This is a genomic window from Streptomyces sp. NPDC007991 (assembly GCF_042958445.1).
In the GTDB taxonomy this organism is placed as follows: domain Bacteria; phylum Actinomycetota; class Actinomycetes; order Streptomycetales; family Streptomycetaceae; genus Streptomyces.
The window spans coordinates 442319-613571 of record NZ_JBIBJD010000005.1 but is presented as its reverse complement, the minus strand read 5'-3'; the positions used below and the strand labels follow the sequence as shown (position 1 = coordinate 613571).

Here is a 171253-nt window from a genome sequence, read left to right as displayed (position 1 = left end):
CCCAACCCGGCAACCCCCCCCCCGGCCCGCCCCCCCCGCCCCCGGGGGGGGGTCGGGGCCCCCCGGGGGCGGCCGGGGCCCGCGCGCCCCCGCCCGCCCGACGTGCCGTAGCGGTCGGGCCTCACGGCTCTCGCTTCACCCAGAAGGGAACAGACGCCATGGACAACACCAAAACCGACCTCTGGAAAAATCGCGTGCGCTGGGAGACTTGTCTGCAGCTGGCGCGCGAGCTGCTTCTGGTCGGCCCCGAGCCGAAGAACGAGGACCTGAAGCTGCGCTTCCTCGACGTCCTCATCGACCGGGGGCTGGCTCCCGGACAGCCGCCCGGGCGGCCGAAGGAGGTGCTGATCGTCGGGGCCGGGATTTCCGGCCTGGTGGCCGCGACGATACTCAAGCAGGCCGGCCACAAGGTCACGATCCTGGAGGCCAACGCCAGCCGGGTGGGCGGACGCATCAAGACCTTCCGCCGCCGGGAGGGCGAGAAAGAGGGGCCGTTCACCGATCCGGCCCAGTACGCGGAGGCGGGAGCCATGCGGCTGCCCGACTTCCACCCCCTCACCCTCGCCCTGATCGACAAGCTCGGACTGAAGCGCCGGCTGTTCTACAACGTCGACGTCGATCCCCGTACGGGCTTCCAGAAGGCGCCCGTGCCCCCGGTGGTCTACAAGTCCTTCACCGGTCAGGAGTGGAGGTACGGACAGGACAGCCCCGACTTCCGGGAGCCCCACAAGCGGAACAACACCTGGATCCAGATGAACTCCGTCCAGGCCCGCCGCTCCGAGTACGCGGACGACCCCACGCTGATCAACGAGGGCTTCCACCTGACGGGGGACGAAGCACGGCTGACCACCAGCCAGATGATCAACGATGCTCTGGAAGAGGTCAGGGACTACTATTCCGACTCCGTGACCGGCCAGGACGGCACGCAGCAACGGGTGAACAAGCCGTTCAAGGAGTGGCTCGAAGGCTGGGCGAGGGTGGTCCACGACTTCGACGGCTGCTCGATGGGCGACTTCCTGCGTGACCACGCCGGTCTGAGCGACGAGGCCATCGAGGCCGCCGGCTCGATCGAGAACCTCACCTCGCGGCTCCACCTGTCGTTCTTCCATAGCTTCCTGGGCCGCAGCGACATCAACCCGAACGTCACCTACTGGGAGATCGAGGGCGGCACCGAGATGCTGCCCGACAAGCTCGCCGAAGGGCTTCAGGACGAGCTGGTGATGGGACACCGGATGGTCCGCCTGGAGTACTGGGACCCGCGCCGGGACGGTGAGCGGCGCGAAGACGTGGGCCCGGAGCCGGGGCGCACGGTCGCGATCCACACCGAGCCCGAGGACTCCCTGAGCGGACAGCCCCGGGTGTGGAGGGGTGACATGGCGATCGTCACGATCCCCTTCTCGAGCTTCCGCTTCGTCGAGGTGTCGCCGCCGTTCTCGTACAAGAAGCGGCGGGCGGTCATCGAGACGCACTACGACCAGGCGACGAAGGTGCTGCTGGAGTTCTCCAAGCGGTGGTGGGAGTTCACCGAGGAGGACTGGCGCCGGGAGCTGGAGTCCGTCGATCCGGGCCTGTACGACTTCTACCAGCAGTCCGCCAAGGCCCCCGTAGAGCCCGCGGACGACCTGCCGTCCCAGCTGAGTTCACTGCCGACGGGGCTGCTCGGTGCCCACGGCAGCGTCCAGGAGCAGCTCATCGACCACAGGCAGCTCGAGTACTACCGCCAGGAGCCGCTGCGCGGGGCACCGCTTCGGCCGGCGACCAATGTGTTCGGGGGCGGTTCGACCACCGACAACCCCAACCGGTACATGTACTACCCCTCCCACCCGGTGCCGGGCAGCAGGGGCGGCGGGGTGGTCCTGGCCACCTACTCCTGGTCCGACGACGCGGCACGCTGGGACTCGATGGAGGACGCGCAGCGCTACGTCCACGCCCTGCGGAACCTGCAAATGGTCCACGGCCGCCGCATCGAAGTGTTCTACACGGGCGCCGGGCAGACCCAGAGCTGGCTGCGCAACCCGTACGCCTTCGGTGAGGCCGCGATCTACACGCCGCACCAGATGACCAGCTTCCACCTGGATGCCGTCAAGCCCGAAGGGCCGGTGTACTTCGCGGGCGAACACACCTCGCTGAAGCACGCCTGGATCGAGGGCGCCGTGGAGACGGCGGTCCGCGCAGCCATCGAGGTGCACGAGAAGGCGTCGCCTCCGTCCTACACGGTGCCCGTGGAACGCGAGGCGGGACGCGAAGCGGTGGACGAGCGACAACTCACGGAGGTGCAGGCAAAGTGACGGAGCAGCAGCAGCCCTCGACATGGAACGTGGCGCGGTACCTGGCCACGCGACTCGAACAGCTCGGCATCGAGCACCTGTTCGGCGTGCCCGGCAATCACCTGGGTCCGTTCCTGTCCATCATGAAGCAGCACACTCCGCAGTTGACGTGGGTGGGCACCCCGACCGAGGTCGGGGCCGGGTATGCGGCCGACGCCTATGCGCGGGCCCGCCACGCCGACGCCCCTGACGGCGGCTTCGGCGTCGGGGCCGTCGCCGTCACCTACAGCGTCGGTGCGTTCAACCTGCTCAACCCCATCGGGGGCGCCTACGTCGAATATGTGCCGCTCATCGCGATCAACGCCTGCCCGACCTACGAGCAGTGGCTGAACTACCAGGCCATCGGCCTGCTCACCTCCCACATGAGCCAGCGCCGGGAGAGCAACCTCGACGTGTACCGCCAGGTCACGGTCGACGCGCAGGTGATCTCCAACCCGGGACTGGCCCCCGTGCAGATCGACAGCGCCATCGTCGCCTGCCTGTCCGAGCGCCGGCCGGTGTATCTGGAGGTCATGGAGGACGTCTGGGCCGCGGAATGCGAAGCACCTCAGGGACATCTGGCGCCCAGGCAGCGCCCGTTCACCCCCAAGAACCGGACCATGCTGGCCAAGGCGGTCGCCGCCGCCGTCGACCTCGTCAAACAGAAGGGGGGAGTACAGGGCTCGCCCATCCTGTGGGCGGGCGAGGAGATCGACCGGTTCCGTCTCTCCTCACCCCTCACGGAGTTCGCGCGGGACACGGGGATGCCGTTCTGCACGACCGTCGGGGGCAAGTCCGTGGTCTCGGAGAACACCCCGGGATTCGTCGGTGTCTACAACGGCAAGGCCAGTGATCCATACGTACGGGAGGTGTTCCAGCGGGCCAAGTGCCGCATCGGGCTGGGTACCTGGTCGACATCGAAGAACCTCGGCGGCGAACAGGACATCGGCGACGACTGGTGCGTGGCCGCCCGCGAAGGAGTGAGCGTCGGCGCCTCCTACTACCCCGACGTCCAGCTGGAACGGTTCATCCCGGCACTGCGCGAGGCGCTGGTGACCGAGTTCGGCCCGGGCGCCTTCGCCGCCGACTACTTCGCCCAGGCGCACGCCGAAGGGGCGGCGGTGCCCGAGAGCACGGCCGCCTACCAGGCCCAGCTCAGCGCCACCGACATCCAGGCGGAGCTGACGTACGACAGCTTCTTCCAGCGCATCAGCCGCTTCCTCGACAGCCAGGCGACGGGCACGGGCGCCCAGGCCACCTCACCGTTCACCCTCCTGTCCGACGCGGCGTTCGCCCTCCTGGGCTCGATGAACCTGCACAGCGTCGAGCGCGCCGGATACCTGGCGCAGAACTCGTGGCTGTCCATTGGCTACTCGGTCGGAGCGGCCACCGGCGTCGCGATGGCCCGGAAGGCCGCGGGCAAACGGCCGATGGTGTTCGTCGGCGACGGCGCGTTCCAGGAGACGTGCCAGGAACTGTCCACACACACCCGGCACCGGCTGAACTCGGTGATCTTCGTGCTGGACAACGAGGGCTTCTACGGCATCGAGCAGATGCTGGTCGACCCGTGCTACTACGAGCAGAAGCCGTCCGACGGCGCCGACTTCTACAACAATCTGCACCAGTGGCACTACGACCAGCTGGCCAAGGTCTTCGGCTCGGACAAGAGCCCGATGACCGGCATGACGGTCGCCACCCACAAGGAACTGGAATCCGTACTGAAGCGCATCAGCGAGCCGAACGACTCGATCAACCAGGGACCGCTGCTGGTCCAGGTCCGCCTCAGCCGTCACGACTACCCCCGCGCCCTCCAGTACAAGATCAACGAGAACTGTCCCTGACGAGGAGCTGGACAGCTGACGGGCGCCTGTGCCAGAAGGCGAAGGCCTTCTGGCACAGGCGCCCGTAGCGTGTGGTTGCCGATGGCTACGCGGGGCGGATCACCACGCGTCGCAGGGCACCGCGATCTCAGAGGGCATCTGCTTGATCAACATCGATGACTTCCGGCGTCACTCCGCTGCCCCGGCGTTGTCTGACGCCTCGTCGTATCTGCTTGCCGGTGAGCAGGCCGAACCACCGCTCCACCTGGTCGAGCCAGGAACTGCTGACCCGCACCCGCCAGGCCTACGGGGGCGAGAGCGCCGCCGCGCTGGTACTCGTGGTCGATGCGCATCGCTCGTGCGTGCCCTGGCGTCAGGGCCGGGCGGCAGCGGCAGCGGGCCTGGATGGACATCTTCTCGTCGCTGGAGATGACGTGCTCGTCCCCGCTCAGCGGTTCGCCGTCGAAGGTGCGGGCGTACAAGTCCAGCAGGCGGGCGGCCTTGGCCTAACAGCGGGGTGCCGGTCTCGGCGGGTAACTGAAAGGCTGGTCGGTCACGGGCCTGGGGCCACGGGAGACACTTCGTCGTCCGGGTGGTACCGCAGTACCACCCAGGTGCGCAGCGCAGGCCCCGGTCACTACCGTCGTCTCGGTAACTCGCGGCCCGGATCCCCCGGACCACCCGCGCGTAGCCTCGCACCCGAAGTCACCCTCCCCGACGGCGCCCAGCTTCTACTCCGGCAGGGGACGCCGAGGACAAGGCCGAGGAAGAAGCCCCCAGCGTCGCGGCCAGGTCTCCCTTTTTATGTAGTGTGCGGACATGACAAGAAGCGAGCGGCTCGCGGAGCAGCTGGACTGGTACTGGCACAAGAACCTGCGGCCGCAGCTGGACGGTCTTACCGATGAGGAGTACTTCTGGGAGCCGGTGCGCGGCTGCTGGAGCATCCGCCCACGTGGCACGTCGGCCGCACCGATGTCGGCAGGTTCGGGGGAATGGACGATGGACTCCGCCTCCCCTGGCCCGGTGCCGGCGCCGGTGACCACGATTGCCTGGCGGCTGGCGCACATCATCGTCTCGTGCCTGGGCTATCGGGTCGGATGGTACTTCGGCGGCCAGGACGTCGACTCCGAGACATTCGCCTACGCGGGGACCGCTGACGAGGCGCTGAAACAGCTCGATGAGATGTATGGGAGATGGAACGCGGGGGTCCGCGAGCTCTCGGACGCCGACCTGGAGAATCCGCCCACGGTGGGCCCCGAGCGGTTTCCCATGGAGAACAGGGTCCTGCACGTCAACAAACAGGGAGCTGATCCATCACGGCGCCGAGATTTCCCTGCTGCGCGACCTCTACCGCTGGCAGGACGCAGCCGTACCGCGCCGCATATGACTTTGCGGCAACCGGTGATCGAGCTTCGGAAACCTACATGGACTCCTGACGCTCCGTGGCTGCGAGCTTCAGTGAAGCTGCGGCCGCTTGGGCTCCTTCTTCGTCAGGGACGAACAGGGCGCGCAGCCGGCCGGTCGCGCGGCGACTGCCGACGCTGCATGGGGCGCGCCGACCATGCCTCCTCCAGGTGCATGTACCTCCTGCACCCGATCGCGCCACCAGGAGACGACGAACTCTGATGCGCCGACCGGGCCCGGGATGGGCGGACGTCGGCTCCCGGCTGAATCGTCCAGCTCGGAATCGAGTCGCTCGATGCCGTCGGACGGGCACTGGCAGAACACCCTGAGGTCCGCTCCGCCGCCACCACCGGCACGGCCGCCAGACCGGTGTCGACAGCGGCACCTCGGGCCTGGACGGCTCGGGCCGCGGCGCGGGCCCGCTGCTCGAGTTCGTTCGCACCGACCGAGGGGCCTGCCGAACGATTCCGGGAGGAGCTGCACTCGGTTCCATCGAGGGCTACCGACGCGGCTGAAGAGCAACGAGCTCCCCGTGCCGGTCGCCACGTTTCCTCCGAAGAAGCGCAGATCCGACCGAGTCCCGTGGTGAGGGCAGCGGCACGGTAGCGGGCGAGCAGCGTCGGGTCGTCCCGTAGTTCGGCGAGCCGCTTGCGCATCCCGTCCAGGGCGTCGGGGGGCGTCCGGCGGGGCGAGGAGTGGCAGGTCGGGGCACCAGACCTCGTGTGTGGGCAGTTGCTCGGGCACCCACGGCCATCAGGTCGCTGGCGATGTGGGTCTGCAGGCCGCAAGTGACGTGCGGGGAGCGGGCGCCCTGGTCCGCGCAGATCTCGTGCCACACGCCCGCGCGGCACGTACAGCATATCGCCCATCCCGGTGCCCTCCTGGGGCTCACTGCGCAGCTCTGGGAGGACACCGCCGATCTCAGCACGGCGCCCCCCACGGAGATGACCCGATGAAGCGCCGCAACCTGCTGCGCGGCGCGCTGGCCGCCGGCCTCACCGCTCCGGCCCCCGCCGCGCTCACCGCCGCCCGGACCGACGTCGAGGGCGCGGCGGCGGAGCAGGCCGGTGCGGTAGCCGTCCAAGGAGACCGCACCGCGGGCCCGATGGCCCGCCGCGAGCGGGGTCCGCGCCGGTGTCACGCCGGACCGATGACCTTCTTGCGCATGTGCCCGTAAACCACCGACGTCCGTACGTCGGCGAGTTCCGGGCGCTTCGCCAGCTTCTCCAGGACCACTGCGTGCAGATGGTCGGTGTCCCGGACGGCGACGTGTACGAGGAAGTCGTCGTTCCCGGTGAGGACGAAGATCGAGATGACCTCGGGCATGCCCTCCAAGAAGGTCTGGAAGGCCTCGATCACAGCACGTGTCGGCGGGCGGACCCGTACGGCGATCACCGCCTGCAACCCGCGGCCGATCGCCGCGAGGTCTGCCTCAGCGTGAAATCCCGTCAGGATGCCGCTCCTGCGCAGCGACCGGATTCGCTCCAGACAGGTGGACGGGGCGATACCGAGTTCCTGGGCCATGTCCCGGTTGGTGCGCCGACCGTCCTCCTGGAGCATCCGCACCAACGCCGAATCTAGTTCGTCCACGCTTGCCTCACCCCGCCGGATTCCGAAGGTAATTCGGACTCATCCCATCACCCTCGATGATGTTGTTAACCTCCAGCCTAATTCGTCGATGTTTGTTCGGTCACAGCGCGGTGGGCGGCAACGGGCAGCAGAGAGGGGCGACTTGCGATGCGCAAACGAGGACCCACGGTGTGGGCGGTGTGTGCGGTCATGGCGGCCGCGCTGTTCTGGAGCAGTTCGTACGCGGTGACCAAGCAGGTGCTGGAGGATGTCGGCCCGCTCAGCATCGGCGCCGTCAGGTTCACCCTCGCGGCGTTACTCCTGGGCGTGATGATACGGCTGAGCAGGCACCGCCCAGCCCGTCCCGACCCCCGGCAGCGGCGGCAGCTCTACCTGAGCGGGTTCCTCGGCATCACCGTGTACTTCATCCTCGAGAACGTCGGCGTCGACCTGTCGACGGCATCCGACGCGTCGCTGATCGTGGCCACGTACCCGCTGATGACGATGCTGGTGGAACTGGTCGTCTTCCGCGCCCGGATGCCGCTGCCGCGTGTGACGGGCGTGCTGCTGGCCACCGTCGGCGCCTTCCTCGTCGTACGCAACGGGGCCGAGGTCGGCGGCAGTTCGCGCTGGCTGGGGGACGTCCTGCTGTTGCTCGGCGGGCTGGCCTGGGCCGGCTACAACGTGCTCGGCAAGCGCGCGAGCGCCGGCCAGGACGCCGTGAGCGTCACCTACTACCAGACCCTGGCGGGCGCGGCCGGCTTCCTGCTCGCGTCCCTGCTGGAGGCCGACGATTGGCGGATGCCGGGCGCGACCGCCTCATCACTGCTGGTCTACCTGGCCGTGGCGTGCTCGGTCGGCGGCTTCCTGCTCTACAACTACGGCCTGCGCCAGATGGCGTCGAGCGTCGCGGTCAACATCCTCAACCTGGTGCCGGTCTTCGGCGTCATCGGCGCGGTCGTGATCAACGGGGAGTCGATCCGGCTCGCCCAGGTGACGGGAGGCGTGATCATCATCGCCGGGGTGGCGCTGGGCATGATCGAGCGGGGACAGGAGGCCACGGCGAATCCGGGCGCGAGGGGCAGCGAGCCCTATGGGAGTGCGACCGCTCGGACCACGGCGGGGGCGGGGGCCGCGCCGGACGAGCCCGAAGCGGCTGTACCGACCGCGCGTGGAGTGATCGACGGGGCTCGGTAGCCGCTAGGGGTGTCGCTGCGACAGTTTCCGGTCGTGGAGGCGGCGCCGTAGGTGATGGGCGGACGTGACGGGCTCCAGGTCACGTCTGTCTGACCCCCGTCGGCGACGGCAGCTCCTTTTCTTCTCAAACGCGCAATGTTCCTCTCCGCCTTCGCAGCCCTCCACGATCCCGCCTCCCGCACCTCATACGACCGCTGCCGAGCCAGAGGCAAAACCCACACCCAGGCCTCCTCCGCCTGGCCAGACAACGGAAACATGCTGTTCGCGATGCTCCGCCCTCCGAACGGCACCCGTACCGTGAAGCCACCAGTGATTTCCGGCCGCCTGGAGGGCGTACGCGACGTGGCACTCGCCGGGTACTACTCCAGCGCCAACAGCGACTTCGCCTCCGGGTGGTCACTGCGCTGGACGCAGACCTACCACCCCGCGTACGAACTGAGCATCGCCACCCTGGACATGACCACGGTCAACGACTACGGCCGGGTCAACGACTTCCGCACCGGCGAGGTCCGCTGGGCCGACAGTCAGGCACCTGGACCCGCAGGGCCTTCGTCCCTCGCGCCGACGACGTGATCGTCCACGAGCTGATCCCCGCGTCCGGCCGCACGGTCGACACCACCCTGAGCGTCAGCACCGCGCTCGACGGGGTGCCGGGCAGCGTCGGTTTCACCACGCGCGTCACCACGAGCAACGGATCCGGCTACCTGAACCTGCGTGGCACCTTTCCCCGTCCGGGCAGGGCGTCTTCGGCTACGAGGGAGTCACCCGGGGTCGTCCCCCGTGGGATCGGGGGCCTTCGTCAGCGTCAGGTCAGCGGCTCCACCATCGTGGTAGGGAGGGCGAGCAGGCGATCCTGCTGACCAGGCTGGACCGACCTGAGACGTCTCCGACGCCGACCGCACGCTCTCCGCCAGCGAGCTGGAGGCCGGTGAACACCCGCTGCGCGCCCTCCTCGAACCGGCCCGCCGCGCCGACCCGCTCCCGGAGGCGACGCACCATGCGACGGTCTCCTGAGGACGTGATTGTGATCCCCCCAGGCGCGGGGCAACCTCAACGCCGGGGAAGCCCCCGGTGGTCCCAGCAACACCCCCGAACGCACCGTCTGGCCGCACTGCCCTATCGCCCCGCGTCCGCCAGAGTCGTGGGGGTCGGCGGACACGGCCGGCGGATTCACGAACGGGAGGGGAAACAGCATGTCCGAAGCGACAGTTGGGGCACATCGCGGCATGGCACGACGAGGGTTCCTGGCCGGGGCCGCCGCCATCACGGGTACGGCACTGACGAGCACGGCACGCGCGGCCGGGACAAGGGCCGAAAACGACGCCGGAAACGGCCCGTTGGCGCTCACCCACGTCACCGTGATCGACGGATCGGGAGCACCCCCGGCCCCCGGCATGACGGTCGTCGTCGAGGGTGGCCGCATCACCCAACTCGCCCCGAGCGCACACACCCGGCTCCGCCCGGGCACCCGCACGGTCGACCTGAGCGGCAAGTACCTGATCCCGGGACTGGTCGAGGCGCACACCCACAGCGACGGCCCGGAGACAGTGATCCCGGCGCTGTACGCCCTCGCCGGCGTCACCACGGTCCGGGAGATGTGGGGCCGGCCGGTCCACCACGAGTGGCGCGAGAAGATCCGCAGCGGTGCACTGCTCGGCCCCCGCTGGGTGGTCGGCAGCCCCATCGTCGACGGCACGCCCTCACTGTGGGCGGCCGACGTGGGCCCGACCATCGAGGTACGCGACGCGGCCGAGGCCCGGCGCGCCGTACGGCGGGTCAAGCGCGAGGGGGCGGACTTCGTCAAGGTGTACTCCCGCCTCTCCCGCGAGGCCTACTTCGCCATCGCGGACGAGGCACAGCGCCAGGGCATCCCCCACCTCGGGCACTGCCCCGACACCGTACGGATCGCGGAGGCGAGCGCCACCGGCCACCGCACCATCGAGCACCTGCACGCGCTGCTCCTGGCGACCTCACGGCACGAGAAAGAGATACGGCGCCGCCTGGCCGCCGTACGCATCGACCCGCAGGACCCCAGCAGCCTGTCCCGCTACCACAGCTGGTTCCAGCAGGTACATCCCCTGGAATGGCGGGCGGTGCAGGGCTACGACCGGGACCGGGCGGACGCACTCTTCCGGAGCCTGGCGGCCGACGGGACCGCCGTCGTCCCCACGCTCAGCGTGCACCACACGCTGGAGCTGCCCGACGACGTTCCGTCCCGGGCCGAGGAGTGGAAGTACCTGCCCGCCTGGCAGACGGAGAGCTGGCCGGACCAGCTGGCGGCCCTGACCGGAGGGCGCACCCCCGAGCAGGCCCGGCAGATCCGGCGGATCTTCGAGCACCGGCTCCGGCTGGTGAGCGAACTGCACGGCGCGGGTGTGCGGCTGGCGGCGGGCACCGACACCGGCACGGGATACCTCGTCCCGGGCTTCGCCCTCCACGACGAGCTGGCGCTGCTCGTGGCGGCCGGCCTCACCCCCGCTGATGCCCTGCGCGCGGCCACCCGGGACGCCGCCCGCACCCTCGGCCTGCCTGCCGTCGGCACCGTGGCCCGCGGACAGGCTGCCGATCTGCTCGTACTCGACGCCGACCCGCTGCGTGACATCCGCAACACCCGACGCATCCACGGGGTGGTCGTCGACGGCAGTTGGATCCCGCCGGAGGAACGGCGCCGGCTGCTCGCGGCGGTGGAAAAGGCCGCCGCGCAGACCCCGCCGCCCCAGGAGGGGGCGACCATGACGGGCTGCGGCTGCGGCGGACACCCCTGACAGCCCTTACGGCGACGGCCTCGCCGAAGGCAGCAGCGGGGACGGCAGCCCGGACCGGTGGAAGGTGACCGACAGCGGTGAACTCGTCGTCTGCGAGGCGAAGTCGTTCACCGGCCGCCTGGCCGTCGGGACGCGGGAGGCAGGTGGTGCGCTCGTCGATACCGGCAGCCCGCCGCCGGCCCGACCGCTGGGGCTGCCGTGCCGATCCATGGCCTGGCCGCACGGGTAGCTGGCACGTCGTCTTGCCGGACCCGGCGGCGCCCGGAACGACCAGCCGTCGTCGGGGTCGGCTCGGCTGGGCGTCCAGCGCACGGGCAGCGGTTCGGGATCGGTCATGTCCCAGGCGTCGGCCTCGGCCCGCCACTGGTGCAGGAGGCTGAGCGCAAGCCGCCGCTCGGCCGCTGCCTGCGGAGCACCGTCATCGTTGGATCAGATAATCGGCTGCGCGGTCGACCGCGCTGTGGGAGATGTGCGGCCCGCCGCCGGAGTCCCTCGTCATGTGTCCTACGTGATGGGGAAATCGAATACGTGTCCGGATAAGGTTCGTTGTCGAGCGTGTAATGCCGGCCGATCCGGATCGCGAACGCGCCGTGTGCCTTGAGATACGCCGCCAGCGGATCGAGCCACGCACCGATCTCACCGCTCCAGTCGATGACCGGGCCCTCGGGCAGATACGCCGGCGTGAAGCGGTCGAGCCGCGGCACCGGGCGGTGCAGGACGAGCCCCGCACCGACCAGGCGCCCGCCGTCGAACCAGCCGAGGGACTCGCTGCGCCACTCGGTCTTGACGCGGCCCCACGCCGGGGTCTGCAGAAAGCTGACCGACCGCTGGGCCCGCACGAACGCCCCATGCTCGGCGGCGCTGATCGGTCTGACGACCGGATTCCCGGCTGCTGCTCGTGCTGGTGCGCTGTAGGACATGCCACCAGTCAACGCGGTGGGGGTGTTGCCTGGGCGTACGCGGTTCTCGACACGCCGACGATATGTCACCACCCGGCGGCTCCCACGGCGTTCACCAGCTGATCCGGGCCGCCACCGGCCGGTGGTCACTGCCCGTGGCCGGCAGCAGCCACGCACTCTTCGGCTCCACACCGCGGACCAGGATCTGGTCGATCCGCGCCACCGGGAACGTCGCCGGCCAGCTGAAGCCGAACCCGTCCCCGGCCACGTCCTGGACGGAGCGCAGCTGCGAGGTGAGGCCGTCGAACGCACGGTCGTCCATGGTGCCGTTGAAGTCGCCGAGCACCAGCACGCGCTTGCTGCGCTCGGCGGCAACGGCCTTGGCGAGTTTTGTCGCGCCGGCGTCGCGCGAGTCCGTCCAGAAGCCGCCCCTGGGCATCACCCGTACGGAACCCAGATGCACCACGTACACCGCGAGCGGCCCCTTCTCGGTGGCCACCGTGGCGCGCAGCGCACGGGGCGGGTCCACCGGGAGGTCCTCCGGCGGCAGCTTCTCGGCCAGCGGCCCGGCCATGCCCCGCAGGACGTCGACCGGCCGTGTGTCCGACAGCGGCAGCTTGCTCCACAGCCCGACCGTGCCCTGCAGCGCGTGGTACGGGTACGTCTTCGCCAGCTCCTTCCCGTACGTGCCCTTGGCCTGGTCGGTCAGCTCCTCGAGCGCCAGCAGGTCCGCCCCGGAGGCGGCCAGCGCGCGGGCGGTGCCGTCCGTATCGCGGTTCTCGGCGGCGACGTTGTGACTGACCACCGTGAGATCGCCGCCCTGGTGGGACTTGTCTCCGAGCAGCCCGCCGAAAAGGTTCAGCCACACCGTGACCGGCAACAGCAGCGCGACGACCGGGGAGGCGGAGCGGCGCCAGAGCGCCGCGGCGAGCAGTACCGGGACGAACAGACCGGACCACGGCAGGAAGGTCTCCACCAGACTGCCCAGACCGGCCCGGTCCGTGATCTCTCTGTGCAGCAGCAGAAGCAGGCCGAGCAGTAGCGCACACGCCGTGAGGACCGGGCCGCGCTTCCACGGGCCCGGCCGGGAGCGGGCCGCGGGCCGGGTTCCGTCGCCGTCGGCCGCCGGGCTGCCCTGCACCGTCGCCGCGGTGTCCGCCTGCGTCATCGCCTGCCCCCGCCTCGCGGCGTGTCCGTGGGCGGCGCGGCCGAGGGGCCCGAGGGTGACGCGGTAGGCGAGAGGGGCCGTGAGGGCGAGAGGGTCGAGGACTTCGACGTCAGATGGCCTAGAACTGCGGCGACCCCCTCCATGACACCTACGACGGCCATGGCGGCCGGCAGGCCGCCGACACGCAGCGGGCGAACCAGACGGATCGTTGTTCGTGGTGAGGGCTGGGTTCGATACATACCGCGAGTGAAATCGACCGGGTGTTGCCGGCATGTATGCGATTTTCGATACGCGGACGATACGTGCCGGCTCATAGCCTGGACGCATGCGTGTCTTGATTGTCGAGGACGAGCCCTACCTTGCCGAAGCGATCCGCGACGGCCTGCGCCTGGAAGCGATCGCGGCCGACATCGCAGGTGACGGCGACACCGCTCTGGAGATGCTCGGAATCAACACCTACGACATCGCCGTCCTCGACCGCGACATCCCCGGCCCTTCCGGCGACGAGATCGCCACACGCATCGTCGCCTCCGGCAGCGGCATGCCCGTCCTCATGCTCACCGCCGCCGACCGTCTCGACGACAAGGCATCCGGGTTCGAGCTCGGCGCCGACGACTACCTCACGAAACCCTTCGAACTCCTGGAGCTCGTGCTCAGGCTCAGGGCCCTCGACCGCCGGCGCGCCCACAACCGGCCTCCCGTACGCGAGATCGCGGGCCTGCGCCTGGATCCGTTCCGCCGCGAGGTCTACCGCGACGACCGCTACATTGCGCTCACCCGCAAGCAGTTCGCGGTCCTCGAAGTCCTCGTCACCGCCGAAGGCGGTGTCGTCAGCGCCGAGGAGCTCCTGGACCGCGCGTGGGACGCGAACGCCGACCCGTTCACCAACGCCGTACGCATCACGGTCTCCGCCCTGCGCAAACGCCTCGGCGAGCCCTGGATCATCGCCACGGTGCCGGGCGTCGGCTACCGCATCGACACATCACCCGGCACCGGGCATGGCGGTGGTGACCGTGAATAGGCAGCCCGGCCTCAGCGTCCGCCTCAAGCTCACCCTCAGCTACGCCGGATTCCTCATGGTCGCGGGTGCCTTGCTGCTCGTCGCCGTGGGAGTGTTCCTCCTGCGACAGGGGTGGTTGCAAACCAATGAATCGGGGGCGGTGCGGGTAACGCCGGGCACCCTCTTCGTGCGCGGTTTCGCCCCGACGGCAGCCGCGGTATTGGTGTTCCTCCTGGTGTTCGGCCTCCTGGGAGGATGGATCCTCGCCGGACGCATGCTGGCCCCCCTGGACCGCATCACCCACGCCACCCGCACGGCCGCGGCCGGATCGCTGTCCCACCGGATCCGGTTGCCGGGCCGCAAGGACGAGTTCCGCGAACTCGCCGACGCCTTCGACGCGATGCTCGCGCAGCTCGAAGCCCACGTCGCGGAACAGCAGCGATTCGCCGCCAACGCCTCGCACGAGCTGCGTACCCCGCTGGCGATCTCGAAGACACTCATCGACGTCGCCCGCGCCGATCCGGACCACGACCCCGGCGAACTCGTCGACCGCCTCCACACCGTCAACACCCGGGCCATCGACCTCACCGAGGCACTGCTCGTGCTCAGCCGCGCCAACCAGCGGTCCTTCACCCGAGAACAGGTCGACCTGTCCCTCGTGGCGGAGGAAGCAGCCGAAACGCTCCACCCGCTCGCGGAAAAGCACGGTGTCGCCCTCGAGACCAGCGGCGACATCGCCCCCACGAGCGGTTCGCCCGCGCTCCTGCTACAGCTCACCACGAACCTCGTACACAACGCGATCGTCCACAACGTCCCGGAACAGGGCACCGTCCGGGTCCACACCGGCGTCCGCCCCAACGGCGTGGTCCTCACCGTCGAGAACACCGGGGAGCGGCTCACCCCGGAGCTGGTCGCGACCCTCACCGAACCCTTCCAGCGCGGCACCGAGCGCATCCACACCGACCAGGCGGGCGTCGGCCTGGGCCTGGCCATCGTCAAGACCATCACCGAGGCACACGACGGAACCCTCACGCTTACCCCACGCCCTGCGGGCGGGCTCCGCATCACCGTGGAACTGCCCTCGGCACCAGGAGGGTGAGCTCCGGGATACCAGCTGAGATCCTGCCGCTGCCCCGTCCTCTCGACAAGCTCGGATTCACGTCGACGCGCTGCTCTGGCGGCCGAGACGGGTGCGTCTGGATCAGGTCGTGGCGAGCGTGCTCCAGCCGCTGGTGGCGGATCCAGCCGGCGACCGTGGTTCCGTGGTCGTGGAACAGGCGGTGGAGATGGCTGAGGGAGATGTGGTGGGAGCAGATCGACAAGGATCGCTTCCAACCGTGTCGTCGTTGCCGAGGCACTCGGCAGGGGCCGGCCGGACCCCGCGGCGGGTCGCGCGCAGCAGGACCTGCCCAGCGTCAGTGCCGTCGATACGCGGTGGTGTGGCCCGCCGGTTGCCCCTGGGCGGGCCTCGGCTGATGAGCATCCTGGATGCCAGGGGGTTGAGAGCTCCCGTCAATACGTCCCGCACGATTCGAGCCGATCGTCGAAATATTTCGCTGACACAAGGCCTTTGGCGAGGACGCTGACGAACATCCCGAACGGTCGCAGGAGTTGACAAGCCCCGCTGCCTCCCTAGTATCCGTGTCGTCGACGATCCGAAAGCAGACCGAAATTTCGAATGACCGAGATGTCATGCACCTGCCATCAATCGCCGGCAGTACAACATTCATCCCCTGTCTCGCCCCCGCCTGCCGACGAAAGGAACCCCCGGTGCCCAGACGACCAGGCAGACGACTCTTCCGCCTCCTCGCCGCCGCCGCACTGACCATCACCGCCTCGGTGACCGCCTCAGCTTCCTCCACCACCTCAGCCGCCCCCGGCAGCCCGGCCCTCACCCCGCCCCTTGGCTGGAACAGCTGGAACAGCTTCGGCTGCGGCATCACCGAAACACAGGTCCGCCAAGCCGCCGACGCGATGGTCTCCTCCGGCATGCGGGAGGCCGGCTACCGCTACGTCGTGGTCGACGACTGCTGGTTCGACCCCCAACGCGACGGGGCCGGGAACCTGCGCGCCAACCCCACCAAGTTCCCCAGCGGGATGAAAGCCCTCGGGGACTACATCCACAGCAAAGGCCTGAAGTTCGGCATCTACCAGGTGCCCGGCGAACGCACCTGCGCACAGACCAGCGGCGCCTACCCCGGATCGACCGGCAGCAAAGGCCACGAGATCCAGGACGCCAACACCTTCGCCTCATGGGGCGTGGACTACCTCAAATACGACTGGTGCTCCTCCAGCGGCACCCGCGACGAACAAGTCGCACGCTTCACCCTGATGCGCGACGCCCTGCGCGCCACCGGACGGCCCATCGTCTACAGCATCAACCCCAACAGCTTCCACGCCATCACCGGCGCCACCTACAACTGGGGCGAAGTCGCCGACCTGTGGCGCACCACCGAGGACCTCCTCGACATCTGGCAGAACAACAACACCAACAGCTACCCCATGGGCGTCGGCAACGTCCTGGACATCACCGCGCCCCTGGCCGCACAGTCCGGCCCAGGACACTGGAACGACCCCGACATGCTCGTCGTCGGCCGGCCCGGCCTGTCCCTGACCGAGTCCCGCTCCCACTTCACCCTCTGGGCACTCATGAGCGCACCGCTCATGGCCGGCAACGACATCCGCACCATGTCCGCGGACGTCAGCGCCATCCTGCGCAACCCCCGCCTCCTCGCCGTCAACCAGGACCCGCTGGGCGCGGGCGGGCGCCGGGTCCGCGATGACGGCTCCACCGAGGTGTTCGCCAAGCCGCTGTCCGACGGTTCGGTCGCGGTGGGGCTGTTCAACCGGGGAAGCAACCCCACCACCGTCACCACCACGGCCGCGCAAGTGGGCCTGTCCGGAGGGTCGTTCACCCTCACCGACCTGTGGACCGGCTCCACCTCGAACACCTCCGGGCAGATCTCGGCGAACGTCCCCGCCCACGGTGTGGCCGCCTTCCGGCTCAGCGGCGGCAGCCCGATCCCCGCCACCACCTCCCGGCTGCGCGGCACCGCCTCCGGCCGCTGCCTGGACGTCGACAACGCCTCCACCGCGGCCGGGGCCACCGTACTGCTCTGGGACTGCCACACCGCCGCGAACCAACTGTGGACCACCTGGTCCGGCGGCGAGATCCGCGTCTTCGGCGACAAGTGCCTGGATGCCTACAACCAGGGCACCACCAACGGCACCCGCGTCATCACCTGGCCCTGCAACGGCCAGGACAACCAGAAATGGACCATCGGCTCCGACGGCACGATCCGCAACGTCCACGCCGGGCTGTGCCTCGATGCCGACCGGTCCGGCACCGCCAACGGAACTCCGCTGATCCTGTGGACCTGCAACGGCCAGAAATGGACCCGCGCGTGAGGGACCGCCGCACGGCCAGCAGCTCATCCGCCCGCCGACGCACCCGGAGGCCATGATGATCCCGGCTCGTCTGTTACCCGGCACCGGCACGAGGCTCACCCGGGCAGTCGCCTGGGTGGTGGGTCTCCTGCTGGCGTTCGCCGTAGTTCCCGCCGCGACGCAGCCCACCGTCGCCAGGGCCGACAACCCCATCGTGCAGCACGTCTACACCGCCGACCCGGCCCCGCTGGTCCATAACGGACGGGTCTACCTCTACACCGGGCACGACGAGGACGGCTCCACCTACTTCACCATGAAGGACTGGAGGGTGTGGTCCTCCGCCGACATGGTCAACTGGACCGACCACGGCTCCCCGCTCAGCCTGGCCACCTTCAGCTGGGCGTCCGCCGACGCGTGGGCCGGACAGACCGTGCAGCGCAACGGCCGTTTCTACTGGTACGTGCCGGTGAAGAACCGCGCGACCGGCCGGATGGCCATCGGCGTCGCGGTGTCGGACAGCCCCACCGGGCCGTTCCGGGACGCCCTCGGCCACCCGCTGGTGGAGAACGGCGAGATCGACCCGACCGTCTTCATCGATGACGACGGCCAGGCCTACCTGTACTGGGGCAACCCGAACCTGTCGTATGTCAGGCTGAACGCCGACATGACCTCCTACTCGGGCGGCGTCAACAGGATCCCGCTCACCCCAGCGGGGTTCGGCACCCGCACCGGTGACCCCAACCGTCCCACGCTGTACGAGGAGGGACCCTGGGTCTACAAGCGGAACGGTCTGTACTACCTGGTGTTCGCGGCCAAGTGCTGCTCGGAGTTCATCGCCTACTCCACGGCGCCCGGCCCGACCGGGCCCTGGACCTACCGCGGGACGGTCATGCCCACACAGGGCAGCAGCTTCACCAACCACCCCGGGATCGTGGACTTCAAGGGCAATTCGTACTTCTTCTACCACAACGGCGCGCTCCCGGGCGGCGGCGGCTTCACCCGCTCGGTCGCGGTGGAGAAGTTCTCCTACAACGCCGACGGCACGATCCCGACCATCACCATGACGAACACCGGCGCACCCCAGGTCGGCACGCTCAATCCGTACGTACGCCAGGAGGCCGAGACGATGGCCTGGAGTTCCGGGATCGAGACCGAACCGGCCGGCGAAGGCGGAATGAACGTCGGCTGGATCGACAACGGCGACTACGTCAAGGCCAAGGGCGTGGCCTTCGGGGCGGGTGCGTCCTCGTTCACCGCGCGCGTCGCCTCGGGCAGCGGCGGCGGCACCGTCGAACTGCGTCTTGGCTCCCCGAGCGGAACGGTCGTCGGCCGTTGCGGTGTGCCGAGCACCGGGGGCTGGCAGACCTGGACGACAGTGACCTGCCCGGTCAGCGGTGCGACGGGAACCCAGGACCTCTTTCTGCGGTTCACCGGCGGCAGCGGCTACCTGCTCAACATGAACTGGTGGCAGTTCACCCCCGGCGCCACCGTCACCGCACCGCGATAGCCCGGCGGCGGGGCGCGTTCCCTGATGTCCGTCACTCCCGCGCCCGGCATGGCGGCCGTCGCCGGACGCGGGTTCCGGCATGCCGCCATGGCGGGCGAACCAGAGTGAAACATGGGATGGATCCAGTCTGATTCGATGAGAAGTGTCTATTGACAGTCATCGGCAGTGCATTGAACCTGTGAAATCACCATCCGAACATGGGATGTCTGAGTGTTCTGTGTGAGCCGACGAGCCCCTACTAGTCAAGGAACAGAATGCAGACTCCATCCGTTTCGCCCCGGAGACCCACTCGTGGACCGCGCTTATCGGCTGCTGCCGCCGCATGCGTGATGGCGCTGCTGACCATGGTGCTGGCGACCGGGGCGACATGGTCCGCCTCGGCACCCGTGGCACCCCTGGTGAGCTCGGCGTCGGGGAGGTGTCTGGACGTCAAGGGAAACGTCGGCACGCCGGGAACGGTGTTGGACATCTGGGACTGCAACGGCCAGGCCAATCAGGCATTCGAGTTCACGTCGTCGGGCGAGCTGAGGACGATGAGCGGCTCCCGGTGCGTGGACGCCTATGACAACCGGACGGCTCCGGGAACCCCGGTGGTCGTCTGGTCGTGCGACGGGCGGCCGAGCCAGACGTGGCGGCAGAACTCCGACGGGTCGATCACCGGTGTCCGGTCCGGCTTGTGCCTGGACGTCAACGGGGCGGGCACGGCCAATGGCACCGCGGTCATCCTGTGGACCTGCAACGGCCAGAGCAACCAGAAGTGGAGCACCTCGGCATCTCCGCCCTCGCCCGGCGGGTCGGGCCCGTGCGACATCTACTCCGTGGGCGGTACGCCGTGCGTGGCCGCGCACAGCACGGTGCGGGCGCTCTACGGTTCGTACGGCGGCGCCCTGTACCAGGTCAGGCGCGCCTCGGACAACGCGACCAGGGACATCGGTGTGCTGAAGCCCGGCGGCTTCGCCGACGCGGCGGCCCAGGACTCGTTCTGCGCCGGTACCTCCTGCGTGATCACGGTCGTCCGCGACCAGTCCGGACACGGCAACGACCTGTGGTACCAGGGGTCGGCCCAGGTCCCGGGCTCGAGTCAGAGCAGCCCCGCGAAGGCGACCTCCGAGTCGCTGACCGCCGGGGGCACCAAGGCGTACTCGCTGTACATCAATCCCGGGAACAGCTACTGGCGGGACGGTCACCTGACGGGCGTGCCGACCGGTGCCGCACCCGAAGGGGCGTACATGGTGACCAGCGGCACCCACGTCAACGGCGGCTGCTGCTTCGACTACGGCAACAGCGAGACGACCAGGAAGGCTGACGCCGCCGGGGCCATGGACGCGATCAACTTCAGTACCCAGTGCTGGTTCGGTGGCTGCTCGGGAAGGGGCCCCTGGGTGCAGGCCGATCTCGAGTGGGGCCTGTACTCCGGCGGCAGCCAGTCCTGGAACCCCAACCAGCGGGCGTTCACCAGCAAGTTCGTCACCGCGATGCTGAAGAACAACGGGACGTCGAGGTTCGCCCTCAAGGGGGGCGACGCGCAGTCCGGCGGCCTGACCACCCTGTATGACGGCGGGCTTCCCGGCGGATACAGCCCCATGAAGAAACAGGGAGCCATCGTCCTGGGCAGCGGCGGAGACTGCTGCAAGCCCGGCGGCGGCGCCAACCTGAGCGCCGGCACCTTCTACGAAGGAGCGATCGTCGCCGGTTACCCCTCCGACGCGACGGACAACGCGGTGCAGGCCAACATCACCGCCGCCGGCTACCGCTGAGTTCCTTCAGCACGTGCGGTAGGGCGGTCCTCCCCCACCCGACCTGCGAAAGGAACACACCGTGTCAGCAGTCAGACGGCTGGTCCGGCGCCTGCGTGCCTCGACGGCCGTGCTCACGGGCCTCGTCCTGGCCGCCGGCGGCCTCGTCGGCATGGCCGCCGAGCCGGCCCATGCCGCCACCTCCATCACGGTCAACGGCGCCTCCGGCGGCCGGACCTTCGACGGCGTCGGCGCGATCAGTGGCGGGGGCGGCAACAGCAGACTCCTGATCGACTATCCCGAGCCCCAGCGCGCCCAGATCCTCGACTACCTCTTCCGGCCCGGATACGGCGCCTCCTTGCAGATCCTCAAGGCCGAGGTCGGCGGGGACACCAACTCCACTTCGGGAGCCGAGCCCAGTCACCAGCACACCCGCTCCGACCTGAACTGCGACCGGGGCTACGAATGGTGGCTGATGGAGCAGGCCAAAGCCCGCAACCCGAACATCAAGCTGTACGGGCTCGCCTGGGGCGCGCCCGGCTGGATCGGCGGCGGGAACTTCTGGTCCACCGACATGGTCGACTACCTGGTCTCGTGGCTGGGCTGCGCCAAGCGGCACGGGCTGAGCATCGACTACCTCGGCGGGTGGAACGAGCGAGGTTACAACGTCACCTGGTACCAGCAGCTGCGCGGCGCGCTCAACAGCAACGGCTACGGCAACGTCAAGATCGTCGCGGCCGACTCGGACTGGGCCGTGGCGGGCGACATCAACTCCAACCCGGCGTTCGCCTCCGCCGTGAGCGCCATCGGCACGCACTATCCCTGCGGCTACCGGTCGTCGCAGTCCAACTGCTCGGTGCCGGCGGCCGCCCTGTCGTCCGGCAAGCCGCTGTGGGCGAGCGAGAACGGCTCGGACGACTACAACGCAGGAGCGCAGGCCGTGGCCCGCGGCATCAACCGCGGATACATCGACGGACGCATGACCGCGTATCTCAACTGGCCGGTGGTCGCCGCGCTCACACCCAACCTGCCGTACCCCACCATGGGTCTCACCCTGGCCTCGCAGCCGTGGTCCGGCTCCTACTCGGTCGGAAAGAACACCTGGGTGATGGCACACACCAGCCAGTTCACCGCCCCGGGATGGCGCTACCTCGACGCCTCCAGCGGCTACATCGGCGGCAACCGGACCAACGGCAGCTACGTCTCGCTCAAGTCCGCCGACAGCTCCGCCTGGTCCACGGTCATCGAGACGATGGACGCCGGCAGCGCGCAGACGCTGAACCTCGACGTCACCGGGGGGCTGTCCACCGGGACCGTGCACGTCTGGTCCACCGACGTCAGGTCCGGCAACACGGCCGACCACTTCGTGCACGCCACCGACATCACCCCGTCGGGCGGCGCCTTCAGTCTGACCGTGCAGCCCGGCCACCTGTACACCCTGACCACCACGACCGGCCAGGGCAAGGGCACCGCCACCGGTCCCGGCCGGAGCGCACTGAAGCTGCCGTACAGCGACTCCTTCGACGGCTACGCCACCGGCACCGAGGCGAAGTACCTCATGGACTGGCAGGGTGCCTTCGAGGTGGTGGGCTGCGGCGGCGGCCGCGGCGGCAGGTGCGTGCGCCAGATGAGCCCGCAGAAGCCGATCACCTGGGACGCGCTGACCGATCCGCACGCCCTGCTCGGTGACGTGAGCTGGGGCAACTACACCGTGTCGTCAGACGTGCTGCTGGAACAGCCCGGATACGCCGAGCTGATCGGCCGTGCGGGCGGGCACGACTACGACCGCACAGGAGGGCAGAACGCCTACCGCCTGCGGGTGAGCGACACCGGGGCGTGGTCGATCCTGAACTCGAACACCAACGGCAGCGTCGTCACCCTGGCCCGCGGCACGATGGGCGCGCTGGGCACCGACCGGTGGCACACCCTGGCCCTCACCTTCTCCGGCACCGCGATCACCGCCGTCATCGACGGCGCCACGGTGGGCACCGTGAACGACCGCACCTGGGCGGCCGGGCAGATCGGCTACGGGACCAGCCAGGGCGAGACGGCGCAGTTCGACAACCTGTCCCTGACGCCCGGCAGCGGCGGCAATGACGGCGGCACGACCGGCCCGATCGCCGGGGTCGCCTCCGGCCGGTGCGTCGACGTGCCGAACCAGTCGCAGACGGCCGGTACCCAGGTCGCTCTGTGGGACTGCAACGGCGGCGCCAACCAGCAGTGGACGGGCACCTCGGCCGGTGAGCTGCGGGTCTACGGCAGCTACTGCCTGGACGCCGCGGGCCAGGGCACCAGCCCCGGTACCAAGGTGGACATCTGGAACTGCACCGGCGGCGCCCACCAGAAGTGGACGCTGCACGCCGACGGAACGATCACCGGTGTCCAGTCCGGCCTGTGCCTGGACGCCACCGGCGCGGGAACGGCCAACGGCACCCCGCTGCAGCTGTGGACCTGCACCGGCGGCGGCAACCAGAAGTGGACGCGCGACTGATCCAGGTGACCGGCTGACGATCACCGACTCCCGCACCACCTACGTCAACTCCCCGAGAGGCTCCGTATGTCCTCATCCTCCCTGCCGCTCAGCCGCCGCAGACTGCTGGCGGCGGCCGGCGCGACCACGGCCTTCGGCCTGCTGCGGTTCGCCCCCGAGGCCGCCGCGACCGACGGCCCCGCGAGCTACACCCCGACCTGGCCCTCGGTGGACCAGCACCCGCCGGCCCCGGCCTGGTTCCAGGACGCCAAGTTCGGCATCTACTACCACTGGGGCGTCTTCAGCGTTCCCGCGTTCGGGAACGAGTGGTATCCGCGCAACATGTACATCGGCGGCTCGGCCGAGAACCGCCACCACATCGCCACCTACGGCGACCCCTCGGCATGGCCGTACAACAACTTCATCGACGGTGCCCGCGACAAGGCCGGCCGTTACGTGCAGTTCGCCCCCAAACTCGTCTCCCAGGGCGGCGCGTGGGATCCCGGGGCATGGGCGCAGCTGTTCAAGGCCGCGGGCGCCAGGTTCGCCGGCCCGGTCGCCGAACACCACGACGGCTTCTCCATGTGGAACAGCCGCTCCAACCCGTGGAACTCGGTCCAGCACGGCCCCGGACTCGACCTCGTGGGGCTGCAGGCGCAGGCCATCCGCGGGCAGGGACTGAAGTTCATGGCCTCGCTGCACCACGCCTACCACTTCACCGGCTTCTACGACCACGTGCCGTCCCAGTCGGACGCGAGGCTGCGCATCCTCTACGGCCAGCAGGGCGCGGCCGCGGAGAACAAGCTCTGGTACGACAAGCTGGTCGAGGTCGTCGACGGCTACCAGCCGGACCTGGTCTGGCAGGACTTCAACCTGCACATGGTGCAGGAGTCCTACCGGCTCCAGTTCCTCGCGCACTACTACAACCAGGCGCTCGCGTGGAACAAGGACGTGGTCGCGACCTACAAGGACGGCTTCAACAACAAGGGTGAGGTCTTCGACTTCGAGCGCGGCGGCCCGGCAGGGCTGCTCACCCCCTACTGGCTGACCGACGACAGCATCTCCTCCTCCAGCTGGTGCTACACGGAGGGCATCGGCTACTACTCGACGCAGGCCATGCTCCACTCGCTGATCGACCGGGTCAGCAAGGGCGGCAACATGCTGCTGAACATCGCCCCGATGGCCGACGGCACCATCCCCTCCGGGCAGCGGTCCATCCTGCTCGCCATGGGTGACTGGCTCGGCCGCTTCGGCGAGGCGGTCTACGACACCCGCTCGTGGGCCAGTTACGGCGAGGGCCCCACCAAGATGGGCGGAGGCTCGTTCAGCGGACCGGTGGCCGGCAGGCCACAGGACATCCGGTTCACCCGCAGTAAGGACAACAAGGTCCTCTACGCCACCGCGCTGGGCTGGCAGGGCGGCACCCTGACCATCACGACGCTGAACTCGAACCAGATCAATCTCAGCAGTCTGACGGGCGCCAAACTCCTGAACAACACCGCGGGCACCTACATCGACCTGCCCGCACCGACCCAGAACGCCTCCGGGCTGCACCTCACCATGCCCTCGTCCAACGCCCCGTTCAACGCACTGGCGTACACGGTCAAGCTCACCTTCTCCGGTGAGATCCCCGTCCTGGGCGCGCCGGGCGGCTCCACGACCTGGGTGAAGATCGCCAATGTGACCAGCGGCCTGGCGCTCGACAGCGGGGGCAACGTCACCTCCGGATCCAACCTCAAGCAGTGGAACTACGACGGGAGCACCAACCTGCAGTGGCAGCTGGTCGCCCTCGGCAACGGCTACTACCGCCTGGTGAACCGCACCAACGGCATGGTGGCCGACAGTTACGGCAACTCCGTCAACGGCGCTCCCGCCCGCCAGCAGGCGTGGAACGGCGGCAACAACCAGCAGTGGTCGCTGAACAGCCTCGGCGACAACCGCTACCAGATCGTCAATCGGGGCACCGGCACCGCCCTTGACGGCAGCGGCAGCACCACTGTCGGCTCCACCGCGGTGATGTGGACTCCGAACTCCAGCACCAACAACGCGTGGACCATCACCGCGCTCTGAACACGAGCGCCCCCTGACCATCTTTCGACCATGTCGACCACGGAAGAAGGAGAGTATGAAACGCACACCGCTCTTAACCTCCATCGCGGCCGCGCTACTTCTGGTCCTGGCGACCGCGGGCACCTCGTCCGGCAGTGGCCTTGGCCCGCCCGCGGCGGCCAGGAAGAGCGTCGCCGCCGCCGCGGCGAGCGCCGGCTGCGGCAAGGCCCCCACGCTGACGAGTGGTACACGCACGATTCAGAGCGGCGGCCAGACGCGCAGCTACATCCTGCGGGTTCCTGCCGGCTACGACAGTAACCGCCCCTACCGGCTGGTCTTCGGTTTCCACTGGCGGGGCGGCACCGCGGGCGACGTCGACTCGGGCGGAACGGACGGGTACAACTGGTCCTACTACGGTCTCAGGCGCCTGGCGGACAACGCGAACAACAGCACGATCTTCGTCGCCCCCCAGGGCAACGGCAACGGCTGGGCCAACCCGGGCGGCCAGGACGTGGCCTTCGTCGACGCCATGGTCAACCAGATCGAAGCGGGTCTGTGCGTCGACACCACCCAGCTGTTCGCCGGCGGCTTCAGCTACGGCGGCGGGATGTCGTACGCCCTGGCCTGCTCCCGGGCGACGGTCTTCCGCGCCGTCGCGGTCTACTCCGGTGCGAACCTCAGCGGGTGCAACGGAGGCACCCAGCCCATCGCCTACATGGGTCTGCACGGCATCGGGGACAACGTGCTGCCCATCTCGCTGGGACGGGAACTGCGCGACACCTTCGTGCGGAACAACGGCTGCACCCGGCAGAACCCGCCCGAGCCGGGCAACGGAAGCCGGACGCACATCATCACCACGTACTCCGGATGCAGGTCCGGGTACCCCGTCGTCTGGGCCGCGTTCGACGGAGGCCACGACCCCGGTCCCGTGGAGGGGTCCACCGGTAGCGGCTGGCGCACCTGGACGTCTGCAGCGGTGTGGCAGTTCTTCACACAGTTCGGCTCGGACACGCCGCCGCAGCCCTCCGGCAACCAGAAGATCATCGGTCAGCAGTCGGGGCGCTGCCTCGACATCAACAACTCCACCACGGCCAACGGTACGCAGGCACAGCTGTGGGACTGCAACGGCGGCTCCAACCAACGGTGGACCCACACCGCCGGAAAGCAGCTGGTCGTCTACGGGAACAAGTGCCTGGGCGTCGGCCAGGCAGCGGGCAACGGCACCCCGGCGGCGATCTGGGACTGCAGCGGGCAGGCGGACCAGCAATGGAACATCAATCCTGACGGCACGATCAGGGCGGCGCAGTCGGGGCTCTGCCTGGACGCCAGCGGCCAGGCGACTGCCAACGGGACGAAAATCCAGGTGTGGAGTTGCTCGGGCGGCGCGAACCAGCGCTGGCGGCTGGAGAACTGACACACCGGTCCGGACACGGCAACGCGGGGCACCGATCGGCCAGGGCCCGGGAGGCCCGGCCGGTCGGGGAACCACAGGGAGAACGGTCGCCTGAGCCATCAACTGGCGGCTGAACCCGAGGTGTTCGCCCGAACGGGAACCATCCCGTACGCGCGAACGCCTCGGATTCCCTTTCCGGGCTGGAAGGCCGCTGCGGTCGGTCACCTGGTGCTCGGGGTGGATGCCCGCGCCGCGCACTATTGACCCAGACTTCCGACAGGGAAATGCACTATGCCTTGGGTCACTTCCCTTCCTGGCTTTGAGGCATGACAACGTTTCAGGTTCCTCAGCGCATGAGCTTCTCCGCCGTCGCCCCGAAGGTCTTCAGGGCCGTCCTGGCGCTCGACTCCGCCGCCCGTGAGGGGCTCGACCCGGTCCTGCTGGAGCTGGTGCAGATCCGCGCCTCCCAGATCAACCACTGCGCGTACTGCATCGACTACCACACCTCAGACGCCCGCAAGGCCGGCGAGACGGAAGAGCGGCTCTACCAGCTCTCCGCCTGGGAGGAGTCGAGCCTGTACACCGAGAAGGAGCGGGCCGCTCTGGCGCTGACCGAGGCCGTCACCCTTCTGCCCCAGGGCGTGCCGGACGAGGTCTGCAGCGAGGCCGCGAAGCACTTCGACGACAAGGAGCTCGCCCAGCTCATCGCGCTCATCTTCACCGTCAACGCGTGGAACCGGATGAACGTCACCACGCGCAAGACCCCCGGCACCGAGTAAACCGACAGATCCCCGTCACGGGCGGTGGCCGACCCACCGGGGCCACCGCCCGTTCGCCCTCACAAGCCGGCTCGCCGTCCTGGCGGTGGCCCTGGGCGTCTTCTCTCTGATGACCTCCGAACTCCTGCTGGCCAACCTGGCCTCGGCCTTCGCGACCGGATTCCCGGTCGCCCTGGCCTGCATGGTCTTCCTGATGCCGAAGGTGCCGGCCGAGCGGACCATCACGTTCAAGGACCTGCCGAGCTGTACGTCTCCAGGCTGTGGATCGGCGCCGTACTCGCCACCACTCCGCAGGAACGTGACGCCTCGCTCACGGACCGAAGAGTCAGAAGCGATCAAAAGTCGATCACAAGAAGCTTCTATTCCGATCATCGGAAGATGAAGAGGGGGAAGAGTCGGCCCACTTGAGCGGGCCGACTCTTCCCGTGCCGTTTCGCGCGCCAACGCGTCAGGCTCATTTCCCCTGTTCAATCATGGTTGGAGCCAAGGAAACAGGGCACCGCGCACTGTGTTGCGGTGGTTCGGAAATTGTTGCCGCTGAGCAGAGGGCGTGCAATCAGCGGCGAGAAGAAGTGAATCAACGAGCCTTGAACGGCCGTCGACCGCTGTCCGCCGGGGCCGAACCTGCTGGCCAGAGGTTGATTCACTATGTCCCGCTCCAGTTGCGAGTGACTTTGGCGGTGGGACGGTCATGCACCAACTCTCACTCCCCTGCGAAGTCCCATATCCAGGTGGCAGGATGTGTGCGCCTTCGCGGGAGCGCCAACTGCCGTGAAGGGACGTTTGGTTGGAGCCGATGGAGAACGGCACGCTGTCGCGAGCCACGTGAGAGACGGACAGGGACCATGCACAGCAGCCATTCATGCCGCAGGAATGGAGTATGACGCGGTGGGACGACCCGAGAAGCCGATTCCGGACCCGCTGAGTCCCCTGGGCAGACTTGCCACTGCCCTGCGTAACGGGCGCCGGGGCATCGGTCTTTCCTACGCCGAACTCTCAGAGCGGACCGGGTTCCACAGCCCCGCGACACTGCAGCGGGCAGCGTCGGGCACCGTCGTTCCCAAGCGGGACGTGGCATGCTCCTTCGCACGTGCCTGCGAATTGGATGTCGACGCGATCACTCAGCTGTGGATCGCCGCCTATCGCGGGAGTATGGCCGGCCGCAGGACCGGCGATCGAGTGCGGGAAGGGAACGCGCCACGGCCTCATCTCATCAGGGACTTCGACAGCCTCTGTCGGGCCCTGAAGCAGTTGCGGCTGCTGAACGGAGCGCCCTCGTTCCAAGTGATGGCCAACAGGGCACGCGCCGCTCGCAAGGAGTTGTCGCGCAGTACCGCCAACCGGATCTGCGCCGGCCAGCCACCAGCATCCATCGAGTGCCTGGAAGCCTTCCTCATCGCCTGCGAGGTACCGCCGCGCGGCCATGAGGCGTGGTTCGAAGCCTGGCTACGGGCGGGGCAGCATGCCACTGCCGCACGCCAGGGCTACGGCATGCGTGAGGAGATGAAGCAGCTAGAGGCCGTGGTCGCCGAAAACCTCAGCGGCAAGGTGGCTCAGGAGACCGCGGCGCGGCTGCTGCGGAAGGCCGGCTTCGAGTCCCTGGAACGCTACCGCCGCTTCGAGGCGCCGTGGACCGTGGAGTGCATGCAGTGCGCTACCACGTTCCGGGTCAGGCTGTCCGATGTCGTCATGGGGCGGGCCTCGTGCCTGACCTGCGCAGAGGTTACCGACCACGTACGTGAAGCGTGGGTCGAAATGCTGTCGAATCGGGCCGGTCTGCTCAGCAGTCAGCAAGTGCGTGCTTTGCGCGCCGTCACGGTGCTGCAATCCCGCCTGCATCGCGACCACTTGGACGTTCCTGTGTTCGTGACGGACCGCAAGACAGAGTTCATTCTGCAGTCCACCGCATGGCACCCGGCTCTGAAGGCCGCCCTGCGGCGCCATATCCGGCCCCAGGTCCGCCTGGACGTCCTGCTCGTCTGCAAGTACGAGGCCAACGGACGGCAGCGCCGGCTCGCCATGGCCGCCGGCCTGGTGGGCGGCCCCGTGGAGACGGCGGCCGGCCCGCAGAAGCCACACAGCACGACCGGCACCGCGGTCGAAGAGCCAACCGAGCCCGGAGCTGAGCGGAACACCTTCCAGGGCTCGCGCAGCTCCACCCCGCCGGCGGGTCATACCCCGCAGTCCTGGGAGGCGACCAGCAACAGCGGCCCCTGAGGCCGCCCGCCCCCAGACCTGCGTACCCCCAGCTGCGACCTGCTGAAGGAGCACCGCCTGGGGGCGGTGGAGCACGCACAGCGCCTGACTACGGTCCGCGATGTCCAACCGGAAGACGGCGGGATGCCCGTCCCAGACAGCCGCAACCGGCAGATGCCAGCCGAGTGCTGTCGACACCGCGTAGTCGAGCCCCCAGTGCGCTCAGGGGCCCCGTCGGCGGGCCTCGCCCCCTCCCTTCCCCCCTCACAGGCCCTCAAGCCCAAGGACAGATCCGATCATGCACTGCTCAGTTTCCCAGCTGACGGAGAACGCGTACCGCCCATGCATCCGCCTGGTGCTGAGCAGCGACGCCTCCCAGGAGACCTTCAGCGGCTCCTGGACATGGCCGGCCGTCATCGGTCTGGCCAGCCTCGCTGTCACCACGTACTTCTCCGTCGTCCAGGTGCGCAAGAACCACCGCGCCAAGGAGGCGAAGCGCTACCGGGCCGACTACGACCTGCTGGACGAAACCGTCGTCGTGCTCGACAAACTGGCCGGCGTCGCTGTGCAAAAGGCGGACATGGTCAAGCTCGGCGAGCTCCTCAGCCGCATCAAGCAGGCCGAACGCCGCTTTCCCGACCTGCCGTTCGGCGGGGTGGTGGCTCACATCGACGCCTACAGGAAGACCCCGCTGCCGGACGACTTCCACCGAAGACTCGGCAGCAGAAGGGTCGCCCTGGACGACCTGCTCGAGCTGTCACGTCAGCAGGGCGCCGCGATCGCAGGTGCCCTGGCAGCCATCCAGACTGTGCAGAGCGAGATCGACCGCCGTACCGACTGATCGGGCGCCGGCATTCGTCGTGTCCCAGACGCCGGGTTCCAGTGCTGTGCGCGGGCCGGCTGCCTGAGGACCGCCGAACCCACACTCCGCGCTGCCGGAGTCGGCCAGGCGCGGGGATCTAAACGCTTTGAGACAGTCGCACGATCTCTCGTAGGTTGGCCCGCGTGACCATCGAGGTGCCATACCAGCCGCTTGCGGTCGACCAGTCGGACGTTCGCTACGCCCACGGCCCCGACTCGGCTGTACAGCCGGGGGTGCCCGCCGGCGAGACCATCGAGTTCGCCTGGGACGACAGCGCGATCTACCCGGGCACGTCACGGAAGTTCTGGGTTCATGTGCCCGCGGGGTGCGACCCTTCGGAGCCGGCATCGCTGATGGTGTTCCAGGACGGATGGTGGTACCTGAATCCCGAAGGGGAGGTCCGCGGCGCCATCGTCCTGGACAACCTCGTCCACCGCGGTGACATCCCGGCCACCATCGGCGTATTCGTCGACCCCGGCGTCTTCCCCGACACCGAGGATCCGAAAAACCGCAACGCCGAGTACGACGCATTCGACGACCGGTACGTCAGCTTCCTCCTGACCGAGATCATCCCTCAGGTCACGAAGCGGTACTCGATCACCGAGGACCCCGACCGGTGGGGCATCTGCGGCGGCAGCAGCGGCGGCAACTGCGCCTTCACCGCAGCCTGGCTGCGCCCGGACAGATTCCGCCGGGTCATCGCATGCCTGTCCAGCTTCACGCAGATGCCAGACGGCAACCCCTACCCCGATCTCATTCCCAGCCTCCCCCGCAAACCCCTGCGCATTTTCATGCAGGCCGGCCACCGCGACCTGCGCTGGAACGAGCCCGAGTGGAACTGGCTCGCCAGCAACTTGCGCGTCGCGGCCGCTCTCGCCGAGGCCGGCTACGACTTCCGCCTCGTCCTGGGCGACGGCGGCCACAGCCCCAATCACGGGGGTGTGCTCCTTCCCGACGCCCTGCGCTGGTTGTGGCGACCGGACGATCGCCCGGACTAGGTGGTGATCAGCCGGGGGTTCGCTCATTGCGCCGGGCTGCCTCCTTTCTGCTTGGGGCGGTGCGAGGAGGCCTTCGCCCGGGTCGGCAGGCGGCTGTCCGAGCCTGCGATCAGTGCGCGGATGGACGTCACCGCGTGAGACCCGCTGCGCGCGCGTGGCGGCGGTGTGCGGGCTCGATGGCGACCGGCTCCACGCCTGGAGCCGGGTGATCGCGCCTTTTGCGGCCATCGCCCACCTCAGTCTCGTGGCCTCGGCTTTTTCGGTGAGACGCAAAGGTCTGTCCGGACACCGGCTGCCCAAGCAGAGTGGTGACGAAGCAGATGCGGGAGCCCGACTGTGCCGGTGCTCTGCCTGCTCACCTGACCTTGAGACGAACGGGGAATGACTCATGCAATTCCGAGCGAGAATCGCGGTGGCCGTGGGCATGGCCACGCTCTGTCTGTCAGGACTGTCGGCCGTTCCGGCAACAGCAGCCGAGCTGGGCACGCAAGCGACGTATGCATGCAACGTCACGAGTACCGGTACCGCGCCGGGTGACAAGTACTACGCCGGCTACTACAGCGGCAACACGGTGCAGCCGTCGTCGACGTCGGTGTCGGCGGCAGGTAAGGAGGCCCAGTGCCTCTTGAAGTACCTGGGATACAGCCCGGGGACCGTCGACGGGATCTTCGGCAGTGACTCGCAGGCGGCCGCGAAGAAGTTTCAGGCCAGGATCAATGAGCTCTGCGGCAAGAAGGTCCTGGACGTCGACGGCAAAGTCGGCCCCAAGACCTGGCCGCATCTGCGTGACGTCTACAAGTGCTGGGTCGGGTGACACAACCGCGCGTACTGCATCGCATGGTTCGGTTTCTCCTTCTCAGCGTCGCTGCTGGGCCAGCCCGACGATGATGCCCTCCGGGCCGCGGACGTAGCAGAGCAGATAGCTGTCCTCGAACCGCGCGATCTCGCCGACGAGTTCGGCGCCGTGAGGGCGCAGGCGGGCAACGGTGTCCTCGATGTCGTCGACGGCGAACATGACGCGGTGCGTGCCCAGAACGTTGTGCGGCCGGTTGCGCGGCCCGGCGCTGATCACCGCGGGGCTGTGGTACTTCGACAGCTCGAGCCGGCTGTGACCGTCCGGGGTCCGGAGCATCGCGATGTCACAGCGGACGCCGTCGAGTCCGGTGCACTGGTCGGCGAAGGAACCCTCGACCTCCGTCCTGCCCTCCAGCTCCATACCGAGTTCCACGAAGAACGCGATGGCGGCGTCCATGTCCTCGACGACGATGCCGACGTTGTCCATCCGCTGAATCGCCATGCTGGTTTCTCCTTCTTCGTCGTGCGGCCGGTGGTGGCCGCTGATACCCCAGGGACGTAGCCGGTGGCACGTTCTCGACATCCCCAACCGCCGAACTTCGAAAATTAGGCCGCGTGGATCAACGGTGCAGGTCACCAGCCGACAGCGGGCGTAGACGGTGGCGCCGCGGCCGAGCGGCTCCGCCGCCAGGGCGCGGTTGGCTCCGGTGACGAGAACGGTGCCGGCGGGGACCCGGACGGGTCGGCCACACTCGTCATCGACACGCTCCTGCACGGCGCGGGGCCGCGCGGCTGATGACACCTTGAGTCGTCAGGCCACGAGGCGGAGCACGTCCGTCAGGCCGCGTTCACCCGTGCGGTGTTCGGCGGGCAGGATGTAGGTGCGCAGGCCACAGGCGGTCGCGCCGCCGTCGCGGACGGGGTTGTCGCCGACCATGAGCGTGGCGCGGGGGTCGGTGCCGAGGTCGGCGCAGGCCTTGAGGAACAGGTGCGGGTCGGGCTTTTCGCGGGCGTGTTCGTAGGAGATGACGCAGGTGTCGACCAGGCTGTCCAGGCCGTGGTGCGTCAGGTGGGTGCGCAGGTCCCAGGCGAAGTCGCTGACGATGCCGACGCGCAGTCCGCGGTCGCGCAGGGCGCGCAGCACCGCTTCGGTGTCGGGGTAGGGGATCCAGGCATCCGCCGCGATGAGTTCCCGGTAGGCCGTGTCCTCCACGCCACGCAGGAAGTCCACTCGTTCCCACCATCCCCGCATGGCCCGGCGGTGCCGCTCGGCGGAGAGGTCCCGGCCCTCTTGCAGGGCGACGACAGCGGGCAGCCGAAAGGCTGTGCGCAGTTGCTGGGAGGTCTCGGCCAGCACACCCGGCTCGTCGAGCCGGGGCAGGCGGCCGGAAGCCGCGCCGACCCGGCGCAGCCACGTCTCCAGGTCGATCATCTGGAAGATGGTGTTGCTGAAGTCGAACAGTACGGCTTCGACCGGTGGCACGGGTGCGGCCATCTCGGCGTCCGTGGGACGGTAGGCGCTGGGGGTTTCGAACAGGGTCTGTATCACGGGGCGGTCTGCTCTTCGGGTATGACGGTCTCGACGGGGACGTCGAGGTCTCGGATGGCCGCGAGTTCTGGTTCGGGGGTGCCGGTGTCGGTGATGACGGCCTGGTAGTCGGCCGCGGTGCCGTAGGCGTAGGTGGCGGTCTTGCCGAATTTCGAGTGGTCCACCAGGAGCAGTGCCTGCTCGGCGGCGGCGAGCATGGCCAGCTTGACCTCGACGTAGTCGTTCAGGGGGTGGAAGAGACGGCCTTCCAGGACGGCGGTGGCGGACATCAGGGCGAGGTCGGCGTGGAGTTGGGACAGGGCGCGGGTCACCGCGGGACCGGTGCACGAGTTGAAGTCGCCGCGGTAGTGGCCGCCCAGCAGGGTGACATGCACGGTCGGCGCGGACCCGAGGCGCTGGGCAAGGCCGACCGAGTTGGTGACGACGTGCAGCTGATCCAGCCCGGCCAGCCTGGGCACGAGGGGGAACAGGGTCGTCGAGTCGTCCATGAGCAGGGTGCTGCCCGGCCTGATCCGGTCGGCGACGGCCGCGCACAGCGCGTTCTTGGCCTCCAGGGCGCTGTTCTCCCGGAAGCGGGTGGCGGTCTCCATGGTGAGGGCGGGGAAGGCGACGGCCCGTCCTCGTTCCTTGCTCAGCAGGTGGCGGCCGGCGAGGTCGTCCAGGTCCCGGTGCATCGTCATCAGGCTGACGTCGAAGTGCCGGGCGAGGTCGTCGATGCGGGTCTCGCCGTGGTCGGCGACGTAGCGCAGGACGGCCTGCCGGCGCTCCTCGACGGCGGCTTGCGACAGTCGCGTACGGGCGGTCACTGCGCCCCTCCTTCCGGGTGGTTCCGGTTTCGCAGTTTCGCACACGGGGCCCGAGGGCCGGGGGCTGTCCGGCCCCGGCCCTCGGGCTGCCCGCGCGGGGGGGGCGAGTACCAGGTACGACACGGGTGGCTACGGGCCTTCCACCGTGACCAGCACCTTGACCTGCTCCGGGTCGACGGAGGCGGTGAACGCCTTGGCGGCGTCATCCAGGGGGTAGGTGGCGGTGACGATCTCGGCGGTCCGGACGGCGCCCGACGCGATGAGGGACATGGCGGTGCGGTAGTCGTCGGCGGTGTACATCAAGGTGCCCTCGACGCGGATCTCCCGGTCCTGGATCAGGTCCAGGCGGATCGGGGTGGCGCCGGCGGCGCCCACCCCCACCACGACGATGTGACCGCCTTTGGCGACCAGGTCGGTGGCCTGCGCCATGGACTGTTCGCGGGTCACACAGTCGAAGACGACGTCGGCCGGGCCGTCTAGCGCCGCGTGGGCCCGCTCGACCAGGCCGGGGGCGTCGGCGGGCAGGGCGGCGTCGGCGCCGAGGCGCAGCGCCCGTTTCCGTTTGCCTTCCAGCAGGTCGGTGACGACGATCCGGGCGGCGCCCGCGTGCCGGGCGGCGATGAGGGTGAACAGTCCGATGGGGCCGGCGCCGAGGACGGCGACGGTGCGGCCGGTGAGGTCGCCGGCCTTGGCCACGGCGTGAACGGGCGTGGCCAACGGTTCGACGAGGGCGGCCTGGAGGTCGGTCATGCCGTCGGGGACGCGGTGGACGCGGTCGGCGGGGATGGTGAACACGTCGGCCATGGCGCCGGGGGTCTGGCAGCCGAAGACCTTGAGGTCCTCGCAGATGTTGTAGCGGCCGGAGCGGCACTGGGCGCACCGGCCGCAGTACAGGTTGGGTTCGACGATCACCCGGTCGCCCGGGGTGAAGTCCTCGGCTGCGCGCCCGGCGGCGGCCACGACGCCGACCGCCTCGTGGCCGGGGCGGTAGGGCAGGTCGATGAAGGGGTGGTGGCCGGCAGCGGCGTGGGTGTCGGAGCCGCACACGCCGACGACCGTGGTGCGCACCAGCAGTTCGTCGTCCCCCGGGGCGGGGGCGGGCACGTGCTCGATGGTGATGTCGTCGAGGGAGCGGACGAGGACGCGGCGGATCTGCTCGGTCATGGTGGAGGGTTCCGTTCGGCTCGGGGCGTTCAGGCGGCGGCGAAGAGGTCCGCGGCGCCGAGGGCGTCCTGGACGGCGGTGGCGGGTACGTCGTGGGGAAGGACCACGCGGGTGCCTGCGGCCCTCATTTCACCGCTCCCAGCGACAGGCCGCGCACCAGCTTGTCCTGGGCGGCGAAACCGGCGATGAGCACGGGGAGGGAGACCAGTGTGGCCGCCGCGCACAGCCGGGCCAGGAACAGTCCTTCGTTGGTGATGAAGCCGACGAGGAACACCGGTGCGGTGGACGCCTGGGTGGCGGTGAGGTTGACCGCGAACATGAACTCGTTCCAGCTGAAGATGAAGCAGATCAGCGAGGTGGCGGCGAGTCCCGGCATGGCGACCGGCGCCACGACGCGCAGCAGCACGGTGGGCAGTCCGGCGCCGTCGACCTCGGCGGCCTCCAGGATCTCCTTGGGCACCTCGGCGAGGAACGAGCGCATCATCCACACAGCGATCGGCAGGTTCATCGCGGTGTAGAGGAGGACCAGCGTCCAGATGTTGTCGAGCATGCCGATGTCCTTGACGATCATGTAGATCGGCAGCAGTGCCGCGATGAGCGGCAGGAACTTCGTGGACAGGAAGAAGAACATCACGTCGGTCCACTTCTCGACCGGCTTGATGGACAGCGCGTAGGCCGCCGGCACCGCCAGGGCGAGGACCAGCAGGGTGGAGAAGACGCCGGCCATGGCCGAGTTGAGCAGGTACGGGGTGATGTCCCGCTCCAGCAGGAGCGAGAACTGGTCCAGGGTGAGGGGCGCCAGCAGGCTGGGTGGGTTGGTCGCCGCGTCGGCCTCCTGGTGGAAGGCGGTGAGCACCATCCAGGCCACCGGCGCGAAGAGGGCCAGGGTGGCCAGCCAGGCGACGAAGGTCCACAGCGGCGACAGGCGCGGGGTCTGCCCGGGGTCGAGGTCCTGCCTGCGGCGACGGAGCCGCTGTACGAAGGTCGCGGGGGTCGCTGCGTGGGCGCTCATCGGGACGCCTCCTCACGGAACAGGGAGGCGACGACCCGCAGGGCGAACGTTGCGATGACGATCGAGCCGATCACCACGACGACGCCGGCGGCCGCGGCCTGGCCGTACTCGAACTTGCGGAACATGGTCAGGTAGATCTCGTAGGGCAGGTTGGTGGTCTGGGAGCCGGGGCCGCCCTGGGTGATGGTGAAGACCGCGTCGAAGGTCTGCACCACGAAGATGGCGCCGAGCACGATGCCCAGCTCGATGTACTGCCGCAGGTGGGGAAGCGTGATGTGGCGGAAGGTCTGCAGCGCGGAGGCCCCGTCGACCCGGGCGGCCTCCAGGACGTCACCGGGCTGGGCCTGCAGGCCGGCCAGCAGGATGAGCATCATGAACGGCGTCCACTGCCACACCAGCGCGATCACCAGGGCCGGCATGGGGAAGGTGGAGATCCAGTCGACGGTGGGGCCGTTGTCCGCGCCGAACAGGCGGTACACGGCGTTGAGGGTGCCGTTGAGGAGCCCGTAGTCGGGGTTGTAGAGGGCGTGCTTCCACAGCAGCGCGCCCGCGACGGGCATCACCAGGAACGGGGCGATGAGCAGGGTGCGGGCCAGGCCGCGGCCGGGGAAGCGGCGGTCGAGCAGCAGGGCCAGGCCGAGTCCGAGCAGCACGCTGAGGAGGACGACGGACGCGGTGAGCACCACGGTGTTGACCACCGCGGAACGCAGCCGCTCGTCGGTGAAGACGAAGGTGTAGTTGGACAGGCCGGTGAAGTGACGGTCGTCCGGCCGCAGGATGTTCCACTGGAACGTCGAGATGACGAGAGTGGCCACGAACGGCAGCTGCGTGACGACCATCGTGAAGATCAGCGCCGGCAACAGCGGGAAGCGTCGGCGCCACCTGCGGCCGGCCGGGGACTGGCGGCCGTGGTGGGCGGGTGGACGCATGGTCTTCTTCGGGGGATGGGCGAGCGTGGTCATGGGCGTGGCTTTCCTCCGCCGGTGGCGGTGCGTGTGCGGGGACGGCGCCCCGGCCGACGGTGCGGCCGGCCGAGGCGGTGTGGATCAGCGGTGGTTCTCGGCGACGTCCTCCGCGAGCTTCTGACCGTCGTCGAGGGCCTTGTCCACGCTGGTCTTGCCGGCGATGGCGGCGGAGATCTCCTGCGTCACCTTGGTGCCGAGGTCCTGGAACTCGGGGATGGCGACGAACTGGATGCCCACGGTGGGCCGTGGCTGGGTGCCGGGGTCGGACGGGTCGGCCTGCTGGATGGACTTCAGTGTGATGTCACCGAAGGAGGCGGCGGCCTTCTTGTACTGGGGGATGTCGTAGGTGCTGGCCCGCTTGCCGGCGGGCACCCGGGCCCAGCCCAGCTTCTCGCCGACGAGCTTCTCGTACTTCTTGCTGGACGCCCAGAGCATGAACTTCGAGGCGGCGTCGGCCTTCTTGGTGGTCTTCGGCATCGCCCACGCCCAGGCCCACAGCCAGCCGCTGCTCTTGGTCCTGACCGTGGGCGCGTACGCGTAGCCGATCTTGCCCGCGGCCTTGCTGGTGCTCGGGTCCTCCAGGGAACCGGCCGCGCTGGTGGCGTCGTACCACATGGCGACCTTGCCTTGGCTCATCCCGTTGAGGCACTCGGTGAACCCGGCCTGCGGTGCGCCCGCCTCACCGTGCTTGCGCACCAGGTCGACGTAGAACTTCGTGGCCGCCTTGAAGCCGCCGGTGTTGACCTGGGGCTTCCAGTCCTTGGTGAACCAGGTGCCGCCGAAGGTGTTGACCACGCTGGTCAGCGGCGCTCCGAGCTCGCCCCAGCCGGGCAGACCGCGCAGGCAGATGCCCTTCATCCCCGGCTTGGCGCCGTCGGCCTTGGCCGCGAGGTCGGCCACCTGCTGCCAGGTCGGGTGCTCGGGCATCGTCAGGCCCTTCTCGGCGAAGACGTCCTTTCGGTACATGAGGAAGGACGACTCGCCGTAGAACGGCAGGGCGTAGAGCTTGCCGTCCGAACCGGACAGCGACTGCACCATCGGCTTGAGCAGGTCGGCCTCGTCGAAGCTCTTGTCCTTGTCGGTGTAGGAGCCGAGCTCGTGCAGCCAGCCGTTCTTCTCCCAGATGGGCACCTCGTAGGCGCCGATGGTGGCGACGTCGTACTGACCGGCCTGGGTGGCGATGTCCTGGGTGACCTTGTCGCGCAGCTCGTTCTCGGGCAGCACCGTGAAGTTGACCTTGATGCCGGTCTCCTTGGTGAAGCTGTCCTTGGTCAGCTTCGCGATGTCCTCCATCTGCGGGTTGCCGACCATCAGCACGTTGATGCTCTGGTCGCCGCCCGAGGATCCGCCGGCTCCGGCTCCGGAACAGGCGGTGGCGAGGAGGGCGGTCGCGGCGGCGCCGGCGATGAGGGCATATCTGGTCGATCGCATGTGTCGGGGGACCTCTCGTGCGGGTGGGGCGTGAAACGGCGTAGGGGGCCCCAAGGCGGCGGCGCGCGCCAGGCCGGGTGGGGAGGGCGATGGAGGCGTCCCTGGGGTGTGGGGCGCGGTATCGATGCCGGAATTATTATCAGGAGACGGCACCGTTGTTAACACATATTGCGAGAAAACTTATGTGAATCTATCGCCCAGTCGTCTCGCTGGGGTGCCGGGCCGCCGGTACGTTCCTCATCGTGCGCAGTCGGCGCGACCGACCGGCCGGTGTCGGCCTGGGCGAGGATGCCGGGCTTGACCAGGGGTTTCAGCAGGGCGATACCTGCGGCGGTGCCGTGCCTATCCGCGGCCGGTCGTGGCGGCGGGGGCAGAGCTCGGGTAGGGCTGGCGTTCACTCCCCCGCCACCATCAGACCACCGGCTGCGGACCGTGAGGGCTGCGGCGCTCCCTCCGCCGACGAGCGGGCTGACGTTGTCGATGAAGGCCATGCCGACGGAGAACCGAGGATCGGCCAGTGCGAGCGGCGGGACGCCGAGAGCGGGGCCGAGGCCGAGCGGTTGCCGGATGTGCGCGTGTATGTACTCGGCGACGCCGGCGCCGAGGGCCCGCTGGTGAAGGCGGCGACTCTGCCCGTCGCCGGAGTGGCGGCACTGCGCTCATTGCGGGCCGCCGGGCTCGGACCGGACAAGAGGGTTCTGGTCACCGGGGCTTCCGGCGCCGGCCGGTTCGCCGTCCAACTGGCGGCGCGGGCCGGTGCCCACGTGATCGCGTCCGTGGGCTCGGCCGCCCGCGAGGAAGGGCTGGCCGAGGGTGCTGATCGGGCTGGAGGGACTCCAGCGACCGGTCGACGCGGTGATCGACAGCGTCGGCGGCCGCCAACTGGTCGGGGCATGGAACCTGTCGCCGACCTCGTTCGTCATCGAGGGCGATGTCGGCGCGGACCTGGCCGTTCCCACCGAGCCGACCGCTGAGGGGTCCCTCACCGTCCAGGTCGGCCGGCAAGGACACTGGGACCGCTTCGAGGAGGCGGCCGAGGCGCTTCGGGGAGGTCGGATCTCCGGAAAAGCGGTCCTGGAGGTGGCATCCGGTCAGCTGCAGCCGTCGGTGCCCTCTCCGCAGGACCAGGGCCTGCCGTCACCCGCGCCCCCCAAGGAGGTCAACACCCCCCGCTCGTGGCCCCCGTCCTACCGGGCCTTCTCGTTGGCCGCATGCCGTCCCTGCGAGACCGCAGTACCAGGTCTCCGGTCCTCAGCACTGTCCGGTCCGAGATCATCCGACAGCCCGATGCCGCCTTCCAGGAGCGCGAGCCACCATGCTGGTGGAGACCTGCCAAAGGAGCGCATCATGTCGTACCCCGAGTACCCGGAGCCCCGCTACCACAGCGACAAGGGCGAAGTGAGTGCGGCCTTCCGGCCGGCCAGCACCCCGCCGGACATCTCCTCGCCCGGCGGCTCTACTCACTACCTCGCCACCAACGAGTCGACCGGTGGCGAATTCGGGCTGTACAAGGTGGAGCTGGGTGCGCGGTCCGCTGGAGCCAAGACCCACTTCCACAAGGCGATGTCGGAGTCCTTCTTCATCCTCTCCGGCGAACTGGAGCTGTACAACGGCGAGAAGTGGGTCACGGGCCGCGAAGGCGACTTCCTGTACGTACCGGTCGGCGGCCTGCACGCCTTCAAGAACGTGACCGATGAACCCATGTCCATGCTCATGCTCTTCTCCCCCGGCGCCCCACGCGAGGAGTACTTCGAGCGGGTCGCGGAGATGACACAGCGCGGTGGCGAGGAACTCAAGCAGTTCCGCATCCGGCACGACAGCTACTTCGTGGAGGATTTCGAGGCCGGTGTGGAGTAGTTCGGGTCCGCTGCGGGGCCTGCCCGAGGGGCTTTACAGGGCTGCCCTGCACAGCCCCTCGGGGATGTCAGGCCGGGCGGACCGCGCCCTTGATCGCCGACTGGCCCGCGAAGAACACCGACTCCTCACGGATGAGCGCCCCCGGGCCCGGGGCGTGAATCACCATGCCGTCGCCGCTCCAGATGCCGACGTGGCCGAGGTCGTCGTGGAAGAAGACCAGGTCGCCGACCTGGGCGTCAGCGAGCGAGACCTGCACTCCCGCTCCCCACTGGGCCTGGGCGGTCCGGGGAAGCGTGACACCGGCAGCCTTCCACGCGGCCTGGGTGAGCCCCGGGGCGTCGTACGATCCCGGCCCGACCGCGCCCCATACGCAGGGCCGACCGATCTGCGCTCGGGCGAACGCGACCACCCGCTCGGCCCGGGTGCTGGGGCCGGCGTCCGGCGACAGCCAGGACCCACCGGAGGCAGGGCTGGCCGGCTCGGCGGGCATTGCCGCAGCAGGGGCCGCCAGGGCAGATGCGGGGACGCTCGGCAGACCGGCGCCATGGGTCTCGGTCACGTCGGCCGGTGGACCGGAGGTGTCGTAAGCGGTGGGACCTGCTGACAGAGCCGTCGCATACGGTGCGGTCGCGCCGGTCGCCGGACCGGCACCGTACGTCTCCATCGCGCCTGTTGCAGGGTCCGCATAGTGAGGGTCCGCGGTGGGATGCGGGCCGGTGGGCAGCGCCGCGGTGGACTGCGGACCGGGCAGCGGGCTGAACTCCGGAACAGGCGGTGGGCTGGACTCCAGGGCGGGCGCTGGTGCGGGCTCGTACAGCGGCCACACCGGCCCATCGCCGATGACCGGCTCGGCGCCGGAACGCCAGGCGCTCTCGTCCCGCCGGGACTCGCCTGCCGCAGCCGGTGCGAGACGCTGGTCGGAGAGCTCCGGGAGGAGTCTTGTGGTCGGCGCCTGAGCTGTTCCGGTGGTCAGCTCCCGCGCAACACCGGTGGGTGCCTTGGGCGCTTCGAGAGCGCGGGGTTCCGCGGGACGTTCCACCGGGCGCGCGGGGCGTGCCGCCTGGGGCGCGCGGTCGGGACGGACCGGCAGCCTCCTGTCCGGCAGCGACGCCGGCACGGTCGGGCCCAGCTTGGCACGGGCGGCGTTGAACCACTGCCGGGCAAAGGTTCCGACCGCGGGCTCCGTGTCCCCCTGGGGCCGGCGGCGGGCGGCCGCGTCCCGCTGACGCGGGATCGCGGCGGCGCGGGTCGCGTTGAAGGTACCCGTGTCGCTCTCGGCCCGGTCGTAGAGGCTGTCGATCCGCCGCCGGACCTCGTCGGGGCTCGGCAGCTCGCTCTCATCAGCCAACGCGGGAACCAGCCGACCGAGAGAGCCGGGCCTCGGCGGTGAAGGCCTCCGGGGCAAGGGAGTTGGCCTGGCCCGCGAAGTCGGTCACTTCGGGGAGCGGGGTTCGTTCCGACGCCATGGAAAAGGGCGCTCCTTCCGTTCCGGGGTCCACGAAACCACCTGTCCATCGGTGGAAATCGTGTACGCAGTGACTAACTTAGCCAACTTGTGTAACTTACGTGAAGATCGAAGTCCGGAAACACCCTATATGCTGCTGTGACCTTCGCCCCTTCTTCGTAGCCCGAGGGTTCACAGCAGGACCACACAGCCGCGCTGCTCCAGTTCGGTGAGCAGGTGGGCGGAGGGCGTGCAGGGGTTCCAGCGTAGATCCAGCTTCTCCAGGGCGGGCATCTGGGCGACCCAGTCGGGCAGTTGGACGATGGCGTTGGAGCGCAGGTCGAGCTGGCGTAGCCGGGGAAGGCGGTTCAGGGCCTCGGGCACTTCGTTGAGCGCGTTCTCCCGTAGGTCCAGTTGCCGTAGCTCGTGCAGTTCGGCGGTCGAGTCGGGCAGGCTGGTGAGCTTGTTGCCCCGGAGCCAGAGTTCGCGCAACTTGTGGAGGCGGCCGATGCCGGCAGGCAGCGCGGTCAGCCGGCTGTGCTGGGCCCGAAGTTCGATCAGGCCGGTCATCAGGCCGAGTGTTTCGGGCAGGGCGGTGAGAGGGTTTTCACCGACGTTGAGGTACCGCAGTCGCGTCAGGTTTCCCAGCGTGTCCGGGAGCCGGGACAGGTTGTTGTCGTGCAGGTAGAGACAGCCGCTGAGTTCGGGCAGATCGCCCAGAGCGTCAGGAAGCGACGTGAGCTTGTTGTGACCGAGGTCCAAGGTCGTGAGTCTGTGCAGCCGCCCGATCTTCGGGGGGAGGTGTCTGAGCCCGTTGTCCGCCAGGATCAGTACCTGGAGCTCGGTTCGTTGCCAGACCGTCTCGGGCACTTCCCCGAGTTGGTGGCGCCAGAGGCTGAGTGTGGTGAGTGTGGGCTGCACGCCTGTGTCCCTTCTGTCGACGGTCCGGCTTGTAGTGCGTAGGCACCGGAACAGGTGAGTGGCTCGTCCGGGCGCACCAGGACAGGACGACTTCGGAGGACGATGCCCGCCAGGGGCGCCGGAGGGAAGTCTGGGAGACGCGCGGGATCTCGCGCATCCCTCTTCTCTAGTGGTGTCTGGAGTGATCAGCACATGGTGACTTCTCTCAAGGTGTTCGAGCTGCTGGGCGAGCGCCGGTGAAAACGACGTCTGTTTCCGAAACCGTGGTCTCCCCGGTCCGCATCGGGTGGCTGTCGATCGGTGCGCTCGGCATCCTGGCACTCGCCCTCGGCACCCTGCAGTCAGTGGTGGAGCCTGCGCTCCCGCTGCTTCAACGTGAGCTGGGAGTCAGTCCTGCCGAAGGGGCTTTGATCGGCAACGCGCTGCTCATCACCGGCGCGGTCATCACACCCGTCGCAGGCAAACTCGGCGACCGCTACGGCGGAAAGCGGGTGCTGATCCGGCTGATGGCCGTGGTGTCGGTGGGTGGTGTGATGGCCGGCCTGGCGCCGAACCTGCCGGTGTTGTTGCTCGGACAGGTGTTGCAGGGCGTCATGGTGGGTGCGCTGCCCCTGTCATTCATCCTGGTGCGCAAACACCTCACGGCAGAACAGTCACAAGCGGCGATCGGGCTGGTCGTCGCGCTGTTCACGGGCGGCGGCATGGTGGGCATGCTGTTCGCCGGGCCGATCGCGGAAGGCCTGTCCTGGCGGTGGATGTTCGCGCTGCCCACGATCGCGATCATCGCGACGACGCCGGTCGTGAGTCGGCTGATGCCTCATGATCCGCCGACTTCCTCGGACAAGGGGATCGACTGGCCTGGCACGGTTTTGCTGAGCGGCACGTTGCTCGCATTCATGCTCGGGCTCGTGACGGTCACGGGGGACGGCGGCCTGCCGCCGCTCGCGGTCGGTGCCGTCGCGGTGGTCGTGGCCGCACTCGCGACCGGGTGGGTCGTCGTCGAGCGCCGGGCAGCCTCGCCGATGGTCGATCTGCACATGCTGGCCAAGCCCGCGATGTGGCATGCGTGCGTGCTCACCCTCGTCATCACCGCCAGTTCCGGGATGGTGGTCTTTCTCCTCCCCCAGTTGCTCGCGGTATCGGCCGACGGGTACGGCTTCGGAGCCGGCACCACCGACATCGGACTGTTCCTGCTGCCCGGCGCCATCGCCGGGGCAGTCAGCGATTCGGTCGGCGGGATCGCGGCGCGGCGTTTCGGTCCGCGTGCCGTGGTCATCGTGGGCACCGTCGTCACGGCGGCCACGATGATCGCCCTGGCGGCGCTGCACACCGCGGAATGGCAGCTCGTCCTCGCGAAGGTGCTGACCGCGTTCGCCGCGGGCGTCGGTACCACGGCGTTGCTCGCCGGCACCGCCACCGCCATCGACACCAAGGACATCGGCATCGCCACCAGCCTGCTCGTGGTCACTCGCGTGGTCGGCGTCGCCCTGGGCGCCCAGATCGCCGGCGCCATCCTCGACGCCGGGGCCGAGCCGATGACGGGCCGTCCGGCTGAATCGGCCTTCGTCACAGGGTTCGCCGTTGCCGGCCTCGTCGCCGCGTTGTCCCTGTTCGTTGTCCGTATCACCGAAAAGGGAGCCCAGGCATGACACCGGCCGGTCTGTCGCGGGACGTGAGTACCACCGCGAAGCGCACTGCTCTGATCTCCGGGGCGAGTATCTCCGGACCCGCGCTGGCGTACTGGCTGCACCGGTCCGGATACGCGGTCACCGTGGTGGAGAAGGCAGGCGCACTGCGCGACGGTGGCTACCCGATCGACATCCGCGGTACCGCGACAGAGGTGGTCCGGCGGATGGGCATACTGCCGCAAGTGCGGGACGCGCACCTCGACGCCCGGCGCTGCACCTTCCTCAACGCCGACGGCGGCGAAGTGGCCTCGCTCACCCCGCGTGCCGTCGCAGGCGGGGTCGAGGGACAGGACCTCGAGGTGCGGCGTGGTGATCTGGCCGCGATCCTCTACGCGTTGGTCCGTCACGACGTGGAATTCCTATTCGGCGACTCCATCGACATCCTCGGCCCCGCCCCGTCCGGACAAGGGGTCGACGTCACGTTCCGCAGTGGGAAACAGCGCACGTTCGACCTGGTGGTCGGCGCCGACGGTATGCACTCACGTACCCGGGAGTCCCTGTTCGGCCCCGAAGAGCAGTTCCACCGCTACCTCGGCTACTGCTTCGCCATCTTCACCATGCCCAACACCTTCGGGCTCTCCCGCGAGGTCATGGTGTGGAACACCCCGGGGAGAGCCGCGGCCCTCTACGCCGTCGGGGACGACGAGCTGCACGCCTTCCTGAACTTCCACCGACCACAACCGCCGCTCGACGCCCTCCGGGACCCCGACGCCCAGCGGGACCTGGTCGCCACGGTCTTCGCAGGCGCGGGCTGGGAGGTCCCCGGCATGGTCAGTGCCATGCGAGACGCGGATGACCTGTTCTTCGACACGGCCGGTCAGATCCGCATGCCCCACTGGTCCAGCGGCCGTGTCGCGCTCGTCGGCGACGCCGCGTACGCGCCCTCGTTCCTCACCGGACAAGGCACAAGCCTTGCCCTGGTCGGTGCCTACATGCTCGCCAACGCCCTGGCCACGCATCGGGACCACGCTGTGGCCTTCGCCGCCTACGAACGCGACACGCGCGAGTTCGTGGCCATGAATCAGGCCCTGGTCGACAACGGTGCGGCCACGCTCTTCCCCATCACAGCGCGGGCACTGGAGCAACGCAACGCCCTGCTGCGCGACCTCGTCACCATGCCCTCCGCGACAGCCCGACCGGCCCACTCAGCCCTTGCGCTGCCCGAGTTCGGCTCGATGCGGTGACCTGGTACTCCAGCCGACCTTCTCCGTTAGTTACTAGGACTACCGTCGGCGGCGGTGCGGGCCAGGCCCGTCCGGTAGGCGATGACGACGAGTTGCGCCCGGTCACGGGCCTCCAGCTTCGTCATGGCGCGCTGGACGTGGGCGCGGACGGTGAACGGGCTGAGGAACATCCGCTCGGCGATCTCCTGGTTGGACAGGCCGGTCGCGACCAGGGCCACCATCTCGCGTTCGCGCGGGGTGAGGACGGCGAGCTGTTCGGGGCGGTGGGGCGTGGAGTCGTCCGGTGTGGCCAGGAACCGGGCGACCAACGAGCGGGTCGCCGCGGGGGACAGCAGAGTGTCGCCGTGGGCGATCGTCCGCACGGCGTCCGCCAGGTCCTCGGCCCCGATGCCCTTGCCGATGAAGCCGCCGGCCCCCGCGCGCAGCGCCTGAGCGACGTACTCGTCGGTCTCGTACGTGGTGAGGATCAGGATGCGGCTGGCGCGCAGGTCCGGGTCCGCGCAGATCTCCGACGTGGCGGTGAGACCGTCCGTCCCGGGCATACGGATGTCCATGACCACCACGTCCGGGCGCAGTTCCCGGGTGAGTCTCACCGCCTCTCTGCCGTCGCCGGCCTCACCGACCACGGTGATGTCGTCGGCGCTGTCGAGAAGCATGCGGAAGGCACCGCGGAGCAGGGCCTGATCGTCGGCGAGGAGCACCCTGAGCGTCACGGCGTGTCCCCGGCCTCTCCGTCGCCCGTCCGTCGGTCGTCTGTCGCTCCGTCGGCCGTTCGTCCGTCGGCCGTAGCTCCGTCGGCCATCCGTTTCTCATCGGTGGTTGTCGCTCCGTCAGTGCTCGGTGTCCTCGCGGGCGTGTCCTTGGCGGGCGGGAGGGGCAGTTGGGTGGAGACGAGGAAACCGCCATCCGGGCGCCTGCCTGCGGAGAGGTGTCCCCCGACCGCGGTGGCACGCTCACGCATCCCGATCAGACCGTAACCGGGCGGACGATCCGGCAGCGTGGACGCACTCGCTCCCGTGGACGCACTCCTCCCCGTGGACGCGGTCGGCGCCGTACGGCCGCCCCCGCCCCCGCCTTCGTCGGCGACGGTGATGGTCACGCGGTCGCGGGTCCAGGCGAGGCGGACCCGGGCGCTGCCGGTACCGGCGTGCTTGGTCACGTTGGTCAGGGCCTCCTGGACGATGCGGTAGGCGGTGAGGTCCACTCCCGGCGGCAGCGGCCTGGCCGTGCCCTCCTGGTGCACGGACACCTCCAGGCCCGCGCGGCGGAAGGACTCGAGGAGCGTGGGAAGCCGGGACAGCCCGGGTGCCGGTTCCCGGGGCGTGGGAGCGTCCCCGGACTGACGCAGCAGACCGACCGTGGCCCGCAGGTCGTCGAGCGCGTCCGCGGTGGTCTCGACGAGTTCCTTGAGGCTCTTGCGGGTCTGCTCCGGGCGGGCGTCGAAGAGGTGGGCGGCGACCGTGGCCTGCGCGTTGGCCAGGGTGATCTGATGGGCCACCAGGTCATGCAGTTCCCGGGCGATGCGCACCCGTTCCTCGGCCACTCTCCGGCGCGCCTCGCTGTCCCGGCTCTCCTCGGCCCGCCGGGCCCGCTCCTCCACGGCCGCCAGGTAGGCCCGTCGGTTGCGCACCGAGTGACCGAGTACGCCGGCCACCAGTGGGAACACCGCCACCACTCCCATCCTGCTCGCGTCCTTCCACGAGACGTCCCCGAACAGAGGGATGGAGGCGACCAGCGCCGTGGAAGTGAGCAACACCGCGCTCGCCGCGCGCCGTTCGGTGTGCGCGGCGAGTGAGTAGGAGTAGGCGGTGATCACGGCGGGGGCCACGATGAGCGGAGTGAGAAGGAGGCCCAGGGGCGGCACCAGCACGCCGACCGCGGTCGTGGCCGCCAGGGCGGGCAGGGGTGCCCGGTGCCGCACCGGCAGCACGGCACAGGACACCACGGCGATGACGTAGGCGGCAGCGGGCGGCGCCGACAGCGTGTCGTCGACCTGTATCACCCCGCCGAGCAGGCAGAACGCGAACGCCGTCGCCGTGATCGCCACCTCCCGCGACCACGCGCCGCCTGGTCGCGGACCACCGCCCTCCGGTTTCGGCATGGCCGGCTCAGTCCCGGCCGACGGGGAGCCGCCGCACCGCTGCGTCCGGCTCGGTCGCGGAGGCGGGGACATGCCTGCTCAGTGCCTCACCCTCGATATCGACATTCGGCAGCACACGGTTCAGGATACGAGGGGAAGTCTTCGCCATCGCTGGCAACTATCTCGTCAAGACCCGCGGGTCGACCGCACGGGGCAAGGACCTGTTCCTGGAGTACCGAGGCGGATCGAACATCTTCAAGGTCAAGCGGAACTCGGACGGCAAGTACACCTTCGAGGACCGGTACGAGAATCACGTACAGGCCGGATACGGCTACCGGACCTGCAAGTAGCCGAGGTCGACGCCGGTCAGGTCACAGCTTGCCTCCCACAGCCGCGCCGCTACGGAAGTGTCGGTGAGGTGGGTCCACACCGGTTCACGTCGGGGCTTGCCGCGCAGGCCGAAGGCGCGTGGTCCCCACAGCTGGCCTCCGCTCACGGTCGGGTCGAGCACCGCTCGGACCGCGGGCCAGGCACCGGCGTGCTTGCCCTGGAGGAGGAGGGCGGCCGGTGCCCCGCAGAGCCGCGCACCAGCGGTCCGCACATGGACGGGCGGCCGTGACGGGGTCAGCGAGTCCAGCGCACCGCCGGGCTGGACCACCACGCTCGCCACCGTGCTGTCGACGGCGCGCAAGCGGCGGTCGAGTTCGAGGCCGAAGAACATCTGCGCCAGCTTGGAGCGTGCGTAGGTGCGCTTGGGCCGGTAGTCATACCGGGACTGCAGGTCGTCGAGGTCGAGCCGCTCGGACTTGGCGGCGAAGCTGCCCATGGTCACGACGCGGGCCGCCGGCGCGGCCGACAACAGCGGCATCAGCCAGTGGGTCAGCGCGAAGTGCCCGAGGTGGTTCGTGCCGAGCATGAGCTCGTGACCGTCCCCCGTCTCCCGGCGCGGCGGGTCGTCGAGCGCGACACCGGCGTTGTGGACCACCGCGTGGAGGCGTTCCACATCCAGTGATTCCACCGCTGTTCCGAGCGACGAGAGGTCGGCCAGATCCAGCCGCACGGCCCGCACCCGCGCGCCGGGGACACGCGAGCGGATCGAAGCCGTGGCGACTTCGGCCTTCGCGGGATCCCGGCTGCCCAGTACGACAGTGGCTCCGGTCGCGGACAACTGTTCCGCGACGAAGTACCCGATTCCGGTGTTGCCGCCGGTGACCAGAAAGACGCCGCCATCGGCACGCGGCAGCCGTTGGACATCCCAGGGCGGGGTGGAGGACGTGGAGGACATGGCGGCGGGGCTCCCTTGCGGTCGAGGGCGGCTGCGGCTGCCCTGCGAGGCACTCCGAGGCCGGGCGCCCAATGGTTCCCGTCGCCCCCGACAGATCGCCTACGGATCACCGACGGCACCGCCGGCCGGCCTGCAACCTGCCGGCAGGCAGGTCCTGCCCCTGCCCGGAACTGTGGCTTCCACCACGGCGGATGTGGTCGTGTCCTGGTGAGATCACCAGATGCTCGGTTTCCTCCTCCGCCTGTTGCCGTTCTGGGTCCGCGAGCCCCTGCTCATCGCGGTCGGGTCGGTTCTCGGCGTGCGCATCATGTATCTCGCCGTCAGCGATCACGATCGGGTCGCGGCCGGGATCGGCATGGTGTTCCTCGTGTTCACCGCACTGCGCGTCTACGCGGTGGTCAGGGCGCTGCGCGCACGGCGGAACCCGAGTCCGGCAGTCCCCGCAGAGGGGGCGGCGGCCGATGCCGCCGCCCAACCCCCAGTCCAGGCCCAACCCCCAGTCCAGGCCCAAGTCCAAGTCCAGGCACAAGGCCAAGGCACTCCGGAGAAGGAACCCAACGCATGGGGCCAGGCCCTCGCGGCCGTGGCCGTGTTCGGGGCACTCGCGGCCGCGGTGTGGCTGGGCCCGCGCATGATGCCGTCCGACGACAACACCCCCCAGCCCGCCTCGTGTTCGGACGGGGAACACGAGGAGCTGCCGAAGGCCTACAAGCAGACCCCCCGGCCTGTGACCGGTGAAGAGCTGTGCAAGGCGCTCAACCGGCCGGACCTGGCCAAGCTCCTCAAAACGCCCGGAGAGACCGCGACCACTGCCTCCGGCACCAGCAACACCGCTCCCCTGACCGACGGGAAGGTCGCCCAGCCGGAGGCCGAGGTCGCGTTCGACACGTACACCGTGAATGTCTCGGCCACTTACAACGAGCTGTCGACCGAGCAGTACGTGAAGCTGATGAGGTTCGGGGATGAGGAGGACGTGAAGACGCTCAAGGTTCTCGGACGGCCCGCGGTCTTCTCCTCGGATCACACCATGAAGATCGAGATCAACCTCGGGAGCGGCGGATCCGGCGGACCGGTCGAACAGGGCCCTCTGGCCAGGACGCTGTCCGTGGCCCTCGACCGTAGTGACCAGGGCGGCTACTGCGAAATCACCGTGTGGAGCCAGTCCGGAACCCTCCCGGACGACAGTGTTCTCCTCGACATCGCTGAGAAGGTCCTTCCGACTGTCCCCGAACGGCGTGTCCACTGAGCGGAGAGGGCTGCTCGTTGTGCGGCACCCTGGCGATGGTGAGCCGCGCTGCCGACCTCGCCGGGATCTCCGGGTCCGCCATACGGCGATGACGCCATCGCCGAAGGTGATCACCACAGCGGATCTACTCATGGTCACGATGCCGATCAACGAGAAGCCGAGGTCATGACGCATCACTGCTGCGAGGCGATGACCAGCCGCGTGACCGTGAACTGCGGCCGGCACGACGAGCCCTTCGCCTGCCCCGACGTGCTGGTTGCCTTCAGCGCCGCGTTCCAGGAGTACGGGCTGATCATCCATGACGGCGGGACGTCGAGCGTCACGATCACCTTCTGCCCCTGGTGCGGACGGCGCCTCCCCGAGTCGCAGCGCGACCGATGGTTTGACGAACTGGAGCGCCTCGGGATCGACCCTTGGGAGGACGAGGTGCCTGCCGAGTTCCAGGACGACCGCTGGCTCGCCACTTCGCACACACGAGTGACGAACCAGCGGCCTCGGGCCGCTTCTGAACCGACTGTCTACCGCGGCTTGGTGGCGATCTGGATCAGGTTGCCGCAGTTGTCGTCGAAGACGGCGGTGGTGACGGGGCCCATCTCCACGGGTTCCTGGGTGAAACGGACTCCGAGGCCGTGCAGGCGCTGGTACTCCGCCTTCACATCGTCGACGGCGAACTGGGCGAGCGGGATGCCCTCCTGGACGAGTGCGTCACGGAAGGTCTTGACGGCCGGGTGGCCCGCCGGCTCCAGGAGGAGTTCGGTGCCGTCGGGCTCGTCGGGCGAGACGACCGTCAGCCACCGGTCCTTCTCGCCCACCGGGACGTCGTGCTTCTTCACGAAGCCGAGGACCTCGGTGTAGAAGCGCTCGGCCTTGGCCTGGTCGTCGACGAAGACGCTGGTCAGATGGATCTTCATGGAGTGCTCTCCTTCGGTCCGGACGTATCGGCCACCAGCCATCGCTCGACGATCTGCCGCAGCGGGGCGGTGTTCAGCTCGTGGAACTTGTAGCGGCCCTCTCGCCGGGTCTCGACGAGCCCGGCGGCCTCCAGCACGGCCAGGTGCTGGGAGACCGCTTGGCGCGAGATGCCGAGCTGGTGCTTCATGCTCAGTCGCGAGCAGATCTCGAACAGCGTCTGTCCGGACTTCTCCGTGAGTTCGTCGAGGATCGTGCGGCGGGTGGGGTCGGCCAAAGCTTTGAAAAGGTCATCGGCCACGACCACACAATAGGCAAGCATTCACTTGCATATCAACTCGGCGTGCACCCCGAGAGCGGTGGCCTTCACGTATTGACGCTGTCCGCGGTGGTTCCCATGCTGGTAAGAGGGGCTGGTGGAAGGAACCGCGTCGTGCGTGGTGGGCAGAGTGGTTTCCCCCGGTTGTTGACGGCCGCGGAGACGGCGGCGCCGGTGGATGCCGTCGACGTGGTCGCCGAGAACCTGCGACGGCGTTTCGAGGCCACGAAGGCCTCCTTCCTCATCGTGGACTTGACGGGGAAAGCGGTGGCGCGGCTGTCCAGCTCACCCGCGGAGGGTGGCCGGGAGGCGGAGCGGATCCCCCTGTTCGGCAGCGTCTACGAGGAAGTGATCCGCACCCAGCGTCTGTACCGGGAGGAGACCGGGCTCGGACATCGGGTGATCATGCCGGTCACCAACCGGGGGGACGCGATCGGGCTGCTGGAACTGCTCCTGCCGGCCGACCCCGGCGACGACGTCCTCGACGCGGTCGGGGAAGCCGCCCACCTCCTGGCCTACATCGTGATCGCCAATGGGCGCTTCACCGACTTCTACACCTGGGGCAAACGCTCCAGGCCGCCCACCTTGGCAGCAGAGATCCAATACCAGTTGCTGCCCCCGTCCCTGTCCTGCGAGGCCGCCCAGTTCACCCTGAGCGGGCACCTGGAGCCCTCCGAAGACCTCAGCGGCGACACCTTCGACTACACCCTGGACCATGACACCCTCCACGTGTCGGTGACCGACCCCATGGGCCACGACATCGACGCCGCCCTGTCCGCCACCGTCCTGGTCAGTGCCCTGCGCGGCGCCCGCCGCGCGGGAGCTGGGCTGGCCGAGCAGGCCCGCCGGGCCGACCGGGCACTGATCGACCACGGCCACGGTCACGCCACCGGGCAGCTGCTGCGCATCGATCTCCAGGCCGGACAGGCCCAGCTCGTCAACGCCGGACACCCCTGGCCCCTGCGCATGCGCGACGGGAACGTGGAAGTGATCACCTGCGAGGTGGACCATCCCTTCGGTCTGTCCGAGTTCACACCCCACCCCTACCGCGTCCAGGACCTCGATCTGCGCCCCGGTGACCGGCTGCTGATGTTCACCGACGGCATGCTCGAACGCGATGGGGAGAAGGTCGACCTGCCGGCCCTGCTCGCACACACCCGGGACCTGCACCCGCGGGAAACCGTACTGGCACTGACTTCCGCGGTCCGCGACGCCGGCGAGGGCCGTCTCGACGACGACGCCACCGCCATGTGCCTGGACTGGCACGGCCCGCAGGAGACCCAGCGGCACGTCAGCTCCGGCGCGGACACCCGCCAAGCCTCGGCCGCCCGCCCGAAACAGCCATGACCAGGGTGGTTGCTTGCCCAGGGCGGCTCAGAAGCACGCGGGCGACGCCGACCGGCGTCGGGCTGGACTGAGCCCGTGCCGGTCCTGCCGGCACCTCGTACGAGGGGTGCGGTGCCCGTGCCTGCTCCAGCCGCGTGCAGTACTCGGTCGAGATGAACGCCAGTTGCGCCACCGCCTCGCGGCGCACACCCCGTTGCGCCGCGCGGTGACCCGCGGGAGATCGCGCAGGCCGCCGCCTGGCTCCTCGGCGACCGCTCCTCCCACGGATCGCAACCGAGATCCCGGCCCGACCCGAGACCGAGTGTCACTCCTGGTACTGCGTGAGGTCGATGCCGTAGACCGCGAGGTCGTGGCCGTGGACCGGGTCTTGCACGGTGCCTTCCGCCTGCATGCCGAGTTTGTCGAGGACGTTCGCGGAGGCCCTGTCGCCCGCCCGGCACACGGCGGCCACCCGGTCGAGGCCGCGGTCCTGCAGCGCGAACTCCAGGGTGGCGTGGGCCGCTTCGGATGCGTACCCCTGCCCCCAGAACACCCGCCCGAGCCGCCAGCCGATCGTCACCTGGCCGGCGACCTCGGCCGGAGTGTCTGCCACGGACAGTCCGACGGCGCCCGCCAACTCACCGGAGCCCAGGAGCTCGACCGCGAACATCCCGAAGCCTTCGTCGTCCCACTCCTCCTCCCACGCCTCGATGTCCTGGGCCGTCTGTTCCACAGAGCGCGGCCTGCCGTCGCCGACCCCCCGCATCACCGCCGGATCGGCGTGGATCTCGGACAGGGGGACGAGGTCGTCGTCAAGCCATCGGCGCAGGAGGAGGCGGGGTGTGCGGATCTCGGTCATCGTCCCATCCTGCCGACGCGGCGGTGGGAGCGCGAACCGGGAGCGTCATCCCGGCTGTCGGTGAGGTGACGACTCTCGGACTCACAGGCCGGCGGCGTCCACCACGTCGCCCAGGTCGACGAACTTGAAGCCGGTCGCGGTGCGGGTGCCGCCCTCGCCGTCGGGCACGTCGGGGGTCTCATGACCGTCCTGGACGACCAGCAGGCCGTTCGGGTAGCGGCCGCCGAGCGGGGCGTTCAGGACGGCCGCACCGTCGCACTCCTGCGCCCCGTCCAGGGTCGCCGAGGCCGCGCCGACACGGAAGCCGCCTTCGTACGCGTTGTCCTCGCTCACCTCGCGGTCGTACAGGGCGAAGGTGCCGTCGCCCTGGCTGGAGGCGAGGAGGTAGCCGTCCCCGTCGGACTCCTGGAGCAGGGTCAGGCCCTCGACATCGGCCGCCAGCCGGTCACCGCCGTAGCCGGGGTCGGCGCCCGCCGCGCACTCCTCGGTCTCCTCGTCGTAGACGCCGGGAACGCCGAACTCACGGACCTTGTCCACCAGAACCGGCTTGCCGGTGAGGTCGGCGCGGATCCGCCAGATGCCGATGTCCTCCTGGCCGGCGTAGAGCGTGCCGGTGGCGGGGTCCACCACCATGCCCTCGACCTGCGGGAGCTCGCCGGGCTCCGCGCAGGGGGACCAGGTGGTGCCGTCCGGGAGGCGGAAGGACGCGGGCAGGTCGAGGGTGCGGACCTTCTCGTAGGTGACGGTCCCGCTCGCCGTCGGCTTCAGCTCGACCAGCGCGAGGCGGGTCCGCTCCCGCCTGCTGACCAGGGCGTAGGAGCGCCCGGTGGACTTGTCCCGCCAGGTGGCGAGGCCGTAGGCGGTGCGCTGTTCGTTGATCTCGGCCTGGTCGATGGCGAAGACCGGGGCGGCGGCCGGGTCGGTGATGTCGGTCAGCGGGCGGCCGGGCCTGGACGGGTCGATGCGGTAGATCCGCAGCCGGTCGTTGCCGCGGTCGCTGACCACGGCGACGTCGGCCCGGCCGGTGGAGGTGCGCAGACCGATGACGAGGTCGACGTTGTTGTAGCGGCCCGGGGCGTCGCCCTCGGCGGGCGGACGGGGCGCGGGCAGCGACTGAACCAGGCGGGCGCCCAGGTCGTACACCCGCAGGCCGCCCTCCTTGGCGGTCGCGATGACGAGGCTGCGGCCCGGGTCGGCCGCGTTGCGCCAGATCGCCGGATCGTCCGCGTCGGAGTTGCCGCCCGCCTCGTCGTCGTAGAGGGCGGAGGTCTCGGTGACGGGCGTGACCGTCGGCAGGCCCGCGTCGTCGGCCCCGGCCCGGGCGGGGGCCAGGAGGGCGAGCAGGGCGGTGCCGAGGACGAGGGCGGCGGTTCTGCACGGAGTGCGGTGCGTTCTCACAACCACTTCCTTGGTCGAGGACGTCGATGACGAGGACATGCCGATCGTGCGGGGAGAACTTTGCGCGCAGGAGACTGTGATCTGTCCACGTGCTCGCGGAAAAGGCGTTTGCCCGCCAACTGCCGTTCACTCGCGCCGTACCCTGACGGCATGCGCATGCGCCCGACTCTGAGCTGGACGCCCACCGAGGACCTGCCGCCGGCCACCACGGATCCGGAGCCGGTCGCCGACGCGCTGGGCACCGGCGGTGTGCTGGTGCTCAGCGGAGCGGGCATCTCCACGGAGTCGGGCATTCCCGACTACCGGGGCGAGGGCGGGAGCCTCGGCCGGCACACACCGATGACCTTCCAGGACTTCACCGCCAGTGCCCGGGCCCGGCGCCGGTACTGGGCACGCAGTCATCTCGGCTGGCGCACCTTCGGCCGCGCCCGCCCCAACGCCGGGCACCGGGCCGTGGCCGCCTTCGGGCGGCACGGCCTGCTCTCGGGGGTCATCACCCAGAACGTCGACGGCCTGCACCAGGCCGCCGGCAGCGAGGACGTGGTGGAACTCCACGGCAGCCTGGCCCGGGTCGTCTGCCTGGCCTGTGGCGCCTTCAGTCCGCGCCGTGAACTCGCCGAGCGGCTTCAGGAGGCCAATCCGGGCTTCGAGCCCGTGGCCGCCGGCATCAACCCGGACGGTGACGCCGACCTCACCGACGCGCAGGACGGACATTTCCGTGTGGTGCCCTGCACGATCTGCGGAGGCATCCTCAAACCGGACGTGGTGTTCTTCGGTGAAAACGTTCCTCCGGGACGGGTCGAGCACTGCCGCGAGCTGGTCCGTGAGTCGGCCTCGCTGCTGGTCCTCGGCTCCTCCCTGACGGTGATGTCCGGGCTCCGCTTCGTCCGCCAGGCGGCCCAGGCCGGAAAGCCGGTGCTGATCGTCAACCGGGAGCCGACCAGGGGGGACCGGCACGCCTTCACCCGGGTCTCGCTCCCGCTCGGGGCGGCGCTCACCACCGTGGCGGAGCGACTGGGCATCGCACATCACGTGCGGGAGTCGTAGTTTTCCAGGTCCGGCGGCTACCCGGGCGGCCGGACGGGCGTGGCCCGCTCGCCCACCGGTCGCGCCAGCATGGCGACGGTCGTGGAGAACAGCCACGGCAGCCGTTGGGCGACGGGCACCAGCGCCGCACGGGCCGGTGGCTTCCGCGTCGCGCCGAGAAGCGTGTGGGTCAGCCAGCGGTAGCGCCGGGTGAGCCGTCGCCACTCCCCCTCGTAGGACGCGAGGTCACCGCTGGTGATGGCCGACACCGCGGCGGGCGCCTGCGCGAGGGCCAGCGCGATGCCCTCGCCGGTGAGCGCGTCGACGTACCCGGCGGCGTCGCCCACGAGCAGCACCCGGCCGGCGGTGCGCGCACTCGCGACCTGGCGGAGCGGGCCTGCTCCCCGTACCGGTCCGGCGAGGCCGGCGCCGGCCAGCCGCTCCCGCAGCTCGGGGAAGGCGGTGAGGTGGTCGTCGAAGGGCCGGCGGGCGGAGGTGAGCACCGCGACGCCCACGAGGTCGTCGGCCACCGGGGTCACGTAGGCCTCCGCCTCGCGGGCCCAGTGCACCTCGACGTGGTCGCTCCAGGGGGCGAGCGCGTAGTGGCGCCGCAGCCCGTGGCGCGCGGGCGACCGGCGCGGCCGGTTCAGCCCGAGGGCGCGGCGGATCGGCGAGTGCAGGCCGTCGGCCGCTACGAGGTGCCCGGCGCGGGTGCCGTCGACCACCACTCCGCCCTGGTCCTGCTCGACGTGCCGCGCGGTGCGCTGGTCGACGCGTACGCCCGCCGCCAGCACCGCCTCGCGCAGCAACGCGTGCAGCGTCGTACGACGCACTCCGCGCCCCGTGCCCGCCGTGAAGCCGGCGTCGACGCGGCGAGGTCCGGCCACGTACCGGATGCCCCGCAGGTCGTGCCCGCGCGGGTGCACCCCCAGGGCCGCCAACGCGGCGACGGCGCCCGGCATCAGGCCCTCGCCGCACGCCTTGTCGACGACGCCGGCTCGCTGCTCCCAGACGGTGACGTCGAGGCCTGCCCGGGCCGCGTGCAGGGCCGTGGCCAGGCCCGCGGGGCCCCCGCCGACGACGAGCAGATCCATATGTGCCTCCTCAGGCCAGCCGTGTCAGGGCGGCGTCCTCGGCGCGGACGCGGGTGGCGAGCAGGAGCCCGTTGAGCGCGGTGAAGACGACCGCCGTGATCCAGGCCGAGTGCACGAGCGGAAGGGCGAGGCCTTCGGCGGCGACGGCGACGTAGTTGGGGTGCGGGATCCAGCGGTAGGGTCCGCCCGTCACACGTGCGGCGCCGGGTACGACGATCACCCGGGTGTTCCACTGCCGGCCCAGCGTGGCGATGCACCACCAGCGCAGCCCCTGCGCGAGGGCGACGAGGCCGAGCATCGACCAGGCCAGGACCGGTACGACGGCCGGCCGGCGCACCCACACCTCCACGAGCGCGCCGACGAGCAGGCCGGTGTGCAGCACCACCATGAACGGATAGTGCCCCCGCCCGGACTCCACGCCGCCGCGTGCGAGGCTCCAGTCGGCGTTGCGCTGGGAGACGGCCAGTTCGGCGACCCGTTCCAGACCCACGGCCAGCACCAGGACGGTGAACCAGGCCTCGCTGCTCACTGTCCGGCTTCCGGAGCGCGCAGGAGTACGAGTTCGGAGCAGAAGCCCGGGCCCATGGCGAGCATGAGCCCGTAGGAGCCGGGCGGGGGCGGCCGGTCGGCGAGCGTGTCCGCCAGGACGTGCAGCACCGAGGCGGAGGACAGATTGCCGATCCGGCGCAGCGACTCCCAGGTCACGCCCAGCGCGTCCCGTTCGACACCGAGGGCGTCCTGCAACGCCTCCAGGACCTTGGGGCCGCCGGGGTGGGCGACGTACCAGCCGATGTCACGGCTGGTCAGCCCGTGATCGGCGAGGAAGCGGCGGACGTCCTCGCCGACGTACCGGCGCACCAGGCCGGGGACCGCGGAGTCGAGGACGACTCTGAACCCGCCTGAGCCGACGTCCCAGCCCATCATGCGTTCCGAGTCGGGGTAGAGGCGGCTGCGTGAGGCGAGCACTTCGGGAGCGGCGGGGTCGTCGGTCTGTGCGAGGGGGTGTTCGCGGCCGACGGCGACCACGGCGGCGGCGCCGTCCCCGAACAGGCCGCTCGCCACGGCGTTGGCGACCGAGGTGTCGTCGCGCTGGAGCGTGAGCGAGCACAACTCGACCGACATCAGCACCGCGACGGCGTCGGGGCGCCCGCGCAGCAGGTCGTTGAGGCGGGCGATGCCGGCCGCGCCGGCGACGCAGCCGAGGCCGACGAGGGGCATGCGCACCACGTCGGGGCGCAGTCCGATCTCCGCCGCGACCCGGGCCTCCAGGGAGGGCACGGCCAGGCCGGTCACCGTGCACGAGACGATGTAGTCGACGTCGGCAGGTGCGAGGTCGACGCTCTTGAGCGCGTCGACGACCGCGCGGCCGCCGAGTTCGACGCCGGACCGGATGAAGACGTCGTTCGACTGGCCGAAGTCCTCGATCCGGCCGTACTCCTCCAGCGGCAGCACGGTGTGCCGGGTCTCGACGCACACGTTGCGGTGGAGCCGCTCGACGACGCCGCGATCGACCGTGTTCCCGACCAGGGTGGTGGTGAAGGAGTCGGTGATCTCCTGCTGCCGGTGGCAGTGCTCGGGCAGGGTGCCGCGGACGCTGAGGACGCGCATGGTCATGCTGGCTCCTGGGACGGGGCGGTGGGACGCGGGGAGCACCCGGCCGGGGCCGGGCGCGGGCTCAACCGTGACGGTGAGCGCGAGAGCCGGGGCGGGGCCGCCGGCGCGGTGGTGGCGCGAGGCGGGCCGGCGCCGGGCGGAGCGGAGTCTGCCGGTGCCATCAGGCGACCGTCAGCAGCACGACGTCGAGCAGGGCGATGGTCACCGCGGCACGGAAGGGAGCGCGGCCGCGGCCGAACCAGGTCGTCACCGCGAGGACGGTGACCAGGGCCAGGGCCGTCCACGCCCACGCCGGCGGGGCTCCGGCGGGACCGGTCACGGCGAGCACCGAGGCGGCGGTGAGCAGCGCGGCGGCCAGGACGCGCGAGGGACGTTCGCCGATCCGGTGCGGCAGGCCTCGGATCCCGGTGGCCTCGTCGTCGGCGAGGTCGGGCAGCACGTTGAGCAGATGCGCTCCGACGCCGAGCGCGGCACCGGCCGCGGTCATCCACCAGGGCGCCCAGTGAGGCGGCGACGCGGCGAGGGTGACGACCGAAGGCAGCATCCCGAAGCCGCAGGTGTACGGCACCCATGACCAAGGGGTCGCCTTGAGGCCGATGTTGTAGGCGTGGCCCGCGCCGGTGGCGAGGAGGACGTTGACCAGTGCGCTGCGCCAGCCGGCGAGCGCGGACAGTACGAGGGAGGCGAGAGCGGCAGCGACGAGGGCGCGTGCCACCCAGCCGACCGGCAGGACACCGACGGCCAACGGCTTGTCGGTGCGGCCCACGGCGCGATCACGCGCGAGGTCGAGCAGGTCGTTGCCCCAGCCGATGGTGAGCTGGCCGGTGAACACCGCCGCGGTGACGGCGGCGGCGGCCGGCGGGCGCAGGCCGCCGCGCAGCGCCAGCAGGCCCGTGACGGCGGTGACGGCCAGCGCAGGCCCGCCGTGGGCGGCGGCGAGCAGCGCGAGCGCGCGCGGCGGTCCGGGGCGCGCGGGGGCCGTGCCGGCGGTCACGGGCATCGCCTCCGCACGCCCGGCGCCCGGCGGGGCGCATCCCCGAGGACGCGGGACACCGGCAGGGTGCCCCTGCCGCACCCCTCCGCACTGTTTCCGGTCGCCCAGGACCACGGCCCGCCGTCACCGGTGATCACGTTGCGCATGCAGCATCGCTCCCACGTTGCCCGCCCGCTCACACGGGGTGGTCCGGCATCCGGTGGAACGGGCATGACTGGAAGCGGAGCCGGTGCGGAGTGACGCCGGCCCCCGTACGCGCCTCAGGTCTGCGTTTCCGCAGCCGGTCCTCGCCGGCGGGGCGCAGGGTCCAGGCGTGCGCGTCCGCGCGGTCGGTACAGGGGACGTAGGAGACCGGCGGTCGGCGGCGATCTTCGCTTGCGCAGTTGCGGACGAACCGTTCAGCCGTCCCTGTGCCGGTCGAACCAGATCGTCGCCACTGTCGTCAGCAGGCCGGCCCAGAACAGCACCTGCGGGACCGTGCGGTCCGTCCACGGGATCTGGGTGATCAGCAGGGCGCAGGCCATGGCCCAGGACGCCTGGGCCAGGACGATACGGGGCCAGGTGCGGCGGCGGAGCAGCGAGCCCAGATTGACCCGGACGCCGGCGCGCAGCCGCCGGTACCTCAGCAGGGCGCCCAGGGTCCAGACGACGGCCATGGGGACGAGGTCCCAGAGGCGCTGGCCCAGCGGCAGCGGCAGCTCCCGCTGGGTCTGGCCCTGCGTCGCGAACAGGTCGATGCCCGCGCCGGCGAGCGCGAGGCAGAGCAGGGCCAGCCAGCGGATGCCGCGCAGCAGACGGTAGGAGGCGTCGTCCAGGCCGCTGCGCATCGGCGCGGAGTCGGGGGCGGTGGCGAGCGCGTCGGCGTACAGGGTGGCGGCCTGCGCCGCGTTGACGCCGGGAGCGGTCGCCGCCTTCTTCGTCCGCCGGGCCAGGGCCTGTTCGTGCTGCGGGTCGAGCCGCAGGATGGCCTCGTCCAGTTGGCCGGCGACGGCGCGGTTGCCCGCCATGTCGGCGATCAGCCAGGCCACCTCGTAGGCGAACACCTCCTCGGGGCCCAGCCGGATGGCCTCCCGGGCCAGTTCGCCGGCCTCGCGCAGGGCGGCGTCCTGGTCCTCGCGCCTGACCTGGCCGCCGTTGGCCTGCCCGGAGCGGATCGCCCTGATGCGCCAGAGCCAGTTGGCGAGCAGCGCGTAGCCGTACCAGTGGTCGGGGGCGAGGCGGATCACCTCGCGCAGCACGCCCTCGGTCTCCGGGAAGCGGCCCGCGGCGCGCAGGGCGTGCGCGTGCATGACGAGCGCCCCGGTGTCCACGGAGTCCAGCGCCAGCGCCCGTTCCGTCGCCTCCAGGGCCTTCGGCCCGTCCTTCTCGTCCCCGAGATGGCTGCGGGCGAGTTTGACCCAGGCCCGGACGTCCTCCGGGTCCTCCGCGAGCCGCCGTGCCAGCAGTTCGCGGGCCTCCTCGTACCGTTTCAGGTCGATGAGCAGGCCGGCCCGCTCCACGGCGGGGTGCACGGTCGCGGTCACAGCTTGCGCCTCTTCTTCAGGTACGCCACCAAGTCGTCGTACATCCCGCCCTCGTTGGCGAACATCGCCACGTTCCGCGCGGAGGCGAACCACGGTTCGGCGGACGGCACGGCCTCCTTCGCGGCGGCCAGCAGGTCCTTCATGCCGATCAACCGGACCGTCCCGGTGCGCGCCGAGTCCAGCAGCGCCCGCTCGGCCGCCGCCTCGCAGACATGGGCCAGGTCCGCGCCCGACAGGCCGTCCGTGGCCTTGACCAGCTTGCCCAGGTCGACGTTCTCGATGGGCCTGTCCCGCAGGTGGTAGCGCAGGATCGCCTCCCGGGCCGGCCCGTCGGGCGGCAGGACCAGGATCGTCCGGTCCAGTCGGCCGGGACGGCGCAGGGCGTTGTCCACGTCCCAGGGCACGTTCGTGGCGGCCAGGACGAACACGCCCTCGTTCGCCGCCGAGTCGATGCCGTCCAGCTCGGTGAGCAGCTGGTTGACCGTGTTGCGCATGCCACTGTGCGCGGTGCGGCTGCGCTTGGCGCCGAGCGCGTCCAGCTCGTCCAGGAAGACCACGCAGGGTGCTTGGCGGCGGGCGGTCTCGAAGACCTCGTGCATGTTGCGCTCGGAGTTGCCGATCCACATGTCGAGGACGTCGCTGACCGACACCGACAGGAACGCGGCGCCGAGTTCCCCGGCGACCGCGCGGGCGATGAACGTCTTCCCGCAGCCGGGCGGCCCGTACAGCAACAGTCCGCCGCGCAGGCTCTTGCCGTACAGCTTGCGCAGCTCGGGGTTGCGCAGCGGCGCGAGGAAGGCGGCCTCCAGGCGGTCCTTGACCTCCCGCATACCGCCGACGTCGGCCAGCCGCACCGCGCCGGGCGTCTCCACGTCCCACGCGTCGGCCTCGCCGGGGTCGTCCTGTCCGTCCGCGCGGACCGGTGCCTCGACGAACCGCGGCGACACCACGTCCCCGACCTGCTCCTCGGCGGCCCGCCAGTCGAACCCCGGCCGCTGCTCCGGGCGTTGGGACGGCGCCGGGGCCGGCGCGCCCATCGCCCGGGCCATCAGGTCACGGGCCTGAACGTCACCCGGCGCGTGCTGAAGGGCCACGGCCGCCTCGGCGATGGCGGCCTCCGACCGGCCTGCCTCCAGCAGGAGTTGGGCCAGATGCAACCGCAGCGGTACATCGGCGGGAGCGGCGGCGACGGCGGTACGCAGACTCTGTATCAGAGGGGAGTCATCCGGCATGATCAACAGCCTAGGCCCTGTCGTCACATTCCCGTCGTCCGCCCGAAGGGCGGGAACCCGAGGTCGATCACTCGGTGACACGCCTTAGTCTGTCAGCCATGGCCGGTGGGCGATTTTCGGCCTGCCAGGTGACGAAATCAGTCACGAGGGCGAACTGCCGCCCTGCCGAAATCCCTGGAGGAGGACCGTTGCACCACGACGAACGGGCAGACCGGCCCGGTAGCCACGGCGAGCACCAGATCCAGCAGGAGTTGGGCACGGTCGCCCGCGCCGCCCGGTTCTACGACGAGCAGGTCCTGGACCGGCTCAACCCACGTATGAAGGAGTTCGTGGCCCGCCAGGAGATGTTCTTCCTCGCGACCGCGGACCGTCACGGCGAGTGCGACAGCACCTTCCGGGCCGGCCCACCGGGTTTTCTCCGGGTGCTCGACGACGCGACTCTGGCCTACCCGGAGTACCGCGGGAACGGCGTCATGGCCTCGCTCGGCAACATCCGGGAGAACCCGCACATCGGCATGCTGATGATCGACTTTTCCCAGGACCGTATCGGCCTCCATGTCAACGGCCGCGCCCAGTTGGTCACCGATGACACCATGCGCCGCCGGATTGCGGACCTGCCGGTCGACCCCGTACCCGGCCGCCGCCCGCACATGTGGGTGGAGATCGAGGTCGAAGAGGCGTACATCCACTGCTCGAAGCACATACCGAGGCTGGTCAGAGCTCCGCTGCGGCAGAACACCGTCAGTGCGGACCGTTCCGCCGCCGCCGACGAGCAGGCCTGGGGCACCGACGACGTCAAGCGCAAGGGCGGCGACTACTTCGGAGCGGCGGCCCAGGAGCCCGGACTGACCGCCCGCTGAAGGGTGCCGCGCAATCCGTCCCTCCAGACCGCCGGGCCCGCGGGGCTCACTGGCCCTTCTCCGCGAACCATTCGATCAGGCCGTGGGCGTCGACCTCGGGCATCTGGTCAGTGACCGTCTCGGCGCTGCGCGGGAACATGGCCCGCTCGTACTCGGCGAGCGCCGCCTCGATGTCGTCGGGGTGCGCGGCGAGGGCTTCGCCGAGTTCGGCGCCGTCGAGCATGGCCAGGTTGGCGCCCTCGCCGTTGGGAGCCGCGAGGTGGGCGGCGTCGCCGAGCAGGGTCACTCCCGGCACCCTGTCCCACCGGTGCCCGGCCGGCAGGGCGTAGAGGGGGCGCAGCACCGGCGCGACGTCGCTGTCGGTGATCAGCGCGGTGAGTTCCGGCGCCCAGCCGTCGAACTCCTGCGCGATCATCGCGGTGGCCTTGGCGGGGTCGGCGAAATCGATGGAGCCGAACCAGTCCTGCGGCTCGGACAGCCCCACGTAGGCGTGCAGGGTGTCGTCCTTTTCCCGGTGCGCGAAGATCTCCCTGCCCGGCGAAGGGGCCATCAGCATCCCGCCGCCGACTGCTTTCGCGGTGGCCGGGTGCCGCGTGGCGGCGTCGAACAGGTAGGTCTCGACGACCGATTTGCCGATGTACCGGGGTGTGGCGGTGGACAACAGCGGCCGGACCCGTGACCAGGCGCCGTCCGCGCCGACCAGCAGGCTGGTGACGACGGTGGTGCCGTCGGCGAACGTCACCTCGTGGCGTCCCTCGCCGAGGGCCCGGGTGCGGCTGACCTTGTGTCCCCACCGCACGGTGCCTGCCGGGAGTGAGTCGAGCAGGATCTGTCGCAGGTCGCCGCGCTGCACCTCGGGGCGTCCGCCCATGCCGTCGTCGGGTTCGTCGAGCAGGACGGTCCCGTCCCGGTCGAGGATCCGCATCGCCTGACGGCCCTCCAGGACTATGGCGTGGAACTCGTCCATCAGACCTGCGGCCTTGAGCGCGAGTTGCCCGTTGTAGTCGTGGATGTCGAGCAGTCCGCCCTGCGCGCGGGCCTCGGGCGAGGGCTCCGCCTCGTAGACCGTGACCGAGACTCCGTGTATGTGCAGGACGCGGGCCAGTGCGAGTCCGCCGAGGCCGGCGCCGATGATCGTGACTGAGGTGTGCATGGTGGCTCCTTCGGGACCGGGCCGCCCGGGGAGTTCCGGCCGGCCGTCTCTCGAAAGGTGCCAGCTCCCGCCGACGGGCCACCGACATCGGGCTGACAGCCCCCGACAGCGCTCCGACGGGGCACCGACATGCCGGATCCCTCTGGGTCCCCCGGGTGTTGTGCCGACCGTCCGGCGTTTCAGTGTCTGCGCCCGCGGCGGCGGACGACGAGGACGACGGCGCCCAGCAGAGCGGCCCCGGCAGCGGCGGCGATGAGCGTGCGGCCCATGGCCGTCGTGGTGTCGCCGGACCGTGCCGCCGCGGCCGGTGTGGCCTGCGTGCCGAAGGCGAAGGCGATGCTGTCGTCGGAGACGTCCGGGTCGTGCAGGGGGATGCCGGCCGGGCCGGGACGCACGGTCGCCCTGCCCTCGGCGCCGTCGTAGCCCTTGGCCGTCTTCACCCACAGTTCGAACAGCTGGCTCGTGCCGGCGGCGACACCGAACGGCACCGTGCACACGTAATGCCGGTGGCCGGCCTCGAACGGTGCGGTCGTGGTGCTGCCGACCCGGAGAAGGCAGGGGCCGTAAGGGCTGTCCTCCTCCTCCACGTGCGCGGTGCCGGTCGCGACCACACCCTGGGGCAGGACGACGTCGACGACGGCGACGGGCTTGTCGTCGATCCCGTACGCGGAGGCCGGTCCGTGGTTCACGGCGTTGATGTCCAGGGTCCATTCGCCCGCCCTGCGGCCCGGCTTCGCCGTGGCATCGGCCGCGAGATCCGCAAAGTTGTCGGCCGCGACGGTGAACCGGCCCTCGGCGCCCTTCTCGAATCCGCCTCCCGCTGCGGACGCACGTACCAGGGTCAGCGCCGGCCCGGTGCCCTGGTGAGTGCCGCCGCCGGGTTGTTCGCGCGGCTTCAGCAGGCTGACCGAGTAGTCGGTCACGGCGGTCAGGACGCGCTTGCCGACGGTGGCCGTCAGGGGGCTGCTCAGCTCCACGGTGCCCCGTGCGGGCACGGAGTCCGAGGAGGCCGGGAAGACACATGTGACGGATGTCCGGCTGCCGGGTTCGCCGGGTTCATCGCCTTCGCCGTAGGCGCAGTTGGAGAACTTGCGGTCGAAGACCAGACCGCCCGTCGATTCCCAGCGCACCATGATGCGCCGGTCAGTGGCCAGATTCCCGGTGTTGCGCAGCCGGAGCGGCACACTGACCCGGGAACCGATCCCGGCGTGCGTCACGTCCGGCACGGTGCCGACGACCAGGTCCGGGGTGCCCACGACCACTTTCGCTGTCGCGGTGGCGCCGGTGGCATGGTCGGCGGTGAGGGCGTATGTGATCGTGCCGCCGGCGCCGGGTGCGGCGCCCGCGTCCGCACGCAGGGTGAACTCGACCGAACGGCCTTGTGAGGCACCCTTGTTGACGCAGGTCAGGACCCGTCCGTCGGCCCTGCACCTCGGGTCGTCGGCCCTGACGCTCGCGATGCCCGCCAGGTCACGCGCGTCGATGACGAGCGAGTCGTTCGTGGGGACGGGGACCTGCGCCCCGCCGTCCCAGAACATCCAGCCCACGGTGACCGGCTGGGCCCCCGGCCCCACGTTGATCTGCTCGTCGGCGCTGATCGTCGCGTACGCCCGAGTCGGCAGGGGGGACGGTGTCGCAGAGGGATCGCCGCCCACGGCGACTGCACCGGGTGCGCTGGGCGCCAGGGCGAGCACCAAGGCAGCCAGTACCGCCCCGAACACCGCGCGCTGAGGGTTCATACACGTTTGATGCGCGAGGTGTCCCGAAAGTTGCGCCCCGGGCCTGCAGCTCGATGCGACGGTGTGTGCCGTATCACGCGACTCAATGCGTCTAAGTTGCGTCCATCACAGCGGAAATGTCCATTTAGCCTCCATGCTCGAAACGGACACAGACGCCCCAAGCGGAGCTCATCGACACCCTCTGGGTGCGAAGTTCCAATGTGGCCCAAGACACAGCATTAGCGACGTTCCCCTGTTTCCTCCTTGAAAGGCGCCCCGATATGGCCGCTTACCTCTGCCCTCCTACCGTGATACACGGCGAGCACGCCGTAACGACCAGCCAGATCGTGGCAGAGGTGAGCGACCGGCACCCGCACGCGGCCTGGGCGCCGCGGATCGACGGCATCGCGGCCAGTACGGGCATCGAGACCCGCGGATGGATGCTGCCGCTGGAGACCGCCGTCGCGCCCGGCACCGGCGGCGGCCTGCGGGCTGTCGGCGTCGAGCCGGCCCAACAGGCCCTGGCCCGCGGCGGGTTCGCCCAGCAGGACGTGGACCGCGCGATCGCCGCCCTCGAGACCATACCCGCGCCGCAGACCATCCAGGAGCGCACCGCTCCGGCCTGGGAGGCCGTGCGGTCCTACGGGGAGCGTGCGGCGCGCGGGGCCCTGCAGAGTGCCGGGCTGGACGCCGGGGACATCGACTGCGTGATCACCAGCCACTCCACCACCCCGGCGCTGCCGGGTCTGGACATCGCCCTGGCCAACAAACTTCCGCTCCGCAGCGACGTGATGATGCTGCCGGCGACGCAGTGGGCCTGTATCGCGGGCACCCGTTCCCTGGCGCTGGCGGCGGACCTCGTGGCCGCGGATCCCGACCGGGTGGTCCTGATCGTCATCGCGGAGGCGCTGAGCACCACCTACCAGCCCGCGGACGACACCCTTGAGTCGCTGATCGTCCGGTTGCTGTTCGCGGACACCGCCGTCGCCGCGGTGGTCACGGGCCGCCCGAGGCCCGAGTCGGTGCTGCGGCTGGACGCCGCCTGGCACCACACCCTGCCCGGCACCCAGGACCTGCACCGCCTGGAGACACAGGCGGACGGCACCCACTTCGTGATGGACCGGCGTGGACCGCGCGCCGTACAGCAGACGGTCACCGCGATGTGGGAGTGGCTGCGCGTCCGTTACCAGGACGAACCCGGCTCCTGGCACCCGGACGTGCTGCTCGCGCACCCCGGCGGGACCCGGGTGCTGGAGTACATGGAGCAGACGATGCCCGACGCGTGGCCGTCGGGGCTGCTGGACTACAGCCGGGACAGCTACACCAGCGGCAACCGCGGAGGCGCCGCCGTCTTCGACATCCTGCGGCGGGCGCATGACGCCGGGCGGCTGAAGCCCGGCGACCGCGCCGTTCTGTACGCGGCGGCCCCGGGACTCACCGCCACCGCCCTGGAAGGGGAGTGGCTGTAGCGACTTCCGCCCAGACCACCTTCCCGGTGTCCGTCCACCGCACCCCCCACCGGGTGGTCAGCCTGTGCACGACGCCGAGGCCCCGACCGCCGTCGTCGAGCAGGCCGCCCCGCCTCAGACGCGGCCTGCCGTCACCGGTGTCGCCCACCTCGCACAGCAGGCCGTGACCGGTCCTGATCAGCCGGACCGTGAGGGGACCGGCGGCGAAGCGCACCGCGTTCGTGACCAGCTCGCTGACCAGCAGCACCACGCCGTCCCGGGTGTCGTCCCTGATGCGCCACTGCCTCAGCAGCGCGGAGACCTGCGCGCGGGCCCGGGCGGGGGCGTCGTGGCGGGCGGGCAGCCGCCATGTCGCGGTGTCCCCTTTGCGGTAGCCGATCATCCGCGCGAGCATCAGGGTCACATCGTCGCGCTGGGGCGCGGGCGTCAGCGCGGAGACGACGTGCCGTGCGGCCTGCTGCAGGGCGTCCCAGGGGTGGACCATGGACACGGCGTCCGCGAGCCTGGCGATGCCCTCGTCGATCGGCACGGCCGGATCCTCCACCAGGCCGTCGGTGTAGAGGGCGAGCAGGGAGCCCGGGGGTGCTTCGAACGTGTGCACGTCGAACGGCTCGCGCAGTGCGAACTCGGCGCCCAGGCCGGGGTGCGGACGGACCGCGAGCGGGCCCGCGTGCCCGTCCGGGGAGACCAGGACCGGGGGGAGGTGGCCGGCGCTGGAGAGCGCCACATGGTGGCTGACCGGGTCGTAGAGGGCGATGCAGCACGTCGAACCCAGGGCGCTGTAGCCGGCCGCCAGCCCGGACTCCGCGTCGTCCAGCAGCGTCACGGTATCGTCCAGGTGCTCCAGTACCTCGTCGGGCGCGAGCCCCGCGGACAGCAGCGCGCGGGCCTCCATGCTCAGCTGGCCCATGGTCGCCGCGGCTCCCAGGCCGTGCCCGACGACGTCGCCGACCACCAGCGCGGTACGGCCGTCCGGCAGCGGAAAGCTGTTCACCCAGTCGCCGCCGACGCCCGCGCTGTCGGGGGTGGCCGGCTGGTAGACGCTGGCGATCTGAACGGTGTCGCCGCCGGTCCGGGGCAGGAGGCGGCGCTGCAACGCCAGCACCTGCGTGTGCTCGCGCTGGTGCTGACGGGCCAGGTCGACGTGATGTGCGGTCCTGGCCACCAGTTCCTGCAGGTCGAACAGCTCGTTGTCGCGGAAGGGGCAGTCCGCCCGCCGCCAGACCTCCGCCACTCCCAGGACGACGGGCGGCTCGCCGTCCAGGACCAGGGGGATGCACGCCACACCCGCCGACCGTTCACCGGGCACCAGGGCACGCACGACGCGTGGACTGGCGAAGACCCGCTCGACCGCCTCCCGGTCGGGTATGACGATGGTCTGGGGGAGGTCGTCCCTCAGTACCGCCTGGGCCAGCAGGCGACTGGCGTCTCCGGGAAGATCGTCGCCCGGTGTCACGTAGCCCTCGGGCCACGCCCGGTCCGGCACCAGGGCCGCCCGCCGCAGCCGGATCGGCCCCTTCGTCTGCCCGGTGACTCCCTCCCCCGTCCACACGGCGAAGTCGAGATCGACGGCGGCCACGTCTCCCCAGGCCAACAGCGACTCCGCCAGCGACTGCGCGGTCTCGCCGATGTCCAGCGAGGTACCGATCGCGGTCTCGGCGGCGTAGAGGTGCAGCCTCCTCGCCATGGCGATCACGGAGACGGTCAGGCCCTCCTCGGGCGCCGCGGCGGGCAGGATGCTCATCGAGACCACCAGCTCCGACCCGTCACCGCGGCGCAGGCGCTGGATCCGGGCGACGTGCGCCTCACCGGTCTGCAGGACCTGCCGCAACCGCCGTGAGACCGTCGGTACGTCGCCGGGGGGCAGAAGATCGACGAACGGCTTACCGGCCACGGCGTCCAGACCCGCGAAGACGGGGGCGTCCAGATTGCAGCGGGTGATGATCAGATCCCGGTCCAGGTTGACCGCGCCGAGGATCTGCTCCTGGCGTCCGGTTGCCGGGGTGTCGGGTACGGGGCCGGGCGCGGTGCGGTCGCCCCGCTCGTCGGCGGGGCCGCCGGCCGCCGCCGCTGCGCCGCGCGGGATGTAGCGCCCCAGGGCGCTGCTGACCAGGTCGAACGGCGAAGAGGACGAGGGCGGGGGTGTGGAGTCCATGCGGCTCTCTCAGCAGTCCCCGGCGCGGCACCGGGGCAGTACTCGGACCCGTGCGGCGGGCCCCGAGATCCCGGACCGCACATCTCATTGAATAACACCCAGGGCCGGTTCGCCCACAGCGGCGCATCGCACGGTGAACGCGCTGATCGTCCTCGGACCGGCTCGTCGTCAGACCGGAAAGTCCCCGGTGAGGTCTCCGGCACCGTTACGGGGCGCTGGGACACAGGGAACATGCGTACAGGCGCCCGACTCGACCGGCGGGAAGAAGGCCGTTGAGTCCCGCAGGTCCCAGGCTCGCCGCACCCGGTGGATCAGCTCACGCGCACTGTACGGGGAAACCGCCAGCTCAAGGCGCATGTCGGCCAGGCGCTGGGTTGCCCCGTCCGGTTCCCGGGCGTCGATCTCCACACTGCGCTGATCGAAACCGGAGGGGGTGAAGACCTGAAGCAGGGTGAGCCCGTACACCGCGTAGGCCCGGGCCTGAGCGATCAGCACGCGGGTGGTCTCCGGCAGATCCTCCTCGGAGTCGGCCGAGGAGCCCTGCGCACCGGAGGCGGGCCCGGCCGGCCAGACGAACGCCCGCAGGGCCTGCACAAGCGCTTCCCGGCGGTGCGGGCAGGAGGCGTCCAGCTGCTCGGTGAGCATCCGGTAACCGGTCAGGACATGCGCGGTGCCGGCCGTCCACGGCTGGCCCGCCAGCAGGGTGCGGAATCCGGCGAGGGTGTCGGAGAGTTCCTCGGTCAGCATCAAGTGCGAGATGTCCCGCAGTTCGACGTACGGCGTGCTCTCGCGCAGTTCGACCAGCCTGAGCGCGTAGCGGATGAGGTCGCGCGGGATGCCTCCGGACAGGGCGTGGGCGAGGACGGCGTACGGGTACGGAAGCCGGCGGACTCGCTGCTGCAGGATGGCCACGGACTCCACCAGCGCCATGGGCCGTACATGGACGACATCGTCGAAGGTGCTGTCGGTGGCATCCCGGTTCGGCAGGCCTCTGCGCACGAAGGCCGCGCTGACGTCCTCGGCCACGGTGACGAGACAGAAGACCCAGGGTATGCCGAGGACCGCCTTGACCTCGCCGAGGAACGCGCGGGCCTTGTCCGCGGTGCCCATGCGGTCGAGTTCGTCGACGCACAGGAACACATGGCCGTTGTCCGTCGCGCGCAGCTCCTGAGTGATCGCCCCGAGCAGTTCCCGGAACTCCGCCACGAGTTGCGGGAAGTTCGGCGGCACGCCGGCCGGCGAGGAGCTGTGCGCGGTGGTGAACAGCGCTGTCGGGGCGAGGTTGGGCGAGGCGGAGGTGCTCTGGGCGGTGCGCAGTCGGTGGAGCTGGTCCTCGCACCGCCTGGCCAGTGCCGTCTGGGCCGGGCGGGGCCGCCGCCGGGACCGGGCAGCGGTGACGAGAGCCGTACCGAGCACCAACAGGCCGAGGCGAGCCGGGTTTTCCGGCTGCGACAGGTAGGGACGGCTGGCGGAGAAGGCACCGAGCACGCCGGCGGCGGCAGCGACCGCGCCCATGACGGCCAGCAGCAACCGGTCCTGACGGGTCAGGCCACGCGGCCTTTCGGACGCGAGGAGAGCGAAGAACACCATGACCAGCGCGACGAGGGCCAGCGCCACCGGCATCGCGGCGTCCTCGCTGGTGGGAATCAGCTGGTCCAGCAGGCTCGGGTCCCAGTCCCGCAGGAAGCCCAGGAAGTCCAGGAGGGCGTCGACGACCGGGACGAGAAACAGGTACCAGCCGACGATCCACACGATGACCCAGCCGATCCGGTCCCGCGGCCCCATCCCCAGGAACCGGCGGAGTCGGCCGGGCGCCCGCAGCGTCCACACGACCGCGCTCGCGTAGACGATCGCCAGACAGACGAGGGTGTACTTCCCCTGCCACACGACGCTCACGCCGTGGACCGCTTCCCGGGCCCCGGCCGCGGTCCACGACTGGACCAGGGAGCGATGGCCGTCCCACCAGCCGCGGACCGCCGCCGCGGTCCCGAGGACGAACAGGGCGGCCGCCGGGACGGCGAACAGCGACCACCGGGCACCGCGACGGACGAGGGCAGCCATCCGTCGGCGCCGCCTCCCCGACAGTCGCGTGAAGTCGGGCACCGCCTGGCCGCTGCGCCGCAGATACTGCTCGCAGACACCCACCAGGCAGGACGACAGGAAGTCGTACGGGGTAGAGGCAGCGGGCACGTCGACGGCGACCACCAGGTCGGCTCCGCCTCGGTCGGCAGGGGTGTCCGTGCCCAGCAGATCGGGTGCGGCGCGCAGCAGAGTGGTCTTCCCGGACCCCCTCGGACCGCTGAGCGCGATGGTCCCGCCGTCGATCAGTGAGAGCTTGCGTGCCAACTGTCTTCCGCACCTGCTCAGTACGAAGAACTGAGCGTCGTCACGTGCTCGTAACCCCTGGTAGCTGTCGTACATCAGGACGGAGTGCGGGTCGTCGCCGAGCAGCGCCGTGATGACTTCCAGCAGCACCTGGCGGGCGCTGTGCGTGGTGAACTCCGCCTCCAGCGCCTTCAGGGCGATGTCGGTCTCCTGCTGGTCGAGCCACAGCGCGACGGGGCCCACCGCGCGGACGAACAGGGACCACAGATGGCGCCGGGCGCGGGGACGGAACCACAGCCATCCGCCGAGCGCCGCGGCGACCAGCACCTCGACGACGACGGACTGGGTTCGTGACCAATAGGAGTGCCTCTCGGGGGCCGCGACGATGAGAGCGCCCAGACACAGCAGGACTGCCAGTGAGGCGGGCTCCAGCCCGGCCTCGGCTCTGGCCCGTGCCAGCTTGCGGCGGGTGTACGTCCGCCGGTCGAGCTTCTCGCGGGTGGCGAGCAGGGTCTCCGTGCTCAGCAGGAAGGCCCGGTTGACGGCGGCCGGTTCCTGCATGGCCGCACGCACCGCGTCGGCGGTCACCTCCGGACGGCTCAGCAGCCGGTCGGTGACGGACGGTTCCTCAAGGATCACCTCGACGCTGCGCTGATAGGCGCCCAACTCCGCCGCGTAGCACCAGTCCCGCAACGGTGCGGCCTGAGCCGCCGCGTCCCACCGCGCTGCCCCCCGCTGCATGCGTCTTCCCCTCTCCGCCGACAGCCCAGGTCGGGTGAGCGTAGAACGCCCCGCACCGCCTCTGCAGACTTACACCACAACCTCACGAGCGGGTCACCCGCCGCACTGAGGCCAGTGCGGCGGGCGTTTGCGGACCGGCCCGTGACGGTACGTGCTGCCTCAGCGCGCGGTGAGCTTCCACAGGTGGTCGGCGGTGCCGTTGTCCGCCCATTGCAGGACCCGGGCGCCAGATGCGGTGCTCATGCTGTCGACGCCGAGCAGGAGACCGCTGTTGTAGTTGGCGATCTTGTAGTAGCCGCCGCGGGCCGGGATGACCTGCCAGAGGTGGTCGGCGGTGCCGTTGTCACCCCAGATCAGGGCCGTGCCGCCATTGCCGATGCCCGCGTCGGTGATGCCCAGGAGCAGGCCGCTGGACTGCTGCCGGATCTTGTAGAGACCGTTGCCGGCCGGGACCAGGGTCCAGTTCTGGTCGGTGCCGGTGGTGGACGTGGCCTGGACGACCGAGGTGCCCTGGGCGGTGCCCGCGCCGCTGGTGTCCAGGGCCAGGCCGCTGTTCTTGTTGGTGATCTGGTAGCGGCCGGCCAGCGAGGTGTTGGTGCCGGTGGGCGTGATGACCAGGTGGTAGCCGTCGGTGGCGTTCATCGTCACGGGCACGGTGAGGGAGCCGTTGCCGACGGTGTAGTCGGCGTCGGAGATGGTGATCGGCCCTGGGGAGGCGGTCGTACGGCCGGTGCCGGGGCTGTACTCCAGCTTGACGTGTACGGTGCTGCCGAAGGCCGACAGGGAGTTCAGGCCGTTGACGGTCACGGCGCAGGAGCCGGTGCAGCCGCCCGCGACGACGCTGATCTGGTTGCCCGCACTGTTGCGGGAGGCCATGCCGTCGATGCCGGTCTGGGCCGGGGGCGTGGTGACGAGCATGTTCCCGGACATGTCGCCGTACCACTTGTACGTCCAGTACGAGCCGTTGGGCGAGCCGCCGGTGTCGGTCAGGGTGTCGCCGAGGGTGCCGTAGTGGTTCCAGAAGGCGAGTTCGGCGTCCCGGATCCCCGCCCGCTCGAACTTGGCGGCGTAGCCGATGAGAGCGCCGGAGTTGCCCATCTCGGCGGGCGTGCCGTACTCCTCGATGGCGATCGGGCGCGGGCTGATGCCCAGGCTCGACTCCAGCCCGCGGTAGGCAGAGACGTGGGCGGCGATGTCCCTGCTGCCGCCCAGTTCGTGCCAGGCGATGACGTCCGGCACGGTGCCGGAGGCCTTCGCGTCGGTGAGGAAGGAACTCATCCAGGACTGGTTCCAGCCCGAGTAACTCGGGCCCTGGATGGGGGTGGTGGCGTCCTTGGCGCGGACCTCCTTGAAGGTGCGCGCCCACCCCGCGTTGAAGGCGCCCGCGTTGGCGGTGTCCCACGTCCAGTCGGGTTCGTTCCACAGCGCGTACGCGCTGATGTCGGTGGCGCCGGAGGACTTCACGGCGGCGACCTGCTTGTCGACCGCCGACAGCCAGTCGCTCCAGCTGACCCACTTGTAGGGGAAGTTGGGATACCAGTCCGGCATACGGACGACGACCTTGGCGCCCGCGCGGGCCGCCTTGGGTGCCACGACCAGGGCGTCACCGGCGGGCTTGGGCTCGCCGTTGGGCAGTTGCGAGCCGCCCGGCGCCATCTGCACGAAGGTGTTCGGCCTGAGCGGCGTGACGAGACTGTCGGCGGGGGTGGTGTCGTCGGCGAGGCCGTACAGGCTGCCCGTGCCGACGTGGGTGACGGGCCGCAGGGTCTGAGCGGCGTTGACCACGAGGGTGGTGGACGAGGTGGGGGTGGCCTGGGCGGACGGGCTCGTGAGGACGACGGCGGTGGCGGCCAGGGCCGTGGCCAGGGCGGCGGCGGTGGCACGGCCGAGGGGGGCTCTGTGGCGGTGGCGGGTACTCAGGTATGACATCAGCGGCTCTCCTGAGGGTTGCACGGGACGGGACGGGTGACGGTTGGGTGGAGGCGGCTCGGGGCGGGAATCAGTCCTTGACCGCGCCGGCGGTCACGCCCGCCGCGACATAGCGCTGGGCGAGGACGAGCAGGACCGCGGCCGGCAGGGACGCGACGACGGCGGTGGCCATGATCGCGTTCCACTCCTGGTTGTTGTTGCCGATGTAGTGGTAGATGCCGAGGGTGATCGGCCGCCAGTCGCCGCCGCCGTCGAGGGTGTTGGCGAAGACGAAGTCGGACCAGGCCCACAGGAAGCTGAAGAGCGCGACCGTGACGATCGCGTTGCGGCTCACCGGCAGGGCGACGGACCGGAAGGTGCGCCAGGTGTTCGCACCGTCGATCCGGGCGGCGGCGATGAGTTCGCCGGGGATGCCGGACATGAAGGCCGTGAAGATCATGACGCCGAAGGGCACGGCGATCGTCGAGTCGGCGATGATCAGGCCCCACCAGGAGTTCAGCAGGCCGAGGTCGAGGTAGATGCCGTAGAAGCCCATCGCCATGACGATTCCGGGGATCATCTGGGCCACCAGCAGGCCGAGGCCGAGCAGTCCCCCGCCGACGGGCCGGAGCTTGGCCAGCGCGAAGCCGGCCGGGGCGGCGAGGAGCAGCGTGAGGACGACCGTGCCCAGCCCGATGAGCAGGCTGGTGCCGAGGTAGGGCAGCTGGTCGTTCAGCACGGCCCGGTAACCCTCGAAGGTGGGGTGCAGGGGCAGCAGGTCGGGCGGGCTCTTGCGCATGTCCTGCTGCGGAGTGAGGGACACGTTGAGCATCCAGTACACCGGGAACAGCATCACGGCGGTGAGGACGAGCCCGATGAGGGTGTAACGGCGGGAGCCGGTACGCGACTTCACGCTTCCTGCCTCCTCTGGACGCGGATGTACAGCAGCCCGAAGGCCAGGGCGATGAGGATGAGGATGTTGCCGACGGCGGCCCCGGGGCCGAACTTCGGCAGCAGGGTGCCGAACCCGAGCTGGTAGGACCACGTGGCCAGGGTGGACGAGGCGTCCCCGGGGCCGCCCTTCGTCATGATCCAGATCAGGTCGAACACCTTGAGGGTGTAGACGAGACCCAGCAGTAGCGTGATCGCCGAGACCGGGCGCAGCAGCGGGAAGGTGATGCGCCGGAACTGCTGCCAGGCGCTCGCCCCGTCCAGGGACGCGGCCTCGTACAGCTCAGCGGGGATGTTCTGCAGGCCGCTGTAGAGGATGACCAGGTTGAAGGGGATGCCGATCCAGATGTTCGCGATGACGACCGAGGTCAGTGCCCAGTCGGGCGAGGTGAGCCAGTCGACCGGGGCCACGCCGGCGAGGTGGAGGGCGTAGTTGACGACGCCGGACTCGCTGTTGAGCATCCACGACCAGGTCGACGCCGACACGATCAGCGGCAGCAGCCAGGGGATCAGGAACAGCGCCCTGAGCGTGCCGGACAGCCGGAAGTGCCGGTTGAAGAAGACCGCGAGGGCGAGCCCGGCCAGGTACTGGAACGCGATCGACACGAAGGTGAAGATCATGGTGTGGCGCATCGCCGGGCCGAACGTCGGGTCGTCCAGGACGGTCCTGAAGTTGTCCAGCCCGGAGAAGGGCGCGTCGCCCGCCACGAACGACCGGACGGTGTAGTCGCGCAGGCTCAGGTCGACGTTGCGGTAGAGGGGATAGACGTAGAAGGCGGCGAGGTAGACGACCAGCGGGGTGAGGAACGCCAGTGCCGTGAGCCGGCTCTTGCGGCGCTGCGGGCGGCGGCGCGCCGAGGGGCGGGTCCGGTCGTCGGTGCCGGTCGCCGCGAGCCCGACCGGGGGCCGCTGTGCGCGGCGGTCGAGGCGTGCGGTGGTCATGCGAACTCCTGGATGCGGGTGGCCTGCCCGGGGGCCGTGGTGGCCGGACGGCCGGGGCGCGTGCTGGGAAGAAGGGCCCCGGGGCGTGCCAGGGGGCGTCGAGTGTCAGTTCTTGCCCTTGCCGGCGGCGGCCTGCGCGGCGTCGAGCGCGTCCTGAGGGCTCTTGCTGCCGGACAGGGCGGCCTGGACGGCGGTCCACATCGGCTGCGAGATGGTCGGGTACTTGGTGCCCAGACCGCCGCTGGTGCGCCCCCGTGCCGCGGCCACCGCGTCGACCCACGGCTTGAGCTTGGGATTGGCCTTGACCTGCTCGGCCTGCACGGTCGCGGTGGGTGCGACGTAGGCCAGGGTGGTGTCCGTGGCCAGCAGGTTGGCGGAGTTGGTCAGGCAGGTGACGATCTTCTTGCTGACGTCGTAGCGCGCGGTGTCCTTCTGCACCGGGACCGTGACGAACTCGCCGCCGGTCGGCACCGGGGCCGAGCCGCCGCTCTGGCCGGGGATGCTGATGACGCCGTAGTCGAATCCCGCCTTCTCGGCGTTGCCGAGTTGCCAGGTGCCGTTCTCGCTGAACGCGTAAGAGCCGGTGGCGAACTCCTGCCAGCTGGTGGTCTGGGTGTTCTGCAGGACGTCCTTGGGCGCGTACCCGGCGTCGACCCACTGCTTCCACAGGGACAGCGCGGCGACGCCCTTGGCCGAGTCGAGCTTGGTCAGGTCACCGCCGGCGCCCCAGAACCAGGGCAGGAACTGGAAGCTGCCCTCTTCGGTGTTGATCGCGGAGAAGGTGATGCCCTTCTTCCCGGCCGCCTTGACCTTCTTCAGCGCCGCCGTCAGCGAAGCCCAGTCCTTGATGGAGGCGGGGTCGACGTGGGCGGCGGTCAGGACCTTCTTGTTGTAGTAGAGGGCGAGTGTGTTGGCGCCGATGGGCACACCGTAGGAGGCGCCGTCGATCTCGCCCGCGCCGAGGATGTTCTTCTGGACGGACTTGGTGTCCAGGCCGAGGTCGCCGGTCTTGTTGAGGATCCCCGCCTCCACCAGCGTGGACACGACCGGGTTGTCGACCAGCATCACGTCGGGGGCGTTGCCCTGCTGGGCGGCGAGCAGCGCCTTGTTGCCGAGGTCCGTGGTGTCCATGCCGGTGCGCTTGATCTTGGCCCCGGCGTCGGTGCCGCACTTGGTGACGAGCTTGCCCCACGCCGAGGAGGCGTCGAACTGCGGGTAGGGGTCCCAGAAGGTGTACGTCCCGCCGGCCTTGTCGGAGCCGGATGAAGCGGACTGCGCGCCACCGCCGCAGGCGGCGACGGAGGTGAGCGCGCCGACGGCGGCTATGGCGGCGATCAGGGTACGGCGGCTGTTTCTCACGGTGACCTCGTTGTCTCGGGCTGGGGCGTACGGAGCGATGGCGGAGGGGGAAAGGCGGTGGGGGTTCAGGAGGTGGACGCGCAGTGGGGGTTCAGGAGGTGGGCAGCCAGACGCGCATGCCGCCGTCCTCGCGGTTGGCCCACGCGTAGTAGGGGATCGCGGTCAGTTCGAGGGCTTCACCGGCCGTCGGGGCGTCGGTGTCCGCGCCTCGGTACGGCCACCAGCCCGCGTCGGGGAGGTGCCGGCGGTGTCCTGCGGCCACGACGGTGGTGACCCCGCCGAGCAGGTCCGGGCGGTGCTTCACGGCGAGCGGGCGGGTGGTGTCGAGGACGATGTCGTCCAGGCCGCCGCCGGGGTGGTCGACCTGCTCCAGGCAGTAGACGAGCGGCCCGCGTTCGATCGCCACGCAGCCGCGCACGGCGTCCACCCGCGGATCGGCGGCGGTGAGCCGTGGTTCGAGGCCGAGTTCCAGGACGATCCGGTCGCCGGGCGCCCAGGTGCGCTCCAGTCGCAGCCAGCCGTCGGTGACGGGTGCGTCGGTCTGGTCGTAGGTCTCGTCCCCGCACCGGACGCGGTACTCGCCGCACCACTGCGGGATGCGCAGTGAGAGGGTCCAGGGCCGGTCGGCCGGGGACTCCTCGACGGTCAGCCCGATCGTGCCCTGCCAGGGGTAGTCGGTCTCGGCGCTGACCGCGACCGGGACCCCGCCGAGGTCACCGGCGTAGCGGCCGGTGACGTACTGGTGGATCTGCAACCCGCCGGCGTCGCCGGAGGCGAGGTAGTGCTCCAGGCTGGCCAGCAGCCGCATGGCGTTGGGCGGGCAGCACGCGCAGCGGAACCAGCGGGTGCGGCGGGCCGACTGGTCGCCGCCGGGGTCGGTGTGGCCGTCGCGGACCTGGAGCGGGTTGACGTACAGCCAGCGCTCGCCGTCCAGGGACACCCCGGCGAGGAAGCCGTTGTAGAGGGTGCGTTCGATCAGGTCGGAGTAGCGTGCCTCGCCGGTCAGCAGCGCCATGCGCCAGCTCCACTGGACGGAGGCGATGGCGGCACAGGTCTCGCAGTAGGCGCGCTCGTTGGGCAGCTCGTAGGGGTCCCCGAAGTCCTCCTCGTCGTGGTGGGCGCCCAGTCCCCCGGTCAGATGGGTCTTGGCGGCGGTCATCGCCGCCCACAGCCGTTCCGTGGCGGCGCGCAGTCCGGCGTCCCCCGTCTCGGTGGCGAGATCGGCCGCGGCGGCCAGCAGGTACAACTGCCGTACGGCGTGCCCCTCGACGTCGGTCGCCTCGCGCAGCGGGACGCGGTCCTGGCAGTACGCCTCGCCGCCCAGCAGACCGTGGCCGAAGCGGTCGACGAAGTAGCCGGCGAGGTCCAGGTAACGGCGTTCACCGGTCTCCCGGTAGAGCTCCACCAGGGCCGTCTCCACCTCGGGGTGGCCGTCGATGCCGTCGATCTCCTTGCCGCTGCCGGGCAGCCCGAAGACCGAGTCGATGTGGTCGGCGAACTTCACCGCCACGTCGAGGAGTTCGCCGCGCCCGGTGGACCGGTGGTGGGCCACCGCGGCCTGGATCAGATGCCCGGCGCAGTACAGCTCGTGGCCCCAGCGCAGATCCCGGTACCTCTCGCCGCCCTTGAGCAGCTGGAACCACGTGTTCAGGTAGCCGTCGGGCTGTTGCGCGTCGGCGACGAGGGCGACGATCCGCTCCACGTCGGCCGCGAGCGGGACGTCGGCCCCGGGCGTTTCCCGGGCGAGCTGCCAGGACGCGGCTTCCAGCCACTTGTAGACGTCCGAGTCCACGAACGGGTAGGCGCCCTGGAACTCGCCCTCGGCGGTGCCCGCCACCACCCGCAGGTTGTGCAGGTTTCCCGCGGACTCCAGCAAGCCGGGGCCCTGGGGAATGGAGGTCCGCGCGTTCACCTGACGCCGGGTGTCCCAGAAACCGGCGCCCACCTGGACGGTGAGAGGCGACAGCGCTGCCTTGGCATCCGGGCCGAGGCGGACCGGGCCCAGCAGGGCACCTCCTGCTTCGGGCGAGGCCGAGGACGGGGAGAAGGGCACGGCGGAACGTGGGCGGGGCATGGCTCTCCGAAGAGCTAGAAGGGGAAGCGGGCAGAACCCGGCGCACGGGGGATGTCATGCGGACCGGGAACCCGTCAGGCATGGCTCCGCCTGGCGAACCCGTTTGAGCAAACGATTTTCTGCCGGAAACGTAGGGAGCCCACGACCGCGAGTCAAGGGGTGCGCTGGAGTTATTACCTGCCGTCTCCTCGGGACTGGTCAGCCGCCGGGAACAATGCCAGGATGTGCCTCGCCGACGTCATCTAGGAAAAGGATTGCGCGTGACCGCCGTTCCAGGGTCTCCTCCAGCCGGGCGGGCGAAGCTCGCCGATGTCGCCACGCTGGCCGGCGTCAGTGTCGGGACGGCCTCGAAGGCGCTGAACGGCGGCGGCAGGATGCGCCCCGAGACCCGGCACCGGGTGCTGGCCGCCGCCGAGGCGCTGGACTTCCGGCCCAACCAGCATGCGCAGAGCCTGCACACCGGCCGCAGCTGGACCGTCGGCCTGATGACGACCGACGGCATCGGCCGCTTCAGCACGCCCGTCCTGCTCGGCGCCGAGGACGCGCTCGGGGCGGGGAAGATCTCCGTGCTGCTGTGTGACACCCGCGGCGACTCCATCCGGGAACAGCATCACTTGCGCAACCTCATGGACCGCCGGGTGGACGGCATCATCGTGACCGGCCGGCGTACCGACCCCCGCCCTCCCCTGACGGGCGTCGAGCCGATACCGACGGTCTACGCGCTCTCCCCCTCCACCGACCCGGACGACATCTCGGTCGTCTCCGACGACCGGAGCGGGGCGCGGCTGGCCGTGGAGCATCTGGCGGCCACCGGTCGTACCCGGATCGCGCACGTCACCGGCCCGGCACACCACGCGGCCGCCCGCGACCGCGCCCACCACACCGTCGAGTCGCTCGAACGCTCCTCGCTGGAACTGGCCACCGGCCGGGTCCAGTTCGGCGAGTGGAGCGAGGCGTGGGGCCGCCGTGCCGCCGAGGCGGTCCTGCGGACCGCGCCGGACACGGACGCCTTCTTCTGCGGCAACGACCAGATCGCCCGGGGCGTCGCCGACAGCCTGCGCGAGATGGGTGTGGACGTCCCGGGCAAGGTGGCGGTCGTGGGCTACGACAACTGGGATGTCATGGCACTGGCCTGCCGCCCGCCGCTCACCACAATCGACACGGACCTCGCCGAGATCGGCAGACAGGCCGCACTGCGACTGCTGGACGCCATCGGCTCCGAGCCTGAGCCCGGCCTGCACACCGTTCCCTGCCGCCTCGTCGTCCGCGAATCCAGCTGAGCGGCCGCGCGGGCTGCGTTCGGCCTCCGCGGTGCCAACAACCGTGGGTGCGCCTTATGTTGGGCTCAGGTCGGTGTGCACCAGGTCGTGGTCCGAGTACGGGGTGGGGCGCACGCCGTGCTCGACCGGGGTGATGCCCCGCAGGAAGACGTAGTCGAACTTGCTCCGCCAGTCGGTGGTCGGCTCGCAGGTGCCGGCGGGTGAGGGACGGCACCCGGGGTCCGCGTCCGCGGCCAGCGCCCACATCGGAGCGAGTTCGGGAGCATCCGGCACCGCGTTGAAGTCGCCGAGCACGATGGCGCGGTCGTACCGGGCGACCTCTGCCGCGAGTACGCCCACCTGGTCCGCCCGGACCTCCTCCTGACGCCGCTGGGCGAGGTGGGTGTCGAAGACCCGGACGGGCCGGCCTCCCACCGTGGTGGTGACGGCCATGTAGCCGCGGTCCTCGGATCCGCCGTCGGGGTATTCCACGCTGACGCGGTCGGTCATCGGCGCCGCCGAGAGGATCGCCTGCCCGAACGCCCCCGGACTCCACGGCAGACCCCCGCACCGGCCCCAGTCCTGCAGAACCGTCCCGTACTCGACGTGGTAGACGAGCCCGTGCAGGCGCTCCAGGTACTCCCGGATCATCTCGACGTCGCGCACGCACGCTTCCTGGAAGCCGATGACCTGCGGCGCGTACGTCGCGATCTCCGCCGCCCGGCCGACGTTGCTCACCTTGCAGGGATTGCAGATGTTCCAGGTCATGACCCGGTTCGGTACGGCCTCCCGGACGGCGGTGGCGGGCAGTGACCTGCCGGAGACGGCACCGCTCGGCGCACTGGGGCCGACGAGCACCACGCAGACCACGGTCATGGCACCGGCGAGCAGCCGCATGCCCCTTCCTAACACCATCGCCTCCTGAATGCGGTTCCCCACGCCATCTGGCGTCTCCAGGCACGAGGTTATGGGACGGGTTCTTCGGTGACAGGCGCTTCTGCCCTTTGTTCGAGCTCGTCCTCGAAGCCCTGCACCGCCCCGTCCACCGGTTTCCGCCCCACAGTCGTCGGCTCGACGATCGAGGAACAGCGGTCGTCCGGATCGGCGCGCCGCTCGCGCAAGCCCGCGGCCTCCACGAGGGCCTGGATCCGCGGCCCGGGCCGCCGCCGCAGCAGGTGCAGCACCTCGAACGATGTCAGGGACAGGTCGTACTCGGCGTTCCACAGCTCGATCTCCAGGGAGACCATGGCGGCGGAGCCTGCGGCGTACCTCTCACGCCACCTCGCAGCGCTCCCGGGCACCCAGGACGGTCCGCAGCCGCTCGTAGCGGTCGAGGTCCTCCCATGTGTCGAGGTCGGGCGGGCCGGGGTTGCGGATCCCGGTGCCCCAGACGCGCCGCCCGGGGCCTCGGGCGCCGGCCCGGGGCCCTCGCGGGGCCGGTGGGCGGTCGCGCGCTACCGGGAAGGCCGTTCCGGCTGTCCGCCGTCGGCGTCGGCGTCGAACACCTTGGTCCAGGTGGCGCCGCAGCGGCAGCGGGAATGCTCGATCAGTTCGCCTTCTTGGGACACGCTCAGCCCCTGGCTGAGCCGCACATGCACATGATCACCCATGAGGAGCCGCTTTCCTTGACGTCCGTTGCCAGGCTCAGGGTGGAGGTTCATCCCTTTTGCTGGCAATGTCATAGATCACACCATCTAGAGCTGTGAGCTCGCAGAGGCGAGGAGGTGGCCGGGATGCCGGCGCGGGAACAGGGAGCGGACCTGTACGCGGTGCTGGGCGTGGAACCCTCGGCGACGGCCGAGCTGATCACCTCCGCCTTTCGCGCCCGGGTGCGTGCACTGCGCCCCGACACCCGTGTCGACGCGGCCACCGCCGAGCGGTTCGGTGAGGCGCGGGAGGCCTACGAGACCTTGCGCGACCCTGCTCTGCGGGCGGCCTACGACCGGTCCCGCGCGCGGGCGTACGACCGCGGGCGTGCCCCGGCCCCGCCGGTGCGGCCCGTGCGGCGCTCCGTCGACCTGCTCGGGGCCGCCCGCCCCGAGCCCGCGCTGCGCGCCGGTCCCGTCCGGTGGGAGCCGGCGTCCCGGTGAGGTCCCGGCACCCCGGAAGAGCACGTTAGAGACAGTAACGGGCGAGGAGGGAGAAACCAGATGGCACGGGCGGTCGGTATCGACCTCGGAACGACGAACTCGGTGGTCTCGGTCGTCGAGGGCGGCGAGCCCAGACCGTGCTCGTCTTCGACCTCGGCGGCGACGACTGGGACCAGCGGATCGTCGGCCACCTCGTGAAGCAGTTCAAGAACCACTACGGCGTCGATCCGGCGATGGACAGGATGGCCGTGCAGCGGCTGCGGGAGGCCGCGGAGAAGGCGAAGATCGAGCTGTCCAGCTCGTCGGAAGGAGAAGCTGAAGGGGAGGACACCACGGCGATCCGGCAGGCGATCGACCGTACGGCGCAGGCCGCACAGCGGATCGGTACGGCGCTGTACGACAGGTCGCGGGCCGAGCAGCCCGCGCGTGCCGCCGGGGCGACCGCGGGTGACGGTGCGGCCGGCGGATCGTCCGAGGACGACGTGGTGGACGCGGAGATCGCCGACGACGACAAGCCGGAGGCTGGCTGACGATGACCGGGAGCGGGCCGCATTACACGGAGCTGGCGGCGCTGCGGCGCCTGGTGGAGGAGCGGACCGCCGACCTTCAGCGGGTGAAGGCCGAGTACGACAACTACCGCAAGCGGGTCCGGCGGGACCGCCTGGCCGTGCGCGAGATCGCGGTGGCCAACGTGCTCCGGGCGCTGCTGCCCGTGCTGGACGCCGTGGACCGGGCGTGTGCGCACGAGCCGCTCACGCCCGGCCTGGAGGACATCGCCGGCAGCCTGAAGGAGCAGCTCGGCTCGCTGGGCGTCACATCGTTCGGCGAGGTGGGTGATCCCTTCGATCCCGCCTGCCACCACGCCCTGGCGCACCACCCCTCCCCCGGCAGCGACCGCCTGGTCTGCTCGGCGGTCCTGCGGCCCGGCTATCGCCTGGGCGAGAACCTGCTGCGCCCGGCCCACGTGGAGGTCGCGGGGCCCGCTCCCCCGGCGAGGAACGCGCGCGGGGGCGACCGGGGCGTGCGCCCTGCCACCCCGGGTGGTGCGCCGCCCTTCCCGATCGCGCGCAGCTGATGCGCATCGTGACCGGCGGTGACCGGCGCATACGTCGACTACCTGGGTACCGGGGAAGGGGGCATCGCACAGATGCCGTCGACGCTCCAGCAAGCGGAGGTGACGAACGATGCAGCACCACGAGTACTTGGCCCGCGTACGCGAGCTCGGCGAATACGGCAGCCAGGACGAGGCCGCGAAGGTCACCGAGGCCGTGCTGAGCGTGCTGGCCCAGCGGATCAGCCCCGGCGAGGTGGACGACCTCGCCTCCCAGTTGCCCGGACCGCTCGGACAGACCCTCGCTGCCGTCAAGCCGGAGCGGGCCGAGAACTTCGGGATCGAGGAGTTCTGCCGCAGGGTCGCCGAGCGCATCGGCGCCCGGCCGCGCACCGCCGAGTGGGATGCCAGCGCCGTCCTGACCACCCTGGCCGAGGCGGTCAGCGGCGGTGAGCTGAACCAGGTCCTCAGTCAGCTTCCCTCCGGCTACGCCGGCCTGTTCGGCAGGGCCGATCTCGCCGGCTGACTCCCGCCGGCTGACACGACCCGGCCGACCGGCGTGGGCCGAGCACGGCGCACGCCGACCGGCCGGCTGCCGGCCTCCTGGCGAAACCCGGGCTCGATCATCCGGCGCCACTGCGACCTTCCGGCGCCGTGGTGACCATCAGGCGCCACTACGACCTTCCGGCGCCGTGGTGAACTGCAGCGAGAGGGGCGTCCGCATGGCGGGGCACGAGCGGGAGCTGTCCGAGGCGCAGCGCGAGCACTGGCAGCGGACCTACGACGAGCACCCCGGGATGTACGGCGACGAGCCGTCCGAGGCGGCCGTGCACGCCGCCGCGGTGTTCCGGACCACCGGCGCCCGCGAGGTGCTGGAGCTGGGTGCCGGGCACGGCCGTGACGCGCTGTTCTTCGCGCGCCAGGGCTTCTTCGTACTGGCGACCGACTTCAGTACGGCCGGCCTGGAGCAACTGCGCCGGGCCGCCCGCGCCCAGGGCGTGTCCGCGCGGATCAGGACGGTCTCGCACGACGCCCGTGAGCCGCTGCCGCTCGCGGAGGCGTCGGTGGACGCCGTGTTCGCGCACATGCTGCTGTGCATGGCGCTGTCCACCGGGGAGATCCGCGCCCTGGTCGCCGAGGTGCGCCGCGTGCTGCGCCCGGGCGGTGCCTTCGTCTACACCGTCCGGCACACCGGGGACGCGCACTTCCGGGTCGGTGTCGGGCACGGCGACGACATCTGGGAGCACGGCGGCTTCGCCGTCCACTTCTTTCCTCCAGAGCTGGTCGACGACCTTGCCGACGGCTGGGACCTTCGAGAGGTCCACGCGTTCGAGGAGGGCGGCCTGCCGCGGCGGCTGTGGCGGGTCACCCAGACCGTGCCGGACCAGGGACGAGCCCCGTGAAACCCCGGTGAAAACCCTGTGGAAGCGGTGTCAGTGGGGCCGCATATGCTGCACCGGACGATCACGTGGGACCAGGGGAGGGCGCGGGATGTTCGGCAGGTTGTTCGGCAGGAGTGCGGAGAGACCGGTGGCGGACCCGCATGCCCTCCCCGTCCCGCACAGGCAGAAGAACGGCGTGTACACGCTGCGTGCGCTCGGCGACGCGCGGGTGCTCGCACTGGTGGAGGCGGCGGAGGCGGGTGACTGGACGGCGGTCGAGGCGGCGCTGGAGCCCTTCGACCTCGGCCGCGACCACCAGGTCCTCGGTGAGCTGGCCGACGTGGACGGTGTGCAGGACTGGATCGGCCGGGCCGTCGAGGAGGACAAGGAGCACCGGGCGACGGCCCTGCTGATATCCGGGGCGCGCCACATCATCTGGGGCTGGGAGGCGCGCACCGCGGAGCGTGCCGTGAACGTCACCGAAGGACAGTGGCGGGTCTTCCACGAGCGGCTGGACATCGCCGAGGAACACCTGCTGGAGGCCGCCGAGCTGCGGCCGGAGTGGGTCACTCCGTGGCGCCGTCTCCTCACCTCCGGCCGGGGCATGTCGCTGGGCCGCGCCATCAACGAGACCCGGCTCGACGCCGCCCTGCGCCGCGACCCGCTGGACCTGGAGACCCATCTGGAGTGGGTGTCGCAGTTGCAGCCCCGCTGGGGCGGCAAGCCGGGCCAGGCCCTGGCGTTCGCCCAGGAGGCGGTCGCCCGCGCCCCGCAGGGGCACCGCCTCGGCTGCGTGATCGCCATGGCGTACATCGAGGAGTGGGTCGAGTCGGAGCGCGGGGACTACCTCCACACCTCCGAGATCCAGGCGCAGTTGCGGGAGGCGGCCGACCACAGCATCCTCCACCCCGCCTACGCGTATCGCCCGGGCTGGCAGCACGACTTCAACATGTTCGCCATGGCGCTGTCGCTGGCCGGTGAGCGTCACACGGTCCGGCGCGTCTTCCAGACGCTCGACGGTGCCTGCACCAGCTGGCCCTGGACCTATTTCGCGGAGCCCGAGAAGCAGTTCGCCCGCCACCACCGCCGCGCCTGAGCGCACACCGGCCCCGATCCCACTCGCCCTCCCTCCCCTCCGGACTGCCCGATGACTTCGCCCGACACCGCCACGAACCCCGCCGGCGCCGACCGCACCTTCCAGGTGGATCTGCGCGGCCTCGTCGACCTCCTCTCCCATCACCTCTACTCCAGCCCGCGCGTCTACCTGCGCGAACTGATGCAGAACGCGGTGGACGCGCTGACCGCCCGGCACGGCGTGGAACCGTCCGCGTCCGCCGGCACCCTCGGCATCCGCCTGTACGCCGACGGTTCGGTGGTACGCGTCGAGGACGACGGCGTCGGTCTCACCGAGGCCGATGTCCACACCTTCCTCGCCACGATCGGCCGCAGCAGCAAGCGCGCCGAGCAGGTCGCCGAGCAACGCGCCGACTTCATCGGCCAGTTCGGCATCGGCCTGCTCTCCTGCTTCCTGGTCGCGGACGAGATCCACGTCCTGAGCCGCTCCGCCCGCACCCCCGACGCGCCCGCCGTGGAGTGGCGAGGACGCGGCGACGGCAGCTACACCGTCCGTTCCCTGCCCGCCTCCGCCCGCCCCCGGCCCGGCACCACCGTCACGCTGACGCCGCGCGCCGACGCGGGCGAGTGGACACGCCCGGCCCAGGTGCACGCACTGGCCCGGCACTTCGGCTCCCTGCTGCGCCACCCGGTGACCTTCGACGACGGCACGGCCGGGCCCGATGCCCCGGGCGCGCCCGTCAACCCCGAGCCCGCCCCCTGGGCGCGTACGTACCCCACGCCGGGGGCCCGGTCCCGGGCGCTGGCCGCGTACGGCGAGAACGTTTTCGGGTTCACGCCACTGGACACCATCGAGCTGGACCTGCCGGCCGTGGGCCTGAAGGGCATCGCCTGTGTGCTGCCCGAGGCGGTGCCGGCCGGGCGCCGCCACGGCCACCGGGTGCACGTCAAGGGCATGCTGCTGTCCGAGCAGGCCGAGGAGATCCTGCCCGACTGGGCGTTCTTCGTGCGCTGCGTCGTCGACGCCGAGAGCCTGCGCCCGACGGCGTCCCGCGAGTCCCTGTACGAGGACGACACGCTCGCCGCCGTCCGCGACGCCCTCGCCGAGCGGCTGCGCGCCTGGATCGCCCGGGCCGCCGCCAGCGACCCGGACCTGCTCGGGCGCTTCCTCCAGGCCCATCACCTGGCCGTGAAGTCCCTCGCCGTGCACGACGACGAGATCCTGCGGATGCTGCTGCCGTGGCTGCCGTTCGAGACCACCGACGGGCACACCACTCTCGACGAGTTCGCGCGCACCCACCGCACCGTCCTGGTGACGTCGACCGTGGAGGAGTTCCGGCAGGTGGCCGCGATCGCCTCGGCCGCCGGGCTCGGTGTCGTCAACGGCGGCTACACCTACGACCGTGAACTGGTCCACCGGCTGCCCGAGATCAGGCCCGAGGCGAGCGTCGCCGATCTCGACCCGGCGACCCTCACCGCCCACCTCGACCCCGTCGACCGGGAGACGGAACTCGCCGCCGCGGCCTACCTCGCCCAGGCCCGCGACGCCCTCGCCGTGTTCGACTGCGACGTCGCGCTGCGCACCTTCCAGCCCGCCTCGGCCCCCGCCCTGCTCGTCGACAGCCGCGAGGCCCGGCACGAGCGCACCCGCTCCCAGCTCGCCCGTGAGCAGGAGGGCGGACTGTGGGGCGACATCCTGGGTGCCCTGCGCCAGGAGGCCCCGCGGGCCCAGCTGATCCTGAACCAGCTCAACCCGCTGGTCCGCACCGCCGTCACCATCGAGGAGCCCGAGCTGGCCCGCACCAGCGCCGAAGCCCTCTACGGGCAGGCCGCGATGCTGTCCCGGCGCCCGCTGAGGCCCGCCGAGTCGAGCCTCATCAACCGCTCCTTCCTCGACCTCCTCGCCCACGCCCTCCGCAAGGACAGCTGACGATGCCCACCGCACCCCACCCCCAGAGCACAGACGAGCTGTACCAGGCGCTCCAGGAGAACGACCGGCGCCCCTACGGCCGGACCCGCACCGTCACCGCCGAGGAACTCGTCGACGCCGCCGAGCAGTTCGGGGAACCCGTCCCGCTCGTCCACGCGCTGCTCGAACTCCAGGAGGCGTACACCTACGGCTCCGAACCCCGTAAGTCGCCCGTCGTCTTCGCCCGCCTGCTCACCCTCTTCGACGAGCAGCCCGACGTCTTCGACGAACGCCTGCGCCACATGCTGTTCTGGCGGTTCAAGTGGGTGGCCCATGCCCTGCGCCAGCTGCCCGAGATACCGCTGCCGAGCCTGTGCCAGTGGCTCACCGAGATGCGCGACCGGTACGAGAAGGCCGGCCTCGGCCTGCAGCCGTACTACGGACAGGCGTACCAGCTCGCGGCCCACGTCGGCGAGGACACCACCCCCGCCTACGAACTGTGGGCGGCCCGCACCCGCACCCGGCTCAGCGACTGCGAGGCGTGCGAGACCTGCGAGCGCGCCCTGTACCACCTGACGGCCGGGGACGACGAGCGGGCGCTGCGTGTCTGGGAGCCCGTCCTGGCCGGGAAGGAGTCCTGCCAGGAGGAGCCGGCCCGCTCCGTGTCGTACGCCCTCCTGCCGCTGCTGCGCACCGGCCGCACCGACCGGGCCCGTGAACTGCACCTCGCCGGCTACCGCGGTTGCCGCCGCAATCCCTCGATGGCGCAGGAGGTCGGCCGGCACCTGGAGTTCTGCGCGCTGACCGGCAACGAGGCCCGCGGCCTGGAACTGCTCTCCGAGAACCGGAACCTGTTCGACGAGGTGGACTCGCCGCTGGACCTGCTCGGCTTCCTCACCGGCCTGGAGGTCCTCCTCCAGCGCGTCGAGCACCTCGGCCACGGTGAACTGACCGCCCCCGGCTACGCGGGCCGCACCTGGACGGTGGCGGGGCTGCGCGCCGAGGTCCGCGGCCGTGCCGACGATCTCGCCGCCCGCTTCGACGCCCGCAACGGCACCTCGGCCCACACCGACCGCCGCACGGCCCGCCTCGACCGTGCCCCGCTCCTGGACGCGCTGGACCTGACGCTGCGCACCCGCAGCCTGGACGACATGGCCCCGGCCACCGCCCCCGTCACCGCGACCGCCGGCCATGCGACCGCCGCCGTCCCCGATGAGCTGCCCGAACTCATCCTCCACGCACGGAAGTCGGAGGAGCAGGGGCATCCGGACGCCCGCGCCTGCTGGGCGCGGCTGCGTACGCTCGTCGCCGCCCGCGACTACACCCACCCCGACGACCCGGCCGTGGGCCCGCTCGTACAACTGCGCGCGGACCTGCTGGCCGACGAGGCGAGCCGGGCCAGTGACCGGGACGAGTTCGGCGACGCCGCCGACCTCTACGAAGAGGCCGCGGGCCGCTACGCCGACGCCGGACTGCCCGGGCACGCGGCGGTCGCCCGCGGCAGTGCCCTGCTCACCTCCGCCGAGATCCCGGCTCGGGGCGACGAGGCGACCGAGGCGACGGCCGCCGCGTTGACCGCCGCCCACGCGGCCATGGTCCGCCTGCACGAGGAGACGCCCGGCCTGGCCCCGGACCAGGAGGCTCGCCTGCTGCGACTGCGGGCGACCGCGCTCGGCCTGCGGCTCCAGGCGTCGAGGAGCGAGGAACACGTCGCGTCGGCTCTGGCCGAGGTGGACCTGCTGCACACCTTCGCCACCCGGCACGATGTCGTCGGGCAGATCTCCGGCGCCCTGCTGCTGCGGGCCACCACGTACGCCATTTCCGGGGACCTGCCCGCGGCGGTCATGGAGATCGACGCCCTCCTGGACCGGCTGAGGGCGCACGGCCCCGCCTGGCACCTGCCCCGTACGCTCGGCCTGCGGGGCCGGCTCCAGCTCGTTCTGCGGGACGCGCAGGCCGCGTACGCGGACCTGGCCGAAGGGCTGCGACTGGCCGCCGCATGGCCGGCCGACGCGGTCGACACCAGCCGCCTCCACGGTGATCTGGCGGAGGCCTGCATGCACCTGGGCCGCCCCGAGGAGGCACTGCGGCATCTGACGCGCTCCGCGGAGGTGGAGCTTCGGCGCGGCAGCCGCACGGACGCTTTCTGCACCTACGGCAACGCGGCTCGGCTCAGCCTCGACCTGGGCCGCGTCGAGGACTGCATCGCGCTGCTCGACTCCCTGCTGGCCGAACCGGACGTCGCCGCGGGAGAGCTGGACGACCGGCTCGTCGCGCAGCTGCGCCTGACCCGCGCCCGCGCGTTGCACGCGGGCGACGATCTCAAGGCCGCCACCGCGGAGTTCGTCGCCCTCGCGGCCGAGTCGGCGGGCTGGGACGACGACCCGGGGAGCCACGCCGTCATCGCCGCGGAGACCGCCGTACTCCTCGGCGAGTCCGGCGAGTTCGGCCGGGCCCGTGAAGCGGCTCAGCAGGCACTGGCCGCCCACGCACGGGACCCGCGCTACGAGCAGCTCAGCAACTGCCTGCGCGAACTCGCCCGCCTCCAGGGCCAGCAGCAGGGCCCCGACGGCCTGCCCGGCGCGCTCGCCTTCCTGGCCGACGCCGGCCGCGTCGCGGACGAGGCCCGTGCCGCCGGGTACGAAGCAGGCGGCCGTTCCCTGGACACCGCTCTGGCCTATGAGTACGGGCGGGTCAACGCCTACACCGGTGAGTACGAGGACGCCCTGGCCGCCCTGGAGAAGGCCCTCGCCCTGCTCGGTGAGCCGGGAGCCGAGCAGGACCACGCCGGGGAGTGGGCCGAGTGCGTCCGCCTCGCGGCCGTGGTGGAGGGCCTCTACCTGGAGCGCCCGGCCCCCGCCCTCACCCGCCTCGACGCGGCGGTCTCCCGCCTCACTCCCCTGGGCCACACGGACGAGACCGAGCCGCTGACCTCGTTGGCTGCCCGGCTCCGCGACGAGGAGTGACACGGCTCCGCCGGTGCCGGGGCGGGGCGGGGCGGGCTGACCCTTGCCCAGGGTGTGCTGGTCCCGCTGGCCGGCCCGGCGCTCCTCGCCACCGCGTTCGCGGGTGTCCTTATGCCCGGTTGAGCCGGGCAGCGATTCCGTGGCCGATCAGCAAATAGATGACCGCCGGGAGACCGTAATTGAGGACGACGCGCAATCCCTCTGTGTCCATTGTGAAAATGTCCTGTGCCCATCCGGACAGCCAGTCCGCCATTCCGTGAACGAACTCGACGAAGGGATTCGCCTGGTTCGCGTCGAGCAGGTAGAGCACGATCCACAGGCCCAGCAGACCAGCCGCCACGTCGGCGATCGTGCAGGTGGCGAGGGCTATCCGCCGCGACGTGGCCTGGTCGCGCGGGGTGCGGCCGTGCCCCGGGGGCTGGTCGTACGTCTGATATCCGGAAACCGGGTCGGGGTGGTTCACAGGAAATTCCCATCTCGCGCGGACTGGCTCGTTTCTGCCTCCTTCTGCGTCACGCGAGCTGCATTGTGTTACACCCCGAACCGCGGCGGTCGAGGGCCATCGCCCTCCGTCAGAGGTCGAACTCCAGGTACTCCACGTCCGTGCACTCGACTTCCAGGCCGTGGGCGCGGCGGCCGTTGTCGCGGAAGTACACCTCGCCCAGTGCCTCGGCCGCGATGTCGCGCAACTGCTGTTCCGTACCGCCGGCTTCCTTCGCCTCGAAAAGACGAGCGGCGTACTGCGGGGGCAGGGCGACGGTGAGGTGGCGCAGCCGGGCGTCGTCGGTGGAGCCGGGGGCGGCCGTGTAGCCGAACCGGGCGCGGGTGTCGATGATGATGCCGTCGGTGGTGGCCGCGGCGTCTTTGGCCCTGGCCCGGATCTGGGGCTGCCACCGCTGCGTGACCTCGCGCTCCATACGCCGCGCGAGGTCGGGCCGGGGTTTTCTGATCTGGTCCTTCACATACCGTTCGACGGTGCGCTGGGTGATGCCGAGCAGCTCGGCCACCGGCCTGGTGCCCTTGAGCTGTCGGGCCAGGTAGCGCATCTGCGCGCCCGCGCTCTTGGGGATGGGGCGTGTGAACGCCTTCCGCAGCGCGGCGTCGAGACAGTTCCCGACCGTGTCCATCGGCCCGTTCCCCTACTCTCCGTCGTCCTTGGCGGTGACCTCGCCGGTCTTGATGTAGCGGGCGAGGTTGAGGACCTGGCCGTACTCCTCCCGCATCGCCTCGGCCCACAGGGTGGTCTGGGTGCCCTCGTGCTTGACCATCCCCGGTGACACCCCGAGCCGGAAACTGCCGGGCACCGTCTTGTCGTCGGCGTCGTAGGGCAGGACGTGGAGCGGGCCGGGACCGTCGGCGGCGTAGACGGCGCAGTCCGAGAGGACCGCCACCGGATACCGGCCGGTCGCCGCGGCCAGGTTGAGCATCTTGCGGTGCATGTTGATCCGGGCCCGGGAGATGACGGTGGCGCGGATGTCGGGCCGCCACGTCGGGCGGGAGAGGGCCGGCCAGGGCTGTCCCGGCTTCCAGCCGCCGCCGCGCGCCCGTTCGCGCAGCTTGCCGATGCCGCCCTTCACCGTCGACTTGACCGCGTCCAGGACGATCGCCATCTCCGGATCGCGCCGCTTGCAGCCGTCCATGGCCTCCAAAAACTCCCGGGTACGCAGCTTTTCGCCGACGCCCAGGTCGGCCATGGTGTCGACGTAGGCGTCACGCAGCCGCTTGTACCAGCCGTCCAGGGCTTCAGAGTTCGGCCTGGCGAAGGCTCCGGAACACCTCCGGGGTGGTCCATCCGCGCAGCGTGGCGTGGATCGTCGAGCGGAACGCGGCCTCGGCCGTGGTGGCGTCGAGGGCCCCGGCCAGTTCGAGCGTCACGAGCCCGTGCAGGGTGCCCCAGATCGACAGGGCGATGGACGTTGCGTCGCCGGCGAGGACGGAGGCCGTCAGGCCGCGATCGATCGCCGCGAGGAGCGGACGGATCGGGTCACTGGCACCGACGTCCCCCGACGGGTCGAAGGACTGCACACCACCGAACAGCACCGTGTACAGGTGGCTGTGTCCGCGCCCCCAACGACGGTAGGCGACGGCAAGCGCGTAGAGGTCGGCGAGAGGGTCCGCGGATGTCCGCACCGCCGACACGTCCTGGAACAGGCCGTCGACGGCTCTGTCGCGCACTGCGCGGATGAGTCCGTCCTTGCCCCCGAACAGCGAGTAGACCGCCGTCGTCGACGTATCGGCGGCAGCGGCCACGGCGCGGACCGTGACCGACTCCCGCGGACGGGTGGCGAGCATCTCGGTCGCGCACACCACAAGGCGTTCTTTGACGGCCTCGTCGTTCGTTCTCGGCCTACCCACGGTCAGCAGCTTACCCTCTCTGATAACGTCGTTTTGAAACGGCGTTTTTAAACCCCTTGGAGGTCCGTCGTGCGCACACCCGTCTTACGCCTCGCCCGCTTCACCGGACGCTTACTGGCGGCTCTGGCCGCCATCGCGACGCTGGTCGTCGCCTTCCTCGCACTGATCGCCCTCACGGACGGGGCGGGTTCGGGGCTCGCCGCGTGGTCGGTGACTCTCGGGGCCGGGACTGTCCTCGCGCTGTGGCGGGGCCGGCGCCGCACCTGGCCGGCGCGACTGATGCCGTTCCTTCCGGTGGTCGTCGCGGCGGCGTTGACGGCGACGGTCTGCGTCCCGACCGTGCCGACGGCCCGGGAGTACCCGCCCGGCCTGCCCTTCGTGGCCACGCAGCACTGGAGTCTGACCACAGGCAGCCGGGTCGCGGTGTACCACTACGCGCCCGCGAACCCCGACACCCGGCATCCCGTCCCGCTCGTGTACCTCCACGGAGGACCCGTCCGCGGCATCGCGGTGCAAGATCACCGGTTCTTGCGACTCCTGGCACGCCAGGGTTACGACGTCTACGCCTACGAACAGGCCGGCGGCGGACGAAGCGACCTGCTCGCCATGGACCAGTACACGATCTCCAGGTCGGTCCGCGACCTCGCCGCCTTCATCGACCGCCTGAACAAAGGAAAGGCCGACGTCCTCGGATTCTCCTCAGGCGGAGTCGTGCTCACCCGGGCCCTGGCCGACCCACGGGCCAACGCACGCCTGCACCGGGCGATCATCGCCGAGCCCGGCCCCATGGACGGCCCCACCGCACGCGTCACCGGGCACAAGGGCCGGACATCCGCCCGCGGCCTCGCGCCGGCCGTGTCCGGACCGCGATCGACGCACGTCCCCCGGTACGCCGTGGCATTCGGCCTCATGCGACTCGGACTCCTCACCCCCGACACCGGACTGATCGGACAGGCCGAAGGCGACAACGCCTTCACCGCCGCAGACCTCGGCAGCGACACCGCATCCGCCTACTGCGCGCGCGACGCACACCGCATCCCCGCCGAGGACACCGCACAGAACTTCTCCTTCAGCCCCGCCGCCAGCCTCCGCGTCCAGCAGACGGTCAAGGACTCGCCCTCCATCGCCCCGCAACTGACGCGCTCCCGGACCCCCGCGATGCTGATGATCGCCGAGTGCTCGTCCCAGGTCCGCCAATGGGCGACCGCCGTCCTCGCCCACGCCCCCGCCGTCCGACGCACGCAGTACATGCCCGGAGTCGGACACCACATGTGGAACGGCCTCGACGACAACAACGACCGGGCCGCCGCCGTCATCACCGCGTTCCTCCAGGACAGGCCGGCACCCCTGCCGAACTCCCCGACCCGCGACGAGATCCCTGCGTTCCTGCGCGACCACAGATGAAGACCGGCGAAAAGCAAAGAGTTCTTCGCGAAGAACCCCCGGCAAAGAACTCTGCCCATCCGGTGGGTGTGCACTTGGCCGACGGGTCGCCGTGATCTCGCAGATCCTGCCCGAACTGGACGCGGTCAGCGGCTTCCCTGTGCGCAATGGCGCAGGCAGGACAGGGCCACCACGAACGGCCAGACCGACTGGAGGGTCGTGACCGCGCGTTCGGCGACACCGGCGACGCCGTGGAGTTGCGTCTCGACCAGGAACCATGCCGCGCCCACCGCCATCACCGCGGTGGCTCCGAGGGACGGTAAGGGCCGCAGGGCCCAGGGGACGCTGTCGCCGTTCCGGATGGCCAGGACGGGCCATGCCGCCAGGACGGCGAAGCCGACGGCGGCGACCGAGCCGTGGCCCAGGGAGCCGCCGCTGCTCGGCGCCGGGACCATGGCCACCGTCAGGGCGGCCACTCCCCCGGCCGCCAGGGCCAGCCGGCCGGGGGTCGCGGCCGGGCGCAGTCCCCAGGCGGTGAGCAGGTGGCAGGCGCCCAGGGTGATGAACGCGCCTGTCATCACCCATTGGCCCGAGCCCCCGGGGGCCGCCAGGACGCTGATGGTCTGGGCGGCCGGGTCGTAGGCGGGTCCTTGCAGTGCCGCCGCCACCATCCAGCCGATGATCAGCGCGGCAGGGGCGCACGCCGACGACACCAGAACCCATTTCGAAACAGATCGCACCAGGACACCGTAAAACGGATCCCGCTCCCCTCTCGTCCCACTACCGCCGCTCCGGGCGGGTCCGTCCAGGGGTTTCGCGGCACGATGGACCCGTGCGCCGACGGCGCCCGTGGCGGTCCGGCGCTCTGCACGCGGAAAGGTGATCGGTCATGGAGCTCGCCCTGGTGGTGCTGATCATCATCATGGGGCTGACCTTCGACTTCACCAACGGCTTCCACGACGCCGCGAACGCCATCGCCACCTCGATCTCCACCCGGGCCCTGACGCCGCGCGTGGCGCTGGCCATGGCCGCGGTGATGAACTTCTGCGGCGCCTTCCTCGGGACCGAGGTCGCCCAGACCGTCGGCAGCGGCATCATCGGCGCGCCCGAGGGCAACTCTGGCCTGCTGCTGGTGCTGTGCGCGCTCCTCGGGGCCATCGGCTGGAACGTGTTCACCTGGCGCAGGGGACTGCCGACCTCGTCCTCGCACGCGCTGATCGGCGGGCTGGTCGGTGCCGCGCTCGCCGCTTCGGCCACCGTGCACTGGTCCGGGATCGTCGACAAGGTCATCCTGCCGATGCTGCTCTCCCCGCTGGTCGGTGTGGCTCTCGGCTATGCGCTGCACGTGGCCATCCTGTGGATGTTCCGTCGCTCGACGCCCCGTCGGACCACGCACCGCTTCCGTATGGCACAGACCGTCTCCGCCGCCGCGATGGGACTGGGGCACGGGCTCCAGGACGCCCAGAAGACCATGGGTGTCATCGTGCTCGCGCTGGTCACGGCGGGCCTGCAGGACGACTTCTCCGTGCCGGTGTGGGTGATCGCCGCGGTGGCGGTCGCCATGGCCGCGGGTACCTACAGCGGCGGGCGCCGCATCATCACCACGGTCGGCCGGCGCATCGTGCACCTCGATCCGCCGCGCGGGTTCGCCGCCGAGACCGCCGCCGCGAGCGTCCTCTACACCACGGCGTTCCTGGTGAAGGCGCCGATCTCCACCACCCAGACGATCACGGCGGCCATTCTGGGCGCGGGTGCCACCCGGCGTGCCTCCGACGTACGCTGGCAAGTGGCCCGCTCCATCGTCACGGCATGGGTGCTCACGTTCTTCGGTGCCGGGATTCCCGCCGCCGCGTTCTACCTCGTTCTGCACGCCGTCACCGGTCTGTGATCCCAGCCGGGAGGCCCACATGGTCGCCTTTCCGCCGCGCCCGCCGGACGGCCTTCCGGTGCCCGGGCGTTTCGCGCATCTGCACCCCGACGACGGCGCCTGTCTGATGGAGAGCGCCGCACTGCTGGCCGGCGGGCGGTTCACCGACAGCCCGCCGGGTACGCATCCGGCGCTCGCGGCCCTGGCCCGCGTGGTCAACGACAGCGTCGGTGACGCCACCCGGTATGCCCTGTGGCCGCTGGCCGCCGAGCTCGCCGACGCCCACCCCTCGGACAGGGCGTACACGTCGCTGCTCGTCGGCTCGGTCGTGGATGCGGCGGGCGTGCTGCGGCCGGCGTCCCGGCGTCTGGCCCGGCACGGCCGGGTCTGCCACCGGCGGAGCGAGAGGCTCGCTCACGTCCGTGCGGGCGGGCTGCCGGGCCGTGCCGCCGATCTGGTGTGGTGGCGCGGCCCGGGGCGGCGGTACCTGGAACACGCGCTCGGGGTGCTGTGCGCCGCGCCTGACGCGGACCGGCGTCTTGCCCGGCTGCTGCGGGAGGCCGTGGCAAAAGCCCGGGATCGCGCGGCCGGGGACGGCGGGGCCCGGGATGGGCGGCTGCCGGCCGGGGAGGGTCGCTGCAACCGGTAGGCGCGCGGGCCCGTCCTACAGGGCACCATGATCCTTCCAACGTTCACCGGCCCCTGGACCGCGCCGGTTCGTCAGTTGCTCGACTTCGCCTGGACGCAGACCCGGGCGTGCGCGTTCGCCGTCGCGCTGCTGTCCGGCGTGGCCGTGTCCACCCTGCTGCCCGACCTGCCGGTGGCGCGTTACGACCTGCTGGTGGTCTACGGCGTGCTGCTCACGGTGGTGTTCTGGCTGCGGGGCTGGGAGAACGGCCGGGACGTCGCCGTCATCACGGTCTGTCACGTCATCGGTCTGGCCTTCGAGCTGGTGAAGGTGTCGCTCGGTTCGTGGAGCTATCCGGAGCCGGGCGTGCTGAAGTTCGCCGGCGTTCCGCTGTACGGCGGGTTCCTGTACGCCGCTGTGGGCAGCTACGTGTGCCGGGCCTGGCACCTGTTCGATCTCGGGCTCGTGCGCTACCGCCCACGGGCGACGGCGGTGGTGGCCGCGGGCATCTACGTCAACTTCTTCAGCCATCACTGGCTGCCCGACGCCCGCTGGGTGCTGGCGGCGCTGCTGGTCGCCGTCACCGCGGGGACGTCGGTGTGTTTCACGGTGCGGGGTGTGCGCCGGCGGATGCCGCTGGCGCTGTCGTTCGTCCTGATCGGGTTCTTCCTGTGGGTGGCCGAGAACCTCGCCACCCTCGTCGGCGCCTGGCGCTATCCGTACCAGGAGCACGGCTGGGAACCGGTGGGGGTGGAGAAGTTCGGCGCCTGGGCGTTGCTGATCAGCGTCACCTTCGTCCTGGCGGCGGTCGGGCGAGTCGTCGACCGGGCCCCATCCACGTATCATCCTATGGACGCAAATTAGGTGATGTGCCTTCGGGGATCGGCACCGACCGTGACCAGCCTCGCCGGAGTGATCAATGTCCCGCACCGGCACGACGGACGACGGCGACGAGCTGCTGACCAGGCTCGGGGCGCTGACGGCCCAGGCGCGTGCGCAGGCCGAGATGCAGCGGTCGCGGGTCGAGCTGGCCCACGCGCTGCAGCGCGGCATGCTCCCGCGCGACCTGCCCGTCGCCCGCCGGCTGCGTCTCGCCGTGCGGTACGCGCCCGCGTGCCAGGGGCTCAACGTGGGCGGCGACTGGTACGACGCGTTCACCCTGGGCGACGGCCGGATCGGGCTGTCCATCGGCGACATTCAGGGCCACAACATCGAAGCCGCCGCCTTCATGGGGCAGGTGCGGGCCGGGCTGCGGGCCCTGGCCTCCGTCACCAGCGATCCGGGCGAGGTTCTGGCCCGGACCAACGAGCTGCTGCTGTCGCTGAGCTCGGATCTGTTCGCCACCTGCACGTTCATGCGGCTCGACCCGTGTGCGGGTGTGCTGGAGAGCGCGCGGGCCGGGCACCTGCCCTGCGTCTGGGCCACGGCCGACGGGAAGTCCGGCGTCGCCGAGGACGAGGGCGGTCCGCCGCTGGGGATCCTGGCGGGGGTGTCGTATCCGGTGACCCGATATGAGCTGACCACGGGGGCCGTGTTCGTACTGCTCACGGACGGTGTCGTAGAGGGGCCCTGCCTGCGGCTGGAGGAGGGCCTGGACCAGGTGATGCGGCTCGTGGGCCTCGCGGCGGTGGCGGGCATGGACGTGGACGCGCTCGCGGCCGCCCTGATCAAGGGCGCGGAGCGGGTGGGGCACGACGACGACGCCGCCGTGCTGGTCGTCGGTCTCGACGGGCCTGAGGCTCAGCCATAGGGCCGCAGGGCCCCACTCTCACCTCGCCGCCCCCGCGGCCCCGGTGTCTCATGGCTGCTGTGGTGGGTGTCCGGGATCTGCGTACGCCGGCCGGCGTCGCCCTGCTGACGCTGGCCGTCGCCGCCTGCTACTACGCCTCGGGGCAGCTCGGCCTGCTGCGGGAACTGGTCGTGGAGGGCTCGGTCGTCACACCGATCTGGCCTCCGACCGGCGTCTCGGTCGCCTGCCTGCTGATCTTCGGGCTGCGCTGCTGGCCGGGGATCGCCCTGGGCGCCTTCTTCGTGATCCTGTCGCTCACGTCACCGGACCCCTGGGTGTTCGGCGTGCTGGCGGGCAACACGGTGGCCCCCGTCGTGGGGTACCTGCTGCTGCGCCGGACGGGTTTCCGTACCGATCTGGCACGTCTGCGGGACGGCCTCGCCCTGGTCTTCCTGGGCGCGCTCACCGCCATGCTGATCAGCTCGACCACCGGCGCGGGCATCCTGCTCGCCACCGGCAGACTCGAATGGCCGGGCTTCTGGGCGGTGTGGCTGGCCTGGTGGGTGGGTGACGCGATGGGCGTGCTGATCGTCACCCCGGTGCTGCTCCTGCTGTCCCGCGTCCGCCCGCCGCTGCGCCTGTCGCGCTGGAAGGAGGCCTCGGGCCTGACGCTGATCGTCTGCTGTGTCGTTCCACTGACCGCGCAGAGCTCGTTCAGTCTGCTCTTCCTCGTCTACCCCCTGCTGATCTGGGCGGCTCTGCGCTTCCAGCTGGCCGGCAGCATGCTGTGCGCGCTCTTCACGTCGGTCATGACCACACTGGCGGCAACCGACCGGGCCGGTCCGTTCGAGGGGCTGACCAGGGTAGAGGTGATGATCAAGCTTCAGGCGTTCAACGGGGCCACGGCCCTGACGGCCCTGATCCTGTCGGCCGTGATCACCGAGCAGATCCACACCCGGCGGTCGGTGGAGCGCGCCTGCCAGGAACTGGTCGAGGTCCTGGAGCACCTCACCGCGGGCGAGACGGCTAACGCCCGGGCTCCTCTGGAGGAGGGTGGGGTCGGGCGGAGACAGCGCGAGTGACCGTCCGCCTCCCGCGGACCCGCCGCGTGGGGACGACCGCGGCATAGGGTTGACGCCATGACCGAGGTGGAGGTACTGCAACTGCTGGTGTCGCCCGCGCACCGGCTGGCCGGACGGCCGTCGGACGGCCCCTCCCCCGGCCCGCCCGACGAGCGCGTCGCGCGGGTGGAGGTGCGCCGCGGCCTGGGGCTGGTCGGCGACCGCTACTACGCGAGGCCGGCCCATCGGAACGCGGCGGTGACCCTCATGGCCGCGGAGAACCTCCCGGCGGACGCCGACCTGCGGCACACGCGTCGCAACGTCCTGCTCCGCGGCGTCGACATCGACTCCTGCGTCGGATCGACGATCGCCCTCGACTGCGGCACCGGGCCGGTGGTGTTCGCCGTGCACCGGCCGGCCCGGCCGTGCGCCTGGATGGACGTGACCATCGGCCCCGGCGCCCAGCGCGCCCTGCGCGGGCGGGGCGGTGTGCGGTGCACGCCGCTGAGCGACGGGGTGATCACGGTGGGCCCGGCGGCGTTCCGCGTCGTGGCCGGGCCCGATGACACCGGGCCCTGAGTCCGGCGGTCAGCCGGCCGACGGGGCCGTGCGGATGGCGGCGATGTCGAGTTGCAGCCGCACCTTCTCGCTCACCATCGCACCTCCCTCGGCCAGCCTGCTGTTGTACGTCAGCCCCCAGTCGGAGCGGTTGATGGTGGTGGTGCCGTCGAATCCGACCCTTTCGTAACCGAAGGGATCGGTGACATGTCCGATGTAGGTCATTTCCAGGACGACCGGCCGCGATATGCCCTTGATGGTGAGCTCGCCCGACATGTGGAAGAGGTCGGCGCCCATCTGTTCCACCCCGGTACTGGTGAAGCGCATACGCGGATACGTCGCGGCATCCAGGAAGTCCCGGCCGACCAGGTGGGCGTCGCGTTGTTCCACCCCGGTGTCGACACTGGAGGTGAACAGCGTGAGGTCGGCCCGCGATCGGGCGGGGTTGCGGGCGTCGAAGTAGAGGAGGCTTTCGTACTCCAGGAAACAACCGCGCACGGTGGTCACCATGGCATGCCGGACGGAGAAGCCGATCCTGCTGTGAGCAGGGTCGACGACCCATTCGCCGGTGAGGTTCGCCAGGTCGGGGTCGGGCAGGACCGCGGTGGGGGAAGCCGGTGCGCCGGCGGGACGCTGTGGGGGGACTGGCGGCGTCTGCCGGCGGGACGGCACGACGCGGTTGAACAGGTTCATGATTCATCTAGGTACTTGAGTTTGGTTATTGCCGCAAGTCCCCTTCCCGTTTACGGCCGTTGTGGACAGGCGCCTGACCTTTTTGCCACCGCTTTGCACAGAATCCACACATGCCTGTCGCGATGTACCGACGAAATAAACATCCGGAAGTCCAGGAATTTTCATTTCGGGCATTTCGCCGATTCGGCCGGTGTCACCTCGATCGCGAGGTCGTTGTCGACGGTGAAGTAGGGACGCGAGGACGATCCGCCCGCGGTGAGCGCCGGGTAGACGAAGACGTGTTTGCGGTCCGCCACGTCGTCGAGGAGTCGGCCGATCCTGACCGGCGGCGCGTCGGCGGTGGGCCGGACGAAGGCGTCCCAGATCCGGCCCGGGGCTTCGGAGCCACCCGTCAGGTCCTCCTGGCCGATGGTGAAGGAGAAGCCCCTGCCGTCCTCGTCGGTCCGGGGCCGCAGGTCCCGTACGGTGCCGGTCCCCCGCAAGCGCAGCCGTACGGTGGCGTCCTCGCTGAGCTCGGCACCGTGCAGGCGGGCCTCGACCGTCAGGGCCCCTTCCGTGACGTCGATGGTGCGGGCCTCCGCGTGGGCGGTGCGCCGCCACGCCCTCAGCGCCAGGAAGCCGTCCTTCGTGACGTAGGGGATTCTGACGGCGACCGGTGAGGGCCGGTCGCGGAGGTGGCCGTCGACGAGGGCGCGCAGGTCCCTGAGGCCGGGGCGCAGCCGCTGTCGTTCGGCTCCCGGTTCCGGCAGCAGGTACAGGTCCCAGCGGCCTTCGTCGAGGGCCGGGTGCGGTTCCAGTACGGCGTGCAGGTCGCCGTCGTCCCGGACGGGCTCCAGGCGGAGGAGGTGGAGCGTCGTCTCGGGGTGGCCCTTCTTGGGGCGCAGCCGCAGGAGCAGCTGGGGCCGGGAGGCCGGGGCCGGCGGGAGGCGGAAGGTGAGGCGGCCGTCCGTGTCGATCGCGCAGTGGGTGCGCAGGTGGGTGTCGAGGTGCGTGGTCATCGGCGTCCCTTGCGTATCGCGCGCAGTGCGCCGACGGCGGCGGCGTGGGCCGCGTCGCGGGCGGCGTGGCTCCGGCCGATCAGTGCGCTGTTGCTCCGGTGGTGGTTCTGCTCGGTGGCGGTCCGTGCGCCTGTGCTCCGGGCCGTGAGGGCGTCCTCCAGGATGCGTTCGGCCTGGGCGACGACGGGGCCCGGGGCGAAGCGGCGCGCGTTGTCCAGGGCGGTGCGGCCCATGCGGCGGCGCCGTTCGTCGTCGCCGACGAGTTCCAGCAGGGCCGAGGCGAGGGCGTCGGCGTCACCGACCGGCACCAGCCGGCCGTCGGCTCCGTCCTGGATGATCTCGCCGGGGCCGTAGGGGCAGTCGGTGCTGACGACGGGCAGTCCGCAGCGCATCGCCTCGACGATCGTCATGCCGAACGGCTCGAAGTCGGACGCGGCCGCGCCGATCGAGCCCTTGGCCCACTCGGCCTCCATGGGGGCGGCGGCCCCCATCAGGAACACGTTGTTCCACAGGCGGAGCCGTTCGATGAGTTCGCGGAGCCTGGGCTGCTGTTCGCCCTTGCCGTAGATGCGCAGCTGCCAGTCCGGGTAGGCGGCGGCGACCTGGGCGAACGCCTCGACGAGCAGGTCGTAGCGCTTCACCGGAACCAGCCGGCCGGCGGCGATGACGATCTTGGCGGTGCCGTCGGCGGGAGGCAGCGCGGGGTCGGGGACGCTGTTCGGGAGCGCCTCGACGTGGACGCCGGGCAGCCACATCTTGCGCCGGTAGGCCGCGGCGTCCGCTTCCGTGACGGTGGTGATCACGTCGAGGCGGCGGTAGGCCCGGCGCAGCGCGGCGCGCAGGGCGGGCGGGTGGTTGTCGAGGGTGAGGTGCTCCTGGCCGACGCGCAGGACGCGCTGCGGGGCCTGCCGTGCGATGTGCACGTTGAGGCCGGGGCGGGTGCCGACGACGACGTCGGTGTCGATCGCCTCCAGGCACTCGCCGATCCGCTGGTCGGTCAGCTCGCTGTACTGGTGGTGGCGGTATTCCGCGGACGGGAACACCTTCGCCGGTCTCTGGTGCAGCGGATGGTCCGCCTCCTTGCGCAGGTCCACCAGCGCGCGCAGCCGCACCCGGGGGTCCAGGACGAGGCTGGGACGCTCACGGTGGCGTAACGCGGAGACGATCTCCACCTCGTGCCGCTCGGCGAGCGCCCCGGCGAGGTTGAACGTGGTCGTGATCGTGCCTCCGATTCCATAGGCGTTGTGAATCAGGAAAGAAATCTTCATGTCGGCTTAGACGGCGCCAACCACCCGACAGTTGTCCGCCGTTATCACTCTGAGGCCCTGCGTGAAGGTGGGTGCGGACCAGCCGGTTCCGGCGTGATCTCGGACATAAGTGGTCTGGGCCATACCGGTATGCCGCCCGGATGTGGATAGTTCGACGTGTTTGCCCGCAGCAGCGTCGCGTGATCGGGTGCACCGTCGTCATCGATCTTCAGGAGACCCATGCGCCCCCGCATAACCTCCGTCCCGCGCATCACGTCCCTCCCGCCCCTGGCCCTGGCCGGCGGCGCGCTGGCCGTGGGTGTCGGCGGGCTGTATCTCACCGGGCTGATGCTGACGGGCGGGGAGATCGACTCCGGTACGACGGTGCGCGGGGTGGAGATCGGCGGCCTGAGCCGTGCGGAGGCGGTCCGGAAGCTGGAGCGGCACCTGGAGGCGGCCGCGGACCGGGAGCTGTCCGTGAAGGTCGGTGACCGCACGGGCACGGTCGATCCGCGGCGCGCCGGGCTCTCCTTCGACGCCGGGGAGACCGTCGACCGGGCGGCTCGCACCGGCACCGGCCCGGTCAGCGTGATCGGCGGGTTCTTCCGCTCGGGCGGAGCCGTCGAGCCGGTCGTACGCCTCGACGAGGACAAGGCCCGGGCCGCCCTCGGCCAGGTGGCGAAGGGGCTCGACCAGAAGGTCCGGGACGGTTCCGTCGCCTTCCACCACGGGCGGGTCGAGGAGGTCGCTCCGCGCACGGGGTACACGCTGGACGTGGCCGGCGCGGTCGGCCCGCTGCGCTCCTCCTTCCTGCGGGGCCTGCGGGGCGACAGCCGCCCGGCCACGCAGCTGCCCGCCCGCGAGACCCGCCCGAAGGTCACGGCCGACGAGGTGCGGCGGGCGGTGCGCACGTTCGCCGAGCCGGCGATGTCGGGGCCCGTCACGCTCACCGCGGGCGGCAAGCGGTTCACGGTCGGCCCCGCCGTGCTGGGCGAGCACCTGGCGATGCGGCCGGACGGCGACGGCAGACTCAGACCGGAGCTGGACGCCGAGGGGCTGCGCGCCGATCCCGCCGTGGCGGGCCCGCTGAAGGACGTCACCACGACCCCGGAGAACGCCAAGCTCCGGCCGGACGGCGACAAGGCCGTGGTGTCCGAGGACGCCAGGATGGGCCAGAAGGTCACCGGCAAGGCGCTGGGCGAGGCGGTGCTGCCGCTGCTCACCAGGTCGGGCGCGAACCGCGGCGGCGAGGTGGCCGTGGAGCGGACCCAGCCCGAGATCACCCGTGAGAACGCCGCCGCGCTGGGGCTGACGGAGAAGATGTCCTCCTTCACCGTGCACTTCGAACCGGCGGAGTACCGCACGAAGAACATCGGCCGGGCCGTGGAACTCATCAACGGCTCCCTGGTCAGGCCGGGCGCGACGTGGAGCTTCAACCGCACCGTCGGCGAGCGCACCGAGGCCAACGGCTTCGTCGAGGGCATCATCATCCTCGACAACCGGTTCACGAAGGCGTCGGGCGGCGGCGTCTCGTCCGTGGCCACGACCCTGTACAACGCGCTGTTCTTCGCGGGGGTCAAGCCCCTGGAGCACGGCGCGCACTCCTTCTACATCGAGCGTTACCCGGAGGGCCGCGAGGCGACGGTCGCCTGGGGCAGCCTGGATCTGCGGTTCGCCAACGACTCCGGCAAGGCGATCTACATCCAGGCCGAGTCCACGGACACGTCCGTCACCGTCTCCTTCCTCGGCACCCGGAAGTACGACGAGGTCACGTCGGTCACGGGCCCGCGCACCGAGGTGAAGCAGCCCGAGAAGAGGGTGAGCCACGACAAGGAGTGCGTGCCGCAGACACCGCTTGAAGGGTTCGACGTCACCGTGGAGCGGGTCTTCTACAACGACGGCAGGGAAGTGCGGCGGGAGCCGTTCCGCACGCACTACGCGCCGCGTGACGAGATCGTGTGCGAGTGATCCACCCGCCGTTCGTCTTCCTCTGGAACTCTCCTTTGCCGCGGGGGCGTTGACCCGCCCTCAGGGCCCCAGCACAATGAGCGGCCAGTGCTGAGAGCGCTCTCAAGGGAGATCCATGACTGGCAGACAAGGCCCGGCGCTGAGCCGGCGTTCGCTCATCGGAGCCGGCCTCGGCATCACTGCCACGGGGTTGGCCGCGGCGGGCTCCGGGCAGGCCCTGGCGGCGGGTTCGGACGGGGCGGGTTCGGACGGGGCGGGTTCGAAGGGGGCCGGCCCGCTGTCGGCCCCGGCCCGGGGGCGCGCCTTTCTCGCCGCCGCCATGGACGCCTACCCCGACCACGGCGGCATCCGCCTGACCCAGAGCTACACCGACCAAGCGGGCCTGTTCAGCACCGCGTTCACCTACGACAACGCCCTGGCGATCCTCGCGCACCTCGCGGCCCGGAGGCCAAAGAGCCTGGCCAGGGCGACGGTGTTGGGCGACGCCCTGCTCTACGCCCAGACCCATGACCCGGCGTACGACGACGGCAGGCTCCGGCAGGCCTACAACGTCGGGCCGTACACCTTCTACGACGGCTCGCCGCAGCCCGACGGCTTCGTGCGGGCGGACGGCACCGCCAACGTCGGTACGCAGTTCGGCTTCACCGGCACGGCCGTGGGCGACATGGCCTGGGCGGGCATCGCGCTGAGCGCCCTCGCCCTCCGTACGGGGGCGGTCCGTTTCCGCACCGGTGCCGTACGGATCGGCGAGTGGATCGAGCGGACCGGCCGTACCGACGAACCGCTCGGCGGCTACAAGTTCGGGGTCGACGGGGCGAATCAGCGGCTGCCGTTCACGTGGACGGAGCACAACACCGACCTCGTGTGCCTGTTCGGCCGGCTCGCCCGGCTGACCGGCGAGAGGGTGTGGCTTGAGCGGCGGGCGCGGGCCGAGACCTTCGTGCGCCGGATGTGGGAGCCGGCCGGGGGCTTCTTCTACACCGGCACCAACGACGGGGTGACCATCAACAAGTCCCCCGTCCCGGAGGACACCCAGACCTGGACCCACCTCGCGCTCGGCTCGCGCTCGGGCGGGTACGCCCGTTCGCTGGACTGGGCCGTGGCGGAGCTGGCCGTCGTGGATCACGCGGGCCGCGCGAACAGCACGGTGCCCGCGGGGCAGTCGTACGAGGGCGTCACCTTCAGTTCCGCGAGCCTCGTGGCGAACGAGGACGCGCCGATCGCCGAGGGCCAGCCCAAACCGGACCGCAACGGTGTGTGGTTCGAGGGGACGGCTCATCTCGCGCTCGCCCTGCGGGACCGCGGGAAGCGGGGTGACCAGGCGCGGGCCCGGCGGCTGCTCGCCTCGGCTGAGCAGGCCCAGGAGTTGCTGGGCGGCGGTCAGACCGTCGGCGGCGCGGCGCTGCCCGAGCGGGCCGGGGTGGTGTCCGCGAGCAGTCCGCTCGACACCGGGTTCGGCTTCGGCTACTACCCGTACCGGCACACGGGCGCGACCGCCTGGTACCTGATGGCGGCGGCGCGCTTCAATCCGCTGCGGGCGTGACGTGCCGGGCCCGGCCCGCTGTGGCGCACAGCGGGCCGGGGTGCCCTCAACTGACGTGGTGGACGGCTTGGTCGCTCAGTTCGTAACGGGCGCCGACGATCGCCAGCTTGCCGGTGCCGACCTTGGCGGCGAGGTCGGGCTCCGCGGCAAGCCGGGAGCGGACGAGACGGACGTTGGCGTCGACGGTGGCGTCGATCCGCGCGTCCCCTTCCTTGCTGTGGTCTATGGCCGGGCGTATCTGGTCGGCGAGGTACTGGATGTGGGCGGGCAGGTGCCCCCCGGACTGCTCCGCCTCGACCGCGGCGCGCACCGCGCCGCACGACTGGTGCCCGAGCACCACGACCAGCGGTATGCCCAGTTCCAGGACGCCGTAGGCCACGCTGCCGAGCACGGCCTCGTCCAGGACCTCACCGGCGGTGCGTACGGTCATCAGGTCGCCCAGCCCCTGGTCGAAGACCAGCTCCGGGGGCACGCGGGAGTCGATGCAGCCGAGCACGACCGCGAAGGGGTGCTGGGCGGTGGTCAACTCCCGCCGGACGGCGGGGGTTTCGTGCGGATGGCGTTCGCGGAAGTCGCGCCAGCGGCGGTTGCCCGCGGCCAGTTCCGCGAGGGCCTCCTGCGGGGTGCTCGGCCGCGGTCCGGTGCCGGGCGCGCTCGGGGCGGCGGTGGCCGGGCGGGCCGCTGTGAGGCCCGCGCCGAGGGCCGCGGCCCCGGTCAGCGCGGTACGCAGAACAGTACGGCGGCCGGTGCCTCTGTGGGCGGTGGCATGTGAGTTCACGGCCAGAACGTATGCCCGACCGATCGCCCGGCCGCGGTCCTTGCCGTTTCTATGGTGAGAGTTGGGTAAGTGATGTTCTTACCTTGAACGCCTCTTGACGGTCCCTCAGGCAACCAGCGGCACGCCCGGGCCTCCCGGCCCGGGCGTGCTGTCATGCGGAGCTGATCAGACCAGGTCGAACCGGTCCAGGTTCATGACCTTGACCCAGGCGGCGACGAAGTCCTTCACGAACTTCTCCTTCGCGTCGTCGCTCGCGTAGACCTCGGCGAGCGCCCGCAGCTCGGAGTTCGAGCCGAAGACCAGGTCGGCGCGGCTGCCGGCCCACTTGACCTCGCCGGTGGCGGCGTCGCGGCCCTCGAACGTGGTCTGGTCCTCGGAGGTCGCCTTCCACGTCGTGCCCAGGTCGAGCAGGTTGACGAAGAAGTCGTTGGTCAGCGAGCCGGGCGTCGAGGTGAAGGCGCCGAGCTGGGACTGCTGGTGGTTGGCGCCCAGCACCCGCAGGCCACCGACCAGGACGGTCATCTCGGGGGCGCTCAGGGTGAGCAGGTTCGCCCGGTCGAGCAGCAGGTACTCGGCCGGCAGGCGGTTGCCCTTGCCGTGGTAGTTGCGGAACCCGTCGGCGGTCGGCTCGAGCGCCTCGAAGGACTCGGCGTCGGTGTGCTCTTCCGTCGCGTCCACACGGCCCGGCGTGAAGGGGACCTCCACGGCGAACCCGGCTTCCTTGGCCGCCTTCTCGACGGCGGCGGTGCCGCCGAGGACGATCAGGTCGGCCAGGGAGACCTTCTTGGCGCCGGCGCCGGCGTTGAACTCCTGCTGGACGTTCTCCAGGACGCGCAGCACCTGGGCCAGCTCGTCGGGCTCGTTGACCTCCCAGCCGCGCTGCGGCTCCAGGCGGATGCGGGCGCCGTTGGCGCCGCCGCGCTTGTCGCTGCCGCGGAAGGTGGAGGCGGAGGCCCAGGCGGTCGTCACCAGCTGCCCGACGGACAGACCCGACTCGAGGAGCTTGGTCTTCAGGGTCGCGACGTCCCCGGCGTCGATGACCTCGCCCTCGGGCTCGGGCAGCGGGTCCTGCCAGATCAGGGTCTCCTCCGGGACCTCCGGGCCGAGGTACAGCGACTTCGGGCCCATGTCACGGTGGGTCAGCTTGAACCAGGCGCGGGCGAAGGCGTCCGCGAACTCCTGCGGGTTCTCGTAGAACCGGCGGGAGATCGGCTCGTAGATCGGGTCGAAGCGCAGCGCCAGGTCGGTGGTGAGCATCTTCGGGCGCTGCTTCTTCGAGGAGTCGTGCGCGTCCGGGACGATCTCCGGGGCGTCCTTCGCCACCCACTGGTGGGCGCCGGCCGGGCTCTGCTCCAGCTCGTACTCGAACTCGAAGAGGTTCTTGAAGAACCCGTTGCTCCACTGGGTGGGCGTCGAGGTCCAGGTGACCTCCAGGCCGGAGGTGATGGCGTCCCCGCCCTTGCCCGTGCCGTAGGTGCTCCGCCAGCCCAGGCCCTGCTCCTCCATGGAGGCGGCCTCGGGGTCGGCGCCGACGTGGTCGGCCGGGCCGGCGCCGTGGGTCTTGCCGAAGGTGTGACCACCGGCGATCAGGGCGACGGTCTCCTCGTCGTTCATCGCCATGCGGCGGAACGTCTCACGGATGTCGCGGGCCGCGGCGAGCGGGTCCGGGTTGCCGTTCGGGCCCTCGGGGTTGACGTAGATGAGGCCCATCTGGACGGCGCCGAGCGGGTTCTCCAGCTCGCGCTCGCCGGTGTAGCGCTTGTCGTCGAGCCAAGTGGTCTCGGGGCCCCAGTACACGTCCTCCTCGGGCTCCCAGACGTCCTCGCGGCCGCCGGCGAAGCCGAAGGTCTCGAAGCCCATCTGCTCCAGGGCGACGTTGCCGGTGAGGATCATGAGGTCGGCCCAGGAGAGGGACTGGCCGTACTTCTTCTTGACCGGCCACAGCAGACGGCGGGCCTTGTCCAGGTTGCCGTTGTCCGGCCAGCTGTTGAGCGGGGCGAAGCGCTGCTGGCCGGCGCCGGCGCCGCCGCGGCCGTCGCTGATGCGGTAGGTGCCCGCGCTGTGCCAGGCCATACGGACCATCAGGGGGCCGTAGTTGCCGAAGTCGGCCGGCCACCAGTCCTGCGAGGTGGTCAGCACCTCGGCGATGTCCTGCTTCACGGCAGCGAGGTCGAGGGCCTGGAACGCCTCGGCGTAGTCGAACTCCTCACCGAGCGGGTTGGCCACCTCGGGGTTCTTGGCAAGGATCTTCAGGTTGAGACGCTCCGGCCACCACTGACGGTTGCCGCCACCCTGGGTGGGGTGCAGGGCACGGCCGTGCGCCACGGGGCAGCCGCCGCTCGTCTCCTCCTGCTTCGCGTCGGTGACGATCGCGTCATGGTTCTCAGTCATGGAAATCCTTCCGGACGGGGTGGAACACGGTGCTCGGGTGGATCACAGCTCAGGAACTGCGGGCGGTGGAGCAGGCGGGGCACAGGCCCCAGTAGATGACCTCGGCCTCGTCGACGGCGAAGCCTCGGTCGTCGGACGCGGTCAGGCAGGGGGCGTGACCGACCGCGCAGTCGACGTCGGCGACGGTCCCGCAGGACCGGCACACGAGGTGGTGGTGGTTGTCGCCGACCCGTCCCTCGTAGAGGGCCGGGCTGCCGGGTGGGTCGAGGCGGCGTATGAGTCCCGCGGCGGTGAGTGCGTGGAGCCCCTCGTACACGGCTTGGACGGAGATGTGGCCGACGCGGCCGCGCACCTCGGAGGCGATCGCCTCGGCGCCGAGGTGGTCGCCGTCCCGCACGGCCTGGAGCAGTGCCACGCGGGCGGCCGTCACCCTCAGGCCGGCGCCGCGCAGTTCCTCGGCGGCGGTGGGGTTCCGGGATGCGGTCATGGCGAACAACCTAGCCGCATAAACACGAGTGATTCAAGAAAACGAACGGTTCAATTTTGGTGTCGCGCGGGTGCGGCCCGGCGTGGCGCCTGTGCGGCTTGGCGTGGCGCCCTTGTTGATGCACTGTGGGCTCCGTCACAGCATCGGTGATCGCGCTTGGGTGGGGTGGCGGGATGGTGTCAGCCGTGGCCGTGTCGCGCCAGCACCGCCCGTGCGGTTTCGGCCATGGCCTCGTCGACCATCCGGCCCTCGAAGCTGAGGGCGCCGACGCCCTCGCGCTGGGCCGCTTCCACGGCTGCGACGAGGCGCGCGCAGCGGTCCAGCTCTTCGGGGGTGGGGGCGAAGACCTCGTTGATCACGGGGACGTGGGCCGGGTGGATCGCCATCATCCCCTCGTAGCCGAGGGCGCGGTTCTGCTCGGCGAAGGCGCGAAGACCCGTCAGGTCGGTGATGTCCGTCCACAGCCCGGTCACCGGGCCAGGTGCTCCGGCGGCGCGGACGTCGAGCAGGACGCGGGAACGGAGGGCCAGGGTCTCGGTGCCCTGAGGGCTCCAGCGGTAGCCGACGGCGCGTTCCACGTCGCCGCCGGGTGCGGTCAGCGCGCCGACGTGGGCGACCCGGGGGGCCGCGGCGGCGATGTCGTGGGCGTCGTACAGGGCGCGGGCCGACTCCAGCAGCGGGACGAGGGCCGTCGTGCCGTCCGGCAGGCCGTGCTCGTGTTCGCACCAGCCGATGAGGCGGTCCGCGAGCCGTACGTCGGCGGCGGTGTGCACCTTGGGCAGGACCACCCCGGCCAGTCCGGGGCGTACGACGGCACGCAGTTCCTCGGCGGCGGTCCAGGCGTCGAGCGGGTTGACGCGGACGAACAGGGCCATGCCGCCGCCCGGTTCCGCCGCGGCCTGCGCCAGGGCCTCGGCCACCCGGGCACGGGCGAGCGGCTTGTCGGGGGCGGGTACCGCGTCCTCCAGATCGAGCACGACGGCGTCGGCACCGGCCGCGCGTGCCTTGGGCAGCCAGTCCGTACGGAGGCCGGGGACGAAGAGGAGGGAGCGGAGCGGGGGGCGGGGGCTGGTCGTGGTGCCGGGCGTGGGCGCGCTGGGGGGCGTGGGCGCGCCGTGGGGTGTCGTGGCGCTGGGGGGCCTGGGCGCGCCGTGGGGTTCAGACGACATCGTTCTTCTCCAGTTCGGCCAGTTCCTGGTCGCTCAGTCCGAGCCAGTCCCGGTACACGAGGTCGTTGTCCTGGCCCAGCGCCGGCCCGGTGCGCCAGACGCGGCCGGGGCGCCTGCGGAAGTGCGGGATGACCGCCTGCATGCGGACGTCGCCCAGCTCGGGGTCGGCCACGGTGACGATGTCGCCGCGCTCGGCGTAGACGGGGTCGGCGGCGATGTCGGCCGCGTCGAACACCCGCGAGGCCACCACCTCGGCGCGGGCGAAGGCCTCCAGGCACTCGGCCGCGGTGCGTTCGGCCACCCACGCCCGCAGCCCGTCGTCCAGCTCCCCGCGCCGTGCGTGCTGTTGCTCCGAGGTGGCGAACTCCTCCCCCGGCAGCCCCAGCAGCCGGGCCACGTTGCGCACGGAGCGCAGGGTCGCGGAGGTCACGGTGATCCACTGCTCGTCGCGGGAGCGGTAGGTGTTGATCACGGCGGCGGGCGCGACCGCCAGCTGGTTGCCGGAGCGCTGCGGCACGGTTCCCAGCTGGTCGTGGACGATGACCTGCCACTCGACGAGCCGGAACAGGGGCTCGAACAGGGCGAGGTCGATCCACTCACCGTCGAACTCGGGTTCGTGGTCGCGCCGGTGGAGGGCGGCGAGGACGGCGTAGGCACCCATCAGACCGGTCACGGCGTCGCCGTGCGAGAAGCCGGTGTGGACGGGCGGCCCGTCCGGGGAGCCGGTCAGGTGGACGACGCCGCTGCGGGCCTCCCCCATCTTGCCGAAGCCGGGGGCGTCGGCCTGGCTGGAGGTGGCGCCGAAGCCGGAGATCTGGAGCAGGACGGCCTGCGGGTTGATCCGGTGCACGGACTCCCAGTCGAGCCCCCAGCGGCGCAGGCGCCCGGCGCGCAGGGTGACGATGACGACGTCCGCCCAGGCGACGAGCCGGTGGGCGACCGCGCGGCCCGCCTCGTGGTGCAGGTCGAGGGTGACGGAACGCTTGTTGCGGGCGGCCACCTTGAACCACAGGGGAACGCCGTCGCGCCGGGGCCCCATCGCGCGGGCGGCGTCGCCGGCGCCGGGGGGTTCGACGTGGACCACGTCCGCGCCCTGGTCGGCGAGCATCGAGCCCGCGAGCGGGCCGGCCACCACATGGGCGAACTCGACCACTTTCAGTCCGCGCAACTGCCCCTGTCCGGTGGCGTTCGGCATGTCCTTGTCCGGCACGGATGCGTCCCCTCGGCTCAGCTGGTCGGTTCTTCAGACTGCCGAGGTGCAGAAATGCCTGTCCAGCAAAAGAACGCCATCAATCCATGCGCTTGGCGCATGAATAGGGCCTCGCCCGTGGCTCAGGCCCAGGAGACTCCCGGCGGTAGGTCCCTGCCCTGGGCGCGGAAGTCCTCGAGCGTCTCCAGGAAGTGCTCGGTGACGCGCGGGAGGGTGCGGCGGGCACGCAGGGCGATGTCGAGGCGCCGGTCCACCACGGGGTCGACGAGCGGCCGGAACACGAAAGGGCCGGTGCCCACCAACGGCAGCACCAGGGCGGGCAGCGCGCTCACGCCGAGTCCGGCGGCGACCAGTCCGCCCACGGTGGCGACACTGCCGGCCTCGGCCGCCGGTACGGCGTGCGCGTCGACCTGGCCGAACGCGGCGTCCGTCAGCCGCCGCACGCTCGAGTCCCGTCCGACGGCGAGGAACGGCTCGCGGGCCAGGTCCGCCCAGCCGACCTCGTCGCGGGCGGCGAGCGGATGGTCCTCGCGCAGGACCGCGACGAAACGGTCGCGCACCAGCGGACGCTGCTCCAGCCGCTCCGGCGGCACGCCGACCGTGGTGATCGCGAAGTCCGCGTCGCCGGACAGGACCCGGTTCAGCACGGCCCGTTCCAGGCCGTCGAGCAGGCGGACGGCCACGCGCGGCCGGTCCGTGCGGAAACCGGAGATGACCTGTGGAAGCAGCACCGCGGCGACGGACGGCAGGGTGGCGACGGCGACGGTGCCGGACTCTCCGAGCAGGAAACGGTCCAGTTCCTTCATCCCGGCCCGGTGGGCGCTGAGGATCTGTTCGGCGATCCGCAGCGCCTCGGTGCCCGCGGCGGTCAACTGCACGTTGCGCGTGTCCCGTTCGAGCAGCTGGGCGCCGACCTGCCGCTCCAGGTCGGCGACCGCGCGGCTGAGGGACGACTGCGAGACGCCCAACTGGGCGGCCGCCGCGGTGAAGCTCGTCGCCCGGGCGACGGCCGCGTACGCCGTGAGCTGACGCAGGGTGGCATCCATGGCCGGGAAGCGTACGTCAGACGGGGCCGATTGATGCGGGGATCGCATGGACAGATGCCGGTTTGATGCTGGACAGGGATCATCCGGCGCTCGGACACTCTCGGCTATCCCCGCACGCCCCGCTCTCCGCCGCCGGGGACCGCGACCCGAGAAAGCGAGCGCCACCATGCCGGCAGCCCTGGGCTTCGCCACGATCGCCCTGTTCCTGTTGCTCACCATGACGAAACGGGTCTCGGTGCTGGTCGCGCTGGTGCTGCTGCCGGTGCTCGCGGCGCTGGCGGGCGGGTTCGCGGGCGAGCTGGGCGGGATGGTGCTCGACGGGCTGTCGAAGGTGGCGCCGACCGGCATCATGATCGCCTTCGCCGTGCTGTACTTCAGCCTCATGGTGGACGCGGGTCTCTTCGATCCGCTGATCCGCGGTCTCCTGCGGCTGGCCCAGGGTGATCCGCTGCGGGTCACCGTCGCCACGGCCGTCCTCACGCTGTGCGTGGCCCTGGACGGCGACGGGGCCTCCACGTTCCTCATCACCGTCTCCGCGCTGCTGCCCGTCTACCGGAAGCTGGGCATGAGTCCGCTGGTGCTGTCCGGGGTCGTCTGCCTGGCGGCCGGCGTGATGAACATGATCCCCTGGGGCGGGCCGACGGTGCGTGCCATGGCGGCGCTGAAGCTGGAGAGTTCGGACGTCTTCACGCCCGTGCTGCCCGCGATGGGTTTCGGGATCGCGTGGGTCCTGGTGGCGTCCTGGCTGATCGGCCGCCGGGAGCGGCGGCGGCTCGGCGCCCTCACCGGGCCGGGCGAGAAGACCACCGCCGGCGAGCCGGTTGCCGCGTCCGGTGCCGGGCCGGTTCCCGCGACGGCCCCCACGCCCGGAGACGGACCCGGTGCCGTCCGGGTCGCGGCGCCGGCGCCGCGCCGGCTGACGCTCTTCAACCTGCTGCTGACCGTCGTGCTCGTGGTGGCGCTGATCCTGGAGGTCATGCCGCTGCCGGTGCTGTTCGTCCTCGGGTTCGCGGTGGCGCTGCTGGTCAACCATCCGACGTGGGAACAGCAGCAGGCGCTGCTCGACCGGCACGCGAAGAACGTCGTCCTCGTGACCACCATGATCTTCGCGGCCGGTGTGTTCACGGGGGTCCTCACCGGGAGCGGGATGATCGGCGACATGGCCGAGGCGCTCGTGTCCGTGATACCGGACTCCCTCGGCGGGCATCTGCCGGTCCTCGTGGCCGTCACCGGCATGCCGTTGAGTCTGGTCTTCACCCCGGACGCCTACTACTTCGGCGTCCTGCCCGTCCTCGCCGAGACGGCGCACGGCTTCGGCACCGACCCGGCCGAGGTCGCCCGGGCCGCCGTCCTCGGCCAGATGACGACGGGCTTCCCCCTCAGCCCGCTCACCGCCGCCACGTTCATCCTGGTGGGCATGAGCGGCGTCCAGCTCGGCGAGCACCAGCGCTTCATCTTCCGCTGGGCCTTCGCCACCACGCTCGTGATGACCGCCGGCGCCGTCCTCACCGGCGCCCTCTCCCTCTGACGGAGGATCGGCACGCCCGCCGGCCCCTCACGGTTCGTCCCGCTGCTGCTCGCCGTGTCGCTCGCCGGCGCCGCGCTGCCCGCGGCCACCGCCCAGGCCGGCCCGGGCGGCGGTCTGCCGTCCTTCGCCGGCTCCGTCACCTCGCGTACGTACGACGGCCGCGACGACGACCTGCTCACCGCCGGGCTGGGTTTCGCGGGACTGCGCCGGGCCACTCCGCCGGCCGTCCCACGCCGGCCGCGCTGCGGCGGTGGGCCGTATGGGCCGCGGCGGGGCTCTCCGGGAGCGACGCGGGCGGGCTGGGACGGCTGTACGGGCTCCGAGGAGCGGGCGTGGGCGTGCCGGGTGGGCCAGGGCCTCGACGCGACCCGGCGCGACGGCGACCTGCACGGCAAGTCCGCCCCGGTCGTGCACGGCCGCGACGACACCCGGGTCCCGGTCAACCACAGCTCCCGCCCCTACCTGGGGCTCAACTCCCGTACGGAGCACGGCAGGAGCGCGCTGTCCCGCGTGGAGGTCGAGCACGCCCACCACAGCGACAGCACCGCACCCGGCTTCGGCAACCGCTACGTCCCGCTCGGCTTCTCCTTCCAGCAGGCACTCGACCTGATGTGGGCCCGGCTCACCGAGGGCCGCGCCCTGCCGCCCAGCCAGGTCGTGCGGACCGTGCCGCGCGGGGGCGAACCCGGGCGCGCACCCGCGCTCACCCGAGCCCATGTGCCGCCCGTCCCGGCGTCGGACTGAGAACCGTCCCGGCTACCGGTCCTCCGACGAGGTCAGGCGTTCGAGCTGGGCGGCGGCCGTCGCGGCCTTGCGGTCCGCCTCGCGGACGCGGCGGTCGGCCGTGCGCGCCCGTTCCCGGGCCGCCCGTTCGGCGAAGCGGGCCTGCTGGTGTTCCTCCCTGGTGCGGGCCAGTTCCTCGGTGAGTTCGCCGATGTGCCGTTGAAGGCGGTCCACCTGCTGTTTCGCCTCCTCCACGGCCTGGCCGGCGGCGGCCGCCTCGTCCTTCAGCGCCCGCAGCTCCCGGTCGGCGGCCTCGGCGTCCCGGCGGGCCTGTGCCAGCCGTCGCCGCTGTTGCTCGGTGGCCTTCCGGTCCGGACGGGCGGGGGCCGGCGCGGCGGACGGCCGGCGCGGCGTCGTGGCGCTCTTCGGGACGGCGCTCGCGGCGGCGGCCGGGAAGCCGACGGCGGCACTGAGCGGCTTGGCCAGCCGGCCGCCCGCCCACGCCTCGGCGGCCTCGGGGTCGGCCAGCACGGCGTGCAGGGTGTTCTCGACCTCGCGCTGCACTCCTTCCCCGATCGGATGCCCGGCCTCAACGGCGAGCTGCCGGACCTGAGCCGACAGGGCGCGGATGAGCGCGTGCTGCTGCCGGCTCAGTTCGCGCAGCTGGGTGCGGTCCAGGGACTGGTGGGCCTGCCGCAGTCCTTCGCCCAGGCGGAGCAGGGGCTCGACATCGCCGGGCCGGCTGCGGACCAGGAGGTTGCTGGCCCAGGCGGCGAGGCTGGGTTTGCGCAACGCGCCGATCCGCTCGGCGAGTTCCCGGTCGCCGGCCGTGCGGGCGGCGGCCACGGCCGATGAGCGGGCGGCGGTGAACTCCTCCGGCCGCAGGGCGTACAGCTCGTCGGCCACAGCGTCGAAGTCCATAAGCGTCCCTTTCGCATGGCGGCGCTGTTCCGATCATCCCAGGCGGGGCCGCGAGAGGCGCGTGGAGCGCGGCGTTCCGGCATGGCTGAACGCTTCGGAGGCACCCCGTTCATGATCCAGAAATCGACGGTTTAACATATGAGCGCCGCCTAGCTCGAAAGATGGATCTGTGACTGTCAACGACGACTCGTTCACCAACTGGAAGAACCGCGAGGAGATCGCGGAGTCGATGATCCCGATCATCGGGAAGCTGCACCGGGAGCGGGACGTGACCGTCCTGCTGCACAGCCGCTCCCTGGTGAACAAGTCGGTGGTCAGCATCCTCAAGACCCACCGGTTCGCCCGGCAGATCGCCGGTGCGGAGCTCTCGGTCACCGAGACGCTGCCGTTCCTGCAGACCCTGGCCGCGCTCGACCTCGGGCCGTCCCAGATCGACATCGGCATGCTCGCCGCGACGTACCGCGAGGACGACCGCGGTCTGTCGGTCGCGGAGTTCACCGCCGAGGCCGTCGCCGGCGCCACCGGAGCCAACAAGATCGAGCGCCGTGAGGGCCGGGACGTCGTCCTCTACGGCTTCGGCCGCATCGGCCGGCTCGTGGCCCGGCTGCTGATCGAGAAGTCCGGCTCGGGCAACGGCCTGCGGCTGCGGGCCATCGTCGTGCGCGGCGGAGGCGAGCGGGCCGCCGAGGATATCGTCAAGCGCGCCTCGCTGCTGCGCCGTGACTCCATCCACGGCCAGTTCCAGGGCACGATCACCGTCGACGAGGCGACCAGCACGATCGTCGCCAACGGCAACGCGATCAAGGTCATCTACGCGAACGACCCGTCCGAGGTCGACTACACGGCGTACGGCATCAAGGACGCCATCCTCATCGACAACACCGGCAAGTGGCGCGACCGCGAGGGCCTGTCCACGCACCTGCGCCCCGGCATCGACAAGGTCGTACTGACCGCGCCCGGCAAGGGCGACGTCCCGAACATCGTGCACGGCGTCAACCACGACACCATCAAGCCGGACGAACAGATCCTGTCCTGCGCCTCCTGCACCACGAACGCGATCGTGCCGCCACTGAAGGCGATGGACGACGAGTTCGGCGTCCAGCGCGGCCACGTGGAGACCGTCCACTCGTTCACCAACGACCAGAACCTGCTGGACAACTACCACAAGTCCGAGCGCCGGGGCCGGTCCGCGCCGCTCAACATGGTCATCACCGAGACGGGTGCCGCCTCCGCCGTCGCCAAGGCGCTGCCCGACCTCAAGGCGAAGATCACCGGCAGCTCCATCCGGGTCCCGGTGCCGGACGTCTCCATCGCGATCCTCAACCTCCAGCTCGCGCGCGAGACCACCCGGCAGGAGGTGCTCGACTACCTGCGCGAGGTGTCGCTGACCTCGCCGCTGAAGCGCCAGATCGACTTCATCAGCGCGCCCGACGCGGTCTCCAGCGACTTCATCGGCTCGCGCCACGCCTCGATCGTCGACGCCGGCGCCACCAAGGTCGAGGGCGACAACGCGATCCTCTACCTCTGGTACGACAACGAGTTCGGCTACTCCTGCCAGGTGATCCGTGTCGTGCAGCACGTGTCGGGGGTGGAGTACCCGACGTACCCGGCTCCGGCGGTCTGAGCCCTGGGGACCACGCGGGGCGTGTCCGGCTGGCACGCCCCGCGTTCCCATGCGTCAGGAGCGGGTCAGCTCGATCCTGTACTGCCGTGTCCGCGAGCCGTCCTCGCTGCTCACGGTGACGACGGCCAGGCGTGACGTCTCCCGGCGGACGCTCACGCTCGCGTACGGGTCGCGTGGCGTGGCGGTGACCTTCGCCCGGTCCGGATGGTCGGTGCCCACCCGGTAGCCGGTCCGGTCCGGGTCGAAGCCGCCGATCGCCGCGCCGTCCACCTCGATCGACGCGGCGGCGTCGTCCGCGGAGGCGCCGGGTGTCCTGGCGAAGAGCTCGATCTCCCCGAGCGTGATGTAGCCGCCCGGCCGGGCCGTCATGACCACGCGTACCCCGGTCACCGGGCCGGAGGCCCGCACGGGCACGTCGACGACCGGTGCGCCCTCGGTGCCGACGGGCACGGTCTCGCTCGCGTCGGTCCAGGTGCCGTCGGCCCCGCGCACCTGCACCTTCAGGGACTCCGCGAAGCTGACGTTGGTGCCGTCGCGGTGGAAGTGGGTCACGACCCGGGTCAGATCGCGCGCCTCGGGCAGGGTGAAGGTGATGGTGTCGGACGGGTTCTTCGTGCCGGACCTCCAGTTCGACCAGGCCTTCTCGGTGGTGTTGCCGTTGCGCAGACCCTCGGCGGAGTACCCGCTCTCGGTGTAGGTGGCGCCGACCGTCACGCCCTCGTCGGGCGCGGCGTTGCGCTCCCGTGGTGCGGTGACCTGGACGCGTACGGTCGCCGCCGCCCCGGTGCCGCCCGGGACGTGGGCGGTGCCGCGCAGGGGCACGACTCCGGCCTTGTCGAACGCGCCGTCGGGTGCGGGGTCCCAGGTGACGGGGAGGTCGGCGGCGCCGCCGTGCCGTCCGACGCCGGTGACGGTGGCGGGCAGGCCGGGCGTGCCGCCGGTGTAGGTCTTGGCGCGGGCCGGGAGGGTGGCGGCGATGGTGTCCACGGTGACGACCGCCTCGGCCGGGATGGTCCGTCCGAGTGCGTCGGTCGCCCTGCCCTTCACCCGCACCGTTGCGGGCTTGCTCCAGCGCGCCTCGGAGGGCAGCGTCCACCGCACGGGGAGGGCGCCCCGGGCGCCGTCCCGGAAGACGGGCGTCACGGTGCCGGGCAGTTCGGGCACGCGGCCGGGGACGGTGAACACCTTGGCCGGCTGCGTACGCAGCACCGTCTCGTCGGTCACGCCCCAGCGCTGGTTCGCGGTGGAGGTGGGGAGGAGGGCCGACACGCGGGCGCCGTCCGCCGTCGACTGCCCGACGACGTCGAGCAGCCGGCCCGTGGCGGCGTTGACGAAGGTCCAGGTGCCGTCGCCGGTGGTCGACATGATCCACTGCCCGGACGGGGTGCCGGTGTCTTCGAGCACGGCCTCGTCGTCCCGTACGGCGAGACGCTCGCCGGTCTGCGCGTTGACGAGCGCGTAGCGCTCGCGATTGCTGTCCCCGCGGGTCAGCTTCTGCACGGACCACAGCTGGGACTTGGCGTCCGGGTCGGCCGTACGGACGACGACGCCCTTGCCGTCGGCGGCCGGGGCCAGGGACTTGCCGCTCTGGGCTCCCTGGAGGCGGTAGACGTGGCCGGGCTGGACGAGTGCGGCGTCCTCGGCGGTGCCCGACACGCCGTCGACGAGGAGGCTGGTAACCGACTTCGCCGGGACGGTCACCGTGGCGGAGTCGTCCTTCACCCGCACCGGTGTGCCGCGGACGAGCGCTCCGCCGGCACTGGTCACCACGGGCGTGACGGTGGCACCGGGGCTGACGCGCCGGAACCGCGAGAGGTCCAGGGTGACGGCGCGCGGGGTCGTGCCATTGTTGACGTGCACCACGGTCGCCCCGCGGCCGGACTTGCGTACCGCGGCGACGCTGGAGGGGTCGTCGGCCTTGACGAAGTGGTCGCCGGGCCGGATGTGGTGGGTGAAGTTGCGCAGGGTGTGGAACTTGGTGTTGGCCCGGACCGGGCAGGTCTCCAGGGTGTCCTTCGCGGTGCAGTTGAACGGGATGTGGATGCTGCCCCAGTTCTTGCCGGCCTGGGCCTGCGGGATGGAGTCCTCGACGGGCTGCCACAACACCCAGGCGGACGGCTCCAGTTCCCGGATGTCCTCGACGACCCGGGTGGCGATGCCGAGCCCCGGTTCCATGCCGGTGAAGTCGGTGCCGGTCCCCCAGGTGCCCTCGACCTCGCTCATCCAGAACGGCTTGTCCGCGGCCTTGGCGCTGTCCCGTGCGCTGGTGCGCATGCCGGTGCCGTACGTGTGCACGTTGAGCTGGTCGACGGCGGCGCGGGCGGAGCCGTCGTAGGCGTTCCAGTTGCGGACGAAGGTGCTGGGGTTGGTCTCGTCCATCGCGGAGATCGTCGCGCGGGTTCCCGACTTCTCCAGTGCGCGCCGCAGGGCCAGGACGACCTTCTGCTGGAGTTCCGGGCCGGCGTGCGCGCCCTCCTGGCGGCCGCCGGTGGGCTGTCCGTCGGGGCCGATCTGGGTGCCCCAGTAGTTGGTGTTGGGCTCGTTGAGCGGGGCGATGGTGTCGAACGTGATGCGGTGTTTCTTCTCCAGCTGCTCGGTCACCTTGACCAGGTAGGCGGCGAAGTCGTCGACGCGGTCGGCCCGGATCTGGTCGGTGCCCGCGTCGAAGCCGCCCGAGACGTAGCCGCTGACGGTCTGGAACCACGGCGGGGAGTTGCTGAAGGCTTCCCAGCGGGTGACCTTCTTCTTGACGCGGTCCACCCACCAGCGCTGGCCCGGGTCGGCGGACCAGTCCCAGTGGTCGGGGTTGTCGGGGTTCCACCAGTCGGTGTCCTGTCTGGTGGTGCCCTCGGGGGCCTTCCAGAAGCCGTCCATCGTCGCGCCGGTCTTCATGTAGTCCTTGCGGACGTCCGGGGCGTTGCCGCCGCCGATGTTGTAGCGCGCGATGTTGAGGCGGAGGCCGTCCTCACCGAAGAGCATGTCGGCGAGCTTCTGCCGGATGGGTTCCGGGTAGCGGCCGGTGATGTTGGCGAACCAGACGAGGCTCGTCCCCCACCCTTCGAACTCCTGCTGCCGGTAGGACGGGTCGATCCGTACCGTGACCGCGCTGCCGGGCTGTTCGGCGGCAGGGGCACGGGGAGCGGCAGTGGCAGGAGGCACGGTCAGGAGTCCCGCGCCGAGTGCCAGGGGGACGCTGACCGCCCAGGCACGGGCGAGGCGATGTCTGCTGGGCATGAATTCCCTTCGGGAGCGAACAGAACCGCGCAGAACCAATCGAGTTTCCCGAATGTTTTAGGACGGCAATCAACACGTCAAGAGGTACGACGAGTTGAGACCGGCGCACACCTCTTGACGCACTCCGCCTCGCCAGCCCAATAATGATCGCCCACCGATCGTCCACATATCTAAACGACGTTCTCTGTTGTGTACGCGAGTGAACGCGGAGGCACAGTGACCGGTCCACGCTCATCCCGCAGTCGTCCGATCGTCGCGTCCCTCGCCGTCCTGCTCGCGGTCTCCGGCTGCTCGGTGGCCGGTGCCGATCCCATCGGAGGCGGCCCGGACACCCTGCGCATCGTCCTGCCCGAGGAACCGCCGACGCTCGAACCGTGTGACGCCTCGCTGACGGCGACGGGCCGGGTGACACGCGCCAACATCACGGAGGCTCTCACCGAGCGCGAACCGACCACCGGACGCCTGCAACCCGCCCTCGCCACCAAGTGGACCCGCGACTCGGCCACTTCGTGGACCTTCACCCTCCGCGAGGGTGTCACCTTCCACGACGGCTCGCCCTTCACCGCGGCAGCGGCCGCGTTCTCCGTCAAGCGCGCCACGGACTCGGGGATCGACTGCAACGTCGACGGCTACATCTTCGCGGACAGCGAGCTCACCGCCACACCCGTCGACGACACCACGCTCCGGGTCACCACGGCGAAGCCCGACCCGATCCTGCCGCTGCGCCTGTCCTTCGTCGAGATCGTGCCGACGAGCACCGACCCCGACTCCCGGGTCCGCGAGCCGGTCGGCACGGGCCCCTACCGGATCGACGAGTGGAACCAGGGCCGGTATCTGCGGCTCAAGCGCTTCCCCGGCTACTGGGGCGAGGCCCCCGACTTCGCCGCCGCCACGTATGTCTGGCGCGCCGAGGGCAGTGTGCGCGCGGCGATGGTGACGAACAACGAGGCGGATGTCGCGATCGGGCTCGCGCCGGAGGACGGGGCGGGCGACCGGGCCGTGGAGTTCGCCACCAACGAGGTCTCGTACCTGCGGATGGACGCCACCAAGCCGCCCTTGAACGACATCCGCATCCGGCAGGCCGTCAACTACGCCATCGACCGGGAGGGTCTGGTCACGGCTGTCTTCGCCGGCCGGCCCACCGGGCAGCTCGTGGCGAAGGGCGTCACCGGCCACAACCCGCGCCTGCGGCCGTGGCCCTACGACCCGGAACGCGCCCGGAAGCTGGTCGCCGAGGCCCGCGCCGACGGAGTCCGCACCGACACCACGCTCACCATCATCGGCCGCAACGGCATCTACCCGAAGGCCGCCGAGGCGATGGAGGTCGTCCAGGACGGCCTGATCAAGGCCGGGTTGAAGGTCAGGATCAAGATGCTCGACGTCAACGCCTGGCTGGAGTACCTGCTGCGCCCCTTCCCCGCCGGCGACACCGGCCCCACCCTGCTCCAGGCACAGCACGGCAACCAGGCGGGGGACGCCGCGTTCACCATGGGGCAGATCTACGGCAGCGAGGGCGCCCAGAGCAGCTACGGCACCGCCGCGCTCGACACGCTCATCGAACAGGCCGAGCTCGCCTCGGGCGGGAAACGGCAGGAGGCGTTCGCGGACGCGTTCGCCCACCAGAACGACAAGGTCGTACGGGACGCCGTCATGGCCAACATGACCGGCCTGCTGGCCCTCTCCCCCAAGGTCCGCTACCGGCCCGACCCGGCCACCAACGACGAGATGCGGCTCGCCGGCATGCGGCGCGCGGACTGAGGGAGGACATCACGTGCTGACCCTGCTGCGCCGCCGCGCGGTCTCCAGCGTCGTTCCGCTGCTCGTGGTGGTGCTCGGCGTGTTCTTCCTGGCCCGCCTCACCGGCGACCCCGCCAACCTGTATCTGCCGCTGAGCGCGACACCCGAGATGCGGGCCGAGTTCGCCGCCCGCAACGGCCTGGACGACCCGCTGATCACCCAGTTCGGCGACTACCTCGGCCAGGTCGCCCACCTCGACTTCGGGGAGTCGCTGCGCACCGCCCAGCCGGCGGGCGAAGCGGTCCTGCGGGCCTTCCCCGCCACCCTCCAGCTCGCCGGCTGGACGATGCTGCTCGCCATCGTGGGCGCCGTCGTCATCGGCAGCCTCGCGGCCTACCGCCCGAACTCGGCGACCGACCGGATCGCGAGCTTCCTGTCCTCCACGGCCGCCAGCGTCCCCGACTTCTGGATCGCCATCATGGGCGTGCTGGTCTTCGCGGTCACCCTGGGCTGGCTGCCCACCTCCGGCACGAGCGGCGCTGCGGCCTGGGTGCTGCCCGTGGCCACGCTGCTGATCCGGCCGTTCGGCGTGCTGGTCCAGGTGGTGCGGGGCGCCATGGTCTCCGCGCTGTCCGCCCCGTACGTGAAGGTGGCCCGCGCCAAGGGAGCCTCCGAGCCCCGGGTGGTCTTCGGGCACGCCCTGCGCAACGCGGCCGCACCGGCGCTGACCGTCGCGGGCGATCTGGCCGTGGGGCTGGTCAACGGGGCCGTCGTCGTCGAGACGATCTTCGGCTGGCCCGGTATCGGCAAACTCATGATCGACTCGGTGCTCCAGCGCGACTTCGCGGTGCTTCAGGCGGCCGTGCTCCTGACCGCTCTGGCGATCTTCGCCCTCAACATCCTGGTGGACCTCTGCCACGCGCTCGTCGACCCACGGGTACGGCAGCGGGCGGCGGCATGAGCCAAGGACGGGACATGCTTCAGAAAGCCACGACCGAGCCGGGCGCCACGACCGTACGGCGCCGGTGGTTCGCCCTGCTGCTCCGGGACCGGTTCGCCTGCGCGGCCGCCCTCGTCCTGGTCCTGGTCGCGCTGTGCGCCGTCCTGGGACCGCTGCTGGCCGGCGACCTGGCGACCCGTCAGAATCTGCGCGCCCCGGGTCGGCCGCCCTTCAGTCTCGACCACGGCTGGGCCTTCGTTCTGGGCAGCGACTCCCTCGGTCGGCCCGTCGCCGCGCGGCTGCTGACCGCGGCCGGGACGACACTGGCCGTGGCGGTGCCCGCCGTGCTGTGCTCGCTGGTGATCGGCTCGGTGTGGGGCATGTGGGCGGGATATCACGGCGGTTGGCGTGAGAACGTGTCGCTGCGGGTGGCCGATGTGATCCTCAGCTTCCCCTCCCTGCTGCTGGCCGTGGTGGTGCTGTACGTCTTCTCGCCGAGCGCGGCGAGCATCGTGCTGGTGCTGGCCGTCGCCCGGATCCCCGTGTACCTGCGCACGGCCCGGGCCGAGGCGGCGGAGTTGCGCAGCCGGCTGTTCGTGGACGCGGCCCGGACGTTCGGCACGGGCAGTTGGGCATCCATCCGGCGCCATGTCGCGCCGAGTGTGCTGCCGACGCTGCTCACCGTCGCCGCGCTCGACTTCTGCTTCGTGATGCTGGCCGAGTCGTCACTGAGCTTCCTGGGCATCGGCATCCAACCGCCCGATGTGAGCTGGGGGTTGATGGTGTCCCAGGGGCGGCAGGAGTTGCAGAGCGCGTGGTGGATCGCGCTGTTCCCGGGGCTCGCGATCGTCCTGACGACCGTCTCGGCGACCGTGCTCGCCTCCTGGGCGCGGATGACGACCGACCCGGGGCAGCGGTGGCGGGAGGGGGTCCGGCAAAGGGGGTGGCGTGCTCGCCGGCCGCGCCCGGCAACGCGTGGCTCCGCCGTCGCCGGGCCGGAACCGGCCACCGCTCCCGGCGGCGGGCGTCCCAGCGGCCCCGCACGGGCCACGGCGGCCGACGTCCTGGTCGTGGACGACCTGTCCGTCGACGTCCACACCCCGGCCGGGCCCGTCCACGTCGTCCGCCAAGTCGGCTTCTCCGTGCGGTCGGGCGAGACGCTGGCGCTGCTGGGCGAGTCGGGCTGCGGCAAGAGCATGACCGCGCACGCCGTCGCCGGCCTGCTCGATCCGGTCGCGGAGGTGGTGGGCGGGCAGGTGCGCCTCGACGGCGAGGACCTGCTCGGGCTGGGCGCCCGGGCCAGACGCCGGCTGGCCGGCCCCGGTGTGGCCATGGTCTTCCAGGACGCGCTCAGCGCGCTCAACCCCGTCCTCACGGTCGGCACCCAGCTCGCCGAGCCGTTCCGCATCCACGAGGGCGCGTCCCGGCGCGCCGCGAGGGCCAGGGCGGTGGAGCTGATGGAACGCGTGGGCATCCCGGAGGCCCGCTCCCGGGCGGACGCCTATCCGCACCAGTTCTCCGGTGGTATGCGTCAGCGGCTGCTGATCGCGACGGCCGTCGCCCTGCGGCCACGGGTCCTCATCGCCGACGAGCCCACGACGGCACTCGACGTCACCGTGCAGGCGCAGATCATGGACCTGCTCGGCGAGTTGCGCGGCGAACAGCGCACGGCGCTCGTCCTCATCACGCACGACCTCGGGCTCGCCGCCGAGCACGCGGACCGGGTCGCCGTCATGTACGCCGGGACGGTGGTGGAGACCGGGCCGGTCGCCGAGGTGTTCGGCAAGCCCCACCACCCCTACACCCAGGGCCTGTTGGCCTCCGTACCGGCCGAGCAGCACCGGGGCTCCCGGCTGAGTTCCATCCCGGGGAGCCCGCCGGACCCGGGCGCGCTGCCGGCCGGCTGTGCCTTCCGTACGCGCTGTCCCATGGCCCGGGAGCGCTGCGCCACCCACCGTCCGGCGCTGACCGGCACCGGAGCCGGCCGGGCCGCCGCCTGCCACTTCGGGAAGGAGCTGGCCGATGCCTGAGCACGCGGCACTGCTGGAGGCCACCGGCCTGGCCAAGAGCTTCACGGTCCGGCGGACCGTGCGAGGCGGCACCCGGCTGCGGGCACTGGACGGCGTGGACCTGACGCTGGGACGCGGGGAAACCCTGGGTCTGGTCGGCGAGTCCGGCTGCGGCAAGTCCACGCTGGCCAGGGTCCTGCTGCGGCTGGAGCGGCCCGACGCGGGCACCGTGCGGTACGAGGGAGTCGACCCCTTCGCGTTGTCGGGTGCGGAGCTGCTCGCCTGGCGCCGGAAGGTGCAGATGGTGTTCCAGGACCCGTTCGGTTCGCTCAACCCCCGTCTGTGCGCGGCGGATCTGATCGGCGAGCCCTGGCTGACCCACCGCGGTCTCGTCCCCGCGTCGAAGCGTGCGGCCCGCGTGGCCGGGCTGCTGGACATGGTCGGCCTGCGCCCGTCGGACGCGAGCCGTCACCCGCATGAGTTCTCCGGTGGCCAGCGGCAGCGGATCGGCATCGCCCGCGCCCTGGCGCTGGAGCCGGAGGTGATCGTCTGCGACGAACCCGTCTCCGCGCTGGATCTGTCGGTGCAGGCGCAGGTGCTCAACCTCCTGTGCGACCTGCGGGACGAGCTGGGACTGTCGTACGTGTTCATCTCGCACGACCTGTCCGTGGTGCGGCACCTCGCCGACCGGGTCGCCGTGATGTACCTCGGCAAGATCGTGGAGACGGGCCCGACGGAGGAGGTCTACGAGCGGCCGCGCCACCCGTACACGGAGGCGCTGCTGTCGGCGGCCCCCGCCCCCGTGGCCGGCGGCGGACGCACACGCCGGCGCATCCTGCTCACCGGTGAGATCCCCTCACCGGCCGACCCGCCGTCCGGATGCCGGTTCCGGACCCGGTGCCGGCGGGTGCGGGACCTGTGCGCCGAGGAGGTCCCCGCGCCGCCGCCCCCGGGGCCCGTGCACGGCGCGGCGTGCCACTTCCCCCTGGAGGAGACACCGCCGGTGACGGTGTGACGGAACGGTGTCAGTCGACGGCATCCACCAAGAACTCCTGGTCGCGGTCGTGGCCCTCGGTGACGCACAGCCGGGTGGCCAGGGCGGGCCGGATCGTGGACGGCCCTGGCGCCTGGCCGTCGGCACCCGTGGTCACGGCGGAGGCCGGGGAGGAAGGGAGGTGCGGCGCGGCCCCGGCCGCCCGCACCGCCGCGTCCCTCTCACCGTCCTCGGCGTCCTGACCGTCCTCGCCGGGCAGCAGCGCCCAGGCTCCCACAGCGGCGAGCAGCAGCACGGCGGTGGCGGTGGCGGCGAGGGTTCGCCGGCTTCCGACTCGGCCGGCGACCGGGACGGGGTTCACGCGGCGACCACCTCAGCCCGCGGCGGGGAATCCCGGCGCAGCGCGTCGGCGACGGTGCTGCGCGCGAGCACGTCCCCGCGCCGTTCCGCGTTCGCCTCCAACCGGCGGTAGGTCAGCCCGGCTTGTTCTGCCATCCTCGTCCCGCCCCGGGCGGCGGACCTTCCGGGATCCGGTCAGTTCAGGAGCTCCCGCACCAGCGCCGCGCACCACCACTGCTCCACTCGGTCGGGCGTCCACCCGCGTTCGCCGGTCAGCACGGTGTAGGCGTCGATGTTGCAGAGCGCCGCGTAGACGTCGACCGCGGACGGCACGTCGAGGCCGGGGCGCAGGACGCCGGCCGGCCAGGAGGAGAAGACCTGCACCCGGGTCTGGTCGCCGCGGACGCGGCTGTCCTGGTAGAGCGTGGCCAGCTCCGGCTCCGAGCGGCCCGCTTCCCGCACCAGCGTGATGACGTCACCGGCGCGTTCGTACAGGCGCCGGTCGTAGCGCGCCATCGCGGCGAGTTGCCGGGCGGGGTCCGTGGTGGGTGACTCCAGTTCCGCGATCAACTGCGGTACGTCGGCCGAGAGATCGGCCGCGTCGGCCAGCGCGCGGGTCAGTCCCGTCTTGTTCCCGTACGCCGCGTAGACGGTGGGCACGGACACGCCCGCCTCGCGCGCCACGTCCCGCACCGTCGTGGCCGTCCACCCGTGGGAGACGAACAGCTCCAGCGCGGCGCGGGCGATCTCCGCGCGGGTCTGCTGCGCCTGCGCCGTACGGCGCAATGAGTCGTACCGCCGCCGCCCCGGCTCCTCGCTCATGCCCCGGCCCTTCCCTTCGTTCACTTAACGCTGCTTATAATCAATATATGACACGTAAACAGCAACCGGGTGCTGCCCCGGCCGCCATGATTCCCGCCCCGGACTTCGCGCGGATCAGCGGTCTCGCCGCCCTGGGCTTCGCCTTCCTCATCGTCGCCGGGAACGTGGTCCTGGTCCCGGCCGGTCTGCCGCGCACGGGTGCCGGGATCGCAGAGGTGGACGGGTTCTTCCACGCGCACGGGGACCTGGTCGGCCTGGGCTCCGCGCTCACGCCCCCGGCCTGGATCCTGGCCACGCTGTTCGGCGCCGGAGCACTTCGTGTGCTGTGGCGGTCCGAGCGGGACCGGGGCGAGGCGTGGGCCCTGCTCGGGTTCGCCGGTCTGGTCCTGCAGAACGCCGTGTTCGCCGGGGTCATCGCGATCCGGCTGGCGCTCGCGTCGACGGCCGCGGACGGTATCGGCGCGGACCCGAGCCTCTGGGCGCTGCACGACGCCCTGTTCACCCTCAACGGCACCTTCCTGGCGCTCGCGCTCGTCGGCTTGTCCGTCGGCGGCCTGCGCGCAGGGCTGATCCGGCCGTGGCACGGCAGATGGGGGCTGGTGGCGGCGGTGCTGCTGTTCGGCTCGGCCGCGCTCGCCCCGCTGGTCATGGACCGGACCGGCCCGCTCGGTCTGCTGGGCCTCGTCGGCTGGCTGATGTGGGTGGTGTGGATCGTCGTGTACGGCGTCGTCCTGATGCGCGCACACCGGCCGTGGGCCCGCCGGGCCGCCGTTCAGTGACAGCACCCGTCGGCCGGCTGAGGACCGGGCGGCGCGGTGCCCGGGCGGCACAGGCACCACGCCCGGATCGGGACGCCGGCCGGCGCGGTCGCCGTCTTGAGCTGCTGGGCCACGAGCGCCGCCTCGGCGGTCTTGCCCGTCCGGAGCAGGCACTCGTTGGTGAGGGTGCCGGCTGAGTACACACACATCCCAGAGGGCACACACCGTCGTGGGAGGCGAACACCCGGGCGTTCGACCGTGGGCACCTTCGCCACTGGGCTGGCAGCGGCCAACTCCCCCTCTCTAGGATGTACTTCCTGTCCAGCCAGTCCGTTGGCGCGGCACCACGCAGGGGGAACGATGCACTCCGAGAAGCAGTTGTCCACCGAGATCGACGCGAACGTGCCGACGGCAGCGCGCATGTACGACTACTACCTGGGCGGCAAGGACAACTACGCGGCCGACCGTGCCGCGTGCGAGGAACTCGACAAGGTCGTGCCCAGCACGCGCCGCCTGGCCCTGAACAACCGGCGCTTCCTCCAGCGGGTCGTGCGGACGCTGTCCGAGGACTACGGCATCCGGCAGTACCTCGACCACGGATCCGGCCTGCCGACGCGGGACAACGTGCACCAGGTCGCCCAGCGCATCGACCCCACGACCCACGTGGTGTACGTCGACAACGACCCGATGGTGCTGGTCCACGGCCGGGCGCTGCTGGAGCAGGACGAGCGCACCAGCGTCATCCACGCGGACATGCGCGAGACCGACCTGATCTTCGACCACCCCGACACCATGCGGCTGATCGACTTCTCCGAGCCGGTGTGCGTGCTGTTCAACTCGGTGTTCCACTGCATCCCGGACAGCGACACCCACGGGCCGCTCGCGGTGGCCCGCCGGGTCCGGGAGCGGCTCGCGCCCGGCAGTTTCATGGTGATGTGCCAGTTGGTCAGCGAGGACCCGGAGGTCCGTGCCTTCGTCACGAACTTCATGGACCAGGCGACCCAGGGGCACTGGGGCCGTGTGCGTGAGGAGAAGGACGTCGCCGCCTACTTCGACGGTCTGGAGATCCTGGAGCCGGGGCTGGTGGAGGTGTCCAAGTGGCGTCCGGACACCGAGGTGGCGCCCCGTCAGCTCACGCACGAGTGGATCGAGTTCGGCGGTGTGGGGCGGATCCCGCTGGAGAAGTGACGCAGGTGCCGCGCGCGGAACACGGGTCGTCCCGCGCACGGCATTCGCGCGTCAGGCGTAGCGCTGCTCCATCGTCCTGCGCAGCAGTTCGAGGGAGTCACGGGGCTTGAGCGCCTCGTCCGCGAGGCGGTCCAGCGCGATCCGGTACTCCTCCGTCTCGTCGCGGTCCTCGAGGAAGTTCGCGCTCTTGATGTGCTCCAGATAGACCACGTCGGGCAGGTCGAGGCCGCCGAAGCGCAGATACGTGATGGGGATGGCCGGCGCCGAGGCGTTCGTGACGTTCAGCGGGACGATCTGCAGGGTCACGTTGGGGCGTTCGGCCATCTCCACGAGGTGCGCGAGCTGCTCCCGCATCACCTCGATGCTGCCCAGGACGCGCAGCAGCACGGACTCGTCGATGACCGCCCACAGCTGCGGCGCGTCCGGCCGGAACAGCAACCTTGCCCGGTGCCGGCGGAGTTCGACGCGCCGCTCCACCTCACCGGCCGGAGCGTTCGGCAGGCCCCGCTCCACCACGGCCTTGGTGTAGGCGGGTGTCTGCAACAGGCCGGGTACGTACTGGATCTCGAAGGTACGGATCGTGGCGGCGGCCTCCTGGAGTCCGACCAGCCGGTCGAACCACTCGGGCATCAGCCGCTTGTCGTACCGCTGCCACCAGCCCGGGTCGCCGGCGCGCTGCAACAGCTTGAGCAGCACCGAGGCCTCGTAGGCGTCGGTGCCGTACAGACTGAGCAGCGCGCGGACGTCGTTCTCCGTCGGCGGGCGGCGGCCCTTGCCGGACTCGATGCGGGACAGTTTCGCGGCACTGAAGCCGACAGCGCGCGCCGCCTGGTCCTGGGCGAGCCCGGCGTCCTCACGGAAGCCCGCCAGTTGCACGCCGACCAGCATCTTCAGCAGAGTCGGCGCAGGCTCTGGCCTGTCCAGGTAGGGTTCCAGACGGGAGATGCGATGCGACGCGGCGGACATCCTGACTCCCAGCAGACCGGCACAAGGGCGATTTACACTATCGCACTCAGCCGGGCGTGCCCGCATCCCTCGGTTGCCCCACGAAAGTGGCAAGTTGGGCTCCACTCACCGCGCGGGCTTCACAGCAGGTGGTCGAACTCGCCGTCCTTCGCCCCGGCCAGGAACGCCGCCACCTCCGCCGCCGTGTAGACGAGCGCGGGCCCGTCGGGGTCACGGGAGTTGCGCATCGCGATCCCGCCGTCGACGAGAGGGGCGACTTCGACGCAGTTTCCCTCGGCGTTGCTGTGCCGGCTCTTGATCCAGCAGGCGTCCAACGAGCTTGCCTGCACTCCGTTCTGCACTGGTGGCACCGCGGTCTCCTTGCTGCTGCTCTGGTTCACGTCACGGCTTGCGTACCCAACACGGCTTGATTCTCACGCAATTTCGCGTGCAATTGCACGCGACCGCCGTCAGCGTGGATAATAGCCGCGGCGTCAACCCCTTTGCCGACGCCGCGTCCTGACCTCGCATCGGGGAGCTGCCGTGTCATCAGCTGTGCACCACGTGCTCCGGCCGCCCAGCGAGGCTGCGGCACACGCGGTCGCACCCGCCACGAGCACCGGTTTCCCGCCCGGCCCGCCCGCGGTGCCGCCGTACGAGGCGCTGCCGTACGGGACCCCGCCCCCGCTGCCGGAGACGATGCCGCAGCCCTCCGGGGCCCGGTCCGCCTCGGCCGCCCTGCGCGTCGAGTGCAGCAGGGAAGGGTTCGCGCGCGCCCGGTCCTTCACCCGCGACACGCTGCATTTCTGGTCACTCGACCACCGCTGCGACGACACGACCCTCGTCATCACCGAACTCGCCGCCAACGCCGCGACGCACGCGGCGCCGGGGACGGCGGGCGCGACCGGTGCGCCGGCCGCGCCGGAGATCCGGCTCGGATTCCTGCTGGACCCCACGCACCTGCTGGTCACCGTCTCCGACCCCGACGACCACCCGCCCGTGTACGCCCCGACCGGTCCCGCCCTGGCGGAGCACGGCAGGGGCCTGGGCATCGTCGACGCCCTGTCCGAGGAGTGGGGCTGGACGCCCTGCCCTCCGGCGGGCAAGACGGTCTGGGCCAGGTTGTCGACCTGTCCACCCATCTGACACGACTGCCGCGGAAAGGCCCCTAGCCATGCGCAGCGCTTCGACGGAACACCCGAGCAGCGAGCGCCCCCAGCGCCCCGACGCCCCGTCCGGGGTCGCCACGACCACGCCGCTCACGGCCCTGGACCGAGTGTCCTGGGGCGACATCCAGGACTCCACCGGTTCGGCGGCGGCCATCCCCCTCCTGCTCAACGACATCGCCTGGGGTGACGCCGACACGGCCCGCTCAGCCCTTGAGGACCTGCGGAGGCGGATCTGCCAGTTCGGCTTCGTCGTGGAGCAGGCGACGGCCGCCACGGTTCCCTTCCTGTGGGAGCTGGCGAAGCTGCCGCAGGTGACCTGCCGTGCCCAGATCATCCAGCTGCTCAAGAGCATCGCCGACGCCCGGCAGTGGGAGAGCACCGCCGCCGTCTACCCGAAGCTGCTGAACCACCGGGAGAACCCGGTGGTGTGGGAGCGCGCGGCCCGCCAGGCGGTGCGGGCCCGGCGCGCCGAGCTCGGCCGGCTGATGGCCGACGAGAACACGGAGATCGCCCGGGCCACGACGGAGCTCGCCCGGTCCCTGGGTGCCTGACGGTATTCGGGTGCCGCGGCGCCCAGAGTCGTGACGAAACGGTGAGGGCCCCCTGTCACCATGGGTGACGCCCCTCGCCTCGCGCGGCCGGGCAGTGTAGACATGGCACATGGTCCGACTCTTGGGTCGATCCGCGACTCGATCGCCCCTGCGGCCCGGCGCTGCGCCGTTTGCTCGGCGGCGGCGGGAGCCGGGCGCGTCGCGGTGGCATCCGATGGCGGGGCTGCGGTCGGCGCTGGGCGGACGCAGCGTCGCCGGACAGGTGTTCCTGCTCGTCGTGGTGATCGTGCTGCTGCTGGTGGTGGCGGCCGTCGTGGCGCTGGTCCTGCAAGTGCGGCACGACACGACCCAGGAAGCCCGCAACCGTTCCCTCGCCGTCGCCGAGACCTTCGCCAACGCGCCGGGCATGGTCGGGGCGCTGAAGAGTCCCGACCCCACGGCGGTGCTCCAGCCGCGCGCCGAGGCCGCCCGTGAGCAGTCGAAGGTCGACTTCATCGTCGTCATGAACACCGACGGGATCCGCTACACCCACCCCAAGCCGGACCGCATCGGCAAGAAGTTCGTGGGGGCCATCGCGCCCGCGCTGGCCGGAGGGACGGTGACCGAGGAGATCGACGGCACCATCGGCCACCTGGTGCAGGCCGTGGTTCCGGTGAAGGCACCGGACGGGCGGGTGGTGGGCCTGGTGTCCGCGGGGATCACGACCGAGCACGTCGGCGGGACCGCCGACCGTCAGCTGCCGCTCGTGCTGTCCGCCGCGGCGGCCGCGCTCGCCCTGGCGACGGCGGGTGCGGCGCTGGTGAGCCGGCGGCTGATGCGCCAGACGCACGGGCTCGGTCCGCACGAGATGACCCGGATGTACGAACATCACGACGCCGTGCTGCACGCCGTCCGGGAGGGCGTGCTCATCGTCGACGACGGGGGCACCCTGCTGCTCGCCAACGACGAGGCGCACCGGCTGCTCGGCCTGCCCGCCGACGCCGAGGGCCGGCACGTGCTCAGCCTGGGGCTCGACCCCGGCACCGCCGAGCTGCTGGCCTCCGGGCGCGACGCCACGGACGAGGTGCACCTCGTCGGGGACCGGCTCCTCGCCGTGAACCAGCGCACCACCGACCGTGCGGGCGTCCCGCCCGGCAGTGTCGCCACGCTCCGCGACTCCACCGAGCTGCGCGCCCTGTCCGGCCGGGCCGAGACCGCGCGGGAACGGCTCAACATGCTGTACGACGCCGGGGTGGGCATCGGGACGAGCCTGGACGTGACCCGTACGGCCGAGGAGCTGACCGAGCTGGTGGTGCCCCGGTTCGCCGACTTCGCCACCGTGGACCTGTTCGACGCGGTCCTGGGCGGCGGACAGCCGGACGCGGCGACCGCGCTCAGCCGTGCGGCGCTCACCGGAGTCCGCAAGGACGCTCCCCTCTACCCCGTCGGCGAGCGCATCAGGTTCGTCGAGTCCTCTCCGCAGGGCCGCAGCCTCGACACCGGCCGGCCCGTCCTGGAAACCCGGCTGAGCGAGGCCCCCGGCTGGCAGGCACAGGACCTCGAGCGCTCCGCGCAGGTCGTGGAGTACGGCATCCACTCCCTGATCACCGTGCCGCTGCGGGCCGGCTCCCTGCTGCTCGGCGTGGTCAGCTTCTGGCGCTGCGAGAAGCCGGAGCCCTTCGACACGGACGAGCTGACCCTGGCGGAGGAGCTGGTCGCGCGGGCCGCCGTCTCCATCGACAACGCGCGCCGCTACACCCGCGAGCACAGCATGGCGGTGACGCTCCAGCGCAGCCTGCTCCCGCGGAACCTGCCCGAGCAGGAGGCCCTGGAGATCGCCTACCGTTATCTGCCCGCGCAGGCCGGGGTGGGCGGCGACTGGTTCGACGTGCTGCCACTGTCGGGCGCCCGGGTCGCGCTCGTGGTCGGGGACGTCGTCGGCCACGGGCTGCACGCGGCGGCGACCATGGGGCGACTGCGCACCGCGGTGCACAACTTCTCCGCCCTCGACCTGCCGCCCGACGAACTCATCGCCCTGCTGGACGAGCTGGTCGGCCGTATCGACCAGGACGAGACGGAGGAGGAGGGCAGCGCCCCGGTCACCGGCGCGACCTGTCTGTACGCCGTGTACGACCCCGTCTCCCGGCGCTGCACCGTCGCACGGGCCGGGCATCCGCCGCCGGCGCTGATCCATCCCGACGGCAGTGTCGAGTTCCCCGACGTGCCCGCCGGTCCCCCGCTCGGGCTCGGCGGTCTGCCGTTCGAGACGGCGGAGCTGGAGCTGGCGGAGGGCAGCCGCCTCGTCCTCTACACCGATGGGCTGGTCGAGGACCGGGAGCGCGACATCGACGTCGGTCTCGACATGCTGCGCGAGGCGCTGGGCCGGTCCGGCCAGTCCCCGGAGGACACCTGCCGCACCGTCCTCGACTCGCAGCTCACCGCCCGCTCCAGCGACGACATCGCCCTGATCGTCGCGCGCACCCGGGCACTCACCCCCGACCGGGTCGCCGAGTGGCCGGTACCGGCCGACCCGGCGGCCGTGGGCGAGGTACGGGCGGCGGTCTCCCGGCAGCTGGCGCAGTGGGGGCTGGACGAGCTGGCGTTCACCACGGAGCTGATCCTGAGCGAGCTGGTCACCAACGCGCTCCGGTACGGCGGCGGCCCCATCCATGTCCGGGTGCTGCGCGACCGCAACCTGATCTGCGAGGTGTCCGACAGCAGCAGCACGTCGCCGCGTCTGCGGTACGCGACGATGACGGACGAGGGCGGGCGAGGGCTGTTCCTGGTCGCGCAGCTCGCCGAGCGCTGGGGGACGCGCTATCTGCCCGCCGGGAAGGTGATCTGGGCGGAGCAGCCACTGCCGTGAGCGGGCCATAAGGCCGCCTACGCCCGGCCATAAAGTCGCCTTATGAGCTCATAGACCGGACCCGCGTACCAAGTTAGGCATGCCTCAGTTTAGGCTTCACGGCGAGATCACTTGTCGCCGCTCGAAGGGAACCTGACCATGCCCCGCCCCCTGCGGGTAGCCATCGTCGGATCCGGCCCCGCCGGGATCTACGCCGCCGACGCCCTGCTCAAGTCCCAGGTGGCCGCCGAACCCGGCGTGTCCATCGACATCTTCGAGCGCATGCCGGCGCCGTTCGGACTGATCCGTTATGGCGTCGCGCCCGACCACCCGCGGATCAAGGGCATCATCACCGCCCTGCACCAGGTGCTCGACAAGCCGCAGATCCGGCTCTTCGGCAACGTCGACTACGGCACCGACATCAGCCTGGATGACCTGCGGGCGTTCTACGACGGCGTGATCTTCGCCACGGGCGCGATGGCCGACCGGGCGCTGTCCCTCCCGGGCATCGACCTCGACGGCTCCTACGGCGCCGCCGACTTCGTGTCCTGGTACGACGGCCACCCGGACGTGCCGCGCACCTGGCCGCTGGAGGCGGAGAAGGTCGCCGTGCTCGGCGTCGGCAACGTCGCGCTCGACATCGCGCGCGTCCTCGCCAAGACCGCGGACGAGTTGCTCCCGACGGAGATCCCGCCGAACGTCTACGAGGGCCTGAAGGCCAACCGGGCCAAGGAGATCCACGTGTTCGGCCGCCGCGGGCCGGCGCAGGCGAAGTTCAGCCCGATGGAACTGCGGGAGCTGGACCACTCCCCCAACATCGAGGTCATCGTCGACCCCGAGGACATCGACTACGACGAGGGCTCGATCGCGACCCGGCGCGGCAACAAGCAGGCCGACATGGTCGCCAAGACCCTGGAGAACTGGGCGATCCGGGACGTCGGCGACCGGCCCCACAAACTCTTCCTGCACTTCTTCGAGTCGCCGGTGGAGATCCTGGGCGCGGACGGCAAGGTCGTCGGGCTGCGCACCGAGCGCACGGAACTCGACGGCACCGGCAATGTCAAGGGCACGAGCACGTTCAAGACCTGGGACGTCGACGCCGTCTACCGTGCCGTCGGCTACCTGTCCGACAAACTCCCCAAGCTGCCCTGGGACCTCGACTCCGGTACCGTCCCCGACGAGGGTGGCCGGGTCGTGCAGGAGACCGGCGAGCACCTGCAGTCCACGTACGTCACCGGCTGGATCCGGCGCGGCCCGGTGGGCCTCATCGGCCACACCAAGGGCGACGCGAACGAGACGGTGGCCAACCTGCTGGACGACTACGCGAACGGCCGACTGCACACACCTGCCTCCCCCGGCCTCGAGGCCGTGGACGCGTTCCTCGCCGAGCGGAACATCCGCTTCACCACGTGGGACGGCTGGTACCGGCTGGACGCCGCGGAGAAGGCACTGGGCGAGCCCGAGGGGCGCGAGCGCGTGAAGATCGTCGAGCGTGCGGACATGCTGCGGGCCAGCGGCGCCTGAGCTCACATACACCCCGAAGGGCGGGTCCGGTGGAAGGTCACCGGACCCGCCCTTATGCGTGCTTGAACCGTGTACGATCTGGACGTTTCACCGAACCATCACATCGCCTTCACTAGAAGGCCATGCAAGGGGGGACGAACGTCCATGCGCATACGCCTTGTCGCGGCCACGGCCGTCGCTGCCGGAACACTGACCGCCCTGGCGGCGGTTCCGGCCCAGGCCACCGAGTACGACTCCGCGCTGAAGATCCGCGGTATCCAGTACGACGCTCCCGGGAGGGACTCCAACCGCTGCTCGACGGGGAACACCGACGAGGAGTACCTGACCATCAAGAACTACTCGCGGTCGACGACGGTGAACCTCAAGGGGTACGTCGTGAAGGACGCCGCGGGGAACAGGTTCACCTTCACCGCGAGTCACACCCTTCAGCCGGGTGACTACGTGAAGCTGCGCGGCGGCAACGGCACCGACTCCGACGCGAGGAACGTCGTGTACCGCGACAACTGCAACTTCATGTGGAACAACGACAAGGACACGATCTACGTGTACAAGCCGTCCGGCAGCCGCGCCGACGTGCACTCGTACACCCAGAGCGGCTCCGACAAGGACCGCAACGGGTACATCACCTTCCACGGCTGAGCCTTTTGCCGAACCGGCAACAGGCTTGGTGTGCGTCGCGGCGGGCGCTGCATGATCGATGGACCGAGCGCCCCTTTCGGAACGCGGGAGGATCCATGCCGCAGACGTCCGCCGTCGACCACACCCATCGCCTGGTGCCTTCACCGGCCGGCCGCCTTCACCTCGTCGAACAGGGTGAGGGGCCGCTGGTCCTGCTCCTGCACGGATTCCCCGAGTCCTGGTACGCCTGGCGCCACCAGTTGCCGGCCCTGGCCGCCGCGGGCTACCGCGCGGTGGCCGTCGACGTGCGCGGCTACGGGCGTTCATCCCGGCCCGCGGAGGTGGACGCCTACCGGATGCTCGAACTGGTGGCCGACCATGTGGCCGTCGTGGAGGCGCTGGGCGAGCGGTCCGCGGTGCTCGTCGGGCACGACTGGGGCGCGACCATCGCCGCGACGTCCGCGCTGGTCCGGCCGGACGTGTTCCGCGCGGTCGCGCTGCTGAGCGTGCCCTACACCCCGCCCGGCGGTCCGAGGCCCAGTGAGGTCTTCGCGCGGATGGGCGGCGAGGAGGAGTTCTACGTCTCCTACTTCCAGGAGCCCGGCCGGGCCGAGGCGGAGATCGAGCCCGATGTGCGTGGCTGGCTCGCGGGCTTCTACGCGGCGCTGTCCCCGGACACGATGCCGGAGGCCGACCCGCATTTCGTGGCGCGCGGTGGCCGGTTGCGCGACCGCTTCCCCGTGGGCCGGCTGCCGCACTGGCTGAGCGAGGCCGATCTCGACGTCTACGCCGGGGAGTTCGAGCGCACGGGCCTGACCGGCGCCCTGAACCGCTACCGGAACATGGACCGCGACTGGCAGGACCTGGCGGACTTCGCCGGCGCCCCCGTCACACAGCCGTCGCTGTTCATCGGCGGCGGCCTGGACGCGTCCACGACCTGGCTGTCCGACGCGATCGCCGCGTACCCCACCACGCTGCCCGCACTGACGGCCTCTCACATCCTCGACGGCTGCGGCCACTTCCTCCAGCAGGAGCGTCCCGCCGAGACCAACCGGCTGCTGACCGAGTGGCTGAAAGGTCTCCCGGCCTAGGTTTTCGGGCTGGGCAGCCAGCGGTCGAGATAGGTGCCCAGGGCCGTGAGGTCGGTGCCTCGGGCGACATAAGCCACGTATCCGTCGGGTCGGACGAGGGCGTGGGTGGTGCCGGGCCAGGGGCTTTCCGTGCCGAGGCGGTGGACGTCGACCAGGTCGTGCGGCGGCGGGATCTCGGGCCAGGATCCGGTGAGCAGGAGGTGGTGGCCCGGGCCGGCGGTGCGCTGCTGGAGGCCGCGGGGGACATCGGGGAGCCGGTCGCCCGCCCGGGGGCCGCGCGCCGGCCGGTCCGGTGCTGTGGCGGAGAGGGGGCCGCGACGGTAGTGGATGCCTAGCTCGGACACCGTGCGGAAGAGTCGTTCGCGGGGTCCGGTCACGCGCGGGAGCAGCGGAGCCAAGAGCGGGGCGAGGCGTGTCCGGGCCAGCCGCAGGGCCGGGTGGCTGCTCGTGCCGACGGTGAACGCGCGGTCGGTGAGGCGCCGTACACGGTGGCCGACCGGGGCCCGCTCCGCCTCATAGGTCTCCAGCAACTCCTCCGGCGCTGCCCCGCGGCAGACGTGGGCGAGTTTCCAGCCCAGGTTGAGCGCGTCCTGGATGCCGGTGTTCATGCCCTGTCCCCCGGCCGGGCTGTGGATGTGCGCGGCGTCTCCCGCGAGGAAGAACGGGCCCTTGCGGTAGTGGGCGGCGCCGCGGTCGTGGATGCGGAACGTCGTCGTCCAGACCGGGTCCCGCAAGGTCAGCCGGTCGGCCGTCCAGTCGTCGGCGATCTGCTGGAGGAGGTCCGGTGTCACCTCGTCGGACCGGGCTCCCGGCGGGCGCATGGCGATCATCCGCCAGGTGGCCGGGGTGCCGAGCGGGAAGAAGAACAGCAGGCCGGAGGCGGTCATGTAGGTGTGTGCGGCGCCCGGCTCCAGTCCGTCGACCTCCAGGTCGGCCAGCAGGAACGTCTGGGGATAGGCGTGCCCCTCAAAGGCGATGCCGGCCCGGTCGCGCACGGTGCTGTGGGCGCCGTCGCAGCCGATGACGTAACGCGCCCGCACCGTCTCCTCGCCACCCTCCCCACGGCGCAGGCGGCAGGTGACGTACTCGCCCTCCGGCTCGGCGCTCACCAGCTCGGTGCCCCGCTCGACGGTGACGTCCCGCGCGGCGAGACCGGCCGTGAGGACCGCCTCCGTCTCCGACTGCGGGAGGAAGAGCAGGAAGGGGTACGGCGTGTCGTCGCAGCCGACGTCGAACACCGGCACGCGCAGCGTGCGGCGGGGCAGGTGCAGGTGCAGCCGGACCGACGCGTTCCCCCGGGCGACCAGGTCGTCCGTCACGCCGAACCCGGCCAGCATCTCCAGGGTGCGGGGCTGGATGGCCGGGGCGCGTGACTCCCGGGCACGGTCCAGGGAGCGGTCGACGATCCGGAACGGGGTGTCGTACGCGCGGAGCTGTGTCGCGAGTGCGAGTCCGGTCGGGCCCGCGCCCACCACGAGCACGTCCAGGGGTGCCGTCATGGGACCAACCGTAGGCGCCGCCTCCCGGCCGTGCCGGGGCCCTCCGCGACGTGCCCGTGGCGGAGGGCTCCCGTCCGGTGGTGCCGGCTCAGACCTCCAGGTCGGTTTCGATCCGGCGGAGCTGGTGGCGGGCCATCGCCAGGTTCGCGCGGCTCGCGTCGAGCACCAGGTACAGGAACAGTCCGCTGCCACCGCGTCCCTTGAGCAGCCGGATGAGGTGGTACTGGGAGTTGAGGGTGATCAGGATGTCCTCGATCTCCTCCTTCAGGCCCAGGAGTTCCATGGTGCGCAGCTTGGCCCGCACGACGTCGGTGTTGCCGGCGGCGGCGACTTCCAGGTTGAAGTCCTTGCTGCCGCCGAGGGTGCCGAGCGCCATGCCGCTGGTGTAGTCGACGAGTGCCACGGCCGTCGCTCCGTCGATGGAGCTCAGGCATTCCTTCAGCGCGGTCTCCGTGTTGGCCATGCGGGCGGTTCCTTTCGTTCGGTGTTTCTTCGGTGGGTCGGATGGTTCCGGTGGTTCGGTCGGCTCAGGTGCCGGTCTGCGGGCGCGGCTGGTGGGTGGGCCGCTGCGGCGTGCGTACCGGGAGGGTGCCGATGGGGCGGGCCGTGGCCGGGGGTGCTGCCGCGAGGTGTTCGGCGGGCGCGGGCCGGTCGGCGTGGCGGCCGGTGCCCGGCCCGACGTGCGTGGCCACCAGGTCCGCGATGCGGGCGCCGCCGCGCCGGCCCTCCAGGTGGAGGCGGCCGACGTTGACGCGGTCCTCGGCGAGGAGGGTGAGGACGGCGGTCGTCCCGGCCGCGTAGGTGGCGACGTAGCCCCCGGAGCCGCGCACCAGCAGTTCGCGGAAGTCGCCGCGGGCGGCGGCGTCGGTCATGCGGTGGGCGACGCCGAGAGCGGCGGCGGTGAGCGCCGCGAGTCCCTCCGGTTCGGTGTCCGGGACGTCGTGGGCGAGGACGAGTCCGTCGACGGTGGCCGCGAGCGAACCGGTCAGCCGGGGTATGCGGGTGCGGAGCCGACGCAGTTCGTCGAGGACGTCGGTCTCGACGGCCATGAGCAGTCTCCTTTCGGCACGCTGTCGTCGCGCGCGGATCACAGTGCCTCCAAGGCGTGCAGGAGCCGTCGCAGCAGTGCGGTGTCGGGCTCGTCCGGTGCCGTGGGACGAGGGGCGGGGCCCGGCTCGGCGGACACGGGTGCGGGGGCAAGGGCGGTGGCGGGGGCAGGGGGAGAGGCAGTGGCGGGGGCGGGGACTTTGGGGGCGATCAGGCCGACGGCGGCCAGGCGGCGCAGCTCGACCAGGGTGTGGAAGGTGCGGCAGGCGAGGGCGGTGGCGATCTGGGCGGCGGTGCGGACACCGTCGACCTGGGCGAGGGTGCGGCTGCGGCGGGCCGGCAGGTCCGCCGGGTCGGTGCCGGGCACGCGGGCGAGCGGGGCGAGGTCGATGGCGGGCTCGGGCCATATGCGGTGCAGCAGTTCGCGGCGGCGTCTCGACTCGCGCAGGACGCTGTCCACCGGCACGGAACGGACCGCGCCGAGCCAGTGCGCGGCTCCGGGACGGAAGCGGAGGGCCGGTCCGTCGTGGGCGAGGACGAAGTACGCCGCGTCGAAGAGGGCGCCCAGGTGGCACAGTTCGAGCGCCCCGGCTGCGAGGTGGCCGCTGTCCACCAGCTGACGGCCGACACGGCAGTCGCGGCCGGCCTCGTCGATGGCCCCCCACCAGCCGTCCGGGGGAAGCGCTCCGCTGTGGGTGAGCAGATCGCCGAGGTCGGGGGTGAGGGCGGATTCGACGTGCACGACGTGTCCCGCGACCAGGTAGACCATCCCCGCCTCGGTGGACAGGGCGCCGCTCGCGCCCTGCGCGGCGAGGGTGGCGAGCAGGGCCGAGGCCGGTTCGTCCGTGCGTGAGGTCCGGGCCGGCGTGATCATCCGAGCACCAGTCTGTCCGCCATCTCGGCCAGCCGGATGCGGGCCAGGGCGAGGTTGCCCTCGCGGCGGTCGAGCCACAAGTGCAGGAACACGGTGCTGTCGAAGGTCGTGGTGACGAATCTGAGCAGGTGGTACGAGTCCGTGTTCGTGATGATCAGATCCTGTACGGGTGGTTCCTTTCCGGACGCTGTGCCCGCGTCGCCGCCGGCCGGGGCGAGCACGCCGCTCTCCGTGGCGAGGCGGGCGAGTTCGGCGGTCTCCGCGGCCGCCGCCTCCAGGTCACCGCCCGGCGCCTCACCCACCGCGCCCAGGGCGAGACCGCTGATCCAGTCGACCACCGCCGCCCCTCGCGCACCGGGCAGCCGCATGGCCTCCAGCAGACTCTCATCGATTCCGGGCACGCCGAATCCCCCTCCCCTGCACGGCCGTTCCCGCGAACGTGAGCACGACACTACGGAACGTGCTCGGCCCAGGTGAAGGCTTTGGCATTTTCCAAAGGAATGTGCAGTGGACCGGGTACGGGTGCGAACGAGGTCGATCCGAAGCGGGCAGGATCCGGACGCTGCCCGCCCGGCGCAACCAGGTTCATGCGGCCCGACCGCACACGGGGACGAGGGCGGTGCGGTCGAACGGGCCGCCGTGTGAGGGGGCGTACGCGACGGCGTCGTTGACGGCATCGAGGCCGGACGACCTCCCCGCTCAGGCCAGCAGGACGTCCTCGCCCGCCGTCACGGGGACGACCTCCTCGGCCGGCGGCGCCTCGGCCTTCACCGGCGTCCCGAAGTCCGACAGCGTCATCGTCGTCATGGCCTTCACACCGCCGAAGCAGGACAGCCGGACCTGGACGGCGCGCCCCTTCCCGTCGACCCACACGTCCGCGTAGACGGGCATGTCGTCACCCAGCTTCTCGCGCAGGTCGTCCAGCCCCTGTTTCGTCTCCGGGGTCATCCGGAGCGTCGCGGTGGCGTGGTCGATCGTGCCCCGGTAGTGCACCGCAGGGGTGCCGTTCACCTGCTCCTCGCCCTCCTTCGACACCTGCCGCATCGCCTTCACCTGGCCGAGCAGGTGCTCGGGGTCGTTCAGCGGCGCCCGCAGGAAATAGCGGGTCAGGGCTTTGCTCCGGACCGCCGAGGCCCACTCGCTGCCGTCCACCGCCCGCGAGCCCCGCACATAGACGGTGTCGCCGACGAAGACCTCCTCGACGGGGTCCATGCCGCTGTCCTCGAACTTCACCGTCAGCCGGCCCCTGTCGTCCGCCGGGTCGAAGGCACCGGCGATCGTGAACACGTACGTCGCGGGGCTGTCGGAGGACCGCAGCTCGATCCTCTCGTCCACGCGGGCGCTGTCCGCGCTCGTCCTCTCGATGGCGGCGCGCACGGCCGCCCCGTGATCCACGTCCTCCTTCGCGCTTTTCCCCGAGTCATGGTCCGGACCGCCGGAACAGGCGGTGCAGAGCAGCAGGACGGCGACGGAGAGGAGGTGGGCGCGGCGCATGGACGCTCCGAGTAATCGTTACTGCGGCAGGGTGGAGCCCGAAGGGGCCTGGAGATCTTCGCACGAAACCGGTGACGGGGCCCGAGGATTTCGGCCGTGACGCCCTGCAGATCGGTGGCGCCCAGGAGGCCCGACGGCGGGCGAGCAGGACCCGCCCCGATGCGGATGGTGGGCGGGCCCTGCTCGTGCGGACCATTGTCGGGACTCCGGTGCCGGTGGGGCCACGAGTGTGATCCGCCGGTGTGCGCGCGGCGCGCACACCCCGTGTGTGACCCCGGGTTGGGCCCGTCGGCCTGCGGCGACGATACTGGCAGGCGCCCCTGCTCCCGTTCACAGTTGGACCCATGCCGACTTCCCCCACCGTCCGCCCCATGACTCCCGCCACGGTGTGGCTGGCTCGCGGCCGCCATCCGGAAGGCACCGCGGAAGACGTGCTCCGGCGCTCGCTGGAGCAGCGCAAGCGAAGTCGGGCCATCGACGACTTTCTCGAACTGCCCGAAGCCGGAACCGAAGCCGGGACCAGCGCCGGGACCGAGGCCGCCCCGGCCGAGCGGGTCTTCGAGGCCCGCTGGCGGGTGGAGGAGACGGTGACCGTGCGGGCCCGGATCGGCGTGACGCCCGGGCCGGACGGCGGGCAGGAGTGGATCCTGGTCGCGGAGGCCGAGCGGCCGTGGAACAACGACTGGCCGTCGCCCGCCGCGCTGTTCTGGCCGGAGGAGCCGGACGTCGCCTGGGACCGGGACGGCGCCGCGGAGCTGTCCCTGCGGAAGATCAATCCGCTCCCCCGCGACGACAAGGACACACGGCGCCTGTTCCGGAACGCGGTGCCCGGCGGGTGGCACATCCATGTCGTCGTCCACGAGGCCATGTCCACCGACGAGCGAGGCCGGCTGCCGGTGGTGCGGTGGCTGCCGGCGGGGCTGCGGCACCGTGTGGTGGAACACCGCGCCGCGCCGCAGCAGCTGCGGGGGGTCAACTGGGCTCTGCGGGACACGGGTGTGGAGGTACCGCGCGGCGGTGCGGTGGTGCTGCCCGGCACCCCGGCGCCGGACGGTTACGACGCCGAGGACTTCTCCGTCCGCGCGGTCTTCCTCGACGGCTCGGAGCCGGCCGACCTCGTCGACGCGGTGACGCGGTACGCCACGCTGCCGAGACCACTCCCCGACGGCGCCGCGGACGCCCTCACCGCGCTGCGGGAGGACTGGCACCTGCTGACCCTCGAGGAGGAGCTGGAGCGCCAGCGCGGTCTGGTGGCGATGTACGCCGAGGCCCTGGAGGCCATGACGAAGTCCCGTGACCTGTACCGGGAGGCGGCCGAACGCGCCCACGAGGCCCTGGTCGCCTACCAGGAGTCCGCCGAGGCCGCTCCCGTGCGGCAGCAGCCCTCCGACGCCCCCGCGACGTCTCCGCTGCAACAGCTCACACGCACGTTCGAGCGCTTGAAGAGCAGGTCCCAGCGTCCGGTGGCCCCCTCCCACGACGAGCAGTAGGAGCGTTCCTGACGGGGTGCACGTGTCAGTCGTGGTCTGGTGGATACGCGGTCCGTACGGCAGTACGGCCCGTCCGGGAAGGTCCTCCACGCCATGGGCAACGACCCGCACCACTCGGAGACGACGCTCCGCGTCAACGGCAAACCCCACACGCTCACCGTCGACCACCGGCGGGTCCTCCTGGACCTCCTGCGGGAGGACCTGGACCTCACGGGCGCCAAGAAGGGCTGCGACCACGGCCAGTGCGGCGCGTGCACGGTCCTGGTGGACGGGCGGCGCGTCAACAGCTGTCTGCTGTTCGCGGTCGCCCTGGACGGCTGCGAGGTCACCACCGTCGAGGGGCTGTCCGGCGACGGGAAGGAACCGCACCCCCTGCAACGGGCCTTCCTGGAGCGCGACGCCTTCCAGTGCGGCTACTGCACCCCGGGCCAGATCTGCTCCGCGGCCGGCATGCTCGCCGAGGCGGCGGCCGGTCATCCCTCGCACGTCACCGCCCCGGCGACGCCCTCGGCCGGGCCGGTGCCGCTGGACCGGGAGGAGATCCGGGAGCGGATGAGCGGCAACCTGTGCCGGTGCGGCGCGTATCCGCGGATCGCCGAGGCCGTGGAGGACGTGATCCCGTGAAGGAGTTCGCCTACGTCCGCGCCGGGAGCGTCGAGGAGGCGACCTCCGCGTACGCCTCCCACCCCGGCGCCCGTTATCTCGGCGGCGGCACCAACCTCGTCGACCTGATGAAGCTCGGTGTCGAGCGGCCCGCCGCCCTCGTCGACGTCACCCGTCTGCCGCTGGACGCGGTGGAGGAGCTGCCGGACGGTGCCCTGCGGATCGGGGCGATGGTCCGCAACAGCGACCTCGCGGCCCACCCGCTGGTGCGCGACCGGTACCCGGCGCTGTCGCAGGCGGTGCTCGCGGGGGCGTCGGGACAGTTGCGCAACGCGGCGACGACCGGCGGCAACCTGCTCCAGCGGACCCGGTGCCCGTACTTCCAGGACCTGTCGAAGCCGTGCAACAAGCGGGAGCCGGGCAGCGGCTGCGGCGCCCGGGACGGCGTCCACCGTGATCACGCGGTGCTGGGCCACTCCCCCCACTGCGTCGCCACCCACCCCTCGGACATGGCGGTGGCGCTGGCCGCTCTGGACGGGCGTGTCGAGCTGTACGGCCCCGAGGGCGCCCGGAGTGTCGCGGCGGCAGAGTTCCACCGGCTTCCCGGGGACCGGCCGGAGCAGGACACCGAGATCCGGCCCGGCGAGCTCGTCACGGGCGTGGTCCTGCCGGCGGCGTCGGCCGGACTGCCGTCGGCGTACCGCAAGGTCCGCGACCGGGCCTCGTACGCGTTCGCGCTCGCGTCCGTCGCGGCCGTGCTGCGGGTGTCGGACGGTGTGGTCGGCCATGTGGGGCTCGCGTTCGGGGCGCTGGCGCACCGGCCGTGGCGGGCCCGGCGGGCGGAGGAGGCGCTGCTCGGTGCGGCTGCGACCGCCGCCGCGTTCGAGCACGCCGTCGACCTGGAACTGTCCGCGGCGCAGCCGCTGCGGGACAACGCCTACAAGGTGCCGCTGGCCCGGGGAATCGCCCTGGACGTGCTGTCCCGGCTCGCCGACGCGGCGCCGGCGAGGAGGACTTGATGACCGGCAGCGTGGGAGCCCCCGCCGAGCGCCGGGAGGGACGGGAGAAGGTCAGCGGCACCGCCCGCTACGCCGCCGAGTACCACTACCCCGGCCGGGCCCAGGCCTGGCCCGTGCCGGCGGCCGTCGCCCGGGGCCGGGTGACCGGCGTCGACACGGCGGCCGCGCTGGCCGTGCCCGGTGTGCTCGCCGTCCTCACCCACGAGAACGCGCCGCGGCTCGCCGAGCCGGACGACCCCACGCTCGCCGTGCTCCAGGACCCCCGGGTTCCGCACCGCGGCTGGTTCGTGGCGCTGGTGGTGGCCGAGACCCTGGAAGCCGCGCGGGCCGGTGCCGCCGCGGTCCGTGTCGACTACGCCGCCGAGGCGCACGATGTGACCCTCACCGCCTCGTACCCGGGGGTGCACGTCCCCGACGAGGCGGGCGGCGGGTATCCGGCCGTCCGCGAACGGGGCGATGCCGACGGGGCGTTCGGATCCGCGGCCGTCCGGGTCGATGTCGCCTACCGGGTGCCGCCGTTGCACAACCACCCCATGGAGCCGCACACCAGCACCGCCCGCTGGGACGGCGGCCGGCTCGTCGTGCACACCTCCAGCCAGGGCACCGGTGCCGTACAGGGCGTGCTCGCCGGGCTGTTCGGCGTTCCCGAGGACCGGGTCGTCGTCACCGCCGAGCATGTCGGCGGCGGCTTCGGCTCCAAGGGCACGCCACGGCCCGACGTGGTGCTCGCCGCGATGGCGGCACGGCAGACCGGGCGGGCGGTCACCGTGGCGCTGCCCCGGCGGTACCTGCCGGCCGTCGTCGGGCATCGTGCTCCCACCCTGCACCGGCTGCGGCTCGGCGCCGACGCGGACGGGCGTCTGACCTCCCTCGTGCACGAGGTCACGACACACACCTCCCGGATCAAGGAGTTCGTGGAGCAGGCGGCGGTGCCGGCGCGGGTGATGTACGCGTCACCCCACAGCCGTACCGAGCACCGGGTCGCGGCGCTGGACGTGCCCTCCCCGTCGTGGATGCGGGCCCCGGGCGAGGCGCCGGGCATGTACGCCCTGGAGTCCGCGATGGACGAGCTCGCCGCCGAGCTGGGCATGGACCCGGTCGAGCTGCGCGTCCGCAACGAACCGGACGTCGAACCCGACAGCGGCAAGCCGTTCAGCAGCCGGCACCTGGTGGAGTGTCTGCGCGAGGGCGCCCGCCGCTTCGGATGGGCCGGACGCGACCCCCGGCCGGGCTCCCGCCGGGACGGGCCCCTGCTGCTGGGGACCGGCGTGGCGGCGGCGACGTACCCCGTCATGGTGTGGCCCGCCACGGCGACAGCCCGCGCGCTGCCCGACGGGACGTTCCTGGTGCGGATCAACGCCACGGACATCGGTACGGGGGCCCGGACCGTGCTGGCGCAGGTCGGTGCCGACGCCCTCGGCGCGCCGCTGGAACGGGTGCGGATCGAGGTCGGCAGCACCGCGCTCCCGGCGGCGCCGCTGGCCGGCGGCTCGTCCGGCACCGCCTCGTGGGGCTGGGCCGTCCACGAGGCCTGCGCCCGGCTGGCGCGGCGGCTGGCCGAGCACACCGGGCCGCTGCCCGAGCAGGGCCTCGACGCCCGCGCCGACACCCGGGGCTCGGCGGACACCGAGAGCGACTGGGCCCGGCACGCCTTCGGGGCGCACTTCGCCGAGGTCGCCGTGGACACGGTCACCGGCGAGGTCCGGGTCGGCCGGCTCCTCGGGGTGTACGCCGCGGGGCGCATCCTCAACGCCCGTACGGCACGCTCCCAGTTCGTCGGCGGCATGACGATGGGCCTGGGCATGGCGCTGACCGAGGGCAGCACGATGGACGCCGCGTTCGGTGACTTCACGGAGTCGGATCTGGCGTCGTACCACGTGCCGGTGCACGCCGATGTCGCCGAGATCGAGGCGCACTGGCTGGACGAGGACGATCCCCGTCTCAACCCCATGGGCAGCAAGGGGATCGGGGAGATCGGCATCGTCGGGACGGCCGCGGCGATCGGCAACGCGGTCCACCACGCCACCGGCGTTCGTTTCCGCGAACTCCCCCTGACGCCCGACCGGGTACTGGCCGGACTGCTCGACGGCGGGACGGCGAACGACGCACGGACCGGCTCCGCCACGAGCGGATCCGGTCCGGTACGGGATGTGTAGGCGTCACTCCGTCATCTGGCGTGCCTCGGGCGGCGGCGCGGCGCCCACGGCCGGCCCGGGACAGGCAGCCTGCGCCTGCGCCTCACCCGCCTGGTCCAAGCCAGGGACAGCAGCCTGCGCGTACGCCTCACCGAACTGATCCACGCCAGGGCGGCAGCCTGCGCCTCGCCCTGGTCCACGTCGGAGGCGGCGGCGTGCGCGCCGGGCTCGCCGCCCGGCCGGTCGGCAGAACCGTAGGTCTCGTGCGAACCGGCGGCGGGTTCGCACGAGCGGAGTGATGAAGAGCAGGTGGTCATACTCGCCTCCCAGGGCAAGAGTGCGGCCGCTCCTGCGCCCTGCGTGGTGTGACGAGCGACGTTACGCTGACCATCACGAGGCGCCCCTGTCACGCCGTGCCCACTCGGGTGGGCCACCGGCATGACCGCCCGCACCCGCGGCGGCACGGAAAATCCGCCGACGCGCCGACATGTCGGCCCCCGGGCGCAATACAGCGGCCGGAAACGGGAATCCAGGAAGGGACACCCCGTGTCGCGGACGCCAGGAGGAGGCAGCCCGTGGATACGACCACAACGGTGATCACCCTGGCCGCGGTTCTCGCGGCCATCGTTCTCGTCTTCGCCGTCGGCATCCTCGTGCGACTGGTCAGGACCCGGCGTGAGCTGCGTCACGCCGGGCTGCCGACGGGCCCGCGCTGGGTCTTCTGGGGCGCGGTGCTCTACTTCGTGCTGCCCGCCGACGTACTGCCCGATCCGGTGTACCTGGACGACATCGGTGTTCTGCTGCTCGCTCTGCGCACCGTCCGTGGCTCCCTCGGCGAGCGGGAGGGCAAGTCGGCCCGTCGGCCGGACCGCCAACCGGCCCGATGACTACGGAAAGTAAGGAAACCAACCACCCGTTCGATTCGTATAAGTCTCTGGGAGCCGAAACGAGTCGGCGGACCGGGTGGCCGCGCCCCTGGATCCGGCTCGATCGGCGTCAGCACCGACGAGGGAGAGACGATGCAACCGTTCGCGCTCAACTACGCGCGCCCGGCAGTGGAGTTGGAAGCTGCCATTCCGTACGTGTACGACGCCGGACTGCAGTTGAACGTGCTCCACGACGGCCGGGTGGCCGCCTCCGACTTCGCCCTGCTGAGGGAGGTCGGCACCACGACGTCCACCGCCGGCTCCAAGACGCACTTCGACGACTGACCGCGGGCCGCCGAAGATGACGGTAGTGATCCTCACCTGCGAGGAGGACGTGACCGCGGACATGGTGGTCGTGCACCTGAACGAGGCCGGGGTTCCGGTGGTCCGCGTCGACCCCGCCGATCTGACCGGCGGGGTCGCGCTGTCCGGGGAGTATGTCCACGGCCGGTTCCGCGGCCACCTGTCCGCCGGGGGGCGGCTGGTGAGCATCGGCGGGCTGCGGTCGGTATGGGTCCGCCGGCCGGGCACTCCGGCCGCACGGGCGGCCCAGCCGTCCGCGTGGCTGACCGAGGAGGCCGCCCAGGCGCTCTACGGAATGCTGCGGGGCTCGGACGCGCGCTGGATGAACCACCCCGACGCGGCCCGCCGGGCCCGGCACAAGCCCTGGCAACTGCGCCTGGCCCAGCGTTGCGGCCTGCCCGTGCCGGCGACGCTGATCACGACGTTCCCCCGCGCCGCCCGCGAGTTCTCTGAACGCTACCCGGACCTGGTGGTCAAGCCGGTGTCGGGCGCGCATCCGCAGGACCCGCCCCGGGCCGTGCCGACCAGCCGGGTCGCGCCGGACACGGACTTCTCCGCCGTCGCGTTCGGGCCGACGCTGTTCCAGCGGCGGATCTCCAAGCGGGCCGACATCCGTCTCACCGTGGTCGGCGACCGGATGCTGGCGGCCCGCAAGGCGGTCGCCGCGGACGCGGACCCCGACGAGGTGGACGTGCGGTTCGCCCCGCCCGGCGCGCCGTGGCGTCCCACCGACGTGCCGTCGCGCATCGCGCCGGGCGTCCTGGCCTATCTGCGGGAGGCCGAACTGGCGTACGGGGCCTTCGACTTCGTCGAGGACGCCGACGGAACCTGGTGGTTCCTGGAGTGCAATCAGTCGGGGCAGTTCGGGTTCGTCGAGGTGGAGACGGGCCAGCCGATCGCCCGCACCATCGCCGAGTGGCTGGCCCGGCCCGTCCCCGAGGCGCCGTCGCGCGTCAACGGCGCGAACACGACCGCCCGTTGAGCACCGGGACCGGCTGTCCACCGGTCCTGGTTCACTGCGGCCGCGGCCCGGGGAGCATGGCCGTGCGCTGCCATCCGGTGCCCGGGGAGTGCGGGCGGTCGTAGCCGGGGGACTGCGCGGGCCGCATGACCAGCTCCAGTTCCCTGCTCACGCGTTCGGCCTCGCGGCGCACCTGTGCGGGGACGTCGCCGCACTCCGCGATGAGTCGGTCGTAGATGGGGGAATCCTGGAACACCCGTCAACGCGCCTTTCTGCTCGTCGGCCCCGTGCGGGGGCGAGAGAGCCGAGTGTAGGCGGACCGGTGTCCCGGAGTGTGAATTACCCGGGTGGACTTGACGCAGACCGGACATCCGTGACATGCGGACGTCCGGCCTCAGGCCCCTGTCGTGGAGCCCGGCCGGACGATCATCAGGACGGTGACCGCCGCCCACAGGAGGTTGAAGATGCCGGTGAACATGGCGAGTTGAACGGTGCTTCGGTGCTCGACGGCCTGTTCGCCGTTCAGTTGGCCGAGGAGTTCCTCCTGGCGGGGCAGGACGAAGGCGACCAGGATGCCCGCGGCGGCGGCGGTCAGCGCGATGGACGTGACGAGCCATCCGCTGCCCAGGACGCCCATCGCGGCACCGGTGGCGAACCCGAAGAGCGGGACGGTCAGTCCGATGCCGGCGTAGACGCGGCAGATACGGTGCAGCAGCGCGACCGCGCTCACCGCCGACGGGGCGGGGGCGTGTCCGCCGGCGGGGACGGCGCGGCGGGCCGCGGGCGGGAACATGCTGGCCGCGACGGTCACGGGACCGATGGCGACGATGGCGGCCAGCACGTGCAGGGACAGCAGGATCTTGGTCACCGGGACTCTTTCCGTGGTGCGATCGACGGTGGCGGCCCCACGTTAGGGAGCCCGGAGGTGATCGCCCATGGGCTGGAACGACAGCTTCCAACGGATTCCCGCCAACCCGTGTGACCTGGTCTTCCGTGCCGCGAGCCGGTGCTTGGGCGGTTCGTGCGCCTGGCGGGAATACGCCTAGGGTGGCGGTCATGCACTCCGTGGCGATCCTGGTTCTCGACCGAGTGGTGCCGTTCGACATGGCGGCGCCCCAGCAGACGTTCGCCTGGACCCATATGCCGGACGGGCGGCCGGCCTACCGGGTCCGGCTGTGCGCCGAGACACCGGAGGTGCACACGGACGGCGGTTTCACCCTGCGCGTCGACCGGGGCCTGGAGGCGCTGGCGGAGGCCGACACGATCATCGTGCCGGGCTGCTCCCCCGGGGCCCCACCGCCCTCCGCGCGGGTACTGGAGGCCCTGCGGCAGGCCGCCGAGGCCGGGACCCGGATCGCGTCCGTGTGCGTGGGCGCCTTCGTACTGGCGGAGGCCGGGCTGCTGGACGGGCTGCGCGCGACCACGCACTGGGTGGCCGCGGGTGAGCTGGCCCGCCGGTTCCCGCGGGTCGAGGTGGCACCCGACGTGCTGTACGTCGACAACGGGCAGATCCTCACCTCGGCCGGTGCAGCCGCCGCGCTGGACCTGTGTCTGCACATGATCCGGCGGGATCTGGGGTCGGCCGTCGCGGCGAACATCGCCCGGATGTCGGTCATGCCGCTGGAACGGGAGGGCGGACAGGCCCAGTTCATCGTGCACGAGCACCCGCCGGTGCCGCGGGGTTCGGCGCTGGAGCCGCTGTTGGAGTGGATCGAGGACAACCTCGCGCACGAGGTGACGCTGAGCGCGCTGGCGGAGCGCGCGGGAATGAGCGAGCGGACGTTCAGCCGCCGCTTCCGCGAACAGACCGGGACCACGCCGTTGCAGTGGCTGCTGCGGGCGCGGGTGCGGCACGCCCAGTATCTGCTGGAGAACACCGACCACTCCGTGGAACGGATCGCGCGGCAGGCGGGGTTCGGCTCGCCGACGGCGTTCCGGGAGCGGTTCCGCAAGGTGGTGGGCACGACACCGTACGCGTACCGCACGGCGTTCCACGGGAAGGCGAACGGGAACACGAACGCCCCGGCGGCCCGTTCACGGGCCGCCGGGGCGACACCCGGTTCATGACCGGGCCCTACGAGTCAGCCGACCAGCGTCAGACCGTTCTCCCCGTCCGCGTCCGCTTCCTCGGACCGCTCCTTGGTGAGCAGCAGGGTGTCGGCCTTGGCGATGGCGTCGGTGATGTCGGACGTGCCCATCATCACGCACAGCGTGTAGCTGACGTCCTCAAGCTCGCGTGCCGCCGTCGGCACGTGCCTCTCCGCCTGAGTGATCCTCAGCGACGCATACCGCGTCAGCAACTCCCTGACGACCTTCCGGTCCGGTACGAGCACGTAGCGCCCCTCTCTCTGTTTTCGCTGCGTATGCCCGAACCACGCGGAAACATTCACATGTTTTCCTCACCAGGGGCGGATGTGACGAAAAACTTATCGTCTGTGACTGTTCGTCAGGGGAGCCGGTCGATGCTCAGGCCGCGTCCAGCTCCGCCAGTTCCTCCAGCGTCAGAGTGAGGTCGGCCGCGGCGAGGGAGTCGCGGATGGTCTCGGGGCGGCTGGCGCCCGGGATCGGGACCACCACGGGCGACTTGGCGAGCATCCACGTCAGGCACACCCGCTGCGGGCTCACCCCGTGAACCTCGGCGATTCGGGCGAACGCCGCGTGCCCCGAGCCGAGTTCGCCGGCCTTGGAGATGCCGCCGAGGGGGCTCCACGGCAGGAACGCGATGCCGAGTTCGTCGCACAGCTCCAGCTCCGGCTCGCTGGAGCGGAAGGCCGGGGAGAACTGGTTCTGCACGGAGACCAGACGGCCGCCGAGGATCTCGCCCGCCAGCCGGATCTGCTCGGGGTTCGCGTTGGAGATGCCGGCCATGCGGATCTTGCCCTCGTCCAGCAGGTCCCGGATGGCGCCGACGGACTCGGCGTAGGGGACGCGAGGGTCGGGGCGGTGGAACTGGTAGAGCCCGATGGCCTCGACGCCGAGCCGGCGCAGGGACGCCTCGCACGCCTCCCTGAGGTGGCGGGGGCTGCCGTCCAGGGTCCAGCTGCCGTCTCCGGGGCGCAGATGACCGCCCTTGGTGGCGACCAGGACGTCGCCGCCGCGGTGGTGGGAGGCGAGGGCCCTGGCAATCAGGGTCTCGTTGTGACCGACCTCGCCGGCGTCACGGTGGTAGGCGTCCGCGGTGTCGATCAGGGTCACTCCGGCGTCGAGCGCGGCGTGGATGGTGGCGAGGGAGCGTTCCTCGTCGGGTCGTCCCTCGATGGACATGGGCATCGCGCCCAGGCCGATCGCGCTGACGTCGACATCACCGATGCGGCGGGTGTGCATGTGCTCGTGACCTCTTCCGGCTGTCGCTGAGGCTGTCAGGCCATGGTGCACTCCAGCCTGGACGCCGGGCGGCCCCGAGGTCCAATAGAAGAAGGAGAACGCATTCAGCGCTCGGGCAGCTGAATCCCTGGCAGCCGAAACACGCCGGCCCCCGGCGGCCGGGCCGGCGGTCCCTTGTCACCCGGGGATGAAAGCCCGCGCCGATGGACTCACCTCCCCCACACAGAACGGCGATCCGCCCGGCACTCCCCCACCTCACTGCCATATTCGAGAACCGCTTCGGAGGTGGTTGTGAGCACAGAGGTGACAGCATCCGGTCCGGGGGAAACGGCGGCGCACGTGCCCGGGAGCACGGCGGAGCGCGTCGCCGGCCTGGAACGCCGCCGGAACCAGGCGGTGGCCCCGGGCGGACCGCGCAGACGCGGGGAGTTCTCGGCCCGGGAGCGCGTCGATCGGCTCGTGGACAAGGACTCCTTCACGGAGACCGGCCTGTTCGTCCGGGCCCGGCCCACCGCGCAGGGCGGCAGCCGCCGTCCCTGCGGCGACGGCGTGATCACCGGGTACGGCACGGTCGACGGCCGCCCGGTGTGCGTGTTCGCCCAGGACTCCACGGTGTTCGGCGGAAGCATGGGCGAGGCCTTCGGCGAGAAGACCGTCGCGTTGATGGAGCTGGCCCTGAAGACCGGCTGCCCCGTGATCGGCCTGAACGACTCCGGCGGTGCCCGTATCCAGGAGGGCGTCGCCTCGCTCGCCCTCTACGCCGAGCTGGTGCGCCGCAACGTCAAGGCGTCCGGGGTGATCCCGCAGATCTCGGTCGTCCTGGGGCCGTGCGCGGGCGGCGCCGCCTACTCGCCGGCGATCACCGACTTCACGGTGATGGTGGACGGCGCCTCACACATGTTCGTCACCGGCCCGGACGTCATCGAGACGGTCACCGGCGAACGCACCACGGCCGAGGAACTGGGCGGCGCCCGCACCAGCAACACCGTCAACGGCAACGCCCACTTCCTGGCCGCGGACGAGGAGGACGCCCTCGACACCGTGCGCGACCTGCTGTCGTACCTCCCGGCCAACAACCTGGAGCGGCCTCCGGAGTACGCGCCCGGGCATCCGCCGCCCGGCACCGACCTCGACGAGGTCGTCCCGGACCGGCTGGGCGAGGCGTACGACATGCGGGCGATCCTGCACGCGGTCGTCGACGACGGTGAACTGCTCCAGGTGCAGGAGCTGTTCGCGCCGAACATCATCTGCGCCCTGGCCCGGATCGAAGGCCGCTCGGTGGGTGTGGTCGCCAACCAGCCGCTGCACGCCGCCGGGGTCCTCGACATCGACGCCTCCGAGAAGGCGGCCCGGTTCGTGCGGTTCTGCGACGCGTTCGGCATCCCTCTGCTGACCTTCGCCGACGTGCCCGGGTATCTGTCCGGGGTACGGCAGGAGCAGGCCGGCATCATCCGGCGCGGAGCGAAACTGCTGTACGCCTACGCCGAGGCGACCGTCCCCAAGGTCACGGTCGTGGTGCGCAAGGCGTACGGCGGCGGATACGCGGTGATGGGCTCCAAGCATCTGGGCGCCGACGTCAACCTCGCCTGGCCCACCGCCCGGATCGCCGTGATGGGCGCCGAGGGGGCCGTGGGCGTGCTGCACCGGCGGGAACTCGCCGCTGCCGACGACCCCGAGGCGCTGCGTGCCCGCCTGCTCGCCGCGTACGAGCGCACCCACGGCACGCCCTACCTCGCCGCCGAGCGCGGCTATGTCGACGCCGTCATCGCGCCGCGCGAGACCCGGGAGCAGGTCTGCCGCGCGCTGCGCGCCCTGCGCGGCAAACGCGCGCCGATGCCGGAACGCCGGCACGGCAACATCCCCCTCTAGCCGCCCCTCTCCCCCTCTCCCCCTTTTGCGACCCCTAGGCCGATCCGCGCCGTGAGGAGCCCCGCCTGATGGACAGCCGCCGCCCCCCGCTCGCGCCCGTGTGCCCGACGCTGCCGGAGTACGTCCGGCACTGGGCCGAAAACACCCCGGACCGCCGGGCGTTCACCTTCGTCGAGCACCCGGCACCGCACTCGCGCGGCGTCCACCGCACCCTGACCTGGCGCCGCCTGGACGTCCGGGTGCGGGCGCTGGCCGCGCGCCTCGCCGACCAGGCCGGTCCGGGAGACCGGGTCGCGCTGCTGTGCCCGCAGGGCACGGAGTACGTGACCGCCTTCCTCGCGGCCCTGGCCGCCGGGCTGGTGGCGGTACCGCTGTATCCGCCGGGCCTGCCCGGGCACGCGGACCGGCTCGCGGGTGTCCTGGCCGACGCGTGTCCCTCGGTCGTCGTCACCACGAGCCGCTGCCGGGCCGAGGTGCGTGACTTCCTCGGCCCCGACGGACCGCGGATCGTGGTGGCGGACCAGGTGACCGACGACGCCGCCCGGGACTGGCGGCCCGTCCCACCGGACGCCGGGGCGATCGCCTACCTCCAGTACACCTCCGGTTCGACCCGTGCCCCGGCAGGTGTGGAGATCAGCCACGGCAACGTCGTCGCCAACGCCCGCCAGGCACTCGCCGCCTACGGTGCCGACGCCCGCCCGGTGACCTGCGTGGGCTGGCTGCCGCTCTATCACGACATGGGGCTGGTGCTCAGCGTCGCGGCCCCGGTGACCCGAGGGGCGCTGTCGGTGCTGATGGACCCGGCCGCTTTCCTGCACGAGCCGGTGCGCTGGCTGCGGCTGCTCTCCGCGCACCCGGGCGCGGTGAGCGCCGCGCCCAACTTCGCCTACGACTACTGCGCCGCGACCGTCTGCGACGACCAGAAGGAGGGGCTGCGGCTGGAGCGGGTGACGGCGCTGATCAACGGCAGTGAGCCGGTCCGCCCGGGCACGGCCGACCGTTTCCACGCCGCGTTCGCCGGTCAGGGCCTGGCTCCGGAGACTCACTGTCCGTCGTACGGGCTGGCCGAGGCCACGGTGTTCGTCTGCGCGGCCCGGCCGGGTGAGCCGCTCGGCCGGTTCGCGCTGGACCGTGACGCCCTGGCCGCCGGGAAGGCCCTGCCGGCCCGGCCGGACGATCCCCGCGCGGTGCTGCTGGCGGGCTGTGGCACCCCGGCGGGCCAGCGGGTCCGTATCGCCGACCCGGTGACCCGGGCGCTGCTGTCGGAGGGCGAGGTCGGCGAGATCTGGGTGCAGGGGCCCAATGTCGGCCGGGGCTACTGGAACCGGGGGCCGGGGGACGTGTTCGGCGCCGAGTTCGCGGACGCCGGAGCCGCTCCGGGCGGCTGGCTGCGGACGGGCGATCTGGGGACGGTGCTGGAGGGGCAGCTGGTCGTCACGGGGCGGTTGAAGGACCTGATCATCGTCGACGGCCGCAATCACTATCCGCAGGACGTCGAGGTGACGGCCCAGGACGCGGACCCCGCGGTGCGCCGGGACCGGCTCGCGGCGTTCGCCGTGCCCGGCGGCGGTGCCGGTGGCGGTGAGCGGGTGGTGATCGTCGCGGAACACGCCCGGACCGTGCGCCTGGCCGAACTCGACGTGCCGGCCGTGGTGCGGGCCGTGCGCGGTGCCGTCTCCGCCCGGCACGGGCTGCGGCTCGCCGACGTCGTCGTCGTGCCGCCGGGCACGGTGCCGCGTACCTCCAGCGGGAAGGTGTCGCGGGCCCTGACCCGGGCCCGGTATCTGGAGGGCGCGTACGGCGGGCAGGTCCCCGCGGCGACGGGGGGTGCGGCGGGATGAGCCCCCTCGACGAGGGCGCGCTGCGCCGGCTGATCGCCGAACGGGTGGCGCTCTGGTACGGCGCCTCGCCCGAGAACGTTCCGATGGACCGGCCGCTCGCCGACCTCGGCATGTCCTCGCGGGACGCGGTCGCCCTGGCCGGTGAACTGTCCCGGGTCACGGGCCGGGAGCTGCCGACGACGCTGCTGTGGGAGACGCCCACCGGTGAGGCCCTGGTGGCGCGGCTGTGCGGCACGCAGCCCTCGGCACGCTCAAGGCCGGCCGCCGAGACGGCACCGGCCCCGCGCGCCGGGCTGCCGGGCGTGACGGCCGAGCCGGTCGCCGTCGTCGGGGTCGGCTGCCGGCTGCCCGGCGGGGCGCACGGCCCGGACGGCTACTGGCGGCTGCTGAGCGAGGGCGTCGACGCGATCCGGCGTGTCCCGGAGGACCGCTGGCGCGACTTCACCGCTTTCCCGCCGGCCGACGCGCATCCGTACGGCGGCTATCTCGACGACATCGCCGGATTCGACGCGGACTTCTTCCGCATCACCCCGCGCGAGGCGGCGGTGATGGACCCCCAGCAGCGGATCCTGCTGGAGGTCGTCCACGAGGCGCTCGACCACGCCGCCGTCCCGGCCGGGGATCTGGCGGGCACCGCCACCGGGGTGTTCGTCGGGGTGTCGGCCCCCGAGTACGGGCAGCTCACGGGCGCCGACCCGGCCGCCGTCGATCCCTGGGCGCCGGCCGGGGGCGCCCTGAGCGTGACCGCCGGACGGCTGGCCTACGTCCTGGACACGCGGGGGCCGAGCCTGGCCGTCGACACGGCGTGCTCGTCCTCGCTGGTCGCCGTGCACCACGCCTGCGTCAGCCTGCGCACGGGCGAGAGCGACCTCGCCATCGCCGCCGGGGTCAACCTGCTGCTGTCGCCTGCCGTCACCGTCGCCTTCCGCAGAGCGGGCGCGCTCGCACCGGACGGCCGGTGCAAGCCGTTCGCGGCGGCGGCCGACGGCATCGGGCGCGGGGAGGGCTGCGCGGCCGTGATCCTGAAGCGGCTGTCCGACGCGGAGCGGGACGGCGACCGCGTCCTGGCCGTCGTCCGCGCGACCGCCGTCAACTCCGACGGCCGCTCGAACGGCCTGATGGCGCCCAACCCGGCCGCTCAGCAGGCGCTGCTGGAGAGCGCGTACGCGCGGGCGGGGCTCGCCGCCGCCCACGTCGACTACGTGGAGGCGCACGGCACCGGTACCCCGCTGGGCGACCCGATCGAGGCGGGCGCGCTGGGCGCGGTGCTCGGCGCGGGCCGCGACCCGGACCAGCCGCTGCTGCTGGGGTCCGTCAAGGGCAACCTGGGGCATCTGGAGTCCGCCGCGGGCATCGCGGGCCTGGTGAAGACCGTGCTGGCCCTGCACCACGACAGCATCCCGCCGTCCCTGCACTGCGCGCAGGGCACGTCCCTCGCCGACGAGCGGCTGAGGGTGGTGACCGAGCCGGAGCCGTGGCCACGCTACGGCGGCACCGCCCTCGCGGGCGTCTCCGGGTTCGGCTTCGGCGGCACCAACGCGCATGTGGTGCTGGAGGAGGGGCCGCCCGGCCTGGTCCCCGCGCGGCCGGCCGAGGAGCCCCTGGCCCGCCTGCACGTGCTGTCCGACCTCGACGCGGGGCGCGTGCGCGACACGGCGGGCCGGCTCGCCGGCTGGCTGCGCGAGAGCACCGCGCACCCCGCCGACGTGGCCCGCACCCTGGCCGGGCGCACCGGCCGCGGTCCCGTACGCGCCGCCGTGGTCGCCCGGGACCGCGCCGGACTCGCCGATGCCCTGGGCGCGTTGGCGGCGGGGCGCACGGACGCGCGGGTGGTGACCGGGGAACGCGACCGGGCGGGGCGCGGCACGGTGTGGGTCTTCTCCGGCTACGGCAGCCAGTGGCCGGGCATGGGGCGCCGGCTGCTGGCCGAGGAACCCGCGTTCGCCGCCGCCGTGGAGAAACTCGATCCACAGCTCGCCCCGGAGTGCGGCCTGTCCCTGTACGACCAGCTGTCCTCCGGGGCCGGGCTCGACCGCCTGGACGTCGCCCAGCCCGTGCTGTTCGGCCTTCAGCTGGCCCTGGCCGAGCTGTGGCGTGCGTACGGCGTCGAGCCCGCCGCCGTGATCGGCCACTCCATGGGCGAGGTCGCGGCGGCGGTGTGCGCGGGTGCGCTGGACGTGGCGGACGGGGCGCGTGTCATCGCCGTGCGCGCCCGGCTGCTGAGCGGGCTGAGCGGCGGCGCGATGGCCGTGGTGGATCTGGACGACGCCGAACTGAAGTCCCTGGAGCGGGACTTCCCGGGGGTGCACGTCGCCGTGCACTCCTCCCCGCGGCAGAAGGTCGTCACGGGCGAGGAGGCCGCGGTGGCCGGGCTCGTGCGGCGGCTGGAGGGGCGGGGGCGGGCGGCCCGGGCCATGGGGGTCGTCGGGGCCGGGCACTCGCCGCAGGTCGACGCGCTGCTGCCGGAGCTCGCCGAGGCGCTGTCCGGCATCCGGGGCCGGCCGCCGCGTGTCCCGGTGTACTCCACGGTCCTGGACGACCCGCGGGGCGACTGCGTGTTCGACGCGGCCCACTGGGCGGCCAACCTCAGGCGGCCCGTCCGCCTGGACCGGGCGCTCGCGGCGGCAGCGGCCGACGGCCACACGGCGTTCGTCGAGGTGTCGCCCCACCCGGTCCTGACCGGGGCCGTCGCCGACACCGTGCCCGATGCCCTCGCCCTGGCCACCCTGCGCCGGGACGCCGACGGGGCGGAGGCGTTCGCCGGGCAGTTGGGCGCCCTGTACGCGGCGGGCCAGCGGCTGCCCGTGCCGCCGGGCCGGGTGGTCGACCTGCCGGTGCCCCGGTGGCGGCACGTCCGGCACTGGTGGACGGACGGCCGGGCCCGCACCGAGCCGGTGCCACGGCCGGCGGAGCCTTCCGCCGAGGTGGCGGAGCCCTCGTCGGTCCTGGCCCGGCTGACCCACCACATCGCCGCCGTCACCGGCCACCCGCAGGCCCGCGTCACTGCGGGCACCGCCCTGGCGGATCTGGGCCTGGACTCGCTGATGGCCGTCCGCATCCGCACGGCCGTGGTGCGCGAGTTCGGTATCGATGTGCCCCTGCGCGACCTGTTCGCCGCCGCCACGGTCGAGGACGCCGCCGCCCGGATCCGGCACGCCCTCCCCCGCGAGGACACCCCGCTGCGCCCGCTGTGCGCCACCGGTTCCCGGCCCCCGCTGTTCCTCGTCCACGCGGCCGGCGGCCCGGTGACCGTCTACCGGACGCTCGCCGAGCGGCTCGGCGAGGACCGGCCGGTGTACGGGCTGGAACGGATCGAGGAGGCCCGGACCGTGCGGGAGAAGGCCCGGCGCTACGCCGAGGCGATCGCCGCCGCCCACCCCGACGGGCCCTGCCTGCTGGGCGGTTGGTCCTTCGGCGGGTTCGTCGCCCAGGAGATGGCGCGGCAACTGACCGCCGCCGGACGGGAGGTGCCGCTGGTCGTGCTCCTCGACTCCGTACGCCCCCTCCCCCTGCCCGGCGTGACGCGCGCCGACCGGATCCGGACGCATTTCGAGGGCTTCGCCGGCCATGTCGCCGACGCCTACGGGGTGCGGCTGGAGCTGCCGTACGACGAGCTCGTGGCCATGGACGACGACCGGGACCGCATCGACACCGTGCTGCGGGCGCTGCGCGAGGCCGCCGACGTGCCGCCCGCGGCGCTGGAGCACCAGCGCGCCTCCTACCTGGACATGGGCATCGGGGAGGCGCACCGGCCCGGCGGGTACGCCGGGCCGGTCGTCCTCTACCGCGCCACCGGGCCCGCGCCCCACACCGTGCGCGATCCGGCCTACGAACGGGACGACGAGGCGCTGGGCTGGGACGAGGTGTGCCCGGGCCTGGAGGTCGTGCCGGTGGCCGGTCACCATCTGTCGCTGCTCGATCCGCCGTACGTCGACGAGATCGCCGCCCACCTGAGCCGGGTGCTCGCCGAACGGGCCCCCTGAACCGCCAACCGAGGAGCCGTCATGCCCGACCTGCCGCCCAAGTCCGCTGCCGGAGTGTCCCGGCGCACTGTCGCCAGAGCGACGGCCGCCGCCGGCCTCGCCGCCTTGTTCGGGGCCGCGGGCGGCACGGCCCGTGCCGCGGCCGCCACCCGGCTCGGGCCGCGCACGCTGGACGTGTCCGTGCCCTCCGCCGCGCTCGGCCGCAGCGCGCCGCTCCGGCTGGTCCTGCCGTCGGACTTCGGTGCGCGGCCCGAGAAGAAGTACCCCGTGCTGTACCTGCTGCACGGCGCCCACGACGACTACACGTCCTGGACCCGGGAGACCGACATCGAGGCCTTCACCGAGGGCCGTGACCTGATCGTGGCGATGCCGGACGCGGGCCCCACCGGCATCCCCAGCGTCTGGCGCGGCGGGCCCGACTACGAGACGTTCCAGGTCAAGGAGGTGCCGGCGCTGCTCGCCCGGGACTACCGGGCCTCCGGCGTACGGGCGGTCGCCGGCGTCTCCACCGGCGGTTACGGCGCCATGGCCCACGCGGCCCGCCACCCTGGGGCGTTCACGGCCGCGGCCTCCTACAGCGGCATCCTCGACACCACCGCCCCCGGCGTGCCGCCCATCGTGGACGCCATCGTGGCCCGTGAGAACCTGCCGGCCGCGTCCCTGTGGGGACATCCGCTGCTGAACCTGCTGACCTGGCGGGACTTCAACCCGCGGGCCCGTGCCACGGGGCTGCGCGGCACCGCCCTGTACGTCTCGCAGGGCAGCGGAGTGGGCGACGGCAGCGGCGGCGATCCGCTGCCCGGGGTGCTGGAGAGCGCCCTGTGGCCCTCGGCGCAGGGCTTCGCCGGCACGCTCGCCCGCCTCGGCATCCGGGCCACCACGCACCTCTACTCGGGAGGAGGACACGACTGGCCCTACTGGAAGCGGGAGTTCACCGCCTCGTGGCCGATGCTCGCCCAAGCGCTGGGCGTGCCGGAGTGACGGGGGTGCCGTCGGGGCACGGAACGGAGCGCAGGGGTCGTCCGTCCAATCCAGGGCTTCCCACGCGTCACAGCGGCAACAGCCCGCGGGTGAGCCGCTTCCGGCCGAAAGGAGTGCCCGTGATGGCTGTGCCCACCCCACAGGGCGTACCGGACCGCCCCGGTATGCCACCGATGCCGCCGGAGTTGGCGGAGCTGCTGCGCGCCCAGCTCGCGGCCGTCGCCGACCAGGTGGAGGAGGAGGTCCGCCGTCAGGTTCCCGAGTACGCGCGGCCCGCCGACGGGCCGTACGGCAGGAACCTGCGGGCCGGGGTGGTGCAGGCGCTGACCCTGTTCGTGGACCACATCGCCGACCCGCGCGACGACGGGGGCGCGATCGCGGCGACGTACTACGAACTGGGGCGCGGCGAGGCCCTGGAGGGCCGGAGCCTGGACGCGTTGCAGTCCGCGCTGCGGGTCGGGGGGCTGCACGCCTGGCGGCTGATGGGGCAGACGGCGGAGGAACTCGGCCTGGACTCCACGGTCGTCGCGGCGCTCGGCGAGCTGGCGTTCCGGACCGTGCACGAGGTCGCCGAGGCGGCCGCGGCCGGCTACGCGGAGGCGCAGCTGCGCAGTTCGGACGAGCTGGAGCGGCGCCGCGGACGGCTGCTCGACCTGCTGCTGGAGGACGGGCCGGTGGCGCTGGAGGCCGTGCAGGACCTGGCGCACAGCGCGCGCTGGCCGGTGCCCCGGACGGTCGCCGTCGTGGCGCTCGCGGCGGCGCCGGACCGGCGGGAGGAGGACCGGCCGCTGGCCGCGGCGGGCGCGCTGGTGGACATGGGGTCCCGGCCCCCGCGCATGCTGGTGCCCGATCCGGACGGCTCCGGCCGCTTCGGCGGCCGGGCGTTCACCCTCGCGCTGCGGGGCCGGCCCGCCGCGATCGGCCCGACGGTCGCGGTCACCGAGGCCGCGCAGTCGCTGCGCCTGGCCACCCGGGCGCTCGGGCTGATGGGGCGCGGGGTCCTGCCCCGCCAGGGCGTGGTGCGGTGCGCCGACCATCTGTCGACGCTGCTGCTGTACGGTGACGAGCCGCTGCTGGAACGGCTCCAGGCGCGGGTTCTCGCGCCGCTCGACTCGGTCTCGGCCGGTCAGCGCGAGCGGCTCGCCGAGACGCTGCTGGCGTGGCTGCTCAGCGGCAGCAACGTACCGGACGTCGCCACCCGGCTGCACATCCATCCGCAGACGGTCCGCTACCGCCTGCGCCAGCTGGAGAAGCTCTTCGGCGACGCCCTGCACGACCCGGAAACCCGCCTCGACCTGATTCTCGCGCTGCGCGCGGAGGCACTGCGCACAGCACAGAACTGAATACCTGTACTCGTTCGGCGAGGTACTCGTTCGGCGACAAAAAAGCGCGGCGATTTCATAATCCCATCCATAACACTCCGGGAGACACAGCGAATACGTTCGGGCCGTCCTTTTTCGCAGGCGCTCCACGCGCCTCACCCGCGGAGGATTCCCCATGCGTATCCGTTTGTGTCTCGCCGCGCTCTCGCTGGCCGGCGGGGCCGGGCTGGCCACCCTCTCGGCTCCCTCGGCCACTGCCGCGGCCTGCTCCGACGTGGAAGTGGTCTCGGCGCGCGGCACCTTCGAGCCGGGCACGCTCGGCTTCATCGTCGGCGACCCGGTGTATTCCGCGCTGCAGAAGAAAGCGGCGGGCAAAAACCTGTCGAGCTACGCGGTGAACTATCCGGCGGACCTTTCCCTGACGTCCGCCGCGCAGGGCAACAGGGACCTGGTGGAGCATGTGAAGAGCCAGGCCGCAGCCTGCCCGAACCAGCGGTTCGTGCTCGTCGGCTATTCGCAGGGCGCGAATGTCGTCGACAACTCGATCGGCATCAGCAGCGCGGGCGCGGTGGTCGGCAGCCCCATCGTGGCCACGCTCCCGGCGGCGGTCGAGCCGAAGGTCGCCGCGGTGCTGCTGTTCGGCAACCCGATCCGGGCCCTCGGCAAGAGCGTCACCGGCACCTACCAGAGCCGGACCCTGGACATCTGCGCCAAGGGTGACCCCGTCTGCGAGAGCGGCGGCGGCGACGTCGGGGCGCACCTCGGCTACCGCGACAACGCCGACCAGGCGGCCACGTTCGCCGCGGGCAGGCTCTGACCCCGGCAGCACACCGAAGGGGCCCGGGAGGATCTCCTCCCGGGCCCTTGTGCGCGTATACGGAAGGTCAGCGCGGCGACCGCGCGAACCCGGCGATGCTGGTGGAGACGGTCTCGGGCCGGCCGTCGTTCTGGACGGGCGCGGCGGTCAGGACGTCGAGGTGCTGGTAGCCGTCGGCGACCACGGGGTGGAGTTCGGCCGGCACCCGGCCGGCCAGGAGCCCCTCACCGGCGAGGACGGTGAGCACCGGGTTGGCGGTGAGCCCGCCGGGATGCACGACGAGCTTCTTGACCTGCGGCGAACCGGCCAGCTGGATGTCCGTCACCAGCTTGGTCGGGAAGTACTGCTCGGTGAAGTCCAGCGGCTGCTCGGCGAGGCTGCGGGCCAGTTGCCGCACGTCGGTGACCTCCTCGCCGGGGCCGGTGAACGGGGTGCCGTCGGCCGACCGGTAGCCCGGGTCATCGGGGTCGCCGACGCGGTCGTAGTTGCGCCAGGTGTAGAGCGGCCCCTGCGGCCGGTTGGGGATGGCCTTGTACGCGGTGCCGTACAGCCCGGGCTGCCGGGCGCCGCCGTTGGCCGTGGGGAAGCTCTTGTCGGCGACGGGCCCGCCGTCGAAGAAGCCGACGCTGGTCTGGAGGAAGGCCAGTGGTACGGAGTTGTCGTCCAGCAGCGCCCCGAGCACCGCCCCGTTGGTGAGGCGGAAGTCCTTCACGGCGGGCTTGCCGGTGAGGAAGGCCGCGGTGTCCTTGGAGAACAGGAAGCGGTGGGTCGCCTCGATGTTGACGTTGGAGGGCAGGTACCGGGGCAGGTCGGCCTCGGCGTCCGGGTCCTTGAGGGCGCCCATCCCGGCGATGCCGAGCAGGGTCATGGTCTCGGGGTTGAGCAGCACCGGCGCGGACAGCGTGCGCGGCAGCACCCCGGTGTCGAGGCCGGCCTGCACCACGCCGTAACCGAGGCCGGTGTCGGGCAGGTTGGTGTCGTCCGGCAGGCTGCCGCTGAGGTCGGCGAGCGAGGTGGAGACGGTCGTGTCGAGGGCGAAGTAGCCGGCGCACTGGTTGTAGCCGGCGTCCGCCGTGGTGGCCCGGTCGCCGTCGAAGTCGGCGGCGGCGAAGTACCCGGTGATCACACCGCCCAGCGAGTGCCCGCCGCACAGCACCTTCCGCCCCCGCTGCGTCCGGTCGGGCAACTCGGCGGTGAGCAGGTCGTACTGGTCGCGTACGGTCTGCTCGATACCGAGCTTCGCCATCCACCCCAGTTCCGCGTTGCCGGCGTAACCGCCGAAGGTCCGGCCGTCGACCTGCTTGCCGCGGTAGTAGTAGTCGACGGCGGTGTGCTGGTCGCCGGAGCCGATGCCGGTGCGGTCCTCCAGGCAGTTGGAGCGCCGGTCCAGCGCCCAGAACTCGATGTGCAGGCCCTGTTCGGCGGCTCGCGCCACGGTGTTGCGGGCCACGCTGTCGAACGCCCCGGCCCCTTCCAGGATGCCGGGCTGGGCGACGAGGATCCGGTCCGCGTCGGCCGAGGCGGCCGGACCGCCGGCGGAGCGGTAGCGCAGGTACGACAGCCAGTCGCAGGCGGCCGGACGCGGCCCGGCCGACTGCGGCAGCGGCACCTTCACCCGCACCACCGACTCCGTCACCCCGGTCACCGGCGACGTCGACGCGACCGGCGTCTCGGTCCGCGCGCCGTCGGCCCGGGCCCCCGGAGCGGCGGCCGTGAGCGTCCCCGCGGTCAGCAGCACCGCCAGGGCGGCGCCGCGCCACTTGCCTCTTCTCACAAGGTTCATGTCCATGCCATGGACGCTAGGACTGCGGGCCGAGGTCCCTCAGGGGGTGCTGATGAGAACTCAGTTTCCGGATCGTGCCTTGTCACCGGCGCACAGGGCCCCGGCGCCCGCTCAAGGACCCCTGATGGGCCCGGCCGAGCTGCGAACCGGCGGTTTCGGGAGCATGGTGGGGCTATGGACGGTCAACCCCCTGTGGTCGTGCAGCCGCCCGCGTCGGACGGCGGACGGCTGGTGACCATCCACGGCGAGCGCATGGGCGTCGCCTACAGCCTCTTCGACGTACTGGACCTGCTGCACCGCGAGGGCCTGCCCACCACCGACACGGCCGTCGACGACACCGAGCTGATCGAGTGGCGCGGCGGCGGCCCGTACGACTGGAACAACGGGTCGTCCGACGAGGCGTGAGCCTTCGTGGGGCCCTTGCCGTGGACCCTGGCGTGTGGCCGCCTTCCGGGCCGTGCCGGAGATCCATCAGAAGCCCCCTGGCGGTGCGGGAGCCCGGCGTGCGCCACCTGGGTGGGCGTGGCACCGAGGTCGGCCGCCACGGCCGCGGTCTCCGACTCGGCCCCGGCCTTCCCCCAGGCCACGGGCCGCCACGGCAGGAAGGCGATCCCGGCCGTCGCGCAGGTGTCGAGCACCGGCTCGTGCTCACGGTCGAGCAGGTTGTAGCGGTGCTGCACGCTCGCGATGCCGACGATCTCCCGGGCCCGGGCCGGCTCGGTGACGGTGACCTCCGACAGCCCGATCCGGCCGACCAGGCCCGCGGCTTGGAGGTCCCGCGGCGTGCCGAGCTGGTCGGCGAGCGGTGTCCCGGGGGCGATGCGGTACGGCTGGAGCAGCTCGATCCGCTCTACGCGCAGCCGGCGCAAGGCCTGCTCGACCTGGTCGCGCAGGGTGTCGGGCCGCCCGTCGAGCCTCCACTCGCCCTCGATACGCGCGACACCGACCTTGCGGTGATCAGCGGCCCCTCCAGGGTCGTCGTCATGAGCGCTGCCCTCCCCCTCTGCCCAAGGGGCCACGCCAACAGCGCGGTTGGCGGCAACGCCGGTCGCGGCGGGCGCCCTTCCGCCTCCGCGCGGTTGCGCTCGACGCGCCGATGCCGGTGCCCGGCGTTACGCTGCGCGCACATGGCCCTCGGCCCCGTCACGGAGGTTCTCATGGTCTCGCGTCTCAACCCGTACCTGTCCTTCGACGGCGACGCCCGGCAGGCACTGGAGTTCTACCAGCAGGTCTTCGGCGGCACCCTGTCCCTGAGCACCTACGGCGAATTCGGCCACGCGGACGCCCCGAACGCCGACAAGATCATGCACGGCATGCTGGAGACCCCCAGCGGCTTCACCCTGATGGGCGCCGACAGCCCGCCGGGTATGGAGTCCGCGCCGGGCCAGCCCTTCTCCGTGAGTCTGAGCGGCGACGACGACGCCGAGCTGAGCGGCTACTGGGAGAAGCTGTCCGCGGGCGGCTCGGTGTCGGTGCCGCTGGAGAAGCAGATGTGGGGCGACGTCTTCGGCATGTGCACGGACCGCTTCGGCGTCCCGTGGATGGTCAACATCAGCGAATCGGAGAGCTGAGCAGGACCGACCGGACGGTCGGGGACCGTACGCCGCGCGGGGCCGCCCCCCCCCCCCCCGCCCCCCCCGGGGGTGGGGGGGGGCCCGGTGTTGCGGCGCCGGCGGGCCCGGGGTACCGGCCAAATTGTTGGTCCGTCGGGCACACGGTG

146 protein-coding genes and 7 pseudogenes are annotated in these 171253 nt (G+C 71.3%); 80 read left to right on the top strand and 73 right to left on the bottom strand.

The features are described 5' to 3' along the window. Positions 1–158 precede the first annotated feature (158 nt). The 5 genes and pseudogenes from ACFZDA_RS17380 (at position 159) to ACFZDA_RS17360 (ending at position 6707) form a co-directional block, all read left to right on the top strand. A complete protein-coding gene (locus tag ACFZDA_RS17380; RefSeq protein ID WP_391081558.1) occupies positions 159–2288 on the top strand; it encodes an FAD-dependent oxidoreductase in 2130 nt (709 codons plus the stop codon). Further along, complete coding sequence (locus ACFZDA_RS17375) at positions 2285–4147, top strand: thiamine pyrophosphate-binding protein (RefSeq protein WP_391081554.1); 1863 nt, start codon at positions 2285–2287, stop codon at positions 4145–4147. Before ACFZDA_RS17380 ends, ACFZDA_RS17375 begins: the two co-directional genes overlap by 4 nt. Before the next feature lie 324 nt (positions 4148–4471). Then, on the top strand, positions 4472–4636 hold the full coding sequence (locus ACFZDA_RS17370; protein ID WP_391081551.1) for a hypothetical protein: 165 nt from the start codon (positions 4472–4474) through the stop codon (positions 4634–4636). A 309-nt stretch (positions 4637–4945) separates the two neighbouring features. Further along, positions 4946–5513: pseudogene (locus ACFZDA_RS17365) on the top strand (DinB family protein). Positions 5514–6482: 969 nt separating this feature from the next. Next, positions 6483–6707: a hypothetical protein gene (locus ACFZDA_RS17360; protein ID WP_391081550.1), complete on the top strand. Its 225-nt coding sequence runs from the start codon at positions 6483–6485 to the stop codon at positions 6705–6707. Here ACFZDA_RS17360 and ACFZDA_RS17355 read toward each other — a convergent pair. Beyond that, entirely contained in the window at positions 6668–7120 is a 453-nt protein-coding gene (locus tag ACFZDA_RS17355) for an Lrp/AsnC family transcriptional regulator (RefSeq protein ID WP_086562847.1), read from the bottom strand. The two genes, ACFZDA_RS17360 and ACFZDA_RS17355, sit on opposite strands and share 40 nt — an antisense overlap. Positions 7121–7267: 147 nt before the next feature. Here ACFZDA_RS17355 and ACFZDA_RS17350 point away from each other — a divergent pair, with 147 nt between their 5' ends. Next, a complete protein-coding gene (locus ACFZDA_RS17350; protein ID WP_391081547.1) occupies positions 7268–8296 on the top strand; it encodes an EamA family transporter in 1029 nt (342 codons plus the stop codon). Between the two features lie 123 nt (positions 8297–8419). After that, positions 8420–8869, top strand: a pseudogene (locus tag ACFZDA_RS17345) (hypothetical protein); the annotation flags it as partial. A 237-nt stretch (positions 8870–9106) separates the two neighbouring features. On the opposite strand, the gene ACFZDA_RS17340 reads toward ACFZDA_RS17345, so the two are convergent. Then, the gene (locus tag ACFZDA_RS17340; RefSeq protein WP_391081544.1) at positions 9107–9295 is read right to left on the bottom strand and encodes a hypothetical protein; all 189 of its coding nucleotides are present in this window, start codon (positions 9293–9295) and stop codon (positions 9107–9109) included. Positions 9296–9522: 227 nt separating this feature from the next. Here ACFZDA_RS17340 and ACFZDA_RS17335 point away from each other — a divergent pair, with 227 nt between their 5' ends. Together ACFZDA_RS17335 and ACFZDA_RS17330 are read left to right on the top strand one after the other, a co-directional pair. Continuing rightward, positions 9523–11061, top strand: coding sequence for an amidohydrolase family protein (locus ACFZDA_RS17335; RefSeq protein WP_391081543.1), 1539 nt, complete (start codon positions 9523–9525; stop codon positions 11059–11061). A gap of 64 nt (positions 11062–11125) precedes the next feature. Next, the gene (locus ACFZDA_RS17330) at positions 11126–11290 is read left to right on the top strand and encodes a hypothetical protein (RefSeq protein WP_391081540.1); all 165 of its coding nucleotides are present in this window, start codon (positions 11126–11128) and stop codon (positions 11288–11290) included. A gap of 337 nt (positions 11291–11627) precedes the next feature. Here ACFZDA_RS17330 and ACFZDA_RS17325 read toward each other — a convergent pair. Beyond that, a pseudogene (locus tag ACFZDA_RS17325) lies at positions 11628–11981 on the bottom strand (peptidoglycan bridge formation glycyltransferase FemA/FemB family protein); the annotation flags it as partial. A 91-nt stretch (positions 11982–12072) separates the two neighbouring features. Then, a complete protein-coding gene (locus ACFZDA_RS17320; protein ID WP_391081538.1) occupies positions 12073–13128 on the bottom strand; it encodes an endonuclease/exonuclease/phosphatase family protein in 1056 nt (351 codons plus the stop codon). 325 nt (positions 13129–13453) lie between these two features. Between ACFZDA_RS17320 and ACFZDA_RS17315 the strand changes: the two genes are divergently transcribed. From ACFZDA_RS17315 to ACFZDA_RS17250, 14 genes are all read left to right on the top strand, one after another. Next, positions 13454–14149: a response regulator gene (locus ACFZDA_RS17315; RefSeq protein ID WP_391081535.1), complete on the top strand. Its 696-nt coding sequence runs from the start codon at positions 13454–13456 to the stop codon at positions 14147–14149. Further along, complete coding sequence (locus tag ACFZDA_RS17310) at positions 14142–15227, top strand: ATP-binding protein (RefSeq protein WP_391081532.1); 1086 nt, start codon at positions 14142–14144, stop codon at positions 15225–15227. The genes ACFZDA_RS17315 and ACFZDA_RS17310 overlap by 8 nt, the downstream gene beginning before the upstream one ends. A 671-nt stretch (positions 15228–15898) precedes the next feature. Then, complete coding sequence (locus tag ACFZDA_RS17305; RefSeq protein ID WP_391081529.1) at positions 15899–17536, top strand: ricin-type beta-trefoil lectin domain protein; 1638 nt, start codon at positions 15899–15901, stop codon at positions 17534–17536. Positions 17537–17588: 52 nt separating this feature from the next. After that, a complete protein-coding gene (locus tag ACFZDA_RS17300; protein WP_391081527.1) occupies positions 17589–19022 on the top strand; it encodes a family 43 glycosylhydrolase in 1434 nt (477 codons plus the stop codon). Positions 19023–19351: 329 nt separating this feature from the next. Beyond that, positions 19352–20779 carry an arabinofuranosidase catalytic domain-containing protein gene (locus ACFZDA_RS17295; RefSeq protein ID WP_391081524.1) on the top strand — a complete coding sequence of 476 codons (1428 nt, stop codon included), beginning with the start codon at positions 19352–19354 and terminating at the stop codon, positions 20777–20779. A gap of 61 nt (positions 20780–20840) precedes the next feature. Further along, on the top strand, positions 20841–23249 hold the full coding sequence (locus ACFZDA_RS17290; RefSeq protein WP_391081522.1) for a ricin-type beta-trefoil lectin domain protein: 2409 nt from the start codon (positions 20841–20843) through the stop codon (positions 23247–23249). Between the two features lie 66 nt (positions 23250–23315). Beyond that, positions 23316–25298, top strand: coding sequence for an alpha-L-fucosidase (locus tag ACFZDA_RS17285; RefSeq protein ID WP_391081519.1), 1983 nt, complete (start codon positions 23316–23318; stop codon positions 25296–25298). A gap of 55 nt (positions 25299–25353) precedes the next feature. Next, on the top strand, positions 25354–26691 hold the full coding sequence (locus ACFZDA_RS17280) for an RICIN domain-containing protein (RefSeq protein ID WP_391081515.1): 1338 nt from the start codon (positions 25354–25356) through the stop codon (positions 26689–26691). Positions 26692–27023: 332 nt separating this feature from the next. Then, positions 27024–27449, top strand: a complete 426-nt coding sequence (locus ACFZDA_RS17275; protein ID WP_391081512.1) for a carboxymuconolactone decarboxylase family protein — start codon at positions 27024–27026, stop codon at positions 27447–27449. A gap of 109 nt (positions 27450–27558) precedes the next feature. Beyond that, complete coding sequence (locus ACFZDA_RS17270) at positions 27559–27831, top strand: hypothetical protein (protein ID WP_391081510.1); 273 nt, start codon at positions 27559–27561, stop codon at positions 27829–27831. 491 nt (positions 27832–28322) lie between these two features. Further along, positions 28323–29666 carry a helix-turn-helix domain-containing protein gene (locus ACFZDA_RS17265; protein WP_391081507.1) on the top strand — a complete coding sequence of 448 codons (1344 nt, stop codon included), beginning with the start codon at positions 28323–28325 and terminating at the stop codon, positions 29664–29666. A gap of 277 nt (positions 29667–29943) precedes the next feature. Further along, the gene (locus ACFZDA_RS17260; RefSeq protein WP_391081506.1) at positions 29944–30486 is read left to right on the top strand and encodes a hypothetical protein; all 543 of its coding nucleotides are present in this window, start codon (positions 29944–29946) and stop codon (positions 30484–30486) included. Between the two features lie 164 nt (positions 30487–30650). Continuing rightward, positions 30651–31505, top strand: coding sequence for an alpha/beta hydrolase-fold protein (locus ACFZDA_RS17255; protein WP_391081503.1), 855 nt, complete (start codon positions 30651–30653; stop codon positions 31503–31505). A gap of 388 nt (positions 31506–31893) precedes the next feature. Then, positions 31894–32319: a peptidoglycan-binding protein gene (locus ACFZDA_RS17250; RefSeq protein ID WP_391081501.1), complete on the top strand. Its 426-nt coding sequence runs from the start codon at positions 31894–31896 to the stop codon at positions 32317–32319. A 42-nt stretch (positions 32320–32361) separates the two neighbouring features. Here ACFZDA_RS17250 and ACFZDA_RS17245 read toward each other — a convergent pair whose 3' ends face one another. The 7 genes from ACFZDA_RS17245 to ACFZDA_RS17215 form a co-directional block, all read right to left on the bottom strand. Beyond that, positions 32362–32802, bottom strand: coding sequence for a VOC family protein (locus ACFZDA_RS17245; protein WP_391081499.1), 441 nt, complete (start codon positions 32800–32802; stop codon positions 32362–32364). Between the two features lie 309 nt (positions 32803–33111). Beyond that, positions 33112–33849: an HAD-IA family hydrolase gene (locus ACFZDA_RS17240; protein ID WP_391081496.1), complete on the bottom strand. Its 738-nt coding sequence runs from the start codon at positions 33847–33849 to the stop codon at positions 33112–33114. Continuing rightward, on the bottom strand, positions 33846–34655 hold the full coding sequence (locus ACFZDA_RS17235) for a DeoR family transcriptional regulator (protein WP_391081493.1): 810 nt from the start codon (positions 34653–34655) through the stop codon (positions 33846–33848). Before ACFZDA_RS17235 ends, ACFZDA_RS17240 begins: the two co-directional genes overlap by 4 nt. A 129-nt stretch (positions 34656–34784) precedes the next feature. Further along, positions 34785–35819, bottom strand: coding sequence for an alcohol dehydrogenase catalytic domain-containing protein (locus tag ACFZDA_RS17230; protein WP_391081491.1), 1035 nt, complete (start codon positions 35817–35819; stop codon positions 34785–34787). Positions 35820–35943: 124 nt separating this feature from the next. Next, complete coding sequence (locus ACFZDA_RS17225; protein ID WP_391081488.1) at positions 35944–36831, bottom strand: ABC transporter permease subunit; 888 nt, start codon at positions 36829–36831, stop codon at positions 35944–35946. Further along, positions 36828–37793 (bottom strand): ABC transporter permease subunit, encoded by a 966-nt coding sequence (locus ACFZDA_RS17220; protein WP_391081485.1) that lies wholly within the window; start codon positions 37791–37793, stop codon positions 36828–36830. Before ACFZDA_RS17220 ends, ACFZDA_RS17225 begins: the two co-directional genes overlap by 4 nt. Before the next feature lie 84 nt (positions 37794–37877). Then, positions 37878–39227: an extracellular solute-binding protein gene (locus tag ACFZDA_RS17215; protein ID WP_391081482.1), complete on the bottom strand. Its 1350-nt coding sequence runs from the start codon at positions 39225–39227 to the stop codon at positions 37878–37880. Positions 39228–40574: 1347 nt separating this feature from the next. Between ACFZDA_RS17215 and ACFZDA_RS17210 the strand changes: the two genes are divergently transcribed. Beyond that, positions 40575–41084 carry a cupin domain-containing protein gene (locus ACFZDA_RS17210; protein WP_391081479.1) on the top strand — a complete coding sequence of 170 codons (510 nt, stop codon included), beginning with the start codon at positions 40575–40577 and terminating at the stop codon, positions 41082–41084. A 67-nt stretch (positions 41085–41151) separates the two neighbouring features. Here ACFZDA_RS17210 and ACFZDA_RS17205 read toward each other — a convergent pair whose 3' ends face one another. Both ACFZDA_RS17205 and ACFZDA_RS17200 read right to left on the bottom strand, forming a co-directional pair. Next, positions 41152–42432 (bottom strand): NlpC/P60 family protein, encoded by a 1281-nt coding sequence (locus ACFZDA_RS17205; RefSeq protein WP_391081476.1) that lies wholly within the window; start codon positions 42430–42432, stop codon positions 41152–41154. A gap of 288 nt (positions 42433–42720) precedes the next feature. After that, the gene (locus ACFZDA_RS17200) at positions 42721–43449 is read right to left on the bottom strand and encodes a leucine-rich repeat domain-containing protein (protein WP_391081473.1); all 729 of its coding nucleotides are present in this window, start codon (positions 43447–43449) and stop codon (positions 42721–42723) included. A 236-nt stretch (positions 43450–43685) separates the two neighbouring features. Between ACFZDA_RS17200 and ACFZDA_RS17195 the strand changes: the two genes are divergently transcribed. Continuing rightward, positions 43686–45098: an MFS transporter gene (locus tag ACFZDA_RS17195; protein ID WP_391081470.1), complete on the top strand. Its 1413-nt coding sequence runs from the start codon at positions 43686–43688 to the stop codon at positions 45096–45098. Next, complete coding sequence (locus tag ACFZDA_RS17190; RefSeq protein WP_391081467.1) at positions 45095–46321, top strand: FAD-dependent monooxygenase; 1227 nt, start codon at positions 45095–45097, stop codon at positions 46319–46321. Before ACFZDA_RS17195 ends, ACFZDA_RS17190 begins: the two co-directional genes overlap by 4 nt. A 26-nt stretch (positions 46322–46347) precedes the next feature. Here the strand turns inward: ACFZDA_RS17190 and ACFZDA_RS17185 are convergent, their stop codons facing one another. From ACFZDA_RS17185 to ACFZDA_RS17175, 3 genes are all read right to left on the bottom strand, one after another. Then, on the bottom strand, positions 46348–47034 hold the full coding sequence (locus ACFZDA_RS17185) for a response regulator (protein ID WP_391081464.1): 687 nt from the start codon (positions 47032–47034) through the stop codon (positions 46348–46350). After that, on the bottom strand, positions 47031–48422 hold the full coding sequence (locus tag ACFZDA_RS17180) for a histidine kinase (protein WP_391081461.1): 1392 nt from the start codon (positions 48420–48422) through the stop codon (positions 47031–47033). Before ACFZDA_RS17180 ends, ACFZDA_RS17185 begins: the two co-directional genes overlap by 4 nt. A 310-nt stretch (positions 48423–48732) precedes the next feature. Further along, on the bottom strand, positions 48733–49686 hold the full coding sequence (locus ACFZDA_RS17175) for an SDR family NAD(P)-dependent oxidoreductase (RefSeq protein ID WP_391081458.1): 954 nt from the start codon (positions 49684–49686) through the stop codon (positions 48733–48735). Positions 49687–49906: 220 nt separating this feature from the next. Here ACFZDA_RS17175 and ACFZDA_RS17170 point away from each other — a divergent pair, with 220 nt between their 5' ends. Both ACFZDA_RS17170 and ACFZDA_RS17165 read left to right on the top strand, forming a co-directional pair. Beyond that, the gene (locus tag ACFZDA_RS17170; RefSeq protein ID WP_391081455.1) at positions 49907–50932 is read left to right on the top strand and encodes a DUF6215 domain-containing protein; all 1026 of its coding nucleotides are present in this window, start codon (positions 49907–49909) and stop codon (positions 50930–50932) included. 165 nt (positions 50933–51097) lie between these two features. After that, positions 51098–51334, top strand: a pseudogene (locus ACFZDA_RS17165) (DUF6980 family protein); the annotation flags it as partial. Between the two features lie 116 nt (positions 51335–51450). Here the strand turns inward: ACFZDA_RS17165 and ACFZDA_RS17160 are convergent. After that, complete coding sequence (locus ACFZDA_RS17160; RefSeq protein WP_391081452.1) at positions 51451–51843, bottom strand: VOC family protein; 393 nt, start codon at positions 51841–51843, stop codon at positions 51451–51453. Beyond that, positions 51840–52142 carry a metalloregulator ArsR/SmtB family transcription factor gene (locus ACFZDA_RS17155; RefSeq protein WP_391081449.1) on the bottom strand — a complete coding sequence of 101 codons (303 nt, stop codon included), beginning with the start codon at positions 52140–52142 and terminating at the stop codon, positions 51840–51842. The genes ACFZDA_RS17160 and ACFZDA_RS17155 overlap by 4 nt, the downstream gene beginning before the upstream one ends. 192 nt (positions 52143–52334) lie before the next feature. Between ACFZDA_RS17155 and ACFZDA_RS17150 the strand changes: the two genes are divergently transcribed. Beyond that, entirely contained in the window at positions 52335–53507 is a 1173-nt protein-coding gene (locus tag ACFZDA_RS17150) for a SpoIIE family protein phosphatase (RefSeq protein ID WP_391081743.1), read from the top strand. Between the two features lie 70 nt (positions 53508–53577). Here ACFZDA_RS17150 and ACFZDA_RS17145 read toward each other — a convergent pair. The 3 genes and pseudogenes from ACFZDA_RS17145 to ACFZDA_RS17135 all read right to left on the bottom strand — a co-directional run. Beyond that, positions 53578–53775 (bottom strand): annotated as a pseudogene (locus tag ACFZDA_RS17145) (transcriptional regulator); the annotation flags it as partial. 36 nt (positions 53776–53811) lie between these two features. After that, positions 53812–54345, bottom strand: a complete 534-nt coding sequence (locus ACFZDA_RS17140; RefSeq protein WP_391081446.1) for a GNAT family N-acetyltransferase — start codon at positions 54343–54345, stop codon at positions 53812–53814. 81 nt (positions 54346–54426) lie between these two features. Next, a complete protein-coding gene (locus ACFZDA_RS17135; RefSeq protein ID WP_391081443.1) occupies positions 54427–55743 on the bottom strand; it encodes a phytase in 1317 nt (438 codons plus the stop codon). Between the two features lie 150 nt (positions 55744–55893). Between ACFZDA_RS17135 and ACFZDA_RS17130 the strand changes: the two genes are divergently transcribed. Then, positions 55894–56790: an NAD-dependent protein deacetylase gene (locus ACFZDA_RS17130; RefSeq protein ID WP_391081440.1), complete on the top strand. Its 897-nt coding sequence runs from the start codon at positions 55894–55896 to the stop codon at positions 56788–56790. 17 nt (positions 56791–56807) lie between these two features. Here ACFZDA_RS17130 and ACFZDA_RS17125 read toward each other — a convergent pair whose 3' ends face one another. The 6 genes from ACFZDA_RS17125 to ACFZDA_RS17100 all read right to left on the bottom strand — a co-directional run bounded on the left by ACFZDA_RS17125 (position 56808) and on the right by ACFZDA_RS17100 (position 63226). Next, positions 56808–57863: an FAD-dependent oxidoreductase gene (locus ACFZDA_RS17125; protein WP_391081437.1), complete on the bottom strand. Its 1056-nt coding sequence runs from the start codon at positions 57861–57863 to the stop codon at positions 56808–56810. Between the two features lie 10 nt (positions 57864–57873). After that, positions 57874–58392, bottom strand: coding sequence for an isoprenylcysteine carboxylmethyltransferase family protein (locus ACFZDA_RS17120; RefSeq protein ID WP_391081435.1), 519 nt, complete (start codon positions 58390–58392; stop codon positions 57874–57876). Then, positions 58389–59477, bottom strand: a complete 1089-nt coding sequence (locus tag ACFZDA_RS17115; protein WP_391081432.1) for a 3-oxoacyl-[acyl-carrier-protein] synthase III C-terminal domain-containing protein — start codon at positions 59475–59477, stop codon at positions 58389–58391. The genes ACFZDA_RS17120 and ACFZDA_RS17115 overlap by 4 nt, the downstream gene beginning before the upstream one ends. Positions 59478–59637: 160 nt before the next feature. Then, positions 59638–60477, bottom strand: coding sequence for a UbiA family prenyltransferase (locus ACFZDA_RS17110; protein ID WP_391081430.1), 840 nt, complete (start codon positions 60475–60477; stop codon positions 59638–59640). A gap of 392 nt (positions 60478–60869) precedes the next feature. Further along, the gene (locus tag ACFZDA_RS17105) at positions 60870–61994 is read right to left on the bottom strand and encodes a tetratricopeptide repeat protein (protein ID WP_391081428.1); all 1125 of its coding nucleotides are present in this window, start codon (positions 61992–61994) and stop codon (positions 60870–60872) included. Further along, positions 61991–63226: an AAA family ATPase gene (locus tag ACFZDA_RS17100; RefSeq protein WP_391081426.1), complete on the bottom strand. Its 1236-nt coding sequence runs from the start codon at positions 63224–63226 to the stop codon at positions 61991–61993. Before ACFZDA_RS17100 ends, ACFZDA_RS17105 begins: the two co-directional genes overlap by 4 nt. A gap of 188 nt (positions 63227–63414) precedes the next feature. On the opposite strand from ACFZDA_RS17100, the gene ACFZDA_RS17095 reads away from it, so the two are divergent. Continuing rightward, complete coding sequence (locus tag ACFZDA_RS17095; RefSeq protein WP_391081422.1) at positions 63415–64086, top strand: pyridoxamine 5'-phosphate oxidase family protein; 672 nt, start codon at positions 63415–63417, stop codon at positions 64084–64086. A 46-nt stretch (positions 64087–64132) separates the two neighbouring features. Here the strand turns inward: ACFZDA_RS17095 and ACFZDA_RS17090 are convergent, their stop codons facing one another. Together ACFZDA_RS17090 and ACFZDA_RS17085 are read right to left on the bottom strand one after the other, a co-directional pair. After that, the gene (locus tag ACFZDA_RS17090; protein WP_391081419.1) at positions 64133–65239 is read right to left on the bottom strand and encodes an FAD-dependent monooxygenase; all 1107 of its coding nucleotides are present in this window, start codon (positions 65237–65239) and stop codon (positions 64133–64135) included. A 179-nt stretch (positions 65240–65418) separates the two neighbouring features. Further along, complete coding sequence (locus ACFZDA_RS17085; RefSeq protein ID WP_391081415.1) at positions 65419–66978, bottom strand: hypothetical protein; 1560 nt, start codon at positions 66976–66978, stop codon at positions 65419–65421. A 260-nt stretch (positions 66979–67238) separates the two neighbouring features. Between ACFZDA_RS17085 and ACFZDA_RS17080 the strand changes: the two genes are divergently transcribed. After that, positions 67239–68426 (top strand): type III polyketide synthase, encoded by a 1188-nt coding sequence (locus tag ACFZDA_RS17080; protein WP_391081413.1) that lies wholly within the window; start codon positions 67239–67241, stop codon positions 68424–68426. Here ACFZDA_RS17080 and ACFZDA_RS17075 read toward each other — a convergent pair. The 7 genes from ACFZDA_RS17075 to ACFZDA_RS17045 form a co-directional block, all read right to left on the bottom strand. Further along, a complete protein-coding gene (locus ACFZDA_RS17075) occupies positions 68392–70581 on the bottom strand; it encodes a SpoIIE family protein phosphatase (protein ID WP_391081410.1) in 2190 nt (729 codons plus the stop codon). The genes ACFZDA_RS17080 and ACFZDA_RS17075 overlap by 35 nt on opposite strands. Positions 70582–70749: 168 nt before the next feature. After that, on the bottom strand, positions 70750–73647 hold the full coding sequence (locus ACFZDA_RS17070) for a hypothetical protein (RefSeq protein ID WP_391081407.1): 2898 nt from the start codon (positions 73645–73647) through the stop codon (positions 70750–70752). A 159-nt stretch (positions 73648–73806) separates the two neighbouring features. Next, complete coding sequence (locus ACFZDA_RS17065) at positions 73807–75576, bottom strand: RICIN domain-containing protein (RefSeq protein ID WP_391081404.1); 1770 nt, start codon at positions 75574–75576, stop codon at positions 73807–73809. A 70-nt stretch (positions 75577–75646) separates the two neighbouring features. Beyond that, complete coding sequence (locus ACFZDA_RS17060) at positions 75647–76468, bottom strand: ABC transporter permease subunit (protein ID WP_391081401.1); 822 nt, start codon at positions 76466–76468, stop codon at positions 75647–75649. Next, complete coding sequence (locus ACFZDA_RS17055) at positions 76465–77448, bottom strand: ABC transporter permease subunit (RefSeq protein WP_391081398.1); 984 nt, start codon at positions 77446–77448, stop codon at positions 76465–76467. Before ACFZDA_RS17055 ends, ACFZDA_RS17060 begins: the two co-directional genes overlap by 4 nt. Positions 77449–77553: 105 nt before the next feature. Continuing rightward, complete coding sequence (locus ACFZDA_RS17050; protein ID WP_391081395.1) at positions 77554–78807, bottom strand: extracellular solute-binding protein; 1254 nt, start codon at positions 78805–78807, stop codon at positions 77554–77556. A 91-nt stretch (positions 78808–78898) separates the two neighbouring features. Next, positions 78899–80881 carry a beta-L-arabinofuranosidase domain-containing protein gene (locus tag ACFZDA_RS17045; protein ID WP_391081392.1) on the bottom strand — a complete coding sequence of 661 codons (1983 nt, stop codon included), beginning with the start codon at positions 80879–80881 and terminating at the stop codon, positions 78899–78901. A 260-nt stretch (positions 80882–81141) separates the two neighbouring features. Here ACFZDA_RS17045 and ACFZDA_RS17040 point away from each other — a divergent pair, with 260 nt between their 5' ends. Next, positions 81142–82161 carry a substrate-binding domain-containing protein gene (locus tag ACFZDA_RS17040; protein ID WP_391081390.1) on the top strand — a complete coding sequence of 340 codons (1020 nt, stop codon included), beginning with the start codon at positions 81142–81144 and terminating at the stop codon, positions 82159–82161. A gap of 54 nt (positions 82162–82215) precedes the next feature. Here the strand turns inward: ACFZDA_RS17040 and ACFZDA_RS17035 are convergent, their stop codons facing one another. From ACFZDA_RS17035 to ACFZDA_RS17025, 3 genes are all read right to left on the bottom strand, one after another. Next, a complete protein-coding gene (locus tag ACFZDA_RS17035) occupies positions 82216–83055 on the bottom strand; it encodes an endonuclease/exonuclease/phosphatase family protein (protein WP_391081388.1) in 840 nt (279 codons plus the stop codon). 50 nt (positions 83056–83105) lie between these two features. After that, on the bottom strand, positions 83106–83387 hold the full coding sequence (locus ACFZDA_RS17030; protein ID WP_391081386.1) for a hypothetical protein: 282 nt from the start codon (positions 83385–83387) through the stop codon (positions 83106–83108). Between the two features lie 207 nt (positions 83388–83594). Continuing rightward, positions 83595–83750 carry a hypothetical protein gene (locus ACFZDA_RS17025; protein ID WP_391081383.1) on the bottom strand — a complete coding sequence of 52 codons (156 nt, stop codon included), beginning with the start codon at positions 83748–83750 and terminating at the stop codon, positions 83595–83597. A 123-nt stretch (positions 83751–83873) separates the two neighbouring features. Between ACFZDA_RS17025 and ACFZDA_RS17020 the strand changes: the two genes are divergently transcribed. The 8 genes and pseudogenes from ACFZDA_RS17020 to ACFZDA_RS16985 all read left to right on the top strand — a co-directional run bounded on the left by ACFZDA_RS17020 (position 83874) and on the right by ACFZDA_RS16985 (position 92612). Next, positions 83874–84230 carry a DnaJ domain-containing protein gene (locus tag ACFZDA_RS17020; RefSeq protein ID WP_391081380.1) on the top strand — a complete coding sequence of 119 codons (357 nt, stop codon included), beginning with the start codon at positions 83874–83876 and terminating at the stop codon, positions 84228–84230. Positions 84231–84382: 152 nt separating this feature from the next. After that, a pseudogene (locus tag ACFZDA_RS17015) lies at positions 84383–84538 on the top strand (Hsp70 family protein); the annotation flags it as partial. Positions 84539–84762: 224 nt separating this feature from the next. After that, positions 84763–85305 carry a nucleotide exchange factor GrpE gene (gene grpE / locus ACFZDA_RS17010; RefSeq protein ID WP_391081377.1) on the top strand — a complete coding sequence of 181 codons (543 nt, stop codon included), beginning with the start codon at positions 84763–84765 and terminating at the stop codon, positions 85303–85305. 109 nt (positions 85306–85414) lie between these two features. Beyond that, positions 85415–85807, top strand: coding sequence for a DUF2267 domain-containing protein (locus ACFZDA_RS17005; RefSeq protein WP_391081374.1), 393 nt, complete (start codon positions 85415–85417; stop codon positions 85805–85807). 196 nt (positions 85808–86003) lie between these two features. Next, positions 86004–86684, top strand: a complete 681-nt coding sequence (locus tag ACFZDA_RS17000) for a methyltransferase domain-containing protein (RefSeq protein WP_391081371.1) — start codon at positions 86004–86006, stop codon at positions 86682–86684. An 88-nt stretch (positions 86685–86772) separates the two neighbouring features. Continuing rightward, entirely contained in the window at positions 86773–87759 is a 987-nt protein-coding gene (locus ACFZDA_RS16995; RefSeq protein WP_391081368.1) for a hypothetical protein, read from the top strand. Positions 87760–87810: 51 nt separating this feature from the next. Further along, positions 87811–89667, top strand: a complete 1857-nt coding sequence (locus ACFZDA_RS16990) for an HSP90 family protein (protein ID WP_391081365.1) — start codon at positions 87811–87813, stop codon at positions 89665–89667. A gap of 2 nt (positions 89668–89669) precedes the next feature. Beyond that, a complete protein-coding gene (locus ACFZDA_RS16985; RefSeq protein ID WP_391081362.1) occupies positions 89670–92612 on the top strand; it encodes a hypothetical protein in 2943 nt (980 codons plus the stop codon). 109 nt (positions 92613–92721) lie between these two features. Here ACFZDA_RS16985 and ACFZDA_RS16980 read toward each other — a convergent pair whose 3' ends face one another. From ACFZDA_RS16980 to ACFZDA_RS16965, 4 genes and pseudogenes are all read right to left on the bottom strand, one after another. Then, complete coding sequence (locus ACFZDA_RS16980; RefSeq protein ID WP_391081360.1) at positions 92722–93075, bottom strand: hypothetical protein; 354 nt, start codon at positions 93073–93075, stop codon at positions 92722–92724. Positions 93076–93184: 109 nt separating this feature from the next. Then, complete coding sequence (gene tpg / locus ACFZDA_RS16975) at positions 93185–93739, bottom strand: telomere-protecting terminal protein Tpg (protein ID WP_391081357.1); 555 nt, start codon at positions 93737–93739, stop codon at positions 93185–93187. Between the two features lie 12 nt (positions 93740–93751). Next, positions 93752–94471: pseudogene (locus ACFZDA_RS16970) on the bottom strand (transcriptional regulator); the annotation flags it as partial. After that, positions 94356–94967, bottom strand: coding sequence for a WHG domain-containing protein (locus ACFZDA_RS16965; RefSeq protein WP_391081354.1), 612 nt, complete (start codon positions 94965–94967; stop codon positions 94356–94358). The gene ACFZDA_RS16965 and the pseudogene ACFZDA_RS16970, both read right to left, overlap by 116 nt. Before the next feature lie 69 nt (positions 94968–95036). Between ACFZDA_RS16965 and ACFZDA_RS16960 the strand changes: the two genes are divergently transcribed. Continuing rightward, the gene (locus tag ACFZDA_RS16960) at positions 95037–96371 is read left to right on the top strand and encodes an alpha/beta fold hydrolase (protein ID WP_391081352.1); all 1335 of its coding nucleotides are present in this window, start codon (positions 95037–95039) and stop codon (positions 96369–96371) included. 125 nt (positions 96372–96496) lie between these two features. On the opposite strand, the gene ACFZDA_RS16955 is transcribed toward ACFZDA_RS16960, so the two are convergent. After that, positions 96497–97090, bottom strand: coding sequence for a DUF998 domain-containing protein (locus ACFZDA_RS16955; RefSeq protein WP_391081350.1), 594 nt, complete (start codon positions 97088–97090; stop codon positions 96497–96499). Positions 97091–97239: 149 nt separating this feature from the next. Here ACFZDA_RS16955 and ACFZDA_RS16950 point away from each other — a divergent pair, with 149 nt between their 5' ends. The 6 genes from ACFZDA_RS16950 to ACFZDA_RS16925 are packed head-to-tail and all read left to right on the top strand — an operon-like array spanning position 97240 to position 102214. Beyond that, positions 97240–98238, top strand: coding sequence for an inorganic phosphate transporter (locus ACFZDA_RS16950; protein WP_391081348.1), 999 nt, complete (start codon positions 97240–97242; stop codon positions 98236–98238). A gap of 19 nt (positions 98239–98257) precedes the next feature. Beyond that, positions 98258–98866 (top strand): hypothetical protein, encoded by a 609-nt coding sequence (locus ACFZDA_RS16945; protein ID WP_391081345.1) that lies wholly within the window; start codon positions 98258–98260, stop codon positions 98864–98866. 27 nt (positions 98867–98893) lie between these two features. Then, positions 98894–99709: a DUF817 family protein gene (locus ACFZDA_RS16940; RefSeq protein WP_391081342.1), complete on the top strand. Its 816-nt coding sequence runs from the start codon at positions 98894–98896 to the stop codon at positions 99707–99709. Positions 99710–99764: 55 nt separating this feature from the next. After that, the gene (locus ACFZDA_RS16935; protein ID WP_391081339.1) at positions 99765–100595 is read left to right on the top strand and encodes a SpoIIE family protein phosphatase; all 831 of its coding nucleotides are present in this window, start codon (positions 99765–99767) and stop codon (positions 100593–100595) included. A gap of 50 nt (positions 100596–100645) precedes the next feature. Next, positions 100646–101656, top strand: a complete 1011-nt coding sequence (locus ACFZDA_RS16930; RefSeq protein WP_391081336.1) for an MASE1 domain-containing protein — start codon at positions 100646–100648, stop codon at positions 101654–101656. A 57-nt stretch (positions 101657–101713) separates the two neighbouring features. Further along, positions 101714–102214, top strand: coding sequence for a molybdenum cofactor biosysynthesis protein (locus ACFZDA_RS16925; RefSeq protein WP_391081333.1), 501 nt, complete (start codon positions 101714–101716; stop codon positions 102212–102214). Between the two features lie 9 nt (positions 102215–102223). Here ACFZDA_RS16925 and ACFZDA_RS16920 read toward each other — a convergent pair whose 3' ends face one another. The 3 genes from ACFZDA_RS16920 to ACFZDA_RS16910 all read right to left on the bottom strand — a co-directional run bounded on the left by ACFZDA_RS16920 (position 102224) and on the right by ACFZDA_RS16910 (position 105152). After that, positions 102224–102886, bottom strand: coding sequence for a YceI family protein (locus ACFZDA_RS16920; protein ID WP_391081330.1), 663 nt, complete (start codon positions 102884–102886; stop codon positions 102224–102226). A 161-nt stretch (positions 102887–103047) separates the two neighbouring features. After that, positions 103048–103884 carry a transferase gene (locus ACFZDA_RS16915; protein WP_391081328.1) on the bottom strand — a complete coding sequence of 279 codons (837 nt, stop codon included), beginning with the start codon at positions 103882–103884 and terminating at the stop codon, positions 103048–103050. Further along, positions 103881–105152 (bottom strand): glycosyltransferase, encoded by a 1272-nt coding sequence (locus ACFZDA_RS16910; RefSeq protein ID WP_391081325.1) that lies wholly within the window; start codon positions 105150–105152, stop codon positions 103881–103883. Before ACFZDA_RS16910 ends, ACFZDA_RS16915 begins: the two co-directional genes overlap by 4 nt. 219 nt (positions 105153–105371) lie before the next feature. On the opposite strand from ACFZDA_RS16910, the gene ACFZDA_RS16905 reads away from it, so the two are divergent. Together ACFZDA_RS16905 and ACFZDA_RS16900 are read left to right on the top strand one after the other, a co-directional pair. Next, positions 105372–107099, top strand: a complete 1728-nt coding sequence (locus ACFZDA_RS16905) for a VanW family protein (protein WP_391081322.1) — start codon at positions 105372–105374, stop codon at positions 107097–107099. 115 nt (positions 107100–107214) lie between these two features. After that, positions 107215–108642: a Tat pathway signal sequence domain protein gene (locus tag ACFZDA_RS16900; protein ID WP_391081320.1), complete on the top strand. Its 1428-nt coding sequence runs from the start codon at positions 107215–107217 to the stop codon at positions 108640–108642. A 46-nt stretch (positions 108643–108688) separates the two neighbouring features. Here the strand turns inward: ACFZDA_RS16900 and ACFZDA_RS16895 are convergent, their stop codons facing one another. From ACFZDA_RS16895 to ACFZDA_RS16870, 6 genes are all read right to left on the bottom strand, one after another. Next, a complete protein-coding gene (locus ACFZDA_RS16895; RefSeq protein WP_391081317.1) occupies positions 108689–109420 on the bottom strand; it encodes a carbonic anhydrase in 732 nt (243 codons plus the stop codon). Between the two features lie 165 nt (positions 109421–109585). Continuing rightward, positions 109586–111811, bottom strand: a complete 2226-nt coding sequence (gene katG, locus ACFZDA_RS16890; protein WP_391081314.1) for a catalase/peroxidase HPI — start codon at positions 111809–111811, stop codon at positions 109586–109588. A 49-nt stretch (positions 111812–111860) separates the two neighbouring features. After that, positions 111861–112298 (bottom strand): transcriptional repressor, encoded by a 438-nt coding sequence (locus ACFZDA_RS16885; RefSeq protein WP_391081311.1) that lies wholly within the window; start codon positions 112296–112298, stop codon positions 111861–111863. A 179-nt stretch (positions 112299–112477) separates the two neighbouring features. Next, the gene (locus ACFZDA_RS16880) at positions 112478–113467 is read right to left on the bottom strand and encodes an aldolase/citrate lyase family protein (RefSeq protein WP_391081308.1); all 990 of its coding nucleotides are present in this window, start codon (positions 113465–113467) and stop codon (positions 112478–112480) included. Then, positions 113457–114662 carry a CoA transferase gene (locus tag ACFZDA_RS16875; RefSeq protein WP_391081740.1) on the bottom strand — a complete coding sequence of 402 codons (1206 nt, stop codon included), beginning with the start codon at positions 114660–114662 and terminating at the stop codon, positions 113457–113459. The genes ACFZDA_RS16880 and ACFZDA_RS16875 overlap by 11 nt, the downstream gene beginning before the upstream one ends. A 137-nt stretch (positions 114663–114799) precedes the next feature. Next, positions 114800–115723: a LysR substrate-binding domain-containing protein gene (locus tag ACFZDA_RS16870; RefSeq protein WP_391081306.1), complete on the bottom strand. Its 924-nt coding sequence runs from the start codon at positions 115721–115723 to the stop codon at positions 114800–114802. Between the two features lie 166 nt (positions 115724–115889). Here ACFZDA_RS16870 and ACFZDA_RS16865 point away from each other — a divergent pair, with 166 nt between their 5' ends. Then, positions 115890–117251, top strand: coding sequence for a citrate:proton symporter (locus ACFZDA_RS16865; RefSeq protein ID WP_391081303.1), 1362 nt, complete (start codon positions 115890–115892; stop codon positions 117249–117251). 54 nt (positions 117252–117305) lie between these two features. Next, on the top strand, positions 117306–117995 hold the full coding sequence (locus tag ACFZDA_RS16860; RefSeq protein WP_391081301.1) for a 3-hydroxybutyrate oligomer hydrolase family protein: 690 nt from the start codon (positions 117306–117308) through the stop codon (positions 117993–117995). Positions 117996–118007: 12 nt separating this feature from the next. On the opposite strand, the gene ACFZDA_RS16855 is transcribed toward ACFZDA_RS16860, so the two are convergent. After that, the gene (locus tag ACFZDA_RS16855; RefSeq protein WP_391081298.1) at positions 118008–118895 is read right to left on the bottom strand and encodes a hypothetical protein; all 888 of its coding nucleotides are present in this window, start codon (positions 118893–118895) and stop codon (positions 118008–118010) included. Positions 118896–119064: 169 nt separating this feature from the next. On the opposite strand from ACFZDA_RS16855, the gene ACFZDA_RS16850 reads away from it, so the two are divergent. Next, positions 119065–120519 (top strand): glyceraldehyde-3-phosphate dehydrogenase, encoded by a 1455-nt coding sequence (locus ACFZDA_RS16850; RefSeq protein ID WP_391081296.1) that lies wholly within the window; start codon positions 119065–119067, stop codon positions 120517–120519. 54 nt (positions 120520–120573) lie between these two features. Here the strand turns inward: ACFZDA_RS16850 and ACFZDA_RS16845 are convergent, their stop codons facing one another. Then, positions 120574–123753: an RICIN domain-containing protein gene (locus tag ACFZDA_RS16845; RefSeq protein ID WP_391081293.1), complete on the bottom strand. Its 3180-nt coding sequence runs from the start codon at positions 123751–123753 to the stop codon at positions 120574–120576. A gap of 216 nt (positions 123754–123969) precedes the next feature. Here ACFZDA_RS16845 and ACFZDA_RS16840 point away from each other — a divergent pair, with 216 nt between their 5' ends. From ACFZDA_RS16840 to ACFZDA_RS16825, 4 genes are read left to right on the top strand one after another with little or no spacing between them, the layout of a single operon-like run. Then, positions 123970–125511, top strand: coding sequence for an ABC transporter substrate-binding protein (locus ACFZDA_RS16840; RefSeq protein ID WP_391081290.1), 1542 nt, complete (start codon positions 123970–123972; stop codon positions 125509–125511). Positions 125512–125524: 13 nt separating this feature from the next. Then, the gene (locus ACFZDA_RS16835; RefSeq protein WP_391081288.1) at positions 125525–126451 is read left to right on the top strand and encodes an ABC transporter permease subunit; all 927 of its coding nucleotides are present in this window, start codon (positions 125525–125527) and stop codon (positions 126449–126451) included. 14 nt (positions 126452–126465) lie between these two features. Continuing rightward, positions 126466–128460 carry an oligopeptide/dipeptide ABC transporter ATP-binding protein gene (locus ACFZDA_RS16830; RefSeq protein ID WP_391081285.1) on the top strand — a complete coding sequence of 665 codons (1995 nt, stop codon included), beginning with the start codon at positions 126466–126468 and terminating at the stop codon, positions 128458–128460. Next, positions 128453–129454: an oligopeptide/dipeptide ABC transporter ATP-binding protein gene (locus ACFZDA_RS16825; RefSeq protein WP_391081283.1), complete on the top strand. Its 1002-nt coding sequence runs from the start codon at positions 128453–128455 to the stop codon at positions 129452–129454. The genes ACFZDA_RS16830 and ACFZDA_RS16825 overlap by 8 nt, the downstream gene beginning before the upstream one ends. 10 nt (positions 129455–129464) lie before the next feature. Here the strand turns inward: ACFZDA_RS16825 and ACFZDA_RS16820 are convergent, their stop codons facing one another. Genes ACFZDA_RS16820 through ACFZDA_RS16810 form a run of 3 tightly spaced genes read right to left on the bottom strand, consistent with a single transcriptional unit; the run spans position 129465 to position 130594 of the window. Continuing rightward, positions 129465–129794, bottom strand: a complete 330-nt coding sequence (locus ACFZDA_RS16820) for a hypothetical protein (RefSeq protein ID WP_391081281.1) — start codon at positions 129792–129794, stop codon at positions 129465–129467. Next, complete coding sequence (locus tag ACFZDA_RS16815) at positions 129791–129928, bottom strand: hypothetical protein (protein ID WP_391081278.1); 138 nt, start codon at positions 129926–129928, stop codon at positions 129791–129793. Before ACFZDA_RS16815 ends, ACFZDA_RS16820 begins: the two co-directional genes overlap by 4 nt. Before the next feature lie 39 nt (positions 129929–129967). Then, positions 129968–130594 (bottom strand): TetR family transcriptional regulator, encoded by a 627-nt coding sequence (locus tag ACFZDA_RS16810; protein WP_391081274.1) that lies wholly within the window; start codon positions 130592–130594, stop codon positions 129968–129970. Positions 130595–130641: 47 nt separating this feature from the next. Between ACFZDA_RS16810 and ACFZDA_RS16805 the strand changes: the two genes are divergently transcribed. Then, positions 130642–131373 carry a 2-oxoglutarate/malate transporter gene (locus tag ACFZDA_RS16805; RefSeq protein ID WP_391081271.1) on the top strand — a complete coding sequence of 244 codons (732 nt, stop codon included), beginning with the start codon at positions 130642–130644 and terminating at the stop codon, positions 131371–131373. On the opposite strand, the gene ACFZDA_RS16800 is transcribed toward ACFZDA_RS16805, so the two are convergent. Further along, positions 131367–131555 carry a hypothetical protein gene (locus ACFZDA_RS16800; protein WP_391081268.1) on the bottom strand — a complete coding sequence of 63 codons (189 nt, stop codon included), beginning with the start codon at positions 131553–131555 and terminating at the stop codon, positions 131367–131369. The two genes, ACFZDA_RS16805 and ACFZDA_RS16800, sit on opposite strands and share 7 nt — an antisense overlap. Positions 131556–131712: 157 nt before the next feature. Between ACFZDA_RS16800 and ACFZDA_RS16795 the strand changes: the two genes are divergently transcribed. Beyond that, entirely contained in the window at positions 131713–132540 is an 828-nt protein-coding gene (locus ACFZDA_RS16795; RefSeq protein WP_391081265.1) for an SAM-dependent methyltransferase, read from the top strand. Between the two features lie 51 nt (positions 132541–132591). On the opposite strand, the gene ACFZDA_RS16790 is transcribed toward ACFZDA_RS16795, so the two are convergent. Continuing rightward, positions 132592–133506 carry a Scr1 family TA system antitoxin-like transcriptional regulator gene (locus tag ACFZDA_RS16790; protein WP_391081262.1) on the bottom strand — a complete coding sequence of 305 codons (915 nt, stop codon included), beginning with the start codon at positions 133504–133506 and terminating at the stop codon, positions 132592–132594. Positions 133507–133625: 119 nt separating this feature from the next. Continuing rightward, positions 133626–133856 carry a DUF397 domain-containing protein gene (locus ACFZDA_RS16785; RefSeq protein ID WP_037673508.1) on the bottom strand — a complete coding sequence of 77 codons (231 nt, stop codon included), beginning with the start codon at positions 133854–133856 and terminating at the stop codon, positions 133626–133628. 172 nt (positions 133857–134028) lie between these two features. Between ACFZDA_RS16785 and ACFZDA_RS16780 the strand changes: the two genes are divergently transcribed. From ACFZDA_RS16780 to ACFZDA_RS16755, 6 genes are all read left to right on the top strand, one after another. Then, positions 134029–134631 carry an ATP-binding protein gene (locus tag ACFZDA_RS16780; protein WP_391081258.1) on the top strand — a complete coding sequence of 201 codons (603 nt, stop codon included), beginning with the start codon at positions 134029–134031 and terminating at the stop codon, positions 134629–134631. A 28-nt stretch (positions 134632–134659) separates the two neighbouring features. Continuing rightward, positions 134660–135205: a hypothetical protein gene (locus ACFZDA_RS16775; RefSeq protein WP_391081255.1), complete on the top strand. Its 546-nt coding sequence runs from the start codon at positions 134660–134662 to the stop codon at positions 135203–135205. Between the two features lie 214 nt (positions 135206–135419). After that, positions 135420–138050, top strand: coding sequence for a SpoIIE family protein phosphatase (locus ACFZDA_RS16770; protein ID WP_391081252.1), 2631 nt, complete (start codon positions 135420–135422; stop codon positions 138048–138050). 138 nt (positions 138051–138188) lie between these two features. Next, positions 138189–139553, top strand: a complete 1365-nt coding sequence (locus tag ACFZDA_RS16765; RefSeq protein ID WP_391081249.1) for an FAD-dependent oxidoreductase — start codon at positions 138189–138191, stop codon at positions 139551–139553. Positions 139554–139697: 144 nt separating this feature from the next. After that, a complete protein-coding gene (locus ACFZDA_RS16760) occupies positions 139698–140192 on the top strand; it encodes a lamin tail domain-containing protein (RefSeq protein WP_391081246.1) in 495 nt (164 codons plus the stop codon). Between the two features lie 95 nt (positions 140193–140287). Further along, positions 140288–141262 carry an alpha/beta fold hydrolase gene (locus tag ACFZDA_RS16755; RefSeq protein WP_391081243.1) on the top strand — a complete coding sequence of 325 codons (975 nt, stop codon included), beginning with the start codon at positions 140288–140290 and terminating at the stop codon, positions 141260–141262. Here the strand turns inward: ACFZDA_RS16755 and ACFZDA_RS16750 are convergent. The 6 genes from ACFZDA_RS16750 to ACFZDA_RS16725 form a co-directional block, all read right to left on the bottom strand. Further along, entirely contained in the window at positions 141259–142761 is a 1503-nt protein-coding gene (locus ACFZDA_RS16750) for an FAD-dependent monooxygenase (protein ID WP_391081240.1), read from the bottom strand. The two genes, ACFZDA_RS16755 and ACFZDA_RS16750, sit on opposite strands and share 4 nt — an antisense overlap. An 88-nt stretch (positions 142762–142849) precedes the next feature. Then, positions 142850–143224: a hypothetical protein gene (locus ACFZDA_RS16745; RefSeq protein ID WP_010038159.1), complete on the bottom strand. Its 375-nt coding sequence runs from the start codon at positions 143222–143224 to the stop codon at positions 142850–142852. Between the two features lie 64 nt (positions 143225–143288). Further along, the gene (locus ACFZDA_RS16740) at positions 143289–143810 is read right to left on the bottom strand and encodes a roadblock/LC7 domain-containing protein (RefSeq protein WP_391081237.1); all 522 of its coding nucleotides are present in this window, start codon (positions 143808–143810) and stop codon (positions 143289–143291) included. Between the two features lie 38 nt (positions 143811–143848). Next, on the bottom strand, positions 143849–144682 hold the full coding sequence (locus ACFZDA_RS16735) for a hypothetical protein (protein ID WP_391081234.1): 834 nt from the start codon (positions 144680–144682) through the stop codon (positions 143849–143851). Then, complete coding sequence (locus ACFZDA_RS16730; RefSeq protein ID WP_391081231.1) at positions 144679–145083, bottom strand: hypothetical protein; 405 nt, start codon at positions 145081–145083, stop codon at positions 144679–144681. The genes ACFZDA_RS16735 and ACFZDA_RS16730 overlap by 4 nt, the downstream gene beginning before the upstream one ends. Before the next feature lie 298 nt (positions 145084–145381). Then, positions 145382–146176: an LppX_LprAFG lipoprotein gene (locus ACFZDA_RS16725; protein ID WP_391081229.1), complete on the bottom strand. Its 795-nt coding sequence runs from the start codon at positions 146174–146176 to the stop codon at positions 145382–145384. A gap of 344 nt (positions 146177–146520) precedes the next feature. Here ACFZDA_RS16725 and ACFZDA_RS16720 point away from each other — a divergent pair, with 344 nt between their 5' ends. The 7 genes from ACFZDA_RS16720 (at position 146521) to tgmB (ending at position 153634) form a co-directional block, all read left to right on the top strand. Continuing rightward, positions 146521–147666 (top strand): hypothetical protein, encoded by a 1146-nt coding sequence (locus tag ACFZDA_RS16720; RefSeq protein WP_391081226.1) that lies wholly within the window; start codon positions 146521–146523, stop codon positions 147664–147666. 93 nt (positions 147667–147759) lie between these two features. Further along, the gene (locus ACFZDA_RS16715) at positions 147760–148290 is read left to right on the top strand and encodes a 2Fe-2S iron-sulfur cluster-binding protein (protein ID WP_391081736.1); all 531 of its coding nucleotides are present in this window, start codon (positions 147760–147762) and stop codon (positions 148288–148290) included. After that, positions 148287–149288: an FAD binding domain-containing protein gene (locus ACFZDA_RS16710; protein ID WP_391081224.1), complete on the top strand. Its 1002-nt coding sequence runs from the start codon at positions 148287–148289 to the stop codon at positions 149286–149288. The genes ACFZDA_RS16715 and ACFZDA_RS16710 overlap by 4 nt, the downstream gene beginning before the upstream one ends. Then, positions 149288–151444 (top strand): molybdopterin cofactor-binding domain-containing protein, encoded by a 2157-nt coding sequence (locus tag ACFZDA_RS16705; protein ID WP_391081221.1) that lies wholly within the window; start codon positions 149288–149290, stop codon positions 151442–151444. Before ACFZDA_RS16710 ends, ACFZDA_RS16705 begins: the two co-directional genes overlap by 1 nt. A gap of 554 nt (positions 151445–151998) precedes the next feature. Continuing rightward, positions 151999–152310, top strand: coding sequence for a DUF1232 domain-containing protein (locus tag ACFZDA_RS16700; RefSeq protein ID WP_391081218.1), 312 nt, complete (start codon positions 151999–152001; stop codon positions 152308–152310). Positions 152311–152442: 132 nt separating this feature from the next. Continuing rightward, on the top strand, positions 152443–152634 hold the full coding sequence (gene tgmA, locus ACFZDA_RS16695) for a putative ATP-grasp-modified RiPP (RefSeq protein ID WP_010038137.1): 192 nt from the start codon (positions 152443–152445) through the stop codon (positions 152632–152634). Positions 152635–152650: 16 nt separating this feature from the next. Then, the gene (tgmB, locus tag ACFZDA_RS16690; RefSeq protein ID WP_391081215.1) at positions 152651–153634 is read left to right on the top strand and encodes an ATP-grasp ribosomal peptide maturase; all 984 of its coding nucleotides are present in this window, start codon (positions 152651–152653) and stop codon (positions 153632–153634) included. A gap of 31 nt (positions 153635–153665) precedes the next feature. On the opposite strand, the gene ACFZDA_RS16685 is transcribed toward tgmB, so the two are convergent. Both ACFZDA_RS16685 and ACFZDA_RS16680 read right to left on the bottom strand, forming a co-directional pair. Then, positions 153666–153869, bottom strand: coding sequence for a hypothetical protein (locus ACFZDA_RS16685; RefSeq protein ID WP_059414305.1), 204 nt, complete (start codon positions 153867–153869; stop codon positions 153666–153668). 138 nt (positions 153870–154007) lie between these two features. Continuing rightward, the gene (locus tag ACFZDA_RS16680) at positions 154008–154481 is read right to left on the bottom strand and encodes a hypothetical protein (protein WP_391081212.1); all 474 of its coding nucleotides are present in this window, start codon (positions 154479–154481) and stop codon (positions 154008–154010) included. Positions 154482–154669: 188 nt separating this feature from the next. Between ACFZDA_RS16680 and ACFZDA_RS16675 the strand changes: the two genes are divergently transcribed. Beyond that, complete coding sequence (locus ACFZDA_RS16675) at positions 154670–155680, top strand: helix-turn-helix domain-containing protein (protein WP_391081209.1); 1011 nt, start codon at positions 154670–154672, stop codon at positions 155678–155680. A gap of 14 nt (positions 155681–155694) precedes the next feature. Here the strand turns inward: ACFZDA_RS16675 and ACFZDA_RS16670 are convergent, their stop codons facing one another. Together ACFZDA_RS16670 and ACFZDA_RS16665 are read right to left on the bottom strand one after the other, a co-directional pair. Continuing rightward, positions 155695–155946 carry a DUF5133 domain-containing protein gene (locus tag ACFZDA_RS16670; RefSeq protein ID WP_086559611.1) on the bottom strand — a complete coding sequence of 84 codons (252 nt, stop codon included), beginning with the start codon at positions 155944–155946 and terminating at the stop codon, positions 155695–155697. Positions 155947–156079: 133 nt separating this feature from the next. After that, positions 156080–156937, bottom strand: a complete 858-nt coding sequence (locus tag ACFZDA_RS16665; protein WP_391081205.1) for an aldo/keto reductase — start codon at positions 156935–156937, stop codon at positions 156080–156082. A gap of 339 nt (positions 156938–157276) precedes the next feature. On the opposite strand from ACFZDA_RS16665, the gene ACFZDA_RS16660 reads away from it, so the two are divergent. The 6 genes from ACFZDA_RS16660 (at position 157277) to ACFZDA_RS16635 (ending at position 167750) form a co-directional block, all read left to right on the top strand. Beyond that, a complete protein-coding gene (locus tag ACFZDA_RS16660; RefSeq protein ID WP_391081202.1) occupies positions 157277–158806 on the top strand; it encodes a carboxyl transferase domain-containing protein in 1530 nt (509 codons plus the stop codon). 68 nt (positions 158807–158874) lie between these two features. Then, positions 158875–160647 (top strand): AMP-binding protein, encoded by a 1773-nt coding sequence (locus tag ACFZDA_RS16655; RefSeq protein ID WP_391081199.1) that lies wholly within the window; start codon positions 158875–158877, stop codon positions 160645–160647. Next, complete coding sequence (locus ACFZDA_RS16650) at positions 160644–164630, top strand: acyltransferase domain-containing protein (RefSeq protein WP_391081196.1); 3987 nt, start codon at positions 160644–160646, stop codon at positions 164628–164630. The genes ACFZDA_RS16655 and ACFZDA_RS16650 overlap by 4 nt, the downstream gene beginning before the upstream one ends. A 21-nt stretch (positions 164631–164651) precedes the next feature. Then, complete coding sequence (locus ACFZDA_RS16645) at positions 164652–165611, top strand: alpha/beta hydrolase-fold protein (protein ID WP_391081193.1); 960 nt, start codon at positions 164652–164654, stop codon at positions 165609–165611. Positions 165612–165733: 122 nt separating this feature from the next. Further along, the gene (locus ACFZDA_RS16640; protein WP_391081191.1) at positions 165734–166954 is read left to right on the top strand and encodes a helix-turn-helix domain-containing protein; all 1221 of its coding nucleotides are present in this window, start codon (positions 165734–165736) and stop codon (positions 166952–166954) included. Positions 166955–167108: 154 nt separating this feature from the next. Further along, entirely contained in the window at positions 167109–167750 is a 642-nt protein-coding gene (locus ACFZDA_RS16635; protein WP_391081188.1) for a cutinase family protein, read from the top strand. 67 nt (positions 167751–167817) lie between these two features. Here the strand turns inward: ACFZDA_RS16635 and ACFZDA_RS16630 are convergent, their stop codons facing one another. Next, on the bottom strand, positions 167818–169539 hold the full coding sequence (locus ACFZDA_RS16630; RefSeq protein ID WP_391081185.1) for a hypothetical protein: 1722 nt from the start codon (positions 169537–169539) through the stop codon (positions 167818–167820). A 257-nt stretch (positions 169540–169796) separates the two neighbouring features. After that, positions 169797–170552 carry an aldo/keto reductase gene (locus ACFZDA_RS16625; protein ID WP_391081182.1) on the bottom strand — a complete coding sequence of 252 codons (756 nt, stop codon included), beginning with the start codon at positions 170550–170552 and terminating at the stop codon, positions 169797–169799. A gap of 138 nt (positions 170553–170690) precedes the next feature. Between ACFZDA_RS16625 and ACFZDA_RS16620 the strand changes: the two genes are divergently transcribed. After that, positions 170691–171104 (top strand): VOC family protein, encoded by a 414-nt coding sequence (locus ACFZDA_RS16620; protein WP_391081734.1) that lies wholly within the window; start codon positions 170691–170693, stop codon positions 171102–171104. The last annotated feature ends 149 nt before the right edge of the window (positions 171105–171253 follow it).

Coding starts and splice junctions, on each gene's coding strand:
- ACFZDA_RS17380 (WP_391081558.1), top strand. CDS start 159: ATGGACAACACCAAAACCGACCTCTGGAAAAATCGCGTGCGCTGGGAG.
- ACFZDA_RS17370 (WP_391081551.1), top strand. CDS start 4,472: ATGCGCATCGCTCGTGCGTGCCCTGGCGTCAGGGCCGGGCGGCAGCGG.
- ACFZDA_RS17360 (WP_391081550.1), top strand. CDS start 6,483: ATGAAGCGCCGCAACCTGCTGCGCGGCGCGCTGGCCGCCGGCCTCACC.
- ACFZDA_RS17350 (WP_391081547.1), top strand. CDS start 7,268: ATGCGCAAACGAGGACCCACGGTGTGGGCGGTGTGTGCGGTCATGGCG.
- ACFZDA_RS17340 (WP_391081544.1), bottom strand. CDS start 9,295: ATGGTGCGTCGCCTCCGGGAGCGGGTCGGCGCGGCGGGCCGGTTCGAG.
- ACFZDA_RS17335 (WP_391081543.1), top strand. CDS start 9,523: ATGGCACGACGAGGGTTCCTGGCCGGGGCCGCCGCCATCACGGGTACG.
- ACFZDA_RS17320 (WP_391081538.1), bottom strand. CDS start 13,128: ATGACGCAGGCGGACACCGCGGCGACGGTGCAGGGCAGCCCGGCGGCC.
- ACFZDA_RS17315 (WP_391081535.1), top strand. CDS start 13,454: ATGCGTGTCTTGATTGTCGAGGACGAGCCCTACCTTGCCGAAGCGATC.
- ACFZDA_RS17300 (WP_391081527.1), top strand. CDS start 17,589: ATGATGATCCCGGCTCGTCTGTTACCCGGCACCGGCACGAGGCTCACC.
- ACFZDA_RS17295 (WP_391081524.1), top strand. CDS start 19,352: ATGGCGCTGCTGACCATGGTGCTGGCGACCGGGGCGACATGGTCCGCC.
- ACFZDA_RS17285 (WP_391081519.1), top strand. CDS start 23,316: ATGTCCTCATCCTCCCTGCCGCTCAGCCGCCGCAGACTGCTGGCGGCG.
- ACFZDA_RS17280 (WP_391081515.1), top strand. CDS start 25,354: ATGAAACGCACACCGCTCTTAACCTCCATCGCGGCCGCGCTACTTCTG.
- ACFZDA_RS17275 (WP_391081512.1), top strand. CDS start 27,024: ATGAGCTTCTCCGCCGTCGCCCCGAAGGTCTTCAGGGCCGTCCTGGCG.
- ACFZDA_RS17270 (WP_391081510.1), top strand. CDS start 27,559: ATGACCTCCGAACTCCTGCTGGCCAACCTGGCCTCGGCCTTCGCGACC.
- ACFZDA_RS17265 (WP_391081507.1), top strand. CDS start 28,323: ATGGAGTATGACGCGGTGGGACGACCCGAGAAGCCGATTCCGGACCCG.
- ACFZDA_RS17260 (WP_391081506.1), top strand. CDS start 29,944: ATGCACTGCTCAGTTTCCCAGCTGACGGAGAACGCGTACCGCCCATGC.
- ACFZDA_RS17250 (WP_391081501.1), top strand. CDS start 31,894: ATGCAATTCCGAGCGAGAATCGCGGTGGCCGTGGGCATGGCCACGCTC.
- ACFZDA_RS17245 (WP_391081499.1), bottom strand. CDS start 32,802: ATGGCGATTCAGCGGATGGACAACGTCGGCATCGTCGTCGAGGACATG.
- ACFZDA_RS17230 (WP_391081491.1), bottom strand. CDS start 35,819: ATGACCGAGCAGATCCGCCGCGTCCTCGTCCGCTCCCTCGACGACATC.
- ACFZDA_RS17225 (WP_391081488.1), bottom strand. CDS start 36,831: ATGAGCGCCCACGCAGCGACCCCCGCGACCTTCGTACAGCGGCTCCGT.
- ACFZDA_RS17220 (WP_391081485.1), bottom strand. CDS start 37,793: ATGACCACGCTCGCCCATCCCCCGAAGAAGACCATGCGTCCACCCGCC.
- ACFZDA_RS17215 (WP_391081482.1), bottom strand. CDS start 39,227: ATGCGATCGACCAGATATGCCCTCATCGCCGGCGCCGCCGCGACCGCC.
- ACFZDA_RS17210 (WP_391081479.1), top strand. CDS start 40,575: ATGTCGTACCCCGAGTACCCGGAGCCCCGCTACCACAGCGACAAGGGC.
- ACFZDA_RS17190 (WP_391081467.1), top strand. CDS start 45,095: ATGACACCGGCCGGTCTGTCGCGGGACGTGAGTACCACCGCGAAGCGC.
- ACFZDA_RS17180 (WP_391081461.1), bottom strand. CDS start 48,422: ATGCCGAAACCGGAGGGCGGTGGTCCGCGACCAGGCGGCGCGTGGTCG.
- ACFZDA_RS17175 (WP_391081458.1), bottom strand. CDS start 49,686: ATGTCCTCCACGTCCTCCACCCCGCCCTGGGATGTCCAACGGCTGCCG.
- ACFZDA_RS17170 (WP_391081455.1), top strand. CDS start 49,907: ATGCTCGGTTTCCTCCTCCGCCTGTTGCCGTTCTGGGTCCGCGAGCCC.
- ACFZDA_RS17160 (WP_391081452.1), bottom strand. CDS start 51,843: ATGAAGATCCATCTGACCAGCGTCTTCGTCGACGACCAGGCCAAGGCC.
- ACFZDA_RS17140 (WP_391081446.1), bottom strand. CDS start 54,345: ATGACCGAGATCCGCACACCCCGCCTCCTCCTGCGCCGATGGCTTGAC.
- ACFZDA_RS17130 (WP_391081440.1), top strand. CDS start 55,894: ATGCGCATGCGCCCGACTCTGAGCTGGACGCCCACCGAGGACCTGCCG.
- ACFZDA_RS17125 (WP_391081437.1), bottom strand. CDS start 57,863: ATGGATCTGCTCGTCGTCGGCGGGGGCCCCGCGGGCCTGGCCACGGCC.
- ACFZDA_RS17115 (WP_391081432.1), bottom strand. CDS start 59,477: ATGACCATGCGCGTCCTCAGCGTCCGCGGCACCCTGCCCGAGCACTGC.
- ACFZDA_RS17110 (WP_391081430.1), bottom strand. CDS start 60,477: ATGCCCGTGACCGCCGGCACGGCCCCCGCGCGCCCCGGACCGCCGCGC.
- ACFZDA_RS17100 (WP_391081426.1), bottom strand. CDS start 63,226: ATGCCGGATGACTCCCCTCTGATACAGAGTCTGCGTACCGCCGTCGCC.
- ACFZDA_RS17090 (WP_391081419.1), bottom strand. CDS start 65,239: ATGCACACCTCAGTCACGATCATCGGCGCCGGCCTCGGCGGACTCGCA.
- ACFZDA_RS17085 (WP_391081415.1), bottom strand. CDS start 66,978: ATGAACCCTCAGCGCGCGGTGTTCGGGGCGGTACTGGCTGCCTTGGTG.
- ACFZDA_RS17080 (WP_391081413.1), top strand. CDS start 67,239: ATGGCCGCTTACCTCTGCCCTCCTACCGTGATACACGGCGAGCACGCC.
- ACFZDA_RS17075 (WP_391081410.1), bottom strand. CDS start 70,581: ATGGACTCCACACCCCCGCCCTCGTCCTCTTCGCCGTTCGACCTGGTC.
- ACFZDA_RS17070 (WP_391081407.1), bottom strand. CDS start 73,647: ATGCAGCGGGGGGCAGCGCGGTGGGACGCGGCGGCTCAGGCCGCACCG.
- ACFZDA_RS17065 (WP_391081404.1), bottom strand. CDS start 75,576: ATGTCATACCTGAGTACCCGCCACCGCCACAGAGCCCCCCTCGGCCGT.
- ACFZDA_RS17055 (WP_391081398.1), bottom strand. CDS start 77,448: ATGACCACCGCACGCCTCGACCGCCGCGCACAGCGGCCCCCGGTCGGG.
- ACFZDA_RS17045 (WP_391081392.1), bottom strand. CDS start 80,881: ATGCCCCGCCCACGTTCCGCCGTGCCCTTCTCCCCGTCCTCGGCCTCG.
- ACFZDA_RS17035 (WP_391081388.1), bottom strand. CDS start 83,055: ATGGTGTTAGGAAGGGGCATGCGGCTGCTCGCCGGTGCCATGACCGTG.
- ACFZDA_RS17030 (WP_391081386.1), bottom strand. CDS start 83,387: ATGGTCTCCCTGGAGATCGAGCTGTGGAACGCCGAGTACGACCTGTCC.
- ACFZDA_RS17025 (WP_391081383.1), bottom strand. CDS start 83,750: ATGGGTGATCATGTGCATGTGCGGCTCAGCCAGGGGCTGAGCGTGTCC.
- ACFZDA_RS17020 (WP_391081380.1), top strand. CDS start 83,874: ATGCCGGCGCGGGAACAGGGAGCGGACCTGTACGCGGTGCTGGGCGTG.
- grpE (WP_391081377.1), top strand. CDS start 84,763: ATGACCGGGAGCGGGCCGCATTACACGGAGCTGGCGGCGCTGCGGCGC.
- ACFZDA_RS17005 (WP_391081374.1), top strand. CDS start 85,415: ATGCAGCACCACGAGTACTTGGCCCGCGTACGCGAGCTCGGCGAATAC.
- ACFZDA_RS17000 (WP_391081371.1), top strand. CDS start 86,004: ATGGCGGGGCACGAGCGGGAGCTGTCCGAGGCGCAGCGCGAGCACTGG.
- ACFZDA_RS16995 (WP_391081368.1), top strand. CDS start 86,773: ATGTTCGGCAGGTTGTTCGGCAGGAGTGCGGAGAGACCGGTGGCGGAC.
- ACFZDA_RS16990 (WP_391081365.1), top strand. CDS start 87,811: ATGACTTCGCCCGACACCGCCACGAACCCCGCCGGCGCCGACCGCACC.
- ACFZDA_RS16985 (WP_391081362.1), top strand. CDS start 89,670: ATGCCCACCGCACCCCACCCCCAGAGCACAGACGAGCTGTACCAGGCG.
- tpg (WP_391081357.1), bottom strand. CDS start 93,739: ATGGACACGGTCGGGAACTGTCTCGACGCCGCGCTGCGGAAGGCGTTC.
- ACFZDA_RS16950 (WP_391081348.1), top strand. CDS start 97,240: ATGGAGCTCGCCCTGGTGGTGCTGATCATCATCATGGGGCTGACCTTC.
- ACFZDA_RS16945 (WP_391081345.1), top strand. CDS start 98,258: ATGGTCGCCTTTCCGCCGCGCCCGCCGGACGGCCTTCCGGTGCCCGGG.
- ACFZDA_RS16940 (WP_391081342.1), top strand. CDS start 98,894: ATGATCCTTCCAACGTTCACCGGCCCCTGGACCGCGCCGGTTCGTCAG.
- ACFZDA_RS16935 (WP_391081339.1), top strand. CDS start 99,765: ATGTCCCGCACCGGCACGACGGACGACGGCGACGAGCTGCTGACCAGG.
- ACFZDA_RS16930 (WP_391081336.1), top strand. CDS start 100,646: ATGGCTGCTGTGGTGGGTGTCCGGGATCTGCGTACGCCGGCCGGCGTC.
- ACFZDA_RS16925 (WP_391081333.1), top strand. CDS start 101,714: ATGACCGAGGTGGAGGTACTGCAACTGCTGGTGTCGCCCGCGCACCGG.
- ACFZDA_RS16920 (WP_391081330.1), bottom strand. CDS start 102,886: ATGAACCTGTTCAACCGCGTCGTGCCGTCCCGCCGGCAGACGCCGCCA.
- ACFZDA_RS16915 (WP_391081328.1), bottom strand. CDS start 103,884: ATGACCACGCACCTCGACACCCACCTGCGCACCCACTGCGCGATCGAC.
- ACFZDA_RS16910 (WP_391081325.1), bottom strand. CDS start 105,152: ATGAAGATTTCTTTCCTGATTCACAACGCCTATGGAATCGGAGGCACG.
- ACFZDA_RS16905 (WP_391081322.1), top strand. CDS start 105,372: ATGCGCCCCCGCATAACCTCCGTCCCGCGCATCACGTCCCTCCCGCCC.
- ACFZDA_RS16900 (WP_391081320.1), top strand. CDS start 107,215: ATGACTGGCAGACAAGGCCCGGCGCTGAGCCGGCGTTCGCTCATCGGA.
- katG (WP_391081314.1), bottom strand. CDS start 111,811: ATGACTGAGAACCATGACGCGATCGTCACCGACGCGAAGCAGGAGGAG.
- ACFZDA_RS16885 (WP_391081311.1), bottom strand. CDS start 112,298: ATGACCGCATCCCGGAACCCCACCGCCGCCGAGGAACTGCGCGGCGCC.
- ACFZDA_RS16880 (WP_391081308.1), bottom strand. CDS start 113,467: ATGTCGTCTGAACCCCACGGCGCGCCCAGGCCCCCCAGCGCCACGACA.
- ACFZDA_RS16875 (WP_391081740.1), bottom strand. CDS start 114,662: ATGCCGAACGCCACCGGACAGGGGCAGTTGCGCGGACTGAAAGTGGTC.
- ACFZDA_RS16870 (WP_391081306.1), bottom strand. CDS start 115,723: ATGGATGCCACCCTGCGTCAGCTCACGGCGTACGCGGCCGTCGCCCGG.
- ACFZDA_RS16865 (WP_391081303.1), top strand. CDS start 115,890: ATGCCGGCAGCCCTGGGCTTCGCCACGATCGCCCTGTTCCTGTTGCTC.
- ACFZDA_RS16855 (WP_391081298.1), bottom strand. CDS start 118,895: ATGGACTTCGACGCTGTGGCCGACGAGCTGTACGCCCTGCGGCCGGAG.
- ACFZDA_RS16845 (WP_391081293.1), bottom strand. CDS start 123,753: ATGCCCAGCAGACATCGCCTCGCCCGTGCCTGGGCGGTCAGCGTCCCC.
- ACFZDA_RS16830 (WP_391081285.1), top strand. CDS start 126,466: ATGCTTCAGAAAGCCACGACCGAGCCGGGCGCCACGACCGTACGGCGC.
- ACFZDA_RS16825 (WP_391081283.1), top strand. CDS start 128,453: ATGCCTGAGCACGCGGCACTGCTGGAGGCCACCGGCCTGGCCAAGAGC.
- ACFZDA_RS16815 (WP_391081278.1), bottom strand. CDS start 129,928: ATGGCAGAACAAGCCGGGCTGACCTACCGCCGGTTGGAGGCGAACGCG.
- ACFZDA_RS16810 (WP_391081274.1), bottom strand. CDS start 130,594: ATGAGCGAGGAGCCGGGGCGGCGGCGGTACGACTCATTGCGCCGTACG.
- ACFZDA_RS16805 (WP_391081271.1), top strand. CDS start 130,642: ATGACACGTAAACAGCAACCGGGTGCTGCCCCGGCCGCCATGATTCCC.
- ACFZDA_RS16795 (WP_391081265.1), top strand. CDS start 131,713: ATGCACTCCGAGAAGCAGTTGTCCACCGAGATCGACGCGAACGTGCCG.
- ACFZDA_RS16790 (WP_391081262.1), bottom strand. CDS start 133,506: ATGTCCGCCGCGTCGCATCGCATCTCCCGTCTGGAACCCTACCTGGAC.
- ACFZDA_RS16775 (WP_391081255.1), top strand. CDS start 134,660: ATGCGCAGCGCTTCGACGGAACACCCGAGCAGCGAGCGCCCCCAGCGC.
- ACFZDA_RS16770 (WP_391081252.1), top strand. CDS start 135,420: ATGGCGGGGCTGCGGTCGGCGCTGGGCGGACGCAGCGTCGCCGGACAG.
- ACFZDA_RS16765 (WP_391081249.1), top strand. CDS start 138,189: ATGCCCCGCCCCCTGCGGGTAGCCATCGTCGGATCCGGCCCCGCCGGG.
- ACFZDA_RS16760 (WP_391081246.1), top strand. CDS start 139,698: ATGCGCATACGCCTTGTCGCGGCCACGGCCGTCGCTGCCGGAACACTG.
- ACFZDA_RS16755 (WP_391081243.1), top strand. CDS start 140,288: ATGCCGCAGACGTCCGCCGTCGACCACACCCATCGCCTGGTGCCTTCA.
- ACFZDA_RS16750 (WP_391081240.1), bottom strand. CDS start 142,761: ATGACGGCACCCCTGGACGTGCTCGTGGTGGGCGCGGGCCCGACCGGA.
- ACFZDA_RS16745 (WP_010038159.1), bottom strand. CDS start 143,224: ATGGCCAACACGGAGACCGCGCTGAAGGAATGCCTGAGCTCCATCGAC.
- ACFZDA_RS16740 (WP_391081237.1), bottom strand. CDS start 143,810: ATGGCCGTCGAGACCGACGTCCTCGACGAACTGCGTCGGCTCCGCACC.
- ACFZDA_RS16735 (WP_391081234.1), bottom strand. CDS start 144,682: ATGATCACGCCGGCCCGGACCTCACGCACGGACGAACCGGCCTCGGCC.
- ACFZDA_RS16725 (WP_391081229.1), bottom strand. CDS start 146,176: ATGCGCCGCGCCCACCTCCTCTCCGTCGCCGTCCTGCTGCTCTGCACC.
- ACFZDA_RS16720 (WP_391081226.1), top strand. CDS start 146,521: ATGCCGACTTCCCCCACCGTCCGCCCCATGACTCCCGCCACGGTGTGG.
- ACFZDA_RS16715 (WP_391081736.1), top strand. CDS start 147,760: ATGGGCAACGACCCGCACCACTCGGAGACGACGCTCCGCGTCAACGGC.
- ACFZDA_RS16705 (WP_391081221.1), top strand. CDS start 149,288: ATGACCGGCAGCGTGGGAGCCCCCGCCGAGCGCCGGGAGGGACGGGAG.
- tgmA (WP_010038137.1), top strand. CDS start 152,443: ATGCAACCGTTCGCGCTCAACTACGCGCGCCCGGCAGTGGAGTTGGAA.
- tgmB (WP_391081215.1), top strand. CDS start 152,651: ATGACGGTAGTGATCCTCACCTGCGAGGAGGACGTGACCGCGGACATG.
- ACFZDA_RS16675 (WP_391081209.1), top strand. CDS start 154,670: ATGCACTCCGTGGCGATCCTGGTTCTCGACCGAGTGGTGCCGTTCGAC.
- ACFZDA_RS16665 (WP_391081205.1), bottom strand. CDS start 156,937: ATGCACACCCGCCGCATCGGTGATGTCGACGTCAGCGCGATCGGCCTG.
- ACFZDA_RS16655 (WP_391081199.1), top strand. CDS start 158,875: ATGGACAGCCGCCGCCCCCCGCTCGCGCCCGTGTGCCCGACGCTGCCG.
- ACFZDA_RS16650 (WP_391081196.1), top strand. CDS start 160,644: ATGAGCCCCCTCGACGAGGGCGCGCTGCGCCGGCTGATCGCCGAACGG.
- ACFZDA_RS16645 (WP_391081193.1), top strand. CDS start 164,652: ATGCCCGACCTGCCGCCCAAGTCCGCTGCCGGAGTGTCCCGGCGCACT.
- ACFZDA_RS16640 (WP_391081191.1), top strand. CDS start 165,734: ATGGCTGTGCCCACCCCACAGGGCGTACCGGACCGCCCCGGTATGCCA.
- ACFZDA_RS16635 (WP_391081188.1), top strand. CDS start 167,109: ATGCGTATCCGTTTGTGTCTCGCCGCGCTCTCGCTGGCCGGCGGGGCC.
- ACFZDA_RS16630 (WP_391081185.1), bottom strand. CDS start 169,539: ATGGACATGAACCTTGTGAGAAGAGGCAAGTGGCGCGGCGCCGCCCTG.
- ACFZDA_RS16620 (WP_391081734.1), top strand. CDS start 170,691: ATGGTCTCGCGTCTCAACCCGTACCTGTCCTTCGACGGCGACGCCCGG.